Source organism: Thalassospira australica (assembly GCF_044790785.1).
GTDB lineage: Bacteria > Pseudomonadota > Alphaproteobacteria > Rhodospirillales > Thalassospiraceae > Thalassospira > Thalassospira australica_A.
Genome location: NZ_CP085258.1, coordinates 3,481,030 through 3,711,715 on the forward strand (window position 1 = coordinate 3,481,030; position 230,686 = coordinate 3,711,715).

General features: G+C 55.4%; 211 protein-coding genes, 3 tRNA genes and 1 pseudogene (2 of these 215 running past the window's edge). 93 read left to right on the forward strand and 122 right to left on the reverse strand.

Annotation, left to right across the window (positions count from 1 at the left end; genetic code table 11):
• Positions 1-301, forward strand: the final stretch of a protein-coding gene (locus LG297_RS16345; protein ID WP_404422109.1) for a LacI family DNA-binding transcriptional regulator. The gene continues 722 nt to the left of window position 1, outside the view; 301 of the gene's 1,023 nt are visible here — the last part of the coding sequence; its start codon lies off the left edge, out of view; the stop codon is at positions 299-301.
• 266 nt (positions 302-567) lie between these two features.
• Here the strand turns inward: LG297_RS16345 and LG297_RS16350 are convergent, their stop codons facing one another.
• The 4 genes from LG297_RS16350 to LG297_RS16365 form a co-directional block, all read right to left on the reverse strand.
• Complete coding sequence (locus LG297_RS16350) at positions 568-1,482, reverse strand: LysR family transcriptional regulator (protein ID WP_404422111.1); 915 nt, start codon at positions 1,480-1,482, stop codon at positions 568-570.
• Positions 1,483-1,717: 235 nt separating this feature from the next.
• Complete coding sequence (locus LG297_RS16355; RefSeq protein WP_404422113.1) at positions 1,718-2,968, reverse strand: DUF5996 family protein; 1,251 nt, start codon at positions 2,966-2,968, stop codon at positions 1,718-1,720.
• 93 nt (positions 2,969-3,061) lie between these two features.
• On the reverse strand, positions 3,062-3,997 hold the full coding sequence (locus tag LG297_RS16360; protein WP_404426960.1) for a pirin family protein: 936 nt from the start codon (positions 3,995-3,997) through the stop codon (positions 3,062-3,064).
• 196 nt (positions 3,998-4,193) lie between these two features.
• Entirely contained in the window at positions 4,194-5,087 is an 894-nt protein-coding gene (locus LG297_RS16365) for a LysR family transcriptional regulator (RefSeq protein WP_404422115.1), read from the reverse strand.
• A gap of 143 nt (positions 5,088-5,230) precedes the next feature.
• Between LG297_RS16365 and LG297_RS16370 the strand changes: the two genes are divergently transcribed.
• The 9 genes from LG297_RS16370 to LG297_RS16410 all read left to right on the forward strand — a co-directional run bounded on the left by LG297_RS16370 (position 5,231) and on the right by LG297_RS16410 (position 13,098).
• Positions 5,231-5,875 carry a hydrolase gene (locus LG297_RS16370; RefSeq protein WP_404422117.1) on the forward strand — a complete coding sequence of 215 codons (645 nt, stop codon included), beginning with the start codon at positions 5,231-5,233 and terminating at the stop codon, positions 5,873-5,875.
• 176 nt (positions 5,876-6,051) lie between these two features.
• Positions 6,052-6,687, forward strand: coding sequence for a LysE family translocator (locus tag LG297_RS16375; protein ID WP_404422119.1), 636 nt, complete (start codon positions 6,052-6,054; stop codon positions 6,685-6,687).
• A gap of 67 nt (positions 6,688-6,754) precedes the next feature.
• Positions 6,755-7,432 carry a hydrolase gene (locus LG297_RS16380; protein ID WP_404422121.1) on the forward strand — a complete coding sequence of 226 codons (678 nt, stop codon included), beginning with the start codon at positions 6,755-6,757 and terminating at the stop codon, positions 7,430-7,432.
• A gap of 144 nt (positions 7,433-7,576) precedes the next feature.
• Positions 7,577-9,523, forward strand: coding sequence for an amidohydrolase (locus LG297_RS16385; RefSeq protein WP_404422123.1), 1,947 nt, complete (start codon positions 7,577-7,579; stop codon positions 9,521-9,523).
• A gap of 14 nt (positions 9,524-9,537) precedes the next feature.
• Positions 9,538-9,816 (forward strand): DUF1427 family protein, encoded by a 279-nt coding sequence (locus LG297_RS16390; protein WP_404422125.1) that lies wholly within the window; start codon positions 9,538-9,540, stop codon positions 9,814-9,816.
• A 104-nt stretch (positions 9,817-9,920) separates the two neighbouring features.
• Complete coding sequence (locus tag LG297_RS16395) at positions 9,921-10,334, forward strand: DoxX family protein (RefSeq protein ID WP_404422127.1); 414 nt, start codon at positions 9,921-9,923, stop codon at positions 10,332-10,334.
• A gap of 62 nt (positions 10,335-10,396) precedes the next feature.
• Complete coding sequence (locus LG297_RS16400) at positions 10,397-11,986, forward strand: MFS transporter (RefSeq protein WP_404422129.1); 1,590 nt, start codon at positions 10,397-10,399, stop codon at positions 11,984-11,986.
• On the forward strand, positions 11,973-12,848 hold the full coding sequence (locus LG297_RS16405; protein ID WP_404422131.1) for a substrate-binding periplasmic protein: 876 nt from the start codon (positions 11,973-11,975) through the stop codon (positions 12,846-12,848). Before LG297_RS16400 ends, LG297_RS16405 begins: the two co-directional genes overlap by 14 nt.
• Positions 12,849-12,879: 31 nt before the next feature.
• Positions 12,880-13,098 (forward strand): GMC oxidoreductase, encoded by a 219-nt coding sequence (locus tag LG297_RS16410; RefSeq protein ID WP_404422133.1) that lies wholly within the window; start codon positions 12,880-12,882, stop codon positions 13,096-13,098.
• Positions 13,099-13,165: 67 nt separating this feature from the next.
• On the opposite strand, the gene LG297_RS16415 is transcribed toward LG297_RS16410, so the two are convergent.
• From LG297_RS16415 to LG297_RS16460, 10 genes are all read right to left on the reverse strand, one after another.
• A complete protein-coding gene (locus LG297_RS16415; protein WP_404422135.1) occupies positions 13,166-13,522 on the reverse strand; it encodes an antibiotic biosynthesis monooxygenase family protein in 357 nt (118 codons plus the stop codon).
• A gap of 28 nt (positions 13,523-13,550) precedes the next feature.
• Positions 13,551-14,555, reverse strand: a complete 1,005-nt coding sequence (locus LG297_RS16420; RefSeq protein WP_404422137.1) for a zinc-dependent alcohol dehydrogenase family protein — start codon at positions 14,553-14,555, stop codon at positions 13,551-13,553.
• A 61-nt stretch (positions 14,556-14,616) separates the two neighbouring features.
• Entirely contained in the window at positions 14,617-14,931 is a 315-nt protein-coding gene (locus LG297_RS16425; protein ID WP_404421991.1) for an ArsR/SmtB family transcription factor, read from the reverse strand.
• 320 nt (positions 14,932-15,251) lie between these two features.
• Entirely contained in the window at positions 15,252-18,563 is a 3,312-nt protein-coding gene (locus tag LG297_RS16430) for an error-prone DNA polymerase (protein ID WP_404422139.1), read from the reverse strand.
• 3 nt (positions 18,564-18,566) lie between these two features.
• Positions 18,567-20,054, reverse strand: coding sequence for a Y-family DNA polymerase (locus LG297_RS16435; RefSeq protein WP_404422141.1), 1,488 nt, complete (start codon positions 20,052-20,054; stop codon positions 18,567-18,569).
• Positions 20,055-20,079: 25 nt separating this feature from the next.
• Positions 20,080-20,490, reverse strand: a complete 411-nt coding sequence (locus tag LG297_RS16440) for a hypothetical protein (RefSeq protein WP_404422143.1) — start codon at positions 20,488-20,490, stop codon at positions 20,080-20,082.
• Between the two features lie 1,083 nt (positions 20,491-21,573).
• Positions 21,574-22,413: an alpha/beta hydrolase gene (locus tag LG297_RS16445; protein WP_404422145.1), complete on the reverse strand. Its 840-nt coding sequence runs from the start codon at positions 22,411-22,413 to the stop codon at positions 21,574-21,576.
• Between the two features lie 20 nt (positions 22,414-22,433).
• Complete coding sequence (locus LG297_RS16450) at positions 22,434-23,897, reverse strand: NAD-dependent succinate-semialdehyde dehydrogenase (RefSeq protein ID WP_404422147.1); 1,464 nt, start codon at positions 23,895-23,897, stop codon at positions 22,434-22,436.
• An 11-nt stretch (positions 23,898-23,908) separates the two neighbouring features.
• Positions 23,909-25,114 (reverse strand): iron-containing alcohol dehydrogenase, encoded by a 1,206-nt coding sequence (locus LG297_RS16455; RefSeq protein WP_404422149.1) that lies wholly within the window; start codon positions 25,112-25,114, stop codon positions 23,909-23,911.
• A 22-nt stretch (positions 25,115-25,136) separates the two neighbouring features.
• Entirely contained in the window at positions 25,137-26,144 is a 1,008-nt protein-coding gene (locus tag LG297_RS16460; protein WP_404422151.1) for an Ldh family oxidoreductase, read from the reverse strand.
• A 111-nt stretch (positions 26,145-26,255) separates the two neighbouring features.
• Here LG297_RS16460 and LG297_RS16465 point away from each other — a divergent pair, with 111 nt between their 5' ends.
• The 5 genes from LG297_RS16465 to LG297_RS16485 all read left to right on the forward strand — a co-directional run bounded on the left by LG297_RS16465 (position 26,256) and on the right by LG297_RS16485 (position 31,178).
• Entirely contained in the window at positions 26,256-26,942 is a 687-nt protein-coding gene (locus tag LG297_RS16465) for a GntR family transcriptional regulator (RefSeq protein WP_404422153.1), read from the forward strand.
• On the forward strand, positions 26,939-28,513 hold the full coding sequence (locus tag LG297_RS16470) for a sugar ABC transporter ATP-binding protein (protein ID WP_404422155.1): 1,575 nt from the start codon (positions 26,939-26,941) through the stop codon (positions 28,511-28,513). The genes LG297_RS16465 and LG297_RS16470 overlap by 4 nt, the downstream gene beginning before the upstream one ends.
• The gene (locus LG297_RS16475) at positions 28,510-29,505 is read left to right on the forward strand and encodes an ABC transporter permease (RefSeq protein WP_404422157.1); all 996 of its coding nucleotides are present in this window, start codon (positions 28,510-28,512) and stop codon (positions 29,503-29,505) included. Before LG297_RS16470 ends, LG297_RS16475 begins: the two co-directional genes overlap by 4 nt.
• Before the next feature lie 43 nt (positions 29,506-29,548).
• Positions 29,549-30,514, forward strand: coding sequence for a substrate-binding domain-containing protein (locus LG297_RS16480; RefSeq protein ID WP_404422159.1), 966 nt, complete (start codon positions 29,549-29,551; stop codon positions 30,512-30,514).
• Positions 30,515-30,584: 70 nt separating this feature from the next.
• Positions 30,585-31,178 (forward strand): DJ-1/PfpI family protein, encoded by a 594-nt coding sequence (locus LG297_RS16485; protein ID WP_404422161.1) that lies wholly within the window; start codon positions 30,585-30,587, stop codon positions 31,176-31,178.
• Positions 31,179-32,138: 960 nt separating this feature from the next.
• Here LG297_RS16485 and LG297_RS16490 read toward each other — a convergent pair.
• From LG297_RS16490 to LG297_RS16510, 5 genes are all read right to left on the reverse strand, one after another.
• A complete protein-coding gene (locus LG297_RS16490) occupies positions 32,139-34,301 on the reverse strand; it encodes an HlyD family efflux transporter periplasmic adaptor subunit (protein ID WP_404422163.1) in 2,163 nt (720 codons plus the stop codon).
• Between the two features lie 6 nt (positions 34,302-34,307).
• The gene (locus LG297_RS16495; RefSeq protein ID WP_404422165.1) at positions 34,308-35,636 is read right to left on the reverse strand and encodes an efflux RND transporter periplasmic adaptor subunit; all 1,329 of its coding nucleotides are present in this window, start codon (positions 35,634-35,636) and stop codon (positions 34,308-34,310) included.
• 50 nt (positions 35,637-35,686) lie between these two features.
• On the reverse strand, positions 35,687-36,400 hold the full coding sequence (locus LG297_RS16500) for an efflux RND transporter periplasmic adaptor subunit (protein ID WP_404422167.1): 714 nt from the start codon (positions 36,398-36,400) through the stop codon (positions 35,687-35,689).
• Positions 36,401-36,483: 83 nt separating this feature from the next.
• Positions 36,484-37,950, reverse strand: coding sequence for a TolC family protein (locus LG297_RS16505; RefSeq protein ID WP_404422169.1), 1,467 nt, complete (start codon positions 37,948-37,950; stop codon positions 36,484-36,486).
• Between the two features lie 334 nt (positions 37,951-38,284).
• Positions 38,285-44,698, reverse strand: a complete 6,414-nt coding sequence (locus tag LG297_RS16510) for a DUF4347 domain-containing protein (RefSeq protein WP_404422171.1) — start codon at positions 44,696-44,698, stop codon at positions 38,285-38,287.
• Between the two features lie 374 nt (positions 44,699-45,072).
• Between LG297_RS16510 and LG297_RS16515 the strand changes: the two genes are divergently transcribed.
• Both LG297_RS16515 and LG297_RS16520 read left to right on the forward strand, forming a co-directional pair.
• Entirely contained in the window at positions 45,073-45,777 is a 705-nt protein-coding gene (locus tag LG297_RS16515) for a phage tail protein (RefSeq protein ID WP_404422173.1), read from the forward strand.
• Between the two features lie 55 nt (positions 45,778-45,832).
• A complete protein-coding gene (locus LG297_RS16520) occupies positions 45,833-46,552 on the forward strand; it encodes a phage tail protein (RefSeq protein WP_404422175.1) in 720 nt (239 codons plus the stop codon).
• Positions 46,553-47,463: 911 nt separating this feature from the next.
• Here LG297_RS16520 and LG297_RS16525 read toward each other — a convergent pair.
• From LG297_RS16525 to LG297_RS16540, 4 genes are all read right to left on the reverse strand, one after another.
• Complete coding sequence (locus LG297_RS16525; protein ID WP_404422177.1) at positions 47,464-48,546, reverse strand: isocitrate/isopropylmalate dehydrogenase family protein; 1,083 nt, start codon at positions 48,544-48,546, stop codon at positions 47,464-47,466.
• Between the two features lie 4 nt (positions 48,547-48,550).
• A complete protein-coding gene (locus LG297_RS16530; protein WP_051682459.1) occupies positions 48,551-49,663 on the reverse strand; it encodes a 4-oxalomesaconate tautomerase in 1,113 nt (370 codons plus the stop codon).
• Positions 49,664-49,668: 5 nt separating this feature from the next.
• Positions 49,669-51,648, reverse strand: a complete 1,980-nt coding sequence (locus LG297_RS16535; protein ID WP_404422179.1) for a tripartite tricarboxylate transporter permease — start codon at positions 51,646-51,648, stop codon at positions 49,669-49,671.
• Between the two features lie 123 nt (positions 51,649-51,771).
• Entirely contained in the window at positions 51,772-52,872 is a 1,101-nt protein-coding gene (locus LG297_RS16540; RefSeq protein WP_404422181.1) for a Bug family tripartite tricarboxylate transporter substrate binding protein, read from the reverse strand.
• A gap of 243 nt (positions 52,873-53,115) precedes the next feature.
• Here LG297_RS16540 and LG297_RS16545 point away from each other — a divergent pair, with 243 nt between their 5' ends.
• Both LG297_RS16545 and LG297_RS16550 read left to right on the forward strand, forming a co-directional pair.
• On the forward strand, positions 53,116-53,778 hold the full coding sequence (locus LG297_RS16545) for a response regulator (RefSeq protein ID WP_404422183.1): 663 nt from the start codon (positions 53,116-53,118) through the stop codon (positions 53,776-53,778).
• Positions 53,775-55,184 carry a sensor histidine kinase gene (locus LG297_RS16550; protein ID WP_404422185.1) on the forward strand — a complete coding sequence of 470 codons (1,410 nt, stop codon included), beginning with the start codon at positions 53,775-53,777 and terminating at the stop codon, positions 55,182-55,184. Before LG297_RS16545 ends, LG297_RS16550 begins: the two co-directional genes overlap by 4 nt.
• 69 nt (positions 55,185-55,253) lie before the next feature.
• Here the strand turns inward: LG297_RS16550 and tcuB are convergent, their stop codons facing one another.
• Positions 55,254-56,384 (reverse strand): tricarballylate utilization 4Fe-4S protein TcuB, encoded by a 1,131-nt coding sequence (gene tcuB / locus LG297_RS16555; protein ID WP_404422187.1) that lies wholly within the window; start codon positions 56,382-56,384, stop codon positions 55,254-55,256.
• Positions 56,368-57,756 carry an FAD-dependent tricarballylate dehydrogenase TcuA gene (tcuA, locus tag LG297_RS16560; RefSeq protein ID WP_404422189.1) on the reverse strand — a complete coding sequence of 463 codons (1,389 nt, stop codon included), beginning with the start codon at positions 57,754-57,756 and terminating at the stop codon, positions 56,368-56,370. Before tcuA ends, tcuB begins: the two co-directional genes overlap by 17 nt.
• A 121-nt stretch (positions 57,757-57,877) precedes the next feature.
• On the opposite strand from tcuA, the gene LG297_RS16565 reads away from it, so the two are divergent.
• Positions 57,878-58,528 carry a GntR family transcriptional regulator gene (locus LG297_RS16565; protein WP_062959122.1) on the forward strand — a complete coding sequence of 217 codons (651 nt, stop codon included), beginning with the start codon at positions 57,878-57,880 and terminating at the stop codon, positions 58,526-58,528.
• Positions 58,529-58,666: 138 nt separating this feature from the next.
• On the opposite strand, the gene LG297_RS16570 is transcribed toward LG297_RS16565, so the two are convergent.
• From LG297_RS16570 to LG297_RS16585, 4 genes are all read right to left on the reverse strand, one after another.
• Positions 58,667-58,740, reverse strand: a tRNA-Ile gene (locus LG297_RS16570).
• A gap of 106 nt (positions 58,741-58,846) precedes the next feature.
• Positions 58,847-60,910, reverse strand: a complete 2,064-nt coding sequence (rpoD, locus tag LG297_RS16575; RefSeq protein WP_404422191.1) for an RNA polymerase sigma factor RpoD — start codon at positions 60,908-60,910, stop codon at positions 58,847-58,849.
• A 117-nt stretch (positions 60,911-61,027) separates the two neighbouring features.
• The gene (gene dnaG, locus LG297_RS16580; protein ID WP_404422193.1) at positions 61,028-62,932 is read right to left on the reverse strand and encodes a DNA primase; all 1,905 of its coding nucleotides are present in this window, start codon (positions 62,930-62,932) and stop codon (positions 61,028-61,030) included.
• Between the two features lie 143 nt (positions 62,933-63,075).
• On the reverse strand, positions 63,076-63,531 hold the full coding sequence (locus LG297_RS16585; RefSeq protein ID WP_404422195.1) for a GatB/YqeY domain-containing protein: 456 nt from the start codon (positions 63,529-63,531) through the stop codon (positions 63,076-63,078).
• A gap of 365 nt (positions 63,532-63,896) precedes the next feature.
• On the opposite strand from LG297_RS16585, the gene carA reads away from it, so the two are divergent.
• The 3 genes from carA (at position 63,897) to greA (ending at position 68,973) form a co-directional block, all read left to right on the forward strand.
• Positions 63,897-65,063 carry a glutamine-hydrolyzing carbamoyl-phosphate synthase small subunit gene (carA, locus tag LG297_RS16590; protein WP_404422197.1) on the forward strand — a complete coding sequence of 389 codons (1,167 nt, stop codon included), beginning with the start codon at positions 63,897-63,899 and terminating at the stop codon, positions 65,061-65,063.
• Between the two features lie 90 nt (positions 65,064-65,153).
• Positions 65,154-68,396, forward strand: coding sequence for a carbamoyl-phosphate synthase large subunit (gene carB, locus LG297_RS16595; RefSeq protein WP_404422199.1), 3,243 nt, complete (start codon positions 65,154-65,156; stop codon positions 68,394-68,396).
• A gap of 103 nt (positions 68,397-68,499) precedes the next feature.
• Complete coding sequence (gene greA, locus LG297_RS16600; RefSeq protein WP_007089850.1) at positions 68,500-68,973, forward strand: transcription elongation factor GreA; 474 nt, start codon at positions 68,500-68,502, stop codon at positions 68,971-68,973.
• A 117-nt stretch (positions 68,974-69,090) separates the two neighbouring features.
• Here the strand turns inward: greA and LG297_RS16605 are convergent, their stop codons facing one another.
• Both LG297_RS16605 and LG297_RS16610 read right to left on the reverse strand, forming a co-directional pair.
• Positions 69,091-71,049 carry an acyltransferase family protein gene (locus tag LG297_RS16605; protein WP_404422201.1) on the reverse strand — a complete coding sequence of 653 codons (1,959 nt, stop codon included), beginning with the start codon at positions 71,047-71,049 and terminating at the stop codon, positions 69,091-69,093.
• 72 nt (positions 71,050-71,121) lie between these two features.
• Entirely contained in the window at positions 71,122-71,607 is a 486-nt protein-coding gene (locus LG297_RS16610) for an Lrp/AsnC family transcriptional regulator (RefSeq protein WP_404422203.1), read from the reverse strand.
• A gap of 309 nt (positions 71,608-71,916) precedes the next feature.
• Here LG297_RS16610 and trxB point away from each other — a divergent pair, with 309 nt between their 5' ends.
• The 5 genes from trxB (at position 71,917) to LG297_RS16635 (ending at position 80,042) form a co-directional block, all read left to right on the forward strand.
• Positions 71,917-72,867, forward strand: coding sequence for a thioredoxin-disulfide reductase (gene trxB / locus LG297_RS16615; RefSeq protein WP_404422205.1), 951 nt, complete (start codon positions 71,917-71,919; stop codon positions 72,865-72,867).
• 339 nt (positions 72,868-73,206) lie between these two features.
• Positions 73,207-74,124, forward strand: a complete 918-nt coding sequence (locus LG297_RS16620; protein ID WP_404422207.1) for a LysR family transcriptional regulator — start codon at positions 73,207-73,209, stop codon at positions 74,122-74,124.
• 1,003 nt (positions 74,125-75,127) lie between these two features.
• Positions 75,128-76,441, forward strand: a complete 1,314-nt coding sequence (locus LG297_RS16625) for an adenylate/guanylate cyclase domain-containing protein (protein ID WP_404422209.1) — start codon at positions 75,128-75,130, stop codon at positions 76,439-76,441.
• 920 nt (positions 76,442-77,361) lie between these two features.
• On the forward strand, positions 77,362-79,449 hold the full coding sequence (locus LG297_RS16630) for an elongation factor G (protein ID WP_404422211.1): 2,088 nt from the start codon (positions 77,362-77,364) through the stop codon (positions 79,447-79,449).
• 122 nt (positions 79,450-79,571) lie between these two features.
• On the forward strand, positions 79,572-80,042 hold the full coding sequence (locus LG297_RS16635) for a Dps family protein (RefSeq protein WP_065701687.1): 471 nt from the start codon (positions 79,572-79,574) through the stop codon (positions 80,040-80,042).
• 75 nt (positions 80,043-80,117) lie between these two features.
• Here the strand turns inward: LG297_RS16635 and LG297_RS16640 are convergent, their stop codons facing one another.
• The 7 genes from LG297_RS16640 to LG297_RS16670 all read right to left on the reverse strand — a co-directional run bounded on the left by LG297_RS16640 (position 80,118) and on the right by LG297_RS16670 (position 87,050).
• Positions 80,118-81,398, reverse strand: coding sequence for an amidase (locus tag LG297_RS16640; RefSeq protein WP_404422213.1), 1,281 nt, complete (start codon positions 81,396-81,398; stop codon positions 80,118-80,120).
• A 52-nt stretch (positions 81,399-81,450) separates the two neighbouring features.
• Positions 81,451-82,134 carry a DUF2848 domain-containing protein gene (locus tag LG297_RS16645; protein ID WP_404422215.1) on the reverse strand — a complete coding sequence of 228 codons (684 nt, stop codon included), beginning with the start codon at positions 82,132-82,134 and terminating at the stop codon, positions 81,451-81,453.
• Between the two features lie 133 nt (positions 82,135-82,267).
• The gene (locus LG297_RS16650) at positions 82,268-83,548 is read right to left on the reverse strand and encodes a TRAP transporter large permease (protein ID WP_404422217.1); all 1,281 of its coding nucleotides are present in this window, start codon (positions 83,546-83,548) and stop codon (positions 82,268-82,270) included.
• Positions 83,545-84,093, reverse strand: a complete 549-nt coding sequence (locus tag LG297_RS16655; protein WP_114109680.1) for a TRAP transporter small permease subunit — start codon at positions 84,091-84,093, stop codon at positions 83,545-83,547. The genes LG297_RS16650 and LG297_RS16655 overlap by 4 nt, the downstream gene beginning before the upstream one ends.
• 30 nt (positions 84,094-84,123) lie before the next feature.
• Positions 84,124-85,176: a TRAP transporter substrate-binding protein gene (locus LG297_RS16660; RefSeq protein ID WP_404422219.1), complete on the reverse strand. Its 1,053-nt coding sequence runs from the start codon at positions 85,174-85,176 to the stop codon at positions 84,124-84,126.
• 39 nt (positions 85,177-85,215) lie between these two features.
• Positions 85,216-86,067 carry a putative hydro-lyase gene (locus LG297_RS16665; protein WP_404422221.1) on the reverse strand — a complete coding sequence of 284 codons (852 nt, stop codon included), beginning with the start codon at positions 86,065-86,067 and terminating at the stop codon, positions 85,216-85,218.
• Between the two features lie 89 nt (positions 86,068-86,156).
• Positions 86,157-87,050 (reverse strand): LysR family transcriptional regulator, encoded by an 894-nt coding sequence (locus LG297_RS16670; protein ID WP_404422223.1) that lies wholly within the window; start codon positions 87,048-87,050, stop codon positions 86,157-86,159.
• Positions 87,051-87,300: 250 nt separating this feature from the next.
• Between LG297_RS16670 and msrP the strand changes: the two genes are divergently transcribed.
• Positions 87,301-88,269: a protein-methionine-sulfoxide reductase catalytic subunit MsrP gene (msrP, locus tag LG297_RS16675; protein WP_404422225.1), complete on the forward strand. Its 969-nt coding sequence runs from the start codon at positions 87,301-87,303 to the stop codon at positions 88,267-88,269.
• Positions 88,270-88,296: 27 nt separating this feature from the next.
• Here msrP and LG297_RS16680 read toward each other — a convergent pair whose 3' ends face one another.
• Together LG297_RS16680 and uvrB are read right to left on the reverse strand one after the other, a co-directional pair.
• On the reverse strand, positions 88,297-89,061 hold the full coding sequence (locus tag LG297_RS16680; RefSeq protein ID WP_404422227.1) for a substrate-binding periplasmic protein: 765 nt from the start codon (positions 89,059-89,061) through the stop codon (positions 88,297-88,299).
• A 144-nt stretch (positions 89,062-89,205) separates the two neighbouring features.
• Complete coding sequence (gene uvrB / locus LG297_RS16685) at positions 89,206-91,341, reverse strand: excinuclease ABC subunit UvrB (protein WP_404426961.1); 2,136 nt, start codon at positions 91,339-91,341, stop codon at positions 89,206-89,208.
• Positions 91,342-91,659: 318 nt separating this feature from the next.
• Here uvrB and LG297_RS16690 point away from each other — a divergent pair, with 318 nt between their 5' ends.
• Positions 91,660-92,862 carry an aspartate transaminase gene (locus LG297_RS16690; RefSeq protein WP_085645840.1) on the forward strand — a complete coding sequence of 401 codons (1,203 nt, stop codon included), beginning with the start codon at positions 91,660-91,662 and terminating at the stop codon, positions 92,860-92,862.
• A gap of 116 nt (positions 92,863-92,978) precedes the next feature.
• Positions 92,979-93,785, forward strand: coding sequence for an alpha/beta fold hydrolase (locus LG297_RS16695; RefSeq protein WP_097052010.1), 807 nt, complete (start codon positions 92,979-92,981; stop codon positions 93,783-93,785).
• A gap of 74 nt (positions 93,786-93,859) precedes the next feature.
• Here LG297_RS16695 and LG297_RS16700 read toward each other — a convergent pair whose 3' ends face one another.
• Entirely contained in the window at positions 93,860-94,396 is a 537-nt protein-coding gene (locus LG297_RS16700) for a carboxymuconolactone decarboxylase family protein (RefSeq protein WP_404422230.1), read from the reverse strand.
• 158 nt (positions 94,397-94,554) lie between these two features.
• Positions 94,555-95,082 (reverse strand): peroxiredoxin, encoded by a 528-nt coding sequence (locus tag LG297_RS16705; RefSeq protein ID WP_404422232.1) that lies wholly within the window; start codon positions 95,080-95,082, stop codon positions 94,555-94,557.
• Positions 95,083-95,248: 166 nt separating this feature from the next.
• Between LG297_RS16705 and LG297_RS16710 the strand changes: the two genes are divergently transcribed.
• The 10 genes from LG297_RS16710 to LG297_RS16755 all read left to right on the forward strand — a co-directional run bounded on the left by LG297_RS16710 (position 95,249) and on the right by LG297_RS16755 (position 103,716).
• Positions 95,249-96,172: a LysR substrate-binding domain-containing protein gene (locus LG297_RS16710; protein ID WP_404422234.1), complete on the forward strand. Its 924-nt coding sequence runs from the start codon at positions 95,249-95,251 to the stop codon at positions 96,170-96,172.
• Positions 96,173-96,227: 55 nt separating this feature from the next.
• A complete protein-coding gene (locus LG297_RS16715; RefSeq protein ID WP_404422236.1) occupies positions 96,228-97,190 on the forward strand; it encodes a rhomboid family intramembrane serine protease in 963 nt (320 codons plus the stop codon).
• 32 nt (positions 97,191-97,222) lie between these two features.
• Entirely contained in the window at positions 97,223-98,263 is a 1,041-nt protein-coding gene (locus LG297_RS16720; RefSeq protein WP_404422238.1) for a zinc-dependent alcohol dehydrogenase family protein, read from the forward strand.
• A 222-nt stretch (positions 98,264-98,485) separates the two neighbouring features.
• Positions 98,486-98,659 (forward strand): periplasmic nitrate reductase, NapE protein, encoded by a 174-nt coding sequence (napE, locus tag LG297_RS16725; protein WP_007090074.1) that lies wholly within the window; start codon positions 98,486-98,488, stop codon positions 98,657-98,659.
• A gap of 17 nt (positions 98,660-98,676) precedes the next feature.
• Entirely contained in the window at positions 98,677-99,204 is a 528-nt protein-coding gene (gene napF / locus LG297_RS16730) for a ferredoxin-type protein NapF (protein WP_404422241.1), read from the forward strand.
• Complete coding sequence (locus tag LG297_RS16735; RefSeq protein WP_007090076.1) at positions 99,197-99,448, forward strand: chaperone NapD; 252 nt, start codon at positions 99,197-99,199, stop codon at positions 99,446-99,448. The genes napF and LG297_RS16735 overlap by 8 nt, the downstream gene beginning before the upstream one ends.
• A gap of 42 nt (positions 99,449-99,490) precedes the next feature.
• Positions 99,491-101,995 (forward strand): periplasmic nitrate reductase subunit alpha, encoded by a 2,505-nt coding sequence (napA, locus tag LG297_RS16740; RefSeq protein WP_404422243.1) that lies wholly within the window; start codon positions 99,491-99,493, stop codon positions 101,993-101,995.
• Positions 101,996-102,006: 11 nt separating this feature from the next.
• On the forward strand, positions 102,007-102,471 hold the full coding sequence (locus tag LG297_RS16745; RefSeq protein WP_404422245.1) for a nitrate reductase cytochrome c-type subunit: 465 nt from the start codon (positions 102,007-102,009) through the stop codon (positions 102,469-102,471).
• Between the two features lie 11 nt (positions 102,472-102,482).
• Positions 102,483-103,073: a cytochrome c3 family protein gene (locus LG297_RS16750; RefSeq protein WP_404422247.1), complete on the forward strand. Its 591-nt coding sequence runs from the start codon at positions 102,483-102,485 to the stop codon at positions 103,071-103,073.
• A gap of 124 nt (positions 103,074-103,197) precedes the next feature.
• Complete coding sequence (locus LG297_RS16755) at positions 103,198-103,716, forward strand: DUF2478 domain-containing protein (protein ID WP_404422249.1); 519 nt, start codon at positions 103,198-103,200, stop codon at positions 103,714-103,716.
• A 12-nt stretch (positions 103,717-103,728) separates the two neighbouring features.
• Here the strand turns inward: LG297_RS16755 and LG297_RS16760 are convergent, their stop codons facing one another.
• The 10 genes from LG297_RS16760 to rfaD all read right to left on the reverse strand — a co-directional run bounded on the left by LG297_RS16760 (position 103,729) and on the right by rfaD (position 113,589).
• Complete coding sequence (locus LG297_RS16760) at positions 103,729-104,475, reverse strand: GMP synthase (protein WP_404422251.1); 747 nt, start codon at positions 104,473-104,475, stop codon at positions 103,729-103,731.
• 155 nt (positions 104,476-104,630) lie between these two features.
• Positions 104,631-105,734: a redox-regulated ATPase YchF gene (gene ychF / locus LG297_RS16765; protein WP_404422253.1), complete on the reverse strand. Its 1,104-nt coding sequence runs from the start codon at positions 105,732-105,734 to the stop codon at positions 104,631-104,633.
• A 64-nt stretch (positions 105,735-105,798) separates the two neighbouring features.
• Entirely contained in the window at positions 105,799-106,569 is a 771-nt protein-coding gene (gene pth, locus LG297_RS16770) for an aminoacyl-tRNA hydrolase (protein ID WP_404422255.1), read from the reverse strand.
• 14 nt (positions 106,570-106,583) lie between these two features.
• A complete protein-coding gene (locus tag LG297_RS16775) occupies positions 106,584-107,204 on the reverse strand; it encodes a 50S ribosomal protein L25/general stress protein Ctc (RefSeq protein WP_062948031.1) in 621 nt (206 codons plus the stop codon).
• 122 nt (positions 107,205-107,326) lie between these two features.
• Entirely contained in the window at positions 107,327-108,259 is a 933-nt protein-coding gene (locus tag LG297_RS16780; protein WP_404422257.1) for a ribose-phosphate pyrophosphokinase, read from the reverse strand.
• Between the two features lie 318 nt (positions 108,260-108,577).
• A complete protein-coding gene (locus LG297_RS16785; RefSeq protein WP_404422259.1) occupies positions 108,578-109,591 on the reverse strand; it encodes a hypothetical protein in 1,014 nt (337 codons plus the stop codon).
• A 112-nt stretch (positions 109,592-109,703) separates the two neighbouring features.
• Positions 109,704-110,525, reverse strand: a complete 822-nt coding sequence (gene pgeF / locus LG297_RS16790) for a peptidoglycan editing factor PgeF (RefSeq protein WP_404422261.1) — start codon at positions 110,523-110,525, stop codon at positions 109,704-109,706.
• An 11-nt stretch (positions 110,526-110,536) separates the two neighbouring features.
• Positions 110,537-111,664 (reverse strand): class I SAM-dependent methyltransferase, encoded by a 1,128-nt coding sequence (locus tag LG297_RS16795; protein WP_404422263.1) that lies wholly within the window; start codon positions 111,662-111,664, stop codon positions 110,537-110,539.
• Positions 111,661-112,512 carry a prolipoprotein diacylglyceryl transferase gene (lgt, locus tag LG297_RS16800; RefSeq protein ID WP_404426962.1) on the reverse strand — a complete coding sequence of 284 codons (852 nt, stop codon included), beginning with the start codon at positions 112,510-112,512 and terminating at the stop codon, positions 111,661-111,663. The genes LG297_RS16795 and lgt overlap by 4 nt, the downstream gene beginning before the upstream one ends.
• Positions 112,513-112,605: 93 nt before the next feature.
• Positions 112,606-113,589 carry an ADP-glyceromanno-heptose 6-epimerase gene (gene rfaD / locus LG297_RS16805; RefSeq protein ID WP_404422265.1) on the reverse strand — a complete coding sequence of 328 codons (984 nt, stop codon included), beginning with the start codon at positions 113,587-113,589 and terminating at the stop codon, positions 112,606-112,608.
• 257 nt (positions 113,590-113,846) lie between these two features.
• Between rfaD and LG297_RS16810 the strand changes: the two genes are divergently transcribed.
• The 7 genes from LG297_RS16810 to LG297_RS16840 all read left to right on the forward strand — a co-directional run bounded on the left by LG297_RS16810 (position 113,847) and on the right by LG297_RS16840 (position 117,936).
• Positions 113,847-114,164, forward strand: coding sequence for an accessory factor UbiK family protein (locus tag LG297_RS16810; RefSeq protein ID WP_404422267.1), 318 nt, complete (start codon positions 113,847-113,849; stop codon positions 114,162-114,164).
• 190 nt (positions 114,165-114,354) lie between these two features.
• Positions 114,355-114,861 (forward strand): YbjN domain-containing protein, encoded by a 507-nt coding sequence (locus LG297_RS16815; protein WP_404422269.1) that lies wholly within the window; start codon positions 114,355-114,357, stop codon positions 114,859-114,861.
• A 137-nt stretch (positions 114,862-114,998) separates the two neighbouring features.
• Positions 114,999-115,223, forward strand: a complete 225-nt coding sequence (locus LG297_RS16820) for a hypothetical protein (protein WP_404422271.1) — start codon at positions 114,999-115,001, stop codon at positions 115,221-115,223.
• The gene (gene proC / locus LG297_RS16825; RefSeq protein ID WP_404422273.1) at positions 115,220-116,035 is read left to right on the forward strand and encodes a pyrroline-5-carboxylate reductase; all 816 of its coding nucleotides are present in this window, start codon (positions 115,220-115,222) and stop codon (positions 116,033-116,035) included. The genes LG297_RS16820 and proC overlap by 4 nt, the downstream gene beginning before the upstream one ends.
• Before the next feature lie 34 nt (positions 116,036-116,069).
• On the forward strand, positions 116,070-116,774 hold the full coding sequence (locus LG297_RS16830) for a TetR family transcriptional regulator (protein WP_404422275.1): 705 nt from the start codon (positions 116,070-116,072) through the stop codon (positions 116,772-116,774).
• Between the two features lie 199 nt (positions 116,775-116,973).
• Positions 116,974-117,426, forward strand: a complete 453-nt coding sequence (locus LG297_RS16835) for a phasin family protein (RefSeq protein WP_404422277.1) — start codon at positions 116,974-116,976, stop codon at positions 117,424-117,426.
• Between the two features lie 165 nt (positions 117,427-117,591).
• On the forward strand, positions 117,592-117,936 hold the full coding sequence (locus LG297_RS16840; protein WP_404422279.1) for a tRNA-binding protein: 345 nt from the start codon (positions 117,592-117,594) through the stop codon (positions 117,934-117,936).
• A gap of 71 nt (positions 117,937-118,007) precedes the next feature.
• Here LG297_RS16840 and LG297_RS16845 read toward each other — a convergent pair whose 3' ends face one another.
• Positions 118,008-118,784, reverse strand: coding sequence for a ferredoxin--NADP reductase (locus LG297_RS16845; RefSeq protein WP_404422281.1), 777 nt, complete (start codon positions 118,782-118,784; stop codon positions 118,008-118,010).
• Positions 118,785-119,094: 310 nt separating this feature from the next.
• On the opposite strand from LG297_RS16845, the gene LG297_RS16850 reads away from it, so the two are divergent.
• Positions 119,095-119,778 (forward strand): GntR family transcriptional regulator, encoded by a 684-nt coding sequence (locus LG297_RS16850; RefSeq protein ID WP_404422283.1) that lies wholly within the window; start codon positions 119,095-119,097, stop codon positions 119,776-119,778.
• A 181-nt stretch (positions 119,779-119,959) separates the two neighbouring features.
• Entirely contained in the window at positions 119,960-120,655 is a 696-nt protein-coding gene (locus tag LG297_RS16855) for a nitroreductase family protein (RefSeq protein WP_404422285.1), read from the forward strand.
• Positions 120,656-120,723: 68 nt separating this feature from the next.
• Here the strand turns inward: LG297_RS16855 and LG297_RS16860 are convergent, their stop codons facing one another.
• From LG297_RS16860 to LG297_RS16870, 3 genes are all read right to left on the reverse strand, one after another.
• On the reverse strand, positions 120,724-122,058 hold the full coding sequence (locus tag LG297_RS16860) for an ATP-binding protein (RefSeq protein WP_404422287.1): 1,335 nt from the start codon (positions 122,056-122,058) through the stop codon (positions 120,724-120,726).
• Positions 122,059-122,108: 50 nt separating this feature from the next.
• Entirely contained in the window at positions 122,109-122,834 is a 726-nt protein-coding gene (locus tag LG297_RS16865; protein ID WP_404422289.1) for a response regulator, read from the reverse strand.
• 157 nt (positions 122,835-122,991) lie between these two features.
• Positions 122,992-123,507, reverse strand: a complete 516-nt coding sequence (locus LG297_RS16870; protein WP_007090103.1) for a MarR family winged helix-turn-helix transcriptional regulator — start codon at positions 123,505-123,507, stop codon at positions 122,992-122,994.
• A gap of 113 nt (positions 123,508-123,620) precedes the next feature.
• Here LG297_RS16870 and LG297_RS16875 point away from each other — a divergent pair, with 113 nt between their 5' ends.
• On the forward strand, positions 123,621-124,517 hold the full coding sequence (locus LG297_RS16875) for a branched-chain amino acid aminotransferase (RefSeq protein ID WP_404422291.1): 897 nt from the start codon (positions 123,621-123,623) through the stop codon (positions 124,515-124,517).
• 96 nt (positions 124,518-124,613) lie between these two features.
• The gene (locus LG297_RS16880; RefSeq protein ID WP_404422293.1) at positions 124,614-125,279 is read left to right on the forward strand and encodes a glutathione S-transferase family protein; all 666 of its coding nucleotides are present in this window, start codon (positions 124,614-124,616) and stop codon (positions 125,277-125,279) included.
• An 80-nt stretch (positions 125,280-125,359) separates the two neighbouring features.
• Here LG297_RS16880 and hemF read toward each other — a convergent pair whose 3' ends face one another.
• On the reverse strand, positions 125,360-126,223 hold the full coding sequence (gene hemF, locus LG297_RS16885; RefSeq protein WP_404422295.1) for an oxygen-dependent coproporphyrinogen oxidase: 864 nt from the start codon (positions 126,221-126,223) through the stop codon (positions 125,360-125,362).
• Positions 126,223-126,693, reverse strand: coding sequence for a tRNA (cytidine(34)-2'-O)-methyltransferase (locus LG297_RS16890; RefSeq protein ID WP_404422297.1), 471 nt, complete (start codon positions 126,691-126,693; stop codon positions 126,223-126,225). The genes hemF and LG297_RS16890 overlap by 1 nt, the downstream gene beginning before the upstream one ends.
• Positions 126,694-127,087: 394 nt before the next feature.
• Between LG297_RS16890 and petA the strand changes: the two genes are divergently transcribed.
• The 3 genes from petA to LG297_RS16905 are packed head-to-tail and all read left to right on the forward strand — an operon-like array spanning position 127,088 to position 129,688.
• Complete coding sequence (gene petA / locus LG297_RS16895; protein ID WP_404422299.1) at positions 127,088-127,639, forward strand: ubiquinol-cytochrome c reductase iron-sulfur subunit; 552 nt, start codon at positions 127,088-127,090, stop codon at positions 127,637-127,639.
• Between the two features lie 8 nt (positions 127,640-127,647).
• A complete protein-coding gene (locus tag LG297_RS16900) occupies positions 127,648-128,919 on the forward strand; it encodes a cytochrome bc complex cytochrome b subunit (protein ID WP_404422301.1) in 1,272 nt (423 codons plus the stop codon).
• Positions 128,912-129,688, forward strand: coding sequence for a cytochrome c1 (locus LG297_RS16905; protein ID WP_404422303.1), 777 nt, complete (start codon positions 128,912-128,914; stop codon positions 129,686-129,688). The genes LG297_RS16900 and LG297_RS16905 overlap by 8 nt, the downstream gene beginning before the upstream one ends.
• Before the next feature lie 99 nt (positions 129,689-129,787).
• On the opposite strand, the gene LG297_RS16910 is transcribed toward LG297_RS16905, so the two are convergent.
• The gene (locus LG297_RS16910; RefSeq protein WP_404422305.1) at positions 129,788-130,597 is read right to left on the reverse strand and encodes a substrate-binding periplasmic protein; all 810 of its coding nucleotides are present in this window, start codon (positions 130,595-130,597) and stop codon (positions 129,788-129,790) included.
• 102 nt (positions 130,598-130,699) lie between these two features.
• Positions 130,700-131,533 (reverse strand): methyltransferase domain-containing protein, encoded by an 834-nt coding sequence (locus tag LG297_RS16915; RefSeq protein ID WP_404422307.1) that lies wholly within the window; start codon positions 131,531-131,533, stop codon positions 130,700-130,702.
• Positions 131,534-131,688: 155 nt separating this feature from the next.
• On the opposite strand from LG297_RS16915, the gene gloB reads away from it, so the two are divergent.
• On the forward strand, positions 131,689-132,459 hold the full coding sequence (gene gloB, locus LG297_RS16920) for a hydroxyacylglutathione hydrolase (RefSeq protein WP_404422309.1): 771 nt from the start codon (positions 131,689-131,691) through the stop codon (positions 132,457-132,459).
• 14 nt (positions 132,460-132,473) lie between these two features.
• Here the strand turns inward: gloB and LG297_RS16925 are convergent, their stop codons facing one another.
• Complete coding sequence (locus LG297_RS16925; RefSeq protein ID WP_404422311.1) at positions 132,474-133,721, reverse strand: ROK family transcriptional regulator; 1,248 nt, start codon at positions 133,719-133,721, stop codon at positions 132,474-132,476.
• A 223-nt stretch (positions 133,722-133,944) separates the two neighbouring features.
• Between LG297_RS16925 and LG297_RS16930 the strand changes: the two genes are divergently transcribed.
• From LG297_RS16930 to LG297_RS16945, 4 genes are all read left to right on the forward strand, one after another.
• Positions 133,945-134,973, forward strand: coding sequence for a sugar ABC transporter substrate-binding protein (locus LG297_RS16930; protein WP_404422313.1), 1,029 nt, complete (start codon positions 133,945-133,947; stop codon positions 134,971-134,973).
• A gap of 179 nt (positions 134,974-135,152) precedes the next feature.
• Complete coding sequence (locus tag LG297_RS16935; RefSeq protein ID WP_404422315.1) at positions 135,153-136,235, forward strand: ABC transporter permease; 1,083 nt, start codon at positions 135,153-135,155, stop codon at positions 136,233-136,235.
• The gene (locus LG297_RS16940) at positions 136,232-137,020 is read left to right on the forward strand and encodes an ATP-binding cassette domain-containing protein (protein ID WP_404422317.1); all 789 of its coding nucleotides are present in this window, start codon (positions 136,232-136,234) and stop codon (positions 137,018-137,020) included. Before LG297_RS16935 ends, LG297_RS16940 begins: the two co-directional genes overlap by 4 nt.
• Before the next feature lie 4 nt (positions 137,021-137,024).
• Positions 137,025-137,651 carry a nucleoside triphosphate hydrolase gene (locus tag LG297_RS16945; RefSeq protein ID WP_404422319.1) on the forward strand — a complete coding sequence of 209 codons (627 nt, stop codon included), beginning with the start codon at positions 137,025-137,027 and terminating at the stop codon, positions 137,649-137,651.
• An 87-nt stretch (positions 137,652-137,738) separates the two neighbouring features.
• Here LG297_RS16945 and phbB read toward each other — a convergent pair whose 3' ends face one another.
• The 3 genes from phbB to LG297_RS16960 form a co-directional block, all read right to left on the reverse strand.
• Positions 137,739-138,461 (reverse strand): acetoacetyl-CoA reductase, encoded by a 723-nt coding sequence (phbB, locus tag LG297_RS16950; protein WP_404422321.1) that lies wholly within the window; start codon positions 138,459-138,461, stop codon positions 137,739-137,741.
• A 250-nt stretch (positions 138,462-138,711) separates the two neighbouring features.
• Entirely contained in the window at positions 138,712-139,884 is a 1,173-nt protein-coding gene (locus LG297_RS16955; RefSeq protein WP_404422323.1) for an acetyl-CoA C-acetyltransferase, read from the reverse strand.
• Positions 139,885-140,122: 238 nt separating this feature from the next.
• Positions 140,123-140,584, reverse strand: a complete 462-nt coding sequence (locus LG297_RS16960; RefSeq protein ID WP_404422325.1) for an Lrp/AsnC family transcriptional regulator — start codon at positions 140,582-140,584, stop codon at positions 140,123-140,125.
• Between the two features lie 168 nt (positions 140,585-140,752).
• On the opposite strand from LG297_RS16960, the gene LG297_RS16965 reads away from it, so the two are divergent.
• A complete protein-coding gene (locus LG297_RS16965) occupies positions 140,753-141,721 on the forward strand; it encodes a nucleoside recognition domain-containing protein (protein WP_404422327.1) in 969 nt (322 codons plus the stop codon).
• On the opposite strand, the gene LG297_RS16970 is transcribed toward LG297_RS16965, so the two are convergent.
• Complete coding sequence (locus tag LG297_RS16970; RefSeq protein ID WP_404422329.1) at positions 141,722-142,798, reverse strand: alpha/beta fold hydrolase; 1,077 nt, start codon at positions 142,796-142,798, stop codon at positions 141,722-141,724.
• Positions 142,779-143,591 carry a hypothetical protein gene (locus LG297_RS16975; RefSeq protein ID WP_404422331.1) on the reverse strand — a complete coding sequence of 271 codons (813 nt, stop codon included), beginning with the start codon at positions 143,589-143,591 and terminating at the stop codon, positions 142,779-142,781. Before LG297_RS16975 ends, LG297_RS16970 begins: the two co-directional genes overlap by 20 nt.
• A gap of 323 nt (positions 143,592-143,914) precedes the next feature.
• Between LG297_RS16975 and phaR the strand changes: the two genes are divergently transcribed.
• Together phaR and LG297_RS16985 are read left to right on the forward strand one after the other, a co-directional pair.
• Complete coding sequence (gene phaR / locus LG297_RS16980) at positions 143,915-144,529, forward strand: polyhydroxyalkanoate synthesis repressor PhaR (protein ID WP_404422333.1); 615 nt, start codon at positions 143,915-143,917, stop codon at positions 144,527-144,529.
• A gap of 771 nt (positions 144,530-145,300) precedes the next feature.
• Positions 145,301-145,696 (forward strand): helix-turn-helix domain-containing protein, encoded by a 396-nt coding sequence (locus tag LG297_RS16985; protein ID WP_404422334.1) that lies wholly within the window; start codon positions 145,301-145,303, stop codon positions 145,694-145,696.
• A gap of 107 nt (positions 145,697-145,803) precedes the next feature.
• On the opposite strand, the gene proB is transcribed toward LG297_RS16985, so the two are convergent.
• The 4 genes from proB to rplU all read right to left on the reverse strand — a co-directional run bounded on the left by proB (position 145,804) and on the right by rplU (position 148,735).
• A complete protein-coding gene (proB, locus tag LG297_RS16990) occupies positions 145,804-146,919 on the reverse strand; it encodes a glutamate 5-kinase (protein WP_404422336.1) in 1,116 nt (371 codons plus the stop codon).
• Complete coding sequence (obgE, locus tag LG297_RS16995; RefSeq protein WP_404422338.1) at positions 146,916-147,953, reverse strand: GTPase ObgE; 1,038 nt, start codon at positions 147,951-147,953, stop codon at positions 146,916-146,918. The genes proB and obgE overlap by 4 nt, the downstream gene beginning before the upstream one ends.
• A gap of 179 nt (positions 147,954-148,132) precedes the next feature.
• Complete coding sequence (rpmA, locus tag LG297_RS17000) at positions 148,133-148,393, reverse strand: 50S ribosomal protein L27 (protein ID WP_007090141.1); 261 nt, start codon at positions 148,391-148,393, stop codon at positions 148,133-148,135.
• A gap of 30 nt (positions 148,394-148,423) precedes the next feature.
• A complete protein-coding gene (gene rplU / locus LG297_RS17005; protein WP_404422340.1) occupies positions 148,424-148,735 on the reverse strand; it encodes a 50S ribosomal protein L21 in 312 nt (103 codons plus the stop codon).
• A 293-nt stretch (positions 148,736-149,028) separates the two neighbouring features.
• Here rplU and LG297_RS17010 point away from each other — a divergent pair.
• Together LG297_RS17010 and LG297_RS17015 are read left to right on the forward strand one after the other, a co-directional pair.
• A tRNA-Ser gene (locus tag LG297_RS17010) sits at positions 149,029-149,118 on the forward strand.
• A gap of 199 nt (positions 149,119-149,317) precedes the next feature.
• The gene (locus tag LG297_RS17015; RefSeq protein WP_404422342.1) at positions 149,318-149,728 is read left to right on the forward strand and encodes an H-NS family nucleoid-associated regulatory protein; all 411 of its coding nucleotides are present in this window, start codon (positions 149,318-149,320) and stop codon (positions 149,726-149,728) included.
• A gap of 99 nt (positions 149,729-149,827) precedes the next feature.
• Here the strand turns inward: LG297_RS17015 and mntR are convergent, their stop codons facing one another.
• Positions 149,828-150,262, reverse strand: a complete 435-nt coding sequence (mntR, locus tag LG297_RS17020) for a manganese-binding transcriptional regulator MntR (protein ID WP_404422344.1) — start codon at positions 150,260-150,262, stop codon at positions 149,828-149,830.
• A 143-nt stretch (positions 150,263-150,405) separates the two neighbouring features.
• Between mntR and LG297_RS17025 the strand changes: the two genes are divergently transcribed.
• Genes LG297_RS17025 through LG297_RS17040 form a run of 4 tightly spaced genes read left to right on the forward strand, consistent with a single transcriptional unit; the run spans position 150,406 to position 154,411 of the window.
• Positions 150,406-151,380: a metal ABC transporter solute-binding protein, Zn/Mn family gene (locus LG297_RS17025; protein ID WP_404422346.1), complete on the forward strand. Its 975-nt coding sequence runs from the start codon at positions 150,406-150,408 to the stop codon at positions 151,378-151,380.
• 23 nt (positions 151,381-151,403) lie between these two features.
• Positions 151,404-152,204, forward strand: coding sequence for a metal ABC transporter ATP-binding protein (locus LG297_RS17030; RefSeq protein ID WP_404422348.1), 801 nt, complete (start codon positions 151,404-151,406; stop codon positions 152,202-152,204).
• Between the two features lie 39 nt (positions 152,205-152,243).
• Complete coding sequence (locus LG297_RS17035; RefSeq protein WP_404422350.1) at positions 152,244-153,464, forward strand: metal ABC transporter permease; 1,221 nt, start codon at positions 152,244-152,246, stop codon at positions 153,462-153,464.
• Complete coding sequence (locus LG297_RS17040) at positions 153,461-154,411, forward strand: metal ABC transporter permease (RefSeq protein ID WP_404422352.1); 951 nt, start codon at positions 153,461-153,463, stop codon at positions 154,409-154,411. Before LG297_RS17035 ends, LG297_RS17040 begins: the two co-directional genes overlap by 4 nt.
• A 174-nt stretch (positions 154,412-154,585) precedes the next feature.
• Here the strand turns inward: LG297_RS17040 and LG297_RS17045 are convergent, their stop codons facing one another.
• A complete protein-coding gene (locus LG297_RS17045; RefSeq protein WP_404422354.1) occupies positions 154,586-155,692 on the reverse strand; it encodes a siderophore-interacting protein in 1,107 nt (368 codons plus the stop codon).
• Positions 155,693-155,859: 167 nt separating this feature from the next.
• Between LG297_RS17045 and LG297_RS17050 the strand changes: the two are divergent.
• Positions 155,860-156,710, forward strand: a pseudogene (locus LG297_RS17050) (GNAT family N-acetyltransferase).
• Between the two features lie 2 nt (positions 156,711-156,712).
• On the opposite strand, the gene mutL reads toward LG297_RS17050, so the two are convergent.
• From mutL to LG297_RS17090, 8 genes are all read right to left on the reverse strand, one after another.
• Positions 156,713-158,644, reverse strand: a complete 1,932-nt coding sequence (gene mutL, locus LG297_RS17055; protein ID WP_404422356.1) for a DNA mismatch repair endonuclease MutL — start codon at positions 158,642-158,644, stop codon at positions 156,713-156,715.
• Between the two features lie 118 nt (positions 158,645-158,762).
• A complete protein-coding gene (locus LG297_RS17060) occupies positions 158,763-160,121 on the reverse strand; it encodes a M16 family metallopeptidase (protein ID WP_404422358.1) in 1,359 nt (452 codons plus the stop codon).
• A 2-nt stretch (positions 160,122-160,123) separates the two neighbouring features.
• Positions 160,124-161,545 (reverse strand): M16 family metallopeptidase, encoded by a 1,422-nt coding sequence (locus tag LG297_RS17065; RefSeq protein ID WP_404422360.1) that lies wholly within the window; start codon positions 161,543-161,545, stop codon positions 160,124-160,126.
• 188 nt (positions 161,546-161,733) lie between these two features.
• Positions 161,734-162,312 carry a DUF3035 domain-containing protein gene (locus LG297_RS17070; protein WP_404422362.1) on the reverse strand — a complete coding sequence of 193 codons (579 nt, stop codon included), beginning with the start codon at positions 162,310-162,312 and terminating at the stop codon, positions 161,734-161,736.
• 51 nt (positions 162,313-162,363) lie between these two features.
• A complete protein-coding gene (gene lspA / locus LG297_RS17075; protein WP_007090158.1) occupies positions 162,364-162,837 on the reverse strand; it encodes a signal peptidase II in 474 nt (157 codons plus the stop codon).
• Positions 162,838-162,906: 69 nt separating this feature from the next.
• Complete coding sequence (ileS, locus tag LG297_RS17080) at positions 162,907-165,747, reverse strand: isoleucine--tRNA ligase (RefSeq protein ID WP_404422365.1); 2,841 nt, start codon at positions 165,745-165,747, stop codon at positions 162,907-162,909.
• 103 nt (positions 165,748-165,850) lie between these two features.
• Positions 165,851-166,807 (reverse strand): bifunctional riboflavin kinase/FAD synthetase, encoded by a 957-nt coding sequence (locus LG297_RS17085; RefSeq protein WP_404422367.1) that lies wholly within the window; start codon positions 166,805-166,807, stop codon positions 165,851-165,853.
• Positions 166,808-166,927: 120 nt separating this feature from the next.
• On the reverse strand, positions 166,928-167,356 hold the full coding sequence (locus LG297_RS17090) for a MaoC family dehydratase (RefSeq protein ID WP_404426963.1): 429 nt from the start codon (positions 167,354-167,356) through the stop codon (positions 166,928-166,930).
• 241 nt (positions 167,357-167,597) lie between these two features.
• Here LG297_RS17090 and LG297_RS17095 point away from each other — a divergent pair, with 241 nt between their 5' ends.
• Positions 167,598-168,389, forward strand: coding sequence for a class I SAM-dependent methyltransferase (locus LG297_RS17095; RefSeq protein WP_404422369.1), 792 nt, complete (start codon positions 167,598-167,600; stop codon positions 168,387-168,389).
• 15 nt (positions 168,390-168,404) lie between these two features.
• Here the strand turns inward: LG297_RS17095 and LG297_RS17100 are convergent, their stop codons facing one another.
• Together LG297_RS17100 and LG297_RS17105 are read right to left on the reverse strand one after the other, a co-directional pair.
• Complete coding sequence (locus LG297_RS17100) at positions 168,405-168,722, reverse strand: hypothetical protein (protein WP_404422371.1); 318 nt, start codon at positions 168,720-168,722, stop codon at positions 168,405-168,407.
• Positions 168,698-169,504, reverse strand: a complete 807-nt coding sequence (locus LG297_RS17105) for a sterol desaturase family protein (protein WP_404422373.1) — start codon at positions 169,502-169,504, stop codon at positions 168,698-168,700. The genes LG297_RS17100 and LG297_RS17105 overlap by 25 nt, the downstream gene beginning before the upstream one ends.
• A gap of 203 nt (positions 169,505-169,707) precedes the next feature.
• Here LG297_RS17105 and LG297_RS17110 point away from each other — a divergent pair, with 203 nt between their 5' ends.
• The 5 genes from LG297_RS17110 to LG297_RS17130 all read left to right on the forward strand — a co-directional run bounded on the left by LG297_RS17110 (position 169,708) and on the right by LG297_RS17130 (position 175,172).
• Positions 169,708-170,736: a M23 family metallopeptidase gene (locus tag LG297_RS17110; protein WP_404422375.1), complete on the forward strand. Its 1,029-nt coding sequence runs from the start codon at positions 169,708-169,710 to the stop codon at positions 170,734-170,736.
• A gap of 198 nt (positions 170,737-170,934) precedes the next feature.
• Positions 170,935-173,358, forward strand: a complete 2,424-nt coding sequence (locus tag LG297_RS17115; protein WP_404422377.1) for an EAL domain-containing protein — start codon at positions 170,935-170,937, stop codon at positions 173,356-173,358.
• Between the two features lie 223 nt (positions 173,359-173,581).
• Positions 173,582-173,704, forward strand: coding sequence for a hypothetical protein (locus tag LG297_RS17120; protein WP_404422379.1), 123 nt, complete (start codon positions 173,582-173,584; stop codon positions 173,702-173,704).
• A gap of 197 nt (positions 173,705-173,901) precedes the next feature.
• The gene (locus LG297_RS17125) at positions 173,902-174,228 is read left to right on the forward strand and encodes a hypothetical protein (RefSeq protein WP_404422381.1); all 327 of its coding nucleotides are present in this window, start codon (positions 173,902-173,904) and stop codon (positions 174,226-174,228) included.
• Positions 174,229-174,308: 80 nt separating this feature from the next.
• Positions 174,309-175,172 carry a DUF4743 domain-containing protein gene (locus tag LG297_RS17130; protein ID WP_404422383.1) on the forward strand — a complete coding sequence of 288 codons (864 nt, stop codon included), beginning with the start codon at positions 174,309-174,311 and terminating at the stop codon, positions 175,170-175,172.
• A gap of 33 nt (positions 175,173-175,205) precedes the next feature.
• Here the strand turns inward: LG297_RS17130 and LG297_RS17135 are convergent, their stop codons facing one another.
• The 3 genes from LG297_RS17135 to LG297_RS17145 all read right to left on the reverse strand — a co-directional run bounded on the left by LG297_RS17135 (position 175,206) and on the right by LG297_RS17145 (position 177,049).
• The gene (locus LG297_RS17135) at positions 175,206-175,685 is read right to left on the reverse strand and encodes a hypothetical protein (RefSeq protein WP_404422385.1); all 480 of its coding nucleotides are present in this window, start codon (positions 175,683-175,685) and stop codon (positions 175,206-175,208) included.
• A gap of 106 nt (positions 175,686-175,791) precedes the next feature.
• Complete coding sequence (locus tag LG297_RS17140; protein ID WP_404422387.1) at positions 175,792-176,253, reverse strand: methylmalonyl-CoA mutase; 462 nt, start codon at positions 176,251-176,253, stop codon at positions 175,792-175,794.
• Between the two features lie 133 nt (positions 176,254-176,386).
• Positions 176,387-177,049: an NnrU family protein gene (locus LG297_RS17145; protein WP_404422389.1), complete on the reverse strand. Its 663-nt coding sequence runs from the start codon at positions 177,047-177,049 to the stop codon at positions 176,387-176,389.
• Positions 177,050-177,273: 224 nt separating this feature from the next.
• On the opposite strand from LG297_RS17145, the gene LG297_RS17150 reads away from it, so the two are divergent.
• The gene (locus LG297_RS17150) at positions 177,274-177,714 is read left to right on the forward strand and encodes a GcrA family cell cycle regulator (RefSeq protein ID WP_404422391.1); all 441 of its coding nucleotides are present in this window, start codon (positions 177,274-177,276) and stop codon (positions 177,712-177,714) included.
• A 134-nt stretch (positions 177,715-177,848) separates the two neighbouring features.
• On the opposite strand, the gene LG297_RS17155 is transcribed toward LG297_RS17150, so the two are convergent.
• Entirely contained in the window at positions 177,849-179,828 is a 1,980-nt protein-coding gene (locus tag LG297_RS17155) for a bifunctional 2',3'-cyclic-nucleotide 2'-phosphodiesterase/3'-nucleotidase (RefSeq protein ID WP_404422393.1), read from the reverse strand.
• A 202-nt stretch (positions 179,829-180,030) separates the two neighbouring features.
• Positions 180,031-181,332, reverse strand: coding sequence for an MFS transporter (locus LG297_RS17160; RefSeq protein ID WP_404422395.1), 1,302 nt, complete (start codon positions 181,330-181,332; stop codon positions 180,031-180,033).
• A 138-nt stretch (positions 181,333-181,470) separates the two neighbouring features.
• On the opposite strand from LG297_RS17160, the gene LG297_RS17165 reads away from it, so the two are divergent.
• From LG297_RS17165 to LG297_RS17175, 3 genes are all read left to right on the forward strand, one after another.
• Positions 181,471-182,262: an AraC family transcriptional regulator gene (locus tag LG297_RS17165; RefSeq protein ID WP_404422397.1), complete on the forward strand. Its 792-nt coding sequence runs from the start codon at positions 181,471-181,473 to the stop codon at positions 182,260-182,262.
• 14 nt (positions 182,263-182,276) lie between these two features.
• Positions 182,277-182,636, forward strand: coding sequence for a GFA family protein (locus LG297_RS17170; protein ID WP_404422399.1), 360 nt, complete (start codon positions 182,277-182,279; stop codon positions 182,634-182,636).
• 229 nt (positions 182,637-182,865) lie between these two features.
• Positions 182,866-183,795, forward strand: a complete 930-nt coding sequence (locus LG297_RS17175) for a DMT family transporter (protein WP_404422401.1) — start codon at positions 182,866-182,868, stop codon at positions 183,793-183,795.
• Between the two features lie 26 nt (positions 183,796-183,821).
• Here the strand turns inward: LG297_RS17175 and LG297_RS17180 are convergent, their stop codons facing one another.
• The 8 genes from LG297_RS17180 to LG297_RS17215 form a co-directional block, all read right to left on the reverse strand.
• Positions 183,822-184,712 (reverse strand): ketopantoate reductase family protein, encoded by an 891-nt coding sequence (locus LG297_RS17180; protein ID WP_404422403.1) that lies wholly within the window; start codon positions 184,710-184,712, stop codon positions 183,822-183,824.
• 93 nt (positions 184,713-184,805) lie between these two features.
• Positions 184,806-185,735 (reverse strand): nitrilase-related carbon-nitrogen hydrolase, encoded by a 930-nt coding sequence (locus tag LG297_RS17185; RefSeq protein ID WP_065702141.1) that lies wholly within the window; start codon positions 185,733-185,735, stop codon positions 184,806-184,808.
• Between the two features lie 88 nt (positions 185,736-185,823).
• Positions 185,824-186,864: an extracellular solute-binding protein gene (locus LG297_RS17190; protein WP_404422405.1), complete on the reverse strand. Its 1,041-nt coding sequence runs from the start codon at positions 186,862-186,864 to the stop codon at positions 185,824-185,826.
• 90 nt (positions 186,865-186,954) lie between these two features.
• On the reverse strand, positions 186,955-187,749 hold the full coding sequence (locus tag LG297_RS17195; RefSeq protein ID WP_404422407.1) for an ABC transporter permease: 795 nt from the start codon (positions 187,747-187,749) through the stop codon (positions 186,955-186,957).
• Positions 187,746-188,636 (reverse strand): ABC transporter permease, encoded by an 891-nt coding sequence (locus LG297_RS17200; protein WP_404422409.1) that lies wholly within the window; start codon positions 188,634-188,636, stop codon positions 187,746-187,748. The genes LG297_RS17195 and LG297_RS17200 overlap by 4 nt, the downstream gene beginning before the upstream one ends.
• Before the next feature lie 2 nt (positions 188,637-188,638).
• Positions 188,639-189,757, reverse strand: coding sequence for an ABC transporter ATP-binding protein (locus LG297_RS17205; protein WP_404422411.1), 1,119 nt, complete (start codon positions 189,755-189,757; stop codon positions 188,639-188,641).
• 233 nt (positions 189,758-189,990) lie between these two features.
• Positions 189,991-191,214, reverse strand: coding sequence for a CaiB/BaiF CoA transferase family protein (locus LG297_RS17210; protein ID WP_404422413.1), 1,224 nt, complete (start codon positions 191,212-191,214; stop codon positions 189,991-189,993).
• 76 nt (positions 191,215-191,290) lie between these two features.
• Positions 191,291-192,481 carry an acyl-CoA dehydrogenase gene (locus LG297_RS17215; protein ID WP_404422415.1) on the reverse strand — a complete coding sequence of 397 codons (1,191 nt, stop codon included), beginning with the start codon at positions 192,479-192,481 and terminating at the stop codon, positions 191,291-191,293.
• Positions 192,482-192,704: 223 nt separating this feature from the next.
• On the opposite strand from LG297_RS17215, the gene gcvA reads away from it, so the two are divergent.
• A complete protein-coding gene (gcvA, locus tag LG297_RS17220; RefSeq protein ID WP_404422417.1) occupies positions 192,705-193,610 on the forward strand; it encodes a transcriptional regulator GcvA in 906 nt (301 codons plus the stop codon).
• A gap of 9 nt (positions 193,611-193,619) precedes the next feature.
• On the opposite strand, the gene LG297_RS17225 is transcribed toward gcvA, so the two are convergent.
• The 3 genes from LG297_RS17225 to LG297_RS17235 all read right to left on the reverse strand — a co-directional run bounded on the left by LG297_RS17225 (position 193,620) and on the right by LG297_RS17235 (position 197,634).
• Complete coding sequence (locus tag LG297_RS17225) at positions 193,620-195,065, reverse strand: hypothetical protein (protein WP_404422419.1); 1,446 nt, start codon at positions 195,063-195,065, stop codon at positions 193,620-193,622.
• The gene (locus LG297_RS17230) at positions 195,062-196,228 is read right to left on the reverse strand and encodes a hypothetical protein (RefSeq protein WP_404422421.1); all 1,167 of its coding nucleotides are present in this window, start codon (positions 196,226-196,228) and stop codon (positions 195,062-195,064) included. Before LG297_RS17230 ends, LG297_RS17225 begins: the two co-directional genes overlap by 4 nt.
• 248 nt (positions 196,229-196,476) lie before the next feature.
• Positions 196,477-197,634, reverse strand: coding sequence for a homogentisate 1,2-dioxygenase (locus LG297_RS17235; protein WP_404422423.1), 1,158 nt, complete (start codon positions 197,632-197,634; stop codon positions 196,477-196,479).
• Positions 197,635-197,870: 236 nt separating this feature from the next.
• Between LG297_RS17235 and LG297_RS17240 the strand changes: the two genes are divergently transcribed.
• The gene (locus LG297_RS17240; RefSeq protein WP_404422425.1) at positions 197,871-198,263 is read left to right on the forward strand and encodes a GFA family protein; all 393 of its coding nucleotides are present in this window, start codon (positions 197,871-197,873) and stop codon (positions 198,261-198,263) included.
• A 12-nt stretch (positions 198,264-198,275) separates the two neighbouring features.
• On the opposite strand, the gene LG297_RS17245 is transcribed toward LG297_RS17240, so the two are convergent.
• From LG297_RS17245 to LG297_RS17260, 4 genes are all read right to left on the reverse strand, one after another.
• A tRNA-Arg gene (locus LG297_RS17245) sits at positions 198,276-198,352 on the reverse strand.
• A gap of 142 nt (positions 198,353-198,494) precedes the next feature.
• A complete protein-coding gene (locus LG297_RS17250) occupies positions 198,495-199,019 on the reverse strand; it encodes an acyloxyacyl hydrolase (protein ID WP_404422427.1) in 525 nt (174 codons plus the stop codon).
• An 83-nt stretch (positions 199,020-199,102) separates the two neighbouring features.
• A complete protein-coding gene (gene pip / locus LG297_RS17255) occupies positions 199,103-200,065 on the reverse strand; it encodes a prolyl aminopeptidase (protein ID WP_404422429.1) in 963 nt (320 codons plus the stop codon).
• A gap of 73 nt (positions 200,066-200,138) precedes the next feature.
• The gene (locus tag LG297_RS17260) at positions 200,139-200,954 is read right to left on the reverse strand and encodes a hypothetical protein (protein WP_404422431.1); all 816 of its coding nucleotides are present in this window, start codon (positions 200,952-200,954) and stop codon (positions 200,139-200,141) included.
• A 179-nt stretch (positions 200,955-201,133) separates the two neighbouring features.
• Between LG297_RS17260 and LG297_RS17265 the strand changes: the two genes are divergently transcribed.
• The gene (locus LG297_RS17265; protein WP_404422433.1) at positions 201,134-202,615 is read left to right on the forward strand and encodes a M48 family metalloprotease; all 1,482 of its coding nucleotides are present in this window, start codon (positions 201,134-201,136) and stop codon (positions 202,613-202,615) included.
• Positions 202,616-202,688: 73 nt separating this feature from the next.
• Here LG297_RS17265 and LG297_RS17270 read toward each other — a convergent pair whose 3' ends face one another.
• The 3 genes from LG297_RS17270 to fdxA form a co-directional block, all read right to left on the reverse strand.
• Complete coding sequence (locus tag LG297_RS17270; protein WP_404422435.1) at positions 202,689-203,495, reverse strand: hypothetical protein; 807 nt, start codon at positions 203,493-203,495, stop codon at positions 202,689-202,691.
• Positions 203,496-203,587: 92 nt separating this feature from the next.
• Positions 203,588-204,088 (reverse strand): CarD family transcriptional regulator, encoded by a 501-nt coding sequence (locus tag LG297_RS17275; protein WP_062948226.1) that lies wholly within the window; start codon positions 204,086-204,088, stop codon positions 203,588-203,590.
• Between the two features lie 297 nt (positions 204,089-204,385).
• The gene (gene fdxA, locus LG297_RS17280; protein ID WP_404422438.1) at positions 204,386-204,721 is read right to left on the reverse strand and encodes a ferredoxin FdxA; all 336 of its coding nucleotides are present in this window, start codon (positions 204,719-204,721) and stop codon (positions 204,386-204,388) included.
• A gap of 324 nt (positions 204,722-205,045) precedes the next feature.
• Between fdxA and LG297_RS17285 the strand changes: the two genes are divergently transcribed.
• The 5 genes from LG297_RS17285 (at position 205,046) to LG297_RS17305 (ending at position 210,619) form a co-directional block, all read left to right on the forward strand.
• The gene (locus tag LG297_RS17285) at positions 205,046-207,523 is read left to right on the forward strand and encodes an EAL domain-containing protein (protein WP_404422440.1); all 2,478 of its coding nucleotides are present in this window, start codon (positions 205,046-205,048) and stop codon (positions 207,521-207,523) included.
• A 64-nt stretch (positions 207,524-207,587) separates the two neighbouring features.
• Positions 207,588-207,962 (forward strand): response regulator transcription factor, encoded by a 375-nt coding sequence (locus tag LG297_RS17290; RefSeq protein ID WP_404422442.1) that lies wholly within the window; start codon positions 207,588-207,590, stop codon positions 207,960-207,962.
• A complete protein-coding gene (locus LG297_RS17295; protein ID WP_404422444.1) occupies positions 207,959-208,585 on the forward strand; it encodes a chemotaxis protein CheC in 627 nt (208 codons plus the stop codon). Before LG297_RS17290 ends, LG297_RS17295 begins: the two co-directional genes overlap by 4 nt.
• An 11-nt stretch (positions 208,586-208,596) precedes the next feature.
• Positions 208,597-210,198 carry an ATP-binding protein gene (locus tag LG297_RS17300; protein WP_404422446.1) on the forward strand — a complete coding sequence of 534 codons (1,602 nt, stop codon included), beginning with the start codon at positions 208,597-208,599 and terminating at the stop codon, positions 210,196-210,198.
• 37 nt (positions 210,199-210,235) lie between these two features.
• Positions 210,236-210,619, forward strand: a complete 384-nt coding sequence (locus tag LG297_RS17305) for a MerR family DNA-binding transcriptional regulator (protein WP_404422448.1) — start codon at positions 210,236-210,238, stop codon at positions 210,617-210,619.
• 2 nt (positions 210,620-210,621) lie between these two features.
• Here the strand turns inward: LG297_RS17305 and LG297_RS17310 are convergent, their stop codons facing one another.
• Positions 210,622-211,026 (reverse strand): YbaN family protein, encoded by a 405-nt coding sequence (locus LG297_RS17310; RefSeq protein WP_404422450.1) that lies wholly within the window; start codon positions 211,024-211,026, stop codon positions 210,622-210,624.
• Positions 211,027-211,190: 164 nt separating this feature from the next.
• Between LG297_RS17310 and arfB the strand changes: the two genes are divergently transcribed.
• The gene (gene arfB / locus LG297_RS17315; protein ID WP_404422452.1) at positions 211,191-211,607 is read left to right on the forward strand and encodes an alternative ribosome rescue aminoacyl-tRNA hydrolase ArfB; all 417 of its coding nucleotides are present in this window, start codon (positions 211,191-211,193) and stop codon (positions 211,605-211,607) included.
• 13 nt (positions 211,608-211,620) lie between these two features.
• Here the strand turns inward: arfB and LG297_RS17320 are convergent, their stop codons facing one another.
• Positions 211,621-212,214 carry a TetR/AcrR family transcriptional regulator gene (locus LG297_RS17320; protein WP_404422454.1) on the reverse strand — a complete coding sequence of 198 codons (594 nt, stop codon included), beginning with the start codon at positions 212,212-212,214 and terminating at the stop codon, positions 211,621-211,623.
• Between the two features lie 134 nt (positions 212,215-212,348).
• On the opposite strand from LG297_RS17320, the gene LG297_RS17325 reads away from it, so the two are divergent.
• The 3 genes from LG297_RS17325 (at position 212,349) to LG297_RS17335 (ending at position 214,459) form a co-directional block, all read left to right on the forward strand.
• The gene (locus tag LG297_RS17325; protein ID WP_404422456.1) at positions 212,349-213,149 is read left to right on the forward strand and encodes an MBL fold metallo-hydrolase; all 801 of its coding nucleotides are present in this window, start codon (positions 212,349-212,351) and stop codon (positions 213,147-213,149) included.
• A gap of 4 nt (positions 213,150-213,153) precedes the next feature.
• A complete protein-coding gene (locus tag LG297_RS17330; RefSeq protein ID WP_404422458.1) occupies positions 213,154-213,579 on the forward strand; it encodes an ester cyclase in 426 nt (141 codons plus the stop codon).
• A gap of 112 nt (positions 213,580-213,691) precedes the next feature.
• Positions 213,692-214,459 carry an acyl-[acyl-carrier-protein] thioesterase gene (locus LG297_RS17335; protein ID WP_404422460.1) on the forward strand — a complete coding sequence of 256 codons (768 nt, stop codon included), beginning with the start codon at positions 213,692-213,694 and terminating at the stop codon, positions 214,457-214,459.
• Positions 214,460-214,555: 96 nt separating this feature from the next.
• On the opposite strand, the gene LG297_RS17340 is transcribed toward LG297_RS17335, so the two are convergent.
• A complete protein-coding gene (locus tag LG297_RS17340; protein WP_404422462.1) occupies positions 214,556-215,971 on the reverse strand; it encodes an aldehyde dehydrogenase family protein in 1,416 nt (471 codons plus the stop codon).
• A 101-nt stretch (positions 215,972-216,072) separates the two neighbouring features.
• Here LG297_RS17340 and LG297_RS17345 point away from each other — a divergent pair, with 101 nt between their 5' ends.
• Positions 216,073-216,987: a LysR family transcriptional regulator gene (locus LG297_RS17345; RefSeq protein ID WP_404422464.1), complete on the forward strand. Its 915-nt coding sequence runs from the start codon at positions 216,073-216,075 to the stop codon at positions 216,985-216,987.
• On the opposite strand, the gene LG297_RS17350 is transcribed toward LG297_RS17345, so the two are convergent.
• The 14 genes from LG297_RS17350 to LG297_RS17415 form a co-directional block, all read right to left on the reverse strand.
• Complete coding sequence (locus tag LG297_RS17350) at positions 216,967-217,611, reverse strand: ribonuclease HII (protein WP_404422466.1); 645 nt, start codon at positions 217,609-217,611, stop codon at positions 216,967-216,969. The genes LG297_RS17345 and LG297_RS17350 overlap by 21 nt on opposite strands.
• A gap of 57 nt (positions 217,612-217,668) precedes the next feature.
• Positions 217,669-218,184, reverse strand: coding sequence for a GNAT family N-acetyltransferase (locus tag LG297_RS17355; RefSeq protein WP_404422468.1), 516 nt, complete (start codon positions 218,182-218,184; stop codon positions 217,669-217,671).
• A gap of 72 nt (positions 218,185-218,256) precedes the next feature.
• Positions 218,257-218,661 (reverse strand): Na+/H+ antiporter subunit G, encoded by a 405-nt coding sequence (locus LG297_RS17360; protein ID WP_404422470.1) that lies wholly within the window; start codon positions 218,659-218,661, stop codon positions 218,257-218,259.
• A gap of 11 nt (positions 218,662-218,672) precedes the next feature.
• Positions 218,673-218,942 (reverse strand): K+/H+ antiporter subunit F, encoded by a 270-nt coding sequence (locus tag LG297_RS17365; RefSeq protein WP_404422472.1) that lies wholly within the window; start codon positions 218,940-218,942, stop codon positions 218,673-218,675.
• Positions 218,939-219,433 (reverse strand): Na+/H+ antiporter subunit E, encoded by a 495-nt coding sequence (locus tag LG297_RS17370; protein ID WP_404422474.1) that lies wholly within the window; start codon positions 219,431-219,433, stop codon positions 218,939-218,941. The genes LG297_RS17365 and LG297_RS17370 overlap by 4 nt, the downstream gene beginning before the upstream one ends.
• A gap of 20 nt (positions 219,434-219,453) precedes the next feature.
• The gene (locus LG297_RS17375; protein WP_404422476.1) at positions 219,454-220,989 is read right to left on the reverse strand and encodes a monovalent cation/H+ antiporter subunit D; all 1,536 of its coding nucleotides are present in this window, start codon (positions 220,987-220,989) and stop codon (positions 219,454-219,456) included.
• A complete protein-coding gene (locus tag LG297_RS17380; RefSeq protein WP_007090207.1) occupies positions 220,989-221,345 on the reverse strand; it encodes a Na+/H+ antiporter subunit C in 357 nt (118 codons plus the stop codon). The genes LG297_RS17375 and LG297_RS17380 overlap by 1 nt, the downstream gene beginning before the upstream one ends.
• 4 nt (positions 221,346-221,349) lie before the next feature.
• A complete protein-coding gene (locus tag LG297_RS17385; protein WP_404422478.1) occupies positions 221,350-224,220 on the reverse strand; it encodes a monovalent cation/H+ antiporter subunit A in 2,871 nt (956 codons plus the stop codon).
• A 178-nt stretch (positions 224,221-224,398) separates the two neighbouring features.
• On the reverse strand, positions 224,399-225,607 hold the full coding sequence (locus LG297_RS17390; RefSeq protein WP_404422480.1) for an MFS transporter: 1,209 nt from the start codon (positions 225,605-225,607) through the stop codon (positions 224,399-224,401).
• Positions 225,608-225,678: 71 nt separating this feature from the next.
• Entirely contained in the window at positions 225,679-226,845 is a 1,167-nt protein-coding gene (locus tag LG297_RS17395; RefSeq protein WP_404422482.1) for a trans-sulfuration enzyme family protein, read from the reverse strand.
• Positions 226,846-227,077: 232 nt separating this feature from the next.
• On the reverse strand, positions 227,078-228,313 hold the full coding sequence (locus LG297_RS17400; RefSeq protein ID WP_404422484.1) for a phenylacetate--CoA ligase family protein: 1,236 nt from the start codon (positions 228,311-228,313) through the stop codon (positions 227,078-227,080).
• A gap of 46 nt (positions 228,314-228,359) precedes the next feature.
• Positions 228,360-229,181, reverse strand: coding sequence for an ABC transporter ATP-binding protein (locus tag LG297_RS17405; RefSeq protein ID WP_404422486.1), 822 nt, complete (start codon positions 229,179-229,181; stop codon positions 228,360-228,362).
• A 110-nt stretch (positions 229,182-229,291) separates the two neighbouring features.
• Positions 229,292-230,530 (reverse strand): ABC transporter substrate-binding protein, encoded by a 1,239-nt coding sequence (locus LG297_RS17410; protein ID WP_404422488.1) that lies wholly within the window; start codon positions 230,528-230,530, stop codon positions 229,292-229,294.
• A 110-nt stretch (positions 230,531-230,640) separates the two neighbouring features.
• Positions 230,641-230,686, reverse strand: the end of a protein-coding gene (locus LG297_RS17415; protein WP_404422490.1) for a branched-chain amino acid ABC transporter permease. 1,028 nt of this gene lie beyond the right edge of the window; 46 of the gene's 1,074 nt are visible here — the last part of the coding sequence; its start codon lies beyond the right edge, outside the window; the stop codon is at positions 230,641-230,643.

Here is a 230,686-nt window from a genome sequence, read left to right on the forward strand (position 1 = left end):
CGCCTTTGCGGCACACAAAGACATTGTCGGGCTTTACATCATGGGTTCCGAAGCACGCATCGCCATTGACTTCGCCCAAACGCTACGTTGCCAGGAAAAAATCGTCACGATTGCCCATGAACGCACGCCTTCGACAGAACAGGCCTTACGCGCAAACACACTTGATGCACTGATTAACCAGGATCCGGGGCATATTGTGCGAAGTGCGGTCCGAACGCTCAGGGCCCAGTGCGAGAACCGCGAGACACTGGCCTCACAAGAGCGCATCCGCATAGAAATCCTCATCGCGGAAAATCTGTGAGCGAACGAACAGTACAATCGTGAGCCGATATTAACGAGGAATATATATCGCAGGCTCCCCCGAATTATGACAAATCGGAAGTGCATGCGTAGTGCTGATTGCTCCGGATTGGGAGCGACGGAGCAGTGATCACGCGAGGTGAATGTCAGGTGCCACCAAAGCTGACATTTCCCGATAAACCGTTTGTCATACCCTCTCGATTAAAAAACAGACAAAAACGCCGATACAGCGCATAGAACTTAGAATGAGAAGGTAATTTCTCCGAGTTAGTCAGAGCTTTGCAATAAACCTCCAGCTTCTCCCCCAAGACACGGATTTTGTTCGAGATACTCTATCAGCATTTCGGTAAGTACCTGAACTTTACGTACAGGGTGCTGGCCAGGTGGTCGGACAACATATGCAGCCGCAGGCGGCGGAGGGTAACTTGTCATGATCGGAATCAATGCACCGGATCTTAAATATTCACAGATCAAGATGTCGGGAAGGTACGCAAGGCCCAGCCCGGCTGTTGCCGCAGCGATAAGAGCGATGCCATTGTCGGATTTGAAGCGCCCCTGTGGCTGGACCGTGATGACCCTGTCGCAATCCATAAATTTCCAGGACTCTGTTCCCTGCATAAGGGCCTGATGCGCTATGAGTTCCTCGGGCGTTTCCGGGGCGCCATGTGCCTCGATGTAAGACGGGCTTGCGACAAGTTTCAAATAGACGGGGCCGATGCGTTTGGCGAGCAGGTTGGAATTTTGAAGGTAGCCTACCCGGATCGCACAATCAAAACCTTCGGAAATAAGGTCAACAAAGCGGTCGCTATAGGAAGCATGAAGCTGAAGCCGGGGGTAACGCTGTGCCATATTCGCAAGCACGGGGGCAAAATGTATCGGCCCTAAGGAAAGCGGCATGGCAATTCGAAGCCGACCGCGAAGATCACCCGTTGGCATAATCGTATCCCTTGCCAGTTCGATTTCGGCACTGATCCTTGCGGCGTGTTCTCGAAATGCAACGCCGGCTTCGGTAAGGGCGGCACCGCGTGTCGTGCGCGCAAGAAGTTGGACACCAAGCGCTGCTTCAAGCCGAAAGAGCCGCCGACTGACGATTGATTTGGATATACCGAGCCGTCGTGCAGCGGGCGAAACGCCACCCGCATCAGCAACCCCAACGAATGTTTCTAAGTCTTCTATATTCACTTTAGCGTTCTCTATTTTGCCATGCAGCAGCAAACCAAGGGGCTATGGTTCGCTATGAGCAGAATCGTGAGGAAGCAAAACCGATTAAGCTCTGGCAGTACTGTCGAAACACCTGCGAGTTTCATACGCTGAGGGGGATAACCACGACTTCCCTGCCAAAACAGATATGGCATTCTCACCAATAGCGGATGATCCATGCATCGGGGTCCTGTTTGATCCACGGCTGTCAATTCTTTTACTTAGGCAATACGTCCTGCCATTCGGGATGGCGGTCGATCTGCGCCTTTGCAAAGGGGCAGAGCGGAATGATGGAAAACTTCTCGCGTCGAGCATCCTCGATCGCCTGTCGTAGCAGCATCTGCCCGATCTTGCGGCCACGCAACGCCGCTGGAACGTCAGTATGGTCGATGATAATCAGCCCGTCACTGGCACGGCTGTAGGTCATTTCGGCTTCGATGCCGTCGGTAACAATCCGGTAACGTCCCTTTGATGGGCCATCTTCCCTCTCGACCGTGTCGTCGGACGTCGACGGGGTATCCTTCATCAGGACCGCATCCGCTGGTCGCACCTGACGCGGTCGCCCCTGCGCGCACTCCAGAAGATCTCGGTCCCACTTTCCAAGGTTGGCGGCCGCCTCGTATGCAGAGACCAGGAAAGCCATCAAAGCATCATCGGGATCGACTGCGGCCTGCACGGCATCATAGGGGAGGATGAATTCAGACAGCCCGTCGCTCCAGAAAGCAGCTTCGGGCTGGACCGATGCGGATCTGAAGCCGTTTGGTTCCGGGTAGGCGTATGAGTAGAAGGCAGGATAATCGATGCCGCCACCGCCCGGCCAGAAACCGACGGAAAACACCTCGCGGTCGTAGGCCTCCTGTGCCACATCGTCCGGCAAGGCCGGAACGCCGCCGGGGTGAAGCGGGGCGCGACGTCCTGAAAAACGGGTAACGGCAAGATCAAAACTGCCCCAGAACAGGTGTACTGGACTGGACTTACCCATAAAGGATGTCCGAAAACGATTAAAGACCCGATCAACCCTTACAAGGGCTTGATGAAAACGTTGAACGGCTTCGCGGTCATAGTCCCGATCGCGATCATCTTCAGTGAACGGAATAGGATATGGCACCTCGTTTGGCAGACCGTTGAAGGTCGGCGTACCGCCAAGCTCCGTGATCAGGCTGACAAAACTGGCGTGAAATGTTGCAACTGTCGAAGGACCGAGCGCAAACGAAACCCTTCCGCCTTCGCCAGAGGTACCCACGACCTCGTGCTTGAGAAAATCAAACAGAATCTCGATGCCCGGACCATCCGGTATCGGTGAGGATGCCAGACCGGTCGGGGTGACATAGAAAGTTGCATTCCATGAATGGTTGAGCCACGGCGTGTGCGCCAGCCTGTATTTGCCAACGATCTGCAGATAAAGTTGCAGTGCGGAACAGGTTTCGCGCCAACCAAGATAGTCGAGGTGAGGCCAGTTGTTGCTCATTCCGTTTCTCCATCCAGAACCAGAGGCCAGAATTAGGGGCCAAAACTCCTTGCCCGCCCGGCTCCGCACCGGACGATCAGTGATCGACGTGGGTCAATCTGGAAGAGTGATGTGCTCATCACGGTCATTGACGGGAAGATCAAAACGTCCCTTGCCCCAGTTTTCTGCGCGCCATTCGGCTTTGGCTTCTTCGATACGCTCTTTTGATGAGGCAACGAAGTTCCACCAGATGTAACGTGGTCCTTCAAGGGTGGCCCCGCCAAGGATCATGAGCCGCGCGCCTCTTTGCCCGGCCAAAACCGTGATTTTGTCTCCTGGACGGAAAACCATCATTTGAGATGATTGATATTCCTGTCCGGCGATCAATATTGAGCCTTCAACGATGTAAATGCCTCTGTCCTCGTGATTGTCAGGCATCGGCAGTCGTTTTCCGGCCTCAAGCATCACATCGGCGTAAAAGGTTTCGGAGAACATTGTCGCAGGCGCAACCTTGCCATAGGCATTCCCGAGAATAAGTCGAACGGTGACACCAGAATCCTCGATGATCGGCAGCGCCTCTTTGTTATGGTGTTCGAATATCGGTGCCATGTCCTCATACTGATCGGGTAGTGCGACCCAGGTCTGTATGCCGGACAAACTGTTGGGGCCGGACCGGGCCGTCGCGGAAGTCCGCTCTGAGTGGGTGACGCCACGCCCGGCGACCATCCAGTTCAATTCGCCGGGACGGATGATCTGGTCTGCTCCGGTGCTGTCCCGATGATGGAAATCACCGCGAAAAAGATACGTAACTGTGCCAAGACCAGTATGCGGGTGTGGTCTTACATCGACACCTTGACCGGTCAGGAATTCGGCCGGTCCGGCTTGATCAAAAAAGATGAAAGGGCCCACCATCTGCCGTTTTGGTGCAGGCAGGGCACGACGAACCTCGAAGTCGCCAAGGTCTCTTGCACGCGGGACAATGAGTGTCTCAATCGCGTCCGTATCTACATCATCGGGGCAGCCCGGTTGCAATGCTGGATTCCAACTCATACGCATCTTCCTCTCTGACCATTTTGTCGTTCTGATCTGACAGGCAAGATGCTCTACCAGGCCGACGGACACCCCAGATTGGCGTATGTTGTTTCACTCCACTAGTCACGCTATGCGCTTAACTGTGTCGCGCGAAGTGGAATGTCTGCCGAGAATAGGCTTGTTCGGGAACTTCGGATTGGCTCTTGCTGGGATGTCAGGGGCTTTGTTCCCAGAGGTGAGGATTCGATTGGACATGTTCAATGAGCATTTCGGTCAGCACGCGCACTTTCCGGTCCAGGTAACTCCCGGGTGGACGAACCACATAGGCAGCCCCGGATTTGGGTGGATATTGAGGCATCACCGGAACAAGAGCACCGGAGGCCACATATTCATGGGTAAGGCAATTGGGAAGACATCCAATGCCAAGACCTGATGCGGCAGCAGCGGTCAGTGCAATGCCATTATCGGATCTGAAACGCCCCTGCGGCTGCACCGTAACGATTTTATCACCGTCCATCAGATACCAGGACTCGGTACCCTGTAGAACGGCTTGGTGGAATGCGATGTCTTCGGGCGTTTCAGGTGCGCCATGCATCTTGATATAAGAAGGGCTGGCAACAAGCTTGCCATGAATCGGCGCAATGTGCTTTGCAATCAGGTTGGAATCGGGAAGAAGGCCCAACCGGATCGCGCAATCAAATCCCTCGGCAATAAGGTCTACGAAGCGATCACTATAGCAGGCATTGATCTGAAGCTGGGGATGGCGTTGCGCCATTTTTGCAAGCACAGGGGCAAAGTGTGTCGGACCAAACGAAAGCGGCATAGCGATACGAAGCCGACCACAAAGTTCACCCGTTGGCAGCAGTGTGTCTTTCGCCAACTCTAATTCATCACGAATCCGCGCGGCATGTTCGCGAAATGTCGCTCCGGCTTCGGTAAGTGCCGCACCTCGGGTCGTGCGCGCCAGAAGCTGAACACCAAGCGCTGCTTCCAGTCGCAAAAGCCGTCGACTGACGATTGACTTGGATACACCCAGTCGACGCGCAGCAGGGGAAATTCCCCCAGAATCAGCAACCTCTACAAATGTTTCTAATTCTTCTATATCCAATTTCGTGTTCCCCGTGTTGCGACACAGCATATCATATACGGGCACTAGTCTCTTATCCAGAGACCTGCGACTGTCGGTTCATAGGGCACCTAAAAATCAATTCGAGCAAACGAGCCCTGATTACAAAACAGAAGGGACAGTCTATGAATATTCGCAATGGCCTTGATTCACTCCTTCGCCCCGAAGACTCAGTACTTGTGCTGATCGACCATCAACCCTACCAGCTTGCAAACCTCAACAGCCACGATCCTCATATGGTGGTGAACAACACAGTGGGGCTGGCAAAAGCTGCCAAGGCGTTTGGCGTGCCGACCATCTTAACTTCTGTGATCGCACGTCAGGGCGGGAACATTTTTCCCCAGATTACCGACGTTTTTCCCGGACAGGAAATCATTGACCGGACTTTGATCAACACCTGGCAAGACCCAAAAGTGGTAGATGTCGTCAAGGAAACAGGGCGCAAGCAACTTGTCATAGCAGGCCTGTGGACCGAAGTCTGCGTCGCTATGCCAACGATTCAGGCCCTTGGCGAAGGGTGGGATGTCACGGTCGTAACGGATGCATCCGGCGGTGTTTCAGTCGAGGCACATGAAGTTGCTATCCAGCGAATGATCGCAGCCGGTGCGAATATGATGACATGGCTGGCTCTGGCCTCCGAATGGCAACGCGACTGGGCGCGGGAAGAACATATTCCCGAACTTGCCGAAATACTTAAGCAACATGCCGGTGCAAGTGGTGTCGCATTCCAATGGGAACAGCAACTGCTTAACACACCTGTCCCCGGCTAGGGATAAACAATGGACTGATCAGATTCCAGATGAACGCCTGAGGATTTGTCACGGCTCTTCATCACTTCTTGAGAGTCAGACCAGAAACGGCACCCTGCTTTGTAAAATGCAGGAAAACTATTGGGCTACTTTATGCCTTTCTGTTTCGTTGAACAAATTATTGCCTTGGGTGCGCAATGGAATTATCGTCATATCTTGCTTTTATCCTGATCAGTGCTGCTCAAAGCGCGACGCCTGGTCCATCGACATTGTTTCTCGTAAACAATGCTCTTGCCTTTGGGTGGCGTCGCGCATTGGGTGCGCTGAGCGGTGATCTTGTCGCAATTGCACTGCTGGCGACACTTTCGGTGGTGGGCCTGGGTGCTTTGCTCGAAGCATATCCGCTGATTTTTCTTAGCCTGCGCTTGCTCGGCGCGTTCTATGTCCTGTGGCTGGGATGGACCTATCTCAGACCCATCAAGCAACCGCGAGAGACCAATGGAACTGCTGAGATAGCACGGGGACACGACGGATTGTCTCTCTGGTTTCACTCATTCGGTGTCGGGATCAGCAACCCAAAGGCCGTTCTGTTTTTTGCGGCACTGTTCCCGCAGTTTATTCCCGCTGAGAGCGGCCCAACTGTTCTGGCACTTCTGGTTTTAACGTTTGTCGTTGCAAAGCTTGTTGTTCTGGGTGGTTACGCGATTGGAGCGCGGCACGTCGTAAGGCTGTTTCAAAAACCGGAACATGCAAGGCGTGGGCGTGCGTTGACCGGCATTATCTTTGTCGTTTTTGGTGTGCTGATGATCGTGTCTGCGATCCCGATTTCCTAGGCTCAGGCCCTTCCCCGGCGTTTATTGCATTCAGGCAATGGCGTTTTCTCAAACAGGAGACCTAAAAATGGAAAAGCTCGAACTTCTTACCCCGAAAAATTCGCAGGTCATCTTCATTGATCACCAGCCACAAATGGCATTCGGCGTTCAGTCGATTGACCGTCAGGTTCTGAAAAACAACACCGTTGGTCTGGCGAAGGCTGCCAAGATTTTCAACATTCCGACCACGATCACGACCGTCGAAACCGAAAGCTTTTCAGGCCATACCTATCCTGAACTTCTGGCGGTCTTCCCGGAAAACCCGCTGCTTGAACGTACCTCGATGAATTCCTGGGATGATCAGAAGGTACGCGACGCACTTGCCGCAAATGGTCGCAAGAAAGTGATCGTTTCCGGCTTGTGGACCGAAGTCTGCAATAACTCCTTCGCGTTCTGTGCAATGCTTGAAGGCGGATATGAAATCTACATGGTTGCCGATGCATCCGGTGGCACATCGGTCGATGCCCATAACTACGCGATGGATCGCATGGTTCAGGCCGGTGTCGTACCGGTCACATGGCAGCAGGTTCTGCTGGAATGGCAGCGTGACTGGGCACACCGCGAAACCTATGACGATGTCATGGCATTGGTGAAAGAACATTCCGGCGCATATGGCATGGGCGTCGATTATGCCTACACCATGGTTCACAAGGCACCGGAACGTGTCGAACATGGTCCGCGTGTCGCGCCGAAGGCAGCCTCCTAAAACCCAAAAGAAGCACGACAGAGATAACATTCTGTCGTGCTTTTCTTCTTTGATACCGACCGCAGTGTACTCATTCCAAGGCATTGCAGATAACACGCTGTTGGTTTGATGCCGGTGAAAAGCTTCAATTCGAAGGTGGTTAAAATGAAACGGCGCACATTTGTTCAGGGTCTCGCAGCCAGCACCACGCTTGGTGCAATTCCATTCAAACTGGCAAGGAGCAACGAAATGAGCCAGACGGCACAAACCATTATCTATAATGCGAAAATCACGACACTCGACCCAAAGACCCCGGAAGCCGAAGCCATCGCGATTGCCGACGGCAAGATTCTTGCGGTCGGTGACGAGGCCGGGATACGCAAACTGGCAGACCGTAAAACCCGTATGATCAATGGCGCCGGGCGCCGGGTCATCCCGGGGCTGAATGACAGCCATACTCATCTTATTCGTGGCGGTCTTAACTTTAATATGGAATTGCGATGGGAAAACGTGCCGTCGGTTGCTGACGCTCTGCGTATGCTAAAAGCACAGGCTGCTGTCACGCCAGCCCCGCAATGGGTGCGCGTTGTCGGCGGCTGGTCGGAATTCCAGTTTGCCGAACGCCGGATGCCAACCCTTGATGAAATCAATGCTGCCGCACCAGATACGCCGGTTTTCATCCTGCACCTTTATGGGCGTGCTTTATTGAACCAGGCCGCAATCAAGGTTCTTGGTTTTGATAAAAACACACCAAACCCGCCTGGTGGTGTCATCGAAAAGGATGCCAAGGGCAATCCAACCGGCCTGTTAGTGGCGAAACCATCTGCCTTGATTCTGTATTCTACGCTGGCCAAGGGCCCCAAGCTTCCGATTGAGGATCAGATCAATTCCACCCGTCACTATATGCGCGAAATGAACCGGCTTGGCATCACCAGCGTCATTGATGCGGGCGGCGGCGGGCAGAATTATCCCGAAGATTACGATGTCATTCGCCGTCTGCATGATGACGGGCAGATGACTGTCCGCATCGCCTATAACCTGTTTGCGCAAAACGCCGGAAACGAGCTTAGCGATTATGAACGCTGGGTCGGGATGACCGAACCGGGAGCTGGCGATGATATGCTGCGGATGAACGGGGCCGGTGAAAACCTTGCCTGGTCGGCAGCAGATTTTGAAAACTTCCTTGAACCGCGCCCCGATCTGGCGCCAGTCATGGAAAGCGAACTCGAACCCATCGTCGAATTGCTGGCCGAACGGGAATGGCCGTTCCGCATTCATGCGACTTATAATGAAACCATTGACCGTTTTCTCGGTGTGTTCGAACGGGTGAATGGCAAACAGCCGTTCAAGACACGGTTCATCATCGATCATGCCGAAACCGTTTCCGAACGCAATATCGAACGGATCAAGGCACTGGGCGGCGGTATCGCGATCCAGCATCGTATGGCATTCCAGGGTGAATATTTTGTCGACCGTTACGGCAAGGATGCCGCCATGGCGACCCCGCCGGTCAGCAAAATGCTGGAATATGGACTTCCGGTCGGGGCGGGAACGGATGCGACCCGCGTTGCATCCTATGACCCTTGGGTCGGCCTTTACTGGCTGACCACCGGCAAGACGGTTGGCGGCATGTCGCTCTACGACAATGACAATGTTCTTGATCGTGAAACCGCACTCATGCTGTGGACAAAGGGTTCTGCATGGTTCTCGGGCGAGGCGGATGTCAAAGGTACGCTGGCACCCGGACAGTATGCCGATCTGGCCATCCTGTCCGCTGACTATCTGAGCGTTCCACCCGAAGAAATTCGCCGGATCAATTCGGTCCTGACCATGGTCGGCGGTGACGTGGTTTATGGCGAAGACGGTTATCAGTCCCTGTCGCCGGACATCCCGCCGGCATCTCCTTCCTGGAGCCCGGTTTTGCATCAGGAAAGCCCTGGTCAGCGCCCGGAATCCCAAGCTCGTCAAACGGAGCGCGCATGCCATGACGCTTGTAATCATGGCTGCGGTGTCCATGGACATGATCACGGGATTGCCTGGAATAATCCTGTACCGGTCGCCGATGCGAAATCGTTCTGGGGCGCGCTTGGCTGCTCCTGCTTTGCTGTCTAACCGGGGAGGAGAAAATGAACCTGTCCCCTTACATTATTTCTCTTGGCATCGGACTTGGCGTTGGCGTTGCCTATGCCTTGCTGGGAACACGGTCACCAGCCCCTCCTGTGATTGCCCTGCTGGGACTGCTTGGTATGCTCGCCGGTGAAACCGCTGTCACTTGGGTCAAAGACAAAATATCGCTTGAGGAAGCGGCGGCTCATTGCCTGCATGGCAAATCCTTTCACATGGCAAGTGATGATAATCGCACTCAAGCCGAGTGTGGCTCAGCATCGACTGAGAAAAAATCTTAACCCCCTGGTGCGCCGGTCAATTCCAATCGGAAACCGGCGCACCGAACCAGATCTTTTACTGCGCAACTGCCAAATTCAGTTTCCTTTACCATGAGAACAAAGTCATGACGCCAGCCCCCATTTCGAAATTGTTAAACAGCTTTGCACTGGAACTTATTGTCCGGGTTGCTCTGACCTGTCCGTTCTGGCTGTCTGGTTTGACAAAACTGTTCAACTGGTCGGCGGCGATAGGTGAGATGAACCATTTTGGACTTTCACCCGCAGCACCACTGGCAGCAGGCGTTATTCTTCTGCAACTGAGCGGTTCTATTGCAATCATCCTGGGGCGTCAGGTGTGGCTGGCTGCTGGCGCATTGGGAATATTTACCGCTGTGGCAACCCTCAAGGCACATGCGTACTGGACGTTCCCGGAGGCCGAACGCGCCGCACAAGGCAACATATTCTTTGAGCATGTTGCGATCATTGCCGGGCTCGCACTTGTCGCAATTCTGTCCGAAAAAACATCCCGACGCGTTTAAAGCGTTTTGCGACCTTGGTTGCTGACAGCGCGGTGCCATCTTCAGATCAGGAAACAGGAAAAATGAACGAGACCAAGCCAGTTGAAACAGGTCCATGGGCACCGTTCCGGCATCGGGCATTTGCTTTTTTATGGGTGGCAACCGTCATATCGAATGTCGGCACCTGGATGCACGATGTCGGCGCAGGCTGGCTCATGACAGAGCTGTCCCCCTCTCCGCTGGTTGTCTCGCTGGTTCAGGCTGCGACCACATTACCTGTATTCCTGTTTGCAATCTTTGCCGGGGCGCTTGCGGATTTGATGGATCGCAGAAAATTGCTGATTTCGGTCAATCTTGTCATGGCCGGGTTGGCTGCGGGACTGTCGGTGATGGTTTATCTGCAATTGGTTACGCCTTCGATCCTGATCCTGTTTACATTCTTGATGGGAAGCTGTGCCGCATTGATGGCACCTGCATGGCAGGCAATCGTTCCGGGGCTGGTTGACAAGCCACGTCTGGGAGCTGCGATTGCCCTGAATTCCATGGGCATTAACGTCAGTCGCGCAATCGGCCCGGCATTGGCCGGTTTTCTGATCGTCAGTGCCGGTCTGGTGTCTCCCTTTGCACTCAATACACTCAGTTTTCTTGGGATTCTTGTCGTTCTTTTCTTCTGGAAACCCCAGGAAAATATACAGACCATGCCGCGAGAACACATGATTGGTGCCATGCGTGCCGGTCTTCGCTATGTGTTTAACAGTCCGCCGGTGATTGCCACCCTGATCCGGGCTGTTGCGTTCTTTCTGTTTGCCAGCGCCTATTGGGCAATGCTGCCGTTGATTGCACGCAATATGCTTGACGGGGGGGCTCAGCTTTATGGAATTCTGCTGGCCAGTGTCGGCACAGGCGCTGTATGCGGAGCCATTGTTCTACCAAAAATCAAGGCACGGCTTGGTGCGGACAAAACCGTTATGGCCGGTACGACCGGGACGGCTCTTGTGATGGTCAGTTTCGCTTTGGTACAGCACCCCGTCGTGGCCGTCGCGGCCTCCTTCATTGCCGGGGCGTCATGGATTGCGGTTTTATCTTCGTTGAATGTGTCCACCCAAACCGCTTTGCCTGACTGGGTGCGTGCCCGGGGTTTGTCGGTGTTTCTGACGCTATTTTTCGGGTCGATGTCAGGTGGCAGCGTGGTATGGGGCTGGCTTGCCGAAAAGTTCTCGATTGAAGCGGCTTTGCTCACTGCCGGGGCAGGCGCGATCATTCTGATGATCGCAACAATGCGCATCCGCCTCAATCAGGGGGCCGATCTTGATCTCAGCCCGTCAATGCACTGGCCCGAACCGATCCTGACTGAAAGTATTGAACAGGACCGCGGCCCTGTCATGATCAGAATTTCCTATCGGATCACCCCGGAAAATCACGAGACTTTCCGGAGCCTCATGAATGAAATGCGCAAGGCCCGTCAGCGGCATGGTGCCTACCATTGGGGGCTTCATCAGGACAGCATTGATCACAACCTGTTTGTCGAAACATGGTCGGAAGGTTCATGGATAGAACATTTACGTCATCACAAACGGGTATCTGGCGCGGATCGCGATATTCAGGAAAAGGTCAACCGCCTGCATTTAGGTGACACAAAACCAAAGGTCGATCATTTAATTGCAGTTGATTGATATGATTCCATTTTTTCAAAAGAAAAAAGATCATTTCAGTCCGGCTTGGATCAGAAAAAGTGCTGCAATCTTTTCCGCATTAATGATTATGTTTATGAACACATTAATCGGTGCGGCAACGGCAGAAAACTCATTGGGCTCATCAGTCACTGAACATAAGACAGTTACACTTGCCTGCAATCCGTTCCCTGCCGCGATGATCGCAGACAACAACATCATGCCAGGATTTGACGTTGAAATCTTGCGTGCCGCATTTGCCACACGCAACATCACACTTCTAACGCCCTTCTATCCGTGGAAACGGGCCTATTTTCTTGCCAGTGCGGGTCATGTTGATGGGCTTTGTTCTTGCAGCTACCTGCCGGAACGCAACGTAGATTTCCTGTTTTCTGATGTACTTGGAAATGTCCAGGTCGCCTTTTACAGCACACATGAGCACCTTTTCGACCTGATCGACAAAGAAGATGCATCCAAAATGACCATCGGTGTTGTGAATGGGTATAGCCTGGAAACATTTGCACGAAATGATAAATTTGACGTTGTTATTGCCAATAGTGAAAAGATGCTGGTCAATCTTTTGATATCAAACCGCATTGATGCGGCCTTATCCTTCAGTGTCCCAATGGATTATTACCTGCTCAATGGTGATGAGGATGGGACCCCCGATGCGGATAAGATCAAGACCAAAGTGATCGATAGAAATCCCTATTATTCCTGCATTTCGCGCAAAACGAAAAAGCCGGATATCCTTCTCAACCAATTGAATATGGGCCTGAAAACGATCCGCCAAAGTGGGCTGTATGACAGCATTTTGGCGAAGTACCAGACGAGACTGGATACTTCTGAAGCTTTGCAGGAATAAACCTGAAAATTCGGACCTTTATTGCGATGATATGGCAGGGTCCCTGACTAGCTCCTCCAATGTCATCGCCGCGTTGCCAAAGGCACTTGATATCCCGAGTTCAACGGCCCCTATGGGTCGTCATAGCTCCCCGCATGCGGCGACAGACTATCAAGGACGCGTGAACGGTATTGGAAATCCGAGGGTTGCGGATACATCCAGCTTCCCGGATGTATTTAACGCCGACCTTTTGAAGTTCGTTGCCAACTGATGTGACAATGGAATTTGCGTTCAGGAAACGGGTGGCTGTCAGAAAATCCAACAGCCACCCAATTGTTTTACTTCCACAAATCCGTTGGAATACCAGCGTTGTTTTTGTTCAAGTCATCATGTTCGCTTTTGGCAAAAGCTGCACCTTCGATATGATAGACCAACGGTTCTTCCGAGAAATATTGCTCCAGGCCCGTCATGAACGTCTGATGGTCTTCACTCTCCTCAAAGCCCGGCGTGTGATCTTCGAGTGAGCGCCACCGCACGATCAGGTGGAAGCGTTCGGGTGTTTCAATCCCCTGCGACAGAAGGTGACCGCGGTAACCCTTCGCGCGGGCAAGCAACGGAACAACTTTGGCGAAGGCTTGCCGGAACGATTCAGTCTGCTCCTTGTAAACGGGCAGCTGGGCGATCTCATAAATCATGGTTGCACCTTTAAAATAAGTTCAACGGTTAAGAGTCCGCACTTGCAGGATAAGCTGACGGGTCAACTGCAATCACAACTTTGCCCTGGAGACCGTTATCGGGGCTTTCGAGGCGGGCATGGGCAAGCGGGAGATCGGCGAGCGAATAGACGGCACCGACATGGGGCCGGAGCTGACCGCGTTCGATCAGGGCACTTAGCTCGTCAAGCTTGCCACGGTTCTGGCGGGTGAACACGAAGTGGTAGCTGGCGTTTTTGCCCCAGGCTTCGATCAGGTTCTGGGGCTGTGCGATATCGACAATCGAGACAACCCGGCCAAGCTGGGCCAGCGCATCAGCACTTTTGGCCAGAGTGTTGCCGCCGATAGTGTCAAAGATGACATCAACCCCGTGGCCGTCGGTTTCGCGCAGGATGGCATCGACATAATCCTCTTTTTCGTAATCAATGAGGACGTCGGCCCCAAGGCTTTTCACGAATTCGAAGTTCTCCTCGCGCACGGTGGTAAAGACCTTTGCGCCAATCGCCTTTGCCAGCTGGATCGTGACATGGCCGACACCGCCGGCACCGCCGTGGATCAGGATGCTTTCACCGACCCGAAGGCCCGCACGCACCACCAGTGCCTCCCACGCCGTGCCCCCGACCAGCGTCAGGCTGGCGGCTTCAAGGTGGCTGAGCGATGCCGGTTTTTTGCCGACAATGTTTTCGGACGCAACATGGTATTCGGCGTAGCTTCCGTCCCCGTCAAAGATCTGCGGGGTGTACCAGACCTCATCACCGGGCACGAAGCTGGTGACACCGGGGCCAACACTTTCGACGACGCCGGAAACGTCATGACCGGTAATCGCCGGCAGGGGCACGTAGTCGGAATAGTCGCCGCGACGGACCTGGTAATCCAGCGGATTGATCGAGGTGGCATGGACCCGGACAAGGACCTGGCCGGCCTGCGGGACCGGTTTGGCAACGTCCTGGAGGGTGAATGATTCCGGACCGCCAAAGGCGTTCAGGATCTGGGCTTTCATTGTTTCGGCTTTCATCTTGGTACCTCATTTCGTTAAAAAGGAATATCGAGAAATCTCGATGTATATTGGCAAATAGTTACAGCTCTTTGCCGATCGTCTCGGCAAAGGCACGGATGCCGGCTTCGTTTCGCTTGTAGTAGGTCCACTGCCCGATGCGTCTGACTTCCACCAGACCCACACGTTGCAGCGTCGCAAGGTAATCGGACACTGTCGATTGCGACAGTCCAACACCTTCCTGAATACTGCTGACGCAAACTCCAACCGTATCCACGTCCCCCTCGTCTTGCGGGGGAAAGTTCTTCGCAGGCTCTTTCAGACCTTTGAGGATCTCAAGGCGTGTCCGGTTCGAGAGGGCTTTGAATATTTCGAGCATTTCCATAACGCAAAACATATCTGGATTTTCCGATATGTCAATATGCAATGCCCGCAGGGCTGGTATGCGTGCCTGAAAGGCCCTGATCGGGGCATCGGCAGATAGCTGGATGGACGCCCGTCTGCGCCGGAGTGACAGTAGGCTTTTGTGTGGGGGAAAGTGGTTCCCAAGTTCGTCATTCCCGCGCAGGCGGGAATCCAGTTTGGCGGCGGGCCTTATTCGCCCGGGCGTTTGCGCGTTAAGGCCAGAACCCCGAATTATGACAGAGCTGAACCCTAGCTTGGTTTCGGATCCCCTTCTGGAAGCCTCACTCCGGCCGCCAATCGTAAATTTCGCGATCAATGGAAATCGTGACTATCGATTTTCAAATCTGGCGTTTTTTGTGATTTGGACACGCCTGAGGGGCTTAAACTATCCAGTCCCGACGCCCAGCGCAGATTGCGCGGATGTGTGTTATTGCTACGCGCAATTTTGGTGTTGTCGCTCAACCCTTGCAGCATCCCGGTCAGTTCCACCAGCCTGTCCGCAATGATATGCGTGACGCCATCTTCGCACTGAAGCTTGCCGGTAACGCCAAGAACGGTAGCAGTCATGATTTCCCGCCGGAATTTTTCCATGATCTTGTTCCAGACCACCAGATTGACGATGCCGGTTTCATCCTCAAGGGTTATGAAAACCACGCCTGACGATGTTCCGGGGCGCTGGCGGACAATGGCAAGACCGGCATGGGTCACACGGTCCCCGTCGCGCAGATTGGGCAGATCCGATGCCCTGGATATGCCCGCCGCGGCCAAGGCATCGCGCAACATGCTTATCGGATGACCTTTCAGCGACAGGCGCAGGCTGGCGTAATCTTCGATAATTTCCTCGCCCGGTGCCATGATCGGCAAATCGACCGGAGCCTCGGCACCGAACTCGGCCGAAACGCCCATATTGTGATTGAAGTTCTGGGCCGCCTCAAACAGGGGTAAAACCGGCGGTGCCTTACGCCCCTTGCCAAAACGCCGCACCGCCCAAAGGGCCTCGCGCCGTGACAGACCAAGCGATCCGAACGCATCTGCCTCGGCCAGTTTTTCAAGGGCTGCGGGCGAAAGCTTCGTCTGACGCGCCATCAGATACACATCCTGATAACCGCCCGACGGCTTGTTATCCATCACGGCCAAGGCGTCAAGCGCACCAAATCCCCGGATTTGGCGAAATCCCAACCGCACGGAATGATAGCCGCCATGACGCCCCAATTCACGTTCCAGCCGGTTATCCCAGAAACTGTAATTGATATCGATTTCCAGCACGCGCACACCATGGTTTTTGGCATCCGCCACCAGTTGTGCCGGGGCATAAAACCCCATCGGCTGGGCGTTTAAAAGAGCGCATAAAAACACATCGGGATGATGGCATTTAAGCCAGGATGACGCATAGGCCAGAATGGCAAAACTCGCCGCATGGCTTTCAGGAAAACCGTAATCGGCAAAGCCTTCGATCTGTTTGAAGCAACGTTCGGCAAATTCCGGATCATAGCCGTTTTTAAGCATGCCATTGATAAATTTGTCGCGATGCTCGCCAATTGTGCCGGTACGTTTAAAGGTTGCCATGGCCCGTCTGAGATTGTCGGCCTCTCCCCCGGAATAACCCGCCGCAACAATAGCGATCTGCATCGCCTGTTCCTGAAACAGCGGCACGCCACAGGTACGCTCCAGAACGGTTTCAAGTTCCCTTGACGGGTATTCGACCTTTTCACGCTTCATGCGCCGTTGCAAAAACGGATGCACCATGCCGCCCTGGATCGGGCCGGGCCGAACGATCGCAACCTGGATCGTAAGATCATAAAGGCTGCGAGGCTTCAGGCGCGGCAGCATGCTCATCTGGGCCCGCGATTCCACCTGAAACGTCCCGATACTGTCGGCCTTTTCCAGCATGTCATACACTTTCCCGTCTTCCTTGGGCAGGGTGGCAAGCGTGTAATCAATATCCTTGTGGTCGCGCAACGCATCAAACGCCTTGCGTATACAGGTCAGCATGCCAAGGGCGAGCACATCGACCTTGAGAATCCCCAGCGCATCGATATCGTCCTTGTCCCATTCAATGGTGGTGCGATCCGCCATCGCGGCATTGGCAATCGGTGAAAGCTCACATAACGGTCCACGCGTGATCACAAATCCCCCGACATGCTGGGACAAATGGCGTGGGAACCCAGTCAGTTCACCGGCCAGATCCAGCACGGCTTTCAGGCGCGGCTCATCAGGATGAAGACCCGACTGGCGCATCATCTCGTCATGTGCACCCTTGCTGCCTGACCCCCAGATGGTTTTGGTCAGCTTGACAATCGTGTCTTCCGACAGGCCGAACACCTTGCCAACATCGCGAATGGCGCTGCGCGACCGGTATGAAATGACCGTGGCGGTCAGTCCGGCCCGGTCACGGCCATAGCGTTCATAGATATGCTGGATAACCTCTTCGCGCCGTTCATGTTCAAAATCGACATCGATGTCGGGCGGTTCGTTGCGCGCATTGCTGATAAAGCGCGAAAACAGCAATTCCACCTTGGCCGGGTCGACCGATGTGACATGCAGGCAAAAACAGACCGATGAATTGGCCGCCGATCCTCGCCCCTGACACAGAATGTTTTGCGATCTGGCAAAGGCGACAATGTCATGCACGGTCAGAAAATAGGGCGCAAAACCAAGCTCGTCGATCAGTTTCAGTTCGGCTTCGATCAATTTCCGAACCTTGTCAGGAATGCCGTCGGGATAACGTTTCTGCGCCCCTTCCCAAGTCAGGCGCACAAGGCGTTCCTGCGTGCCTTCGCCCGATCCGTCATTTTCATCCGGATATTCGTATTTCAGTTCTGCAAGGTTGAACGTGCATTGATTGGCGATCTCGACGGTACGCGACAGCCAGTGGGGGTGATCGGGAAACAAACGCGCCATTTCATCCGGCGATTTGATATGGCGCTCCCCATTGGGAAACAGGCGATATCCCGCATCCTCAATCCGGCAATGATGACGAATGCAGGTCAGGACATCCTGCAACGGCTTGCGTGATCGCAGATGCATATGCACGTCATTGGTGACGACGGCCGGGATGCCAAGCTCATTCTCAATCGCCTCGGTAAAAGCCAGCCTTTCGCTGTCAAACCCGTCCATAAACCGCCCAACCGCCAGCCAGAGCTTTCCGGAAAAATGGCTTTGAAGACCGATCAGTTTTCTCCGAAAATCATCGTCAGGCACCTGTGGCGGAACAGCAATGAATAGCAGACCTTCGGCGTGATCGAGAATGTCGGTCAGATAAATCTCACACGATCCCTTGGGCGCGCGGCGCTTACCAACGGTCAGCAACCGGCACAGCCGGGCATAGGCCGCCCGATCCGTCGGATAACACAGAAATGAAGGCGCATCGACGGGATCAATCCGGCAGCCGACCACATATTTCAGCCGGTCCCTGTAAGGGGCATGGGCACTGTGCCCGCGCACGATCCCGGCCAGACTATTGCGATCGGTAATTGCAATCGCATGCAGCCCCTTGGTGGCCGCACTTAAAACCAGTTCTTCGGCATGTGATGCCCCCCGCAGAAAGGAAAAATTGCTGCTGACCTGAAGCTCGGCATAGGTGGGCGTATTATCCATAGTGGCAAGAAGTGTTTCCTGCGTCATGACCTATCCTCCAAACAGGCCATGAACCGACCAGATATCCCGTCTGGCCGGACCACTTCGAAACAGCCACAACATCCGGCCCTTCTGATCGCACACCCGGAAATAGTCCCGGGTCTGTTGACCAAGCGCAAAGTCATGCCGGTCCAGATGTTCCCACCATTCCGGGCAGATACGTTCAGGCCCCTCCGCGCTCAGGATTTCGACAACCATCCTGCGCCAACGCAATCTGGTCGGGGCACCGGTTTCGCTGCATGCAAGGATATCGACCGGTTCGGGTGGATCAATCAGGCGCACGGGACGCCGGGGCAGTTGCACGCTATCAAGCCGGGCCGGTGTGGCCGGGCCGACAGGGGCTTGGCGAATGGCAGCCCGTTCGGGCAGATGGCTGGCGTGATGACCCGGGCGAAACAGGATATCGCCCGGACCCAGATGATGGGTAATCCGGTCAATCAATTGCGCAAGGGCAGCGGCCTCGCCACAATCATCCTGCTTGCGATCCAGCCGAGCCTGACGAAAGGTGACATGTTCAACCCAGGGAGCATAAAGGATCACTTCCTCAATGCCGAACCCGGTATCCACACCGGGCATCTTTTCAGTCAGCAGGCGCAGGACATGAAGCTCGATCTGACACGGACTACCGGTTGTCACGGCAATCGTATGGGTATGCCCATCGACCCGCACACAGCGCAGAACGATACGGCGCAGTCCCAGGTTTTCGTCCCGAAGCATTCCACACAGTTCTTCCATCATGACCTCAACGGCCAATGCAAGACTGTCGGCATCGCCCAAAGGCTCGCCAAAATTGCGCCTGATCAGCCAGCGATGTTCGGGCAGTTCGAAATTCAGATGTTCGGGCAGGCGACCATAAAACTGATCAAGACGTTGCAATACATCCGGCCCCAGTCGGGTGGTGATGTTCGCCCGCGGCAAGGGCACGATATCGCCCAGATGTTTAAGTCCGAGCCGGGAGAGCAAGGTCAAAAGATCATCCGCCAACCGCAGGCAGGATACCGGGAAACCGGCGGCAATCGCATGATCTCGCGGCAGATGCAGGATACGCTGCTCGGGCGCGCCCGGATGGCTGCGTGCCGCGGCCCAGGCCGCTCCAGCGGTATCGGCAATCGCGGCACGGGCGTGAAAGCCCCATGCCTGTACATCGCGCAGGACGCTCCCCAGCATGGCGGTTTCACCACCAAACAGATGACTTCCACCCGTGATGTCGAGCCAAAATCCCGCATCGCCCTGCAAGCTGCGGGCGTGCAAGGCCTGGTCCGGTGCGACCCAGGGACTGTAACGATCCATCAACCGGACCAAACGTGTCAGTTCCGACTGATAACGTTGCGGTTCTTCAGGAATATTTTCCAGACCGGGCAGGATACTGCGCGCATCGGACAGGCGCATAGCCCCTTGCAGCCCACTCTGATACGCCGCACCATTCAACCCGCAGACCAGAACGCCTTTGTGATCAGCACGCGTGATGACCAGCGGCACATCATTTCCAGGCGTTTGCCGCGTTTCATCCCCGGAGGCATGCCGGGCCTTCCGGTGGCAGTCGGTTTTCCATTGCGTCAACCACAGATATAGAAAACGTTGTTGCATTGACCTCAACTCTCCAGCCGCCCGGTCGAACCCCGCGTCCTCCGATCAGGCTGAGATGATGGATATTCCCTGTCATGTTGGCCTTTCGATCACCGGAAGGTTCGATTTTCCAGCGTGTCAGCGCACTGGATGGTGCAAGGCGTTCGATGCTTTGCGCCCTTCGGAGCACGATCAGGCGGGTCCCTGCCTTCTCGCATGCCAGTTGCAGCCGCCGGGCCGCCGTCAGGCCATAGTCGGTCGTTTCCAGAATTACGGATGCGACCTGCCCGGATTTGGCAACTTCCTCACATGCCCAAAGAGCCGTAACCTGTTGACCGGTCGTCATCATCAAGAGGGGTGGACCCGATGCCCGATCCGGCAGGGACAAATGGTAAAACCCTCCCTGATCAATCGCCCGCCGCTGCCTGATCCAAAAAACAGGTTTGCCACAAGGCGCTGACTTACATCGGCTCCTGCCAATCTGAGCAAGATGCCACGCCAGAACCGATGCAGCCCCCGCATCATGGCCACATACCACTTCATGCAAGCCAACGGATAGAATACCGGCAGTGCCTAAATGTCGGGGTAACGACACAGCCCCAAAGGCATGCGAAATCACATCATCCGCCGCACCGGGCGGACAAGTAATCTGCCCCTTCCACTGTTTCTCGACCTGCGCCAAAGCGGCGCGAGCCTCATCAAGCCGTTCAGCTAACATCACACACAGCAATTGTTCACTATTTGTTCTCTTTTAGGCGTTGACATATGCCAGAGTCAAACCGAAACTCTCGGATATTTTTCATTCAGAGCAGTTGTACGGACCGAAACCTGCCGTTTTCCCTATCCGACCAGAATCGTATGGCTGCAAGGATCAGGGAAAATCAAGCCGAACAAATGGCTCAGCTTCCTCAAACACATCCCGAATTATAACAAGTCGGGAATCAGGATATTTCATCAGAAAATCTGGAAGAATTAGAGCGATGGAGCAGTGATTACGCTTTGTAAACACTGCTCCTGTCATGTGCCACAAAAGGTGACATTTGGCTTCTTGCGAAATCAATGCCTTAGCATCTTCGATTGCCAGATAAGTTGACATGGATTGACACATAAGCTGACAAAAAGCTGCTGAGTTGACAGAAAAGATGACAAATTCAAACAAACAGTTTGTCATACCCTTGTGAATTGATCCTTAGAACTGCAAACGCGACACATAAAATTGGAACGGGCAGAGCAAGTTCAACTGAATGATATGAACACGCTCTGCTCGTACTTTGTTATCGAAATTTGCTGTTGGCATCATGATCGGTACGGGTATCTTCGATCACGAAGCCGCTGAAACATGCTGCCCGGTTGAGTCGGACAGGCTGTTAGAGCTGCTAGAGCTTTTTGAGGAATCAGTCTGTAATTCCTGAATATCATTCATCCAGTGGACTCAAGAGGCTGCCACCATCTTGGAAAGTCTCCGACCCAGCGACAAATTCGGATCGGACAGATTCAATATTACGCTAAGGTGGTTGAGGTCTGCTTCGCTCCGAAGTTCCGTATGCTGTCCTTCCTGCGAAAGAAGCGCATTCAGGGCGATCGCCTGGTCCTGGAATGGAGCCGTTTCTTTCGCCCCGCGCGTTATGACCCGCAAGGGGACAGGCATTTGTCGCGCCGTCAGCACGGACCATGACGTCGCTTCATCCACACGCATTTCCGCCTCGTCCTTAAGGAAGCAGCCGGGAATGTCCGTCAGGTCGTAAATACCACTCACCAGAAGCATCCCCTGGATCGGCGGTACGTCCGGCGGGCGAGTATCACCGGGTGCTTCTGCGGCAAGCAGTGCCGCAAGGTGCGCCCCGGCGGAGTGTCCACTGACCGTAAAACGCGATGCATCCGCACCGATTTTAGGGGCAAGGTCTATAAGCTTCCGTGCTGCGGACCGCACTTGTTCGACAATTTCGGCCAACCTTGTGCCGGGCATAAGATCATAACTCACCATTGCCGCGATCCCACCGGCCGCGATCACCGGTGCCGCCACGAGCGTGTGGGCCTCTTTGCTGCCCGCCCGCCAGTAGCCACCATGAATAAACATGTGTAACGGCGCGCCTGGTGCTGGGTTTGGCGGAAAGACAAGGTCGAAGCTTTGCCGGGGAGTCTGGCCATAGCGCACGTCCGGTTCCATGCGAACTTGCGCCGCAAGCGCACGGCTGCGCGCCTCCGTTTCGGCCATGATCGCGTCAAAATCTGGAATGAAATCCCGGTTGCGATAGAGGTCGGGCTCTGCCATCAACCTTGCCTTTCCTAATGTCAAAATTCGACGGCGAAGTACTTGGGCTCCATGAATTCGAGGATGCCCGTGACACCGCCTTCCCGTCCAAGGCCACTCTGCTTGGTGCCGCCGAACGGAGCCGCCGGATCAGACATAAGCCCCCGGTTAATGCCGATCATCCCGGTTTCAATCCCGCGCCCGACGCGCATCGCCCGCATAATGTCACGCGAATAGATATAGGCAGCAAGACCGTATTCGGTGTCATTGGCAAGTGTGATCGCGTCTTCCTCGGTCTCGAAACGGTAGACCGCAGCAACCGGGCCAAAGATTTCCTCATGCGCAAGTGCCGCGTCCGTCGGCACGTTCTCAAGCACGGTCGGGGGATAATAATAGCCGCTTCCCGGCAGCGGCGCACCGCCGACCGTGGCCCGCGCCCCACGCGATTTCGCCTCAGTAACCAGTCGGTCGATTTTATCAACCGCATTAACTGTGATCATCGGGCCGCACTGGGTGTCTGGTGCGTAACCCGCGCCCAATTTCAACTTCGCCATGCGTGCCGTCAGCCCTTCGACAAAGGCGTCGTGGATACCCGATTGCACATAGAACCGGTTGGCCGCCGTGCAGGCTTCACCGCCGTTGCGCATTTTGGCAACCATTGCACCGTCGAGTGCAGCGTCGAGGTCCGCGTCGTCAAAGACCACGAAGGGCGCATTACCGCCAAGCTCCATCGAGCAACTCACCACCGATTTCGAAGCCTCGGCCAGCAGGGTGCGCCCAACACCGGTCGAGCCGGTGAAAGACAGTTTCCGGACCCGTGGATCGGCCAGCATCGCGGATGTCACCGGTCCCGGGGTCGTTGTTGTAAGCACGTTCACCACGCCATCTGGCACCCCGGCCTCGGCACCGAGCCGTGCCATTGCATAGGCGGTCAGCGGCGTCTCGGAGGCTGGTTTGAGAATGACCGTGCACCCCGCTGCGAGCGCAGGGCCGATCTTGCGCGTGGCCATGGCCGCCGGGAAATTCCACGGCGTGATCAGTACCGCGATCCCGATCGGTTCGTGATCCACAAGGATGTTATGTGCGCCCGATGGCGTACGGCGGAATTCGCCACCGATCCGTGTCGCCTCTTCGGCATACCAGCGGAAGAATTCGGCGGCATAGGCAACCTCACCTCGCGCATCTGCCAAGGCCTTGCCGTTCTCAAGCGAGATCAGCAGGGCCAATTCCTCGGCATGATCGGTCATCAGGGTGAACCAGCGGCGCAGGATTTCCGACCGTTGCCGGGGCGGCGTGCGGCGCCACTCCGCAGCGGCAGCCTCGGCGGCGTCTACTGCGCGCAGGGCATCATCAATGCTGGCATCGGGCACCTCGGCAAGGGTGTTGCCGGTTGAGGGGTCAAGCACAGGGATGCCCTGTCCAGCCTCCCATTTTCCGCCGATATAAAGACCTTGAGCATGGAGAGAGGGATTCGCGTAGCCAGTGAAGGCTGTATCGAGGGTCATGGGAATTTCCTTTAGTTCATTTCAAGAGAGGCGAGGTCGCCGGAATAGGCCGCGTCGAGCAGTTTGCGCATGTCAGCCAGATCAAGCGGACGCGGATTGTTCTGGATAAGCCGCGCAATGCCGCAGGATTGCTCCGCCACCCAGTCAAGCCGGTCTTCCGCCAGCCCAAGGTCGCGAAGGGTCTTTGGAATACCAATGCGTCCGAAAAGTCCGGCGATGGCCGGGATCACGTCGGTAGGGCTGCTAAGACCTGTTGCCTTGGCGATCTGGTCCAACTCGGGTCCAATGGCGGGTGTGTTCCACGCCATGACGTAAGGCATCAGGCAGGCTACCCCGGCCCCGTGTGCGGTATGGGTCAGCGCGCCCACAGGATACTGGATCGCATGCGCAGCCGCCGTCCCGGCGACGCCAAAGGCAAGGCCCGCCGTCGTCGCCCCTAGCATGACCTTGGCGCGTGCCTCGATATTGTCGCCGTTCGTACAGGCCGCTTCCAACCCCTCCCAGAGCAATCCAATGGCGGTCAGGGCGAAATGGTCCGAGGTCGCATTTTTACCGACGAAGACGCGTTCCTGCGCCAGTCCCGGAACCGGATCGCGGCGGATCGCAGTGAAGGCTTCGATTGCATGGGTCAGCGCATCGGCACCGGCAATCGCGGTCAAAGAAGACGGACAGGTCAGGGTGAGTTCAGGGTCGCAGATCGAAACGGTCGGAATAATAAAGGGCGACGAAATCCCGACTTTGAGGTGCCGCTCGGAATCCGACAGAACCGCGACCGGCGTCGCTTCGGACCCGGTGCCCGCTGTGGTCGGCAACGCGATCAGCGGCATTACCGGGCCGGGCACCATGAACTCGCCGTAATAATCCTGTGGGTGCCCGCCATGGGTAAGCAACACGGCCACGCATTTTGCCATGTCAAGGCAGGACCCACCCCCGATACCAATCACAAGGTCCGGGGCGAAACTGCGTGCGGCGTCCGCACTGGTGACGGCTGTTTCAACCGGCACGTCGGGCAGGGTCGATGCATCGACCTTAACCGAAACTCCAGCAGTCTCGAGCTGTTCTACCACTCTGAGGAAATCCGGGTCGCGCGCCAACCGTTCATCGGTGACGACCAGCGCCCGCCGCCCGAGTTTCGATGCAACCTGTCCCAGGGCGTTGCGCTGGCCCGCACCGAAGATCAATTCTCTCGGAGCCCTGATCGTGCCGAATATAGTCATTTTTTCTCCTAACTTGCTGTCTTCAGCCCTTTGCGAGGGCCTGTATCTCGTTATGCAGAGGTTCGGGCAAGTCGATGCCCGTCGAAAGTGCGCGCGCCCTGCGGGCCCGCATTCCATCGCCCGGCACGGCAACTGGGCGGCTCGGATCGGTGGGCCGCGAAGCACGAAGGCGATGGAGATAAGTGGTAAGGCCCGCAGCTCTGTTCTCCTCTGCCGCTGGGTCGATCATGACGATGACGTCCCCCTTGTTCGCGATTTCGGTTGCATCCAGCGTGCCGCGCACATCTGGCGCGAAAGCTGACCCGGCCAGTGCTGCGACAAGAAGTTCGATCCCGAGCCCAAGCCCGTAGCCTTTGGCGTCATCTCCGAAGGGCGCAATGGCCCCGGACTTTGCCGCCTCCGGGTCGGTGGTGCGCTGGCCTTGTGCGTCTACGGCCCAGCCGTCGGGAATCGGATCGCCGGTCAAGGCGTAGTGGTGGATCTTGCCCATCGAGACACGGCTTGTCGCAAGATCGAGAACGAAGGGCTCCGCGCCTGTCGGGATTCCGATGGCGATCGGATTGGTCCCCAGCATCGCCTCGGTGCCGCCAAACGGATGAACCAGCGCCTCGCTGGTGGTCAAAACGATTGCGATCAATCCACGGTTTGCTGCCGCCTCGGCATAATAGGCAAGCATTCCGATATGGTTGGTGTTGCGAATCCCGGCCAAGGCAATTCCATGTTCGGTGACAACCTGTGACAGTTGCTCTATCGCCCGCATCATGACGACTGGCCCAAGACCGCGTTTTCCGTCAACCGAAAGAAACCCTGACCGTATCCAGGTACCCATGCCCGAGGTGGTGGGATGAGCAAGCCCCCCTTGCAACCGTGCGATGAGCCGCGGGAGCCGCTGGAGTCCATGAGATGGCAACCCACGCAACTCGGCCTCGATGAGGAGGTCGGCCTGAACGCGGGCGTTCGATAAGCTAACTCCCTGATCTAAAAGTAGTTTTTCAGCCGTTTCCCGAATGCTTTCGGTTGAAACCAGCAAGGCAAACCTCCACTCTAAAATTAAATCATATATGATATTATATTTGACATTCGATATCCTATCAATGTTAAGGTTGAATTTGTCAAGAATGATAATCGTAAGGAGATTTAGATGACTGCATCGACGGGTCGCGAGGAAAAGAGTGAGTTCGTGCGGCCTTCAAGCATCGCCGAAAGCGTCCACGAGCAGATCTATGAACGAATCATGTCCCTGAAAATTCCGCCGGGGGCCAGAATTACGATCGACGGTCTGGCCCGCGAGCTCAACGTCTCTCAAACCCCTGTGCGTGAAGCACTCACGCGGCTCGAACGCGAAAGCCTTGTTCGCAAGGAACATCTGATCGGCTATTCCGCATCCCCGCAGCTCACCCGCAAGGAATTCGACAACCTGTACAAGTTCCGACTGATGCTGGAGCCGGAAAGTGCGCGACAGGCCTGTTTGAAGCTGACACCCGAAACGCTCGCCCGCATTGAAAGTGCGGCTGCGGACATGGAAAAGGGCGAACCGCCCGTCGACCGCAACAGCCGCTATTCCCGATTTGCCCGGGCCGATGCACATTTCCATGACGAGATACTAAAAGTCGCGGACAACGAAATCGTTCGGCAGGCGATGAGTGACCAGCACGTCCATCTGCACATCTTCCGCCTGATGTTCCACAGTCGCGTTACCCAGGATGCCCTGGAAGAGCACGAGCGCCTGCTCACCGCTTTCCGCACAGGCAATGCTGATGCTGCCTATCAGGCAATGCACGATCACATCTGTCTATCGCGAGACCGGCTCGTGGAGGCCTTCGGATGAATCTGCCGCTATCTAATAAGACGCTATCTCATAAGTCGGGCGTTGACGGGGCAAACATGCCGCCGGTGCTGCATGCCGATGCCCTTTCCAAGGCTTACGGCCCGATCACCGTGCTGAGCGACGTGACCCTCGACATCCGCGCGGGCGAGGTCCATGCAATCATTGGTGAGAACGGTGCGGGCAAATCCACATTGATGAAGCTTCTCTCCGGCCATGCAATGCCGACCGGTGGCACCATGTCGATGTCGGGCGAACCGGTGACCTTCGTCGATGCCGTTCAGGCAGAAGACGCCGGGATCGTGCTGGTACATCAGGAAATCCTGCTCGCCCCGGACCTTACCGTGGCCCAGAACCTGTTTCTCGGACATGAACTTTCACGCGGTCTGAGTGTTGACGACCGGACAATGAACCGCCGGACGGCAGAAGTTCTGGCCCGCGTCGGCGCTACCGTGCGTCCAACCACCCGTGTCGGCGATATGCCGTTGCCGCAACGCCAACTGGTCCAGATCGCCCGTGCGTTACAAGACGACCGCAAGGTCGTGATTCTGGACGAACCGACGGCGATGCTCGCCAATGAGGAAGTCGACGCCCTGCAGGACATCGTGCGCAAACTGCGCGAGCAAGGAATCGCGGTGCTCTACATCTCGCACCGACTGGAAGAAGTCGAGGCGCTGGCCGACCGCATCACTGTGCTGCGTGACGGCAAGATGATCGGCACATGGCCCGCGTCTGAACTGGACCAGCGCCAAATGGCCGAATTGATGGTGGGCCGCGAATTGTCAATGCTCTACCCGCCGAAACGCGGCACAGCCACGGCGGAACCGGTTCTGAAAGTCGATGATCTGTCGGTCGACCACGGAAAGGTCTCTGGCTCCTTTTCTGTCCGCCCCGGCGAGGTGCTGGGCATTGCCGGTATGATCGGAGCAGGCCGAACCGAGTTGATCGAAGGCCTGATGGGCTTGCGTCCCGCACAGGCAAAGGCGATCACGGTCAACGGCAAACCGATCCTGAAATCCAATGTGCGGACCATGATGGAGGCGGGGCTTGTCTATCTGACCGAGGACAGGAAAGGTAAGGGCCTGCTACTGAATGAGGGGCTTGGCCCGAACCTGACGCTTCAGGCCCTCGATATCGTCAGCCGGGGACTGCGCCTCAACCGCAAAAAGGAGGCCAGGACGGTAAAATCTGCGGTGAAGGAATATGACATCCGGATCCGCACATTGTCGATCAAGGCCGGGCAGCTTTCCGGGGGGAATCAGCAAAAGCTGCTGCTGGCCAAGGTCATGCTGTCCGATCCTTCAATCGTCATCATCGACGAGCCAACCCGCGGCATCGACATTGGCAACAAGAGCCATATTTACCGCTTCATTGATGATCTTGTTCGGGCTGGGAAAGCCTGCGTCGTGATCTCATCGGAACTGCCTGAACTCGTCGGCCTGTCGGACCGCGTCCTTGTGATGCGCGGCGGGCGGTTTGTCGCCGAACTGACGGGCGAGGATATCACAGAACAAAACGTCGTCTACACAGCCGCGAGCAGCGGCGATGACACTGAGGGGAGGAAACGTTTATGAGCCAGGCCGAAGTCGCAACCATTACGGAAAGCGAGGGCTTCAAAATATCTTGGAGTGACCTCGCGCCGTTTATTGCGTTGGCAATTATTGTGCTGCTGGGCGCGATGATCAATTCCAACTTTATGTCAGCCAACAACATCCTGAACGTCATTACGCGAAGTGCCTTCATCGCAATCATAGCCGTCGGCGCCACCTTCGTGATCGCGACCGGGGGGCTCGACCTGTCTATCGGCTCAATGATGGCATTTGTCGTTGGCATCATGATTATGGCGATGAACGCGCTAGCACCATCGCTGGGGCCTTGGGCGATCCCGGTTGGGGCGCTGGTCGCGCTGGTGGTCGGATCACTTTGCGGATTGATGAACGGACTCATAATTACGGTCGGGCGCATAGAACCCTTTATCGTCACGCTCGGCACGATGGGCATTTTTCGCGCCTTGATCACATACATGACCGATGGCGGTTCGCTGCCCATTGACCGCAGCCTGCGCAGCGCCTACCGGCCGGTTTACTTCGGTGACTTTCTCGGTGTGCCTTATCCGGTGTTGATCACTCTGGTTGTCGTCCTGCTTGGTGCCTTCATCCTTTATCGGATGAAATACGGTCGCCGGATCATGGCCGTAGGCTCGAATTCAGAGGTAGCGCGCTTCTCGGGCGTACATGTCGGTCGCGTGCGGACCATGGCCTTTGTCATCCAAGGCTTCTGTGTGGCGGTTGCCGCCATTTGCTACGTACCGCGCCTTGGTGCCGCGACGCCTACAACCGGCCAGCTCTGGGAGCTTCAGGTCATTACTGCTGTCGTCATTGGCGGCACCCTGCTGCGCGGCGGAAAGGCGCATATCTGGGGGTCCGTCGCCGGCGCACTTATTCTCGAGGTCATCGCCAATGTCATGGTCCTGTCGGACATGGTGTCGGAATACCTCGTGGCTGCGGTCCAGGGGGCGATCATTATCATCGCCATGCTGGCTCACCGCTTTACAAGCTCTCGCTAAAAAAAAGCGTGGGCTTTCTAATTAAACATCAGAGGAGGAAACCATGAAGACCAAGAAAATAAGAACAGCACTCTTGTCGGCTGCGGTCGTTGCGGGGGCGCTGAGCGGTGCCACGGCACAGGCTCAGGACAAGGAGTTTACAATCGCCGTGTCCATACCTGCAGCCACCCACGGCTGGACGGGCGGTGTGGTCTATCACGCACAAGAGGCTGAGAAACAGCTCGAGGCTGCCTTTCCGAACATTGACGTGATCGTCTCGACAGCTTCATCGGCGACCGCTCAGGTTTCTTCGCTGGAGGATCTTTCGGCAACGAATGATCTTGACGCACTGGTTATCCTGCCATTCACCTCAGAAGAGCTGACAGGTCCGGTGGAACAGGTCGCCTCGAACGGTACGTTTATCACGGTGGTCGACCGTGGCTTGTCGGACCCGTCGATACAGGATCTTTACGTCGCCGGTGACAACATCGCTGTCGGCGCAAACACGGCCAAATGGCTGGTCGATAAACTCGACGGAGAAGGCGAGATTGTCGTCCTACGTGGGATTCCCACGGTGATTGACGACGAACGTATCCAAGGCTTCACCGAGGTAATTGATCAATCCGACATTAAGATCCTCGACATCCAGTATGCCAACTGGAACCAGGACGAGGCTTTCACCCTGATGCAAGACTACCTTGCACAGTATCCGAACATTGACGCGGTCTGGGCAAATGACGACGACATGCTGCTTGGCGTGCTTGAGGCCATCGACCAAGCGGGTCGCACGGACGTCAAATACGCACTCGGTGGCAACGGCATGAAGCAGGTGATCGAAATGGTAAAAGCGGGTGACGAGCGTACACCGATCTCCACCCCGTATCCGCCGTCGATGGTCGCTTCGGCAATGTACATGACCGTTGCACAGTTCGCCGGTCAGGCTCCGATGCGCGGTTCGTTCAAGCTGGACGCGCCGTTGATCACGCCAGAGAACGCAGACCAGTTCTATTTCCCGGACTCCCCGTTCTGATCGCATCAATCCCTGTTCGACCGTCACGGTGGTGGTCGGACAGTTCCCCAACATAATCAGGAGACCAGAGATGAGCGGCAAGAAAATCCTCATGCTCACCGGTGAATTCACCGAGGAATACGAAATCTATGTCTACCAGCAGGGCATGGAGGCTGTTGGGCACACAGTCCACGTCGTGTGCCCTGACAAAAAGGCAGGAGACCTGATCAAGACCTCATTGCATGATTTCGAGGGCGATCAGACCTATACCGAGAAGCTGGGCCATTTCGCCGAGATCAACAAGACCTTCTCGGAGGCCGAGGCCGAGCTGGACAGTTATGATGCGGTCTATGCTGCGGGTGGGCGTGGCCCGGAATATATCCGCACTGATCCGCGTATTCAGGCAATGGTTAAGCACTTTCACGACGCCAAGAAGCCGATCTTCACAATCTGCCACGGGGTTCAGATCCTGATGGCAGTGCCAGGCGTGCTGAAAGGCCGGAAGGTTGCCGGTCTCGGCGCTTGCGAACCCGAAGTCACCGCTGTCGGTGGAATCTATATTGACGTGGAGCCAAAGGAAGCCTTCGTTGACGGTACGATGGTCTCGGCCAAGGGCTGGACGGGGCTTGCCGCCTTCATGCGGGAATGCCTCAAGGTTCTGGGCACGGAGATCCATCACGCCTGACGAGCGTAACCCTTAAAAATATGCAAGGAGCGGCCTCATTTCGGCTCCTTCAAACTACTGACGAAGTCCTCGCCATTGGCGGGGACTTCTGAGCCAAATGGGGCTTGCAAGAACCGAACACCTTGTCAAACCGTGCTATCAACGCCGGTGAACAGGTATGATTTTCACAAACACTGATCTTTAATCCTAATAATTGGATTTAGGTCTTTCCAAATCAATTGCGTTCAGATGCTCCAAGGATATCTGCCAGAACTAGTATATTGTACGCCGCCAGTGTCGGCTCTGATCCGGTCGAATGCCCACAACTCTAGGGCTATTCACTTTGGACCGCAGCAGCCTCAATCAATCATTGCAAACTATTCAGACCAGCACATTGTTTCGACAAGCTCAGCGTTATTGCCATAACCCCGAATTATGACAATTCGGGTGATTGCTGCATCAGTCTGATTTTATGCAGGATGATGAGGGAGCGATGGAGCAGTGATTACGCTTTGTAAACACTGCTCCTGTCACGTGCCACAAAAGCTGACATTCGACATACAGCGAAATCAACAACTTGGCATTTCCGTTTGCCAGATAAGTTGACACGGATTGACACATAAGCTGACAAAAACCTGCGGAAATGTCAGAAAAGATGACATTTCTCCAATCGGCCCATCTAAGTACTAAATTGCGAGCAGCACTCTACGTCAAAGGAAGCTGAGTTCGCAGACTGATTTAACATTTCGACACAACGGGATATTCTAGATGAAGGCAATTGCGTCGCCTTTCGCACTGTCAACGCTAAAGGTAGCAGGCTCGCACGCTCAAACAGAAATACACCAAGTTCCGGATGATCCTGCAAAATTCACAGAATCGTTCACCCGTGACCGTTGAAGTCACCATGCATCAGGTGGCGTTGCGAGAAGCGCTTACATTTACCGTAATCATACCAATCAGTATACGCCACTAGTACAACTGCTAAAAACTTAATTCCCTGATAAATCCTGCAACGACCGCCTCGTAAAGGCGGCGCGCCCAGCTCATTGGTTCGGCATCAATCTGCAAGGTGCCGCGCCGTATCATGGAAAAGTCTCCCTGATCCGGGGTGTTTTCTTTGCCCATTGCAACGATCCCCTCCACCTTGAAGACAGGATCATGCGGGGAGTATCGGCCATCCCTGTCCGCTGTCGCGGCAATTGTCCCCCCATTTGCAGAGGCAAGGACAGGTGTCTCGATATACCGGCTGTTGAACCGTTCGACAGTCTCGATCCCGATTTCCAGAACCGGCTGCGTAATCTGTTCGGGATAGAATTTTGCGGAAGGCCGGTTTCCAACCCGGGCGATATCACGCTGGGAGACATAGGCGACAACTTCCCATGCCGAACGTTCACTGGCACCGACAATCCGGGCAATCGGCGTGCGCGGTGCAATCCAGTCGCCAACCCGGATATCTTCAGTCAATTCACGAACAGAGCCATCAATCGGCGCGCGCAGGGTCAGAAGATCCTGACGGGCCTCCAATGCAACGATCCGGGCCGCCAGACGCCGCATTTCCTGAAGACGGGTGCCATAATCGCCAAGATCGGTCCGGCTGGCCTCGGTCTGCACCAGCAATATTCGCGCCTCGGCAAGCTCCAGTTCCCGGATACGGTGTTCGGCATCAAGTTCCGGCGCGTTCAGGATGGCAATCGTATCACCGGCACGGACCCGGTCCCCCTTTTTCACCGTGACTTCGGCAACCTGGCCTGCGACCGTACTGATGATCTCCGCATCACTGCCAGCCTGAAGCACCGCATCTGCCGAAATACGCGATTGCCACGGAACGAAAGTCAGAACCGCCAGCACAAGTACCAGAAATCCGGTCACGACAAGCGACGGTGTGACTTTCGCGCTATGGCGATCTTTCCACCAGTGTTTCATTTCATTTAAAATCGGAATGACGATGAACCATGCGATTTCGACCACAAAAAGGATAATGCCAAGAACCTTGAAGAACAGGTGATAAACCACCAGCGCGATGCCAAGAAACAGAAAGAAACGGTAAATCCAGACCGCAATCGCAAACGCGGTCAGCATTCGCCGCTTTTTGCGCGGCATCGGTTCGGGGGCAGGATGTCCGAACCGGAAAAGCATTTCGCGGATCGTCCATTTCGCCATGGCAAAGGACCGGTTTTGCAGATTGGCAATACCGAGAAAATCCGACAGCAGATAATAGCCGTCAAACCGCATGAAAGGGCTTAGATTGATCAGAAGTGTTGTGATCCAGGTTGTCGTCGCCAACAGGAACACGGCACTTTGCAACGGTCCGGGCGGCACAATATGCCACAAAAAAGTCGCCAGCAGCGCAAGCGCCAGTTCAACCCGGATACCGGCTGCTGCAATACGCAGCCTTTTTTCCTTGCTGATGATCCGCCACGCATCGGACGTATCGGTATAAAGCACCGGATACATCACCAGAAACGCAACCCCCATCGACGGCACCCGGCAGCCATAGCGCGCGGCACTATAGGCATGCCCGAATTCATGAAGGATTTTGGCCAGGGTCAGGGTAACCGCCATCCACACCACGCCCTGCCAGTTGGCAAACCCCATGAATGTCGACACAAACAGGTCCCATTGACGCAAGGTCAGGAAAATGCCGATCACACCCAGAACCAGCACGCCAAGCTGAACCGTTCGCGATGCGATAACATCGGCAATCGCCTGGGTCTTGCGCAGGAAACCGTCCGGATGAACCAGCGGGACGCGAACAAAAAGGTAATTGTGGATCGCCCATTTCCAGAATGGCGGTTTGCCCGCATTGGCAATGCGCGAAAACTCGGCCACGGTCTCGTTGCTGTCACGCTGCAAAAGACCATTGCCATGCAGGAACTTTATCAACCCCGTCAACGCGGCCTCGTCAACGCTCAGAACCGTATCGCGGTGAATGCGCTCGATGATTGCCTGCCCCTGACGCAACGGCCACCGGCGCAGCATTTCAAACGCGGCATAACCGATCCGGAAATAGCGGTTGCGCACCGGATCATGGATCGTCCAGCACGGCGCGCCATATTCATCGGTCCCGGCTGGCAAAAGTCGCAGGTCTTCGCGCAGCGGCGGCACAACCAGTTCTTTTGCGTTACCCTGCTGTGCGGCTGTCATGACAGATCAGAACCCGATCATCTGACGCAACGCCGAAAGCGGCCGACGGAAAAGGAACAGCGCCAGGGGAACATGCTCCCCCATGATTTTCGCCGATCCCTTCAGCCCGATACGCGGAATGTCTTCCGGGCTGTCAAACCGCGCCACCGCCTGATAGGCCAATATGCCCTCGGGCGTTTCCTTTGGCTGATAGGCAGCATATTCAAGCGTTGCACCAATCGAACCAAGCGGATCAACATCCAGAAACAGCCGGACTTCCGCGCCCGATTGCAGGGCGATGGCATCGGAAACCGGAATGGCAATGCCAAGTTCGGCGGCATCGGGGGCGGCAATTGCCATGACCTGTTCACCCGTCGAAACGGGTCGCCCGCGCCAGTCATTGGAATCACTGAATATGGCAATGCCCGATTGCGGCGCCCTGACCTCAACCTGGGAAAGCTGATAGCGGCTGAATTCGGCCTGCTCCTGACGCAGGGCCAGACGCGTCTGCGACAGGGCAACCTCGGCCCGGCCCTTGGCATCGCCAAAGGCCTGCTGCGATGCACGGCGCAGCTCGGCCTGGGCGGTATCCACCGCACGCAGGGCTATTTCATAATTTGCCCGGAATTCTGCATCCTCAAAGGAAAACAGAAGATCCCCCTTTGCCACCGGCGCGTTCGGGCGAACACTGATTTCGCGAATAACGCCGGTGATCGGGGCGGCAATCATGACCGGATCGCGCGGCATGACTGTCGCAGGCGCGATAATGCTTTGCCGGACCGGGATCGACAGCACGATGACAAGACCGATTAAAACCCCGGCCAGAACGGCACGGCGTTTTTTCCCGGCCTCGAACAATCCCCCCCGCCTTTTGCGCGGGCGCAGCGCATTCCATGCATGGCCAAGCGCATCGGTCAGTTGTTCGACAAGAAGCAGCTCCCCGTCCTGCCATTCCGCCGCCCGGATCAGCAACAAAAGGCCAAGCCGTGTTCCATCCGGCGCAAGAACCGCCTGGGAAAGGATATTGTCCTGAATAAATTCCCGCCATTCCGCCTCGACATCCCCGCCATCCGATGCACGCGAAAATGTCCGTTTCGGATCGGGCAGGATATGCCGGTTGGCAAGCTTTTCGACAAACCGGATATAGGGAGCATTACGATCCACCGTGGGAACGTTTGAAACCGCCACGACACGCAATTTCCCGTCCAGCCCGTGCGAAAGCAACACCGCCTGCTGATAGGAAATCAGACGACGTGTTTCAGTAACAGCAACGAACTGAAGCGACGTCATGTCCCGGGCCTGGCGGATCGATTTTTCGATGCCCAGCAAAATTGCGGATGCTGTAATGGTACTCATTTTACCCGTCGGTTCTGGTCGCGTGCAGCTTCGCCCTGTGCCGGAAACGCTCAGGATCCCGGTTCAAAAACAGCGACACCGCTCATCCCCGGCAACAGCATCCCGGCATCGCCATTTATGGTCGCAAAGACTTTAACCGTCTGGCTGACCGGGTCAATATCTGCACCGATCCTTTCGGTCGTTGCCGCAATGACCGATCCCGTTTCCTCGATCCGCGCCTGAAACTCTTGCCCCGCCGAAAGCCATGACAGCCAGCTTGACGGCACGATCAGTTCAAGTTCGAGATTGCCCGAACCGATGATTTCCATCAGTTCATCACCCGGATTGGCAATCTGATAGGGCTGGCTCAACCATTGAACCACCGCCCCGTCATAGGGTGCATTGATCTTGCAGCGGTCAAGATACACATCCTGAAGCTGCAACTGCGCCAGCGTCCGATCCCGCGCGGCTTCTGCCATGACAACATCAAGCTCGCCGACACTGCGCAATTCAAACAGGCGCTGCTGGGATTTGAATTGCGCATCGGCCTGGCGATAGTCGGCCGCCGCCGTTGCGCGTTGTGCCTTGTAAGCCGCACAATCAAACGCAATCAGCAAATCGCCTTTCCTGAATGACTGCCCCGGACGAACCGCCATTTTGTCAATTCTGGCGGCAAGTTCACCCGCAAGAACCGCACGATCCTGGGTGGTCACCAGAACCCGCGTTTCCAGCGTTTCCTGTGCACTGGCCGAAATCGGGGATAAAAATGCCGAAACCGCAAGCATGCAGAACATGCTTGCGGCGGTCGTAAATGTTCGGCCCGGATACTCAACCCGATATCCGCGCAACCAAGTCAGCGTAAAAAGCATCACTGAACAGCAGCCTGCGTCGTTGCATTTTCCGGCACCACACCGTTGCCACCTTCGGCAACCGTGACCGGTGCATCATAATCCCCCTGGTTCCAGCGCGTCAGAACTTCGCCGACGGTCTGTGCCAGTGTATCGACCGAATCATCGGGAATATCGTTCGGGAACGGATCGGCACCGATCGAGGCAAACAGGCGGCCATAGGATGCCTGCATATCGGCATAGGCCATGTCGCGTTGCAAATTGCTCAGCAACGCACGGACATCGGCCCGGATCGCCTGCCCCTCGCCGACTGCATTGGCCGACTGGCTGGCATTGACGGTTTCCGATATCTGGTCCTGCACCGATGCGATCCGGTCGGTCAGTTCATAATCGCGTTTGGCATAGGCAAAGCGCAGTTGCGCGATATTGACCTGACTGATCACCGCCATGCTCAACGCAAGGCGGCGCACTTCCGAAAGTTCGATCTGGCTGTCGGCAAGGCGCATATTTGCCGGTGCCTTGAACAGCTGCATCAGGTTCCACGAAAGATCAAGCGATCCCTCATACCAGTCGGAATTAACCTTGTAGCTGTCGGTCGTGTGATTGATCCCGGCGCTGAAATTAAGCCCCGGCACCATCTGCACGATGGCGATCTTTGCTTCCTGCTGATTGATCCGCAACTGATAGGCTTCCGAACGCAGTTCCGAACGGTTTTTCAGCGCCTCCAGCTCAAGTTCCTCGGCACTCATCGCCAGAACCGGCATCGGGCCGCTATCGGGTTCAACCGCGGCCTCGACCGTAAAGTCGCTATCGGGATGAATATTCATCAGAACGGCAAGTTCGGTGCGGGCTTCAACCAGCTGACGCTGGCGGGTTTCAAGCTCGCGCAGGGTCAACAAAAGGTCTTCCTGATAGGTCAGCGCATCAAGCGGCGCACCAATCCGTTCACGCACCTGCGTTTCCGAACGCGAAAGTGCCGTGCGAACCTTTTCCAGAACCCGTTTGAACTGCACCAGCGCCCGTTCGGCCGCCGCCGCCCGCCAATAGGCACTGCGCGTATCATTGATAACGTTATGGATCACCTGGCGACGGCGTTCCTTGACGATAAGCGCCATGTCCGCCTGCTGATGGGCACGCATATAGCCGATGGCAAAATCCAGAACATTCCAGCTTACCGTCAGGTCGCTATCACGGATTTTCTTGTCCGAACTGATCGAGGTAGAAGTCTTGTCCTCGTTGAAAGTGGAATCCGGACGGCTGCGCTGCGTCCAGCCCGAACTGGCAACAACATCAGGCAGAAGATTGACATTGGCAACGTCAACCTGCCCCATCGCCACGGCCTCTTCCATCAGTTTAAGCCGATGATCAAGGTTGTATTTAAGTGCGCGCGCAATCGCTTCCTCAAGCGTCAGCGGACCGGTGATCTTTTCCTGTTTTTCAAACAGGCGCGCCAGATCCTTTTCCACGCGCGCATTGTTTTCTGTCACCGTCAACGGCTCCGGCGCAACGGCACAGGCTGATAATACTGCCGCCGCTGTCAGCGCGACAGCCACATTCCGCCATTTTCGGAACGTTCCGGGAAACTTCAAAGCACGATTAACCAAGACGATCTTCCCCCAAGTAAATTCAAATTCCCGAATATCTGCCCGATACATATCCGGTGATCCGTTACGTCATCCGGGCTTGTTCCGGTTCTGTCCAGAAACCGGAACATCCCTCTTCCCATATTGCCCCGCGCCTGGTTCTTCACGACCGACCGGAACATTTCGTCAATCCGGCGGTCAAACAGGATCGACCGCCGGAAAATCATCCCGCAAATCATCACGCCGGAATACGATACGTACCCAGAACCTCATCAAGCAGCATCGTTTCCATTTCGGCGGCATCGCCAAAGGCCGCCAGTTGCGCAGTGAAATCTTCAAGCGCCTTGGCCAGTTCCGCCTCACCGTTACCATCAATCATGGCCTGACCACCGTCGCCCTCGCCAGCGGGGAGGGCACCGTCGCCACCTTCGGCCCCCGGAGCCTCGCCCCCGGTTGAAGGCGCGCCCGGAATACCGTCATTGCCAAAAGACGTTCCGGTTCCCGCTTCGCCCCCGGCACCACTGCCGAACGCTCCGGTACCGCCCAATCCTCCGCCCAGGCCACCGCCGCCAAAGCCGCCGCCCAGACCACCACCAAGACCACCGCTAAAACCGCCGCCGCCAAGACCGCCACCAAGACCGCCGCCACCAAATCCGCCGCCCGTCAGAACAGCACCGCCGCCACCACCCAGTCCGGTGGTAACACCCAGTCCGCTACCGGCCTGGTTGACGCTGAGCCCCGCCGAAACCGGCGTGCCGGAATTGCCGATCGGGCTGATATTGCCCAACTGGCCCGTCACGGTTGTCTGGATTGGACCACCGGAAATGAATTGCCCACCCGAACCATTGCCATTTGATCCGGCGCTAAGCGCATTGCTGACCGGCGTTCCCGCATCCCCGCCCGATCCCGGCGTCTGCAGGATCGGCGGTATCGTTACGACCGGTGCAGGTGGCGGTGCAGGAGGAGGAGGAGGAGGAGGAGGCGGTGGCGTATCCGTTGGCGTCGTTGGCTGCGCAACAACCACGGTACTGTTGACCGAACTGCTATCGCTGCCATCAGACAGCGTAAAGCTTACTGTTCTGTTGGCAAAAGTCGGTGTCCCCGCGCTGTTCTGATAGGAAACAGCCCGCACCAGTTCCTGAACGCGCGCCGGGGTCGCATCCGATGCATCGAAATTGATGACAAGATCATTGCCTACGGCAATCGCATTTCCAAGAGTCCCCACAACAGCTCCGCCGACACTCACCGTCGATCCCGCTGTTGTTCCAGACAGTGTAATATTCGTGCCACTGGTCACCAGAGACAGGATATCTTCGCCTGCTGTTCCCCCCGCCGTTATGCTGACGGTCAATGAACCACCATTGAAATTCGAGGAGTCAACATCACTAACCAGCGCGTTCTGCCCGGCATCCAGCTGGATCGTTTGACCAGATGTGTAATTGACGCTGTCCCCCGACAGGTTTGCGATCACCGGCGCATCATTGACGGCTGTAATGTCAATATTGCCGCCGCCAATCTGGGGATTAGCCGTTCCATCATTCGCATGAATGGTATAGGTCGCTGCCGCAGTACCATTGGCGTTCGCGGCTCCCGTATATTTGATGTTCGACGCCGTATCGAGGTAGGTATTGATATTGGCCGTCGTCCCCTGGAGCGTGATCGTACCCGTCCCGGATCCGCCAATTGTAACCCCGCCAGAAGTACTCGCAGCAAACGTACCCGCCGATGCGGTAATCGTTACCGTCAGCGTCGTGTTATCGACATCCGAAATCGTGATTGCCGAAAGGTCAAAATTGCTTGCCGTATCTTCGCCCACCGTAATCGTTGTCGTCCCGCCATTCGCAAGAGGTGCATCATTAACCGCACTCACCACAACCGAACTGACAACCGATGTGCTTGCAAGCCCGTCATTATCGGTCAAAGTCATTGAAATGCTGCGCGTTGATACGGTCGGGTTCTGGCTTTCATTAAGATATGCAACCGCACGCGCCAAATCCTGTACCCTTGCGGCCGTCGCATTGCTGTTGAAATTGATCACCAGGTCATTGCCTGCGGCAATAGTGTTGGCCAATGTACCAATGACAGTCCCGTCAACAGACACATTCGCCCCCGCCAATGACACATTCCCGGTCGTCACAAGCGTCAGGATATCCTCGCCCGCCTGCGCATTGCCCGAAACCGTCACCGTCAGATTGCCACCATCATAACTGGCCGGGTTATCGACATCAGTGATTGTCAAATCACCGTTTGCGTCAAGAACAACAGCTGAGTCACCCTCGGCAAAGTTAACGCTATCGCCACCAAGTCCGGCAATCGATGGTGGATTACCAAGGGTCATGGTAAAGGTCGCAGATGCCTCTTCCACACCACCGTCTGCCGTGCCATCACCGTCATTGACAACAAGGTCAAATGACTGCGCACCGGACCCCGCCGATGCAGACCACTGGATATTGTGCACCAGTGTCTGGATGCGGGCATCCGTGGCATCGGCGTTAAATGTAATGGTCAGCGTGTTTCCGCCTTGACCATCATTGGTCGCATGCACCGTACCGATTGCAACACCACCGACCGAGATCGTTTCACCCGCCGCGATTGCACCATCGCCACCAGACGTCGCATTGGTGCCATCAAGGCTGAAATTGCCACTTGCCGAGTTTCCGCCAGCAGGCGTGATCACCAATGATCCGCCGTTATAGTCAGTAGAATCAGGATTGCTCAGCGTAAAGTTGCCGTCCTTGTCGATATTCGCCGTGTTGCCCGGCTGCAACGCGCTGTTGTCACCATTAAGGTTGCCGATCACCGGCGCGTCATTCACCGCCGTCAGGGTCACAGTTGAACTCAGGTTCGGTGCCGCACTGTTGCTGCCACCACCGTTATCCGTAATGCCCGTAATCGTGACAACACGGTTGCCCGCTGTCGTCGGATTGTCGCTGGAATTACGATAGGTCAGCCCGTCAACCAGTGTTTGCATTTGCGCACTCGTCAGGGTGACCCCGGCGAAACTGATTGTCGCGGTACTACCGGTGACAGATACACTGACAGACAAACCATTGGTTGCTGTCGTCACCGCATTGCCATTGGTCAGTGCAATGTCCGAACCGTCAAAACGGATGATTTCCGAGGCACCGTCCGAAACGTTCGTCACCGTCATCGTCATCGCACTGAAACGATCAGCCGCTTCGACCGTGGAAGCCGTCACCGTGTTGAACAGGTCGGATCCCCCCGCACCCTCGACATAGGTCGGGTTCCCGCCCGTCGCACTCAGGGTCGGTGCATCATTGACATTGGTGATGCTGACCGTGGTTGACCCTGTTGCGGTTGCCGGATTGTCGCCTGTACCCTGCGCATTACCGGAATTGCCATCACTGAATGTCCAGTCAATCTGCACGCTTGAGGCCGGATCATCCGAGGAATTGCTGTACCGGATCGCCTGCATCACTTCATTGACCAGAGCCGTGGTGCTCGGATTGGTGTGGAAACTGATGGTAAGCTGCCCCGCGACGGAGGTATCAAAACTCCCGATCACATTGCCGCCACTTTCGATGTTCGATCCATTGAGCGTCAGGTTGCCGCCGTCCACCATCGAAAACACGTCAGAGGCATTCGCCCCGCTATTGCGCACGAGAACAAGCGACGCTCCGGCAAAATTACCATTCCCGCCACCAAGCGATCCAAGCTCGACATCCGAAATCGTCACATCCCCATCAAGGACAACCGCACTGCCCCCCTCGGCAAAGGACGGGGTGTCGTTCAGACCGCTGAAAGCTGGCGCATCATTGACCGCTGTCACATTGATCTGGGTCGTGCCAGCAGCAACGTCGCCACTCCCGTTTCCATCATTCACCGTCGCTGTAATCGTCGCAACGTTGTTCCCGGTAGCGTTTGAGTCCGGCGTGTAACGAACGCGGCTGGAGTCATCAAGGTACGTATTGATGTCAGCCGAACTACCCACAAGCGTGACCGTTGTCGCATTCACCAGCGTTGCAGTTACCCCGCTACCGACCGACGATCCATCCGCAGGTGTTGCAAACGTTCCGGCTGACACTGTCAGTGTTACCGTCAACGTATCACCATCCACATCCGCAAAAGTTACGGTCGATAGATTGACGTTTGAAAGCGTGTCTTCCGTGACGGAAACACTCGCAGGCATAGACGCGCCCGTCGGGTTGTCATTCACGCCAGTGATGTTCACAGCGACCGTACCAAGGGTTATGTTGCCGCCACCGCCGGTTCCAGTATTACCACCATCATTCGCTGTAATCGTCAGTGTCGCGGCACTATTACCCGATGCATTTGATGCACCGGTATATTGAATGTTTGATGCAGTGTTCAAATAGGTATTAATGTTTGCAACCGTTCCGGTCAGCGTCAAAGTCCCTGACGATGAACCACCAACAGTCACACCACCGCCTGAAGAAGCCACCAACGTACCGGCACTTGCTGCGATCGTCACTGTGATGCTACTCGATCCAGCATCCACATCTGAAAGAGTGATCGCCGACAGATCAACGTTTCCGGCCGTGTCTTCAGTTACCGTGATCGAAGCAGGGACACCTGTTGCCGTCGGATCATCGTTAACAGCGGTAATGTTTACCGCAACTGTACCCAACGTAACATTGCCACCGCCACCAGTACCGGTGTTGCCACCATCATTAGCGGTAATCGTCAATGTCGCGGCACTATTGCCGGACGTATTTGACGTCCCGGTATACTGGATGTTGGACGCCGTATTCAGGAAGGTATCGATATTCGCAACTGTCCCGGTCAGGGTCAGCGTGCCCGTGGCCGAACCACCAATGGTTACTCCGCCGCCAGATGAAGCCGTCAGAGTACCACTATCTGCGGCAATCGTGACGGTGATGCTGCTTGACGCCGAATCCACATCGGAAATTGTAATTGCGGAAAGATCAACATTACTTGCGGTGTCTTCGGTCACGGTTATCGATGCGGGAACACCTGATGCAGTCGGATCGTCATTCACTGCCGTCACGGATACACCAATAGTGTCCGAATCAGCTGAGATCGCTGATGAACCGCCCGGCACACTTGTATTAACCGTTTGCCGCGTCTCCGTACCACCGGTGGTGGTCGAGTATACGCTGTGGGTGCTATCAAGCGCACGTATAGTCAGCGCTGTCGGTGTCCCGGCAAAGTTTTCTGCCGGAACAAAGCGCAAGCTTGTACTTGCCGATAATGCCAAAGCCCCCGCGGCATCGTTAACCGTCCCGATGTCTGCCCAGTTGGTGCCATCGCTTGAATACTGCCAGACCCCCTCGGTCAAGGCATTGGCGGTATTTGCAATCACGGCAATGCCGCTAAGCGTACTCCCGTCTTCGTTATCGGTCACCGAAATCAGGCTGCTGATCGAACTCCCGGAGGGATTTGTTGCGTCTTCAGAAACGACGGGGAGATTAGTGGTTGAATCGATGGTGGGGGCACTGTTTGTACTTGCCACCTCGAAAACAAGGTTGTCAAACCATGGTATAAATGCACCTCCACTGTATGTGACGGTAAAGGAGTTAATGTTGGAAAAGTTCGGCGTGGCGGTGATGCTATGAAGCCCTGAAACCGCTGTGGAAGTATTTGCAGCGACCTCGAAGGCGGCGCCACTATCAGGTGTGAAGATATAATTTCCTGTTGTCTTATCCCCAAACTCCACAAGCAGGATAGAGGACACATCAACCGCAACATCAAATTCAAAGGTTACAGAAGTAACTTCACCTCCTGGGTCCCCAATAACGTTACCTGACGAACCACCCTGCCCTTCAGGATCTGGAGTGAACTGCAGAAATTGTAATGCACCTGCGGCCCTGACTGTAATTGTCCGACCGTGTTCTGTGACAGTAACCGAAACATTGTCACCGCCATTCACCGCGGCATCAAACGTTACCGTTGACAATGCCCCCTGAAAATCCGCTGTTGCAAAAGCCTCGGTCTCGATGGCCCCTTGCGAGGATACGGTTTCAAGAACCCAGTTTCCGCCCTGCGCGACGGCGCCGGTGATGTCGGTCGATGCGGCAATATCCGCCCCGGTCAGCGCGGCCAGCGTATTGATAAATCCATCCCCACGATCACCATCACCCGTCGCGCACCCGTAAAGCAGGATATCACCGTCCGCTGACAGGGCATTGCCAATGATGTCGAGTTCCCCCTGACGCTCCAGCGCAGTGTCTGCATCAAGCGTCAAATTGCCCAGTGTGATTTGCGCCTCGCCGCCATGGCTTAGGATGTGAAGCGCATCAATGTCCTGTTGTCCGTCCAGATAGGACGCAAGCTGCGCCAAACCATCCCCTGACGGATCAAGCAGGACAACTTCCGCACCTTCGGGCACCGCAGACTGCAAGGCTTCCCAGCCAGACACGCCTTTATCAATCACAAAGATTTCGCGACGTTCCGGCGATGCAATTTCACCGCCACCAACATCATCTGTTGCACCTGATGCACTCGCCTGATTATCGCTATCAGCACTGCTGTCGGCATGGGCGCTTTCGGCTTCGGCCTCGGCGGCGGCATCCTGGGCGGCTTCGGCTCCTGTGGCGGCACCGGCGGCGTCGAACATGAACCGCTGCTCAAGGGCGATAGGTGCGATATCGGACCAGGTATTCTGTACCATTGTATAGCTCAGGCCACGTGCCGTCATATTCGCCGCCATAATTATCCCCCCCGTCTTGCGCTTCGGGCAACCCCCGTTGTCCGAAAAATCCGTATTGCCCTGCAATCATTGCAAGAAAACTTCGACTGTCACATCGACAGCAACCAAAAGTAGCCGATCAAAAGAGAAAAATCGAACAGACATATACCATTGTCAGAATATGTCAGTTTTCTACATTCCGGCATGCATTACCATTCTCGGGCAACTTTCTCGGGTAAATGGCATTATCGCCATTCGCCGTTGTACCTGCGAAGAGAAGATAATCTATCATTGATTGGCCCCAGATATATATCTTTGTATAGTATTTGTGACCAGTCAAAATCAAGACTTGTCAGTATGAAATCTCGATTTTCAGTGTTTTTGGGGAGAAGACCGTGAAGAAAGCAACCAAGTTCTGTTTTTTGCCAATCTTGGCCTTTGCCGGGATGCTAGGCACATCGCAACCGGCCAATGCCTGCGGGGACGAGGCCTATACTGGCCAGACCTGCATTACAGCCGCCAGCTATTGCCCGCGCAACACGATCGAGGCATCCGGCCAGACCCTTGATATTAACAATTATCAGGCCCTGTACTCTCTTGTCGGTTGCACGTTTGGCGGCGATTGCCGTACGAATTTCAAGGTTCCAGACCTGCGCGGTCGCGCCCCGGTTTCCTATGGACAGGGTCCGGGGCTGTATGCCCACCAGTTCGGGCAATATTACGGGGCCGACGCAATCACACAGACCATCGCGCAGATGCCAGCCCATAACCATGATGCAACCTTCACGCCGACCGGTGGCGGCAGTGCCGGAACCGATGCCAAGGTAATGGTTTCACAGGATGCGGCAACGACCGACTCACCTGCCGGGGGCAAATATCTGGCAAAGGCCACCACAGGGGCGCTACCGGTCAAAATCTATAATGACGGCACCAACCTGACCGAACTTGAAGGTGTTTCGGGTGGCGGCGGTGGCGGCTCAACCGGCGGCACCGTTACGGTAGACAGTACCGGCGGCAACCAGCCGATGGACGTTGCCGGGCCGCGTCTTGCGATGCGCTATTGCATCGTGACAAATGGCATCTATCCGCCAAGGCCCTGATGCCGGTCACGAAATGAAAATCACCTGTCACTATGTTTGATGACATGAGGTTCAAATGTCTGCAAAAATTTCACGAAAATCACTGACCGGAATTGCCGGAATTGCCATGGCCACGTCGATCCTTGCCTTTTCCGGTCCGGCGCGTGCCTGCGGCGCGGATGCCTATCTGGGACAGGTTTGTGCGATGGCGATCGTTAACTACTGCCCGGAAGGCACCGAATTGGCCGCGGGACAGCTGATATCAACATCGGATAATCCGGCCTTGTTCTCCCTGCTTGGCTGTGAATTTGGCGGAGATTGCCGCACATCATTCGCGCTTCCTGATTTACGGGGGCGGGCTGCTGTGGGATATGGTTCCGGTCCCGGACTTGATCCCCATCCTTTTTCCCTGCCTTACGGGACTGAATACACCTATCAGTCTGTTGATCAAATGCCTGCCCACTCGCACGCGGCAACCTTTACCCCGTCGGGTAGCGGGGGCGGTGGCGGAACCGATGCTGCGGTCGCGGTTTCTCAGGATGCGGCAACAACCGACTCCCCCGCCGGCGGCAAGTATCTGGCCAAGGCCACCACAGGGGCGCTACCGGTCAAAATCTATAATGACGGCACCAACCTGACCGAACTTGAAGGCGTTTCGGGCGGCGGCGGAACGTCCGGTGGCGGTGATGTCGGTATCGGGGAAACCGGTGGTGGAGAATCCATGCCGATTGCCGGACCGCGACTGGCGATGCGCTATTGCATCGTGACCGATGGCCTTTACCCGCCAAGACCCTGACCCCGCAATCCTGATAACTTCCGGGCAGCAACCAGCCTGGCGATGATGGTTGCAACGGCAGATCACCTCAGCCAGAACCGGACTTCCCGCAATCAGGGAAGTCCGGACGAACCTAGAGCTTCGGCATCTTCGCCAACGCAGCGCCGACAGGCCATCTCGGCCCACGGCCCGCTCCGATCACTTCGGCCATGACGACATTTCCGGCAACCGATGGGCTCCTGACACACCTCGGGCGTCTGCCATCCTCGCCAACAGACGGCCTTCGGGTTCGCTGCCCACTCCGGTCACCTCCGGCAATGGCGGACTTCCCGCAACCGATGAAGCCCGGACACACTTCGGGCGCACGGCCCCCACCGGTTCACCTTCGGCGCGCCACAGATCACTGCTGCCCGCTGCTGCCATTGCTGCCGCTCCCGGCAGATTTAACTTATCCCTCTCCAACAAGACGCACTTCTCCCGTCATGACAAATGACCGGGTTAGCCCTCTTAGTCCCCTTACAGAATGCCCCCGTAATGGCTCCGCCATCCACCGATCAATATCCTGCGGAGTACCCCGCCGTTCTGTCTGTATCTTTGCCGCCGCATCCTGATCACCTCTTTCATCCGGCCCCAAACGCAAAAACCCGCAAGGCACAAGGCCTTGCGGGTTTCGGTCCGGGCGCTTTTGTCCCGTTGATTTTTCTCTTATGCCATAAACAAAAGAACAAATCAAGAACTTTCTGAAAAAGATATGGGGAGCAGATTGCTGTCAGCTTTTGAGAAACCTCCGCAGTCTGCGCACGGGCTCCCGCCCGTGCTCAACCTTCAAGTTATGAGAAGGCTCAAGGTCTGTAGCCAGGTAGCCCGAAAAATCAAATTCTGACATTTTTCAGATTAACTTGAATGGTCTTCCATAGACTGAGATCAATCATTCAATCTATGGAATCGCGACAAACGTCTGACAGCTTCTCGACCAAAATCGAACCAAAATCACTACAAGACAGTGCTCCTGCAAGGTCTGAGGTGCGCGTGTCCGGATTTTTCAGCATTTCGGCAATTGCCTTATCCAGCCTGTTTGCAGCCTGCTGCAAATCACTGCGACCGGTTTCTGCGCCCTTCCAGTCCAGAAGCAAAACGGTCGACAGCAAAAGCGATACGGGGTTGGCGATATTCTTGCCTGCAATATCGGGGGCTGAACCATGCGATGCCTGCGCAATCGCATTTTTATCCCCGACATTGAGTGACCCGGAAAGTCCAAGGCCACCTGCCAGCTCCGCAGCTTCATTCGAAAGGATGTCGCCAAACATGTTGGTCGTTACAATCACGTCAAACGCATCTGGCGTTCTGACCAGAAGTGATGCCATCGCATCAACATGTTCTTCGCGAACCGTAAGTCCGCCCTGCTCGGCTGCGGCTTTCTCTGCTTCGGATAAAAACAGACCGTCGCTAAGCTTTAAAACATTGGCTTTGTGCACAATGGTCAGATGCCCGCGACGTTTGGCTGCAAGGCGCGCAGCAAATGCCGACACCCGGTAACTTCCCTGGCGCGTCACCTTGCGCATCGCCAGCGCAAGATCAGGGGTCGGCATCACCTCGCCGGTGCCTGCATACATGGTGCGATCGGCATAAAAACCTTCTGTATTTTCACGCACAATCACCAGATCCATGTTTCGGGCCAAAGCAGGAAGACCTTCAAACACCTTCGAAGGCCTTACATTGGCATACAGATCAAGATTGATGCGCAATGCCGCAGAAGGATTGATCCCGCCCTGTTCTGCCGGAGGATAATGCGCGGTATCAACCGGTCCCAGAATGGTCAGATCGGCCTTGCGGGCACGCTCGATCAATTCCGGGGTAATGGTGGCACCGTGCTTTTCCAACGATGCAAATCCGACATCTTCCCGGGAAAATTGCAGCCCCAGCGAAAATGAACGATCCAATGCCTCAAGCACATTGCGGGTGACAGCCGTAATTTCCGGTCCGATCCCGTCGCCCGGCAACAAAAGAACTTCCACGACCCTAAACCTCCGTCAGAATATTTTCAGGAACAAGAACCCGACCTTCAAACAACCGGCGTGCGGTTCGGATCACCCCGCCGGAAATCACCGAAAGATTTGGCCCCGATCCTTCGATAGTTAGTTCCACCGCAATCATGCCACTCGGGTGTTCAATCTGAATCCACTGTTGCGGCAAGGCCTTGAGACTGATCATACCATCAACGATACTGCCTGAAAGTGATGCGCAACTGGCAACACAAATCGCCCCGGTCACCGCATGGGTCGCGTGGCAATTATGCGGCACAAAATAGCGCGATGTAATATCGCCACCTTTTGTCGGCTCGGACAGAATGGCCATTTTCGGCACGACCTTGCCGGTGCAGTCGCCAAGCCCCATCAGTTCCGATGCTTTGCGGCGCACGGCTTCCATCCGCGCAATCAGTTCTGCATTGCCGTCAAGCTGCGCCTTGGTTTCGTTCCCCGTTATTCCAAGATCGCGGGCGCGAAACATCACCATCGGAACCGCGACATCAATACAGGTCACTTCAAGCCCGTCGATATAGTTGATCGGCTTCCCCGTTGGCAGGAGCCGACCGGTTTTGCTGCCCATGATATCCTTGAACCGCAATATCAGGGGGGACGCAGTCCCGGGCACGCCATCAATCGCCGCATCCCCGCTATAGGTCACCTTCCCGCCGGGTGTCGCGACCAGAACATCAACCAATGCACCGACATTTTTATTGTAAATGCGCACCAGCGTTTGATCCCCTGTAACCGGCACCAAACCGGCCTCAATCGCAAACGGGGCAACGGCTGCGGTCATGTTCCCGCAATTTGGATTAACGTCAACCTCTGCCCTGTCGATGGCGACTTGGGCAAACAGGAACTCGACATCTGCATCCGGTCGGCTGGACGGCGCAACAATGCATGATTTGCTGGTTAACGTATCGGCACCGCCAATTCCATCAATCTGACGTTTGTCTGGCGACCCCATCGCCGCAAGCAAAAGACGATCACGCGCGGCAACGTCTTCGGGCAAATCACTGGCCAAAAAGATCGGCCCTTTTGATGTCCCGCCACGCATCATCACGCAGGGAACAGCATGTTGGTCATTCACAATCACGGTATTTTTCATGTCGATCACCCCAGCGGCCAGGGAAGTTCAATCAGGTCTTGAAGCATCCCGGCCGGGAAATCGAGAACCAGTGACCACGCAAGAACACACAGCCCGCCAATCGCAAGCCCGGTTAAAAGCAACGTCCGAAGCCACGATGCCTTTGCCTTGACCCGAAGGAAGGCAATGAAGAACCCGGTAATCGCAATCAGGAACCCAAACACAGCGGTTGCGGCCACCATTCCGGCAACCCAAAGAACGTAGTGCCAAAGACCTGCGGTCGGCTTCACGTCCTGATGTTCCAGATCAAACTCATGATCAAAATTGGCCGCATGCGACGGTGGCGATACAATCAATTGCCAGATCAAAATCGCCGAAACGACAAACATTACGACCGAAACCGCACCGGTAAAGACGCTGCCAAGGAAGGAATGCTGGGTTGCATCCCAAATTCCGAACGTAAAGAACGCCAGAATCACCCCCGCAAACAGGATTTGCGGCCAGCGTTTCGGATTGTGGGAATGACTGCTTTCTTCTTCTTCAACCGGATTTACCGGGTGTTTGCGCATGCCCATAAGAACGGAAATGACTGTCAGAGCCGCGATAATTACCACACCTGGGCGGGTCAAGAATTCCCAGTTGTAGAATTGCAGGGCCTGATAAAGGTAGGTTTCCGTGTTGGATGCGAGCACAAAACCAATCAGAAACGCCGGGCGAGGCCAGCCAAAGCGTTTCATCAGCACACCAAGAACGCCAAGCACCAACAAGGCGATCATATCGGAAAGGGATCGCGTCGCCTGAAACGCGGCAAAGCAGATCACCGTAATCATGAACGGCGCAAGATAACCGTATTTGATTGTCGTCAGGCGCGAGACGAACGGCGAAATCAGCAATGCACCGCCAGCACCGACCACATTGGCAATCGCGAGCGACCAGATAATCGTGTAGGTGATGTCAAGGTCTCGCCCGACCATTGCCGGGCCGGCTTCAAGACCGATCAGGACCATACCGCCAAGGAAAACGGCCATGCTGCCCGATCCGGGGATACCAAACAGCAGCGTGGGGACAAGCCCGCCACCTTCTTTGGCGTTGTTCGCACTTTCCGGTGCCAGAACACCGCGAATATCGCCTTTGCCGAATTGGGATTTGTCTTTTGCGGTCTGAACCACATGGCCATAGGCGATCCAGTCGACAACACTTCCGCCAAGTCCGGGCAGGGCCCCGACAATGCTGCCAAGACCGGCACAACGCAGGCATAACCATTTGTGACGGATCATATCCCGGATGCCATCGCGCCACCCCATACCAAGGGTGCCCTTATCCGAAATGGATCGATTTTGCCGGCACAGGTCGATGATTTCAGGAAAAGCAAACATGCCCAACCCGACAATGACGAGTGGCAGACCATCCATCAGATAAACGGAGTCAAAGCTCATGCGGAGTTCGCCGGTGGCCGGAGCCGCACCAAGTGCACCCAGCAGCAGGCCAAGGCCTGCAGCGATCACGCCTTTAGGCAGGCTTTTACCGGCAAGAACGCCGACCATCGACAGACCAAGAACAGCCAGCATAAAGAGTTCAGCCGAACCAAATGCCAAAATCAGAGGCCGCGCGATCACGACAAAGCCGGTCAGGATAACGGCCCCTACCAGGCCCCCGACCAAAGATGCCGAAAATGCGGCCCCCAGCGCACGGGCACCATGGCCTTTTTTGGCCAGAGGAAAACCATCAAGAACTGTTGCTTGTGATGCACTTGATCCCGGTATCCCCATCAAGACAGATGTAAAGGTATCCGAGGTCGGGATAACAGCAACAAGACCGATCAACATGGCAAGTGCCGAAATCTGGTCCATGCCATAAATGAAAGGTAACAGAAGAGACAGCCCGACAATCCCGCCCAAACCGGGCAGAATGCCGACAATCATGCCCATTCCAACCCCCAGCAAAAGATAGATCAGATGGGTTGGCTGCGCGAAATGAGACAGTGCCGTCATCATTGCATCAAGCATCAGGAAACTCCGTCAAAAGACAAAGTTCGCCCGTTCCCTTGAAACGACCAGACAGTCGAAGGGTGAAAAAGCGGGGTGGGCAAGGCCACCCCGATCAGGAAACGGGAGACTTCAGATTTTCAGTTAGAACTGAACCGAATATTTATCGGTCAGCCATTTTTGCACCCACTCGCGGGCTTCTTCTGGAACGTTCACAGCCGTGCGGAAAATACGCTCTGCAGGCTCGCCAACGATCTGTTTGTATTCGCCCAGCGTTGCCTGTCGATCCGCGACAAAGCTTTCATCTTCGGTTGCTGCCTGTGCGGCATCACGATAGGCCTGCACGATTTCCTCAGGCGTATCTTTTGGCAGGAAGACCATTTTCTGAGCCGGGAAACCGGCAATGAAAAAGGCTTTATATGCTTCCCAAGCGGGACCTGAAGGTTTTTCACCCTTCATCATCTCGTATGCTTCCGGGAAACTTGGCAGGTCGGGGAAGGAAGGATCGCGCACGATATTGCCGTCATCGTCGATCGCCCCCCACGAGAACAGCGGAACAGCGCTGCCGATATCAACAAGTGGTGTAACGTTGTTAATAAAAGCCGACGAAGTCTGGTAATCAATGTTGACCTCGCCACGCTCAAAAGCAAGACGACCGGCCCCACGGCCTTTCATGCCAAACACGGCATCGACATCAAGTCCCAGCAGTTCAAACGCTAGCAACGGAACCAGATCAAGGGACGTCGCGCCCTGACTACCATAACGCAACTTGACGGTTTCAAGTGCTTTCATGTCAGCAGCCGACTTAAGACCAAGATCGGAATTCACATAAACAACACCACCCGTCGGCGAAGCCAAAACCACGCGCCAGTCACGCATTTCATATTGCACGCGTTTGTCGCGCAACAGATACGGAAACTGGGTTGACCCGGAAGTTCCGATAGCGGTCAATCCATCAGGTTTGGCGCGGGCTTCAAACTGGTTGGCACCCGAAGTAGAACCGCCGCCCGGAATGTTCTTGACGACAACGGTCGGGTTTCCCGGCAGAAAGACACTGAAATACGGCGCCCAGAACCGACCCCAGGTATCAGTCCCCCCACCTTCACCAAACGGAATAATCAGTTCGACACGATCCCCTGCAAAGTCGGCATCCTGTGCGGTTGCTGTACCGGCAAAGCCAAAAGCAATTGCCGCAGCCGCACATGCGACTTTGAATGATTGATTAACGGTTTTTCCCCATGACATTGGGCTTTCCCTCCATAACGGTTGTTTTCTGTCGAACGGAAGGAAGAAGCGCGTGACGCACAGACGGGCATCAAGTGTCGATTTCCTCCCATTCAGGCTTTCGGCTGTTATTGTTCTTCTGACCGGTCGTTGCCGGGAGTGCCGTTTGCCTATGACGCAAAACCTAAACCAAAAAGCTGTCAGTTTGCTGTCTAGGGTCAAATTTTTAATTTTCGAAGCCGTTTTCGATGTTATTTAGGCAGAATGCGTATCCTGATCGTAGAAGATAACCTTGTTCTGGCCGACAAAATCGCTGCTGCCCTACGGCAGACCGATCATGCTGTCGATCTGGTGCATGACGGCGAAGATGCTCTTCGACTTGTTCTGCAAGAAACCTTTGATCTTCTGATTCTCGATTTGTCGCTTCCGGGACTGGACGGGATTGAAATTCTGAAAACCGTGCGTGCACGCAAAATCAATTTGCCCGTCATGATCCTGACCGCGCGCGGCAATCTGGATGAACGTGTCGCCGGTCTGGATGCCGGGGCAGACGACTATATGGTCAAACCCTTCGAGCTGTCGGAACTCGAAGCCCGGGCGCGTGCCCTTTTACGGCGCAATATCGGGCAGCGTAATCCAGCCATCACGGTTGGAAAACTGACATTCAATTCGGTGGATCGGTCCGTCACGGTTGATGGACAACCTGTTTCGCTAACACCGCGCGAACGTGGCGTGCTGGAGATCCTGCTGCTGAACATAAGCCAGGTGATCAGCAAGGAAAAAATCGCCCTGCATCTGTTCGGTTTTGATGATGAGGCCAGCGTAAAATCCATCGAGCTTTACATCAGTCGCCTGCGCAAAAAAATTGCTTCCTGTGATGTCGAAGTCCGGACTATTCGCGGACTTGGCTATATGATTGACGAATGACCGAAAACGCTACCGCCATATCAACATCATTGCGTGCAAGGCTCCTGCGCTGGCTTTTGCTGCCCGGATTAATTCTGGCATTCGGGCTGTTGGCCAAAAACTATCTGACCGTCAGCGAAATGGCCAATCGTATTCAGGACCGGCTACTGGTCGCACTGGCGGTAACGATTTCCGAACACGCAATCAATTCGCGGGGCGATTTGCTATCGCGTGATATCGAGTTGCTGCTCGAGCAGTTCACCCGCGAAAACACTTATTACCGTGTACAGGGTCCGGACGGGGCGTTTGTGACGGGGGATTTTGGTCTGCCGCGACTGCCCGATGGCATTACTCTGGAACCGGGTGTCCCCCATTTCTATAACGCACACTATCGCAACGAGGACGTACGCGCGGTAACCATGAAATATCTGGTTTCCAATCCGTCGTCGAACATCTATGGCTGGGTCACCATTGATGTCAGCCAGACCCGTCGTGAACGCGACAATCTGATTTATGACGAACTTCTCGGATCGACCACTGATTTTCTGGTTCTAATGTTTCTCGGCGGCGTTTTCGCGTGGATCGGCGTTTCACGCGGACTTGCCCCCTTAAGACGCCTTCAACAGGCAATCCGCCGCAGATCAACTGATGATTTGCGGCCAATTCGCCATGCCATGCCCAAGGAAGTCACCGAGGTCGTCAGATCTCTCAATGCACTTTTGGCGCGTCTGGAAAGCTCAATCACGGCCAATCAGCGTTTCATCGCCGACGCATCACACCAGTTGCGTACCCCGCTCGCGACAGTACAGGCCGAAGCCGAATGGGCCTTGCGCAATGCCAGCGACCAACAAGACCGTCAAGCTCTTGAACGTATCGTCAGTCAAACCCGTCAGACGGCCAGACTTGCCAACCAGCTTCTGAATCTCGCGCGGGTGTCTCCGGAAGGCCGAAAGGCTGTCCGCTACGAGAAGACTGATCTCTTGGCCCTTGCCGCCTCGGTGACATCCGGGATGGTTCGTCATGCCATCCGCCACAATATTGATCTTGGCTTCGACGATCAAAGCGAGGGCATGAGCTGTGAAATTGAAACAGGAAACGAGGTTCTGCTTCAGGAAATGCTTTGCAACCTGATCGAAAATGCCATCGTCTATGGCAATCCCGGTACGATTGTTACGGTGCGCGTCATTGGCCGCGGTGTTGCTGTAGGACCGGTTTTGGAGGTTGAAGACAACGGCCTCGGTATCCCGAAAAAAGACCGGAACACGGTTCTGAAACGTTTCGTCCGCCTTGATGAGCAAAACGGCGAAGGATGCGGCCTTGGACTGGCTATTGTCAAAGAAGTTGCCAACGCACATCACGCCGTTATGTCCCTTGAAGATGGCAAAGACGGTGTTGGCCTGAAGGTGCGGATTGCATTCCCGCGCTAACCGGTTTTATCGGTCTCGTTGCAGACAAAAGACCAGCACGTCGTGTGCCGGTCTTTTGTCTTTCGAAGTTCAGGCCGCTTTCTTGTCTGGACAAACGCCCACCACCTGCTTGTGATCGTTCTTTTCGACCGCAAACACAATCAGCGCGATCAGGCGATAAAAACCATGCACAAACTTGCCATATGGCATGGACAGAAACAGTGTCATCACAACACCAAGATGGATGCTTAACATCACCCCGACATATTGCGTGTCACGCACAAACATCAGGCAAAGTCCGGTCAGACTTGTCAAAAACAGCAGAATCAGAAAACTGACATCCATACCCTTGTTCGTTTTGCCTTTCGGGGCGGCATCTGCCTTGGCCTTCAGGATCAGCAGTCCTGCTGGCCCCACAATAAGACCTAGTCCCCCCAGAATGCCAAACAGTTTGGGCAGGCTCAAATACCCATAAGGTGCAGGAAGATCGAAGCCATAATGCAAGACCGTGGCCGACGATGTGGCAGCAAAGCACAGCATGAAGCCCCAGAATGTCATCTGATGGAACCACCGCCTTGCCATGGAGGGCGTTTCGCTTGGATACGAGCATCCCTGCCCGTTACCCCCATCCAGATATTTCAGCGAAAGAGCATCTTTTATCCCCTGCATAACGCGGGGATAATCAAGCCTGAAAGGACTTGGCAAATTCATTGTCCGCCAGAATTTAACAATCGAAGCCAGCAGCGCAAGCAGCACAAATCCACCGACTGCACCAAACATTGCGGCCAGGACATCATGCGAAATCACGCCGTAAAATGCGTTGTCGTGCGCTGCAAGGAAATCTTCCCCGGTGAGAATGGCCGTTCCGCCCAGAAAAAGCGTGATCACAACGATTGACAGAAAACTGACCCAAAGACCGTTATTGGCAAACAGCTTGCCCATAAAGCCCGGCCACGCATAAACGCCGTAGTTTTCCTGCCTGAGCTCCGCCATCGCGGCCGGAACGTTAAGCTGAAATTCGTGCGGCGGTGCATATTGGCAATTGTGATAACAAGCCCCGCAGTTATGGCAAAGGTTTGCCAGATAATCGAGCGTATCGGAATTGAATTCCAACCGCAGTTCCATCGCTTGGAAAACGGCACAATGTCCCTCGCAATAACGGCAGGCATTGCAGATCGACATCACGCGGGCGGCTTCGGTTGTTTTATCGGTTGAGCGCATAATCGGCAGCCTCCCTTCCTGCAATTCGTCCAAACACATTTCCAATCGTCATGCCAATCCCGGCAAGATATCCCTGGCCCAGAACGTTTCCGGCCATAATTTCACCCGCAGCAAAGATGTTCGGGCTTTCGGTCCCGTCGGCCATCTGCATCTGCGCCTTTTCGCTGACTTCCACACCGAGATAGGTGAATGTGATGCCCGGCCGCAGGCAATAGGCGCTATAGGGGGGATGATCGAGGGTTCGGGCCCAGTTGGTCTTGTTCACCACAAGCCCGCTGGTATGAACCCCATCCAGTTCGGTATGATCAAATTTTCCCGGTTGAACCGCCTCGTTATAGTCGGCAACGGTTTTCTCAAGCGTCGCGGGATCCAGACCGATCTTTTGGGCCAATTCGCCAATCGTATCGGCGACCACGGCGGGGAAAACGGGGGGCATAAAGGCACCGCGCGCTTTCTGGTCAATAATCACATGGGCCACCTGATCAGGTTGGTCCGCAACAAGACGGCCCCAGATCGCGTATCGCTTTGGCCAGAAATCCTCGCCTTCATCATAAAATCGCTCGGCATTCCTGTTCACCACAATGCCAAGCGACACGCAGTCAACCCGCGTGCAGATTCCACCGTCAAACTTTGGCGCACGCCCGTCAATTGCCACCGCATGGCACTGATTGGGTTCCCCGATCTGCCGGGCCCCGGCATCGAGCAACATGCGCAGCAAATCACCGCGATTATAGGGCGTCCCCCGGATCAGGAAATTTTCGGCAATGTCGCCCCATGCCTCTTTCAGCCACTCGATATTCGCTTCAAATCCGCCGGCTGCCGCAACGAACGCATTTGCCGAAATGGTCTGATCGCCAACCTGAAGGCTTTTAAATCTTCCTTCCGAAATCTCTACGGATGTGACCATCGCATCGTAATGAATTTCAACACCAAGCTTATCGGCATGCCGATAAAGGGCGTTTAGCAGTTGCTTGCCCCCGCCCATAAAGAACGCATTCGTTCTGCCCAAATGCAGGGTTCCGCCAAGTGGTGGCTGGAATTGCACACCGCGCGCCTCAAGCCAGTCAACGGCTTCTGTCGATTGGCGCAGGGTCATGCGGGCGAGTGTTTCGTTGGTTTTCCCCTTGGTCACCCGCATCAGGTCATCCCAGTATTCCGCCTCGTCATAAGTGCCGCTCAAAACCGACAAGGGGCCAATATGCATGGGTCGCAAATTGCGGGTATGGCGGGTATTCCCGCCGCGATGGGTTCTGGGTGCCCCTTCCAGCAGACAGACGCGCGCGCCTTTTTCCGCAGCGACGATCGCGGCAATCAGCCCCGCCTGCCCGCCGCCCGCGACAAGGACATCATAATGATCAGATTCAGTTTTCACGGCGTCTCCACCTCTTTTCGCATTTCAATGGATACTATTGTATACAATTGTCTCCAACCTTGAGATTTCAGCATGCTTGTGTCAAGTTAAAAACCAGACAGAACAAAGCAGGTACCTTCTCATGAGCCCAGATTCCGCCGATCACCAGCCCCGTGGGGAAGTTGCCTATCAAAAGCTTCTGGCAGCTATCCAGCATGGCGAACTCAAGCCGGGAACCCGAATCCGCGAGGTGGAAGTTGCTGAAAGGTTTGGAATCAGCCGCACCCCGGTGCGCGATGCCATTCGGCGTCTGGAAAGTGATGGGCTGCTGATCCACATGCCGCGACACGGGGCCGTCATCAAGGAACTCGATCATCGTGAAGTGATCGAGCTGTATGAAATTCGCGAAGTTTTGGAAGGAACAGCCGCCCGCTATGCCGCGCGCCACGCATCAGAGCTTGAAATCGCCGAACTGGAAGATCTGAATGAACTGATGCTGAAAAACGGGCAGGACCCGGTGAAAGTTGCAGAAGCAAACCGGCTGTTTCATCAGGCGCTGTATAGAACGGCGAACAATCGCTATCTTATTGATGCACTTAATTCTTTATCGAATTCAATGGCGCTTCTGGGCGGTACGACGCTTCAATATGACGGCCGCCCCGAAAGTGCCTATCAGGAACATAAGAACATTATCGACAGCATCCGGTCCGGCAACGCCGATCAGGCCGATGCCGATGCAAGACATCACATCCGAAGCGCACAGAGGCTCAGAATCAAACTGCTGCGCGAATAAGGCGCCTAGTTAAGACTGTAATGGTCGCATACCCCCGAATTATGACAATTCGGGTGATTGCTGCATCAGTCTGATTTTATGCAGGATGATGAGGGAGCGATGGAGCAGTGATTACGCTTTGTAAACACTGCTCCACGGTAGACCCGGAGGGACTTGAACCCCCAACCAGACCGTTATGAGCGGTCGGCTCTAACCAATTGAGCTACGGGTCCCCAAGACAAAAGTCCGGGGTAAAAAAAGGACCGCACCAGATGACTGGCGCGGTCCCGAAAACTAGCGATTTTCGGGCCAAGGTCAAGCCCGAACGTCGCATGATTTTTAATAATCGAGGAACGAACGCAATTTGCGCGAGCGCGACGGATGCTTGAGCTTGCGCAGCGCCTTTGCCTCGATCTGACGGATACGTTCGCGGGTCACGGAGAATTGCTGGCCAACCTCTTCGAGGGTGTGGTCAGTGTTCATCCCGATCCCGAAACGCATACGCAGAACACGTTCCTCACGCGGGGTGAGCGATGCCAGAACGCGCGTGGTGGTTTCACGCAGGTTGGCCTGGATCGCGGCATCAAGCGGCTGAACGGCGTTCTTGTCCTCGATGAAATCGCCAAGATGGCTGTCTTCCTCGTCCCCGATCGGGGTTTCAAGAGAGATCGGCTCCTTGGCAATTTTCAGGACCTTGCGGACCTTTTCAAGCGGCATCTGTAGTTTTTCTGCCAGCTCTTCCGGGGTCGGCTCGCGACCGATTTCATGCAACATCTGGCGCGAAGTACGGACCAGCTTGTTGATGGTTTCGATCATGTGAACCGGAATACGGATCGTGCGGGCCTGATCGGCGATGGAACGCGTGATCGCCTGCCGGATCCACCAGGTCGCATAGGTCGAGAATTTGTAACCGCGACGGTATTCGAATTTATCCACCGCCTTCATCAGACCGATATTGCCTTCCTGAATAAGATCGAGGAACTGAAGACCGCGGTTGGTATATTTTTTGGCAATGGAAATCACGAGACGCAGGTTGGCCTCGATCATTTCCTTTTTCGCACGTGCCGCTTCGCGTTCGCCCTTGTTGACCACACCGTAAACACGGCGGAATTCACCAATCGGCAAACCGACTTCGGCAGAAACACCGCCAACCTGTTCACGCAGCTGGGCAATTTCATCGGGATAGCGTTCAACAAAAGCCTTCCAGCCCTTGCCCGGCAATTCGCTGACGCGTTCCATCCAGTTCGGGTCAAGCTCATGGCCCTGATACTGTTTGACGAAATCGGGACGTTTGATCTTGCAACGGTCGGCAAAGCGCAGAAGCTTGCCTTCAAGGCCCAGCAAACGGTTGTTCAAGCCGGTGAGGTGATCAAGCAGTTCCTCGATACGGAAGTTGTTCAGATGAACATCTTCCATAAGGTCGACCATCTCGCCTTTCAGCTTGGCATAGCGCTTTTCGGTCGCGGCCGGAACGGTCTCCCCCTTGTTCATCGCAACAAGGCGCTGTTCCTGTGCCTTGTGCAATTTCTCATAGGTTTTGGCGATCAGTTCGAACTTCTCAAGAACCTGCTCGGTCAGTTCTTCTTCCATTTTGGAAAGCGAAACGTTGACCTGCTCGTTCTCGTCATCATCCTCGTCGTCATCACCCTCGCGCGCCTCGCCCTCAGAAGATTCGTCAGACTCTTCGTCCTCGTCATCTTCTTCCTTGTCGTCAGCAGGCGCACCGGTCGGTGCCGGCGTTTCGGTTTCGGCTTCTTCTTCGTCCTCGTCAGCATCGCTTTCGACAGGAGTAGCTTCGAAGTCGTCGCCCTCGGCCTCTTCGCCTTCTTCAGCAGCGATTTCGGCATCCGGACCACCGCCATAGGTGGTTTCCAGATCGATGACATCACGAAGCAGAAGGTTGCCCGCCTGGAGCTGATCATGCCAGTTGACGATCGCGCGAATGGTCAGCGGGGATTCACAAATCCCGCCAATCATCATGTCACGACCAGCCTCGATACGCTTGGCAATGGCGATTTCGCCTTCACGCGACAGCAGCTCGACACTGCCCATTTCACGCAGATACATACGTACCGGGTCATCGGTACGTCCGACATCATCTTCGGAGATATTGCCGCTCGGATCCGAGTCTTTCTCGTCATCGTCGTCCGAGTCGTCGCCATCTTCGCCATCGATAACATTGATGCCCATCTCGTTGAGATTACTCATCACGTCTTCGATCTGCTCGGATGAAAAATGCTCCGACGGCAAGGCAGCATTCAGTTCGTCTACCGAGATGTGGCCCTTCTCCTTGCCTTTGGCAATGAGCTTCTTGATGGCCGCCTTATATGTATCGAGAAGAGGTCCGTCTGCGGTTTCAGAAGAGTTCTTTTTCTCTTCAGCGTTCGAAGTCTTAGACGACATCTATTCCCCGTTTCCCGCTGGGTACAGTTCGTACCGTTGTTGTCCCAAGCACTGTTTTCATCAGCGCAAATCACAAATAGCCCGAACGCCGATCCCGCATACGAACGCATGCATTGATCAGTCGTCGAGCTTAAACACTTTTTCCCGGCGTCGGGCCAGATCGTCGCGTCTGTGCGAAAATCTTTCCCATTCTTCATCGCTGATATCTGCTGCCAACTGTCGGACGGCGTATTTTGCCTCTTCGTCCTCCAGGGAGCTTACAGCCATAGAAAAAACCTGTTCCCAACCCGCACGAGCCCGTTCGAGCGGCGTTTCGGGCCTGGCGAAAGCGGCGTGCGCCAAAATGTCCGCACCAACCACCCGCAATACTGTCTCTGACAGCCCGTCGCGCTCCAAATGGGCCTTGATTGCATCGGAATCAAGTCCGGGATCACCGTCAAGCAGCTTTAAGACGGCCCGACGAAGATTGTCAAGTTCGGAGTCAGCACAAGTGTAAATTCCAAGCCGCTCGCCAACATCCTCGTGCAAATGGGGATGGTTGATCAACGTTACCAGCAAAATACAGTCCTGTACGCCCCGCCGCTTTTGCATTGGCGGGCGCGACATCCCCGGGACGGCTTTCCCGGCCGGTTCCCAGAAATAGTCTTTTTTTCCGCTTTTGCCACCCCGGCCAAATTTTTTATTCTGATAATTACCAGTTCCGCCCAATCCGCCAGATCCTGAACGCTGTCCGCCCCCTCTGGTGCGATCCCCCCTGAAAAGTTGCCAGACGCGATCACGGAACATCGATTGATATTGCGATCTGACGGCGTCATCCCCGATTGCGGAAATACGTTTCTGAATATCGGCCTCAAGTGCCGCCCGGCGTTCTGGCGTATCGATTGGCCGTCCGGAAACATCCATGCGCCACACCAGCTCTGCCATCGGCACAGCGGTATCGAGTATCTTGCGGAAACTGGCAAAACCGTTCGGAGTTGCCATCAGACTGTCGGGGTCTTCGCCTTCGGGCAGGATTGAAAACAGCAATGATTTTCCCGGACGCAGGATCGGAAGAGCACGTTCAGCCGCACGCACCGCTGCTCGTTTACCTGCAGCATCACCATCAAGACACAGGATCGGTTCGTTGGTCATTTTCCAAAGTTCGCCGATCTGTTCTTCGGTCACCGCCGTGCCAAGTGGCGCCACCGCGCCGCGGAAGCCCGCGCGATGAAGCGCGATTACATCCATGTATCCTTCGGTCACGATGATCGGAGCATCCTGCTGACTGGCTTCGCGCGCCTGCGGCAGGCCATAAAGAAGTTGGCCCTTGTGAAACAATGGCGTATCAGGGCTGTTAAGGTATTTCGGCTTGGTATCGCCCATGACGCGCCCGCCAAAAGCCACAACACGCCCGCGCCGATCAAGGATCGGGAACATCACGCGCCCGCGGAACCTGTCATAGGTCTGACGCCCCTGATCTTCGGGCTCGATCAGGAGCCCCGCTTCGATCATCAGGGCTTCGTCAAATTCCTCGCGCTTGAGGGCTGCCTTGAGCGCCCCGCGATTGTCGGGCGCAAAACCCAGCCGGAATTCCGAAATCGTTTTATCGTCAAGCCCACGGCGGCGGAAGTAATCAAGCCCTTCGCGCCCTTCAGGCATATGCAGGACGCGCTCATAAAACGCACAGGCGGCTTCCATCACTTCATATAGTGTCTTGGCCTTCTTTTCGCGTTCTTGCGCTTCACGGGATGGCTTGGGTACGTCCATGCCGACCTGGTTGGCGAGAACTTCGACCGCCTCGACAAAGGTCAGGCCACGGGTATTCATCACAAAGCTGATCACGTCACCATGCGCGCCACAACCAAAGCAGTGATAAAAGCCCTTTTGCTCATTGACCGTGAAAGACGGGGATTTTTCGGAATGGAACGGACACAGACCGGAATACTCCCGACCGCGCTTGATCAGCTTCACCGACGTACCGACAATATCCGCCAGCCCGACGCGCGCCCGCAGATCGTCAAGAAACGACTGGGGAAAGCTCATGATTGTCCCGATCCCGTGATCATGTTGATGCCAAGCCCCGTTCTACCCTTTTATTGACTTCATATCTAAATCCGGGCTTTGGGACGACGAAAGCCGGACGATTTTACACGCCCGGCTTCCATAAAAAATACCTATTCTCGAAATCAGCCGAGAAGTTTTTTCGCAACACCACCGGCTTTGCCGAAATCCATGCAGCTGGCATATTTTTCGCGAAGAACCGCCATCGTCCGTCCCATATCCTTAAGACAAGTCGCCCCAAGGTCTGTCACAACCTCTTTGACAGCGGCCTCGATTTCCTCATCGGACATCTGCTTGGGCAGGAACCGCTCAATCACACCGATCTCGGCGGCTTCCTGTGCCGCAAGTTCGGGCCGATTGCCCTTGGTATACATTTCGATACTTTCGCGACGCTGTTTAACCATCGCCTGCAGCAGGGTCAGGATTTCCTCGTCGGAAATGCCATCGGTGTTCCCCTCGCCGCGTGCCGCAATATCGCGTTCCTTGAGTGCCGCCAGTATCAGGCGCACGGTGGTTACGGATACGGCATCCTTTTCGAGGACGGCCTTTTTCAAAGCGTCTGTAAGCTGCGATCGCAGCATGGCTTATCTCTGATTCTGTGGAAGAAAGGAGCGAACATACCGCAAAAGCGCCATGTAAGCAAAGAAAACCTCATTTATTAAGCTGTTGATTTTAAACAATAAATAAAAGTTCGGATGCATCCTTGACAGGGCCCCGCGACTCCCGTAGACATCCGCCAATTTGCCTGCCGGGATGAGGTTTTACCCCGCCTTCAGCATATTACACCGACGCCGTTCGGCATTTCGGCGGATCATGCTGAAAACACCTCGCCATGTCCGCATGCCCGATATGCAGGGGAATTGGGCCGTTTTGCTCGGCCTGTTCGTAATTTTTATATATAAAGACTCCGTGTCTCACCGTGGAAAGATCGAAAGGACATTCGCCAATGTCAGCGCCCACGCACACCCCGCCTCCTGGTGCTTCTGCCGTTCTGGTACTTGCCGATGGTTCTGTTTTTTGGGGACGAGGCGTCGGTGCCCAAGGAGAGGTTGTTGGCGAAGTCTGCTTCAACACCTCGATCACGGGCTACCAGGAAATCATGACCGATCCGTCCTATGCCGGGCAGATGATCACTTTTACTTTCCCCCATATCGGCAATGTCGGCACCAATGACGAGGATATCGAAAACACCACTCCCGTGGCACTTGGCTGCATCCTACGCCAAGACATTACCGAACCATCCAACTACCGTTCACAAGGTCATTTCAACGACTGGCTGGCAAAACATGGCCGGATCGGAATTGCCGGTATCGACACCCGCCGCCTGACCAAACGCATCCGTAACGAAGGCGCACCCAACGGTGTGATCTGCCACAATCCGGACGGCAGATTCGACATTGATGCGCTGATCGCCAAGGCCAATGACTGGCCGGGCCTTGAAGGCATGGACCTTGCCAAGGACAATAGCTGCACCGAGGGTTATGACTGGGACCAGACGCTGTGGACACGCGAAGGCGGTTACGGCGAACTGGGCAATGCCAAACACCATGTCGTTGCCATTGATTATGGTGTGAAACGCAACATTCTGCGCAATCTTTCCGCCCTTGAATGCAAGGTATCGGTTGTTCCGGCAACGACGTCCGCCGAAGAAATCCTTGCGATGAACCCGGACGGGGTTTTCCTGTCAAACGGCCCCGGCGATCCGGCGGCAACCGGCGAATATGCGGTTCCGACCATCAAAAAACTGATCGACAGCGGCAAACCGGTTTTCGGCATCTGCCTTGGTCATCAGATGATGGCGCTTGCCCTTGGTGCGAAAACCAAAAAGATGGATGTCGGCCATCGCGGCGCGAACCATCCGGTGAAAGATACCACAACCGGTGTCGTGGAAATCACCAGCCAGAACCACGGTTTTGTCGTCGACAAGGACAGCCTGCCCGACAATGTCGAAGCAACGCATTTCTCGCTGTTTGACGGATCACTTGCCGGGCTTCGCCTGAAAGACAAGCCGGTCTTTGCGGTGCAGTATCACCCGGAAGCATCCCCGGGGCCGCACGATAGCCATTACCTGTTCAAACGTTTCGTTGGCCTGATCGAAGACGCGAAAGCCTGATAGCGCGACAACATCAGCGACAAGCGATTAACGGACTTAATTTCGGGCGGTGCAGCAATCGCGCCCGCCACGCCAAAAGCGGAAAAAGACATGCCGAAACGTACAGATATCAAATCCATCCTTATCATCGGTGCCGGCCCGATTGTGATCGGTCAGGCTTGCGAGTTCGACTATTCCGGTGCGCAAGCCTGCAAGGCCCTGAAGGAAGAAGGCTATCGCGTCATTCTGGTCAACTCGAACCCGGCGACGATCATGACCGATCCGAACCTGGCCGATGCGACCTATATCGAACCGATCACGCCCGAAATGGTCGCCAAGATCATCGAAAAGGAACGCCCGGATGCCCTGCTGCCAACCATGGGCGGTCAGACAGCACTGAATACCGCGCTGGCACTTTATGACGATGGCACCCTTGATAAATACGGCGTTGAGATGATCGGCGCGAAAAAGCACGTGATCGAAAAAGCCGAAGACCGTCAGCTTTTCCGCGAAGCCATGGACAAGATCGGCCTTGAAAGCGCGCGTTCCGCAATGGTCCGCACCTTTGAAGAAGCGGTTGTCGCCCTTGAAACCACCGGCCTTCCGGCGATTATCCGGCCAAGCTTCACCCTTGGCGGTGAAGGTGGCGGCATTGCCTATAACCGCGAAGAATTCGAACAGATCGTTCGTAATGGTCTGGCGATTTCGCCGACCCACACGGTTCTGGTCGAAGAATCCATTCTCGGCTGGAAAGAATACGAGATGGAAGTTGTCCGTGACAGCGCGGATAACTGCATCATCATCTGTTCAATCGAAAACGTCGACCCGATGGGCATTCATACTGGTGACTCGATCACCGTCGCCCCGGCCCTGACCCTGACGGACAAGGAATACCAGATCATGCGCGACGCCTCGCTGGCGGTCCTTCGCGAGATCGGTGTGGATACCGGCGGTTCGAACGTGCAGTTCGCGGTCAACCCCGATGATGGTCGTCTGATTGTCATTGAAATGAACCCGCGCGTGTCGCGTTCGTCTGCACTGGCGTCCAAGGCGACCGGCTTCCCGATTGCCAAAATCGCGGCCAAACTGGCTGTTGGTTATACGCTGGACGAGCTTGATAACGACATTACCGGTGTCACCCCGGCTTCGTTCGAGCCGACCATCGATTATGTCGTCACCAAAATCCCGCGCTTCACCTTTGAAAAGTTCCCCGGCGCACAGGCGCTTCTGGGGACGGCGATGAAGTCGGTTGGCGAAGCCATGTCGATTGGCGGTTCATTTGCCGAAAGCCTTCAGAAAGGCCTGCGGTCGATGGAAACCGGCCTGACCGGTTTGAACGAAGTCAAAATCGAAGGCGCACCGGACAAGGCCGCGATCCGCGCAAAACTGACCCAGCCAATGCCGTTCCGTGTGCTTTACGCGGCACAGGCATTCCGCCACGGTCTGACCCTGTCGGAAATCCAGTCGGCGACCAAATTTGACCCATGGTATCTGCGCCAGATCGAAATGCTGGTTGCCGAAGAAGAACAGGTTCGTGCCAAGGGCCTGCCTAAGGACAAGCAGGAACTGCTGCGCCTCAAGAAGCTTGGTTTCTCGGACGCACGTCTTGCCGAACTGGTGGGCATGGAAGAAGACGACGTTCGCGCGATCCGTCACGCGATGGAACTTCGCCCGGTTTATAAACGCATTGATACCTGTGCCGCCGAATTCCCGTCGCGTACCTCGTATATGTATTCGATTTACGAAGGCGACGGTTTCTTTGAACCGGAAAACGAAGCCGAAGTAACTGATCGCAGGAAAGTCATCATTCTTGGTGGCGGCCCGAACCGTATCGGTCAGGGGATCGAGTTCGATTATTGCTGTGTGCATGCGGCTTATGCACTTCGCGAAGTCGGCATCGAAGCCATCATGGTCAACTGTAACCCGGAAACGGTTTCGACCGACTATGACACTTCGGACCGCCTGTATTTCGAACCGCTGACGGCCGAAGACGTGATCGAGCTTTGCCAGCTTGAGCAAAGCAAAGGCGAACTTCTTGGTGTGATCGTTCAGTATGGCGGCCAGACCCCGCTTAAACTGTCTGCAGCCCTTGAAAAGGCAGGCATTCCGATCCTTGGCACCAGCCCGGACAGCATCGACCTTGCCGAAGACCGCGACCGGTTCCAGGAACTGATCCACAAGCTGGGCCTGAAGCAGCCGGCCAACGGCATTGCCCGCTCGGTCGACGAGGCCGTCAAGATCGCCGAAAGCATCGGTTATCCAATCGTTATCCGCCCAAGCTACGTACTGGGCGGCCGTGCGATGGAAATCGTTCACACCACCGAAGACCTGCTGCGCTACATGACCGAAGCCGTTCAGGTTTCGGGCAAAAGCCCGGTTCTGATCGACAGCTTCCTTCAGGATGCCATTGAAATTGATGCCGACGCGGTTTCGGACGGCCAAAACGTCTTTGTCGCAGGCATCATGCAGCATATCGAGGAAGCCGGTATCCATTCCGGTGACAGTGCCTGCTCGCTACCGCCCTACTCGCTCGGTCAGGACATGATTGACCGCCTGAAAGAACAGACCGTTCAACTGGCCAAGGCGCTTGATGTTGTCGGCCTGATGAACGTTCAGTTCGCGATCAAGGGCGATGTGATCTATCTGATCGAAGTCAACCCGCGCGCCTCGCGCACCGTCCCGTTTGTCGCCAAGGCAACTGGCAATCCGATTGCCAAAATCGGCGCACGGGTAATGGCAGGCGAAAAGCTCTTGGACTTCAAGATCAACGAAGGTCCGTTCAAACATATCGCGGTCAAGGAAGCGGTTCTTCCGTTCAACCGCTTCCCGGGTGTCGATACCCTGCTTGGCCCGGAAATGCGTTCAACCGGCGAAGTCATGGGCCTTGATACCGATTTCGGTCGCGCCTTTGCCAAGGCGCAGATGGCAGCAGGTCACGATCTGCCGCAGTCGGGCAAGATTTTCATGTCCGTCAAAAACTATGACAAACCGGCCGCTGTTCAACTCGCACGCGATGCGATCGGGCTTGGCTTTGTGATCGTTGCGACACATGGCACTGCCGAAGCGCTTGAAAAAGAAGGGCTGGACGTCACCCCGGTCAATAAGGTACAGGAAGGACGTCCCCATATCGTGGACATGATGAAGAACGGCGATATCAACCTGGTATTCAATACCACCGAGAGCAAACAGGCCGTGGTCGACAGTTTCTCGATCCGGCGGACGGCACTCAGCAACGATATTCCGTACTACACCACGATTGCCGGTGCCCGTGCGACTCTGCGCGCCATCGACAACCTGAAACGCGGAGCACTTGCAGTGCGGCCCGTTCAGGAATATCTTGGGGATGAATACTAAGGTTCCTTACCGAACCCGTTGAACGAGTTTAGACCGCCCGGCGGTATCTGCCGGGCGGTTGATTTTGTAGTATCGATCGCTAATAAAATAGGCTGTGAGCGCGATGGAAAAAGTACCAATGACCCCGCAAGGGCATCAGCGCCTCGAAGAAGAACTGAAGCACCGCAAATCCGTTGAACGCCTTGAAATCATAAAGGCAATCTCGGAAGCGCGCGAGCATGGCGATCTTTCGGAAAACGCCGAATACCATGCTGCACGTGAACGACAGAGCTTCTGCGAAGGTCGGATTGCCGAACTGGAAGATGTTCTTAGCCGTTCCGAAGTCATCGATATCAAGTCGCTGGCTGGATCGGTCGTCAAATTTGGCGCGACCGTGCATCTTGTCGACGAGGATACCGACGAAGAAACCACCTATCAGGTCGTCGGCCCGATCGAGGCGGACATCAATTCCGGCCGCATTTCGACAACATCTCCGATTGGCCGTGCGCTGATCGGCAAGGCTGTTGGTGAATCCGTAGAAGTCACCGTGCCCGGTGGCACAAAGAGCTACGAGATCCTGAAGGTCGAATTCGCCTGATCCGATTGCGATATCTTGCGAAAGTACGGCCCGATAAACATCGGGCCGTTTTTTTATAATTACAATTAGGGTATCTCTACAGATAAAATAGCTGATATTAAAGTTGCTATTTTTTCTTCAATCGTTCAGTTCTGGGGCAATTCTCATCAGAGTCTCTTTTAAACGCGAAACCGAATACGGCATTGATGCCTCACCAACATGCGATGAATCCGCGAAATAAGACCATGTGCCATCGTGTAGCTTACATGCCTCTCTACCGTCTCGGCACCAAATATCTACCGGGGACAGAACCGTAATGTCATCAAAGACCCGGTTCACAAAACCGTCGATACTTTCTGTCATTTCGAGAGCTTCATCGTAATTCACAACGGAAAGCTCTGAGAGAGCTTCCTGATATCGCTCCGAATTGGCATACATAACCGGTAGCAAATCCTGTGGCCAATTTACAGTTAAGTGTCCGCCGATGATAAATACTTTTGCGCCCTTTGACTGCCAATGACGTATTGTTTCGGCAATGAATACCTGCCAACGATCAAAACCACATCCAATTTTTTCGATCCTGCAGGAACTATTAAGAATATCTTTGCTGTAACCAAACCAGTTTTGTGAGAAAAAAACATAGTCGTAAGATTTGTCTATTTCGTAGAGCTTTCTGCGTAAATCGTTACAAGATATGCCATTAAAAGTATCTTCGAAATCGACTCCCTTAAGGAGAACGCAGCCACCACGGCTAACAATATCCACTTCACCTTTGACTACACCCGATGCTTTAACGATTGGTGCGACATATTGCTGAAGTAAAGAATCACCAAAGAAAAGAATTTTGGATTGATGATCATTCAGATCAACATCAAAACCACGCTGGAAACGTTCGTGAAATGTGGGCTTCTGCATTTCCGAAATTTCGAACGAAAACGGGTTCAGCAATTTGAAACGTTGGGGCACTCCCTGCGTTAGAGCGATCACCAAACCGGCAGAAGCAACAACGCCAGTCATCCCAACCAATCCAAAAGCTCCCAAGTAACCGGTAAGATTATTGCGGCGAACAACATTACGGCATGGGCGCTCTATATATCGATAGACAAGATATGAAGCAGGCAGACAAATCAGAGTCGTTACTACAAGAACCTGAAAAGACTGATTTTTTTTAAAAATTTCTAGAAATAGAAGAGCCGATATGACCGGCTGATGCAGCAAATAGAGTGGATAAGAGATTAACCCGACGCCAACCAGAAAAGGTCTGGACAGTATCCAACCCACAACCGTTCCTTTGGAGAAAAGTATAATTAAAGCCGTAGCCAAGCATGGCACAAGTGCCCACATTCCGGGAAACGGCGTCTCGCCAGTCATCAAAAAAGATGACAATAAAACGATCAACATTCCTGAAATGGAAAGAAAATTCTTCGTTCCGAAAGAACAAGACAGATTTACGTGCCTTGGAAGCAGAGCGAAAAAAGCACCTATTAATAGCTCAAATGCACGATAGTGAGGCAAAAAATAGGAAGAAAAAGCATTTTGTGATATCGCAATTTCCGAGAGCACCAAAGAAGAAGCCACCAAAAATAATATCAGCCACAACGCCCTTTTCTCGCCTGCCCACCAGATAAATCCGACAAGAACAGCGGGCCAAAAAATATAAAACTGTTCTTCAACCCCCAAAGACCAAGTATGAACTAGCGGGCTAGCCTCCACACCAGAATGAAAATAATCAACACCTTCCGAGAAAAGGATATTTGACATACCAAAAGCAGCAAAAAATGCCTGCTTTCCAATTTTATCAAATAGATTCAGGTCATAAAATATAAAACCAAACGAAATTACTAATAAAATCACAAATATCAGCGAAGGTAATATTCGCGCTATTCTCTTTTTGTAAAAAGTCAAAAAAGAAAAACTTCCCTGACTAACATCATTGATGATAATGCCTGTGATTAAATATCCACTAATCACAAAAAAAACATCAACACCAATGAAGCCACCAGGAAACGCACTGACCCCAGAGTGAAAAAGAATAACGAGGAACACAGCCAAAGACCGCAATCCATCTATCTCTGGCTGATATTGGTCTTTATGCATTTTTGAATAAAATTAGCGTTCTCAAAATCAACACAAGTAGAAACAAAATTAAAATTGATGTTTCTACAACACTCAGTCCTCGGCCTCGATATCAATCGGGACGCCTGGCTGGCTTTTGGCAGTACGAATAGATAGCGCTGATTTGACGTGATTGACGTTCTCGGCGACCGTCAGTTCGGTCGTCAGAAACCGCTGATATTCATCCCAGCTGTGCGACACGATTTTCAAAAGGAAATCCATCTCGCCCGCGACCATGTGGCATTCGCGTACTTCCGGCCATGCAGCGGCACGGCCTTCGAAGGCGCGCAGGTCATGTTCGGCCTGACTTGCCAAACCGACAAGCGCGAACACGGTGACATTGTATCCCAACGCCTGCGCATCAACATCGGCATGATAACCCTGAATGAAACCGGCTTCTTCAAGCGCACGGACGCGACGCAAACAGGGCGGCGCAGAGATACCTGCACGACGAGCAAGTTCCACATTGGTCATGCGGCCATCTTCCTGGAGATCGCGCAGAATTCTGCGGTCGATCTTGTCGAGTTTGACCCGTTGCATTTATTCCTCGATTCTGTGCGCTGAACTTACCCCGGACGAAACAATATTACAGGGGGCCAGTAAGCTGGCAATAATATATTCAGCGACAGAAAGCAATCTGCCCTTTTGCAGTGCGCAGAAAAGCCCTGCACAATTTTGTATCAAAACCTTTCAAACCGCCATTTTCTGCCAATCGGAACGAAGGGGTGAAATGCCCGATCAGGTAGCGTTACGAAAACCTCGCAAAACATCGTGCGAGGCGGTTGCGCAATGCCATATCACCCCATATGTTCGAAACCTGTTTTTCACCGACCACAATATGCAAAGCACATGGCCCAAGAACATAACACCAAAGTCCTCATCATCGGATCCGGCCCGGCCGGTTACACAGCAGCAATCTATGCTGCACGCGCCAATCTGGAACCCATGATGGTTATGGGCCTGCAACCGGGTGGTCAGTTGACGATCACGACGGATGTTGAAAACTATCCCGGCTTTGCCGATGTCATCCAGGGCCCCTGGCTGATGGATCAGATGAAGGCGCAGGCCGTGCATGTCGGAACCAGAATGGTTCACGACCTGATCACCGAAGTCGACTTCTCGAAACGTCCCTTCGTCTGCAAAGGCGATTCGGGTGATATCTATGTCGCTGAAAGCGTGATCATTTCAACCGGCGCACAGGCACGCTGGCTTGGCCTTCCGGGCGAGGCAAAATTCAATGGTCGTGGCGTCTCGGCCTGTGCAACCTGCGACGGTTTCTTCTATCGCAACAAACCGGTTGTGGTTGTTGGTGGCGGCAACACCGCGGTTGAAGAAGCCCTTTATCTTGCCGGGATTTGCTCGAAGGTGACGCTCGTGCATCGCCGCGACGAATTGCGCGCGGAAAAAATGCTGCAGGATCGCCTGCTGAAGCATGAAAAGATCGACGTGGTCTGGGACAGTGTCATTGACGATATTCTTGGCGGTGACGGCCCGATGGACGGCGTTGAGGCCGTTCGTGTGCGCAATGTCAAAACCGGCGATCTGACAGACATCACTGCTGATGGTTTCTTTGTTGCGATCGGCCATGACCCGGCAACCGCCGTGTTCAAAGGGCAGATCGACATGGACGACGAAAATTACATCCTCGTCAAACCGGGCAGCACCACAACCAATGTTCAGGGTGTCTTTGCCGCAGGCGACGTAACCGACAAGATTTACCGTCAGGCAGTAACCGCGGCGGGCATGGGGTGCATGGCAGCCCTCGAAGCCGAAAAGTTCATTGCCGAGCATAACGAATAAGCACAGCAATCATCACCAGATACGACAAAGGGGCGCCAATGGCGCCCCTTTTTGCGCCAGCCGACCGGAAATATGACCGCATTCGGGAACGGCGAACATGTCATTTTCGGGCAATCCCCTGAGTTCATTTATGAATTCGGCGTGAACGAAATCACCACTTTCGCAATTGGTTGCTTGCAGATCGCGCCAAAGGCCTCATATTGATTTAATGATATCAGTTTGGAAGCAATTCCACATGCGGCTTAACAGTGTGGAAACCAAATGCTTCTAAGAAGAAGATAAAGAAGTATCAGGGGACTGGCGCGGCAATGGCGCGACAGTGACATTAGGAGCAGGTCTATGGACTGGGACAAACTGCGTGTTTTTCACGCTGTTGCGGAAGCGGGAAGCTTCACACACGCGGGGGAAAATCTCAATCTGAGCCAGTCGGCGGTCAGCCGGCAGATCAGCGCACTTGAAGAAAGCGTCAAGGTGCCGCTATTCCACCGTCACGCCCGCGGCCTGATCCTGACCGAGCAGGGTGAACTTCTGTATCGCACGGCCCATGACGTGTTCGCCAAGCTTTCCATGGCCGAAGCCCGCATTCGCGAATCCAAGGAACGCCCCAGCGGTCCGCTGAAGGTCACCACCACGGTTGCCTTTGGCTCAACCTGGCTGACACCGCGGATCAACGAATTCCTTGAACGCTATCCGGAAATCGAATTGTCGCTAGTGCTCAATGACGAGGAACTCGATCTTGCCATGCGCGAGGCTGATGTTGCGATTCGCATGCAGCCGCCCCGTCAGGCCGATCTGGTCCAGCGTCAATTGATGACGCTGCGCTATCATGTCTTCGCGTCCCCCGAATATATCAAGCAGTTCGGCATTCCGAAAAAGCCCGAAGACCTGAAAGATCACCGCCTGATCATTTATGGTGCGGATGCACGCCCACCGGTTTCGAACGTTAACTGGATGATGGCCGTCGCACAGCAGTTCAAACCGGACATGCGACCGATTCTGAAACTGAACAATATTTACGGCATCTTCCGCGCCACCGAATCCGGACTTGGCATTTCGGCCCTGCCCGATTACCTGCTGCCGACCGACAGCAATCTGGTGCGAATCCTGCCGGAACTCGAAGGTCCAAGCTTTGATGCTTATTTCGTTTATCCGGAAGAACTGCGTCATTCTAAACGCATTGCGGTATTCCGCGATTTCCTGATCGAGGAAATCAACAAGGTCAAAGCCAAGGTGAATGCGGCTGCTGCGGCCGATTAACGCAATCAGCCTGCGACAGAATCCCAAAGCCCCGCACCGAAATCTGCTGCGGGGCTTTTTCGTAATACTGGCAAGCATAAAAAAAATCCCCCGGTTTACTCAGCAACCTGCAGCAACAGGTTTCCAACCCAAAACCCTGGCGCGAATTGCCACCAATAACGACCTGTTGAACCAGTTGCTCCGCACGCGAAATCAGCTTTTCCGGAAAAACGCAGTCATAATAGCTTCAAATTACTGACATTTTTTCGCCATGCACTGAACGCATGGTTGGATTGTGGTTATTCTATTTTTAAGCGTAAGATCATATGCGTATATTCACACCAGAAGTTGTTAGCGACCGCGAAAGCGACGAGCGCTTTCATCTTTCCCTGATCTCCGCATGATCCGTATGCCGAAACGTTATTCGGCTTGGAATCTTCCCAGGATTCCACGTCTTCCGGACGTTAAAGCCTCCCTGTTGATCTTGCCGGTAGCTCCCCCTAGCTACCGGCATTTTTTTTCGCGTTCGCACAATTAATCAGCACCTTGCAGATCAAAAGTTTGGGAAACCGCGCATTAGTATACATAAATATTTTATATATTTCAGTCACTTAACTTCGTGATTCTTGTAGCCCAAGATTTATGCAATTTACGCATGGCTGAATGAGCAATTTGACAGTGGTGTTTCCCGTCAAAAACGCTATCTTTCTCTTCGAACCGCAGCGGTGAGCAACTGCATCGCGGTACAGAGTTTTCTCCCTGACCGAATTTTCGGTCTTTGTCGGGCGCCCTGCCCGGCATACCCAGGGCCCTGAGAAGGGTCCTACGTCTCCCAGACGTGAAGCCTCCCTGATAAACTTGCCGGGCATTCATTTGCCCGGCTTTTTTTTGCCCTGACGATATCCTCACCATCACCACGCGCAACTGTTACCCGTTGGCACCCGTCTTCACCTTGGCAGTCACACTGAAACCACGCAGTATGAGGCTTGCGCGCACGTGCGTCTGGTAACCGGGGATCAAGATCATGCAAAAAAACATCGGCCAGTTCCTGTTTGGCAAACCAGCGGAAGATCGCCTGCCGGAACGTGTGCGTCATGCGATTGCCCTTCAGCAGCAAGAGAGCGAAAAACTGATCGGCTGGGTGCAGCTGTTGCTGGTGACGATCTTTGCGACCCTTTACACCGTCTCGCCCAAAACATTCATGAACACCGGAATTCATCCCGTACCGTGGGCTTTGGGGTTGTATTTCCTGTTTACCTTTATCCGGCTGGCACTGTCTTATCGCGGTAGCCTGTCGAACGGGTTCCTGACCCTGTCGGTTATTGCCGATATTGGTTTGCTGATGGTCCTGATCTGGAGCTTTCATATCCAGTATATGCAACCAGCGAGCTTCTATCTAAAAGCGCCGACCATGATCTATGTGTTCATCTTCATCTCATTGCGTACCCTGCGGTTTGATCCGCGGTATATTTTGCTGGCGGGGGCAACGGCGGCAATTGGCTGGCTGATACTGGTCTTTTATGTGATCTGGAGCGAACGCGGCGAAAGCATGGTCACCCGGGACTATGTTACCTATCTGACATCCAATTCGATCCTGATCGGAGCCGAAATCGACAAGATCATTGCCATTGTTCTGGTGTCAACGGTGCTGGCGATTGCAGTGTTGCGCGCACAGCGTTCGTTTACCCGTGCCGTCACCGATGAAATCGCCGCAAGCGAGCTGTCACGCTTTATCTCGCCCGAGGTCGCCGCACGTATTACCCATGCAAATCAACAGATCAAACCTGGTGACGGTGAAGCCGCAAGGGCCACAGTCATGTTCACCGATATCGAGGGGTTTTCCGGCATTTCCGAAAAACTGAGCCCGCAGGAACTTGCCGCAATGCTCAACGAATATTTCGCCGCCACCAGCAACGTGATCAACAAACATGGCGGCGTCATCACCCAGTTTCAGGGCGACGCAATGCTGATTACCTTTAACGCCGTCAAAGCCGATCCCGACCACGCGTTAAACGCGGTTCAAACGGCAGTCGATATCACACGGCTCTGTTCGGAAACCACATTTTGTCATGGTGGCAAACTTAAAACCCGTTGCGGGATCAACACCGGCGACATCGTAATCGGTGCGGTTGGATCGGAGAACCGGCTGACCTTTACCGTCCATGGCGACAATGTCAATATTGCCGCCCGGCTTGAACAGCTTAACAAACAATATGGCAGCTACATACTTGCCACCGAGGATACGGTGAAGGCCTGCGAGGAAGGTTTTGCCTGGCAGGCGCGCGGCGAGGTCACGGTGCGCGGGCGCGAAACGCCAACACCGATCTTCAGCCTCTGACCGGATCAGGATTTTTACGACCATCCATATCCCCACAAAGAAAAAGCGCGCGGCGGGCGATTTGCCCGCCCCACGCTTTTTGGGGACAGATGGTCTTGGGGAGACCGGTCAGATACGGTGCCTTGACCTTGGGGTGCAGATCACTGCGGGGGACAGTGATTTTAAAGGTCCCGGTGAGTAGCGAGGGAGGGGCGCTTCACCGGCGTTTCCGCATCTGACAATTGTGAATATGCCCTTGAATTGGGGCGCAAAAACCGGCCGGTAATGACCATTCAGGGGCAAATTGGGGCAAAATAAAGTTTGGAACTACTACCGCGAAAAACCTTTTCCCGATTTGGAAAAAAGAAGGGGCGGGATTTACCCGCCCCATTTTCGGGGTCTTCATGGTCTTGGGGAGACCGATCAGCGAGGTCTGGAATTGTTCTTTCTTCGGGGGAAGATGAAAGAACGGGCCAGAAGACGTTTGAGGGGGGACAGAAGGTTCTGGCCGTTGCCTCGACTGACAATACATAATCTGCATTGTGAATAGGGCAGGAAAACAGGCCGCATAGGGCCATTTGAGGGCGAATTATGTTCAAAAAGGGGCATACGGTACTTCAAACCCTTGATAGCGAAGCGGGCAATAATGATCTATCCTCAAGACCGTCCGGTTTCGCATTGGCCAGAATGTGCCAATCCGAAATTCAGCATGCACCTGCATTAACTCACGGCACCGGCTTCCTTTGCCTCGAATGCCAACGCAGACCGGACACCACGCATAAGACAGACCCGGCACGAAACCGGGCCCGCGAAACGTCCTGACCGGTTGCTCCTTTGGCAGCAAGCACATGGGACCGCCGGGCTTTGACTGGCGGCGACAGAATATATCCTCCATGCGCAGATCGGTCCCATGCGTCCCATGATGCGTCAAGGAGATGTCCATGCCCCCGTCCAAAGACACAAAAGACAAAGCAGACCCCGCAAATTCCCCCACAGGCTCCCGGCACGTCCCACGATGCGCCGCGTTAATCGGCCCCTATTCCAGCGGCAAGACCAGCCTGTTTGAAAGTCTGCTAACCGCGACTGGCCGCGTTCATCGCAAGGGTTCGGTACGCGATGGCACGACAGTGGGCGACGCGTCCCCCGAAGCCCGAGAACGTCAAATGAGCATCGAAATGACGGTTGCCCAAACCCGTTATCTTGACGAGGAATGGCACTTCATCGATTGCCCCGGCTCGGTCGATTTTGCGCAGGATGCCCGCGAAGCCGCAATGATATGCGATGTTGCAATCGTTGTGGTCGAACCCGATCCGACACGCGCCATGATCGCAGCCCCCATCCTGAAATTTCTTGATCGCAATCGCATCCCCCACCTGATTTTCATCAACAAGACGGAACACGGTGGCGTTCGCCTGCGTGACAGTCTGGATGCCCTGCAATCCATTTCCGAACGTCCGCTTGTCCTGCGCGAAATTCCGATCCGCGACGCCAAGGGGGTCGATGACACAATAACCGGCTTTGTCGATGTCGTTTCCGAAAAAGCCTATCAATATCTCGAAGGGCAACCGTCGAAACTGATCACACTGCCCGCCAATGCCAAGGATCGCGAAACCGAGGTTCGCGAAGGATTACTCGAAGCCTTGGCCGACTTTGACGATAGCCTGCTTGAACAGATCCTCGAAGATCAGACACCGGCAACAGAAACCATCTATGACAATCTTGAACGTGATCTGGCCAAGGATTTGATTGTCCCGGTGTTTTTCGGATCTGCCGAGCATGATCACGGGATCATTCGCCTGCTGAAGGCATTGCGTCATGAGGCCCCGAATGCCGATGTCTGCGCCCACCGTCTGGGCATTGAACCGGAAGGCAACATTGCCGCCGTCCAGATTTTCAAGACTGTTCATCTGCCCCATGCGGGGCGGTTTTGTTATGGGCGCGTGCTTTCGGGACAGCTAAAGAATGGCGACACACTGGGCCGCGACAAGATTGCGGGCATGTGTCAGGTCTTTGGCGACAAGCACGAAAAGCTCGATATCGGTACATTTGGCAGCATCATCGGCCTGCCGCGCATTGATCATCTGCGCACCGGTTCGCTCTGCATCACCGACGGTGAAAGGGACAATCTTTGGCCCGATCCCCTGCCCCCGCTTTATGAAACCGGGTTGGAAGTCACCAAGCCCGGCGATGACGTCAAACTGACCGAAGCATTGCGCCATCTGTGCGAACAGGACCGGTCGCTGTCGTTTATTCACAGCGACGATACCGGCCAACTTGTTTTACGGGGTCATGGTGATATCCACCTTCAGGTCGCTTTGGCCCAGCTTCGCAGCCGCTATCACCTTGAAATCGAAACCAGACCGGTTGAAACCGCCTATCAGGAAACCGTGCGCAAGCCGGCACAGGCGCGGGGACGCTATAAAAAGCAGACCGGCGGACACGGGCAGTTTGGCGATGTCCTGATCGAACTGAAACCCCGTGGGCGCGGCGAGGGCTTCTCGTTCAATGAACGGATCGTTGGCGGTGCCATTCCCCGGCAATATATCCCCGCAGTCGAAAAGGGAGTCCGCGATGCCATGCGTTCCGGGCCGCTCGGTTTTCCGGTTGTCGATATTGCGGTCGAACTGGTGGACGGGTCCTATCACGCGGTAGACAGTTCCGATCAGGCATTTCAGATGGCAGGCCGCATCGCTATCGCCGATGCGCTTAAGGAAGGACAACCCGTTCTGCTGGAGCCGATCGAACGATACGCGATTTCGATCCCGTCGGAATTCACATCCAAAGCCCAGCGACTGGTCAGCACCCGGCGCGGACAAATCCTTGGTTTTAGCGCCAAGGATGACTGGCAGGGATGGGACGAGATCGACGTGCAGATGCCGGCATCCGAAACCGGCGATATGGTGATGGAATTGCGATCACTGACGCAGGGGACGGGCTTTTTCACGCGAAGTTTCTCGCACATGCAGGAAATTGCAGGAAAGCAGGCCGACATGATCGTCAGCGCCCGACAAAAACCACATAAAAAGTAATAGAATTGATCTATCGCTAATCATTAAACTATTGATTGGCGTAAAGTTTTCCAATGGTCGATACTCTTTTTAAGATAAAGAGCAAACATTCGGGCATGAGCCCCTTTGACAGGAGTGAAAACATGCAGATTGACATCGGAATTAACGAAACCAACCGCACTGCAATCGCCGACGGCCTGGGCCGCGTTCTGGCAGATTCTTATGCACTATATCTTAAAACCCATAACTTCCACTGGAACGTGACCGGCCCGATGTTCCAGACACTGCACACCATGTTCGAAGAACAATATACCGAACTGGCCATGGCAATTGATGAACTTGCCGAACGTATTCGTTCGCTGGGTGCCTTTGCACCGGGCAGCTTTTCGGCATATTCGAAACTTTCGTCGATCCCCGAAGAAACTGGCGTTCCTGCCGCCAAGGACATGATCGCGCAATTGGTCGAAGGCCATGAAACCGTGATCAAGACCGCGCGTTCGCTTTATCCGATCTGCGACTCGTCAGACGATGACGCCACCGCAGACCTGCTTACCGCACGTATTCAGGTCCATGAAAAAACCGCCTGGATGTTGCGGTCCCTGCTTGAAAGCTAAGCCGCCCCCCTCATGACAGCAAAAGGCCCGGATCGATTTCCGGGCCTTTCCTGTTTCCGGTTCAGTCAAACCGATCTATCCGCGCAGTAACGGATCAATCCGGCGCGCCGCATGCAGAACCGCAAAATCATGCCCGTGCGGTGCCGCAATCATCAACGCCCCCGGTGCCACACCATCACCAGCCGGAACCGGGATTGAAATGGCGCAGGCATCCGACAGGTTCAGATAGGATGTGTTGCGCAACATCATTCCATTCAAACGATCAAAGTCGGCTTCGACTTCGGCGATCTTGGGGGCCATCATCGGCAATGTTGGTGAAATCATCACATCGACATCCGCCATGGCCGAACTGAACATCGCAATCACGTCGGTCCGTTTGGCATAGGCATCAATCAGGTCTGCCGCACCTAGCGTATCGGCGAAACGCATCCGGTTCAAAACACGAGGATCGCCACAAGTTTCAAGCGCCTTGAAATCCCGCGAATAGATTTTGTGCGCCTCGGCCGCGACAAGAATTTTGTTGATCACGGCATTTTCGGCCAAAAATCCCAGATCAATCTCGATCAACTGATGTCCGGCATCACGCAGCTTTTTGCAGACAGCATTAAAATCCGCCCGCACCCGGTCATCCAGATCATTCACAAAGGCATGGGCCGGCACACCGATTTTGATCGGGGCGGGTTTGCCATCCTGAGCGGGAACGGTTTTACCCGACATGATCTCAAACGCGGTTATGGCGGTTTGCAAATCACCGGCAAGCGGACCTGCCGTGTCAAAGCTTTTGGCCAACGGATGAATGCCTTCGCCCGACATCCACAAACGGCTGGGCTTATAGCCATAAAGCCCGTTAATCGCCGATGGAATGCGAACCGAACCGCCAGTATCGGTGCCAAGTGCGATATCGGCCAGACCAAGTGCAACCGTCAAAGCACCGCCCGATGTCGAGCCGCCCGGAATGCCTTCAGGGTCAAACACATTGCCCGGCGTTCCGTAATGCGGGTTAAGCCCGACACCGGAATAGGCAAATTCGCTAAGCGCGGTGCGACCAAACGGCACGGCACCGGCAGCCTTGATACGCGCAACGATTTCGCAATCCCGCGATGCCGCCGGGCGACCCTGCAACAATTTTGATGCTGCCGTGGTGGTAACACCGGCCTCGTCGTAAAGGTCCTTTACCGAAACCAGCATACCGGCCAACTGCAAGTCTGTTGCCGATTGCGCCACGCGTTCTTCGGCCGCCGCGGCATCACGCAAAATGCGGTCACGGTCGAACTCGGTGAAAATCCTCGCTGCCAAATCACCCAGTTGATCGACCCTGTCGATTGCGGCCTTTGCCTTGTCGATGATCGCGCCCATCGGGCTGCCTCCGTTACGTTCTGATTTTTCTGGAAGTTTTCCGAAACCGAGCCTAGGCGATTTCAGGCAGTTCAACAATGTCATAGCTGTGTGTAATGCTCAGCCCCCGCACCGGTTCATGCATCGCCATTTTAAACGAACGTGCCGGACGCACCCCGCCCTTCGCACCAAAAGTACCACACAGCATCACCGCCGCCTTGCCATTGACACCCGATGCCATCAGTCCCGAGCCTTTGATCAGATCGGAAAGCGGGCGGATCGATGCAATCGTGCCTTCCTGATAGGGAACCCATTCATCACTGTCGCCCTCACGTATCCAGGATTTCAGCTCGATCTGTTCCAGATGATTGGCAACATCGTCAAATTTCCAGATCGTGTTGGCGACCGGCTTGGCGCAAATCTGTTTTGACAGGGCAACCGAATGGGCTTCAAGTTCGCGGTCGGTATGATCCGATGCCAGCCCAAGATACAAAACACCATCCTTCGCAATCACCAGGGGCTCGACCTCGCCCGATGTGCCTTTGCCAACCACCTCGATCAGCGGTGCCTGGGTCAGCATACCAAACGACGTACGGTAATAAAGCGGCACGGTCGAGGGCGGTTTGACCCCGATAGCGGCCAGCTCATCAATATGATGCTGGATCGCCTTGGCATCGCGGCCGGTCCATCCGGCAACCGTGCAATGGCCGATTTCAAAGCTGATGGCATCGCCATCAAGGTTAAAATTCATCTGCATTTGCGTAATCCCAATTCTGATTTTTACGAATTTTGCGCGCATCGGACGGTTGCGGACCGGTTTCCCGGTCCACCCCGAAGGCACAAACGATCAAGACGTTGCGGCATTATCGCGCGTGTTTATCCCCGCCAGGTCAAAGAATATCGGGCAGGAACAGGGCGACGGACGGCACCGCGACAAGCAGGGCGATCATGGCAAGCATCACCAGAACGAACGGAACGGCACCCAGCATCACTTCGGACAATCGGCCCGATTTGCGTGCGCCCTGCACGACGTAAAGATTAAGTCCGACTGGCGGTGTGATCAGAGCCATCTCGATCAGGACAATCAAAAGAATGCCAAACCATACTTTATCGAAGCCCATGCCAGTCATGATCGGCACAATGATCGGAATGGTCGCCACCATCAGCGACAGGGTTTCAATGAAGAAACCAAGCACGATGTATAGCAGGATCACGACCATCAAAGTCCCCATCGGCGACAGGTTCAAACCGGTCAGAAGGTCCTTGAGCTCGCGCCCCATGCCTGCCGCTGTGAGGGTGAAGTTCAGGAAATAAGCCCCGATAATCACCAGCATGATCATCGCGGTGATCCGAACCGTGCCATACAGGCATCGTTCCATCATTTCGCGCGAAACACCGCGATTGAAAGCCGCAATCAGCATCGCAATAGCAACACCGACAGCCGCCGATTCCGTCGGCGTTGCCCAACCGGCATAAATCGACCCGATCACCACAAGGAACAGAACCAAGATCGGCAAAAGATGCTGCAAACTTCCGATGCGCTCCGACCAGGTGAACGAACGGCTTGTGCCACCAAGGGTCGGCTTGATCTTGCACAGGATCGCCGTGACCATCATGAAGGCCGCCGCCATCACAAGTCCCGGGATCAACCCCGCAAGGAAAAGGCGCGGGATCGATGTTTCGGTCAGGAAGCCATAGACGATCAGGTTGATCGATGGCGGGATCATAATGCCAAGCGTCCCGCCCGCGGCAATCGCACCTGAAAACAGTTTCGGATCATAACCAAGCTTTTCGGCCTGCGGCATGGCAACGGTTGCCACCGTCGCCGCCGTTGCCACCGATGACCCCGACGTTGCCGAAAACATTGTCGCCGTACCGATATTGGCGTGGATCAATCCGCCCGGAAGCCACGAAAACCATTTATCAAGGGCTTCATAAGTGCGTTCGGCAATCCCACCACGCACCAGAATTTCACCTAGCAGCACAAAGAACGGAATGGCGATCAGGGTTGACGAATTCGACGATGACCAGACCACCTGACCAAGCCCGCGCAAAAGCGGGAATGGTGAAAACAGTTGATCAACCCCGAACCCCAGAAGGAACAAAACAATCCCGACCGGAATGGACAGGGCCAAAAGCCCCAGAAGCGATGCGGTAATGGTAAAGATCATGCTTCCAGCTCCAGTTCGGAGCGGGCACCAACAAGCGCATCGGCCTGCTCAAGGTTACGTTTGACCAGAAGCGACAATGTCAGGATCACCAGAACACTTGAGCACACGGCAAACCATATCCAGCCCGATAACCAGATCGATTGCGGTATCCATAACGGTGTTTCAAGCGGGGTATTGGCGCGGGATCCGCGTTCAATCGTCTTTTGCAAAACCGGCCAGCTTTGAACGGCGATAACAATCGATGTTCCGGCGAGGGCAATGATCGCAAGAAGATCAAGCATCGCCTTGCCACGCTGGCGCAGGCGCAGGCGGATAAGGTCGATACGGACATGGGCCAGTTCCGTCAGGGCATAGGACATGCCCCAACTGGCAACACCGGCCATCACATATCCCGATATTTCATCCGCACCCCCAAAGGAGATGCCGACTTCGCGCAAAAGAATATCTGCGATGATCAGGATCACACAGCCTGTCAGAACAAGCCCGACAAGCAGCGCGATCATGCGGTTAATGCGGCGGATGGCCGCAATCAATGAGGTAGTCACGGTTGCGGCCTCCTCCGGCTGGTTTTCTGCTTAGCTCAGAGGGACGCTAACACCGACAGTTTTGCCAACCGTCTCGTTCCAGCGTTTCACCCAGTCCGCACCGGCGCGCTCTGCCCATTCCGGCAAAACGACACTTGTGAGGATTTCCTTGGCCTTGGCAATATCGGCATCGGATGCCTCAACCAGGGTCATGCTGGCCGGATCACCCGCCGGGCAGGTTCCGTTACCCGTAAGACACGCGATATCGCTTTCCAGTGCACCTGCGGCGGCGGCCCATGCCGGGGCCTCGAACTTGGAATTGACTTCATCGGTGATCAGTTTCTGCATTTCCGGCGACAGGCTGTTCCATTTATCGAAATTCATCGCGGTTACAACCGGATCCCAGCCACCAAGCGGAATGTTCAAAAGATGATCCGAAACTTCCCACCAGCCAGCACTGTATCCCGAACCGGCACCGGTAACGGCACAGTCGATCACACCACGTTCAAGCGCACCCGGCACTTCGGAAAATGCAACATTGACGCCGTTGGCACCCAGTGCCTCAAGGAACTTGGTGGTCATACGGCCCGAACCACGAACTTTTTTGCCTTTCAGGTCTTCAAGCGACGTCACATCCCCCTTGCAGAAAACCACCTGCGGCGGATAGGGCGCAACGGCCAGAACCCTGGCGTTGAAACGATCCTTGAAGATATCCTCGACCATCGGGCGGGCGGCCTCAACCATTGCCTTTGCTTCTTCGGCGGTATTGGCAACCAGCGGCACGTCAAGGCCTTCAAGTTCCGGGGCATCGCCAACTGCGTAATCGCCAACCGTCATGCCGACATCGAACACGCCGTCATTCAGAATGCGAAATACATCGCCGCCGCCAATCCCCATCTGATCATGGGTGGTCATCTGGACATTGATCTCACCGTTTGATGCGGCGGGCAGTTCTTCGGTCCAGAACGGGGTTTCAAACTGCTTGTTCAGCGGCAGGTTGCTCCAGCTGCCGACAACCGAAAGGTCTTCGGCAAAGGCAGGGGTTGCCATCATGCCCGCACCAAGGGCCGAAACGGCAAGTAACGATGATACTGTCTTTTTCATGAGATGGTCCTCTCTGATAGCTGGGTTTTGTTTGTGATTTCAGGCGGTTTTTGTCTGTAGTGAAAATTCTGCGGCTTCTGCCAGGACGTCCGTCACCAGCATCAGACCGGGTTCATGCGTGATGGCAAGGTCCGGCAAAACATTGCGGATCGCCATTTGCGGCGTAACGCCACAGGCCCAGAAAACCGGAATGTCCCCCTCGTTCACGACTGGTTCGTCGCCGAAGTCCGGCTTCATGAGATCGGAAATGCCAATCGCCGCCGGATCGCCAATATGAACTGGCGCACCATGCGCCAGACGATAACGATCAGAATACAGAATGGCACGAATGGCATCGGATGGTTTGAAGGACCGCATCGAAACCACCAGTGGGCCATGGAAACGCCCGGCCGGGGTGGTGGCGATATTGGTCACATACATCGGAACGTTCCGGTTGGCGTCCATATGACGCAGGGAAACGCCACTGCGTGTAATCGCGGCCTCGAACGAAAATGAGCAGCCCAGAACAAAGGTCACCAGATCATCACGCCAGACCGCGGTCAGATCGGAAACACTTTCAAAATCGGTCGTCCCGCGAAACACGCGATAGCCCGGCAGATCGGTACGAATGTCAAGATCGGTTCCAAGTTCCGGAATATACGGCGAACCCGGCTCGGACATGCCGATCAACGGGCATGATTTCGGGTTTTTGGCACAAAATTTAAGAAACTCGTCGGCGTGACTTGCCGGCAGGATCGCAAGATTACCCTGCAGATATCCGGATGCATAGCCGGTCGTAGTGCCCCGATGTTTTCCGGAACGGATTGCGTGGCGCAAAGCCAGCGGCGATATCGTCGATGCAGATTCCGAAACGGTCGTCGGGGAACAAGATGCGCTTTTTGTCGCGTTCATTTATTCGGTCCTGTTCTAAGCCTCGCGATAAGCTTGAGAAACTCGACCGATCTTGTCAAGAAATCATTTTTAACAATTTATGATCTATTTTAACGATCAGTTTGATCGAACAGTCTGGCCGCCTCGATCACTGCCTCGCCTATTTCACGGTTACGTTCCGGGTAATAACTGATCACGAAATGAAGGTCGGTCAGTCGGGCTTCATCCTGTACCGGGATCGCCTTAATATGTTCATCCCAAACGGAATTTGTGACCATCAGGGATGGCAGAACACCAATCCCGAAACCTCCGCCGACAAGGTGTTTTACGGTCGAAAGTGACGCCGATCCATGTAACGCAGGCGGTGAGATATCGGGCGCGGAAAAGATGCTTTCGACCTCGCGAAATGGCGGGGTTCCCTTCGGAAAGGTGACAATCGCATGCTCGGCAAGCTCCGCCAGCGACATCGGATGATCGGGCAATTCCATCGATCCGGTGCAATACCAGCCCAGTTGAACCGGCTTAAGGGCCGCAGCAACCGCGCCCTGCGGCACCGATTCCCGCAACATGATCGCAACGTCAAGCGCATCGTCGGCCATGGTCATTGCCAATTGGCCGGATGTATCAACCGACAGTTCGAAACGGACTTTCGGATAATCGTCTTTGAGCTTGTTCAGCATGTCGGTCAGGATCGTATGAACGATGGTTTCCGCCACACCGATACGAACCGTCCCGCTCAGTTCGCCCGGATGGGTCAATTCTTGCCAGATGCGATCCCGTGCGCGCGATAAACGTTGCGCTTCTTCAAGAAACCGAAGACCTGCCGCCGTCAACCTCACCTGCCGGTTGGACCGGTCAAACAGCATCATGCCCAGCTTTTTTTCCAGTGCGGAAACCCGCGATGAAATGGCTGACTGGGACAGATCATATTTCTGGGCAGCCGCGCGAAACCCTCCTGCCTTGACGATATCCTGCAAAATCTCGATATCTTTGAATTCAAACACGTTTTCGTTCCCTGGATAGCAACTGCATCTTCGATCCTGTCAGTCGGATCGTGTGATTTAAGATCACAATACCCTGCAACCGATCATCTGGCACGATCAATCCATTGCGATTTTATTATCGTATGCAGAACAAAGCGCACCAATGACCGTTTCGGACGCATTTCTACCTTCACCGCCCCCTCACCGAGGCGTTACTTGCCCGAAGCACCTTTTCCTTAGACATTGGGAATATGCCAGATTGGAGGGTTAGATGCTGATACGCCGCAAAAAGGGTTGGGAAATCGCCGAACGCGATGTAACCCCGGAATCCGTTTACAAAAATCGTCGCCAGTTTCTGAAAGGCATTGCCGCAGGATCAATCGGCGCGGCGGCAGCCAGCCTGCCCATCGGTCGTGCATTGGCGCAAGCTGCCGATCCCACCGCCGATCTTTACCCGGCGATGCGCAATCCGGCCTATGTTGTTGATCGCGCCATTACCGATAAATCCAAGGCGCTGACCTATAACAACTTCTATGAATTCGGATCGCACAAATTCATATCCGAAGCCGCACAGGCCATGAAAATTCGTCCATGGACCGTCAAGATTGACGGCATGGTTGAAAAGCCGATTGAGATCGATTTTGACGATCTGGTGCGCAAGATGCCGCTAGAAGAGCGCGTCTATCGTTTCCGCTGTGTCGAGGCATGGGCGATGACCGTACCCTGGACCGGTTTCCCGATGAAGTCGCTTGTCGATTATGCCAAGCCGCTATCGGGAGCCAAATACATCGAAATGGAAACCGCCAGCCAGAAAGACGCCATGCCCGGCTTGCGGCAGTTCTGGTATCCGTGGCCCTATATCGAGGGCCTGACGATCAGCGAGGCCACCAACGAACTTGCGATGATCGGAACCGGCATCTACGGCGAACCGATGCCCAAGCAGAACGGTGCGCCATTGCGCCTGATCACACCATGGAAATACGGCTTCAAGAACATCAAATCGATTGTCCGCTTCACCTTTACCGACAAGCGACCAGTCAGCTATTGGGAACAGCTTGCGGATACTGAATACGGCTTCTGGGCGAATGTGAATCCCAAAGTTCCCCACCCCCGATGGAGCCAGGCACAGGAACGACTGCTGACCACCGGCGAAGAAGTCCCGACACAGCTTTACAACGGCTACGAGGAATATGTCGCCGACCTTTACAAGGACATGGAAGGCGAAAAACTGTTCATGTAACGGCCAAACATCACCGGATCGGTGTCCTCATGACCCCGATCCGGCGTAGCGGCGATAAATGTCATCGAACGTACCGTCTTCGCGCATCTTGATCAGCTCTTCCTCAAGACCGCGATATTTTTGACCAAGAAAGAGCGGCGATTTACGCGACAGCCCTATGAATGAGGGCTCGCCTTCCAACACCAGACTTGCCTTGCGCACAGCCAGTTTCTTGTTGCTCAGTAAATCCGCCGCCAGCAATTCCGGCACAATGACCGCATCGATGCGCCCTTGATCAAGCATGCGAAACAGTGTGGTATAATCGGCGGCTTCCATCCATTTGATGCTGTCTTCCGACGGCAATGCATCAATGTATGACGCTCCGCGAAGCACACCAACATGCAGGCCAGCCAGTTCTTCAACCTGCCTGATATCGGGGGCTAATGCCGGTTGATAAATCGCTTTTGGCTCGTCGGGCAGTGCGGCATCGAAGAAATACATGAATTTCTCCCTCTCTGGTGAACGGTTGGGTCCCAGCATGATATCCGCCCCGCCTTCGTCCATCAGATAAAGTGCCCGACGGAACGGAACCACATCAAACCGCAAAGTATGCCCGGCACGTGATGCTGCTTCTTTCAAAACCTCGACATATATGCCGGAAAATTCCGGCTCCTGCCCTGCCTCGGCAACAATCCGGTAAGGCGGCGCATCATTGATTGCAACCACCAGCTCCCCGGCAAGCACACCCTTCCCGCCCCCGCACAAGACAATCAGGGTACACAATCCAATCAGGCGGCGCGCAAAGCCCGTCAAAAACGTCTCCGTCCGGCAAACCGGCTAGTTGATTGATTTCAACGAAAGGCTGCCTTCCTTAATCCGCAAATTCAAGGCTGTTCAAGGAAGTCCGATTTATATGATTACACTGAAATGTCATACAACTATCCAGACGAACAGGTCTCAAGGGCCACTGCGCCGACGCCCTTTGTATTTCGACTTGTTGGCCGATTTTGACCCCGGCCCGACGGTTCCGATGCTGCGCGCCATCGGCCCGGCATCGGCAAGGCCAAGTTCCTGATCTTCAAGGCGCTTGATCTCGTCACGCAGACGGGCGGCTTCCTCGAACTCAAGGTTCCCGGCGGCTTCACGCATACGTTTTTCAAGGTCTTCGATATGCGCACGCAGATTGTGCCCGATCAGGACATCGCCCGAAACGCCGGTATCGACCGTGACGTAATCATGCTCGGCAACGCTTTCCAGAACGTCGCGGATTTTGCTGCGTACCGATTCCGGTGTAATGCCGTTGGCTTCGTTATAGGCAATCTGCTTTTCGCGACGGCGGTTGGTTTCGCCAATCGCATATTCCAGACTGTCGGTCATCTTGTCGGCATACAGCAAAACCCGGCCATCAATGTTACGCGCCGCACGCCCGATGGTCTGCACCAGCGATGTTTTCGACCGAAGAAAGCCTTCCTTATCCGCATCCAGAATGGCAACAAGTGCACATTCCGGAATATCGAGACCTTCGCGCAAAAGGTTGATGCCGACCAGAACGTCAAACACACCAAGCCGCAGATCGCGAATGATCTCGATCCGTTCCAGCGTGTCGATATCCGAATGCAGGTAACGGACCCGCACCCCATGCTCATGCAGATATTCTGTCAGATCCTCGGCCATGCGTTTGGTCAGCGTCGTGACCAGAACACGCTGCCCCTTGGCCGCACATTCCTTTGCCTCAGCCAGCAGATCATCGACCTGTGTTTCCACCGGACGAATGATGCAAACCGGATCAATCAGGCCGGTCGGGCGAATGACCTGCTCGGTGAACACTCCGCCCGTGCGTTCCATTTCCCAATTGCCCGGCGTTGCTGACACAAACACGCTTTGGGGACGCATGGCTTCCCATTCCTCGAATTTAAGCGGACGGTTGTCCACGCAACTCGGCAGGCGGAAGCCATGTTCCGCCAAGGTGAATTTGCGATTATAGTCGCCTCTGAACATGCCGCCGATCTGCGGCACGGCAACGTGACTTTCATCGACAAACAGCAACGCGTTTTCCGGCAGATATTCAAACAATGTCGGCGGCGGCTCGCCCGGATTGCGCCCCGAAAGCCAACGGGAATAGTTTTCAATCCCCTTGCAGTGGCCCACCGTTTCCATCATTTCCAGATCGAACATCGTACGCTGCTCGATCCGCTCGGCCGCCAGAAGCTTGCCTTCCTGCTGGAATTGCGCCAACCGGTCTTTCAGTTCCTGTTTGATGCCAGCCATCGCCTGCACCAATGTCGGACGCGGGGTTACGTGGTGCGAATTGGCATACACGGTGACCGAGTCCATGGTCGCAAATTTGTGCCCGGTCAGCGGATCAAACTCCGCCAGTTCCTCGACCTCGTCGCCAAACATGGAAACACGCCACGCACGGTCCTCGGCGTGAGCCGGAAAGATTTCCAGAACATCCCCACGCACCCGGAATGTTCCGCGCGAAAATGCGGCATCATTGCGGGTATATTGCAACTCGACCAGCCGCTTCATGATCAGGTTGCGATCAACCTCATCGCCAACCGCAATCCGCTGGGTCATTTCAAGATAGGTTTCAACCGCACCGATACCGTAAATGCAGGAAACAGACGCCACGATGATACAGTCATTGCGCTCCAGAATCGCGCGCGTTGCCGCATGGCGCATCCGGTCAATCTGTTCGTTAATCGAACTGTCTTTTTCGATATAGGTGTCCGAGCGCGGGATATAGGCTTCTGGCTGGTAATAGTCGTAATAGGATACGAAATACTCGACCGCGTTTTCCGGGAAAAACGCCTTCATTTCGGAATAAAGCTGCGCCGCCAGCGTTTTGTTCGGTGCCAGAACAAGGGCAGGTCGCTGCGTCTTTGCGATGATGTTGGCCATCGTAAAGGTCTTGCCCGACCCGGTAACACCCAACAGAACCTGATCGCGTTCTTTGTTATTGATCCCGTCCATCAGCTCGGCAATTGCCTTTGGCTGATCGCCTGCGGGCTCGTAATCGGTCACCAGTTTGAATTCGCGCGATCCCGCAACCGGCGGGCGACGTTTCAGTAAGAATTCCGGCAGGCCATACATCGGCGCATTCATCGGACTGATTCCTTTTTCGACATGACCATAGTTATAGGCCAGCGCGGCAACATCGCAACCCCCGGCCCTGACAACTGCTGTCAGTAGTTGTCAGCAGACGTCAGGACAAAAACCGCCGGAACAGGCATCAAACTATCGCGTTAAAACGTCATGACTTTCGGATCGGATGCCAAGACGGGCCGTTTTCATCCCAAAGAACCCGCAAAAGGCGCGAAACTGCCTTGAATTGCGTTAAACACGGGCGTAGGGTCCGAACCGAAAGAAAGCGATTCTTTCTATTTCATTTCATTCCAGGGAAACAGACCAATGGCGTTTATTGCCGACCGTTTGAGCCGTATCAAACCCTCTCCTACCATTGCTGTCACCACCAAGGCTGCCGAACTCAAGGCTGCCGGCGTTGATGTGATCGGCCTTGGCGCAGGCGAGCCGGATTTCGATACCCCCGACAACATCAAAGACGCCGCCAAGGCAGCCCTTGATGCTGGCAAGACCAAGTACACTCCGGTCGCCGGTACTCCGGAGCTGCGCAAGGCGATTGTCGCGAAGTTCAAACGTGAAAATGACCTGGAATACACGATTGACGAAATCACCGTCGGTTGCGGCGGCAAACAGACGCTTTTCAACGCGCTGTTTGCTACGCTGAACCCGGGTGATGAAGTCATTATTCCCGCACCTTACTGGGTGTCCTATCCGGACATGACCCTGATGGCCGAAGGCGTTCCGGTTGTTGTCGAATGTCAGGAAGAAAACGACTTCAAAATCACGGCTGCCGAACTCGAAGCCGCGATCACGCCGAAAACCAAGTGGGTTGTTCTGAACTCGCCGTCGAACCCGACCGGTGCTGCCTATTCGCGCGCCGAACTGCGGGCGATTGCAGATGTTCTGCTCAAACATGAAAATGTCTGGGTCATGTCCGACGATATGTATGAACATCTCGTCTATGACGGTTTCGAATTCACCACCATCGCACAGGTCGAACCGAAACTGAAGTCGCGCACGCTCACCTGTAACGGTGTGTCGAAATCCTATGCCATGACCGGCTGGCGTCTTGGCTATGCCGCAGGCCCGGTTGAACTGATCAAGGCGATCAACAAGGTTCAGTCGCAATCCAGCACGCATACCTCCTCGATCAGCCAGGCCGCATCGGTCGAAGCCCTTAACGGCCCGCAGGACTTCCTGAAAGAACGCGCCGAAGTGTTCAAGGAACGTCGCGATCTGGTCGTCAAGGCCATGAACGAATGCGAAGGTCTGACCTGCAAAAAGCCGGAAGGCGCGTTTTACGTCTATCCGTCCTGCGCCGGCACGATCGGCAAGAAAACCCCGGATGGCAAAGTGATCGAAACCGATACCGATTTCGTGACCTACCTTCTTGAGTCCGAAGGCGTTGCGGCGGTTCAGGGGTCAGCATTCGGCTTGGCACCATATTTCCGCATTTCCTATGCTACCTCGACCGAGGCACTGACCGAAGCATGCGCACGTATCAAACGTGCCTGTGCGGCACTGAAATAAGCTGGTTTTCCGGTCACGGAACTTTCGACGGGGTCCGGCACTTGCCGGGCCCTGTTTTTTTGTCCATTATCCAATTCAACATTTACGCACTGAATTACCGATAAATCGGACGCACCATGCAAAACGAGAATTTCTACGTCACTGTGGACGGCATCAGCCTGTCCTGTCAGCGGATCATCCCGACCAATGTCAGGCCGGATGCCCCAACGATCATGTTCCTGCACGAGGCACTCGGGACCATCCGCATGTGGCGCGATTTCCCGGCAAAGCTCGCCACCGCAACCGGCCATCCGGTGGTTGTCTATGAACGGCGCGGTCACGGAAAATCCGATCCGCACGGTCCGGACGATATCCCCCGTCCCGTCAATTTCCACAACACCGAAACCGATATCTATCTGCATGGCCTGATCGGCGAACTTGGCCTTGATCGACCAATCCTGTTTGGCCACAGCGACGGGGCCACCATCGCGCTTAAATATGCCGCCCGGTTCCCGAACAATGTCCGCGCGGTCATCAGCGAAGCCGCACATGTTTTCGTCGAAGACATCACGATTGCCGGGATCAACGAAGCGGCATCAATCTATGCCAAAACCGACTGGAAATCGAAACTCGAACGGCATCATTTCTTCCAGACCGATGCGGTGTTTCGTGCCTGGGTCGATACTTGGCGCCAACCGGCATTTCGCGACTGGCAGATGATTGACGAACTGCCCAGCATCACCTGCCCAATTCTGGTCATTCAGGGAAATGACGACCAGTTCGGCAGCGACGAACAGGTTCATATCATCTGCGACAGGGTCAGCGGCACTGCGACCAAAATGATCCTTGCCGACTGCGGCCATATCCCGCATTTCGATCAGCCCGATCAGATCATCGAAGCCAGTCAAAAGCTGCTTCGTCAGATCAAACCGGTCGTTGCCTGATCAAACGGAAAAAGCCCCGCTGCGGTTCGCAAGCGGGGCTCTTCCAATAATGGTCTGACGACGGTGCGTCTGGCTTATTCCGCCAGCGCATCCTCGGCATCGAGAACAACCGCAACTGCATGAATGATGGATGCAATACGCACCGCATTCTGAACGGTTTCTTTTTTGATCCCGGCGGTTTTCAAAACTTTCTCGTGGCTGTCGATGCACATGCCGCAGCCGTTGATCGCGGAAACCGCAAGCGAGAACAGCTCGAAATCGGCCTTATCAATGCCCGGCTTGCCGATGATGTTCATGCGCAGGCGTGCGGGCATGGTGGCATATTCGGGTTCGGACACAAGGTGCGTAAAACGATAATAGATATTGTTCATACCCATGATCGCCGCCGCACCCTTGGCTGCCTGAAACGCTTCGTCGCTCAGCTTGGTTTTGGCTTCGGCGGCAACGGCTTTCAAAAGCTTTGCGTTGCGCGATGCATAGGCGCACGCAAGCGCGGTGCCGTAAACCTGCTGATCGGTCATGCCCGGATTGTTGGCAAGGCTGCTAAGGTTCAGCTTCAGATCCTTGGCATAGTCCGGCATGACGTCTTTGATTTCGGAAATGGAAGACATTGAAGCATCCCCTTTTGACTGAAGAATGAGATTCAAAACTGAAAAATGCCCGCAGCCATCACGCACACCGCAAGCGTTGCGGGTGCCTGGATTAATTTCACCGATGGACTGGGAGCGGACCCGGGCCAAAGCCCGGATCCAAATCGGTCTGGAAAACCTTAAAGGGTTGCTTCACCCTGGTTCCAGTTGCACGGGCAAAGCTCGTCGGTCTGCAGTGCGTCAAGAATACGCAGAGCTTCCTGCGGGTTACGACCAACCGAAAGGTCGTTGACCTGAACGTGACGGATGATGTTGTCCGGATCGATGATGAAGGTCGCGCGCAAAGCAACGCCTTCGCCTTTCGCCAGAACACCAAGCGCGTTCGACAGTTCTTTTTTCTCGTCAGCCAGCCACACGAATGGGCTGTCGCCCAGATCTTCGTGGTGGGTACGCCATGCAGCGTGGACGAAATCGGTATCGGTCGAGCAACCGAGCAGAACCGCGTCGCGGTCTTCGAAGTCACCATTCAGTTCGCCATAACCGACGATTTCGGTCGGGCAGACAAAGGTGAAGTCTTTCGGCCAGAAGAACAGAATCTTCCATTTGCCTTCATAGGACTTGTCGGTAACCGGTGCGAAGCTGTCCGGGGTTTTGCCCGAAACGCCGGTAAGATTGAATTCAGGAAGCGTATCGCCAACTGTAAGCATTATGGTTACTCCTAACCTTGGTTAAAAACTGTCCCTTTGACGGCCCCCGACAGGCCGTATAAATTTTGTTCGCAAGTGCAATAATGCACTCCCTGCTGGCGATTTGTAGTCAAATGAACTAACTAAGACCAATAGAATTAATCTCGATGTTCGATAGGAAAAATTTATGGCTGCCCAACCCAGCATCAAGCAGCTCAAATATCTGGTCGCATTGTCGGAAACCGGGCATTTTGGCCGTGCTGCCGAGGCATGCTTCATCACACAGCCAAGCCTTTCAGCAGCCATCAGCGAGCTTGAAAACCTGCTGGGTGCCCAGCTGGTGGAACGCAACAAGCGTCAGGTCCTGATCACACCGCTTGGCCGCGAGGTTGTTTCGCGGGCGCGAAATATCCTGCACGAAGTTGATGAGCTGACCATGATGGCGCAATCCGCGACCGAGCCCCTTTCGGGTCCAATCAATTTCGGTGTAATCCCGACAATCGGCCCCTATCTTCTGCCCGATGTCATGCACCGCCTTAAAACCGGTTTTCCAAAACTGCAGCCCTTCCTGCGCGAAGACCAGACGACAAAGCTTGTCGAATTGCTGGCTGCCGGGAAACTAGACATCGCCCTGATCGCCCTGCCGATCGAGGAAAACTGGCTCGAAGAAATGGACCTGTTCGAAGACAGGTTTGTTTTTGCGTGCAGCCCCGACAATCCGCTGACCCGCAAAAAGAAAATTGATATCGCCGATATCAAGGATGAAAAGCTGTTGCTGCTTGAAGACGGTCATTGCCTGCGCGATCAGGCTCTCGAAGTCTGTCAGAAAGCCGGCTGGAGCAAATCGGCCGATTTTCAGGCCAACAGCCTGTCAACACTGGTTCAGATGGTCGTTGCGGGTATCGGTGCCACCCTGCTTCCGGAAATGTCGCTTGAGGTCGAGGCACGCCGCCCCGACTCGCTCACCATCCTGCCGTTCCAGAACCCGGTCCCCGTTCGGCGTATCGGACTGGTCTGGCGGCGCAGTTCCGCACGTAAAAAGGAATTCCGCCAGTTGGGAACATATTTGCGCAATACACTTGAAACCTGCGAACGATCGCATGTCGCCTGATTGTGCTGTAACGCCCCGCCTTTCTGGATAAAGCCACGGGACCGGACGATAGCCGATGCTGCCAATCAAGGATAACAACCCGACAACCATCACCCCTTGGGTGACATATGGCCTGATTGCCATAAATGTTGTCGTGTTTCTCCTGACCGTGTCCCTTGCACCGCAAAGCCAGTTTCAGGTCAATCTGCAATATGGTGCCATCCCGGCGGTCCTGTTCGGGCATGCGCAATTGCCCCCGCAGCTTGCCGTTTTTCCACCCGGTTTTGAATTCCTGTCAATCTTTAGCGCCATGTTCATGCATGGCGGCTGGATGCATCTCGGCGGCAACATGCTGTATCTGTGGGTATTCGGCAACAATGTCGAAGACGCTATGGGGCATTTCCGGTTTCTGGTGTTTTATCTTGTGTGCGGTATAGCCGCCGCACTTGGCCATGGTCTGCTTGATACAACATCGCAAATCCCGATGATCGGCGCATCCGGCGCGCTGGCCGGGGTTTTGGGGGCCTATTTCCTGCTGTTTCCTAAGGCACGGGTTCTGGTCTGGTTCTTCTGGGTCTTTATCTTTTATATCCCGGCGGTTGCCGTGCTTGGCCTCTGGATCGGGATGCAGTTTGTCAATCTGTCGAGCGGTGCCGAGCAGGGTGTCGCGATTCTTGCCCATATTGCCGGTTTCTTTGCCGGTCTGGCCCTGATCCCGTTTTTCAAATATCGCCATATCCCCCTTTGGCAGGGCGGCCCGAAACAGGTCCCGGTTTTCGGCGTTTACCGGCCAGGACGCAAGGGCAGTGCGACCAACACTGCCCCGCCGCCTTGGGCTGCGGCCTACGAGGCCGAACGTGCAGCACGCCGTGAACAGATGAAACGGGCCGGTCGCGGACCATGGGGTCGCGCAGGCGAAACCAATGCCGACAAATCCCCATGGGGCCGGTATCAGCCGCCGAAGCCACAGCCCAAACCCGGGGTTGGCGTACCGAAAGTTACGCGCTTGCATCGCAGGAACGATACCGACGATACTTAGGCCCAGATCACAAACCGGACCGGGGAATAACCATGCGCGCTGCCTTTTTCACCGAATATCAGGGCCCTGTCGAAATTCAGAATGTTGAAGACCCGACACCTGAAAAGGGTGGTGTCGTGATCAAGGTTATGGCAACCGGCTTATGCCGCAGCGACTGGCACGGCTGGATGGGCCATGATTCCGATGTGAAACTTCCCCACGTTCCCGGCCATGAATTTGCTGGCACCATCGAAGCGGTTGGCAAGGATATCAAACGCTGGAAAGTCGGCGACCGGGTCACGGTCCCGTTCGTTTCGGGCTGCGGCCATTGCCCGGAATGCCACAGCGGCAATCATCAGGTTTGTGATCATCAGTTCCAGCCGGGCTTTACCCATTGGGGAAGCTTTGCCGAATATGTCGCGATTGACTATGCCGATACCAATCTGGTGCACCTGCCCGATGAAATGGATTTCGCCACCGCCGCCAGCCTTGGTTGCCGTTTCGCCACCAGTTTCCGCGGCGTGATTGATCAGGGCAAAGTCAGTGCCGGTCAAATCGTTGCCGTTCATGGCTGCGGTGGTGTCGGACTTTCGGCCATCATGATTGCCACAGCCGCCGGGGCGCGCGTAATCGCCGTTGATATCGACGATGCCAAGCTTGACCTTGCCCGTGAACTGGGCGCGATCGATATCTTTAACGCCAAAACCTGTGATGACATTCCGTCCGCGATCAAGGACCTGTCAGGCGGCGGGGCGCATGTATCCGTCGATGCCCTTGGCAGTGCGATCACCAGTTTCAATTCGGTGTCATGTTTGCGCAAACGTGGCAAGCACATCCAGATCGGCCTTATGACCGGCGACCATGCCCATGCTCGCGTTCCGATGGACCGCGTGGTTGCCCACGAACTTGAAATCCTTGGTAGCCACGGCATGCAGGCATTTCGCTATGACGCGATGATCGACATGATCATGACCGGCAAACTCGCGCCACAAAAACTGATCAGGGATCGAGTCACCCTGGCCGAGGGAGCAACGGCCTTGATGAATATGGATAATTTCGCCAGCACCGGCGTTACTGTGATCGACCGCTTCTAACACCAACAATTAATATGCCAAGCATCCCGCACCCTCCCCGCCTTCTTTAGAACGCTTATAATTTAAAAATTCCAAGCTTTAAATCATTCATGGTTGAATGTCCTGTGCATAGCCCCTACGTTGCTTGTGGGTACTCAAAATAATTCACAAGAGAACACCGGCTTTCGCAGGGGATACAAAGTGCGAAAGAAACGGTTTCCAGCCTGAAAAGAGAGGGAACCGATGACAGATATTCAAACGATGGATTCCGGCACACGGCGCAAAACTGAATTGCGCTGCTTCGTTTTGCTGGCTGTTGTCCTGGCCCCGGTACTGGCGGTTGCGCTGGTGGGCGGGCTTGGATTTTCAATCTGGATTTATCAGATGTTTGCCGGGCCTCCTGGACCACCGATGTAATATCGGGGAACGTCGTCATGTCATCTGCACCGAAACTTACCAGTAGGCGTGCTTTCTTTTCCGGTCTGCGCGGTTTACCCGCGGACACAGGGGAAAAGCACACGCCAAATATCATCCGGCCTCCTTGGTCATGGGGGTTCGAAGATCACTGCACCGCGTGTGGTGACTGCATTCTCGCATGCCCGGAAAACATCATCAAAGCCGGTCCGAACGGACACCCGGAAATCGACTTCGCAAAAGGCGAATGCACCTTCTGTGACGCCTGTGCGGATGCCTGTAACGAACCGGTTTTTGATCGTTCGGCTCCCGCCCCTTGGCATCTTGACGTTTCTGTCAGCAGCAAATGCTTTGCCGAAAACGGTGTCTATTGCCGTTCCTGCGGTGATGTCTGCCCGGAAAGCGCGATCCGCATCATTCCGCAATTGGGCGGTCGCGCCCGCGTATTGATCGACGACGATCTTTGTACCGGCTGTGGTGCCTGTTTTAGCGCATGCCCGGTTGATGCCATTTCAATCAAACCCTCCACGGAGATAGCCCATGGATGACAAAGTCGGCGTGATCTCCAGCATGATCATTCAGTCGCGCCCTGAAAATATGACAGCAATCAAGGCAGCCCTTCTGAACATGCCCGACACTGAAATCAGTGCCGATGACCCGTCCGGAAAAATCGTTGTCGTGATGGAAGCCGCAAGCGACCGACAGCTCGCAGACGGCATGAAAGAGATCGGCGACATCCCCGGTGTTCTGGGGGTTAACCTGGTCTTCCATCACAATGAAAACGCCCAATAACAACCAATAATCCGTCTGACCTTTGGCTCGAGGAAATTAACAATGTTCAAGGCAAAGATATCCCGTCGCGATGCCCTGAAAGCAAAAGCCGCCGCCGTTGCCGCCGCGGCTGCTGGCATCAGTTTGCCTGCTGCGGCACAAAATCTGGTGACTGATTCGGAACACACCCAACTCAAATGGTCAAAGGCCCCCTGCCGGTTCTGCGGCACCGGCTGTTCGGTCATGGTCGCGACCAAGGACAACCATGTGGTTGCCACCCATGGCGATGTCCTGTCCCCGGTTAACCGTGGCCTGAACTGCGTCAAAGGCTACTTCCTGTCAAAGATCATGTATGGCCAGGACCGCCTGACACAGCCGTTACTGCGTAAAAAGAACGGTGTCTATGACAAGAATGGCGATTTTACGCCCGTCTCGTGGGACGAGGCCTTTGACGTGATGGCCGAAAAATGGAAAGCCGCACTCAAGGCAAAAGGTCCGACTTCTGTTGGCATGTTCGGGTCCGGCCAATGGACGGTCTGGGAAGGATATGCCGCCTCCAAACTGATGAAGGCCGGTTTCCGATCCAACAACCTAGACCCCAATGCACGTCATTGCATGGCGTCCGCCGTTGTCGGTTTCATGCGCACATTTGGCATGGACGAACCGATGGGGTGCTATGACGACATGGAAGCCGCCGACGCCTTTGTGCTTTGGGGATCGAACATGGCGGAAATGCACCCGATCCTTTGGACGCGTGTCACTGATCGTCGCCTGTCGGCCCCGCATGTCAAGGTCGCGGTTCTTTCAACATATGAACATCGCTGCTTTGACCTTGCCGATATCCCGATGGTATTTAAGCCGCAGACCGACCTGGCGATCCTGAACTATATCGCCAATCATATCATCCGGACCGACCGGGTTAATACCGACTTTGTGAACAAACACACGATCTTCCGGCGCGGCAACACCGATATCGGGTATGGCCTGCGCCCCGAAGATCCGCGAGAACAATCGGCCCAGAATGCATCGGATGCCGGTGGCTCGACCGACATGAGTTTTGACGAGTTCGCCGAGTTTGTTTCGGAATATACCCTTGATAAGGTCCACGAAATGACCGGCGTTCCCAAGGAACGCCTCGAAGCGCTGGCCGAACTTTATGCCGATCCGAAGATCAAGGTCACGTCTTTCTGGACCATGGGCTTTAATCAGCATACTCGCGGGGTCTGGGCCAACAACCTTTGCTACAACATCCACCTTCTGACCGGAAAAATCGCCGAACCGGGCAATTCACCCTTCTCGCTGACCGGGCAACCGTCTGCCTGTGGCACCGCACGTGAAGTCGGTACATTCTCCCACCGGCTGCCCGCCGATCTGGTGGTAACCAATCCTGAACACCGCAAGCATGCCGAAGAAATCTGGAAACTGCCCGACGGCACCATTCCCGACAAGGTCGGCTACCATGCAGTGCTTCAGAACCGTATGCTCAAGGACGGCAAGCTCAATGCATATTGGGTTCAGTGCAACAATAACATGCAGGCCGCCGCCAACATGAACGACGAAGGCTGGCCCGGTTATCGCAACCCGGAAAACTTCATTACGGTTTCCGATGTCTATCCGACTGTCACCTGCGAGGCCGCCGATCTGATCCTTCCGACCGCCATGTGGGTCGAAAAGGAAGGCTGTTATGGCAATGCTGAACGCCGAACGCATATGTGGCACCAGTTGGTCGATGCACCGGGCGATGCCAAATCCGATCTTTGGCAATTGATGGAATTTTCCAAACGCTTCACCATCGAGGATGTCTGGCCCGAAGACCTTCTGGCCAAGGCGCCGGAACTGCGCGGCAAAACCATGTATGACGTGCTGTTCCAGAACGGGCAGGTCAACAAATTCCCGCTTGAGGACACCGCACCGGACTATAACAACGCCGAAGCCAAGCATTTCGGTTTTTACGTCCAAAAAGGCCTGTTCGAAGAATACGCAACCTTTGGCCGCGGCCATGGTCACGATCTTGCACCGTTCGACAGATATCACGAGGTTCGCGGACTGCGCTGGCCGGTAGTGGACGGCAAGGAAACCCTGTGGCGTTACCGTGAAGGGTACGATCCCTATGTCACGCCGGGGGCCGGGGTCGAATTTTACGGCCACAAGGATGGCAAGGCACGCATCTTTGCCCTGCCGTATGAGCCGCCTGCCGAAAGCCCGGATGAAGAATATCCCTATTGGCTGTGTACCGGTCGTGTTCTGGAACACTGGCATTCGGGTTCCATGACCGAACGCGTGCCTGAACTTTACCGGGCCTTCCCGGATGCCCTTTGCTTTATCCATCCCGACGATGCCACCGAAATGGGTATGCGCCGTGGTGACGAGGTCCGGGTGATTTCAAGACGGGGTGAAATGCGCACCCGCGTTGAAACACGCGGCCGTAACAAACCGCCGCGTGGCCTGATCTTTGTGCCGTGGTTCGATGCAAGTCAGTTGATCAACAAGGTCACGCTGGATGCCACCGACCCGATGTCCAAACAGACGGATTTCAAAAAATGCGCCGTCCGTCTGGAAAAGGTGTGAGGGAGGAAACCATGAAAATGACCCCGAAATGGTTCATGGCGCTGGCAATCGTTGCAATTGCTGGCGTGGCATATGCCGCCGAACCGATCACCACCCTGCGCAGTACCGCACCCGATCAGGAAAGCCCTGCCCCGCGGATTAGCAACTTTGAAGATACGGACCAGAAACGCCCACGCAATTATCCCGAACAGCCGCCGACCATTCCGCACGATATCGAAGGATATCAGATCGATAAAAATGCCAATAAATGCCTGTCATGTCATGCACGTTCCCGCACGGGCGAAAGTGGCGCACCGATGGTTTCGATCACGCATTTCATGGATCGGGACGGTCAGTTTCTGGCCGCAGTCAGCCCGCGGCGCTATTTCTGCACGCAGTGCCATGTGTCCCAACGTCAGGTCGAGCCACTGGTCGGCAACAGCTTTGTCGATATTGATGCATTGCTGCCCAACAACAGTACGCGGATCGCGGAATAGGGAGATTGCCGATGCTTGATCTTCTGAAACGCTATTGGAAAGTTCTGAATGCACCAAGCGTGCATTTCAGCCTCGCCTTCCTGACGCTGGGCGGCTTTGTCGCCGGAATTATCTTCTGGGGCGGCTTCAACACCGCCCTTGAAGCCACCAACACCGAAAAGTTCTGCATCTCGTGTCATGAAATGCGGGACAACGTTTTTGCCGAACTTAAATCAACGATCCATTATTCCAACCGGTCCGGTGTCCGCGCCACCTGCCCGGACTGTCACGTCCCGCATGAATGGACCGACAAGATCGCCCGTAAAATGCAGGCTTCCAAGGAAGTCTGGGGCAAGATTTTCGGCACCATCAGCACGCGCGACAAGTTTGTTGAAAAACGTCTTGAACTGGCCCAGCACGAATGGGCCCGGCTGAAAGCCAACAATTCGCTGGAATGCCGCAACTGCCATTCCGCTGAATCGATGGATATCACCCGCCAAAGTCCACGTGCCGTCGAAGCGCACGAGAAATTTTTGTTCACCGGTGAAAAGACATGTATCGACTGTCACAAAGGGATCGCGCATCATCTGCCTGACATGTCGGGTGTTCCCGAGTGGCAGTAACCGATTATCCGGCGTGATCGCATCCGTGTGGCGATCACGCCAAAGCCGCGCAAAGGACGGGCTATGACTTTGACGACACTTGGCGACACCGGCGTTTTGCCACATGGCAACCGGGGCTAGATTCATGCTGGCTGGTATCCCCTTTCTTCCCAAAGAAGGTATCGACGATCTGTTAAACTGTATCGCAACCCATGTGACCGGCAAGGGGCAACGTGTAGCGGGCTATGTGCAGAAACGCCTTGCTGACCGTGATTGCGGAACCCTCGTTTATGTCCGCAATCTTGGCACCGGTCATGAAATGCCGATTACCAAAAACCGCGGTTCGATGGCGCGCGGCTGCAAGCTGGATGGCGATGCACTGGCAACCCTGTCAGAACAGCTTGAAGGCGATCTGGATCATGCCCCCGATATTCTGATCATCGGCCGGTTCGGGCGCAGCGAAGCCGAAGGACGCGGATTGCGCGACGTGATCTCAAAGGCAATGGATTTGGGAATTCCGGTACTGGTCGGGGTGCGCGATGAATATGACTCCGCCTGGCAGGATTTCCACGGCGGTTATGCCCAAACCCTGCCCTTTGACGAGACCGCGATTGTCACCTGGTGGCAGGAACAGGTCCGGGAACGCAAAACACAGGACGCCTGATATCAATCCATCCTAAACGCTGCAAGCCCCAAGGTTGGCATCGACGATAACCCGGTCATCAATCAGCACACGGGTCGCAAAACTTTCAAACCACGCCCCGAATGCCGCGTCATATTTTGCGCGTCCGGCACGCTGCTGATCGGGGTTCTGGCCATTCGGACGTTCTGTCTTTTCCGCCGATTTCGCAAGCCAGCGTTCATGGGTTTCGTCATCGACCTCGGGATGGAACTGAATGCCCCAGATACGGTGATCGATGTGATAGGCCTGATTGGGGAAAACCGAACCACGCGCCATCAATTCTGCCCCGTCGGGAAGCTCGAACCCTTCGCTGTGCCAGTGATAGACCATCATTTCGGCGGGGAAAAGGTCACGTCCGGCTTCCGTCGCTTCGACCGGATAATAACCGATTTCAGTCATACCATCGGCACGCGAGGTGACTTTGGCCCCCAAATGGCGCGCCATCAATTGCGCACCAAGGCAAATGCCCAGATACATCGCGTTGCTGTTCACGACATGGGGTAGCCATTCCATGATTTTTGCGACATTGGCCTCATGGTCGTCATTGGCACTCATCGGACCGCCAAACACAATCGCCAGATTGTAGCCTGACATATCACTTGGCAAGGCGTCGCCTTCACCCGGACGGCGAATATCGAATTCGTACCCGTATCGGCGCAAAACGGTCCCTACCCGACCGGGTTGACCGGTGGCAGAGTTGAACACCATCAAAACGCGTTTCACGGGACTTAATTCATTCATGCCGACCTCGTTGCTGCAATCGCGAAATGTGGCGGTTTAGAACCATTTTGACAAGCCCCGAAGCCGCAAAAGTTCAACAGCATGACAAAAGGCCACCGCATTTCTGCGATGGCCCCAGGGCATTGCCCAATCTTCATATAATTCCGGAAAGCGGTTTATACGTTGAATTTAAAGTGGAAAATATCACCGTCCTTGACGATGTAGGTCTTGCCTTCCTGACGCAGCTTGCCGTTATCGCGCGCGCCAGTCTCACCGTTGAAAGCAATGAAATCGTCATAGGCGATGGTTTCGGCCTTGATGAAACCGCGTTCAAAATCGGTATGGATGACACCGGCGGCATTCGGTGCGGTTGCGCCGGAATAAACTGTCCATGCGCGCGCTTCTTTCGGACCAACAGTGAAGAAGGTCAAAAGGTTCAGTAGCTTGTAGCCTTCGCGAATAACACGTGCCAGACCGGTTTCTTCTAGCCCAAGACCTTCAAGGAATTCTTTCTTATCTTCGGCACTGTCCAGCAGGGCAACTTCGGACTCAATAGCTGCCGAAATCACAACCGACCGCGCACCCTGTGAAGCCGCCATTTCGGCAACCTTGGCCGAAAGCGCATTGCCATCGGCTGCACTGTCCTCATCCACGTTACACGCATAAAGAACCGGTTTGCTGGTCAGAAGCTGCAACATGCGAAAGGCCTTGGCTTCGTCTTCATTGTTGATTTCAACAACGCGTGCCGGTTTGCCTTCGCGGAGGGCTTCAAGCGTCCGCTCGATCAGTTCCAGCGACAGCTTGGCATCTTTATCGCCGCCCTTCGCACGTTTCTGAAGACCGCTAACACGCTTTTCAAGGCTGTCCATATCGGCCAGCATCAATTCGGTTTCGATGGTTTCCGCATCGCGAACCGGATCAACCGAACCTTCGACATGGGTGATGTCGCCATCTTCGAAACACCGCAGAACATGCACGATGGCATCGGTTTCACGGATATTGGCCAGAAACTGGTTGCCAAGCCCCTCGCCCTTGGATGCACCGCGTACCAGACCGGCGATATCAACGAATTCCAGCTGGGTCGGGATGATGGTCGCCGACTTGCCGATGGCGGCAATCTTGTCAAGGCGTTCATCAGGAACGCTGACCCGACCGGTGTTCGGCTCGATGGTACAGAACGGGAAGTTCGCTGCCTCGGCCGCGGCCGTCTGTGTCAGGGCGTTAAACAGGGTCGATTTACCAACATTGGGCAGACCGACAATACCGCATTTGAATCCCATCTTTTCCGGGCTCCGTCACTTCGAATGTGTCTGAAACAGGATGGGGAAGGCCCCGATCCCGATGCTATTTCTTTTTGTTAAAGGCGCGGGCCAGTGCCTGCGCCATGGCGGTTGCGGCGTTGCTGATCGGGGTGTCGGGCTTGCCTTCGACCTCCGACGCATCAGACGCACCTTTATCTTCTATCTTGCCGTCGCCTTTCACAGCGTCGGCCGATTTTTCACCCGCCGCAGCCGGTTTAGGCTTTTTCTCGGCCTTGGGTTTCGGCGGCGAGACAATGTGCGAAACCTTGCTCATAAAGCCGCCGTCGTCTCCTTTGACGAGACGCGGGAATTCAAGCGCGATGCCATCCAGCAGCGCCATAAGCCAGCCGTTCTGTTCGGCCTTGGAAAAATCGCCCAGAACATGCCCGTGAACACGTTCCTTTTCCCCCGGATGGCCAATGCCAAGCCGCACACGACGATATTCCTTGCCGCAATGGGCGTCGATGGACCGCAATCCGTTATGCCCGCCATGGCCGCCGCCGCGTTTGACGCGCAGCTTGCCCGGTGGAAGATCCAGCTCGTCATGCAGGACAATAACGTCTTCGATCGGAATTTTGTAAAAACGCAGGACTTCGCCGACACTTTGCCCCGAAAGGTTCATGAAAGTTTCCGGCTTCAACACCAGAACCTTTTGACCGTTCACTTCACCTTCGGACAATTGCCCCTGAAATTTCTTGCGCCAGGGGCCAAAAGAATGGCGGCGGACGAGTTCGTCCGCCGCCATAAAGCCGATATTGTGGCGATTGGCGGCATATCCCGAACCCGGGTTCCCCAATCCAATCACCAGTAACATCGTAGACCTCGATCTTATTCTTCGGTCGCTTCTTCTTCGTCGTCGCTTTCGGCATTTTCTTCCGATTTCAGCGCAGACGGAGCAGCAACAGTCGCAACCGTGAAGTCACGGTCGGTAATGGTGAGTTCGACACCTTTCGGCAGTTTGATTGCCGAAATGTGAATCGAGTCGCCAACTTCGACACCAGTCAGATCGAAGACGAGTTCTTCGGGAATGGCACTCGGTGCGCATTCGACTTCGACATCGTGACGAACGATGTTCAGAACGCCGCCTTTTTTCAGCCCCGGGGATTTCTCTTCGTTAACGAAGCGAACCGGGACTTCAACGGTCATGGTCTGACCTTTTGCGAAACGCAGGAAGTCGACATGGATCGGCGCATCCGTCACTTTGTCGAACTGTACGTCGCGTGGCAGGACTTCATAGGTTTCTTTGCCAATCTTCACATCGAGGATGTGCGAGAAGAAACCTTGCTTATGCAGAAGCTTGTTGAGCGGACGCGGGTCAATCTGGAACAGAACAGGTTCCTGTTTTGCTCCGTAAATGACACCAGGGACCATACCGGCACGACGCACGGCACGGGCGGCCCCCTTTCCGGCCCGTTCACGGATTTCCGCAGTGATAACAGTGTTTGCCATCGGAAACTTTCCTTGAACTAAAAGTAAATTGCCAACGCAGGCTGGTGCGAATCACCAGTTGAAACCCACGAATGCAAACGCGCTGGCCTCCAGGGGTGCCAGCGCAGCAGCGCCTTATACCCTCAATCGAAAAGAACGGAAACAGATTTTTCTTCCGAAATTCGACGAATGGCTTCGGCCATCAGCGGCGCAATCGGAAGCTGACGAATTTTCGAGCATCCCCGAACTGCCTCGGATGCCTTGATCGAGTCTGTGGTCACCACCTCGGTCATCGGCGAATTGGCGATACGGTCAACAGCAGGTCCCGAAAGAACGCCATGCGAAACATAAGCCGCAACCGATGCTGCACCGCGCTCCTTAAGAGCCGTCGCCGCATTGCAAAGGGTGCCTGCCGAATCAACGATATCGTCGACCAGAATGCAGGCCGCATCCTTGACGTCACCGATAACATGCATGACTTCGGACACACCGGCCTGCGGGCGGCGTTTGTCGATGATGGCAAGTTCGGCATCCAGACGCTTTGCAACGGAACGCGCACGTGCCACACCACCGACATCCGGGCTGACGATCACCAGTTTCTGGCCTTCGAACTTGTTGCGGATGTCGCTGGTCAGAACCGGGGACGCAAACAGGTTATCAAGCGGAATATCGAAGAAGCCCTGAATCTGACCGGCATGGAGATCCATGGTCAGAACGCGGTCTGCACCGGCAACCGTGATCAGGTTAGCGACCAGCTTGGCCGAAATCGGGGTACGGGGACCCGATTTACGATCCTGACGCGCATATCCGAAATACGGAAGAACGGCAGTAATGCGGCGGGCCGAACCACGGCGAAGCGCATCAAGAACCACCAGAAGTTCCATAAGATGGTCGTTTGCAGGGAAAGAGGTGCTCTGAATGACAAAAACGTCCTCACCGCGGACGTTTTCCTGTATTTCACACCAGATTTCCTGATCGGAGAATCGCTTGAGATCTGCACGGGTAAGCGGCAGGCTCAAGTGATCAGCAATGGCCTCAGACAGCGGGCGGTTGCTGTTACAAGCGAGGATCTTCATGGCGGGGCCTCGGTTAATGGGTGCCGGGAAAGTGAATAAATCTAATGTCCTGTGCGGTGCAGGCCGGATGCAAACTTGCCGGTAACAGATCCCGTCACGTCTTTCCTGTCGTTTACTTGACCGTATAATTCGGCGCTTTCGCCTTCCGGTCCAACGACATATCCACGACACTCAAAGACCAATAATGAGCAAGTCCACATATCAGTGAACCGCGGCGGTGTTATAACCAGCCGTTAACAGTCTGTAAATGGTCGCGGTACCGAATATCGACAAGGCAGTCATGCAGATTGACGCAATACAGAACGATAAACCCGCTTATCAGCGCGACGATACCGTCTTTTTATCGGATTTAAGTATCATGCCCTTTTTTCGGGCCACCTGATTAAGCGCACCTTCAAGCGCATCGACCGCGGCCTGGGCGGCAATGGATGCCACCGATCCCCAACGTTCATCAAGCCGTCCGTGCGGCACGACGTTGTTTTGCGCCATCTGTCCCAGTTCCGTGCCGTCCGGGTCCATGATCACCCAGTCGATCTGAACCTGATCAAGCGGCGAGGTCGTTTTGCGTTCTACCGGTTTAACCGAAATGGTCGCCGACAATATGATCGACCTGTCGTCAATCTCATCGTCAACCTCGATCCCCTTGGCCCGCAGCAAGGCCCCCGCCGATCTTGCCAATGCCTCGTTCCCGTCCCCCGGTGCACCGGCAAAATCAACAAGTGCGATCTTGACTAACGGCGCACCCGCCAACTGACTGCGATCACCTGAAATCAGAAATGCAATACGTTCGGCGGGTTCGGCAACCAGTTGATCATATGCCTGTTGCGCCGGATTGACCTTTTCACCCTTAAGATCACGGACCTTGTCGACAAGTTCCTTTGGCACGGCAAGGCTGGTTTCCTCGGGCCCGTTCGGGGTTTGCGCAAACCAGTAAGCTGATTGCAATTCACCGGCACCGCGTGCGGTATCAATCGCCAACCCTTCCGCGTTCATCAAAACCCATGTGACATCAATATAGGCCGCATCACCGTCCGCCAGACGGGATTCGACATTGGGTCGCAAAATGAAATCGCCCCCGATCTGGCTGTCGCTATAGGCCGGGATATCAAGATTGCGAAGCGCGCGCGCCATCGCACGCGCCAAATGTACCGATGCCCCTTCGGGCAGGTCTTCACCAATCTCGACGCGAACCGTATTGGTATCTCGCAGTTCCAGCAATGCCGGATCGCCTTCGCGACCAGCCCCTTCAAACGGGCGCGGTAAATCACCGCATGCCGCAAGCGGCAAAACACAGGATGCCAAAAGAACCAGAAACCGTAATCGAGAAATCATCTACTCAAATTCACCGCATCACATCAAAACACAACCAACCATGGCGGCGATGATCATAAAGAAGAACAGCATGATCAAATGGGGCATAGCATGTTTCCTCGCAATCCCGGAATCAGGAACCGGTCAGCATGATCGCCGATAACTGCCTTCCGTAATCAGGTTCACCGCGAAGCGTCGTCCGACGATAGCTGTAAAACAGGTCTTCTTCCGTCAAAGTATCACGCGCCACCAGCTCGACCGCGGCAATACCGGTCGCCACCGTCCGGCGGCGCACATATTCCGGCAGATCGAACATGAAATGTCCGTCGCGCACCGATGGATCAAAAAGGTCCTCGTCCCCGGATGGGCCCGAAAGGATGGTATCGCGGAAACCGGCATCGACTTCGTAGGACGGGCGTGCAATGCACGGCCCGACAGAGGCCGATATATTGTCGCGTGACGCGCCAAGCTTTTCCATCGCGGTCACGGTTGCTTCCGATATCCCGGCAAAGGACCCGCGCCATCCCGAATGGCACGCGCCAATCACACCGGCCTTCGCATCATGAAACAGTACCGGCGTGCAATCGGCGGTCAAAATGCCCAGCATCACATCGGGCCGGTCGGTTACCATCGCGTCGGCCTTGGGGGCTTCGTCCCGATCAAGCGGACGTTCCAGCACCGCGACATCAATCCCGTGCACCTGATAAACTGTGGTCAGACGGTCGGCCTTCGTACCGAATGCCTTTGCTGCACGTGCCCGGTTCTCAGCGACCCGCTCACGGCAGTCATCCGATCCAAAGCCGACATTAAGCCCGCTGTGGATGCCATCACTGACCCCACCCTTGCGGGTCAGAAAACCATGACGCAAACCATCGGCATCCTGCAGGTTTTCGGCCTCTATCCACATCAGGCCATCGGCTTTGCGTTCAATTCCACGGGTCGTCTGGCTGGTCATCGAAAGCTCCGTTATCCTTCAGCACCACTGACACAGGGTGGCGGCGCCGTTTCGCGACCATATCCGATCAGCACTTTAAAAAGGGTTCCCATCTGATCGGCATCAATCAGGCGAGCAAGGGCCGCATCAATCGCTTTTGCCTGCGCGTCATCGGCTGTTTCTTTTAAAAGTTCGGCACGCTGTTCAATACCCAGCATTCGAAGGAACGTGCCCTGCGTCAGGACGGCACCGATCCGCGCATCTGCTTCAAGCATCGCCCGCCCGATGGCGGAAAAATCAACATGCGCGGTCAGGTCTGCATCGCCGGGCTGTTCCAGAACCGGGTGATATTTATGATCCTTAAGCGCCTGCAAGGTATCACCAAACGCGCTGTGCGGGTGGCCGTAATCGATGAACAATGCCGCGCCGCCAACCTCGTTCAGGCGGCGCGCGACCTGATCTGCAATAGCAATGGCCACCGGGCAGCTTTCAAAAATATCGCCGGGCTTTGCGGTACCGCGCAAGGTTGCCGGAACCAGCGCATCGGTCACCGGCGTTTCCGCCCCGCGCACGAACCCAAGTTCACCCGTATTGGCATCCACCCCGACCAGCCGTTCGCACCAGCCATGGCTTGCGCGTTCAAACTGGCGGATCGGCAGGGCATCGAAAAACTCGTTGCCGATCACGATCACCGGCGCATTGCTACTGGTCGGAATATCGTCAAATGCCTCGTGCCAGGTTGCGGGGATGCCATAAGGCATGATCGCGGTTTGCTGATGAGTTCTAAGGACCGGGCTGGTTTCAACAAACCGCACCGTCAGGGCATCGGAAAGTCCCGGCACATTGCGCACCGCGCGCAGGGCATCGGCCATAAGCGTCCCGCGACCCGGCCCCAGTTCAACAAGGTTGACCTTGCGCGGGCTTCCCATCTGCTGCCACGTCACCGCCGCCCAAAGCCCGATCAATTCGCCAAACATCTGGCTGATTTCAGGTGCGGTAATGAAATCGCCCTTGCGCCCGAACGGGTCCTGTTTGCGGTAATAACCGTGCTCGGGATGGGCAAGCGCGTCACTCATGAAATCGGCAATCGTGATCGGCCCGTCAAGCGCGATCCGCCGTTTCAAATGGTCGAGCAATGGTTTATCGGAAGTCCCGGTCACGCCTTCTGTCCGTCTTTTGGCTGGTCTTCTTTCTGAAGTTTGCGCGTTTCAATCGGATCGGATTTCATTGCAAAGATAATGCAGCCGACACCGGCCAGCACCATCGGGATCGATAGCAACTGCCCCATGGTCGCCCCGAATGTCAGGAAACCAAGCTGCGCATCGGGTTCGCGGAAAAATTCGACGATGATGCGCGAAATGCCATAACCGGCAACGAATGTTCCACCAAGGATACCCGGACGATGGCGGACATAGGCACTGCGCGACAGGGCAAACAGCACGATAAACAGGATCAAACCTTCAAGCGCTGCTTCGTAAAGCTGGCTCGGGTGGCGCGGTTCCGGCCCACCATGCGGGAAGACCATGCCAATCGGCGCGTCCGTAACCCGCCCAAACAGCTCGCCATTGATGAAATTGGCGATCCGCCCGAAAAACAGCCCGATGGGCGTTGCCACCGCCGCCGCATCCAGCACGCCCAAAATGGAAATCCCGCGTTTGCGCGCAAACAGGATGATCGCCACGATCACGCCCATAAACCCGCCATGGAACGCCATACCGCCCTGCCATACCTTCAGGATATTGGCCGGGTTCGCCATGTAATATTCCAGATTGTAAAACAGGATATAGCCCGTTCGCCCGCCAAGGATGACGCCAAGCGTCGCCCAAAACAGCAAATCGTCAATGTCGCGTTTGCTCATGATGTTGGGAGTCTTGGTGCAGTAATAGACGACATAACGCCAGCCAAGCAGCAACCCGGCAATATAGGCAAGGGCATACCAGCGGATTGCAATCGGACCGATAGAGATCGCGATCGGGTCAATCGCCGGAAAGGCAAGGCTTAGCATCAGGGGAAACTCCGTGACGTATATCTGTTAATTTACCGACTGGTCGCAAACGATCAGGGCAGGAACATGGCAAGCCATCCCCTACCCCGCATCGGATCAACGGAACGGGTCCTCGGTCGCGAGGTAATCCTGAATATATTGCCGCACCCCTTCTTCAAGCGGGGTCATGTTCGCGCCATATCCGCACGCACGCAGCTTGGCCATATTGGCCTCGGTGAAATACTGGTATTTGTCGCGAATGCTTTCGGGTGTTGGCACATACTGAATATCGGGTTCCTTGCCGATTGCGCTAAATACCGAAAGGGCAAGGTCCCTGAAGCTGCGCGCCTTGCCGGTGCCGACGTTAAACAGGTCGCTGACCTGCGGGTTGTCGTAAAGCCACATGATGATATCGACAACATCCCCGACCCAGACAAAATCGCGAAGCTGCCCGCCATCCTCGTAATCGGGATGATGGGATTTGAACAGGGTTGCGGTTTCACCGGCGGAAAGTTTGTCAAACATCTGCGACACGACCGAGCGCATGCCACCCTTGTGATATTCGTTCGGGCCGTAGACGTTAAAAAATTTAAGCCCGGCCCACTGTTTCGGGCGGAAACCGTTCTGATCCAGGATGGTTCTGAACCGCCGATCCGTGGCATGCTTGGACCAGCCATAGGCATTCAGCGGCGCCAGTTTTGCCAGATCACCCTGTTCAAAACTGTCGTCAAAGCCCTGCTTGCCATCGCCATAGGTCGCCGCCGACGATGCATAGATCAACCGCGATGAATGGCGCGCGCACCATTCCCAAAGCCAGGTGGTCAGTTTGAAATTGTTCTGTACGATCTTGTCGGCATCGCGTTCGGTGGTGGCCGAAATCGCGCCCATATGGAAAATCGCCTTGATATCGTTATGTGCGTCCAGAAACGCAGGCAGATCATCGGGATGAACGATATCGCGCAGATTGCGTTTGGCAATGTTTTTCCATTTGATCCCGTCGCGAAGGCGGTCAACGACCACAATGTCGGTCTCGCCACGTTCTTCAAGGGCGGCCACGATATTGGACCCGATAAATCCGGCTCCACCGGTGACAATCAGCATTGTATTCTCCTGACGGCGCGATGGCTTTTTACTGTGGCCATTTGCGATGACCTTTTGAAGCCTTTTGGGCAATCGATTATGAAAACTGAACACTTTATAGGCCCCGCCCTGATCTGGAGCAAGAAAAGCCGTTTGTTTTTCCTTTATATCCGGCGGATCGACGATCAACTTGCCTTGACAACCCTAACACCCATATTATGCGCAAGTTTTGCGGATATGCCGTAGCAAACCATACTGCCCAAAAGCCGGAGACAAAGATGCAGATCAACAACCGTATCCTCGACGACCTGACCCGTGTCACCAATTCCGCATTGGGTACAATGACCGGCATGAAGGGCGAGATCGATGCACTTGTCCGCCAGCAGTTTGAAAAAATTCTGGCCGGGATGGACTTGGTCACCCGCGAAGAATTCGACGTGGTGCACGACGTTGCCGTGCGCGCCGCAGAGCGTATCGACGGCCTTGAAGCCAAAATTGCAGAACTGGAAAACCGGCTGGCAAAAGCCGAAAAGCCGGCTGCAAAACGCACAACCGGCAAAACCACGGCAAAACCGGCTGCAAAAAAAGACGCATAATCGGGAAATCATCCCCACATAAAGGCAAGGAACGCCGTTCATAGCAGGGTCGCGGAAAGGTCGGCCGGGGACTGCGGATTGCCGATCACATGAAATTCATTTCTGTCCTGCGTCGCAGGGCGGTTGAAACGCGGCGGGCACCGGCATATAGTGCGCGCCCTTTCGCATATGCAGAGACTGGCAAATTTATATGAACGACCAACTGGAAGATATCGGCGACTTTGGCGACGAAAATCCGTTGCTGCTTGTCGAGGATATCGCCCGCACCAATGACTGGCACGTGGAACGTCGCAGCGACGATGAAGTCGTTGTCGAAATCCCGGCGCACTGGTGCACGTATCTGGTCTATTTCACCTGGCGCGAAGATGCCGAAGCGCTTCACATTGCCTGCTGCTATGACCTGTTCGTGCCCGAGCCCCTTCGCCCGCGCATCTATGAATTGCTGGCAAAGTGCAATGAACAGCTTTGGCTCGGCCATTTCGGATTATGGCTGGATGAAAACATGCCGCTGTTCCGTCATACGCTTCTGTTCGGCGGCGATGTTCCCCCGATGGTCGAACAGTTCGAAGAACTGATCGATATCGCCATCTCCGAATGCGAGCGTTTTTTCCCGGCCTTCAATTTTGTTCTGGGTCAGGGCAAAACCCCGGACGAGGCATTGACCCATTCCATGCTGGAACCTGTCGGCCAGGCATAAGCGCCATTTCCATCCGGTGAAGAATTCCATCCAGACAGGGTCGGCCATCGTGCCGGCCCTGTTTCATTCGGAATCGCATAAAATTTTCGCAGGTCCCTGGGACATGGCGGTTGCAATACAAACCGCGGCGGTCCAGCATGATTGATGCCCTGCACGACATAAAATCCCGTACCGGTCAATCCTTTCAGAAAAACACCCCGCATCACGATATTTGCGCGCAAGTTGCTGTGAATTTTGCCGATACCCTTGCCCCCGTGATCGACTTGACCCACCTTCAGAACATCGCTACGGCATTGCACTGTGATTGTCGATCCACACATGTTTGGCAGTCAGGGATGGAAAAAGCGGAGCAGATTTTATGAATACGCGTCTATTGCTGGTCGGTTGCGGCAAGATGGGCAGTGCCATGCTTGAGGGCTGGCTGGCCAAGGGGCTTAGACCCGACAAAGTTTATATCGTCGAGCAGGCCGAAGCAGCCGACAAGCTGTCGATGCGCTATGGTATTCACGGCATCACCGATGTCACCGAAATACCGCAGGATTTCATCCCGCAGGTTGTTCTGTTTGCCGTCAAGCCACAGATTCTGCCCGACGTGATCGACGGGTACAAGCAGCTGGTCCGCGCTGAAACGGTCTTTCTTTCGGTGGCGGCTGGCAAAACGATCCGCTTCTTTGCCGATCATCTTGGCAAGACCGCGCGCATCGTTCGCGCCATGCCCAATACCCCGGCTGCGGTATCGCGCGGCATGACCGTAATGTGCCCGACGGACAATGTCAGCCAGGCGCAGCGCAACATGTGTGAAGCCCTGCTTGCAACCGTGGGCATGGTATCATGGGTTACGGATGAAAGCCTGATGGATGCGGTCACTGCCCTTTCGGGCAGCGGGCCTGCCTATATATTCCATCTGGTCGAAGCCATGGCGCAAGCAGGCGAAGCTGCCGGTCTTCCGGCCGATCAGGCGATGGTACTGGCACGCCAGACGGTTGTCGGAGCCGGTTTCCTGCTTGATGCCAGCGTGGAAACCGCAGCAACCCTGCGCGAAAATGTCACCAGCCCCGGCGGCACCACTGCCGCCGCCCTTTCGGTGCTGATGGATTCCCAGAATGGCCTGCCCGACCTGATGACCCGTGCGATCGAGGCCGCCCGAAAACGTTCTGTCGAACTGGCGGGTTAAACCGTCATTCACAATCGCGATAAAGGAGACGATCATGCCTGCCAAAAAGGACCCGCAAACCAGATTGATCGATGCTGCCATGGATCTGGCGGCATCGGGACGCTGGCATGACGTCACCATGATCGACATCGCTCAATCGGCAGGGGTCGAGATCGGGGTTGCCTTTGATCATTTCAAAAGCAAGGCCGATATCCTGCGCCAGTTCGTTCGCAAGATTGACCGGATTGTCCTTGCCGACCTTGATCCCGCCGATTTCAACGAACCCGGCCATGACCGGCTGATCGCCGTCATGATGGCACGGTTTGACGCGCTGGAACCCTATCGCCCTGCACTTCGGTCGATCATCGCCAGCGGTGGCGATCTGGGCCCGACCGACACACTTCGTGCGATCAAGACCCATTTCGGATCGATGCGCTGGATGCTGGACGCCAGCGGCTTTACCACCGGCGGCCTGCATGGCAGTTTGCGTGTCGCCGGAATGGGCACGATTTATGCCCGTTGCTTCAAACAATGGCTCGATGATGAAACCGCCGATTTCGGCCCGACCATGGCCGCCCTTGACCGAGCATTGGCCCGTGGCAGCGAATGGGACAAACGGATCAGCAGCGGCATTTCCCGACTGAACAATGTCTGCGGAAAAATTCAGAAAAAATGTGATCGGCTTGCACAAAAATATTGCAGCAATGATCGCACCGGGAAGACATTCCAAGCGGCAGAAAATAACGGTACAAACCCCTAAATATTTGATTCAAAACGGGGTTCACGCACCATAACCCAAGGTTATGGTGATGAGCAAAAACCAAACCATGAAGTTTTTGTGCAGTGCAAAATAAATCTTGACGAAAGCGGTTCATTCCTTCATATTGCAGTTGAATTTGTGCGGCGCACAATAGCGCCTCATTCCACACCTGTTGCAAATTGTTGATGGAGTGCAAACCATGACCGCCGCTAAAAAAGCAACCAACCCGTTCTTCGATCTCGACTTCACCAAATTCACCACGGATTTCAAAATGCCGGGTGTTGACGTGAACGAGATGATGGCCTTTCAGCGTAAAAACGTTGAAGCCCTGACCAAAGCCAACAAAATCGCCTTTGACGGTTTCCAGGCTGTTGCTCAGCGTCAGAGCGAAATTTTCAAAACGCTGCTGGATAAAGCTCAGACCCAGAGCAAAGATTTCGCTGCTACTCCTGCTGACAACCCGATGGCCGCTGCTGCAAAGCAGACCGAAGCCGCCAAAGCCGCTTATGAAGAAGCTCTGGCCAATGCCAAAGAACTTTCGGGTCTGGTGACCAAATCCCAGGAAGAAGCACTCGCCCTTCTGCAGGGTCGCTTCACCGAATCCCTGGACGAGCTCAAAGTTGCGATCGAAAAGAACGCCGCTGCGAAGTAATCCGGCTGATAACTTCCCGTTATCAACTTGATGGCAGGACCTTCTGGTCCTGCCATTTTTCTTTGTGTTTTGCCCAAACTCCTGATTTGGCCAATAGCGACTATAAGCCCTTACCTGCCGACTGCGATCCCGCTAATCTGGCTCAAATTCAACGGAGACAGATTTATGAGCGAGATCAGTTTTGACGATTTCCTGAAAGTGGATATCCGCATCGGCACGGTCATCGACGCACAGGAATTCCCCGAAGCCCGCCGCCCGGCCTTGAAGCTCTGGGTGGATTTCGGCCCTGAAATCGGCACCCGCAAAACATCAGCCCAGATCACCAAATATTATACGCCTCAAAGCCTGATCGGGCGTCAGGTTGCCGGCGTGGTCAACTTCCCCAAAAAACAGGTCGGCCCCTTCATGTCCGAATTTCTCTGCCTCGGCTTTCCCGATGGCGAAGATGACAAGGGCATTGTTCTGATCGCACCGGAACGCAAAGTGCCTAATGGCGGGCGCCTGTTCTAGCGATAATCCGAACATGAACAAAGGGCGCAGCCATTCGGCTGCGCCCTTTGTTCATGTTCGGCTCTGTCGACTTATTTCTCGACGAACGCCTTTTCGATCACGAAGTGGCCGGGCTCGTTCATATTGCCTTCCTTGCCGCCCCATTCGACCAGCATCTGGCGGGTTTCGGCGATCATTTCCGGGTTACCACACAGCATGAAGCGATCATTTTCAAGGGTCGGCTTTTCAAGCCCAAGGTCTTCGTAAAGTTTGCCGGACTTCATCAGTTCGGTGATGCGGCCCTGGTTTTTAAACTCTTCGCGGGTGACGGTCGGATAATACAGAAGCTTATTCTGGACATCTTCGCCAAAAAATTCGTTGTTGGGTAATTCGCTATGGATGAATTCCTGATAGGCCAGTTCACGCACTTCACGGCAGCCATGAACAAGAATGACCTTGTCGTAGCGCTCGTAGGTTTCGTAATCGCGAATGACGCTCATGAACGGAGCCAGGCCGGTACCGGTCGACAACAGCCAAAGGTTTTTACCGGGCAGCAGGTTGTCATGGATCAGGGTTCCGGTCGGCTTGCGCCCGACAAGAATCTTGTCACCAACCTTGATATGCTGCAAACGCGATGTCAGCGGACCGTTCGGCACCTTGATCGAGAAGAATTCAAGTTCTTCGTCGTAATTGGCACTGACCATCGAATAGGCGCGCAAAAGCGGCTTGCCTTCGACTTCGAGTCCGATCATGGCGAATTGGCCATTGATGAACCGGAAACCCGGATCACGGGTGGTTTTGAAGGTGAAGAGAGTGTCGGTCCAATGATGGACGTAAGTGACTGTTTCTTCGTTTAAATTGCTGGCCATAACGCTGCATCAATCCGTTTTGTCTAAAGCTTTCTGTTGGACCGTGGCGGGAACGACGGACACACTTTCCCGGCACAATGTCCATGCCAAGTTGATGCGATTTAACATCAATCAAACGTATATCGCAAGAAAACATTCACTCATTGTGTGTTTTTATGTGAATGCACATAAAAATGTATGAATTATGTGTAGAATATTGTCTGACAATAGTGCACGATAATCACATCAGGCATATATCGCAACCGCGAACTGCCTCCTAGATAGGCCACGATACGCCGCACGGCAATGATCCATCGCAATCCGGTGATAAATGACAGAAACCGACGCTTCCGCAACCGAGGCTCTGACAGTCCAGCACGTTTCCGATGCCATCACCAATGCAGTCCGGGACGGTCGCCTTGTGCCGGGTCAGCGCCTGACCGAAATCGATCTTGCCAAGCGTCTTGGCGTCAGCAGACCATCCGTACGCGAAGCTTTTCGTCAACTGACCGCAGACGGCCTTTTGCATAGCCAGCCCTATCGCGGGGTCAGTGTAAGGCACATGACACGGCGCGAAGTTGACGACCTGTTTGTCGTGCGGGGCGCACTTGAAGGTCTTGCGGTGCGGCTTGCGACCCCGATCCTGCACAAGGATACGTCGCGGCTGCTTGGCATTCAGGCTGAACTCGACGCTGCCGAAGCCCGCAATGACCTTACGGCCATGTCGCGCCACAACCTTGCCTTCCATATGCTATTTGCCGATGTCACCGGCAATGCGCTTTTATGCGAACAATTGCGGCGCATTTCCAATAGCGTATACTGGTTGCAATTCCGCGTTCTGGTCGCAGACGACAAGGTTCTTCAAACCAACATACAACACCGCGATATCGTTAATGCCATCCGTGCCGGGGATGCCGCCAGGGCCGAAGAGATCATGATTGATCATGTCGATCATTCCCGCCAACTGGTGCAGTCGCTGCCAGATACCCATTTCGCCGACGGCATAACAGACTAGGAGGCAGGCCTCGGATTCCCGACTTGCCCATCCCGGAACCTTCACTCGCACAAAGCCGAAAACGCGCGAAGCGCGCAATAAAGGCAGCCTATCATCCATCCGGGATGACAGGACTTGCATCCGCAATTTTGATAAATTAATATTGTCTGACAATTTAAACAAACAAATATCAGAGACCGCCATGCCAACCTGCCCCGGCCTGACCACAGATTTTCTGCCTATTCCCCTTCCCGATTATCAGGAACGCCCCGTCGAAGAAATGCGCCGCGGGGCCCAGGCATTCTATGAGGAAATCCGGACACGCCACACGGTGCGCGAATTTTCTGATCGTCCGGTGCCACGCGATATCATCGAAACATGCATCCGTGCGGCGGGCACCGCGCCCAATGGGGCCAATCATCAGCCATGGCATTTTTCCGTGATTGGCGATCCGGTGATGAAAAAGAAAATCCGTGCCGCTGCCGAGGAAGAAGAACGCGCCTTTTATGCCGGCCGGGCCGGTGAAGAATGGATTGAAGCCTTGCGCCCGCTGGGCACGGATGACAGCAAACCGTTTCTGGAAATCGCGCCCTGGCTGATTTGCATTTTCGGCGAACGCAAAAGTGCGTCGGCCGACGGGAAGTTTCGCAAAAACTATTACGTGCCGGAATCCGTTTCCATTGCCACCGGCTTTCTGATTGCCGCCCTGCATCGCGCCGGGCTTGCAACCCTGACACACACGCCAAATCCGATGAGCTTCCTGACCGAGATCTGTCAACGTCCGGACCACAACAAACCCTATATTCTTCTGGTCACTGGATATCCGGCAGCGAATGCGACGATCCCGAAACATGCGACCGAGAAAAAGGATCTTTCGGAAATCGCGACTTTCTTCTGAAACACCTCAAACCCAAAACAAGAAGCCCCGCAGCACGGCGGGGCTTCTGTTTAACATTCCAAAGACGCTTAATGCCCGATCGGCAGAACAAGACGGACGCGAAGCCCGCCGCCCGGCGCATCTTCAAGAAAAACATCACCGCCATGGCCACGCGCTGAATCGCGCGCAATTGTCATGCCAAGACCGACACCACCCGTCGCCTGATTTCGCGATTCCTCAAGACGATAGAATGGCTTGAAAACTTCTTCCCGCTTGTCGGCCGGAATGCCGGGTCCGTCATCGTCAAACACGATCTCGTAATCCTGCCCGCGACGTCCGGCACGGACCGACAGATTGTTGGCATACCGACCGGCATTGGACATGATATTGGCCAGACAGCGCCGCACGGATTGCGGACGCAAATCCATTTCCAGACTGTCGGCAATATGCAGGTCAATCTGCTGCCCATCGCGCAGTGCTTCACCAACCTGATCGGTAATCAGCTTGCCGATATCGGTTGGCACGGCCTTTTCACCTTCTTCGCCGCGCGCAAACGCAAGATAAGCATCGACCATGCGCTCCATGTCGACAACATCCTGCTTAAGCGCGTCAACACCTGGTAGTGAACCCTGCATTGCCAGTTCCAGCTTCATGCGGGTTAACGGCGTGCGCAAATCATGCGACACCCCGGCCAGCAATGCGGTGCGTTGCGACAAATGGCGTGCGATACGGTCGCGCATCGAAATAAACGATGTCGCCGCCAGTCGCACCTCGGCGGCCCCTTCGGGTTTGAAGGTATCGACTTCCACACCACGACCAAACTGATCGGCGGCCTTGGCAAGACGACGGATCGGACGGACCTGGTTGCGCATGAACATCACAGCAACGCCATACAGGATCAGGGCGGAGCCCGCGATCCACATAAAGAAGATATAGGTCGTCGAGGAATAAAGACGTTTGCGCGGCGCAACGATGGAAAGAACGCCGTCTTTTAACTGCACCCGGATTTCAAGCTTCCGGTCATCGACATCAAGATCAAAGAAGAAAGGACGTTCCAGACGTTCATCCAAAGCGTTGAACAATTCTGCCGAGACAAGTCCGAATGGTGGTTGGGTAATCTGCCGTTCCAGAATTTCGTCTGGTTCGAACACGATGTCGAGTTGCATGCGCGTACGTGCCGAATGCTGAAGCCATTCCATATGCTCCGCATCCGGATATTGGCCAAGATAATCGATCACGAAAACAACATCGCCAGCAAGACCACGGCTGAGCTGACGCGCAACCGTATCCCAGTGCCGTTCGAAAAAAATCAGCACGGTGACGATCTGCAACAACAGCATCGGCGTCATCAGGATCAGAAGCGACCGTCCCAAAAGGCCCGTCGGCATCAGCGTCTTGATCCATCCTGTTTTTCCGCTGCCCAATACCCTTATCCTTATCCGTATGTCAAAACCGGCAGTTTGATATTCCGCAATCAGTCGGCATATAGGACATAGCCCCGTCCGCGCATTGTCTGCAAGTATCTTGGTTGTTTCGGGTCTTCCTCGAACTTGCGGCGCAGCCGGGTCACCTGCACATCGATACTGCGCGATGCGCCGGGGTCCACGGCATTACCGCCCATCATTTGATGAAGTTCTTCCCGGGTTGTCGCCTGCCCGCGACGTTGCACAAGGGCCGCCAGTAATGCCTGCTCGGCACTGGTCAGATAGATGTGCTCATCACCGCGCTGCAAGATCATCTTGCCGGTATCGAAGGTAAAATCGCCAAACTGCGCAACCGTTGCCGATGTGCCGGTTTCACCCGCATCCAGCTCTGGGGCCTCCGAATATCGCCGCAGGATAGCCTCGATCCGAAGAACCAGTTCTCGCGGCTCGAATGGTTTGGCAAGATAGTCATCCACCCCTGCCTCAAGCCCGGCTATCCGGTCTTCGGTCTCTGCCAGGGCCGTCAAAAGCAGTATTGGCACTTTGGAGCCCTCATCACGCAAACTGCGCGCAAGATCGACACCCTTTTCTCCGGGCATCAGCACATCAAGCACCAGAAGATCAAATTGCAAACCGGCAAGGCTGGATCGTGCTTCGGCAGCGTTTCCTGCGGCAGAGACAACAAAGCCGTTTTCGCCAAGATAACGGGTCAGCAAGTCGCGCAGACGATCATCGTCATCGACCACAAGAATATGCGGCTGATCCTGACTTGTCATACGCGGCTCTCCTGAAAGCTGAACATTTGAAACGCTTTATCCTATGCGAGTTAGGCAAAAAAAAGTTTCAAAATTGTATCTGTCCAAAAGACAGCGGATCAGGCCGTCATCCTGATCCGCTTGATGTCGCACTATAGAAATCAAGACCGGCTTTACACTAACTGGCCCGGCGGCGCATACCGGGCGGGCTGTCGTCGGTAAAGCGGGCCCGGTCGGGCTCTTCGAGCATGCCCAGCATCACCTTGCGAAAACCTTCAACGGCTTCTGCTCCGGCTTCGCGATAGGCTGCCGCGATCAGGCTGCGCTGATTTTCGGTCAGTTCACGTTCCAGCGCTTCGCCCTTTTCCGTCAGCGTCAAAAGACGCTGGCGGCGGTCCTGAACACCGGTTTTCTGATCGATGAAACCTTCGCGCACCAGTTGGCCCAGAACACGCGACAGCGACTGCTTGGTAATTTTAAGAATCGACAGAAGCTCGCTTACCGTAATGCCGGGATTGCGGCTGACGAAATAAATGACCCGGTGATGGGCGCGCCCGAAATTATATTGCTCAAGAATTTGATCTGCCACTGCCGTGAAATCGCGATAGGCATAGAACAGCAGTTCAATACCTTGCCTAAGCTCTTCTTCCCGCAGAAAAAGCGGGTTTACCTTGCGTGTTGAGATATCAGCCATGCTTTTCCGTTATGTCAGTTATATTGACATATTAATCGATGAATGTTACTCCGGCCAGACAATTAAGGACATAAAGTTACGTCCAAGTGCCCTTTTAAATTGGAATCTGGCAAATGATCACTCCGACCTTCGACAACCGTGATGGTTTTATCTGGTATAACGGCGAACTTAAACCCTGGCGTGAAAGCACCCTCCATGTGCTGAGCCATGCGGTCCATTATGGCAGTGCCGTCTTCGAAGGGGAACGGGCTTATAACGGTAAAGTTTTCAAACTTGCCGAACATGGCCAGCGTCTGATCAAATCGGGCGAACTTCTTGATATGAAAGTGCCTTATAGCGCGGCTGAACTTGACGATGCGGTCATTGAAACGCTTGCGGCCAACAATATCACCGATGGTTATATCCGTCGCATTGCATGGCGCGGCAGTGAAATGATGGGCGTTTCGGCCCAAAGCACGCGCATCAATGTCGCGATTGCCACCTGGGAATGGCCAAGCTATTTCAAGCCGGAAGAGCGCCTGAAAGGCATCCGTCTCGCCCTTTCGAAATGGGCGCGCCCGGCACCGAATACCGCCCCGACATCGGCCAAGGCAGCCGGTCTTTACATGATCTGCACCCTGTCGAAACACGAAGCGGAACGTAACGGTTTTGCCGATGCGCTGATGCTTGATTACCGTGGTCAGATTGCCGAAGCGACCGGGGCGAATGTGTTCTTTGTCAAGGATGGCAAAATCCATACGCCGACCCCGGATTGCTTCCTGGACGGCATTACGCGCCGTACCGTCATCGGGCTTGCCAAAGCACGCGGTTTCGAGGTGATCGAACGCGCGATCATGCCCGAAGAAATGGCGGAATTCGAGGAATGCTTCCTGACCGGAACAGCCGCCGAAGTCACCCCGGTAGCCTCCATCGCCGATTACACCTTCACCCCGGCGCATGTCTGCAAGACGCTGATGGAAGACTACATGGCGCTGGTGCGCGGTGAAAAAGAAGCGGTTGCCGCAGAGTAGTAAAATTCAATAATCGACCAGATTATTCACTTTTAATGAAAAATAGCCCGGCATCCGTTTGCCGGGCTATTTTTTGATTTCAGGACAAAACGCATCATGACGACACGATTCCCACAAAAGTCTGATGATATACAAAACAGCGATCATACCCTGCTCTATCAGACTCATTCCCCGTTTGCGCGCAAGGCATTGGTCTTTGCGCTCGAATGCGGATTGGGCGACCGGATCGAGGTGATCCATCAGGAAACCAGCCCGACCAATCGCAATGACCGGGTTTTTGCGACCAACCCGCTGGGCAAGGTCCCGGTTCTGATCCTGCCAGATGGCATGGCATTGTTTGATTCCGATGTGATCTGCGAGTATCTCGACAGCCTGCATACCGACCGGAAACTGATCCCCACCACGGGAACGGAACGCTGGCAAGCCCTGCGTTTGCAGGCATTGGCGCAGGGCATGTGCGATGCCGGTGTGCTGTATCGCTGGGAAACCAACCGCCGCCCGGAGAACCTGCGTTACCCGCCACTGGCCGAGGGGCAGAAAACCAAGCTGATCGAAGCCTTCGATTATCTGGAAAGCGAACTTGATCCCGAAGCACCGATCAATGGCGGCCATATCGCGCTGGCGACCGGGCTTGACTGGATCGCGTTTCGCGAACTGGCCGATTTCAGAACCGGTCGCCCGAGACTGAGCCAATGGTATGAGGATTTCTGCACCCGGCCATCGATGGCGCAAACCGGCTTTAGCGGCCAGACTCACGACTAGCCCGAAACCTGAAATCCGACACAGATATGCAAAGGCGGCCCGGATAACAGGCGGTCTTTGCTATTCCTCATACAATTTATTTACGGCCAGTTTGCCTCTGGCGGCAGCGACATCAGGATGGCCTCGGTATTGCCGCCGGTCATCAGGCCAAAGCGCGTACCGCGATCATGGAGCAGGTTGAATTCGACATAGCGCCCGCGCTTGATCAGCTGGGCGCGGCGTTCGTCGTCGGTCCAGGATTTGTTGTAGTGGCGTTTGACCAGTTCGGGATAGATATCGCGAAAGGCGCGGCCGACATCCTGTGTGAAGGCGAAATCCGCGTCCCAGTCGGCATCCAGATAATCATAAAAAATCCCGCCAACGCCGCGCGGCTCGTTCCGGTGCGGCAGCCAGAAATATTCATCGCACCATTTTTTGAACCGGTCGTAATAATCATCGCCATGCGCGTCACAGGCGGCTTTGAGCGCGCCGTGAAAATCGGCGGTGTCGGCATCCTGCGGGAACACCGGAGTCAGGTCAGCCCCACCGCCGAACCATGCCTTGGTGGTGACGATATGGCGGGTATTCATATGAACCGCCGGGACATGCGGCGAACAGGGATGCGCCACCAGTGAAATGCCCGCCGCCCAGAAATTCGGATTTTCGGCAGCACCGGGAATTTCAGCACGGAATTTTTCGGAAAATTCGCCATATACGGTCGAAATATTGACCCCGACCTTTTCAAACACACGGCCCTTCATCACCGACATTTCGCCGCCGCCCTGCCCTTCGCCGCGTTCCCAGCTTTTGCGATCAAACCGCCCGGCGGGTTGATCGGCAAGCGGGCCGGCATAGCTGTCTTCGAGTGCCTCGAAGCTGGCACAGATATCATCGCGCAACTGGCGGAACCAGTTCCGCGCCGTTTCCTTGTGTTGCGTGATCAGAACGTTATCGGTGCTGTTCATCAGGCCTTCTCCGGAAAGCTGTTGGTCTGTCTGAGGGCCTCGCCCAATGTCATGGCGGTTGCCATCGCGACGTTAAGCGACCGCATCCCCGGTTTAAGGGGAATGACAACGCGGGCGTCAACATATTCGTGGACCTGATCAGGCACGCCACTGCTCTCGGAACCCAGCATCAGAATATCATTTTCCCGGTATTCGAAGTCGTAATAGGGCACCGCCCCCTTGGTCGTCAGCAATACCAGACGCCCCGGAACAGTTCCATCATTACGCGCCTGCACAAAACCGCGCCAATCGGCATGACGTGTATAGTCGGCAGCACCCAGATAATCCATCCCGGCGCGCTTGAGTGCCGCCGAGGTCAGAAGAAAACCGCAGGGCTCGATAATATCAACAGGAACGCCAAGACATGCCGCCATGCGCAGGATTGTACCGGTGTTCTGGGGAATGTCGGGTTCGAACAGACAGATTCTCATAAGGCTTTATAGACTCGCAACATTTTCGACCTGAAATCCGGGCGCAAAACCTTACAAAATTACGCCGATATATCGCCATTAGACTTATTTGGAATAAGACGAGACAAGGATATAACCACTTGGTTGTGAATACGCCAGTCTGTTAGAAAACGCTACGTTCGCTTCGATTGTGCAGCGCAAAACCAAATAGGCAAATCGAATGCGAACAATTTGCAACTCCAAGTTCCCCTTAACAAACCCCTTTTTTGTTAGTATACGAACCCGGTTTCAGGCCTGAAGGCTTTGGGGCAAAAGCATTGTTTGATTTCCGTCAATGGAAATTAAACGTCTTTCCCCTAAGTGTGAATTCGGGCATTCCGCATGCCTGTTTTGGGGGCAGAAAGAGGGATACATTATGTCGCAAACGGTGCAATCATCCGGGGATCATACCCCGGACGAGAACCGCAGGGATTTCCTGACCCTGGCGACCACAGCCGTCGGTGTTGTTGGCACCGGCATGGCGCTGTGGCCGTTCGTGGACAGCATGAACCCGTCCAAGGACGTTCTTGCGCTGGCCTCGGTCGAAGTGAACCTGTCAAATATTCCGGTCGGTCAGGCCATCAAGGTCATGTGGCGCGGTAAACCCGTATTCATCCGCCACCGTACCGAACGTGAAATCAACGAAGCCGCAGACGTCGCGCTGAATGAACTGGTCGATCCGCAGGCCGATGACGCACGCGTCGAGAAAAAGGAATGGCTGATCGTTGTCGGTGTCTGCACCCATCTGGGCTGCATTCCGATGGGCACCGCCACCGGCGAGGCCCGCGGTGACTATGACGGCTGGTACTGTCCTTGCCACGGCTCGCACTATGATACGTCTGGCCGTATTCGCCGGGGTCCTGCGCCGAAGAACCTAGAGGTGCCGACCTACACCTTCCTCACCGACACATCCGTCCGGATCGGCTAAGGAGCTGTATGATGAGTGCACCCGTCTGGAATAACAAAGTGGTGAAATGGGTCGATGATCGTCTTCCGATCATTTCCATGCTGCACCATTCCGCATATGAATATCCGACCCCGAAAAACCTGTCCTATATGTGGAACTTCGGTTCGCTGGCCGGTTTTGTTCTGGTGACGATGATCCTCTCCGGGATTTTCCTGGTGATGAACTATACGCCGCATACGAGCATGGCGTTTGACTCGGTCGAACGCATCATGCGCGATGTGAATTATGGCTGGCTTATTCGCTATATCCATATGAACGGCGCGTCGATGTTCTTCATTGCCGTGTTTATCCATATTTTCCGTGGCCTGTATTACGGGTCGTATAAAGCCCCGCGTGAAATGCTGTGGTGGATCGGTATCCTGATCCTGCTGGCGATGATGGCGACCGCCTTCATGGGCTATGTCCTGCCGTGGGGGCAGATGTCCTTCTGGGGGGCGACGGTTATTACCAACCTGTTCTCGGCCTTCCCGATCATCGGCGATCCGCTGGTAACCTGGCTGTGGGGCGGTTTCTCGGTCGATAACCCGACGCTGAACCGGTTCTTCTCGCTGCATTATCTGATGCCGTTCGTCATTCTGGGCCTTGTCGTCCTGCATGTCTGGGCATTGCATTCGGTGCGGTCGAACAACCCGACCGGGGTTGAAATCAAGACCCCGCAGGACAGCATTCCGTTCCATCCGTACTATACGATCAAGGACCTGTTCGGTCTGGGCGTGTTCCTGATCTTCTTTAGTGCGTTTGTGTTCTTTGCCCCGGATTTCCTTGGTCACCCGGATAACTATATCCCGGCCAATCCGCTGGTAACCCCGCCGCATATCGTGCCGGAATGGTACTTCCTGCCGTTCTACGCGATCCTGCGGTCGATCGATTTCACGATCTTCGGCATTCCGGCAAAGCTGCTGGGCGTGCTGGCGATGTTTGCGTCAATCGTGATCCTGTTCGTTATTCCGTGGCTTGATACCTCGAAGGTTCGCAGCTCGAAATTCCGTCCGGTTTACAAATGGTTCTTCTGGCTGTTTGTCATCGACACTTTCGTGCTCGGCTATTGCGGGGCGAAGGCACCCGATGATTACTTCATGGGGATCGAGGGCCTTAAGGTCATCGTCATGGGCCAGCTTTCAACGCTGTACTACTTCGTGCATTTCCTTGTGGTTATGCCGCTTGTGGGCAAACTGGAACGGCCCAAACCGCTTCCGGCGAGTATCAGCGAATCCGTTCTCAAGGAGAGGGCAAATGCGTAAATTTGCACTTACCGCCATGGCAGCCGCGTTTGCCCTGACTGCCCTTGCCGGCACGGGCGCAAAAGCCGCCGGTGACGCACCGGTCCCGCCGTCGCAGGACTGGAGCTGGAATGGGTTGTTCGGGACTTATGACCGTGCGCAGTTGCAGCGTGGCTTCCAGGTTTACAAGGACGTCTGCGCAAGCTGTCACAGTCTTCGCTTCATTGCGTTCCGTAACCTTCAGGGTATCGGTTTCAACGAAGACCAGATCAAGGCAATTGCCGCGGACTATGAAATAGAAGACGGCCCGAACGACGATGGCGACATGTTCAGCCGTCCGGGCAAGCCGTCCGATTATTTCCCGTCGCCCTTTGCCAATGAACAGGCTGCGGCGGCGTCAAACGGCGGGGCAATTCCGCCAGATCTGTCGCTGATGACCAAAGCCCGCGTGGCAGGCCCGGATTATGTTTTCGGTTTGCTGACCGGCTATGAGGACGAGGCCCCCGAAGGGTTCGATCTGTCTGAAGGAAAATCGTACAATCACTATTTCCCGGGTCATCAGATTTCAATGGCACCGCCGCTTTATGACGAGGCCGTTGAATATACCGATGGCACACCAATGACGGTGGAACAGCATGCGCGCGATGTTGTCGCGTTCCTGAACTGGACGGCACAGCCGGAACTTGAGGCCCGCAAATCCATGGGCCTGAAAGTTATCCTGTTCCTGATCGTTCTGACCGCGATGCTGTATGCGGTGAAACGCAAAATCTGGCGCGATATCGAACATTAAACGTTCGGGATATCGTCAAAAATCAAAGGCCGCCGGGAAACCGGCGGTCTTTTTTTTCATAGCGGGAATTAAGACAATGGATAAACCGGAATAGGAAGCCTAGTAGGCGAAATAGTCCGTTACCAGCCGGTCGATTTCGCCGTTTTCTTTCATCTCGCCCAGAATACGGTCAAGATCGTCGGCAAATCTGTCGCGATAGGGCCATTGGCCATCGGGGTCGGGGCCGAATGCGACATAGCCGAATTCGCGCGCGATAATCGCAACTTCGTTAAACTTCCGGGCGATTTCGGGGGTTATGTCAAGTTCCCGTAAGCCCGCAAGGATGGCCATGCGTTCATTGACATAGCAATCGACCCGCCCGGCCATCAGAAGTCGCAGATTACTTGCTGTCGTGTTGGCTTCTTCAAGCTGGATATCGCCCTGCTCCACCATGGTGAAAAAGGCAGGCCCCGCCAGCCGATATCCGGCATTATTGGCAAATTTCGCGCCTTTGAGATCCTGCGGGAAATGATCGGGCGTGTGGCTACGGACATATTCATCGTTGCAAATCGCAACCACGGTTTCCTGCAGGATCGGCACGGAATACCGTTCGATCCAGTCGCGATCACCACGACGATAGGGCGGGAAATAGCCGATGATCTGCCCGGATTGAAGCATATCCATGCCCCGTTTGAACGGCATGGCGGCAAAAGTCACGTTGTAATCGGGTAGTTTGGAAAATGCCTCGCGCAGAATGCGCACATAAATCCCGGCGGGCTGTATGCCATCTTCGAGATAGGCATAGGGGACGTTGTTTTCCTCGCCGAAAAGTTCGACCTGTATCGGCTCCTGCGCCGAGGCCCCGCACGATAACAGTGATATGAACGCGGCCCAAAGCCACGTTCCCCTTTTCCCAATCCCGTTATGCATTGTCTATTTTCTTGTTTTTCCCTGCACCACGATGGTGCCAGGCCCTGTTGCGTCTTTCCTGCGAGTGCCAAGTTTGACATTTCGCGATTGCAACAGCAAAGGTCAATCCCCGGCAGGACAGCAATCTGATTTCCGCGAGGGATTATCGGCGGGGATATCGGGGATTTCATCGCAGGTCAGAAGCTTGCCCTGATGGCTTTGGTTGCCATCGGCCGGACGCAAGGGCGGGACCGATACCGGAATATGCACCAGCCGGCGTTTGCGCGCCGGGGTGCCGGTACTGGCATATAGCTGTTTGCCGGCTTCGACGATGGAAACCCCTGCAAAGGCCTTGAACAAACGCGACCCGACATTTTCGAAGGCCTGCGACCAGCGCAGCAAGAACCGGCTTTGGGTCGGGGGAAGGAAAAGTGCTCTGCTGTGCTGCACGGGCAGAAACATGTTTTCACGCATCAGGTTTTGAAGCTGTGACACGCTATAAGGATGGCCAAAGCCAAAAGGCGTATTTTCCGACCAGCTCCAAAGCGAGCTTCGGTTGGGTGTGACCACCACGATCCGGCCATTGGGGGTTAATACCCGCCAGCATTCGCGCATCAGGCGGCGCATGGAATCGGAATGTTCGACCAGATGCACCAGCAGGATACGATCCATCGAACTGTCGGGCAGCGGCAGCATGGTTTCTTCGGTCAGGGCAACGTGATTATCCTCGCCAACCGGCCAGTGCACACAGCCCTGCGGGGCGGGCATGAAAGCCAGAACGCGTTCCGCCTCGCCCATGAAGGGGCGCAGATAGGGCGTGGCATAGCCGAAACCAAGCACACGCATCCCGCGCACGTCCGACCACATGACGCGCAAGCGGCGGCGGATCAGACGACGGGCAGCCTGTCCGAGGCTTCCGGCATAAAAACGGTGAAGATCAACAACATCCTGACGCATGAAAAGCAGCCTAGCATCGAGTGATACGGGCGGGAACTTATTTACACCTGCATGTTCCCATAGAAGCGCAAAAACTTTCCGCGATGCGTGATTGTTTCAAGAAGCTGCAACCTGATAGGCTACCGCAAACTTCATTTACATATGTGAGGTCGGCCATGTCCGCAGGCGATGTCTTTGTCATTCCGTGTCTTTCCGATAATTATACCTATCTTGTGCGGTGCCATGAAACTGGTACGACCGCGATTGTCGATCCGGGCGAGGCAGGCCCGGTTATCAGCGCCCTTGAAGATCGCGGCTGGACGCTTGATCTTGTGATCAATACCCATCACCACAACGACCATATCGGCGGCAATGCGGAACTGATCACCGGATATGGCGCGAAACTGATTGGCCCCAAGGCCGAAACCATGCGCATTCCCGGTATGGATCAGAAGGTCGCCGAGGGGGATGAGGTGATGATCGGTGCCCTTGCCGGGCAGGTGTTTGACGTCCCGGGCCATACCGGCGGGCATATCGCGTTTTATTTCCCGGCGGTATCTGCCCTGTTTTCGGGTGACAGTTTATTTGCGTTGGGTTGCGGGCGGTTGTTTGAAGGAACGCCCGATCAGATGTGGCAATCCCTACAAAAATTTCGCAACCTTCCGGGCGAGACGCTGGTGTATTGCGGGCATGAATATACCCAGTCCAATGCCCGGTTTGCCGCAACGATTGAAACCGGCAATGTGGCGCTTAAGGCGCGCTGTGCGGAAATTGATGATCTGCGGGCACGCGGCATCCCGACCATTCCATCACGCATGGACAAGGAACTGGCAACCAACCCGTTCCTGCGCGCCGATCATGCATCGGTTGCACGCGATCTTGGTATGGAAGGCGCAAGTCCGACCGAGGTTTTTGCCGAAATTCGGGGGCGAAAGGATCGGTTCTGACGATCCATCCCCGATCAGGCCATCTGTTTGAACAGGACGTTTTGATCGAGAAGGTAGCGCGAAAACAGCGGCAGGCTGGCGGCTCCGATGGCACGTGCGGCACTGCCGACTGCCCCCTGTTCGATATGGGGGGGAGCGATGCCCTGCAGGTCGAGCCTGAGGGTGGCCTTGCGCGTGGCATCGACGATTTTGGCACAGACATCGGCGGGGAAGCCGCCATCGACAATCACGGCTTCGAAATCAATTACCGAGCAGACCGAGGTAATGGCAATCGCCAGGCCGCGCGCAGTGTGATCGATCCAGAGATCAAGGGTCGGGCCAAGCTGATGCCAGTAATCGGGGTTCTTCCATAATTGGGCGGGATCGCGCCCTTCGCGGGTCAGCATTTCTTCGAGCACGAAGATGGATGCCTGATCGATCAGCTGGCTGGGATGGCCGGATCGCGAGGGGACAGGCATGGAGCCAAAGGCCCCGGCATTGCCGGTTTTACCGGCATAAAGCGCCTGATTGAGCACCACGCCACCGCCAATGAACGAACCGATAAAGAAATAGGCAAAGTCGGAATAATTCGGCCCGGCACCAAAGACCAGCTCAGCCCCGCAGGCCGCCGTGGCATCGTTCTGCTGAAACACGGGGAACGGCACGATTTCGCCGATGGTGTCGATCAGATCAACTTCGCGCCAGGCGCTCATATCTTCGGGCGGGGCGCCGACTTCCTCGACCCAGTTCCATAATTCGAACGGGGCGGCAATGCCGATCCCGGCGATACGCTGACGTTGGGCAGGCGACAGGCGGCGCGACAATTGTTCGACAGATGTACGGACGAATTTGCGCATGCCGTCCGGGGTCGGATATTTATAGGCTTCGTTCAGGCTGGCGCGCACCGTGCCGACAAAATCCATCAGGATCAGTTCGGCACTGCGTCGCCCGATTTTAAGTCCGAAGGAAAAAACACCATCGGGATCAAGCGCCATCGGGATCGATGGTTTGCCGACCTTGCCGCGCACCGGATCACCGCGTTTAAGCAGGCCATCCTTTTCCAGGGCGCGCATGATCACGGAAACGGTTTGAGCGGACAGCCCGGAAAGACGGGCGATATCGGCCTTGGACAATCCGATATTGCGACGCACCAGCGACAGGACCAGCCGTTCATTATAGGCGCGCACGCGCAACTGGTTCGCCCCGCCGCCCGGATGAAGCGGACGTGCACCCTGCCCTTCATCCCCGGCAATATCCGGGTTGGTATACAGTGAAGCTGTCATTTTAATCCTCCCACTCGGGTTCTTTCTTGCCCGAATGGGTTTAAGAGTGACAGGATTAATTAATAAATCAATCGGATTTATTAATTGACAGCTTCAAGCATTTGGTGTGTCGTAGGCAACAGACAGGCACAAAAGACGTGCGTAACGATACGTTCTACCTGTCGCAAAATGAACAAATCCGGCCAAAACGGCCGAACATCAGGTTATTCCTGGGAGGAAACAGATGAAAAAGACTCTTCTTGGCGCCACCCTTGGCGCGCTTGCACTTGGCCTTGCGGCTGCACCCCACGGGGCCAAAGCCGATGAAATCGGTGCCTGCCTTATCACCAAAACCGACATCAACCCGTTCTTCGTGAAGATGAAGGAAGGGGCGACTGCCGCCTCGCTGCATCATGGGGTCGAGCTGTCGACCTTTGCCGGCAAGATCGATGGTGATCATGAAACCCAGGTGCAGGCGATTGAATCCTGCATTGCATCGGGGGCGGAGGGCATCCTTCTGACCGCGTCAGACACCAAGGCGATTGTGCCGGTGGTCAAAAAGGCGCGCGATGCCGGGCTGCTGGTGATTGCACTTGATACTCCGCTTGAGCCGATTGACGCCGCCGATGCGACCTTTGCCACCGATAACTTCAAGGCAGGCGAATTGATCGGCCAGTGGGCCGCCGCCAAGCTCGGCGATAAGGCCGCGGATGCGAAAATCGCGTTTCTTGACCTGACGCCAAGCGCACCATCGGTTGATGTTCTGCGCGATCAGGGCTTCATGAAAGGGTTCGGGATCGACATCAAGGATCCGAACAAGATCGGCGACGAAGACGATCCCCGCATCGTTGGCCATGACATCACCAATGGCAACGAGGAAGGCGGCCGCAAGGCGATGGAAAACCTGTTGCAGCGGGATTCCGAAATCAATGTCGTTTATACCATCAACGAACCGGCTGCTGCCGGTGCCTATGAGGCGCTGAAATCGTTTGGTATGGAAGACGGCGTTCTGATTGTGTCGGTCGATGGCGGTTGCCCGGGTGTTGCCAACGTCATGGATGGCGTGATTGGTGCAACCTCGCAGCAATATCCGCTGGATATGGCATCCAAGGGGATCGAGGCGATCAAGGCCTGGGCCGAAAGCGGTGAAAAACCGGCCAATACCGAAGGGCTTAACTTCTATGATACCGGGGTTAACCTTGTGACCGGCGATCCGGCAGAAGGCGTTCCGTCGATTGGTATCGATGAAGGCATGAAACGCTGCTGGGGCTAAGCCCGGGCAACGCGATTGATATTCGAGGAGGGCGGTCATAAACGCCGCCCTCTTGTCCCACAAAAAGGTTACACTTGGTCTGTGTCCCAAGCCCGTCATCAGAGCGGGCGGGACCGATTGCTGAACTGCTGTGCATGACTTTACGCACCCATTGTTCACGACCAAGCCGGGAGGAAGCGATGAGCGAAACTGCTCGCACATCTCGCAAAAAGCAGGAATACGAACAGACGCTTGACGCCAGTGACAAGGCGGTTGCGCAGTTCGAACACAAAAACCGGAACTTTCTGGATGCCACGCAACATTTCCTGCATGGCAATCCGACGATGGTACCGGTGATCGTCCTTGTCATTTCGATCATCATCTTTGGTGCACTGGCGGGATCGAAATTCTTTTCGCCGTTCAACCTGTCGCTGATTGTGCAGCAGGTTTCGATCATCGGCATTCTGGCTGCCGCCCAGAGCCTTGTGATCCTGACTGCCGGAATTGATCTTTCGGTCGGTGCGATCATGGTTTTGATGTCGGTCATTATGGGGCAGCTTGCGATTACGCTTGGCGTTCCCGCCCCGCTTGCCATCCTGATCGGGTTTGTCGGCGGTATTCTGGCCGGGATGCTGAACGGGTTTCTGGTGACCCGGATCAAATTGCCGCCATTCATCGTGACACTGGGCACGTGGAATATTTTCTTTGCGCTGAACCTGTGGCTTTCGGGCGCGCAATCGATCCGCAGCCAGACATTGGATGAAATAGCACCACTTCTGAAATTCTTTGGCGAAAGCATCGCCATTGGCGGGGCGCGGATCACCTATGGCTCGGTCCTGATGCTGCTGATTTTTGCCGTGCTTTGGTACATCCTGAACCATACCAGCTGGGGTCGGCATGTTTATGCGATTGGCGATGACAAGGAAGCCGCCGAGCTTTCAGGCATTCGCACCAACCGCACCCTGATCACGGTTTATGGCCTTGCCGGACTTGTCTGCGCGATTGGCGCATGGGCATCCATCGGACGGGTGGGTTCGGTTTCGCCGCAAAGTTTTCAGGAAGCCAATTTGCAATCGATTACCGCGGTTGTGATCGGCGGCATTTCGCTGTTTGGCGGGCGCGGGTCGATCATTGGTCCGTTGATCGGGGCGCTGATCGTTGGCGTGTTCAATTCGGGGCTTCGGCTTGTCGGGGTTGATGTTCTTTGGCAGGTGTTTGCAATCGGCTGGCTGACGATTATTGCCGTTGCAATCGACCAGTGGATCAGAAAGGTATCGTCATGAGCACGGATAAAAAACCTGTCCTGACTGCACGCGGTATCGTTAAACGCTATGGCCGTGTGACCGCCCTTGATCACGCGGATTTCGACCTTTATCCCGGTGAGGTTCTTGCTGTGATCGGTGATAACGGTGCGGGGAAATCATCGCTGATCAAAGCCCTTTCAGGGGCGATCACGGTGGATGAAGGCACCATCGAGCTTGATGGCAGGCCGGTGCATTTTTCTTCCCCGATGGAAGCCCGCGAGGCCGGAATAGAAACGGTTTATCAAAACCTTGCGCTTTCGCCGGCCCTTTCGATTGCGGATAACATGTTCATGGGGCGCGAGCTGCGCAAGTCCGGTTTTATGGGCAAATATTTCGGCGCACTGGACCATAAGGGCATGCAACGGATTGCGCGTGAAAAGCTTACCGAGCTTGGCCTGATGACCATCCAGAATATCAATCAGGCGGTCGAGACACTTTCGGGCGGGCAGCGTCAGGGGGTTGCAGTTGCCCGCGCGGCGGCCTTCGGATCGCGTGTGGTGATCATGGATGAACCGACCGCGGCACTGGGCGTCAAAGAGTCCCGCCGGGTGCTGGAGCTGATTGAAGATGTCAAATCGCGCGGCATGCCGATTGTGCTGATTTCGCACAATATGCCCCATGTGTTCGAGGTGGCGGATCGCATCCATGTCCATCGTTTGGGTAAACGACTATGTACCATCAATCCCGATGATTACAGCATGTCCGATGCGGTCGCCTTCATGACCGGTGCCAAGGAACCACCCGAAATATCTGCGGCAGCCTGAATTCATGACGCCGGATATCGACACCCTGACCGCGATGATCAGGGACAGACAGATTGGTGATCGACGCCTCCTTGTCGCGATCGCCGGGGCACCAGCCTCGGGCAAGTCAACCTTGTCCGAACGGCTTCATCGCCATCTGGGGGGTGATGAAGCCGGGGCTGTTGTCGTGCCGATGGATGGCTATCATTTCGATGATGCCATTCTTTCCGCGCGCGGCTTGCTGCCGCGCAAAGGGGCACCGGAAACCTTCGATACCGGCGGATTCAAACGCACCCTTGAGGCTATCCGCGCCGATGATGACGATGTTTATGTCCCGGTATTTGACCGCCATCTGGAACTGTCACGCGGCTCGGCCCGATGCGTTTCACAAAGCCATCGTATTGTGCTGGTCGAGGGTAATTATCTGTTGCTCAACCAGTCGCCGTGGAACCAGTTGGCAAGCCTGTTCGACCTGACGGTGTTTCTTGAGGTGCCGAAAGATATTCTCGAACAGCGACTAATCGAACGCTGGTTAAACCACGGACATGATCCGCAATCGGCGCGCGTTAAAGCTTCTGGCAACGATATACCCAATGCCCGAACGGTTGCGCAAAACAGCATCCCGGCCGATATCACCATTTCTGTTTGTTGATCATTCGAAAAGCATCTTTCAGAAGCCAAAACACCCCGCAGCAATCCTGCGGGGTGTTTTGATGAGTTTGAACGCAAACAACTGCGATCAGAACATATGCTGCCCGCCATTGAGCGACAGGCACGAACCGGTGATGAAGCCGGAATTCGGGCCGCACAGGAACAGCACCGCCTGTGCGATTTCCTCGGCCTCGCCCAGACGGCCAACCGGGATTTTGGCGATGATGCCTTCCAGAACCTTTTCAGGAACGGCGGCAACCATGTCGGTATTGATGTAACCCGGCGCGATGGTGTTGACCGTCACACCCTTGCGCGCGACTTCCTGTGCCAATGCCTTGGTAAAGCCATGCACCCCGGCCTTGGCGGCGGAATAGTTGGTCTGGCCGAGCTGACCGGCCTGACCATTGATCGACGAGATATTGACGACCCGCCCGAACCCGCGTTCGCGCATGCCCTCAAGCACCGGCTTGGTCATATAGAACAGCGAGCTTAAATTCGTTTCGATCACCGAATGCCAGCTTTCAACAGACATCTTGTGCATGAAGCCGTCCCGCGTAATGCCTGCGTTATTGACCAGAATATCAACCGGCCCGACTTCGGATTCCACCTGTCGTATGCCATCTGCGCAGGCATCGGCATCGGCAACACTCCATTTGAAGGTCGCAATGCCGGTTTCCTCGGTGAAGGCGCGTGCGGCGTCATCATTGCCTGCATAGTTTGCAACAACCGCATGGCCCGCTTCCTTAAGCGCCAGGCTGATCGCCTTGCCAATTCCGCGCGTGCCACCGGTTACCAGTGCCGTTTTTGTCATGGTCGCCTCCCTAAACTTCAGTCATCGAATTCATGTATCGGTATCCCGTAGTTTGCCCTTCTACGACATGCGAAATTTTAATCCACAAAACTAATTATAAACGTAACTTTATTTCCCATCTATGATCCATGTCACGTAAAATGCGTGAACTTTGGTCGAATTTCATCTGCGCCCAAGGGATAAGCAAACAGGGCAGCCCCCCAAAGGAGGCCGCCCTGCACGTTTCATCCAATCAGATGGTTCGAAGCGATCAGCGTTCGACGCACAGTGCGACCCCCATGCCGCCGCCAATGCACAATGTCGCGAGACCTTTTTTGGCATCGCGTTTCTGCATTTCGTAAAGCAGGGTGGTAAAGACGCGTGCGCCCGATGCGCCAATCGGATGGCCAAGGGCAATCGCCCCGCCATTAACGTTAACCTTGTCGGTATCCCAGCCCATATCACGGTTAACCGCAATCGCCTGTGCGGCGAAGGCTTCGTTGGCTTCGATCAGGTCAAGATCACCAACCGACCAACCGGCTTTTTCAAGTGCCTTGCGCGATGCCGGGATCGGGCCGGAACCCATAACAGCCGGATCGACCCCGGCAGTGGCCCAGCTTTTGATCGTGGCAAGCGGGGTCAGGCCGCGTTTGGCGGCTTCGTCGTCGGACATCACGATCAGGGCAGCAGCACCGTCATTGATGCCCGACGCGTTCCCGGCGGTTACCGTGCCTTCCTTATCAAAGGCCGGGCGGAGTTTCGCCATACCTTCGAGGCTGGCACCATGACGCGGATATTCATCGGCATCGAAGACTACATCGCCCTTGCGCGAGGAAAGGGTGACCGGGGCGATTTCATCATTGAAGCGGCCGGATTTCTGGGCGGCTTCGGCCTTGTTTTGCGACGCCGTGGCAAAGGCATCCTGTTCTTCGCGGGTGATCTGCCATTTATTGGCGATGTTTTCCGCGGTGTTGCCCATGTGATAACCGTTGAAAGCGCACCACAGACCATCCTTGATCATGCTGTCGATGAATTTGACATCACCCATCTTGTGGCCAGCACGCAGATTGGCAACATGCGGCGACATGGACATGTTTTCCTGTCCACCGGCGACAACAATTTTGGCGTCCCCCGCCATGATCTGCTGGGCGGCAAGCGCAACAGTACGCAGGCCCGAACCACAAACCTGATTGATAACAAAAGCGGTGGCACTATCGGGAACACCTGCGGCAATGGCCGCCTGCCGTGCCGGATTCTGTCCGGCTCCGCCGGTCAGGACCTGACCGAAAATAACCTCGTTTACGGCATCCGCCTCGACACCGGAACGTTCCAGAGCCGCCTTGATGGCAACAGCGCCAAGCTCGTGTGCCGGGGTATTGGCCAGCGAACCGCTAAACGCGCCGATTGGTGTGCGTGCGGCACCCACTATTACGACGTCTGTCATGAAACCCTCCGATTATATCCTGAATACGTTTTTCCCTGGATTCGGGGCGATCCCGTTTGGTCCACCCAGCAATCCTTTTACGATCTTATCGCGACGCAACAAAAAGCCAAGCATTGATACGCACCACTTTCGGACAGTTTTGTTTCCGCGAAACAGAAGCATCCGGCTCATCTTTTGCGTGCGTCCCGGTTGCGAAAGTCTGTAACGAACCCGTTTCTTCATAGTTTGCCCGAAAAAGCTATAACGCAACCCCGATTTCATCCTTTAATACTTCTGTCGCGATATAGGTGCGATACCAGACGATATTGTCATCGGCATCAAACAGGGTTTCACAAAGTGCGGTATATTCCGCCATGTCGCGCATATAAAGAACCAGCACACCGGTCACCTCTCCGGTGACAAGATAACATTGGCGAACCGCATCAAGGTCGCGGACTTTTTTGATGAAGTCCTGCCGATAACGGTTTCCGTGACGGTGAAATTCCAGATTGATCACTGCGGTTAACGGCCGCCCGACCATTGCCGGGGCAATCACAGCCACGGTTTTGCGAATGACGCCCGCCTCGCGCAGTTTGGCGACACGGCGCAAACAGGCCGAGGGCGACAGGCCAACATGACCGGCAAGGGTTGCATTCGCGATATCCGCGTTTTCCTGCAATATCGCAAGTATTTTGGTATCGATACGGTCAAGGTCGGCCAATATCTGCAACTCCGAAGCGCAACGTGATAAAATTACGCTGTATTATTGCATAAAAGCACGTGATTTCGCTGCGTAATAATACGATGGTTATGCGAGGATGCGCATCGTTAAAAGACTGCCCCACATATGCCCCTCGTACCACCCAAGAAGTCCGGAACCTCGCGCCCCATGTATCGCTATTTCCTGAATTTGTTAAACCGCAGCCAGCGTTTGTTCATCACCCTGATCAAGGTCATGTTGCCGGTGATGATTGTTGTGCGCATCGCCGATGAATTCGGCGCGGTTGCCTTTGCCTCCGACCTGCTGTCACCTGTCATGAGCCTGATCGGGTTGCCGCCCGAAGCCGGTCTGATCTGGGCGACATGTGCGCTGGTCAGCATGTATGGTGCGGTGGGTGCCTTTATCGGGTTATCCGCCCATCTTGATATGACAGCCGCCCAGCTAAGCGCGCTTTGTGCGATGATGCTTTTTGCGCATGGGCTTCCGGTCGAACAGGCGATTGTCAAACGGGCCGGGGCAAGCCTGATGGCGACCACGGCCCTTCGGCTTGGCGCGGCGGTGTTTTACGCCGCACTGGTCACATGGATCAGCAACACCACCGGCTGGCTTTCCGAACCGGTTGATTTTTCATGGATGGCAGGTGGTGAAACGGTTGTGGCCGCCACCGGCCTTGATGGCTGGATCGACTGGACCATCCAGACAATCAAATCGCTTGTTGTGACCTTTGGCGTGATCGTCGGATTGCTGGTGCTGCTTGATATCCTTGAAAAAACAGGCATTACCGAGCGCATCACGCGCGGCATGATGCCGATCCTGCGGGTTTCGGGCCTGTCACGCGAGGTCGCACCGGTCACGACCATTGGTGTGTTGCTGGGCCTGACCTACGGCGGGGCGCTGATCATTGACGAGGCGCGTAAAAAGAACTTCCCGCCGCGTACCCTTTTCCTATCGCTTTCGTGGCTGTCGCTGTCGCATTCCCTGATCGAGGATACGGCGATCATGCTGGCCCTTGGTGCGGATATCTGGGTGGTTCTGGTCGGGCGGGTGATTTTGACATTGCTGATTATCGCTGCCCTCGCCCGTCTGACCCTGCGTTGGCAAACCAAACCGTTGGCGGCACCCGAAACCGGCTCCTGATTATTTCGTTTCCGCCAGCCAGTCGAGCACCGGTCCCCATGTTGATTTTTCGGCGCGCGATCCGACCATCATGCCGATATGACCGGCCGATGGGTGCAGTTCCGTACGCACATCGTCGGGTAAGGATGCAAACAGGGCCTGCGCGCTTTCGGGCGGGACGATCCGGTCATTTTCCGGGATGACGGCAAGTGTCGGGCAACTGATATCGGCCGGGTTGATATCAATGCCGTCGATCTGCCATTCACCCTTGGCCGGCTTGTTTTCAACATACCAGCCGATCAGACAATCAATCGCCACCCGGCGGGTTAGCGGCACACCGTCATTGAGCCAGTCTTCAAGTGCGACAAAATCATCGGCCTTGGCCGAATTGGCGGGGATGGATGCAAAGCGGCGGAACTTTTCACCGATCATGAAAGGATCGAGGCTGGCAAACAGGCTTTGCAGCACATCGACCGGCAGACTGTCATGGATCGACAGCATATGGGGCAAGGACGGCGCAAAGGCCGCCGCAATACGCCCCTGCGTCGGGCCGGCCGCCATGAAATCCCACGGGGTGGCCAAAAGAACAAGGCGCGAAACCTGTGCCGGGTCCAGCAAGGTTGCGGCCAGTGCCAGCACCCCGCCCATGCAATAGCCGATCATCGGCACCGGTTCGCCATTCATGTCGGCGAGGTCCTGAAGGGCGGTGACCAGACGCCCGGCGATATAATCATCAAGGCCGTAATTGACCTCTTCTTCACCGGGATAGCCCCAATCGACCAGAAGCGGGCGATAGCCGGCCTTGGCCAGAAACCGCGCGAAGCTTCGTTTTTTGTTCAGATCAAGGATATAGCCGCGATTAACAAGCGACGGCACCAGCACGACAATGCCAAGCGGGCTTCTGGCTTTGGCGCCTTCGACCGTGCTGTAATCCAGAATGCGGGTTGCGCCATCCTGCCAGATCACCGGCGCATCATCGGCCCCGCGTTTATAGCCGTGTTTCTGATAAGCGCGCACACCGTCATGAAAGGCCGACTGGCTGGCAAAAGCGACGCGATCAAGAGCCTGGGCGATATCGTCAGGATGATGTTTTTCCATCTCCGTCAGCAGGGTCTTCGCCCGATCCTGCAGTTCCGGCCTCCAGGGCAGATATTGTTTCCTGAAGATCGGCAATGCGGCGCGCGAGCTCAACCAGCTCGTCATCTCGACTGCCAGATGCATCGCCAGCGGCCTTGGCCAGGCCCGACGATTGCTTGCCCGTTTGGGCGGGTTTGTCCGGTTCCGGTTTTGCGCGCTCATCGTTACCCTGCCCCGTTCTGGTTTTGCTTTTTCCGGTCGTGTTCCTAGCGGTTTTGGTCTTCTTGCCGGCTTCTGCGTTCTGGTCTGCCTCGGCCGGTTTATCCGCACCGGTCATGCCTGCAATGCCAGCCATATTCGGCGGGAAAGGCGAACCGGGAGGAAACCCGGGCATCGCCATGCTTGACATCTGACTGAACATGGCGGCCATGGGATTGGCTGCCGGGTCCATCGGCGTGCCCTTCATCATTTCCGGGATCGTTTCGGGTGTCATTCCGGGCATCATTCCAGGGAAGCCGCCCGGAACAGCGCCGGGAAAAGCACTGGGAAAAGCACCGGGTTTCTGCCCGGTTGCCAGTTGCCCGATCAGCTTGCCCCAGGCTTCGAACCCCTCGCCGATCCGTGATGTATCCGCCCCCAATGACGCATAAAGCCGCCCGATGGCGCTCGCCGCGTCGGCACCGTCGGCCGTGCCAGCGACCTGTTCGCGCCAAAGCGCCATGAATTGGCGGGCCAGATTATCCAAATGATCATCAAGATCGGCATCGGGCAGATCGTCGGGATCCTGATCCTTTTTCGCCCCTGTTCCGGACACGGTTGCTTCCCCTGATTCTGGTTCAGATCACGCAGATGAAACGCATCTTGCGACTGATTAACACTATAGGAGGTTCGTGGGTTCGCGAAAACGAATTCCATTGCTGCGCGGCAACAATCGGGATCAGAGGTTGTTTTTCGCAGCGCACATCGCGTTGAACACTGGACACATTGGAATTTACACGGCACTCTTGGGGGAGCTTGAGCAGACGCAAAATTCAAAATGCTGCGCAACATTGTAATTTGTGCAAACGCAAACAAGGTATTTCATACCGCACTGCCCAAGCCAAACGTCCGGGAAACAGGGAAGCAGGGAATAACGTCATGACCACGAAAAAATCAGATGATCAGGATCGCGTTGTTATCAAGAAATACGCGAACCGCCGCCTTTATAACACTGCGACCAGTTCATATGTGACGCTTGACCACCTGTCGCAGATGGTCAAGGACAATACCGATTTCGTCGTTTATGACGCCAAAACCGGCGAGGATATTACCCGTCCGGTCCTGACACAGATTATTGTCGAGGAAGAAAACAAGGGGCAGAACCTGCTGCCGATCAGCTTCCTGCGTCAATTGATCGGATTCTATGGCGACAGCCTGCAGGGTCTGTTGCCAGGCTATCTCGAACAGGCGATGCGGTCCTTTGCGCATAATCAGGAACAGATGCGCGAATATATGCAGGGCACGATGCAGGGCATTTTCCCGTTCGGCCAGTTCGAGGAAATGAACAAACAGAACATGGCGCTGTTCGAACAGACCATGAAAATGTTTTCGCCCTTCCTTCAGGAAGAAAATGACAAGGCGAACGGCAAAACCGGCTCATCGCCAACCGGCACCCCGGCAAAAAATGAACCGTCGCTTGATGACCTGAAAAGCCAGCTTGAAGCCATGCAGGCGCAGCTTAACAGTCTGGTGAACACCAAGTCGGGCAAGTAAACGGCCCCAAACCCGTTCATTTCAAAGCATCACACAGAAAGCTCCGGATTTTCCGGGGCTTTTTTTTGTTTTTGACCGCATATGTAACGGCATCATTCCTGCATAAATTTTTCATTAACCATTTTTCACTGCCCGGCACCTGTCGCAAGGCGGCAACTTTTGCCGGGTCCATGCCCCTTTGAACGGAGTCCCTTGCATAAGGCCAGTTAAATCCCCCGGTTGAACGCACAAAACCGCAAATGACATGACAGCGATAACGCCGATCCCCTTGCACCCGGCCCGCAGGCCCGACGCTGCAAGTAGTGGAACAGACGGCCCTGCCGGGATCGGGATGGATATCACTGCGCTGGTTTCACCTGTACGGGAAATTACGCAGAACGGTGGCGCATGGCTTGAACCCCATGATCCCGGGGGCAGTGCAGCATTTTGGGCGCAGCTTCTGGGCCAATTTTTACCTCAGGAAAACCTTTTGCAACCTGCGGTCATTCAGGAATTGCATGCCAGCTATGCAAGGCATTCCACACCCTATGGCTCAGAAAGCCATGTCTTTTTTTCGCCTAACGCACTAGACAACGGCAGGCGAGTTGACCTATATAGCTAGCTTCTTGCGGATTTCTGAGACCAATATCTGACCAATGTTCAGATATCTGCCCCAATTCTGAGGCTCTGAAACGGGTGCCAAATGATCGCGGCAGATAGGCAAATTTAACAAGCCTGACAGCGTCCCGAGTGGGAATCCATAACTGGCGGTTGATAACGGAAAAATATGCAATGACTGAGATTGCCTCAAACGAAGAACCGAAACGCGCTAACCGCGCAACCGATACGGACCGATATGTCGGTCAGCGTATTCGCGAGCGCCGCATCATGCTGGGCCTGTCCCAGCAGCAGATGGCCGATCTGATCGGTGTTACCTACCAGCAGGCTCACAAATACGAGCGTGGGATCAACCGCATTTCTGCCGGTCGCCTTTACGAAATCTCCCAGGTCCTGGGCGTTCCTGTCAGCTACTTCTATGAAGGCCTCGACGGCAACCAGGCAACCGAGCTTAATGCACGTCAGCGCATGTGCCTTGAACTTGCACGCAACTTTGCGAGCATCAAGCACGAAAAACACCAGGAAGCGCTGAGCCAGATGGCACGCGCCCTGGCTGACCAGGCTGCCTAAGCCTGATCACTACGATCTTCAGCATTGCTGCAAAAATCAAGGCTGTCTTTCATGGCAGCCTTTTTTTGTGGTTGCGTCCCCAGCAAGACAAACCCCACAACCGAACTCTATTGGTCGGCGATCACCAGATCATCGGAATGGATGACCGCGTTGCCACGGCTATATCCCAATGCGGTTTCGATTTCCTGTGAAGAATGCCCCTTGATCATGCGGGTTTCCTCGGCCGAGTAGGACGAGATGCCACGCCCTATTTCGGCACCATCCGCATCAAGGATGCGCACCGCATCACCATGCTTGAAGCTGCCTTCAACATTGGCGATCCCGGCCGCCAGCAGGTTTTTACCTGCCCGCAGCGCCCTGGCCGCACCACCATCAACGATGATAGCCCCACGGGCCGAAAGCGACGTCGCGATCCAGTGGCGACGTGCCGCAAGCGGGCTTTCACTTGGCAGAAACAGGGTATGCGGCCCACCTTCAAGCTGTGCCTTTAGCGGATGATAAATGGTGCCGCGCGCGATCATCATGCGGCAACCGGCCTTCATCGCAATTTCGGCGGCCTGCAATTTGGTCACCATGCCGCCGGAGCTGTACATCGTCGGGGCAGCACCCGCCATGTCCATGATTTCAGGTGTCAGTTCGCGTACGACCGGGATCAGGGTCGCGTCCGGGTTCTTGCGCGGATCGGCGGTATAAAGACCGTCGATATCGGACAGCAACACCAGCGTATCGGCCGAAATCATATGCGCGACCTTGGCACCAAGGCGATCATTATCGCCAAAACGGATTTCTTCGGTCGCGACCGTATCGTTTTCATTGATCAGCGGCACCGCACCCCGTGCCAACAATGCATTGAGCGTCCCGCGCGCATTGAGGTAACGGCGGCGGCTTTCCATATCCTCCAGCGTCACCAGAACCTGTGCCATGATCAAGCCATTGCGGCCCAATGCTTCCTGCCAGACCTGCGACAGGCTGATCTGGCCGGTGGCGGCAGCGGCCTGTTTGTCGGCCAGGCTGATGGTGCGGTGATCAAGCCCCAGCAGACGTCGCCCCATGGCGATCGCACCACTTGAAACAACAATGACCTCGACCCCGCGTTCGCGCAGAAGTGCGACGTCATCGGCAAGTGCTTCGAGCCAGGCACGGCGAAGCTTGCCGGTATTTTCATCGACCAGAAGGGCCGAGCCGACCTTGATGATCAGGCGTTTTGCGTCCGCAAGGCTCACGGTTGATACCCCTCGTCTTCGCGGCCTTCCATCGCGCGGCGCTCGCGCTCACCGATGATGTGGCGGCGCAATTCGCGATGGACTTCCTTTACCCCCTGCTGGGTCGCCCCCGATACGATGAACACCTTTTTGCCGATCCCCTTTTCAAGGATTTCACGCTGTTCCTCGACCATTTCCGGCAGAAGCTGATCGGCCTTGGACAGTGCGACCACCTCGGGTTTGTCGATCAGGATATCGGCGTAACCTTCGAGCTCTTCACGCACCGTACGATAGGTCCCGACCGGGTCTTCGTCCGCGCAATCAATCAGATGCAGCAGAACTTCGCAGCGTTCGATATGCCCCAGGAACCGGGTGCCGATGCCCTTGCCCTCGGATGCGCCTTCGATCAGACCGGGAATGTCGGCCAGAACAAACTCATGCTCATCGATCTCGACCACACCCAGCTGCGGATGCAGGGTGGTGAAGGGATAATCGGCGATTTTCGGACGTGCGCTTGACGATGCGGCAAGGAAGGTGGATTTGCCTGCATTGGGCAAGCCGACCAGACCGGCATCTGCAATCAGCTTCAGACGCAGCCAGACCGACATTTCCTCGTTCGGCCAGCCTTCTTCGGCGCGGCGCGGTGCCTGGTTGGTCGAGGATTTGAAATGGGTGTTCCCCCGGCCACCATCCCCGCCCCGGCACAGAACAAAGGTCTGACCCGGTTCAAGCATATCGACAATCAGGGTTTCGCGGTCTTCCTGCAGGATCTGCGTTCCGACCGGGACCTTGATCGTGATCGAGTTGCCTGACCGGCCGGTACGATTGCGCCCCATGCCATGCATGCCGATTTCGGCCTTGAAATGCTGCTGATAACGGAAATCGATCAGGGTGTTGAGGTTTTCGACCGCTTCAACAATCACGTCACCGCCACGACCGCCATCGCCACCGTCCGGGCCGCCATATTCGATGAATTTTTCGCGCCGGAAGCTGACCGCACCGGCACCGCCGCGGCCACTGCGTACGTGGATTTTTGCTTCGTCGAGAAACTTCATAACCGGTCCTTTGGGCGATGCCCGTCAATCATTCCGCCCGGCCGGATCGCGATTTCGAAACAGATCGCCTCGCATCGACGGCACGGGAAATTTTCATATAACACATAAAACAAGGGAGGAATGATTGCTCATTCCTCCCTCGAAATCTTTGCTACGTACGATCGCAGCCGACGGGAGGCTTACGCCTCGGCCGGAACGACACATACATAGGTACGACCCTTGAAGCCCGACTTGAACTGGACATTGCCGCCAGCCGTCGCAAACAGGGTGTGGTCTTTGGCCAGGCCAACATTATCGCCGGCATGGAACTTGGTGCCACGCTGACGAACGAGAATGTTACCTGCAACAACCGTCTGGCCGCCGAATTTCTTGACGCCGAGGCGCCGACCTTCGGAGTCGCGACCGTTACGGGAGCTACCACCAGCTTTCTTATGAGCCATGAAACTCTCCTAAAACTGCATCTCGGCCGATCAGGCCTTGATGTCCTTGATGCGCAGAACAGTCAGGTTCTGGCGATGACCATTTTTACGACGGTAATTATGCCGGCGCTTTTTCTTGAAAACGATCACCTTGTCGCCCTTGGTCTGCTCGAGAACTTCTGCGGTAACAGAAGCACCTTTGACCAACGGAGCACCAACCTTCGGCGCACCGTCGCCAGCAACCATGAGAACTTCTTCAAGTTTCACGGTCTCACCGGCCTGGGCAGCGATCTTTTCGACTTTGATGACGTCGTTGGCAGCAACTTTATACTGTTTGCCGCCAGTTTTGATGATTGCATACATCGATATAGTTCCTGAAAAATCATTCTGGAAACGCACACGCGCGCTTCGGTGTCGCTGCTAACTGAAACCGAACCGCTGCGAGAGACGGGTGAAATACCTTTTTCCCCCGTCAGAGTCAACCGCAAAGCATGCCTTTTCCGGGCTTTGGCCACCGCAAAAGCGCATGGCAGAATTTTGATCCCGAACACCGGCCCGACCCGGCCGACAAAAGAGTTCCCGGAAAATACGTTTTCCCTCTTGCATTCTGGCTTAAGGATCGTTAAACAGCGCCTCGAACGCCAGACCACACATGCGGAGAGGTGCCGGAGTGGTCGAACGGGGCGGTCTCGAAAACCGTTGTACTAGCAATAGTACCGTGGGTTCGAATCCCACCCTCTCCGCCATTTTCCAGATACCCCCAGCGATGCGATATACTTGAACCTAAAGCTCACACGCTTGGCATCGGATATCCAGACCCATCACTGCAGACAAATCTCCCAACTCCGGTCCGGGATGTTTATTTTTAAATCAAATTGCCTGTTTAAACACATAAAAATATAATACAGTTACGTGTTTTAATTAAGCATGCAGGCACAAATAAACATGACCAATTCAAATATCGACGTTTCAAAACTCAGTATAAAAGAACTGCGGATTCTACTTGAAAAAGCCGAATTGGAAGTTGAAAACCGCCGCGATGATGCCATTCGCGATATGCGTTCGGAATTCGATCAAAAATTGCATGATAACGGATTTTCCATTCGCGAATTGTATCCCGAATTGTTCCGGACAACTGCAGTACCGAAAACCGAGAATAAACAATCCGTTACACCAAAATATCGCAATCCGGACAATCCCGATGAAACCTGGACGGGGCGCGGTCGTGTAATTCAGTGGGTTACACGCACAGCCGAGGAAAAAGGCATCTCGGTAGACGATATCCGCAACGATCCAAAATATTTAAATCCAGATCACCCAAACTACGAAGCCCACAAGGCCGAGATAGCTAACTGATTTATTCTTACCAGACCGCAATAAAGCGCCATAAATTGGCGCTTTATTTGTTTATAAACTTAACAGTTCCTACTGCCTGAATATCGCACCCGATAATAATTAAACCGGGCGACGGGTAAAGTTCCGGAAAACGGCTAAAGTTTCCTCACTGACATGATGCTCAATCCCCTCGGCATCGAATTCGGCAATCGCCGGATCGACGCCAAGAGCAATCAGGAAATTATAGACGATCTCGTGGCGCTTGCGGCATTTTTCGGCAAGCTCCTTACCCTGATCGGTCAGAAAAATCGAGCGGTAAGGACGGCTGGTGACAAAGCCGTCGCGTTCCAGGCGCTTGATCGTGTTATTGACCGTGGCCGCCGTCACGCCAAAGCGTTCGGCAAGGGCCACGGATCGCGCCTCGCCTTCTTCCTCAATCAGGTCAGCGATCATTTCGACGTAATCCTCGGTCACTTCGCGCGCATGGGCGTCGCGCAATTGCGCAAAAACTTCGGCCTTGTTGTGTCGCGGATGACGCGCAGTCGGATCGCCCATTCACAGCTCCTTTGAAATCCCCAAGCTCTTCATATCAACATAGTGTGCAAAAATCAATTTAGCCTTGACTAACTTTAAAAGTCCGTACATAAATAGTGGATATTCACAGACTGATTTTAACTTGCACCACAGGATCGCCCCATATGTCGCTTCTTCGCATCGCCCGGAATTTCGGTTTTGCCCTTGCTGCCGTCTGCGGCTTTGTTGCCGTTTCGGCGACAGGCGCGTCTGCCAAGCCGATTGATGTCGTTGCCACCACTTCCATGATCGCCGATGCCGCCCGCCAGGTTGCAGGCGACCGTGCAAAGGTCATCGCCCTGATGGGGCCCGGGGTTGATCCGCATTCCTATCGCCAGACACGCAGCGACATTGCCGCCATGGCGCGCGCCGATCTGGTTTTGTGGCATGGTCTTTATCTTGAAGCGCAGCTTGAGGAATTCTTCCTTGATCTGGAAAAACGCCGCAATGTCATTGCCGTTGGCGAGGCAATCGACAAATCAAAGCTTCTGAGCCACGCCGAATATAAAGGCCGTTATGACCCCCACGTCTGGATGGATCCGCAATTGTGGGAAACCGTGATTCTGGCCGTGCGCGATGCGCTGATCAAGACCGACCCCGAGGGCGAGGCCACCTATCGCGCCAATGCCGACAAGCATATTGCCGATATTGAGAAGCTGATTACCTACATGCAATCGGTGACAAAAACCGTGCCGGAAAAAAGCCGTGTGCTGTTGACCGCACATGACGCGTTCAGCTATTTCGGGCGCGGCTATGATTTCGAGGTTCTGGGCATTCAGGGCATTTCAACAGAATCCGAAGCCGGCCTTCGCCGGGTCGAGGAACTGGTCGATACCATTGTTGATCGCAAGATCGCCGCGGTCTTTGTCGAAAGCTCGGTCCCGGAACGTAATGTTCGCGCCCTGATCGAGGGGGCGGCTGCGCGCGGGCAGAACGTTGAAATCGGCGGCACCCTGTTTTCCGATGCCATGGGAGAACCGGGAACTTACGAAGGCACCTATATCGGCATGATCGACCATAATGCAACCCTGATTACCCGTGCACTTGGCGGCGATGCCCCGGCCACCGGGATGCAGGGTAAACTGGCCGCCAGCTCCTGAGCCGCGCCATCGAAGGAACTGTCATGAGCAACGCAGAACTGATTGCAGAAGCCGGAAAGATCGTTGATGTCGCGGGCAAGGACGCGCCGCTGACGGTGCGTGGCCTTACGGTATCCTATGGCAACAAACCGGCGGTTTTTTCCGTCGATGCCTCCATCCCTGCCGGATCGATGACAGCCATCATCGGTCCGAACGGGGCGGGCAAATCGACCTTTCTTAAAGGAACGCTTGGCGTCATTCCCCGGCTGTCTGGCGAAATACGCATTTTTGGCAAACCGTTTCACGAGGCACGCGACCGGGTGGCCTATGTGCCGCAACGCGCCAGTGTGGACTGGGATTTCCCTGCGCGCGTGATCGATGTTGTCCTGATGGGGCTTTATGGCTCGGTCGGGCTGTTTCGTTTCTGGCGCGCACGCCACCGCGATCAAGCCATGGAATGCCTTGATCGCGTCGGCATGGCCGATTTCGCCACCCGTCAGATCGGGCAGCTTTCCGGCGGGCAGCAGCAACGTGTCTTCCTTGCGCGCGCACTGGCACAGAATGCCGAATTTTACCTGCTGGACGAACCGTTTGCCGGGGTCGATGCAGCAACCGAACGCGCCATTGTCGCCGTGCTGAAGGACCTGAAATCCGAAGGCCGGACAGTTGTTTGCGTGCATCACGACCTTTCCACGGTTGCCGAGTATTTTGATCGCGTGCTTTTGATCAATGTGCGCCGCATTGCCGAAGGCCCGGTCGACACCACCTTTACCGCAGCGAACTTGCAGGAAACCTATGGCGGGCGTCTGGCGACCACGCATATCGATGAATTGCGTCTTGCCTGATCACCCGCCCGTCCCGGCAAAGCCATCGGAACCCTTCAGATGAGTTTTCTTGATTACTTCATAAGCGCCCTGTTCCTGCAGGCCGGATATAACAGCGCCCTTGTCGCGGTTGGGGCCGGTTTGCTGGGCCTTGCCGGGGGTGGTGCCGGTGCGTTTATTTTCCTGCGCAAACGCGCCCTTGTTTCCGATGCGATCAGTCACGCCACCCTGCCTGGTGTTGGCATTGCGTTCATGCTGATGGTCGCCCTTGGCGGGGATGGTCGCTGGTTGCCCGGCCTGATCATCGGATCGGCCATTTCATCGGGCATCGGCCTTCTGATGGTCGAATGGATCACGCGCCAGACCCGCCTGACCGAGGATGCCGCAATCGGGGCGGTTCTGTCGGTTTTCTTTGGGCTTGGCATTGTCCTTCTGACCATTATTCAAACCATGTCTTCGGGGCGTCAGGCCGGGCTTGAAAACTTCCTGCTGGGATCGACCGCTGGCATGCTGATCAGCGAGGCGACCACAATCGCCATTGCCGGTGCCCTTGCTACCGCCTTTGTCTTCATGCTGCGCCGTCCAATGACGCTGGTGGCGTTTGATCCGGAATATGCTGCAACAACCGGGATCAATGTGCGCCATATCGATCTTGCCATGATGGGCCTGGCACTAATTGTTACCGTGATCGGGCTTAAGATTGTTGGTCTGATCCTGATTGTTGCCCTTCTGATCATTCCGCCGGTGACCGCCCGGTTCTGGACCAATCAGGTCGGGCCGATGATCGGCATTGCCGCTGTCATTGGCGGGCTTTCGGGTTATATCGGTGCGGTGCTTTCGGCGGCTGTGGCATCCCTTCCCACCGGGCCGATCATTGTTCTGGTGGCGTTCGGCTTCTTTGTCATCTCTGCCCTGTTTTCACCGCTTCGCGGCGGTCTGGCATCGGCCCTGCGTCATTGGCGGTTCCAGCGCCGTGTGCATCGCCGTCAGGGGCTTCTGGCACTGGCGCGGCGCGAACCGATCTATGATGGATTTACCCTTCGCATTCTGCGTCAGTCCGGCATGATACGGCGTGACGGGGTGGCAACCCTGCGCGGTAAAACCGCATCGCAAAAGGCCGCCCGCGATGAAGCCCGCTGGGCGATGGCGCGTCGTATCCTGTCCGATGATTCGGCCATTGAACGCTATGACGGTCTGACCCCGATCGAGGATATGATGACGCCCGACCAGATTGATGAAATCGACCGCGTGATTGCCGAACAGACCGGAGCCCCCGCATGATCGACAATCTGATCACCGCCCTTGGCGCGGAATTCGTTCAACTCAGCCTGACGCCGATCCTGATCGGCATTCTTGGCGCGGTCGCCTGTGCCCTGCCCGGCAATTTTCTTTTGCTGCGTCGTCAGGCCCTGATCGGTGATGCGATCAGCCATGTGGTCCTGCCCGGCATTGTCATGGCCTTTCTGGTCACCGGCACCATCACGGCCGTGCCGATGATGATCGGGGCCGGCGGGGCGGCAATCGTCGCGGTGATCCTGATTGAAATCGTCAAACGGCTGGGCCGGGTTGAACCGGGTGCGGCCATGGGGCTTGTTTTCACCACGCTGTTTGCCGCGGGTGTGCTCCTTCTTGAAATCACCGATACAAGTTCGGTGCATATCGATGTACAGCATGCGTTGCTGGGCAATCTTGAAAGCCTGATCTGGTTTGATGCCGAAGGATGGCAATCGCTGCTTGATCCGGCGACCTTGGCAACCCTTCCTCCCCAGTTGCCGCGACTGGCGGTCGTTCTTTTGGGGATCGTGCTGTTCATCACGCTATTCTGGAAAGAATTGAAAATTTCGACCTTTGATGCCGCCTTTGCCGAGGCAATTGGCATTCACACCCGCGTTCTTGGATTTGCGCTTGTCGTGGTAACGGCGATTGCCGCGGTTGCCGCCTTTGATGCGGTCGGATCGATCATTGTGATTGCGATGTTTGTCTGCCCGCCCGCAGCAGCCCGCCTGATGACCAACCAGCTTGGCCGGCAGATCGGCTGGAGCGTTGCATTTGCCGTGATCTCGGCAGTTCTGGGTTATGTCTTTGCCGGATATGGGCCCGGCTGGTTCGGGTCACCCTATGCGGTAAGTGCGGCCGGCATGATCGCCACGATTTCCGGTATTATCCTGTTGCTGGCCTGCATGTTCGGTCCACAACGCAAACGCACCGGCCAGCGCGCCGAAGCGTAAAGGAGGTTTACATGTTAAAACCCGCATCGTGCCATTCCGTGATTGATCTGCGCCGGGCGTCACGGCGTCTGGCAAAAATTCGCCGCGCCATCGCCGCAGCCGGAAAACCGGGTACGGCTTGAAACATAATCGCGGTTACATCGTCTCTTTGATGTGGAGAGATGGCTCAGAATCTCAGGCCGTCTTGCGCCAGAAAGTCATCGCCAGACACTGATCGCGGTCAAGCCCGGCATCCTTCCGCCACATCTGATGGATGGATTTATAACTCGCCTGCTCGACCCCGGCCCAGCAATAGACACGGGCTGCATCCTTGGGCACTTCGATGCGGCTGACCGCATCGCGGATCGGACTGATATCGGATGATGCATGCAGATCGCGGCACACCCATTCAATTGCAACCCGGCTTTTGGTGGCCAGATCAATGATATCGTCCGGGCTTTCCACCTCGATCACCGCATGGCCGCTGGCATGTTCGGGCAGTTCTTCAAGATAACGGCCAATTGCCGGAAGTGCCGTTTCGTCGCCTGCAAACAGGAACCAGTCGGCATCGGGCAGTTCCCCGCCCAGCGGCCCGGTCATGCCGATCCGATCCCCCGGCTGCGCATTGAGCGCAAAGGCCGAACCGGGGCCATTATCGCCATGCATGACAAAGTCCACCTCGATCCAGCCTGCCGTGGCATCAATACGGCGGATCGTATAGACGCGTGGCGCAACCGCATTTTCACCTTCGGGCCAGATCACCATGCCATTTGGCGCCAAGGTCGGCCATTGCGGTTCGACCACACCGCGCGGCGGGATCAGAAGGCGCATGTGAATGCCATCGCCGTCATAAAATTCCAGATCATCGCCCGCCAGCCGCAACCGGCGCATATGCGATGACAGATCCGTCACCCCGATGACACTAAGCTCGCGAAAGTTTGGTAGCTTGCCGTTGCTTTCCCCGGCTCCCTTCCAGCGGCAGTCGAGATCGGCTTCGGGCACAATGCTTTGCAGGATGGCAATAAGTGCCGCCTTCATCTGTGCAACACCAGCCTCGCTTTTTGATCCGACTTCGATATCAAGGTGCTTTTCATCCGGCCGCAAAACCAGATGTCCGACAGACAGGGAAATCGTCGCCCCGTTGCCATCGGTTGTCACATCGCAATCATGTTCGGCGTAATAAGCCGCAACCGCGTTTGCGGCATCGGTACTGGCGGCCAGAACGACACGGGTTTTGGCAATCAGGGGACTATCGGATTTTACAAACATGAGGTGGCTTTCGGTGGCGGTTGAAAGTGGCATGACACCACACACTCTTGATAATAAAACTGATAGGCATTCTCAATAAAATTATTGTCATTGCAATCGCCGGGTCATGTTACATCATGGCCCGAACCGCACCGGCCAGATGCATGCCAGACACATGAATGGCCGGAAGTCCCTGATCCATAATGACGAAACAGCACGCCATGACCGATAAAATCCGCCGCCTGAAATCCTTTGAATTTGCCACTGCCGTTGACTGGGCCGCACAGGAAGGCTGGAATCCCGGTTTCTCGGATGCGGATGCGTTTTTCAATACCGATCCGCTGGGATTCTGGGGGGCGTTTGACAAACAGGGGCTGGCCGCCGTGATTTCAGCCGTGCATTACAATTCGGATTACGGATTTGTCGGTTTTTACATCTGCCGCCCTGATCGACGGGGTGAAGGCGTTGGTTTGCGTCTTTGGGAAGCCGTGCTTGGCGAAGCGGTCGCCAAAACCATCGGCCTTGATGGTGTTGTCGACCAGCAGGAAAATTATCGCAAATCCGGTTTTGAATTTGCCCATCGCAATCTGCGTTTCGGTGGTGTGGTTACGGCATCAAGCCCGCAAACCGATGATCTTTTCGAACTTCTGATCCATGATATCGCGATCATTGATGCGTTCGAACAAACCTGCAACCTGTTCCCTGAAAGCCGGATCGAATTTCTGCGCGGATGGATTTCAGCAGAAAAACATACCGCACTGGCCCTTCGTGGTCCGATGGGGCTGCGTGGCTATGGCGTGATCCGGCCGTGCCGCACCGGGCATAAGGTCGGACCGCTTTTTGCCCCAGCATCGACGATGCCCGCACCCTTTTCCATGCCCTGCTTTCCACCCGCAAAGAACAGGATCAGCCGGTCTATCTTGATATCCCTGATGGGAATGAAGCTGCACGTGCCCTGGTTGAAGAACACGGCATGCAGGCGGAATTTGAAACCGCGCGCATGTATCGCGGCAAGGCTCCCGAACTGAACCTTGAAATGACATACGGCATTACATCGTTTGAATTAGGCTGAACCTAACGCCGCCCGAACATCTTTTCGATGTCATGAAGTTTCAGTTCGACATAGGTCGGGCGGCCATGGTTGCACTGGCCTGAATGCGGGGTGGCTTCCATCTGGCGCAACAACGCATTCATTTCATCGGCATTGAGCTTCCGCCCGGATCGCACCGAACCATGGCACGCCATGGTCGCGCAGACATACATCAACCGGTCCTTAAGCGCCATTCCCTGTCCCAGTTCGGCAATCTCGTCAGCCAGATCACGCACCAGCCCGGCAACATCCACCTTGCCCAGCATGGCGGGGACTTCGCGCACCACCAGCGCACCGGGGCCAAACGGTTCGACCACCAAGCCCAGTTCGGCAAATTCTTCTGCCCTGTCCGCCACCCGTTCGGCGGATGCCTCGTCCAGTTCAATGACTTCGGGCAACAGCAATCCCTGCCGTTTGACGCCGTTTTCCGCCAGATCGGCCTTCATCCGTTCATAGACAATGCGTTCATGGGCGGCATGCTGATCAACAATCACCAAGCCGTCGCGGGTCTGGGCAATGATATAGTTTGCATGCACCTGCCCGCGCGCAGCGCCCAGCGGATGATCAACAAATTTCGCCGCGTCGGTGTCATCAATCCGTGCCGACGGGGCGGCACCGGCATACCCGCCAGCAAGCGCACTGGCGGCTGAAGCAGCAAACCCGCCATTGTCACCGCCGGTCTCGCCACCGGCAAAATCACGACCGCGATCAAACAAACCGCCATAGGACGCAGACGGTGCCTGTGCGGCAAAGTCACGCTGCACGGCGGCCAGTCCCGGATGGCTGGGTTGATAGGACCCGAAATTATATCCGCCCGATGCCGGTCGCCCGCCACCATAAGGCAAAGACGGTCCTTCGCCTTCACGCCGAACCGCACCCAGCGCCATATCGGCCACCGTGGTCGATGCCCGATGCCCCGCCCCGGCCAGCGCATGTTTCAACGCGCCAACGATCAATCCGCGCACCATGCCCGGATCACGAAACCGGACTTCGGTCTTGCCCGGATGAACGTTGACGTCAACATCACGCGGTGAAAGTTCGAAAAACAGGGCAAGCAACGGGTGACGATCCCGCGCCAGAAAATCCTGATAGGCCCCGCGCACCGCCCACTGCAACAGCCGGTCCTTGACCGGGCGGCCATTGACGAACAGGAACTGCATCTGCGCATTGCCGCGGTTCAATGTCGGCACCCCGGCATAACCGGTCAGGCGAATGCCTTCGCGCTCCGCCTCGATCTGAAGCGCGTTATCCTGAAATTCGCGGCCCATCACCGCCCCCAGCCGTTTCAGCCGCGCATCGAACAAATCGCCTTCACACGCCGGGTAATTCAAAATCTGCTTGTTGCCATCCCCCGACAGGGTAAAGCCGACATCGGGCCGGGCCATCGCCAGCCGATCCATGATTTCGCGCGCATACATCTGTTCGGTCCGCGCGGTTTTAAGAAACTTCAGCCGGGCCGGTGTGGCATAGAAAAGATCGCGTACCTCGACCCGCGTGCCGAACGGATGGGCGGCGGGTTCCGGGGCGCTTTTGGCCCCGCCTTCGACCGTCAGCGTCCAGGCATTTTCCGCCCCGCGTGTCCGGCTGGTCAGGCGCATCCGCGATACCGATCCGATCGATGGCAATGCTTCGCCGCGAAATCCCATAAACCCGATATTGAACAGATCATCATCGGGCAGTTTCGATGTCGCGTGGCGTTCAACCGCAAGGCCAAGCTCATCGGGCGTCATGCCCTTGCCATCGTCCGTCACCGACAACAGGGTCCGCCCGCCATCGCGCAAGGTTACATCAACCCGCGTCGCCCCGGCATCCAGCGCATTTTCCACCAGTTCCTTCAACGCCGCAGCCGGGCGTTCGACCACCTCACCGGCGGCAATCTGGTTGATCAGGTTCTGGGGCAGGACGCGCAGGGTCATACAGGCGATGCTCGTTTAAACAGGGTGATATTATTATGGTTGATCTGAACCTATCAAAGCACAAAGCGCGGCGAAATGCCTTTCACCGCGCTTTGCACATTTTAACGTCAGGATCGGCTTAAAACGCCAGATCTCCCTCGGGCTGCCCCACCACCGTCACGGTGACATTGGCCGGATCAAGCAGTTCCCTGGCAACCCGGTTGACGTCATCAAGGGTGACGGCCTCGACAAAGCTGTTGCGTTTATCAAGGAAGTCCATGCCCAGATCCTGCATCTGCATGCCGACCAGCATGCCCGATAGATTGCCAAGGCTGGTAAAACGCAGCGGGAAGGCCCCGGTCAGATAGGATTTGGCGTTATCGAGTTCTTCCTGCGACACGCCCTTGTCCTTCATTTTCTGCCATTCATCACCGATGATCGACAGGCTTTGGCCAATGGCATTGTTGCGCGTAGCGACCCCGCCGGTGATCAGTTCTGCCTTGTCCATATCCGCCAGATAGCTGTAAACGCCGTAGGCAAGGCCGCGTTTTTCACGCACTTCCTCGGTCAGGCGCGATGAAAAACCGCCGCCGCCAAGGATATAGTTCATGACATAGGCGGCATAGAAATCCGGGTCCTTGCGCGTAATGCCCTTCTGGCCCCAGACCGCCTGACTTTGCGGAATGTCCTGCTCGATCACCTCGACCCCGCCAAATTTCGGCGCGACCTCGGGAATGGTCGGCAAATCGCTTTTTTCCGGCAGGCTACCGAATGCCTCGTCTAACAACGGCCCCAGTTCCTCGGCCGTGATGTCGCCCGCAACCCCGATCACCAGATTGTCACGTGCCATGGCATGGCGGACAAATTCACGAAAATCATTGGCGTTCAGGCTGCTGACCGATGCAATCGTGCCCGATACCGGATTGGCATAGGGATGATCGCCAAAGATCGATTTGAAAAACGCCTTGCCGGCAATATCGCCAGGATCGGTTTCGGCCCGGCGCAGGCCCGAAATCACTTGCGAGCGGATGCGTTCTACCGCCTCGTCGTCAAAGCGCGGCTCGGACAGGGCCAGACGCAAAAGATCAACCGCCGTGTCACGTTCGCGCGTCAGCGTCACCATCGATCCGGAAAAATCATCCCGACCGGCATCAAAGGAAATGCTGATCGACCGGTCTTCCATTTCGGTGCGGAAGGTCTGGCTGTCCATTTCGCCGGCCCCCTCGTCGATCAGGCCCGACACCATATTGGCAAGGCCCCCCTTGCCTTCCGGGTCGGTCGCGGAACCGGCCCCCTTGAAGGCAAAATCAACCGTCAGAAGCGGGTTAAGGTGATCTTCGATCAGCCATGCGGTAATGCCGCCATCCGATGTGACTTCCTGTACTTCAACAGCCCTTGCATGGCTGGCAAATGACGTCATCAGCAGGGCGGCTGATGCCATCCCGAGCAAGGTTTTGCGCATTTTCATCACCGGAATTGTCTTTGCAATATAGCTCATGATCAATGCACCTCCTGCTCGCCGGTGACCGGCGCGGTTGGCATGCCGTTCACCGGGCCGCCTTCGGGCGGCTGCAACCAGCCGGTAACGGAACGTTTATCGTCAAATACGGATTTGGCAGCTTCATTGACCTGCTCGACCGTTACGGACTTGACCCGATCCGGCCAGCTTTCGACCTGATCGACGGTCAAGCCAACCGCCAGTGCCTCGCCCAGGGTACGCGCAGCCGCCGAGAGGGAGTCACGAGCGAAAACCGCACTATCGAGAAGCTTCTGCTTGGCGCGTGCCAGTTCTTCCTCGGTCACGCCATTTTCCGCAACCTTGGTAATTTCGGCATCGACCGCCTTTTCCAGATCGGCCAATTCGACACCGTCGCGCGGTACGGCATACAGGCCAAAGCTTGCCAGATCGACCGCAACCGGGTCATAAAAAGTCCCTGCGCTGGTCGCAATCGACTGATCGACAACAAGCGAGCGGAAGAAACGGCTGGTCGTGCCCGATCCAAGGATTTCGCTCAGGACCTCAAGCGGGGCGGCCTGATCGGCATTTTCGCTGTTATAGGACGGGGCCAGATAATAACGCGACATGGATGCCTGACCGACGCGCGGATCAGTCAGCGTTACCTTGCGCGGGGCATGCTGGGTCGGTTCCTTGACCCTGTGGCGGGTAGCAACATCACCTGCTGGAATGGCACCGTAATATTTTTCGGCCAGCGGTTTAAGCTGATCCATGGTGATGTCCCCTGCCACGACCAGAATGGCGTTATTGGGTGCATACCATTTACGATAAAACGCCAGCGCGTCATCGGTCGACAGGGTTTCCATTTCATTGAGCCAGCCGATGATCGACCGGCCGTAAGGGTGCGCCATATAAAGCGATGCCCGCATCTGTTCGCCAAGCAAAGCGCCGGGATTGTTATCAATCCGTGATCTGCGTTCTTCGATGATTACATCGCGTTCGGGCAAAACCACATCATCGGAAAGCTGAAGATTGGTCATGCGGTCGGCTTCCATCTGCATGACCATTTCAAGCCGGTCGCGCGCGATATTCTGGAAATATCCGGTATAGTCCCATGCGGTGAATGCATTGTCATTGCCGCCATTGCGCGCGACGATCTTGGAAAAGTCACCCGGGACGATGTCCTTCGTCCCCTTGAACATCAGATGTTCAAGGAAATGGGCGATCCCCGATACGCCTTCTGTCTCGTCGGCGGAACCGACCTTGTACCAGACCATATGGGTTACGACCGGGGCGCGGTGATTTTCCACCAGCACGACCTGCATGCCGTTATCAAGGGTCAGGGTTTGCGGGCTGAAAACCGCCGCCCCGGCCAGATGGGGGCTCAGGATCATAAGAACCGCGGCAAGCAGGCCAACAGGCCCGCGCGCAAAAATCGAAATCGGGGATCGGGTCGGAAATGTCATTCTGTCATCCCAATGCTTGAAGCAGGATCGCCAGGAAGCAGGCAGGGTGCCTGATCTATACGGCAACGGACAAGTTTTTGATTAAGAACTGAATATGACAGAACAAGGGCGCGGAAAGACCGCGCCCTGCCATAATTCGGATTTTGTTCTATTTCCGGGACAACTCACCGGAAAGTGACCGTAACACCCTAGAAGATATCTTCCAGCCAGCCTTTCTGACGGCGTTCGATGACCGGTGTTTCACCTTCGGAAACCGACTCACCCAATGCCTGCTGATCGCGGATGCGCTTGGCTTCTGCTTGCGCGTCGACCTGGGTACCGAATTCCGGCTTGTCCTGCCAGAAGATCAGCTTGTCGACGACGCTGTCGCTTTCTTCGATAAAGATCGATGTTTCACGATCAACCGTGGTGCGGATTGCCGGATCGGCATATTGCGCACCCGACTGCGACAGAAGGGCAACCTGCCCCTCGCTGCGATTGCCATCGGTGATATCGCGCTTGACCGCATCGGGGTCTTCGCCGGTCAGGATACGACGCGCCTGATCGGTGGTCGTACCGGTCTGCGGACGGGCCGCACCGGGCTCGGGCACACGCAACGTGAAATCAGGCGGCAGGCTCAGCGGTGCACGGGAAACAACCTGAAACTCGTCCGGGGCCGTTTTATTCAGACCGAACGTTTCACGCGTTGATTCACAACCGGACACGGCAAATGCCAACCCGCCCAGCAGCGCAACTTTGAAAATCGATGTCGATAGTTTCCGGGCCATTGATGCCTCTTTACCACTCAGTATCCGGCGACAAGGTCGCCAGATCAAAAATTACCTGGATGATTTTTTACCGCCAAACAGGGAATCGATCAACAAAAGGACTGCACCAATCGTAATTGCGCTGTCCGCAATGTTGAAAACCGGCCAATGATAGCCTGCCACATGCATGTCGATAAAGTCGGTTACCGCCCCGTGACGCAACCGGTCAACAAGGTTGCCAACCGCCCCGCCAACCACAAGCGCCAGCGCAATGCCCAACAACCGGTCGCGCGTCCGCCACATCCAGATCAGGAAACCGACGGTGATTGCCGCCGTCGCCAAAATCATGACCCACGGCGCCTGTCCCTGGAACAGGCCGAACGAAACCCCGCTGTTCCATGCCAGCAGGAAATTCATGAACGGCGTGACTTCGATCACACGATGCGGGTTTGACAATCCGTCAATCGCCAGCTGCTTGGTCCACTGATCGACGGCAAACACCACCGCAATAATGACCAGCCCAAAGACAAAGGCACGATGTTTCATCAACACTCTTTCTGTCTTGCCTGAACACGGTCTTCCGAATGGACAGACCCGGACCGGAAACGGGCCGCCTTATTCGGCGGCCTCGATTCCCATTTCATCAACTGCATCGGCACAGCGCAGGCACACGGTTTTGTGCACCGGGTGGCTGCCGACTTCGGGCAATGTCTGCCAGCAACGTTCGCATTTCTCGCCCTCGGCCAATGCCGGAACCACACCAACGCCTGCCACTTCCTCAAGGGTATAGGCCCCTTCGGGGGCGTCGCCGGTGATCAGTTCGACATCAGATGTGATGGCGATTTCGGCAAGATTAAGGCCATTAAGTGCTTCGACATACTCCGCCGTCGCATAGACCTTCGGCGCGGCATCAAGGCTGGCCCCGATGCGTTTTTCGGCACGTTCCAGTTCCAGCGCACCGGTTACAACGCGACGCAGCTTGCGGATTTTTTCCCACTTGGCGGCCAGCGCGTCGTTTTTCCAGCCATCCGAGATCGTGTTGAACGTCTCGGAATGCACCGAACTGTCGGCACCATAGCGCGCACGCCATGCCTCGTCGGCGGTAAAGCACAGAACCGGTGCCAGCCAGCGCACCAGACTGTCAAACACGCGGTCCATAACGGTGCGCGCCGCACGGCGTCTGGCACTGCTTGGCGCGTCGCAATAAAGCGCGTCCTTGCGGATATCGAGGTAAAACGCCGACATATCAAGCGCACAGAAGTTATGCAGTTCGATAAACAGCGTATGGAAATCGAAATCCGCCGTCGTCTTGCGCACCAGATCGTCAAGCTTGCTCAGACGATGTAGGACCCAGCGTTCCAGTTCCGGCAATTCGTTATCCGCAACCTTTTCCGCCTCGGTAAAGCCGTCAAGGTTCCCCAGCAGGAAACGCAGCGTGTTGCGCAGGCGACGATAGATATCCGAATGACGTTCGATGATCTCGTGACTGATGCGCAGGTCATCGTGATAGTCGGAACTGACCACCCAAAGACGCAGGATATCCGCACCAAGCTTGTTGATGATGTCCTGCGGCGCAATGACGTTGCCAAGCGACTTGGACATCTTGCGGCCTTCGCCGTCCAGAACGAAACCGTGCGTCAGAACCGCGTCATACGGTGCACGACCGCGCGTGCCGCACGATTCAAGCAATGAACTGTGGAACCAGCCGCGATGCTGATCCGATCCTTCAAGGTAAAGATCAGCCGGCCATTTCAGGTCCTGACGTTCTTCCAGCACAAACGCATGGGTCGAACCGGAATCAAACCAGACGTCAAGAACATCGGTGACCTGTTCGAAATCCTTGGCGTCGTATTTGTCGCCGAGGAAATATTGCGCATCGCGCGTGTACCACGCATCGGCCCCTTCGGCACAGAAGGCTTCGTAAACGCGATCAAGCACCGCCTGATCGCGGAGCGGTTCACGGGTGTTTTTATTGATGAACACCGTGATCGGAACCCCCCAGGCACGCTGGCGCGAAACGCACCAGTCCGGGCGGTTGGCAATCATCGAATGCAGGCGGTTGCGGCCGCCTTCCGGCACAAAGCGGGTTTCATCAATCGCCTTCAACGCCTTTTCGCGCAGGTCATTATCCTTCATGGAAATGAACCATTGCGGTGTGGTGCGATAAATGATCGGGGCCTTGGACCGCCACGAACACGGATAGGAGTGCTTCAGACGCCCCCGCGACAGCAACGCGCCAACCTCGACCAGCTTGGCGATGACCGCTTCGTTGGCATCGGCTTCCTTGCCATTTTCATCATAGATGCGTTTACCAGCAAACAGCGGCACGGTCGGGTAATAAGCCCCATCGCCATCAACCATCTCCGGCACTTCCAGACCATATTTCAGACCGGTCTGGTAATCGTCCGGGCCGTGCGTCGGCGCGGTATGGACAAAGCCGGTACCGGTGTCGGTCGTGACATAATCCGCTGCCAGAAGCGGCACGTCAAATTCATAACCCTGCCCACGGAACGGATGGGCAGCAATCGTACCTTCAAGGTCGGCCCCCTTGAAGGTGCCAACGACCTTGTGCCCGGTGATGCGCCCCTGCTTGCAAACGTCTTCGAGCAGATCGGCACAGATCGCCATTTTCTCACCGACCCTGGCCCAGGCTTCTTCGGCGGTTTCGGTGACTTCGATCACGACATAATCGATTTCGGCCCCGTACGAAATCGCACGGTTGCCCGGGATCGTCCAAGGGGTCGTGGTCCAGATCAGGATCGTCGCATCGGAAAGGGCGTCGACCGTGGATGAAACAACCGGGAACCGGACATGGATCGTTTTGCTGGTGTGGTCGTGATATTCGACCTCGGCCTCGGCCAGGGCGGTTTTTTCAACCACCGACCACATGACCGGCTTCGAACCCATATAGAGCGAGCCGTTCATCAGGAACTTGCCAAGTTCACGCGCGATGGAGGCCTCGGCCTTGTAATCCATGGTGACATAGGGATTGTCCCAGTCGCCCATTACGCCAAGACGTTTGAATTCCTCGCGCTGGATATCGAGCCATTTCTGGGCGAACTCGCGGCATTCCTTGCGGAATTCGGCGATGGGCACATCGTCCTTGTTCTTGCCCTTGGCACGGTACTGTTCTTCGATCTTCCATTCGATCGGAAGCCCGTGGCAATCCCAGCCCGGAACATAAACCGCGTTCTTGCCCATCATCTGCTGGGAACGGGTGATCACGTCTTTCAGGATTTTGTTGAGCGCATGACCAATATGCAAATGGCCATTGGCATAGGGCGGGCCATCATGCAGGACAAACATTTCACGATCCGCCGAAATACCGCGAATTTTGCCATAGAGATCCTCTTTCGCCCACTGTTCCAGCAGGGTCGGCTCCATCTTTGGCAAACCCGCCCGCATCGGAAAATCGGTCTTGGGCAGGATAACGGTCTTTTTGTATTCGACACTCATCGTGACGGTCCTGTCGTCTTTAAACAAATTACAAGGGCGAACCCCCGGTGATACTGGCTGCCCCCTTAAAGGCGCGCGGATCATAACGGGTTCGTCGACAAATTCAAATCTTGCCGAGAATCTCTTTGGCGGCAATCACATCCGCAGCGATCCGGGCTTTCAGTGCATCAAGCCCGTCAAACTTCTGTTCACCCCGGATAAAGCCGTGCAAACGCACGCGAACGCGACGGCCATAGATGTCCTGATCGAAATCGAACAGGTGGGCTTCAAGCCCGGCATCCACATCCCCGCCAAAGCTGGGGCGAACACCAATATTTGCGACTCCGTCGATCCAGCGTTCGACGGTTTCGTTGTTTTCTTCCGACACCAGTCCAAGCTGGACGGCATAAACACCGAATTTCGGGCGCAGGTGATTGCCAAGCGCCACATTGGCCGTCGGGAAGCCAATCTTCCGGCCGCGCTGATCACCCTTGATCACCACACCGGCCACTTCCCAAGGGCGCCCCAGCAAATGGGTCGCATCCTGCGGGCGGCCATCACGCAATGCCTGCCGGATCGCGGTCGACGAATAAATAATGCCATTGTCATGCGTCACCGGTTCAATCGCGGTCACGCCAAAACCGGATTTTTCGCCAATCTGACGCAGCAGATCGACATTGCCCGCCCGGCCCTTGCCAAAGCAGAAATCCCAACCGACCACGACATGGCGCACGCCAAGCCCCTTGACCAGAATGCGTTCGATAAACTCTTCGGCGCTCATCGCGGCAAAATCGCGATTGAACTCGGCTTCGAAAAACAGATCAATATCCAGATCGGACGCCGCCGTAATCCGATCATCGGCCGATGTCAGGCGGAAGGGCGGTTCGCCCGCCCGAAACAGCATCCGGGGATGGGGTTCGAACGTAAGTATCCCCAAGGGCGCATCAAGGTCACGAGCGATCTTGCGCGCATGATCCAGCAACGTCTGATGGCCCAGATGAAGGCCGTCAAAATTACCAATCGCGACGACCGCACCGCGTGCGTCATCTGTCAGATCATCAAAAGATCGAAAAACGCGCATCCGCGCCGGTCTCTCTTTTTTGCTCGTCATCATGCCAGCAGATCGCATATCCGCACGGTCCAGCGGGCAGCTATAAAGCGCGCAAGCCCGAAGCGTAAAGACTTTTCCGACAAAAGATGCTTATTGGCGCGACGGCACCATCACCATCGCCTCGCCCGCGATCACGCATTTATCACCGACATAGCAATTGGTTTCCAGAACCACGCGGCGTTTGGGCGCGATGATTTCGCGTATCGTCACCTTGGCCGTCACCGTATCGCCAATCCGCACCGGTGCCTTGAACTGCAGATTCTGCGACAGGTAAATCGTGCCGGGGCCCGGCATCCGCGTACCAAGCACGGTGGATATGAAACCGGCTGACAGCATACCATGCGCAATGCGGCCCTCGAACATCGTGGTTTCGGCAAATTCCTGATTAAGATGAACCGGATTGGTATCGCCGGATAATCCGGCAAACATCACGATATCGGTTTCCGTCACGGTTTTGGCGTAACTGCCGACCATGCCGATCTCGATATCCTCAAGATACAGTCCTTCCAGTCCGTTCATCTCTCTCATTTCCTGACTTTCCTTGCCTGTTTCTGATCGCCACGCCTGACTTCTGATTTATTTTTGCGGCGCAGCATTCGCAATATTATTTCGTGTTTTCTTTTTTCGGCAATGGGTAATTGGTTTAACAGGGTAATTTCACCGGCTTGCCATATCTGGCATACTTGCCCAAATGGGAACTTCCGTCCTGCACCGTCACGGTGCAAACTGCCCCCGGAACAACAAATTGCGGAAAACGTCCATGAATGCGACCACTGCCGACATCTATGAAATCGCCATGGGCCGATGGAGCCGCCGCCTGTCGCGCAGCTTTCTTGATTTCGTTGCCGCACCGTCCTGCGGTTCGCTGATTGATGTCGGTTGCGGCACCGGCAGCCTGACACTCGCGGCTGCCACGCGCTATCCCAATGCCCGGATTGTCGGGGTGGATTTAATCCCTGATTACCTGTCCGAGGCCTTGCTCAGTGCGGCCGCCAATGTCAGCTTCGAAACCGGGGATGCAAGCAACCTGCCCTTTGCCGATGACAGCTTCGACACCGCCTTTTCGCAATTGCTGTTAAACGATCTGGATGGTCCGGCAGGGGCTGTTTCGGAAATGGTTCGCATCACCAAACCAGGCGGGCGGATTGCCGCCAGTGTCTGGGACCGCGCCGGGGGGTTATCCTTTATCCGCCTGTTTCTGGATGCTGCCGCGGTTGTCGCCTATCCATCAGGCGACGAATTACGCAGCAGGATTTTCGACATCCCCTATCAAAGCGAAGACGCGCTTTTTGATCTTTGGTCCGATGCGGGTTTGCGCGATGTCGATACTGCAACCCTGTCGATCCGCATGGATTTTCTGGATTTCGAAGATTACTGGCAGTCGCTTCTGGGCGCGCACAGCCTGATCCGCGATTTCTTCACCAATCTTGATCCCGAACTGGCCCTGCAACTGCGCACCGCAACCGCACGGTCCTATCTCGGGGGCAAGGATGACGGCCGCCGGTCGCTGGTGGCGTCCGCCATGGTTGTGCGCGGGATCGTCGGGGAATAAACCCATAAAGGACGTTCAATCCGGGTCGTCTGCATCCGCGATTTCCCGACGTATCAGAACCATGCCCGTTGCGTCCACTTCAAACAGGGTCGCATCCAGCAACCGAACCGCCCCGCCATCGGCAAGCGTCCAGTATCGTGCGCCGGGATAACGCCGCAAACCGCGTTCCGTCATGGTTTCAAGCATGTAACGCCATGCAATGACCTCAACCGAGTTGCCGTTTTCATCAACGCAGTCAAAATGATCAAGCTTTTGGCAAAGGGCGGTTCTGCCCCGGGCGTTACTTCTGCCATCAATCCCTGTTCCGTCTATGACCGGCGAAATGGCATCCAAAGCACTCCCCAAAGACTTTGGCTGCGTTTGTCGCGAAATTCGTTCAGTCCGATCTGCATGTCGTGATCGCTGGTCTTTGTTTGATCGACATAGCTGACAAACAGCCGGTCCCAGACCGACAGGATGTTTCCATAATTGCTGTTGGTTTCGTCCGGCACGCTGGAATGATGTACCCGGTGCATGTCGGGCGTCACAATCAATCGGCGCAACAGCCGGTCAAACGCGCCTGGCAAATGGACATTTCCATGATTGAACAATGCAAAACCGCTTAACGCGCTTTCATAAATCACCACCGCCCACGGGTCGGCACCCAGCAAGACAACAAACAACGATTTATAGATAGCGGATGCCAAAATCTCGAACGGGTGAAACCGCACCGCAGTCGACACATCAAATTCGGTATCGCAATGATGTACCCGATGAAACCGCCAGAAAAGCGGCACGATATGGGTCAGTCGGTGCTGCCAGTAAACCGCACAATCCAGAACAACAATCGCAATCAACCCGCCAATCCATCCGGGCAGGCCCATTAAATCCTCGGCCTGATTGATCACGCCCCAGCCCTGTTGTTCGGCCAGGATGGCGGTGGCAATCATCGCCGCCCCGACGGTAAACCGGCTTAACGCAGCCCCCAGCAACAGCAAACCGAAATTGGTCAGCCAGCGCAAAGGATTGCGAAGACCACCCGCCGGACGATAGGGAACAAGCGCCTCCCACAAGGCCATAACGGCAAGGATGGCGGCAAAAATACCCAGTCTCAGAAGTCCGGCCTGTTGATCCATCTTGTTCCTGCCACGACGGGTCACGGTGACCAATATGCGATGCGCACTGTGTCTTTATGGTCATAACCGATCATATTGAAACAATACAGTACCTTGCCCATCGCAAGTCGATCACCATTATGTTAGATGAAGGATGTGTGACGAAGCTGCCCCGCGGGTCGTCGATTAATAATCGATAATCGGGGCCCCCGCAGGAGGATTTGATGGGTCAGGCGACAGGACGTTTTGCGGCAATGCTGTTCGGGACTTTGGTCCTCGTGCCGTTCGCCACAGTTGCCCGTGCTGATGGCCCGCCCTTTGACCTCCCGGTCGATTGCCCCTATGGGCAGTGCGATGTGGTCCATTATGTCGACCATGATCCCGGCCCCGAAATTCGCGATTTCGCGTGCGGCACAACCACCTATGAAGGCCATCGCGGCACCGACTTTTCCATTCCTGACGAAGCCACCATGATTGGCGGGGTCGCGGTTAATGCGGTTGCGGCGGGCACCGTGATTGCCACCCGTGACGGGGTCGAGGATATCGACGCCGGGCGGTTGGTCGGTGATGCGCTTAAGGGGATTGAATGCGGCAACGGCATTCTGATCAATCATGATGACGGTTGGCAAAGCCAGTATTGCCATCTGCGTCGCGGGTCGCTTGCCATCAAAAAAGGCGACCGTGTCGAACGCGGCCAGACCATCGGACTGATCGGCATGTCCGGTCAGGCAACCTTCCCGCATCTGCATTTCAACCTGCGCAAGGATAACCAGCTTGTCGATCCGTTCAGCGGCACGGTAATGGGCGCTGCAACCCCCAAGGATTGTAATGCGGATAATGCCGTTCTCTGGACCGAAACCGCACAAAAGCAGATGTCCTATCGGGCGATCACGCTTTATGCGACCGGCTTTTCATCGGCCAAACCCAATCCGACCGACATCAAGCGCGGTTACGGCAAAAGCAGCGAACTGCCTGCCACCAGTCCCGGCCTTTATTTCTGGGCTTACCTGATCGGGGCCAGCAACGGTGATGTCGTTCGCCTGCGAATGGATGGCCCGAACGGCATTGGTGGCCATCGTGATTTCACCATCAATGTCGAAGACGACAACGGCCCGCGCGCCAAATGGTTTTACGTCAATATCAACCGGCCCGGCGACCGTTGGCCTGCCGGTGCCTATCGCGGCGAAGTCACCTTTACCCGCCCCGGTCAACCCGCCCGGGAAATCGGTATTGCCGACATCACAATCGACTAGAAACCGTCAATCTGCCCAAATGGCCTCCGCCGGAAACGGGACGGAACAGGTCTGTTTTGGATAATATAACGTAACCATATGATTATGGGATGCGCGGAATATGCATGCATATTCCGCATACCCGTTCTAGGATCGATTTAACTTATAATGATATTAAACAACAAAGCCTGTAACCAGACTGCTTCGAATGGCGAGTGAATGTATCGAGTTCTCGATTGCCTGACCACACAGCATAATCCGTGGCTTGTCCTGATCGCGGTTTTGCTGTGCCTTGGCGGCGTCCAAACAGCATTTAACCTGTACAGCCGCGCCTGTGTCGGTCGCCTTCGGCAAAAGCTGAGCTGGTTGTTCCTGACCGGCGTTGTGACCGGATGCGCAATATGGGCCACCCATTTCGTTGCGATGCTGGCCTATGACCCGGTATTGCCCGTCGGCTATAATCCCGGTCTGACCATCCTGTCGCTTTTGATTGCGATTGTTGCAACCTTCATCGGCTTTACCATTCCCGGCATCGCGACACAGAACCTTGTTCTGGCGCGCATGATCGGCGGTCTTGTGGTCGGCCTTGGTATCTCGGCCATGCACTTTACCGGAATGGCTGCCATGCGGGTTCCGGGCGTCATAAGCTGGCACATGGATATTGTCATCGCAGCCATTCTGATGGGGGCTGTATTTGGCATGATCACGCTGGTGATCGCGGGCATGGCACAGACGATGCGCGAAAAAACCTATGGCAAAATTGGCCTGACCATCGCCATTGTCACCATGCATTTCAGTGCTATGGGGGCATTGATCATCACCCCCGACCCGACCATCCCTGTCCCGGCACAAATCATTTCCAAAGACAATCTGGCACTGGCCGTTGCCATGATTGCCGCCCTGGTCATCGGCATCGGTTTTGTCATGGCGATGATCGACCGGCAATTGCGTGAAAATGCATCGGCCCGCATGCGCATCTTTGGCGATTCCGCGATCGAGGCACTGGTAATGACCCAGAACGGCATCATCGTCGATGCCAATCACAGTTTTCTGAAGCTCATCAAAGGTAAAACCGAAACGATATCAGGTCTCGATTTCATCGAAAGGTGGCTGCCCGATGTTTCGCCTGCATTCCGCGACGGGGCAGAACATTATACCGAAACCGGTCTTGTGCTGAGTCCCGGCCATACGATCCCGGTCGAAGTCATCCGTCGCGATCTGCCGGCCGACGAGTTTTCCCAGGATGCAGTGATCTATGCGCTCCGCGATTTGCGTGCACGCTACGAGGCCGAACGTCATATCCGCTATCTTGCCGAACATGATGCCCTGACCAAACTTCTGAACCGGGCAACCTTCCATGACCGTCTGGCGCGCGCAATCGAACAGGCGGCCGTCACCGGCAATCCCGTTTCGGTTCTGTGTATCGATCTGGATCATTTCAAGGAACTGAACGACACTTATGGTCATATCGCGGGTGATCATGCGTTGCGTGAAGTCGGTGAACGCATCCACAAGCTGCTTGACGACAACATCGTCTATGCACGTGTCGGCGGAGACGAGTTCGTCGCCATGATCATCCATGACAGCCCGGATCATGATGCCAAGATTGCCGCAGCACGCGACAAGGCACAGGCACTGCTTGATTGCCTCAGCGTTCCGATTTTCCTCAATCCCGGCAACTCGGCCCGGATCGCGGCCAGTGTCGGCATCGCCCATTACCCGCAGGATGGCGACGATATCGAAAGCATCATGTTCCATGCCGACCTTGCGATGTATCGCGTCAAGCAGGGCGGAGGCAATCATCTGGTATTCTTCTCGCCGGAAATGGATGACGAATACCGATACAAGCGCCAACTTTCCGGTGCGCTTCGCCATGCGATGGATGAAAATGCGCTGGAACTGCATTATCAGCCTCAATGCAACGCCCAAAGCGGCAGGATCATGGGGTTCGAAGCATTGCTGCGCTGGCATCATCCCGAACTCGGTCAGATATCGCCCGCGCATTTCATCCCGATTGCCGAGGAAACCGGCCTGATCAATCCACTTGGCGAATGGGTTCTGCGCAAGGCCTGTGAAGAAGCCGTCATCTGGAAAAATCCGCTGGGCATTGCTGTCAACCTTTCCGCGGTTCAGTTACAAAATCTCGACCTTGCCCAAACGGTTGCCGATATCCTTTCCGATACCGGGCTCGCGTCGGATCGGCTTGAACTGGAAATCACCGAAACCGCACTTATTCACAATGCATCAAGGTCGCGGAAAATTCTGAACGAGATCAAGGCACTTGGCGTGCGCATCGCCATGGACGATTTCGGCACCGGCTATTCATCGCTTGCGACCCTGCAAAACTTCCCGGTCGACCGGATAAAGATCGACCAGTCCTTTATCGCGCGTTTGATGGCAAGCGAACAGGCGGTGGCGATCGTCCGTGCCGTGATCAATCTTGGCCGCGACCTTAAACTCGAAGTCATCGCCGAAGGGGTCGAGACCGAGGATCAGGTCGCCTTCCTGACCGCCAACGATTGCGATGCGGTTCAGGGATATAAATACGGCCATCCCCGTCCGATCCGCGACTATCACACCACCGTCAACGCGCAGGACGTCGCGGCGCAACATGCCGATATCGCGGGAATCGGCAGCAACTGAGCCACTCACGGCTGCCGATTCTTGCATTTTTATGCAACGCACCATCAACCCCCGGTTATTTGTGACCGAAATTGGTACAGAAAAGCTGGTCTTTTCCATCAGGTTGAAAGTTTTTTGACGTTTTTCAAAGGACAGCCCTTGTATCCGGGGCTCATGCCTGCCTATATTTCCTGAGTGCGCCGTGTGGCGCATTAAAAGATACCTGTCATAAGACGGAGTAAAAATGATGAATAAGCGCAAAGCCGTTGCTATCGCCGTTGCCCGTGAACAGCAGATTGCCCGTTCGATGGAAATCCTGTTTGCCGGTACCATTCTGGCTGTGATTGCATCGCTTCTGATTCTCTGATCAACTTTCTTACGCGCTTCATCATCTGAACGGTCGTTAGCCATCCCGGATAACGACCCGAATGTTCAAGAACATTTTCATGAACAAAAATCGCCTTTTCATCGTTGCCATTACGCGAATTATCAGCCCGGCGGTCTGAGGACCCCGGGACGTGTCTTTTCGCCTGTTGGATACAATGAAAATGTGTGTGCATTGTCATGACCGATCATGCCTTTCTCGCGCCGCTTGAAAGCGCGCAGCCGACCAAATCCGTTTATTGTTTCGCCGTTCACGCCGCCGCAGAACCCGATGTGATGCCGCGTGTGCTTGAACTGTTTTCCAAACGCAATCTTGTCCCGGCAAGCTGGCATTCCACCATCGCCAATGGTCATGCCGGTTTCAGCGAACTGCAAATCGATATCCAGATTCAGCAGCTTGAAACCAAAGTTGCCGAACATATCGCGCGGTGCCTGCGTCAGATCGTCCATGTCAATACAGTGCTGACCTCGGAAAAAGGTTATTCAAATTCGGCACTTGGCGCATAGGCTTTGACATCTTAGTCTGTGGGAGTCGCGGCACTGCGGTATGATCACACCGCAGTGCGCGCCTACCGACGGAGCCCACCTTGACCTATCTTGACCATATCAAAACATGCAACAACGCCAACCCGGCGCGCTATGTCCCGTTCCGCATCAATGGAACGTCAATGGGGGCCTTGCGTCCGGATTTTGCCAACGCCCTTGTATCTGTCGGCCCCGACTTTGTCCGGGACGACAATGGTGAATTTTGCTTTGCCCCGCATGTCGCAAGTCTTGATGACCGCAACCGGGCACTGGATGCCGCCGCCAAAGCCCTGCGGAACAAAGGCGTGATCCGCCGCCTGCACGGCGAACGGTTCGATATCCGCCCGTCGCTTGGCGATAACCCGCTGTGCCAGCTTGACCGCTCCGCCATGCCCTATTTCGGGTTCCGGTCCTGGGGTGTCCATATGAACGGCTATGTCCGTAAATCCGATGGTATCCATATGTGGGTGGCCCATCGTGCCAAAGACAAACCGACCTATCCCGGCATGCTCGATAACATGGTCGCCGGCGGTCAACCCGCCGGTCTGGGGTTTCTTGAAAACATGATCAAGGAATGCGCCGAAGAAGCCGGCATTCCCGAAAATCTCGCGAAAAATTTGCAGCCGGTCGGCACTGTTTCCTATCTGTATGAAACGGACGAGGGGCTCAAGCCCGATGTGATGGTCAATTACGATCTGGAATTGCCTGCCGATTTCGTACCACGCTGCACGGATGGCGAGGTCGAACGCTTTGAATTGTTGCCTTTGGCCGCCGTCGCCAAAACGGTCCGCACCAGTTTCGACTTCAAATTCAATTGCGCACTGGTGATTATCGACTTTCTGATCCGGCACGGCTTTCTGACCGCCGATAACGAACCGGACTATTGCCAGCTCACCACCGGATTGCATCGCAATCTTTTCCGCTAGAAGATCATGTTGGCGAAGAAACCGTAAAGGGACTCACTGTTTGGTCGGCCGACCACCCATCAGGGCCTCGACCGCCATCAGGGTCAGCTTGGCGCGCAATTCCGGATCAAGCTTGTCCAGGTCTTCCTGCTTGTTGCGCATCGCACTCAGCGCTTCGGAAATCAGTTTGGCGCGCGCGTCATCTGTTGCTGTCGGCATTCGACTTTTCTTTTTGCCAATCTTGGCATCAGCTTCTTCAAGTGCCTTGAGGATTGCGGCCTGCGGATCGTTTGACGATTCCGTCAGCGTTTCGGCCAGCGCCTGCGCACGTGCCTCGTCAAAGGACATGCCGCTTTCCTGATAGGCCATTGCACGGTCTTCGATCCGGCGCGCCTGTTTGGCCTCGGCGGCAGTGCGCGCCGCCATTTCGGGATCGTTCAATTGCAGGGATTGCGCATCGCTATAGGCCTTCAGGGCCTCCCGTCCGCGTTTTCCAACGAAAACGCGCAGCAGCGTCTCCTTTAGCATTCCCATCAATCGTTCCCGTTATGGTTTGGTTGCCCGTGTTACAAGGCAACCATTATATACTCAAAGGGTTTCAGAATCATTGCTGCCCGTTTTCCGGAAAACTTGCGATGATTCATATATGTTGTTCGATGCGCTTTTCTTCAATCTCAAGGATATAGCCCACCAGCGCCTCGCAATCGGCCGTGCCGAGATGTTCAAGATCGAAAACGAAATCAACATTGTCGCGCACCGGATCGTCGGTTTTTCCGACAATGCCAAACTTGATATATTCCGCATCAAGGGCGGCCAGCGACGATATCAGATCGGCAACACCAACCCGGTCATCCGCGTCAAGCGACAGGCGGATCAAAACCAGAATATCGGCATCGCAATCCACTGCCTGCAAGGCAATCGATTGGGCATCGGAATTTTTCGGCGCGATATCGACGTCAAATCCACCATCGGCGAACAGGGTCGCCACACGTTTGTGATGGGGTTCTTCGACCGATGAGGCCGTTGCCAGAAGCAATCTGGGATGACGGCCTTCGATTTCGGCAAAACGGGCAAGATTGGACGCGAGTTCAGGAGACGTCATAACACCTCACAGAAGTAACCTGTCCGGGGTGGACATGCAGCACACCAGTATCCCAATGAAACCCCGGAACTTCAAGCATTGCGGCGTGGTTTCCTGCGGGATTATTCCCTCTGCCACAGATCAGGAAGGATTGTCAGCCCCCCATCACCGCCAAGGGATCGACCCCGATCACATAAGGATGCCCCCAAAGGATCGCAACATAAACCCCGATGCCAAGCACAATATCGCGCCAGCCGAATGCGCCTTTGACAATCCCCGCCAGGTCAAACCGCCGAGTCCCGCCAAGGATTGCCTTATATTCCGCTTCATCCATATGCCGCGCCCGGATTTTTTCCATCCGCCAGAACCCGGCAATGGCAAAAATCGTACTGCCGCCAAAAAACAGGAACGCCACCAGATCGCCATTGGGCACGATATGGCCAAGCCCCCATAAAATCATGCCCAAAAGCAATGGGTGGCGGGTAAACCGGTTGATGCCCGGATGGGTTGGGTCAAATCCTTTTTTTCGTCCAATCGAGAGCGGACAGGGTTGCAGAATGGCCGCCGCCCACAAAATACAGGCAGGCAGCATAAGGATCAGCGTCACATGGTTTTGCCAGATTTCATAGGGCCACAGCGCGATAAACTCCGCATGGCGCACTTCGTAAATCACCCACGCCAGAAGGAACAGCGATGTGACCGAAAACGTTACGATATAGCCAACATGACCGATCCGTGCCGTGATCGCCCCGCGCAAAAGACCCGGTACGATATGCCCCGCCATGAACACCGCGACCGAAACGAAAAACCATGTCAAATGACGATCTCCCCTTTACATTGACGCGCTGTCATGCAAATTGCGCATCTTTCCGCGTGCGGCAAGCCAGTCGGCAAAATGGTCCAAAATGGTCCAAAATGGCTAATACCCTTGCGTCGCGTGATATTAGCGGATACGTCTGTATCCCTGTTTGACTTCGGACAATAAGCACCTGCCTGTGGATTTTCCACCGGGCAGACAAAGAAACACGGAATATACTCGAAATGAGCTGGACGCCGGAAAAGATTGAATTGCTGACCTCGCTCTGGAATCAGGGCTGGACCACAGCACGCATCGGTGAAGAACTGGGCGTTGGCAAAAATGCCGTCGTCGGCAAGGCCCACCGCCTTGGCCTGCCCAAACGCCCCTCCCCGATCCAGCGTCGCGCTGAAGAGAGCGAGCCGAAAAAGGCCCCCGCACCGAAGGTACAAAGCAAAGGCATCAGCATCTTTGATCTGGGTGCAGGCATGTGCCGCTGGCCGTTTGGCGATCCGGGTGATGAAGATTTCCATTTCTGCGGCAAGAAGATCGTGCCGGGCAAGCCCTATTGCGACGAGCATTGCGCAGCTGCCTATCTGAACGGCAAAAGCCCGCGCGAAGACGGCCCGCGCAATGTGCCTGGCCGCCCGAATGCCCCGCATATGACACACGGTGCCAAGAAATAAATACCGATCCCGGTGGCAATAACTGTCACCGCATAGCTGATCAAAAAAGGCACGAACATCATAATAAATGTTCGTGCCTTTTAATGTAAGCCGCCCTCTTGCGATGGGCGGCTTTTTATTCGGGTCAGTCGGTCCTATCTCGATTGAAGAACATATTTCGCAAAGCCGTTCTCATCCTCGCCGATAAAACTGATGTTATCGGGCGCGTCCAGAGCCGACGATGCCCTGGGGCTGGTCACAAACGTCACCTTCGACGCCTCTCCTATCGGGGCGAGGCTCCAGTTGCCATCGGCCTTGGGATCGATTTCCTTTTCCTCAAGGATGTAGTTCGCAAGCACCGTGCGGTTTTCATCGGGAGCTTCGATGATGATGGTTGATCCGTCCAGCCCCGGGAAATTCCCGCCGCCACCGGCACGATAATTGTTGGTCGCAACCACAAATTTCTGGTCCTCGGCAACCGGCTTGCCATCATAGGTCAGATTGATGATGCGGTGCGCATCCTTGTTCACCACCTCGCCCGATGCGTTGTAGCGCGCCGGTTGCGTCACATCGATCTGGTAATTGACCCCGTCAATGACATCGAAATTATAGGTCGGGAATGTCTCGTTGATCAGCGGCTGCTCTTCCCGGCTGTCCGGATCGATCTGGTTGAACTGAACCGCCGACATTTCAAGCCATTCACGCACCTGGGCACCATCCAGCAACACCGCACGCAATGTATTGGGATAGATATAAAGATCGGCCACGTTTTTAAGCGCGATCTTGCCTTCGGGGATGTCGGTGAAATAATCCGGGCCGCCACGGCCACCCGCCTTGAAGGGGGCACCTGCCGACAGGATCGGTATCCCGTCATATTCCGAACCGTTCAGAATCTTTTCCAGATACCATTTCTGCGCATTGGTCACGATCTGGATCGACGGATCATCGGCCACCAGCGCAAAGAAGCTGTTGATCGGGGAGGCCGCCGTCCCGACACCTTCGCGCATATAGGCAATCGTTGCCTGATGCTCTTCCTTGACCGCCTCGATCACGTCCGGGTCTGCTTCGACCAACGGCGTGATATCGCGCCCTTGACGGTGATAAATCGGGCGCGCTTCCGAAAGGCTGTCTGTCACCTTCCACTCCCCGGCATCATTGACCGAAAGTGTCAGGTCAATCACGCCAAGATGGCTGCCCCAGAAGCCCGGCATGACCGCCGCAACGCCATTGATCGTGCCTTTGGCCAGATCGACACCATCGATATCGGAATAGGTATCGGACGGAAACACCGTGTGCGCATGGCCAAACAGGATGGCATCAATGCCGTCAACCTCGCTCAGATAATAGGTCGCGTTTTCTTCCATACCTTCGCGCGCCAGTGTGGACAGGCCCGAATGCGGCACCGCAATCACGATATCCGCACCTTTCTCGCGCATTTCCGGCACGTATTTTCTGGCCATCTCGACAATGTCCTTGGTCACGACATTGCCTTCCAGATTGGCTTTGTCCCATTGCATGATCTGCGGCGGGACAAAACCGATCACCCCGACGGTGGCTTCGTGCGTTTGGCCGTCCATATCGGTAAATTCGCGATCCAGCAGGACATAGGGCTGGAAATACGGCTTGTCGTTATCGGGATTGTCGTCGCCGTCATCGACAAAGACATTGGCACTGACATAGGGGAAATTGGCCCCCGCAAGGCTCTTGTCCAGAAAATCGAGGCCATAGTTGAATTCGTGATTGCCGATATTGGCCGCGTCATAACCCAGCAAATTCATCGCCTTGTAAACCGGATGGACCTCGCCCTCTTTCAGGCCGTGACGCTTTGCCATGTAGTCGCCCAGCGGGTTACCCTGTATCAGGTCGCCATTATCGATGAAAACGACGTTTTTGGCCTCGCCACGTGCCGTTTTCAACAATGTCGCCACCTTCGCCAGCCCCACCGTATCGGACTCGCCGTCACGATAATAATCGTAATTGACCAGATGCGTGTGAATGTCGGTGGTTTCCATAATGCGCAGCGAAACCGTGCTGTCGGCCAGCGCCGTGCCACTGGCCAGCACCAATGTCAGTGTAACTGTTGCCGACATAAACGATCCCGCGACGGTACGACTGATCGGGCGAAGATTTGACATATGTGTGGTCCCTGTTGGTGCGATACTCGAAACCGGGGTGCAATTATATAATCCGGTTGCCCCCCGACATTATTATTGTTCATTCGGCCAGGTTTTGAAGATTTTGCGGCAATCTATTGATAATGACAAACAAAACCGCCCGCCGGTTCCATGAAATCCCCGGCGGGCGTCATTATTTTTGTCATTCTTTGATCGCGAAATCCTATTCCGCGGGGCGCAGTGCCCTGGCTGCCCTGGCGGGAACACCTGACCTGTATCCCATAACCACCTCGTTCCCCGGTTCCGGGTCATCTGGCACATTCAGTGCCAGGATCAGCGAAACCGCCGCCATCGCCGCCCCGGCCAGGAACACCGCCGACGGCGAAATCAGCCACAACATCCCGAACACCACCGGGATAAACACCGCCGCAATATGATTGATCGTAAAGCTGACACCCGCCGTCGATGAAATATCTCCCGGATCGGCGATTTTCTGGAAATAGGTTTTGATCGCAATCGCCATCGCAAAGAACAGATGATCGATGACATAAAGCGCCCCGGCCATCTTGTCGCTTTCGACAAAGGCATAGGACACAAATACAATGAACAACCCTATATATTCAAATGTCAGGGCCTTGCGTTCGCCCCACTTGCCGATCAGCTTCCCGATCTTGGGGGCCATCACCATATTGATCGCGTGGTTCAGCAGAAACAGAAGCGTAATGGTTGCGGCGTCATAGCCGAATTTCTCGACCATCAGGAACCCGGCAAACACGGTGAAAATCTGGCGGCGTGCCCCGCTCATGAAGGTCAGGGCGTAATAAAGCCAGTACCGTTTACGCAGGATAAGCTTTTTGGTCTGCGGGTGGGCATCGGCAAATTTCGGAAACGCCATCCATGCAAACAGCGCGGCAATAACCGTCAAGGCCCCGCCAAACAGATAGACATAGCGATATTCGACATCGAGAAGTTCCAGCATCGCCCAGACAATGCCGAACATCACCAGCGACGATAACGATTTCGCCGAAAGCTGTCGGCCCATCACCATCGCGGTGCGTTCCTTTTTCACCCATTGCAACGATAATGCCTGCTGCATGGTTTCAAAATAATGGAACCCGATCGACATCAGGACCGTGGTGCAATAAAGCCCGACGACCGTGGGGAAATAGCCTGAAATCGCCACCCCGATCCCCAGCACCAGAAGCGAAATCAGCGCAAATGTCTGCTCGCGCAGGATGATCAGCACAAAAATCGCGGTAAAGGCCATAAAGCCCGGAATTTCACGTAAAGACTGTAAAATACCGATCTCGCGGCCGGTAAAATCCGCCATCTCGACCGAAAAGTTGTTCAACAACGCCATCCAGGTCGAAAACGACAATGGCATGGCGGCCGCCATGAAAATCAGCAGCACCTCAGGGTTGCGCCATCCCTTGTGCGCAGCAGCCGTAGCCGACAAATCAGGATTACCCGGCACCTCGATGGGGGCGGCGTGGGTGCTTGTTTCCGGTGGCAAATCCTTGGACATGATGTCTCCCCGCACGAAACCGGTGGCAATCGGGGCACGTGCTTTTATGTGTTTGGTTGGAAGGACTTCAAACTAGCGTTGCCGCGCACGTCTGTCTTGCGATAATCTGCCATCATATAGCGTAAACAGGACATTCTTATGGATGGATCACGGGATACCCCGAAATATCCGCAACATTCCCGTCCCCGGCCCGATCACCTGCCGCGCCCGGTTTATGTCCGTATGAGCGACCTTCCCGCCGGGTACAGCATCGGCGCGCACAGCCACGACTGGCATCAATTGATTTTCGCCATCGAAGGCACCATGACCGTCACCACCAAAGCCGGCATCTGGGTCGTCCCGCCCCAGCGCGCGGTCTGGGTGCCGCCGGGCGTTGAACATGCCGTCAGTCACGCCACCTTCACCCGTGCGCGCCATATCTATATCGATAAAAATGCTCCGGTAGATTTACCCGATCACTGCACGGTGCTTGAAGTCAGCCCCCTTCTGCGCGAGTTGATCCGGGCCGCGACCGAAATCCCGATTGAATATGACGAAGCCAGTTCGGATGGTCGCCTGATCCGCGTGCTGCTTGATCAGCTTAAACCGCCCAGAAACGATAACCTGCATCTGCCCGCGCCCAAGGACCTGCGTCTGGCCCGCATTTGTGAACAGTTGCAGGCCAATCCTTCCGATAACCGCACACTGGACGAATGGTCACGTGATTGCGGTGCATCGTCACGCACCCTGGCCCGCCTGTTTCAACGAGAAACCGGTATGCCGTTTCGCGACTGGCGGCAAAAGCTGCGCCTGCTTTACGCGCTCGAAAAACTGGCCCATCATCGACCGGTAACCGAAGTTGCCCTTGATCTCGGCTATGAAAACACCTCGGCCTTTATCGCGATGTTTCGCAAGGCAACCGGCAAAACACCGGGCGGATATTACCGATAACGCAGGAGGATAAAATGAGCGAGAAATCATATGCTGGCGGTTGCCAGTGCGGTGCCGTGCGCTACACGGTCGACAAACTTGATCTTGACCAGACCATCACCTGCAATTGCTCCCGCTGCCAGAAGCTCGGGTCGGTTCTGGCCTTCACGCCGCGGGATAATTTCGTGCTGAAATCGGGCGAAAACAATCTGACGGAATATCTGTTCAATGCGAAAAAGATCAGCCACCAGTTCTGCAAAACCTGCGGTATTCAAAGCTTCGCCTATGGTGAAATGCCCGACGGTGCCAAAATCGCCGCGATCAATGTCAATTGCCTTGACGATGTCGACCCGCGCAGCCTCACCCCGCATCATGTCGATGGCAAAACTCACTGATAACTCCCAAGGAACCATGCAGAATCGTCATTCCCACGAAAGTGGGAATCCAGGCAGCTCCGAAGGAACAGATGACAATTGGTGTATAGACTGCGCGCGATCCCCAAAACCGATCACTGAGTTTCCCTCTACCCTGATATGAAAAAATCTCAGTATTTCACACAGCTTATTCAGGTTACTGCTTGTTTGGCGGGACATCCTTCCCGCCAAATGCAGGATGATCCCGAAAATGGGCAGTGTATGGTCCGGGATCGGCTTGCGGCTTGCCGCCACCGGTCTGTTTGCAGTGATGAGTTTGTTTGTCCGTCTGGCCTCGTTCGAGGCACCGGTCGGGCAAATCATGTTCTGGCGAAGCTCTGTCGCCCTGATCCCTATCGTCCTGTATCTGATGTGGCGACGCCAGTTTCCGCGTGGCCTCCGTACCGCCCGGCCGTTCGGGCACCTCAAACGCAGTACGTTCGGCCTTGTGTCGATGTTCTTTTCGTTCCTGTCGCTGGCCTATCTGCCGCTTGCCCTTGCGACGGCTCTTGGCTTCCTCGCCCCGCTTCTCGTCCTGCCGGTCGCGATGATCCTGCTGCGCGAAAAGCCCGGCATCGCGGTCTTTACCGCGACCTTTGCCGGTTTTGGAGGGGTGTTCCTGATGCTGTGGCCGACATTCTCGACACCGGGCATTGATACCGGCGTTCTGATTGGCATCGGGGCGGGTCTTGCCATGGCAGTCACCACCGCCTTTGCCAAGGTTCAGATCAAGGCCCTGACCAGCACGGAATCCGCTGGCACGATTGCGTTTTATTTTGCCGTGATCTGCTCGCTTGGCGGATTGCTGACCCTGCCGTTCGGCTGGGCCGACCCGTCGCCTGAAATCCTGATGTGGCTGATCGGGGCGGGGTTGACCGGCGGTCTTGCCCATATCTTCATGACCGAGGCACTGGCACGTGCCCCGGCATCGACATTGGCGGCCTTCGAATATACCGCAATGATCTGGGCCCTGCTGCTGGATGTCACGGTGTTTGGCCTGCTTCCCGAACCGGTTTCCCTGCTTGGTGCTTTCCTGATCGTGCTGGCCGCGGCCATCGTGATGTTTGGGGACAGGATCGGCGTGCCTGTTCCCAAACCCGATATCGCAGCCGCCCAGACACAGGGCAAGCCGGGGGAATAGCCCTCCGGCCCCTCACAAAGCCCGGATCAATCCCGGCTTTCGCGCAATTTGGTCATCGCATGCAGGGCAAGATTGGTCGGTGTTGGAATACCAAGTTCCGCCCCCTTGCGCACGATATAGCCGTTCAGGAAATCGATCTCGCTGATTTTGCCTCGCGCCAAATCCTGTGCGGTGGATGAATATTGCCCTGGCATGGTTTCGGCGATCTTTTCGATCGCGCCCCAGACATCACCGGGTACGGTCACTCCGCATCCCTTGGCAACCGCAAGGCATTCATCAACCGCATTGCGCATAACATCCCAAATGCCCTCGCCCTGCACCAGCGCGCCATAGGGCATCTGCGATATTGCCGATAACGCGTTATAGGCACAGTTCAAAATCATCTTGGTCCAAAGTGCGCCTTCGGCATTGTCCGAAATCTCGACCGGGATATGCGCCGGGCGCAGCGTTTCGGCAACTTTGTCGCTTTGCGCAGACTGCCCGATCACCAGTTCACCGCGCCCATGATGTTTGACATGCCCCAGCCCCTCCATACTGGTCGCGACATACACCACCGTCGGGATCACCGGCAATCCGATCACGGCGGATAACCGTTCGGCGTTATCAACCCCGTTCTGAAGGCTCATGACAATGGTATCAGAGGCCAGAAACGGCTTGATCTGCGCTCCGGCATCATTGGTATCGGTGGATTTGACACAAAACAGAACCAGACCGGCACCGGCAATTGCCGCCGCATCGGTGCTGGCGTTCATTTCAACATACTCTTGTGTTCCACCAAAATCCAAAAGCAGCCCGTCACGATTGACGGCATCGACATGGGCTGGCCGCCCGATCAGGGTCACATCATGCCCGGCACGCGCCAGCATCGCCCCGTAATAACAGCCAACGGCACCTGCCCCCATCACCGCGATTTTCATATCTTTTATCCTGCCTGGGGTTTTACCAATCAAAGCTCTTGCGCCGATCAGATGTCAAACGCGGCATCAATCGACGACACTTTCCGCCACAGATCAAGCCCCCAACGTCACAACCGACACATGATCGGCCTTCCAGCCCCCCGGCCAAACTTCCGCATCCCCGCCGCGAAGCTCGCGGATCAAACCGATAGGAACATCACGCGCCAGCAAAAGCGGCCCGTCACCCCCATCGTCAAAATCCGGCGCGACATGGGCAAAAACCCCGGTATGGCCAAGCTGCGGCTCGCAAGGAGTAAATACCGAACAGCCGGAATAATTCGTCGGGTTCTGGGTGGTCTGGTTGGCGGTTCCCGTCGTGCCGCATACCGCAATGCTGCACATCAATTCAACCGCACGCGCCTTGGCACAGCCAAACACGCGATGATATCCCGATGGCGTTGCCGTCATGGAAGGCACCAGCAATACATCGATATCAAGCGGTGCCAGCAGACATGAAAGCGCTGGCATTTCGATATCAAGGCAAATCAGCACCGCAATCCGCAATCCCCGCCAGTCAAATGTCGCAAACCTGCTGCCCGGTGTCAGGTTCCAGTTATCGGGTTCCTGTTCACCCGGCGTCAAAGACATTTTGTCCTGAACAATGCGCGTGCCTTCGGGTGTGAAAATCATCGCGCTGTTGGTCTGGCCCCGTTCCGGTTTTGCCGGATCGACATGATGGGGCATGCTGCCTGCCACCAGAACCATGTCATGCTTTATTGCCAGTTTTGCCGCGTGATCGCAGGCCGCACTGGCATGATCGGCCATCCATGCCATTTCCTGATCGGTGCGCAAGCCGTCGGGCTTGAACGCCAACCACTGTTCTGATGCATATTCCGGCATGACAAAGATATTTGCCCCGTCCGCCTCGGCCATTTTGTGATCAATGTGATCGACCCAGTCCTGCAAACCGTTCAACGGCACCCCCAAATTGGTCGCCCAAAGGGCAATCGAAACGCTATCGCGGTTTGGCATATCGGTCGTCATGTCATCTTGTCCCATTTGTCGCGAATGTCACCGGACCGGCACAAAGCCGCCCAGTGACACATCTTTTCTTAAGGCAGCAGCCTCGACCCTAGTTCTTGAGCTTGGTCCAGACACGGTTGCGCAAATCGCGCGCCTTGGCCGAGCAATTCTGTCCCGGTATCAGAAGGCCGGCATATTCTTCGGGCATATTGACCGCCGGATCATTTTTCAGCGACTCATCCATGAAGGCGTCTGCGCTCCTGATCCCGTTCATGTAACCGGCATAGTTCGACGCGGCGGCGGCGTTTTCCGGCTGCATCATCCAATTGATAAAGGTTTTCGCATTCTCAAGGTTCGGCGCACCGGTCGGCACGACGAAATGATCCGACCAGTAAGTCAGGCCTTCTTTGGGATACACAAACACTGCCTCGGGAATAGTTTCCTTGGTGCGATGTGCCGCCCCGTTCCACTGCATATGCATCTGCACTTCGCGGGCAGACATGCGGTCAATCGTGCCTTCGGAGCTGTAAACCGCAATATAAGGCTTTTGTTTCAGCAACACGTCGAGAACCTTTTGCGCCTCGACCGGGTCTTCCGTGCATTTTTTGACCCCGATATAATACGACGCCGCATTATACATTTCGACTTCATCATTCAACGCGCCGATCTTGCCCTGAAACTCTTCGCGCGGCTCGAAAAACTCTTTCCAGCTTTGCTCTATCTCGGCATCAGTCGCAGCCGCGTCATAGGTAAAGCCGGTGGTGCCCCACAAATAAGTCACCGAATATTTCCGGTCCGGGTCGTATTGCATCGTGTCATGCGGTTTGGCGACATTCTTGAAGTTTTCAAGGCTCTTAGCGTCAAATTCGGTCGCAAGCCCGTCTTTGATCATGGTGTCGACCATATAGTCCGATGCCACCGCGATATCATATCCCGATGCCCCGGCCTGCAATTTCGCCAGCATGGTTTCATTGGAATCATAGACATCAAGCGTCACCTTGATCCCGGTATCGGCTTCGAACTTTTCAATCAGTTCCGGCGGGAAATAGTTCGACCAGTTATACAGGAACAACTCGCCGTCGGCCTTCGCCGCCCCGGCAGACAACAACGCAAGTGCTGATGCTCCCAGAAGTACAGAACGTATGTTCATCCTAAGACTCCCTGTTTTGGACGGTCCCATGTTGATTATTTGCGACCGGCCCGTCCGTAAAACGGTCGCGTTCTGGGGAATGGTCCCTAATCAGTAACGAATGCGGTCAATCAGGAACGAAACGCTGACAAACAGAATCGACACCACCAGCATCAGGGCCGAAACCGCGTTTACCTCTGGCGTGATACCAATACGGATCATGCCAAAAATATAGATCGGCAATGTTGTCGCCCCGGCTCCGCCGACGAAATAGGAAATGACAAAATCATCCAGCGAAATGATGAAGGACAACATCGCACCCGAAATGATCCCCGGCCACAATAACGGCAATGTCACACGCCGGAACGCTTTCCATTCATTGGCATAAAGATCAGTTGCCGCCTCGACCAGTGATGGGTCCATTCCTTCAAGCCGGGCCCGGATCGGCAGATAGGCAAACGGAATGCAAAACACCGTATGTGCGGCAATCACACTGATCAGACCAAGCTTTACGCCCAGCGCCACAAAGAACAGCAAGGTCGCAATCGCGGTCACAATTTCCGGCACCAGCAAGGGCAGCGCCAGCATCGCCGCCACCCCGGTTTCACCACGAAACCGCCTGCCTGACATGCCCAATGCCGCCAGTGTCGCGGCAAGGGTCGCAACCACGGTTGCCGAAACAGCAATGATCAATGAATTTCGTGCCGCGCGCAGCATATCGTCATTGCCAAGTGCCACCACATACCAGTCGGTGGTAAAGCCGGTCCAGATCGTCGCCAGCCGATTTTCGTTAAACGACAACACAATCAGCACGACAATCGGCAGATACAGATAGGCAAAGAAAAAGATCGCCATCGGCGTCACGCCGCGAAACCGCCATAACGGGTTGGAGGAATCAACTTTCATGATTTTTCCTCCGGCAGGGATTTGAACTTCATCGAATAGGCCATCATCGCCAGCAACACCACCGCCAACAGAACAAAGCCAAGCCCCGCCCCGAATGGCCAGTTACGCGCCGATCCAAACTGGCTGCCGATCAGATTGGCGATCATCATGAATTTGCCACCGCCCAGAAGCTCGGGTGTGACATAGGCCCCAAGACAGGGCACGAATACCAGAATACATCCGGCAACAATCCCCGGTGCCGCCAATGGCAAGATGACCCGTGTCATCGCGCGCAGCTTGTCCGCGCCCAGATCGAATGCTGCCTCGATCAACCGATGATCAAGCTTTTCCAGGCTGGCATAGATCGGCAAAACCATGAATGGCAGATAGGTATATGTAAGCCCGATCGACACGGCATAGGGCGTGTAAAGGATGTCAAGCCCGCCGGTTTCCCATCCCAATGCGCCCAGCAGATTGTCAAACAGCCCGCCATTGCGCAGCAAAAGGATCCACGCATAGTTGCGCACAAGGATGTTGGTCCAGAACGGAATGGTTACCAGAAAAATCAAAAAGTTCCGGCGGCTTTGTGGCTGGATCGAAATGTAAAAGGCGGTGGGAAATCCCAGAACAAGGGCAAAGACCATGGTCATGGCCGACAGGCCGAACGACCGCGCGAAGACCTGAAGATAATCGGTATTGACCATCAGGTTATCCATCAGGTCGCGTTCAAAGATGAAACTGATATAGGCATCAAACGAAAAGACGCCCCAGTTCACCCCGCCATATTCCCCGCGTTCAAGGATCGACACATAGGCCATCTGCATCAGCGGCACGGCCATAAAGAACCCGATATAAACAACCGCCGGGGCAATCAGCCAAAATCGTTTGCTGCGAAACAGATTGCCCATGATCAATCCACCAGCACGCGGGCGGCGTCGGCAGGGATAGTCACCGAAACGGGGGCACCCTTGGCAAAATTGCGGGTTTCGTTCCGCGCATCCGCATTGCCAGCGGAATTCTGCATCCTGACCCGCAGGGATTGCTGCCCGCCGCCCAGTTCAATGTGATAGGCCGTATCGGTCCCGATATAGACCACGCCAGCAACCCGGCCTTCCAATCGGACTTCTTTGGGCTCGCCTGCCGGACCAAGGCTTAACCGTTCCGGGCGGATGGATACCGTTACCTGGCCGGATTTCTGCGGCGCGGTTGTCGCATCGCCAAGCGACACGTCCCCGACACCGTCAACCCGCAACATCAGATCGCCCTGCGCCGATGTCAAAAGTTCCCCGGTCAGGAAATTGCTTTCGCCAATGAAATCGGCAACGAAGCGATGGGTCGGTTGTTCGTAAATCTCGCGCGGGGCACCAATCTGCAAAATATGACCGGCCTGCATCACCGCAATCCGATCAGACATCGCCAACGCTTCTTCCTGATCATGGGTGACAAAGACAAAGGTGATGCCGGTTTCGGTCTGCAATCGTTTCAGTTCGATTTGCATTTCCTTGCGCAATTTCAGATCAAGGGCGGACAATGGCTCGTCCAGCAACAGAACCTTGGGGGCCGGGGCAAGGGCACGTGCCAGTGCAATCCTTTGCTGCTGGCCGCCCGAAAGCTGGCTTGGGCTTCTGTCGCCATATTGTGCAAGCTGCACCAGTTCCAGCATCTCGTCGGCGCGCGCATTGGCCTGCTTGCGATCAATGCCCTTCATCTCAAGTCCGAATGTGATGTTCTGGCGCACGGTCAAATGCGGAAACAGCGCATAGGACTGGAAAACCGTATTGATCGGCCGTTTATAGGGGGGCAAGTCCTGCAAGGCCGCACCTTCGAGCAGGATTTCACCCGATGTCGCCTGCTCGAACCCGCCGATCAACCGCAACAAGGTGGTCTTGCCACAACCCGACGGGCCAAGCATCGTAAAAAATTCGTTCTGGAATATATCAACAGAGACATCATCAAGCGCCTTAACAGCGCCCGCGCCACTGCCGAAAGACTTGCTGACAGATCGTGCCGCAACAACAATTTCTGGCATATGCACCCCTGATTTGATTTTCTAAAAATCATACAGGAAGGGGGATGTCATGCAACGCTGTGGCGTATGTTACCCACCAAACACAAGCTATTCCGCAAGTTCTGACAAAAATGCGAAGTCAAACCGCCGAATCTTCAATCTGAAATCATAAATCCACGCAATTGTTCCAACCAATTCAGGAGGCTATCGACCAAAAGCCGACCAAATCCCCCAATTGCCAGATCATTTCTTGATCAGATAATTCCACTGGCGCGTAATTTGGCAATCTGTTCATCACTCAGATCCGCCACCTTGCGCAGGATGTCATCGCTATGCTGGCCCAGCATCGGCGGCGCGGCTTCACCGGCAATCGGTGTTTTGGAAAATTTGATCGGGTTGGCAACCGTTGGCACCTTGCCCGCGGTTGGATGATCAAGATATCGCACCGTATCGCGATGTTTGACCTGCGGGTTGTCAAACACCCGATCCAGCGTATTGATCGGGCCGCATGGCACATTAGCTGTCTCAAGCGCGGCGATCCAGTCGTCGGTCGATTTCATCACCATCGCCTGACGGATCTGTGGCACCAACGTTTCGCGGTTTGCCACCCGTGACCGGTTGGTGGTATATCGTGCGTCATCGGGCAAATGCCCGAGCCCGGCGACAGTGCAGAAGCTTCTGAACTGGCTGTCATTGCCGACCGCAAGGATGATATAGCCATCCGCCGTCGGGAAGGCTTCATAGGGCACGATATTGGGATGCGCATTGCCAAGCCGCCCCGGTGCCTTGCCCGTCGTCAGGTAATTCATCGCCTGATTGGCAAGGATCGCCGTCTGCACATCCAGCAGTGCCAGATCGATATGCTGCCCCTCGCCCGTCGCATCGCGGTGGCGAAGGGCCGCCAGGATACCAATCGTCGCATAAAGCCCGGTAAAGATATCGGCAACCGCAACACCAACCTTCATCGGTTGCCCGCCCGGTTCCTGATCGGGTGCGCCGGTGATGCTCATCAAGCCGCCCATGGCCTGGATCATGAAATCATAACCCGGCCGGTCCTTATAGGGGCCGTCCTGCCCGAAGCCGGTGATCGAACAATAGACGATCCTGGGATTGATTGCCGATAGCGATGCGTAATCCAGCCGGTATTTGGCAAGTCCGCCGACCTTGAAATTCTCGATCACCACGTCGCATTCGGCGGCAAGTTTATGCAGGATCTCCTGCCCCTCAGGCTTGGTCATATCAATCGTCAGCGACTTTTTGCCACGATTGGCCGACAGGTAATAGGCCGCCTCGCTGGTGTCGTTACCCGCCGTATCCTTGGCATAGGGCGGGCCCCAGCCACGGGTATCGTCGCCCGCCCCCGGACGTTCGATCTTGATCACCTCGGCCCCCATATCGGCCAGTGTCTGACTGGCCCAAGGCCCCGCCAAGACACGCGAAAGATCAAGCACACGAAGTCCAGAAAGCGCGCTGGTCATCATTCCATCCCGGGATCGTCGTCAAAAAGGAAAAAAGGGCGACACCAAAGATCGGTACCGCCCGTAATCGAAGTCCTCAGCCCTCGGCGGTGAACGCCTGAATGCCGGTCTGGGCACGTCCAAGGATCAGGGCATGCACATCATGCGTGCCTTCATAGGTATTGACCGCTTCAAGATTCATCGCATGACGGATGACATGGAATTCATCGGCAATGCCGTTGCCGCCATGCATGTCACGGGCAACACGCGCGATATCAAGCGCCTTGCCGCAGTTGTTGCGTTTCATCAGCGAAATCGCCTCGGGTGCAGCGGTTCCGGCATCCAGCATCCGGCCAAGCTGAAGCGCGCCCTGTAGACCAAGGGTGATTTCGGTCTGCATGTTCGCCAGTTTAAGCTGGATCAGCTGATTGGCGGCCAGCGGACGACCAAACTGTTTGCGATCAAGGGTATATTGACGGGCCGCGTGCCAGCAGAATTCAGCCGCCCCCATCGCCCCCCAGGAAATGCCATAACGTGCCTTGTTCAGGCAACCGAACGGCCCGCCAAGGCCCTTGGCATTGGGCAGCATGTTTTCCGCCGGGACAAAGACGTTATCCATAACGATCTCGCCGGTGATCGATGCACGCAGCGAAAATTTGCCTTCGATCTTCGGTGCGCTCAGGCCCTTCATGCCTTTTTCAAGGATGAAGCCGCGAATGACACCTTCGTCATCCTTGCCCCAGACGACAAACACATCGGCGATCGGGCTGTTAGTGATCCACATTTTCGATCCCGACAGGGTGAAACCGCCATCGGCCTTGCGGGCACGCGTTTTCATGCCGCCCGGATCGGACCCGTGGTCCGGCTCGGTCAGACCAAAACAGCCAACCCATGCGCCGGTTGCCAGTTTCGGAAGATACTTCTTGCGCTGTTCCTCGCTGCCATAGGCATAGATCGGATGCATCACAAGCGAGCTTTGCACCGACATCGCCGAACGATAGCCGCTATCAACCCGTTCGACCTCGCGCGCGACAAGGCCATAGGCAACATGGTTGACACCCGGCCCGCCGTATTCTTCGGGGATGGTCGGGCCAAGCAGGCCAAGTTCGCCCATCTCGGTCATGATTTCGCGATGGAAAATCTCGTGCCGGTTGGCTTCGAGAACGCGGGTCTGAAGGTTTTCCTGACAATAGGCGCGCGCCGCGTCACGGATCATGCGTTCTTCTTCGCTCAGCTGATCTTCAATCAGCAGCGGGTCTTCCCAGTGAAAAGGTGCGCGGCTTGCCATCGTCCTGATCCCTTATGAAATTTCTGAAACCAAAGCAGGGATGACACCATAGAAGGGCGAGACGGCATCATCCCTGAAAGCTTATCGCTTCTGGGCTAAAGCTAGGCATTGGCAGACGCGCTTGCAAATGATAAATCGGGCATAGTTTATGCGTAAAAATCATAAACTATGCCCTCGCAGCAAGATAAAGCCCAAATATTCCTGTATTTCGACGGATTTAATCATGAGTCGCCGCATCCCCAGCCTTAAAGCGCTGAGTTGTTTTGAACAGACCGCCCGCTTTGGCAGCGCTTCACGCGCCGCCGAGGAACTTTACCTGACACAAAGTGCCGTCAGCCGCCAGATACAGGGGCTTGAAGACTGGCTGGGCTGCAAACTGTTTGCCCGCGAAAAACAGCGGCTGGTCCTGACATCTGAGGGCGAAAGTTATTTGCAGGCGATCCGCCCCGCACTGGATCAGCTTGAAACCGCCACCCTGACCTTCCTGTCGGGCGGGGCCGAGGGCGGGGTTCTGACCATTGCCGCTCCGCCGACTTTCGGGTCGCGCTGCCTGATTCCGTTGCTACCCGATTTTCGCGGCCGCCATCCCGATATCGTCATCAACTTCATTTCACGGATCGGCATCCCCGATTTTGACCGCGAACAGATTGATATTGCGGTGCTGTTTGGCGATGGCAACTGGCCGGGGCTGGATGCGCATTTGCTGCATGGCGAGGAAATGGTGCCGATCTGCAGCCCGAAACTGATCGAGAATCTGGATTATTCACCAAAACCAAATAATCTTCGTGATTATTCACTTTTACACATAGCAACCCGCCCCCGCGGATGGACCGACTGGCTGGCCGCAAGTGGCCTTACCGATATTGACGGGGAAAACGGTCCGAAGTTCGAACATTTCACCATGGCGATGCAGGCCGCCATTGCGGGGCTTGGCGTGGCGTTGCTGCCGACTTTTGCCATCGGAGATGAACTGGCCAATGGCCGGATTGTCGCGCCCTTTGGCCCGCCGCGCGCAAGCCCGTTTCACTATTACGCAACCTGCCCGACCAGCCGGTCCCGCAACCCGAAAATCCGGGCTTTCATGACGTGGCTTGATCAGCGCAAAAAACAGGAAGAACTGACGGAATAAAAGGCAGGCTCAGCTTGCCTTTTTACTCTGAAGCGCACGCAACGCATTCATACCGCGACGGCGCAGCAAATCGGCTTCTTCGGGGCCATCGATGATTTCAAGCAGACGCACGATTGCCATGAGATTGCGCTGGGCATTGTCAAGCTCATCTGCATCCAGCCGCCCCATGCCATCCACCCCGGCACGCCCGATCAGGTTAAGCTTTTTCTTCAATTCCACCACCGCCTTGGTCGCCGAACTCTGGGCAGCCAGGACATGCGAAATCCGCGCGGTTTCAGCAATCGCCTCGGCCGATTGTTCAGCCGCCAGAACCTTTTCATCGTCAAACGGCTGGGAAAAGATTGGCCGCATACCCTGTCGGCCGGATCCCGGCCCCTGCTTGGTTTCAAGCGATGGCAGGGCATCGATAATGCGATCCGGGCTGGCGCCAAACATGGTATTGGCCATCGCCTTGGACACGCGACGACGCGTTTCCAGCAGTTTCTCGCCCCAGCGCCCATCCTTGCGGATGTTGAATTCGCGCGTGATCCGGGTGAATTCCGATGCGTACCAGCGGGCAAGCGACAGGATATGGTGTTCCCCCTTGCCGGTACCGACACCCTGTTCGATCTCGGTCACGGTTTCAGCCAGAAGATCAATGATCAGATCGCCGGTTGTCGCCAGATTTGTGCTGGAAATCGTGCGATCATCGGCCTTGCTCGATAATACGCGGATCAGTTTGAAAAGCTCGCTTGGCCGAAGCAGCCTTGCCAGAACCGCCGTAAGGTAAACCGGCTCGTATCCCGGCTTTTCCGCGGAAACCTCGACAAACCGGTCACGCAACCAGCCAATATCTGCGGTGCCGAGGCTCCTGATCGGGGCGGACGGGAAGCGTTTACGCATCAGGGTGATTTCTTCGGCAACATTCAGGATTTTACCGATTTCCTCTAGCGCCCGCAGATGAATACGCGACCCGAGACGGGTCGCCAGCGCGCGTTCGGTCTTGACCCCGCTCAGCGAATTTTCGATTTCCTGCGCAATGCAAACCGACGCCAGCTTCCACAGGCGGCGTTCCGCCTGTTCGAGCATATCCTGATCGCGTTTGGCAGCGGCCTTTTCGATATCGGCAATCGCCTTGGCAACTTCCGGCCCACCGGAACTTTCAACCAGATTCCAGATCGGCATCAGGGATGAACGACTGATGCGGATACTGTGTTCACTGGGCGGGGCCGACGTCAGCAAATCCTCGAACGGGTCGCAGAACTGGCGCATTGGCGTGGGATAGCGTTCGGGCTTCAGCGATGCCAGACGCGGACGCAAAATCTGCAAAATCTGTTCATGAGGCAGCGGCAGTTTGGGATCGACACGGTCGCTTTCGATTGCGCGGGTAAAGCGTGCGATTTCCGAACTGCTCAGCGATTCGAACAGATCGCCAAGCTGGGAAACACCCATATTTGCGGCATTTTCAACTTTCACGCCGACTGCCTCCGGAAACGCTCCAGCCGGTCAACCATGTCGGCGTCAATTTCGCCACTGCCAAGTTTGCGCAATTCGGACGCCCACAGCATCTGGTTAACCCGGACATCGACCCAGAATTCATATTCAAGTTTCTCAAGCTCTTCGATTGGCAATACAGGCGCGAAACTTGCAATTTCCTCGACAATCTCGCGCTGGCGCACCCGATCATGTTGGGGGCGCGACCGCCACAGATCAATCAGCTCCTGCCACCCGTCAAGCACCCACCACAAACGTTCGATCTGCTTGTGCAGGTCGTTTTTGGCGGTGGACCAGTCTTTCAGGACCTTGCCAAGTTCATTGTTCCACAAATCAATCTTCCGCAGCAACCGCATCGCATGATCGTTGGTGGCACTGGCGGCATTGATGACACGGGTTGCCATGAAACGGAAATCGGACTGTTCGGAAATCGACCATTCCTCGACATCGCCGGCAAGTTTTTGCAACCCGAATGTAAGAAGGCGAAGCGGCCCTTCGCAGCCCTCAATCGCAAGACCGACCGGTGCGCTCAGCACGCTCCATTCGCCAAGACTGTCGATGATCGAGTCATTTGCAACCCCGGCCACGGTGGCAAAGCGGTTCAGCGCCTTGCGCGCACGCACCTGCCCTTCCATGGTCAGGAGATCTTCGCGTTTCATGTCCTGGACATCATCGCCACCAAGCTGGCGGAGCGCCTGATACAGCAGGGTCAGCTGACCAAGTTCGCGCGCGGCTTTTTCTTCCTTGTCACCGATGATCCCGGCATGCGCCAGGGCAACGCCGCCAACCCCGGTCACGGCAACGGCACGCGCATGTTCGCGCACCAGTTCCGGGGTGAATTTTTCAAGTGTAATCAGCCGGTCAAACAGCATCCGGTCATGAACCGACAGATCGAACACTTCGCGCAGGGTTTCAAGCGGCATTTCATATGTGCCAAGCCCGCCCGAAAGCCCCGGAAGGCTGACAAGGGTCCGACCGCTTTGGCCGATCAGCACGCGCGCATAGCGCAGGCTTTTGGTCGTGAAAGGCGTGCGCACACCACGGCTTACAAATGACGAAGGCAAACAGGACAGCGCATCCGGTTGACCTGCACGACCAGATGACGAAATGCTTCCGCTTTTATTGGCTACTTGCTGTCTGGTCATTCTCGGCTTTGATCAACCCATCCCGACAAATTCAATTCTTTGGCCATCTGCACTGCCAAGCTTATACTATCGTGCAAGCCAGTCCATGACAAAGGAACCGGCATTTTGCACATAGTCAGCTTACCGCGACATGCTGATGAAACCCTTAATGTTCCGGATAGGTCAAACAAAACCGAAGATCAATGCTCAATCGCCCGAAACGGGCAGAAAACAGGCCCCAAGCCGCTTTTGCAACCCTTCGTACAGCATCAAAGCGTTTCTTTCGCCTTTTCCCACGTATTGACATAGGCCTTCCATTCCGCACCATCCGGAATGGTTTCATCGATATTGACCATTTCGGCACAGTCAATCATCACCGCCACCTCGTCGGTTTCGACCGGCACCCGAATCATGGTTTTCTGATACGAGCACGGGTGCGGACCATGCGGGAAACCGCTGGGATGGAATGTCGCCATGCCCGGCTTGATATCGCCGCGGCTGTAAAATTCACCCCGGTGATAGAAGATGAATTCGTCGAAATCCTCGTTCGAATGATAGAACGGCACGCGCAAAGTCCCGGACTCGCCCTCGCCAATTTTGGGGACAAAAGTGGAAATAGCGAACCGGTTGGCAACAAATGTGCTGTGGGCCGCCGGGGGTACGGGTTGCCCCGGCTGGCGGCTTTGTCGCAAATCGCGCCAATTCAGGCGCACGACACTGAGATCCCCCTGCCATCCCACCGCATCAAGCGGGTTATAGGGATAGGTCAGGGTCGAAATCGCATTGCGACGCTTGATGTGAATTTCCCAATATGCCTCGTCCTGCTGGGCGCGGAATTTGTCATCAAGCCGCGGCACTTCGAAACTGGTCGGGTCGATCGACGGATGACCTGCCGACTGGGTGTCGCTTGGCAGGCCAAAGGCATCGTTGGTAGCCTCGATAAACAGGAATTCGGACGGATCGGTTGCCTCGAACCGCCAGGCCGTGCCGCGCGGCAGCAGGATATAATCCCCGTCGCGATAGGACATGTGGCCGTAATCGCAATAAAGCGCGCCGCTGCCATTGTGAACAAAGGCCAGCGTATCGCCATCGGCATTACGCGCCAGCGCATGCATTTTGCCATCCAGCCGCCAATATCGGACTTCCATTACCGTATTATGCAGGATGCGCCGCGCCTGTAACGGGCAGTCCGGCCCGGCGGCCAGCTTGTTCAGGTTAAAGGCGCGCGGGCGCAGCGGCCCCTCGAACGAGGCCCAGCCTGCCGGTGGATGTTTGTGATAAACATGGGCCGATGGCCCGAGAAACCCGTTTCGTCCGATTTCGCGTTCATGAACGGTAACGGATGGGGAACTTGTCGAACCTGCGGCATTCTTGGACGTCGCAACGCAATTGCCTTCGCTGTTCGGAAGACGAATCCAGTTTTTCATCTGACACCTCCCGGCCGGATCGGCCATATAAAAGGGCTTGTGCAATTTGCCCGTTATATAAGGATATGTGCAGACGCAAAGATCATTTCAAGGCGAGCAAAAAATTGGAAAAATACAACTTTTCGCTGTGCCCGAGACAAGGAAGCCGTCAGGACGAAAATCGGCCGAAATCGGCAATGAACGGCCGCGTGACCAAGGCACTAAACTTCCCGCTCCATGATTGACTGGAGAAACCAATGGATAAAATCACCGGTGGCTGCCTGTGCGGCAAAGTCAAGATCGTGGCATCGGGAAAGCCATATCGGGTTGGCCTGTGTCATTGCCTTGATTGCCGGAAACATCATGGCGCGCTTTTTCATGCGTCTGCGGTTTATCCCGAGGATGCGGTAACGGTCGAAGGCGACGTGCGTGATTATCAGGGCAGGTTTTTCTGCCCCGATTGCGGCTCGACCGTTTTCGGGCGCAGCGGGGACGAGATCGAAGTCAATCTTGGCGCGCTGGACGAACCCAACCGGTTAAAACCCACCTACGAACTGTGGACCATCCGCCGCGAAAACTGGCTGCCGGAATTTCCGCTTGCGAAACGCTATGAGCGGGACCGGGAGGGTACGGGTCGTCTGGAAGAATAAGGCAAAAGGAGATGGTGCGCCCGACAGGATTCGAACCTGTGGCCCCCAGATTAGGAATCTGGTGCTCTATCCTGCTGAGCTACGGGCGCACTTTATTAGCAGGAGGCATTCAATTAGCAGCTTCGATAGCCGCGATCAATCCGGCAGCGAACCAAATTTTCCCTGCCTTGACCGAAAAAGCAAAAAGCCCCGCGGCTGGCGGGGCTTGAAGCGTGGTTCCGAACGCACAGATCACTCGAAGATCGCGTCGATCGGAACAGCATAGGTCAGAGACAGGATTTCCGTGCCCGGGTTTTCGTCGCCGATGCTGGCGTTCGAAATATGGGCAATGCCAAGGCTCAGACGTTCGCGGCTGTCAAAGCGGAAGCCAAGTTCAAGGCCCGAACGGAATTCGATCCAGTGACCGAGGTCTTCACCGTCACCCTGATGGTAGGCACCGACCGAGGTATAAATGCTGGAAACGAAGTGATCGCCCCACAGCACATCCATCGCCAGACCGCCATAACCGTGTGCCGCCTTGTCGCTGGTGACCATCACGCCGGTGATCGGACGCAAAACGCCAAACATCGCATGCTGGAAACGGTAATCGAGACGGAATTCAGCGGCTTCTTCATCCTGCGTGATATCGACCATACCGGTCGAGAATTCCAGCAGGCCGCTGTCATTGTCATTGCCAAGAAACTGCTGCGCGTTTGCAGCACCTGCAAATCCTGCGACCAAAAGCAGGGCCAGGATTTTCCCCAAAACCAACCGCATTAACCTAAGTCCCCTCTAGGATCATGTCGGGCATATACTACCCAACCGTATGATATAAACAACAAAACAATGACACGGCTGTTTTAATTTTTATCAAATCCGGTGCCATTAAAGGAATTCGTGGCGCGCACAAGTTCGCGCACGATCCCCGGTTCACTTGCCGCGTGACCGGCATCCTCAACGATATTCATTTCCGAACCCGGCCATTGCGCGTGCAGTTCAAACGCAGAAACCGGCGGACAGACAACGTCATAGCGGCCCTGAACAATGCGGGCCGGCAAATGACGGATAAGGTCCATATTCCGAAGAAGCTGATCGGGAGCAAAGAAACCCTTATGGACGAAGTAATAATGTTCGAGCCGCGCCAGAGCCAACGCGATCCCGTCACCTTCGAAATCCGCGACCAAGCCCTCATCGGGCAGCAACGTGCAGCAGGTCGCCTCGAACCCCGACCATGCGCGTGCCGCCGCAATCGCGGCAGATTCGCCTTCCCTGCCAGCAAAGACATCGCCATAGCGATCCAGCAGGGCAGCACTTCCGGGATTGTGATCAAACCCGACAGCGGCGAGGAATTTCTTCTCCGCCTCGGCAAAGAATTTGCCCATGCCATCCATGAACCAGTCGATTTCCTGATCCCGGCACAGGAATATCCCGCGCAGAACGAAACCAAGCACCTGTTCCGGGTGGGCCTGCCCATAGGCCAGCGCCAGGGTCGATCCCCATGACCCGCCAAACACCAGCCATTGATCAATGCCGCGATCCTGACGGAGCACTTCGATATCGCCAATCAGATGGTCGGTTGTATTGTTTTCAAGGCTGCCGAACGGCCGGGATTTACCGGCACCGCGTTGGTCATGCAGGATCACCCGGTATTTTTCGGGATCAAAGAAGCGCCGCGCATTGGGTGACATCCCGGCACCGGGCCCGCCATGCAGGAAAATCACCGGAATACCCTCGGGATTGCCAAGCTCTTCCCAATAGATTTCGTGCCCGTCGGGCCGTTCCAGCCAGCCGGAATAAGCGGGTTCGATCTCGGGATAAAGCATTGGGGAGCCTCTTGGAATCTGTCGCCCCATTCTTCTACACGTCCAAAGTGTTATTGGACAAGTCCAAAGCCGTTTACGGTTGAACGACAGACTGTTCCACACATAGCGACGCCGGATTGGCGAGTTCCAGATAAGGCCCGCCACGATCCTCGATCATGCCGCGCACACGAATTTTCTGGCCAATCCAGTCTTCCATATGCTGCCCTGCCCCTTTGATCGAATCGCGCATATCGCGGTCGATCATCACGGTGAAATCACTGCGCCAGTCGGCACCGAAATTAAGATAACTGCGCCATTCGCGATCTTCGATGCGCTTAAGGATGCCATCGATCACGGCAAAGCGACCGACAGCATGCCTGGCATCGGGCAGCTCGCCAGCCAGTTCGGGCGAGCCGCCATAGTGATAAGCCGGGTTTTGATCTGTCGCCCAAGGTCCTAATTGCCGGGAGATGGCCGTTTGTTCAGCCACGATCAACGCATCAATCGGACGGTCTCCTTCAGGCAGAAGGATCGCAAGCCCCTGTTCAAGCAGTTTTTCCTGCCACAACATGCCCGATCCGTCCTGCATATCGGCCAACTGACGTCCGGCGAAATCGGGATTTTGATCATGGGCGACAAGGACGGTGATGGCATCCGCCCCGCCTTGCATTACCTCAAGCGCGGCAGTTTCAAATTCCGGGACAAAGGCAATATCGGCCAGACGCCAAAGGATACCCGGTTGCGCGGATATTGTCAGGGCATCAACGGCGTCAGGTTTTGCCAGCCGGACCGGCATCGCCGCAAGATCACCGACGCGCGCGCTGATGGCATCAACTTTGGCGGAACCAAAGGCAGGGCCGCATATCCATTTTTGCGCATGCGAGGGCGTGGCGACGATCAGACATGCCACAAACAGGCATCCAGAAACGAGGACAGGAAAGATCGCCGCAAAATTTCCCGATTTTTGCGCACAGGTTTGATTGTTGCGAGATATTGATTGGCAAGCCAACACGCGCTACCACATCGTAAGGGATAAAATTGCGGTTCCGGCAAAGGATACGCATCGCGGGCACAAGAGGAAAGACTTCAATGAGCTGGCTTTTTCATCGCAAGACAAGACGATTGGCAACCGCCCTTGGCGCAGTTGGTCTGATTGCGGCCCTTGCAGGCTGTTCGACCAACCGCGCGACGGGTGAAGACAGCTTTACCGCCTTTATGTCCCCCGATCAGGAAAAGCAGGTCGGTGCCGAAGAACATCCGAAAATCGTGCGCGAATTTGGCGGCGATTACGATGAAAAAGACCTGCAGGGTTATGTCACGGAAATCGGCAACAAGCTGGTGGCAGTATCCGAAGCACCGGACGAAAAATTCACCTTTACCGTGCTTGATTCGCAAGTGATCAACGCCTTTGCCCTGCCGGGCGGGTATGTTTATATCACGCGCGGCCTGGCCTCTCTTGCCTCGAACGAAGCGGAACTTGCCGGGGTTCTGGCCCATGAAATCGGCCATGTGGTCGCACGCCATTCCGCACAACGTTACAGCCGTGGCGTCCTGACGCAAATTTTGGCCGGCGGGCTTTCGGCTGCTCTTGGCAGCGGCGCCGGGGATATCGTCGGCGTCGGGGCCAACGCCTATCTGAAGTCGTTTTCGCGCGAACATGAATTTGAGGCCGACATGCTGGGCGTGCGCTATATCACGCGCGCCGGATACGACCCGGAAGGCATGGCATCCTTCCTGAAGAAATTGCGCGCCCACTCACGCCTTCAGGCAAAACTGGCGGGCCGGTCGCCCGACGAAATCGATCAGTTCGATTTCATGGCCACCCACCCGCGGACCCTTGACCGGATCGAGCAGGCCCATCAGGCCGCCAATGTTACCCCGGTAGCCAACCCGGAAATCGGTGCCGTACGTTACATGACGGCAATTGACGGGATTATTTACGGCGACGGCCCGGATAACGGTTATGTGCGCGGGACGGCCTTTATCCATGTGCCGCTTGATTTCCGGTTCGAGGTGCCCGACGGATTTTCGATGATCAACCAGCCCGATGCGGTGATTGCGCAGGACAAGGGTGGTGCGCAGATCGTGTTTGAGGGCGCACCGAAGGCCAAGGGTGTTGCCCTTGATCAATATCTGGCGCGCGGTTTTTCCAGCAAAATCGCAATCACCAATATCGAGAATATCGATATCAACGGCCAGGAAGCCGCTACCGGCCATGCCGACGTCAATCTGAATTCCGGTGAACGGGTACGATTGCGGGTGGTGGCGATCCGGCACGGCGACAATGCCTATCAGTTCCTGTTTATCGTGCCGCTGGATCAGGTCGATGCCTATAATGTCGCGCTACGCCGCACGACATACAGCTTCCGCCCGCTTACCCGCGAAGAGCAGCAGAAATACCATCCGCTGCGGATCAAGGTCCGGGCGATGAACCCGGAATATGACCTGTCGACCTTTGTCGATCAGATGGCGGTCTCGCGCGAACCTGCCGAAACCTTTGCGGTGCTGAACGGGCTTGAACCTGGCCAGCCCCCGGCAGAGGGTTCGATGGTCAAGGTCGTGATCGACTGAACCAAATCAACGAAAACAAAAGGGCAGCAAAACGGATTTGCTGCCCTTTTTCATTTGTGCAATATCGCAAAAATCAGCTTTCGATACGATCAACGATCTTGCCGTCACGACCGATGGCAACCGCGATCAATTGGCCACCGCGCCCGGCCCCGCCATCAATCGACAGGGTAAACTCGCGTTCCTGCAAACCGATATTGGTTTGCGACGACCCGCGAATAATGCGGCGGCAATCGTAATAGCGGTCCGTAATGCTTTCGAACATCGATCCGCCCCACCAGAAGGTATCTGTCTGTCCGGTCAGCGGGCGGGAGCCATCAAGCCCGGCATGAACCAATATCAGCGATCCATCGGTGGCATAGGCGGCATGTTTGAGATCGGACAAAAGCGCGCTATGGCCATTCTGGCGGCGGAAAGACGCGCCGAACTGCCCGGTCCATTGCGAAATGGCATGCGCCCCCTGACGCATCAGGGCCTGCACGTTTGACGGATCAAAACCATAGGCCCGAAGCGTCCCGGCAATGCCACGCGACAGCATCCAGTCAAAAACCTCGCCCGGATTGGGGGCAAAATGGATTTGCTGCAGTTTGCTCAGCATTTCTTCGGCCGTGCCGCGCAGAAAGGCAATATCGGCAATATCGACATCTGGTCTGGCGATGAAGAAGCGGCGAAACAGCAACAATTCATTAATGGTCCCCAGCACGGTTTCCGCTGTGCCATCGCCCCAGTAATTGCCAAGATAGACCAGACGATCACCGACAGCAATTTTGCGCCCAAGCTTGCCATGAACGGCCTGCAATGCGCCAAGATCACCATTGATCGCCCCGACGGCCCAAATCTTGTCCGCCGGTTTTATCGGTGCCAGAACTGCGTTCATCGCCATAACGTGCCCAACATAAACAAAACCGGCCCAAGATTACCTTGTAGGCCGGTTTTTAAAAAGAGGTCTCTGTATAAGAAAGCTGTACAGACGTATCAGGCTGCTTTCTGCAACAGTTTTTCGAGCTTGCCCGATGCCTTGTCCTTGTCGATCTTTTCGATCGCAGCCAGTTCATCGACGAGGCGCTCAAACGCTGCTTCGTAAATCTGGCGTTCGGAGAACGACTGTTCGGGCTGGGTGGCGGTGCGGTGCAGATCGCGAACAACTTCGGCAATCGAAACCGGATCACCGGAATTGATCTTTGCCTCGTATTCCTGCGCACGGCGCGACCACATGGTGCGTTTGACGCGCGCACGACCCTTAAGGGTGATAAGCGCCGAGTCCATCTGTTTTTTCGAGGACAGCTTGCGCAGTCCGGAGTTGCCCACCTTGTTCACCGGCACGCGCAAGGTCATGCGGCTTGATTCAAAAGTGATGATGTAAAGGCGTAATTCCTGGCCCGCAATTTCCTGGGTTTCCAGGCCATCGACACGGCCAACGCCATGTGCGGGGTAGACAACGTAATCGCCAACAGCAAACGGCAACTTATCCGACATCAAGCTTCCTTCCGGCCCAAACAGGCCTGGTCATTCAACTGTAACACTATAGACCCAGCGACGCGAAGAGCTGCGCGCGACAATGCTTTTGGCGAAGTCGCGGTTTCTGACAGGATATAATAACGGAGATCCGACTGCGCGGAGCGAGCCTGCCGAGCCCTTGAACGCGAGTTGCCCACAATAACACAACGAGCCGGTCTATCACAGAATTTTTCCGTGCGACCGGCTCAATGCAGCCATGCGCCAGATAAGAAAAGGCGCAAATATCGTTTAATTACAGGTTTCTATCACGCGTGATCAGTCACCGGTTCCCGGTGCTTCGCTAAGCATTTCGGTCTTGCCCGTCTTGCCGTTCCATTCATCGGCATCGGCCGGTGCATCACCCTTGCGCGTAATATTCGGCCAGATTTCCGCGAATTTGCGGTTGATCTCGAGCCAGTTATCCAGATTCGGTTCCGTATCGGGAATAATCGCCTCGGCCGGACATTCAGGTTCGCAGACACCGCAATCAATGCATTCGTCCGGATGAATAACCAGAAAGTTCTCACCTTCATAGAAGCAATCGACGGGGCAAACCTCGACGCAGTCCTGATACTTACACTTGATGCAGTTTTCCGTCACCACATAGGTCATGGTGTAACTCCGTTCAGGTTGCGAGGCCGTGATGCGGCTGCGCCCGCGCTCGGCCTTGTTCTCTCTCGGGGCATTGGGTTATCACGCAGTGCGGTTGTGTGCAACTCCAATAAAATCCCATTTTTTTTAGTAGTATTGCCGTTTCGGTGCATTGCGATATCGCAGTTAAACAAACCGCATCGGACATTCAAACCGGCTTGGGCGGGAAAATACATAAATCCCCGCAATTTTCCAGTATTAGAACCCGCGCAACAATTGCTTTTGCGGTGCCAAGCACATAGTCTTGGGTGTGCAAATGGTCACAGAGCCATGCAGGGGTGTGGATTGGCGGAGGGTAGCCTGAAAACGCAACGGCTCAGATGGCGTGATCGTTTGTCTGTCAAACAGGCACGTGCAGCCGTCATTATCACCCTTCTGATCGGACTGGTTTTCAGTATCGCGCAGATCGCCTGGGATTTGCACGAAGAACGCAACCTGATCGACCGAACCGTCAATCAGGTTCTGTCTACCTTGCGCGAATCCGCGACACAGGCGGCCTATGGCCTTGATGAGACGCTTGCCGCACGCGTCGTATCGGGCCTTTTCGAATATGAACCGGTCTATAGCGCGACGCTGCGCGACAATTTCGGCAATGTTCTGGCTGACAAATCGCGCGCGCCCTCGGCATCGGGGCGCTCGGCCCTGACCGAAATGATGTTTGGCAACAACCAGCAATATGACGTGCCGCTTCAGATCGGGGAAAACCGGGACCTTGTCGGGCATCTGATCGTCCGGATCGATACCGACCTGATTGCCGATGGCTTCATCAACCGCGCAACCCGCATCCTGACATCTGGCATTTTACGCAACCTCCTGCTGGGTCTGGCCCTGATGGTGTTCTTTTACCTGACGCTAACCAAACCGCTTTTGCGGATTTCGCAGGCCGTCACCGGCATTGATACCGATCATCCCGATGCCACCGGGCTGACAGTGGCCCGCAATCATGAACGCGACGAACTGGGTCTTTTGTCACGTTCGATCAGCACGCTGGTTGAAGGTATCGCCACCTCGCTTGGCAAACTGCGCCAGACCGAACAGCAAATGCGCGATAGCGAGTCCCGCCTTCGCGCCATTGTCCAGAATGTGGCGGACGGCATCCTGACCATTACCCCCGATGGTACGATTGTCGAATTCAACAATGCATCCTTTCCCTTGCTGGGGCTGGCGCAGGATGAAACGCCAAAGGGCCGGTCGCTTCTGGAATTTATCGCACCGCGCGCCATTCCGCATTTCGAGGAAAGCCTTGCCGACCTTACGACCCTTAACCTGCAACATCACACCGCCGAGCAGCGCCTGACCCTGCCGCTGGTGCGCATGGACAAGACCGAGATCGAGGTCAGTGCAGCATTCCGCCCGATCCCTGAGGCGGAAACACCGCTGATCACGGTTGTCCTGCATGATATTACCGCGCGCAAACGCTATGAAGAACAACTGGTCTATATGGCCAACCATGATGCGCTGACCAATCTGCCCAATCGCAGCATGCTGGAATACAGCCTTAAAATGGCGCTTGAGGGCAACAGGCGCGACGCGCAGGGACCACATGCCAGCGCGACCGCCATCCTGTTTATCGATCTTGACCGGTTCAAACTGATCAATGACAGCCTTGGGCATAATGTCGGCGATATGCTGCTTAAGGCCGTGGCGGACCGTTTGCGCCGGGTCATCAGCCGACAGGAAGTGATCGGGCGACTTGGCGGGGACGAGTTTCTGATCATTATTCCACGCCTGCGTGAAACGCAGGATGCCGCGACCCTGTCGCAGGCGGTTCTCGATGCACTCGCCCCTGCCTTTGATATTCTGGGGCGGCTTTTATTCATCACCCCATCCATCGGGATCGCGCTTTGCCCCGCAGATGGCGAGGATTTTCCGACACTGATGCGCAATGCCGACACGGCAATGTACAGCGCCAAGGCCCGCGGCGGCGGGACCTATCATTTCTTTACCAAGACGATGAATGAAAGTGCGGTTGCCAGACTTGCCATTGAAAACGACCTGCGCGAAGCCCTGGCAAAGGGACAGTTTGAACTTTACTATCAGCCGAAAATCGAACTGGCGTCCAGCAGGCTTTCGGGGCTTGAGGCGCTGATCCGCTGGAACCAGCCGGGGCGCGGCTTTATATCGCCGATGCAGTTCATCCCGGTCGCCGAGGAAACCGGCCTGATCGGCAAAATCGGCGAATGGGTTTTAAGACGGGTCTGCGACCAGATCCGCGAATGGGATCTGCTGGGTCTGCCGCCGGTCAGCATTGCCGTCAATCTGTCGCCGCGACAATTGATCGAAGGCCGGATTACCGAAACCATATCGCGCATTCTGGATGAAACGGCGACACCGGCATCGCGCATCGTCCTTGAAATCACCGAAACCGTGATGATGCATGAAATCAAACGATCGGCATCGATCCTTGATGAATTGCGCAAGCTGGGCCTGCAGATTGCAATCGATGATTTCGGTACAGGATATTCGTCGCTTGCCTATCTGAAACGGCTGCCGATCAATTCGATCAAGATCGACCGGTCGTTTGTCCGCGATGTGACGACCGATCCCGATGATGCGGCGATCACCAATACCATCATTATCATGGGGCACAATCTGGGCCTGAAGGTGGTGGCCGAAGGTGTGGAAACCAAGGAACAGCTTGAATTCCTGCGCGAACATGGCTGCGATGAAATCCAGGGTTTCCTGATATCGGAACCCCGCCCGGCAAACGCCATTGCCAAACAGATCGAACAGCTTTCGCAGAAGGTTGCGTCTACTCTATAATCGGCCCTATCCTCGCGGGTGGTGTCAATATAACAAGAACACAAACCGAAGATCAGAGAAAACAATGTCCCAGAAGCGATCCGTCCTGCTTGTCGATGACAGCAAATTTGCCCGTTTGCTGGTTAAGGCGTTTATCACCAGCAACTTTTCCGACTGGCATGTCGACGAAGCAGAAGAGGCCGAACAGGCGCAGGCGATGGCTGCGGAAAAAGACTACGATTATTTTCTGATCGATTTCAATATGCCCGGTATGAACGGGCTGGAACTGGGCGAAAAGTTGCGCGCGGCTTATCCCGATGCTGCAATTGCGCTTCTGACAGCCAATATCCAGAAGGAAATCCAGAACAAGGCCGCCGGGCTCGGGATGGACTTTCTGGCAAAACCACCGACCGAAGAAAAGATTTGCGATTATCTTGCGGGCAAGGAAGCCGGGCGATGATTGACCTGAGCGAGCTTGAACATGACACGATCAGCGAACTGATCAATATCGGGGTCGGCCGGGCGGCTGCGTCGCTTTCGGAAATGGTCGATCAGCCGGTCGAGCTGACGGTGCCGACCATCACCTTTGTCGAACGGTTTTCCGATTCAAATCTGACATCGTCCCCCGAAGAAGTGGTTTCGGCCGTCAGCCAGACATTCGATGGCCCGTTCAAGGGCGAGGCGATGCTGGTTTTCCCCGAAAAACGCAGCCTTGAACTGGTGCGCCGCCTGCTTAAGGTCGATGTGCCCCTCGACACCCTGACCGATCTCGAACAGGAAGCCCTGATGGAGGTCGGCAATATCATTCTGAATGCCTGCCTTGGCAGTATTGCCAATGTGCTGGGCGAACCGATCAATTGTTCGATGCCGACCTTCCGCAAGCGCGAAAGCCGTGCGCTTTTGAATGACGAGGCGGTGTTTGACGCAACATCGGGCAAGATGCCGGTTCTGATGATCCTCCATGTGCAATTCATGCTGCGCCAGAACGATATTGACGGTTATGTGCTGTTCGTCATGGATCTTGATTCCATCCAGACCCTGAAGGAACTGGTACGCCGGTTCCTTCAGAACACGCTCGGCTGACGGGCAATACGATGGCAAAACCCACCCCGCCGATTGTCGATATATCCGACGCAGCAGAAGCAGCCGAACTGTATGGCAACCTGCTTGATACAGCCGATGTCGGGTTGGTGGTGATCGGTACGGACCGGACGATATGTCACTGGAACCAGTGGATGCAAAACCGTTCGGGGCTTTCGGCAGAACAGGCATTGGGCAAACGGCTGAGTGCCGTTTTTCCGGAAACCCGGCTGGGGCGTTTATGCCAGGCGATCAAGGATTGCCTTGAATTCGGGATGCCGGCAGTGATTTCGCCTTCCCTGAACCAGGGCGCCTTGCCGCTGCGACCATTACCGCAATTTGCCGCCACGTTCGAGCGCATGGAACAGTCGATCCGTATCCATCCGATCCGGACATCACACGGGGAAAAACTGTGTTCATTGACCGTGCGCGATGTGACGCTTGCCGTGCAGCGCGACCGGCTTTTGCGCCGGCAGGCCGCCGAACTAGCCGAACTGGTCAATCAGACCAAACGCAGCGAAGACCGCACACGCGCGATTTTGCAAAACACCATCGATGCCATTCTGGTGGCATCCGATGACGGCGATATCGAACCGCTGAATGCACGTGCGCAGGAACTTTGTGGCCCGGAAGGCGATCCGGAACTTAGCAACATCATCCGGTTTCTGTTGCCTGACAACAAACAGAGCCCGCCAAAAGCACCGCCCGTCGACCGGCTCCTGACCGACCTTGGTACCGGTGTAATCGAAGTCCTGGCCTGTACAAAAAACGGGCGCAATGTGCCACTTGAAGTCGCGATCAGCCACTTTTCAGCCGACGGGCGATATCATTACATCATCACGCTTCGCGACATTTCCCAGCGCAAACGCCACGAAATGGAAATCCAGCGGACCATGGCAGAACTGGAACGATCCAACAGCGAACTTGAACAATTCGCCTATGCCGCATCGCACGATTTGCAGGAACCGCTTCGCATGGTGTCAAGCTATACACAGTTGATCGCACGGCGCTACAAGGACCAGCTTGACGAAACCGCCGATGAATTCATCCACTATGCGGTGGATGGCACACAACGCATGCAGCGCATGATCGATGACCTTCTGACCCTGTCGCGGGTCGGACGTCATGGTAAACCGTTTCAGCCGGTGGCACTTGACAGCCTGTTTGACGCGATTGCCGCAAACTTCCGCCGGGCCGGGCCGGGGCCTGCGGGGAATATCGTGCGCGATGGCTTTCTGCCGACCGTTACCGGTGACGCCAGCCAGCTTTTGCTGCTGTTTCAGAATCTTGTTTCGAACGGTCTTAAATACAGCGATCCCGACACGGGTGAAGTCCGGATTTATGCCGAGGAAACCGATGAAAGCTGGAAGGTTTTCGTTGCCGATAACGGCATCGGGATCGAGCCGCAATATCACGCAACGATCTTTGAAATATTCAAACGTCTGCACGGTTACGGTGAATATGCCGGGACCGGTATCGGACTTTCGATCTGCAAGAAAATCGTCGACCGGCATGGCGGAATGATCACGGTAGAAAGCGAACCGGACAAAGGCAGCAGGTTTTGCGTTGAATTGCCAAAAGAATTGCCGATTGTGATCCCGTCAGAAAGCATGTAGCTTTCGTTTACGTAAGCGTAAACCTGAACGGGATGTCATGAACGACAGCTATTCCATCACCGACCTTGCCCGCGAGTTTGACGTCACGACGCGTACCATCCGTTTTTACGAGGATCAGGAACTGATCGCGCCAGAACGTCAGGGGCAGACCCGCATTTACAGCCAACGCGACCGGGTGCGCCTTCGCCTGATCATGCGCGGCAAACGGCTTGGCTTTTCGCTCAAGGAAATCCGTGATCTGCTTGATTTGTATGATACTGATCGCAGCGAGATCATGCAGTTGACCATCCTTGTCGACAAAATCAACGAGCGCCGCGATACCCTGCGCAAACAGCGTCAGGATATCGATGCAACACTTGATGAACTCGACACGCTCGAAGAAACCTGTCAGGAAGAACTGACCCGGAAATCAGGCACCTGATTTCAGGCGCGCGGCTCTCCGGTTTGTGGCACCGGGATCTGTGCAGGAATGCGCGACGGGCGCGACAGGATAAAGCAACTGACCGGGATCGCGACCAGCACCTGTATCATCACCACCCAGCGATTTTCGACAAAGAGCAGGGATGCGGCAATCACCACGACAAAGGCCGACATCGCCATGATCTTGGCCCGGCGATTGATCACGCCATGTTCGTTCCAGTGCCGGATCGACGGACCAAAGTGCGGATGCTTGTAAATCCACGCATGCAGGCGCGGCGATCCTTTGCCAAACAGCCAGGCCGCCAGCAGCATAAAGGGCGTCGTCGGCAGGAGCGGCAGAAAAGCACCAACAATTCCAAGTCCAACTGACAGCCAGCCCAAGGCCAGATAAAGATACGATGCCTGCACGTCCTATTTCCTGTTTACAGCCCTGCCCGCCCCTGACAGGGTAAGTGCCTTCAATGTAGGTGGAATGCCATTGTTTTTCAATCAACAGCACCCGCCGGTTTCCGGGCTTCTGCCGTGCGTGTTCGCCGCACGACTTATCGCCCCTATTACTCAGACGATCCGCCATGCTCGAAATCTCAAATGATCTTTATCTTGATGAACGCCACCTGCAATTCCAGTTCGTGCGCGCATCCGGACCGGGCGGCCAGAACGTCAATAAAGTATCGACAGCCGTTCAGATGCGGGTACGCATTGATGACCTGACAGAATTGCCGCAACGCGTGCGTGATCGCCTGCGCGAACTGGCGGGCAGCAGGCTGACCAATGACGGGGAAATCATCTTTGACGCGCAGCGTTATCGCACCCAGGAACGCAACAAACAGGATGCCATCGAACGGCTTCTGGCCCTGTTGCGCAAGGCCGCCGAACGCAAGAAATTCCGCGTCAAAACCCGCCCGTCGCTATCGGCCAAACGCAAACGGGTCGACACGAAAAAGAAACGCGGCGACGTAAAGAAAATGCGCCAGCGACCGGTGGATTAGGCAGCAAACGCGGTCACGAAACCGGACATTTATGCAGCCAGTCATCCATAAGTGCTGCCATTTCCGAATTTTCTACTCCCGCCTTTGACAGCGACTGCCATGTCGAAAACTGCACCGCATGTCGTGCAACCGCATGGCACATCTTTCCCGTGCGCCGGTCGGCAGGCTGGCTTGCCAGCACATCGGCAGACAACATGTCGAGATAGGCATCAAAGCCTGCCATCTGTCCATGAAGGGCCGCGACACTTTCCCGGTCGCGATAACAATGATCCCACATATAGGCCGTTTCACCATAATAGTGATAAAGCATGCTGAGGATCGCGAGGCCCCAGTCAACTGGTGCCACCGACTCGCGCCATGATGCAGGATCGGGTGGCGGGTTAAGGCTCAGCCAATGCGACGAGCACGCACCAAGCAATTCATTTTCTTCGGGAAAATGCCGATAGACCGTCAAACGCTGCACCCCGGCACGATCCGCAATCGCGCTGATGGTTGTGCGTGCCGGGCCGATTTCACCATGCAAATTCATCGCGGCTTCGACAATTTTCTGGCGCGTTCCGTCTTCTTTTTCCGCACGTACTGTTTTGTTATATTTACGCTTTTTCATTTAGATAAACATCATTGTTCACATAATTATTGACAAGGGGATTTCGGCCTTCGTATTTTGATAATCACAGATGTTCATTCATTTTTCAACCTGATGATCCTGCCCCACAGGATCGCGAAATGTACGGAGCCAGAATGCAAGTCCCTTCAATCGCCACCACGATCCCGGTTACCGAAAGCGTAACCGTTATCCCGTCCTTTTTGCCGGTTACCGGATTTGGCATCCTGCCGGTCAATGCAATGCTGATCCAGGGTATCGAACCGGTTCTGATTGATGCCGGTCTTGGTCCCCTTCGTGACGACTTCCTTGGTGCGTTACGCAGTTGTATCGACCTTGCCAGCCTGCGCTGGATCTGGATCACCCATGCCGACCCGGATCATACCGGCAATCTGGCAGCCCTTCTGGAAGAAGCACCGAATGCCACCATCATCACGACCTTTGTCGGGATGGGCAAGCTGAACCTTGCAGGTATTTCGGTTGATCGTGTGCGACTGGTCAATCCGGGCGAGGTATTCATTGCCGGGGAACGCATCCTGCAAAGCATCACCCCGCCGACCTTTGATGCACCGGAAACCACCGCGATCTATGATCCGCTTGATCAGGTGTTGTTCAGCTCGGACTGCTGCGGTGCGCTTTTGCCGCGCCTCTATGAACGCGCCAACCATATCCCGGCGGACATCCTGCGCGAGGGGATTATCAGCTGGACAAGGGTGGATGCGCCATGGCTCGACTTTGTTGATGGCGCACAGTTTGGCGCATCCCTTGACCGGTTCCGAAAGCTTTCGCCGCGATATGTGTTAAGCAGCCATTTGCCGCCGGCCGAAAACATGACGGACCGGTTGCTTGACCATGTTGCCGCCGCCCGGCTGGCCCCGACCTTTACCGGGCCGGATCATGCAACATTTGAAAAGATCATGGCAAATGCCGGAGTGTAAATTGATGAAACAATCATCATCACCCAAATCAAATTCCAATCGCGATGCGGTTCTCGAATTTCTTGAGCAAAGCCATAATCACAACCCCCGGATTGTTTACGAACTCGTCGCCCCGGAAATCGTTACTCATGGCTTCCCGTGCGAAAATCCGCATGATCTCGACAGCTATCACGATTTCTTTGTCGGGTTGAATGCGGCTTTTCCGGATATGAATTTCGACATTCAAACAATGATTGCCGAGGACAACCATGTTGCGGCCCGATTTCGCATTCGCGCAACCCATCGCGATAGCTTTGCCGGAATTCCGGCAAGTGACAATGCGATCGATTTCACCGGTATGGTTTTATACCGCCTTGAAAACGGGAAAATCGCCGAAACGTGGCTGCATCCTGATGTCACCACGCTGATGGCACAATTATCGTCAGGATAGTGCGAAGGAAACAGGAATAGTCCCGGTTCGCGTTGCGATTTGCAGTCCGGATTTGCACGCAGCGAACCGGGTTTCTATAACTGTCAAAGAAAAGGATACAGGACCTGCCGGTATGATCATAAATTGGGACGAAATTGCCAAGCTCACCCTGCCCGCCAATTGCGGATGGCGCGGGACCTATCGCGTGCGGTATTCGGAAATTGGCGATAACGGCCTTGCGATGTTGCCCGCCTTGGCCGATTACATGCAGGACGCAGCCGGTTGGGGCGCACGCATTCTGAAACTGGCCTATGACGACACGGTTGATAAAGGCATGGCATGGGTGCTGGCGCGGATGGTCATTCATGTCCGGCGCTATCCCGGCAATGGCGAGGATATCACTGTCGAAACATGGCCGTCGGGCGTTGCAAGACGTGTGGCAACCCGTGATTTCCGTTTGATCGATGGCAAGGGTGATGTGATCGCGGTCGCGCAAAGTTTCTGGGTGATGTTTGACCTGTTGGAACGGCGCGCAGCAAACTGGCCCGACTGGATCGAAGAACGGCTGCCAAACCCGCCCGGCCCGAAACTGATCGAACCGCCATTCCGGCCGCCCTTCACCACCGATCCGTTACCCGAAATCGACAGCATAAAGGCCCGCCCATCCGATCTTGACCTGTATGGGCATGTCAACAATGTACGTTTGATGCAATGGGTGCTTGGCTCGGCCGGGGAAGATGCCAAACCCGACTTCCAACCCGAAAGCCTCGATATCCAGTTTCGCACCGAATGCCGGGTTCAGGAACGGGTCACGGTGCGCCAGAAGGACGGATTTGCCGCGATTACACGTGACAGTGATGGTACCGACCTTGTCCGGGCAAGCGTGAAGCAGGCCTCATAGGGCCTTCAGGCCGGATTTTCCCATCCCATTGCAGCGCATGATGAACCGCCCGAAATCGCATGCGGTTTCGGGACGGTTCGTCTGCCCTGATTGAAATTACCGCCCCATAATGACCTTCGGTTCAAGATGACTTTCCAGTCCATGAACTCCGTATTGACGACCGATCCCTGATTGCTTGAAGCCACCAAACGGTGCCTGTGGTTCGTGCTGGAAGCCATTTATGCAGATGCGCCCGGCATCAATGCGTTCTGCGACACGTCCCGCCCGCGCAGGGTCGGACGACATCACATAGGCCGCAAGACCATAATCCGTATCATTGGCAATCGTTATCGCCTGCTCTTCATCTTCATAGGGGATCAGACAAAGAACCGGGCCAAAGATTTCGTCACGCGCAATCGTCATCGCATTATCGACATTGCCAAACAGTGTCGGTCTGACGAAATAACCGCCAAGCCCTTCGGGATGGCCCGGCCCGCCCGCCAGAAGGTCCGCACCTTCTTCGATGCCTTTGATGATATAGCCCTGTACCCGTTCATATTGTTTACGGCTGACCATCGGACCAATACGTGATGCCGGGTCCGTGGGCTCGGCGACCACAATGTCATTCATCGCGGCGACCAGTTTTTGCGCAAGTTCATCATGCTTTTCACGCGCAACCAGCACCCTGGTACCGGCAATACAGGCCTGACCACTATTCAGGAAGCCCGCAGCAAGAATAAGCGGAACCGCAGCATCAAGGTCGGCATCGTCAAGGATGATCGTTGGGGATTTACCCCCCAGTTCAAGCGTCACCCGTTTCATGGTATCAGCACTGGCACGAAGGATGTCCTTCCCCACCGCAGTCGAACCGGTGAAGGATATTTTTGCCACATCCGGGCTCCGAGCGATTTCCGCCCCGACTTCAATTCCGGTACCTGTCACAACATTAAAAACCCCGTTGGGCAGGCCTGCCGCATGCAGGCATTCGCAAAGGACTTGAGTTTGCAACGCGCTCATTTCACTGGGTTTGATAACGGTGCAACAACCCGCCGCGATCGCGGTCGCAAGCCTGCTGGTGATAAAGCCGACATTGCTGTTCCAGGGGATGACAATCCCCACAACCCCTATCGGGGTCATCACAACGTCGCTTGCCCGGATTTTCTGCGTGAAATCGTAACTTTCCAGTGTATCGGCCATATCCAGAAAGTTTTGCGCCGCCATGGTCGTCCATTGCGACATCATCGAAACCGGGCCGCCATATTCTTCGACCACGGCAGCGGTAATGTCATCCGCACGCGCGACAACCGCGTCATAAAGGCGCTGAAGCAATGCCAGACGGGTTTCTTTCGAGCTTTGAGAAAAGGCCTGAAAAGCTGCTTTTGCAGCCGCAATCGCTTTCTGGGCGTCGTCGCGATTGGCAAGCCGCACCTGCCCGTTCACCGCCCCCGTAGCAGGATTATAGAGATCAAAAAGCGCCGATCCCTTCGGCGTGACGAATTCGCCATTGATATAAACTTTATCGATCTGATGCATACCGTTTTCTCCTTTGCAAGGCCGTTGGAGAAAATCTAGGCAGTCACGATAATCCTGTTAATATAGATTAATCTGTATGTTAAATTTCGAAAATCAGGACAATGCACAAATCCGGCCTGACCGAACTGGAAGCCATCATCGCGGTTGCCCGACGCGGCAGCTTCCGCGCAGCAGCACATGAGCTTGGCATGTCGCCCACTGCCTTATCCAATGCGGTTGCTGCTCTTGAAAAACGGCTTGATGTCCGACTGTTCAATCGCACGACACGTAGCGTTTCCCTGACAGAAGCCGGGGACCGGTTCATTGCCCGCATTGTTCCCGCAGTTTCAGAAATCCATCAGGCCGTGGAAAACATCAACGCACATCGCAACACACCGGCTGGTCGGCTTCGGATAAACAGTTTCGCTCTGGCCGCACGCGTTGTCCTGGAACCGGTTATTCTGGAATATATGCGTCGCTATCCGGACATGAAGGTCGAAATTGTCACCGAAGGGCGGTTTGTCGATATTGTCGCCGAAGGTTTTGACGGAGGATTTCGCCTTGCCGAAGAAGTCCCGCGCGACATGATTGCCGTCCCTGCCGGGCCGGAGATGTGTTTTGCCATTGTCGGCGCACCATCTTATTTCACCGCACGCGAACGGCCCAAAATCCCCGACGACCTGCTTAAACATGAATGCATACGATCCCGCCTTGGCAGCGGGGCGATCTATCACTGGGATTTCCGGTATAAGGATACAATCCGCAGCATTGATGTCCCCGGGCAGCTTTGTCTGGATGAAGGGGAACTGCTTTTGCGGGCGGCAAGAGCCGGAGCAGGACTTGCCAATCTTCCGCTGTGGCTGGTTGAGGATGACATCAGAACCGGTCGCCTGATCCGCGTTCTGGAAGAATGGTCGCCAAGTTATTCAAGGCTGGCATTCTATTATCCAAGTCGCAAAAACATATCGGCCGGTTTGCGGGCTTTTGTCAGCCTGCTACGCGAGATCGAAACAAAATCACGATACGACAAACCCTGATCCATCATCCGCTGGCGAATCCACAAGCAATTCGGCAATCGGTCTGAAACTGCGACGATGATGCAGGGTCGGCCCGACAATGCCAAGCCCTTCCATATGCTTTTTCACGCCATATCCGGCATTGCCATCCCAGCCGAAATGCGGATAGCGCGCGGCAAGGCGGGTCATGGCACGGTCGCGCACGACCTTGGCGACGATGGATGCCGCCGCGATGGATAATGATCTGCCATCGCCCTTGATGACCGTTTCCACCGCGCACGGCAGCCCCGGGTCACGATTGCCATCCACCAGCGCCTGATCGGGGCATTGCGGCAGGCGCGCTACTGCACGGCGCATGGCAACATAGGTCGCCTGAAGGATATTGATCCGGTCGATTTCACGGACCGAGGCCGCGCCAATACCAACCTCGGCACAGCCCATGATCAGCTCAAACAGAAAGTCGCGCTTCTTGGCTGACAGCTTTTTGGAATCGTTAAGTTCACCCAGAAGGACTTCAGGCAGGCGTTCATCGCGTGGCAGAATGACGGCTGCCGCAACCACCGGCCCGGCAAGCGGCCCGCGGCCGACCTCGTCGATCCCGGCGATGCGTCCGCGATATTGATCCTCGATGCTGAAATCCGGCATGTAAAACCTGTCCCTCTTGCCTTTCCTCATAACAAGGATGTGGGGCGGTCGACAATGTCATCTGTGATGGCGTTTCGCAAAATCATCCGCCGTGATGACATATTGCACGATATCATCATCAGCCTTGTGATGGCGCATGCCAATCTTTCGCGCCACCGCAAGCGATCCGATATTCCTGGCATCGATGCAGGCAATGAAACTGTCCAGTTTCAGTTTTTCAAACCCGTGCGACAGCAAGGCATTGGCGGCTTCAGATGCGTAACCCCGTCCCCAGAATGCCGGTTTCAGACGCCAGCCGATTTCAATTTCCGGGCCAACGGCATCCTCGGGAATCAGAAGAACCCAGCCAATGAAACTGTCCGGTTCGGTTTTTAAAAACAGCGACCAGTATCCAAGCCCCGGGCCATAATCCATGGTGATGCGATCATGGATAAAGGCGCGATGTTCGACTTCGTCTGCCCAAGGTCCCTGAACAAAATCGGTCACGCCGGGTTCGTGATCCATTGCAAAACAATCGTCAAGATCATCCAGCGTTCGCGGACGCAGCCAAAGCCGTTCGGTTTCAAGGATCATCCGGTTTTCCTGTTAACAGCATACCAAAACGGCACCGCAGGAACGGTGCCGTTTCCAAATCAGCAAACCCGTTCACTGCTGATCGGGTTTATATTCCTCGCTGGGGTCATAACCATCGGGACCGACCGGATCAAAGGTTGCCCAACCTTCATTCCGCCCGCTGGATGGCAGGTCGTTCCGCGGATCGACATTGCGCAGCAAATAGGCCTTGGCGATCAGGTTCGCGGTGATCGGTGCTGTCAGGAACAGGAACAGCGTGATCAGCAATTCATGAATGGTGAAATGCCCGCGTTCGATCCAGAAGAACAGCATGGATGCAATCAGGATAGCCCCGACGCCAACCGTGGTTGCCTTGGTCGGCGCATGCAGGCGCGGCAGCAATTCGCGCAGTTTGACCATCCCGAACGACCCGACCAGCAGGAATAATCCCCCGATCACGATCAGAATGGAAATGACGAGTTCGGCAATAAACGGCATCTTTTTGCTCCCTACTCGATGATGTCGCCACGCAAGACGAACTTGCAATAGGCCACGGTGGAAACAAAACCGAACATGGCAAACAGCAAAGCACCTTCGAAATACATCGAGGTCGCCCGGCCGATCCCGTACAGCACGAGAAGCGCAATCGCGTTGATCGCCATGGTATCAACCGCCAGGACCCGGTCTGCGATGGTCGGGCCCGTGGCCAGACGCCAAAGGTTCATCAACAGGGCCACCGCCACACAGATAAAGCCGAAATTCAGTGCATATTCGATCATTCGAAAATCTCCTTCAGGCGGCTTTCGTAGCGGGACTTGATATCATCAACCACGCCCTGCGGGTCCGGCGCATGCAGGCAATGCACCAGAAGGCTTTTGGCATCCGCACTCAGATCGATGGTGACCGTGCCCGGCGTCATGGTGATCGTCCCGGCAAGGGTCGTGATCGCTTCGGGCGAGGTCAGGTCAAGCGGGACAACGACGTATCGCGTTTCAAGACTTTCGGCCTTGCGAAACAGGATCAGCCCGGCAACAATAACGTTGGCGACCAGAATATCCCACAGCACGACCAGACCGTATCCACAAATGGCATAGGCATTGCCGACCTTTGGCGCAGAGGGCCAGAAGCTTGACGTGATCAGCGGGATCAAAATCGCCAGGATCGCACCGAACACGATGGCACCAGCCGATACTTCATTGACCAGCAACACCCAGACAACCAGCAGGGCTAGCGACAGAAGCGGGTGGGGAAGACAACGTTTCAACATCATCACTATCCTTTCATCACCGCTTACTGGCCAGGCTGTGTGACGGGAATTTCACCCAGCACAGCCCGGATGTAATCCGTGGTGTCAAACAATTGCCCCGCCGTTCCATCGAGGTAATCCATAATCGGTGCGGCAAAGACGGTCAAAGCCACAAGCGCGACGAGCATTCCGCAGGCCGCAACAATTGGCAGAACCGGCCAATGGGCTCCTTCGATCACAATCTCGCCTTCGGCAGATGCACTTTTCCAGAACAGGATGCTGCCGGCGCGACCGAACCCGACAATACACATCAGCGACGTCACGAGGATAACCGACCAGACCCAGATCATCGCATCGCTGTCACGCGCGGCATCAAGGATCAGAAGCTTGCCGATAAAGCCGCTAAGCGGCGGCATCCCCGCCATGGCGATGGCAGCGATAAAGAACAGCACGGCAAGCAACCCGGACTGATGGAAGACCGGGGCAGTTGCCAGACTGTCACCATATACCGAGCCCCGGCGCGAGACGACAAGATCGCCAATCAGGAACAGGGCCGCCCCGGCAAAGGTCGAATGCAGCAGGTAATAAAGACCGGCCGAAATGCTTTCGGGCGTAAACAGCGCGATGGAAATCAACAGCGTGCCCATCGATCCGATCACGGAAAAGGCAATCAGGCCATTAAGCCGTTTGGCCGCCAGAACCCCGATCATGCCAATCGCCAGCGTCACAAGTGCGGCAGGCAGGATATAAGGCTGTGCCAGCCATGCCATCTCCCCCGCATTTTCACCAAAGCCCAGCGAATAGACACGCAGGATCGAATAAGCCCCGACCTTGGTCATGATGGCAAACAGGGCCGCCACCGGTGCCGGTGCGTTGGCATAAGTCCCCGGCAACCAGAAATGAACCGGCACCAAAGCCGCCTTGACACAGAATACCAGAAGCAGGATGAGCGCCCCGGCACGCAGCAATGCGGCATCACCCGCGGCAACCTGGGGCACCTGAATGGCAAGATCAGCCATATTCAGCGTTCCGGTCACCGAATATATCATGCCGACCCCGACCAGGAACAGGGTCGAACCCGTCAGGTTGATGACGATATACTGCATGCCCGCCTTAAGCCGTTCTGCCCCGGCCCCGTGCAGCATCAGACCGTAAGATGCGATCAGCAGCACTTCGAAGAAGACGAACAGGTTGAAAACGTCACCGGTCAGAAACGCACCATTGACGCCCATCAGCTGGAACTGGAACAGGGCGTGGAAATGCTGGCCCCGCTTGTCCCATTCGCTGGATGCAAACAGGATAACGCCAAGACCGAGGATCGAGGTCAGAAAGATCATCATCGCCGACAGGCGATCCAATACGATCACGATCCCGAACGGTGCCGGCCAGTCGCCAAGCGCGTACATTTCCGGGTTGTTGTTATTGGCAAAAATCACCAGCGACAGGGTGACCGCCACAAGGGCGACGGTCGCGGTGATCGAGAATATGCGCTGCAGAACAATGTCATGACGTACCGCCAGAACAATCAGGGCGGCCATCACGGCAGGCAGCAGAATGGGAAGGACAATCCAGTGACCCATCAGTTTTTATCTCCTGCTTCGGATGGCGCGCCTTCCGGGCGACCGTCAACATGGTCATTACCGATTTCAAGATAAGCCCGGATCGACAGCACCACGATCAGTGCGGTCATCCCGAACGAAATCACGATCGCTGTCAGGACAAGCGCCTGGGGCAGCGGATCTGTATATTCGGTAACACCATCACGCAGGATGGGCGGCATATCGATGGTCAGGCGTCCCATGGCGAACAGGAACACGTTCACCGCATAGGACAACATCGCCAAACCGATCACCACCGGGAAAGTACGACCACGCAGCAACATATATGTGCCGCACATGGTCAGAAGCCCGATACTGCTTGCTACAAGAAACTCCATGATATCAGGCCTCTTTCTCAGCTGTCGCGACCTTCGCGGTCGCGGCGGACGGATCATGGTCCATCGGCTCGGGATTGATGTCGACATGCTCGGCCATGCGTTCCACCTGCGACAGTTTGGCAAGCGCAAGGGTCACCGCCCCCACCACCGTCAGGAACACGCCAAGGTCAAAGCCCATGGCAGACGCCAGTTCAAACTCGCCGACAATCGGCAGATGAACATGGACAAAGCCACTGGTCAGGAACGGCAGCCCCGCCACCCAGGCCGACAGGCCCGTAATGGCCGCGGCAATCACGCCAAGCCCGATCATGCCGTGGTAATTGGCCTTCATGCGGTTCTGGGTCCAGCCAAAGCCCGACGCCATATATTGCATGACCAAGGCGACCGAAACGACCAGACCGGCGATAAAGCCACCGCCCGGTTCATTATGACCGCGCAGGAAGATGTAAACCCCCACCAGCAGCGCCAGCGGCAACATCACACGCGTTGCGACAACCATCATCATCGGATGGCGATCTGCCGACCGGCGATTATCCACGACCCAGTTTGCCAGACGTTTGGCGGCCTCGCCCTGGGTGACTGTTTCAATCAGGGCAAAGATCGACAGGGCCGCGATGCCAAGAACGATGATCTCGCCAAAGGTATCAAAGCCACGGAAGTCGACGAGGATCACGTTCACCACGTTGGTCCCGCCACCTTCGGTTTTCGAATTGGCCAGATGATAGGCCGAAATCGAATTGGGCAGATCGCGCGTCATGATCGCCCAGACAGCCCCGGCCATGCCAAGACCCGCCCCGATGGAAATCACCCAGTCGCGTAACTTGCGACCCGGCAGGCTTTCTTTCGGGGTTTCCTTGGGCAGAATATTAAGCGCCAGCAACATCAGGATGACCGTCACCACCTCGACCGAGATTTGCGTCAGGGCAAGATCCGGTGCCGACAGATAAATAAAGCCAAGCGAAACGATCAGACCGATCACACCGACCAGAAGCAGGGTCAGCAGGCGGTTGTGATGCGTGGCGACCACCGCGATACAGCTTCCGATCAGGAGTATCCAGCCAATGGCGGCAGGCGGGGAAACCGCCAGAAGTTCACGCGTACCCGCCGTGTGATTGGGTTCGGCATAAAAGCCCGAAAGACCGATGGCAAGGGCGGCAAAAACCATCACCGCCAGATAGCGTTGCAGCGATCCGTTGTGAAGATTGTCGGAAATCAAACGGCTGAGCGCGACGACCTTGACAATCATGCAATCAAACATTGCCTTGGCATCCGGCCGCGACAGTTTTGCCGTAGCGGCCATCAGTCCATCGTGACGCAGCAGGATCAAAGCCCCGCCGATAAATGCGATCACGCTCATCCCGAGTGCCGGTGTCACACCGTGCCAAAGTGCAAGATAATAGTCCGGCAGATTCCCGCCGGTGACCGCATTGGACGTGGCCGCAACCAGCGGCCCGGCAATTGCCGCCGGGAACAGACCGATCAGGACCACAAGAACCGTCAGAAATGCGGGCGGTGCCCACATGCCAAACGGCGGATCATGGGGGTGATGGGGCAGTTCATCGCGGGTTTTGCCAAACCACACATGGAAGATGAAGCGCAGCGAATAGGCGACCGAGAACAATGCGCCAATGGTCGCAAGCAGCGGCATGATCCAATTCTGATCAAGCCAGACGGTATGCCATGCTTCGTCCAGCATCATTTCCTTGGACAGGAAACCGTTCAGCGGCGCGATCCCGGCCATGGATGCCGCCGAAATAATTCCGATGGTCCCGGCAATCGGCATCAGGTTCAGCAAACCGCCCAGACGACGAATATCGCGCGTCCCGGTTTCATGATCGATGATCCCGGCGGTCATGAACAGGGCGGCCTTGAAGGTCGCATGGTTGATGATATGGAACACGCCGGCCACAGCGGCAATCGGCGTTCCGAACCCAAACAGCATGGTCACAAGACCAAGGTGACTGACCGTGGAATAGGCCAGAAGCCCCTTGAGGTCGTGTTTGAAGATCGCAATCCATGCGCCCAGCACCATGGTCACAAGACCCGCGGTCGCAACGATATAGAACCATTCCGGCGTGCCCGACAGAACCGGCCACATGCGCGCCATCAAAAAGATGCCCGCCTTGACCATGGTTGCCGAATGCAGATAGGCCGAAACCGGGGTCGGTGCGGCCATGGCATGCGGCAGCCAGAAATGGAACGGGAACTGTGCCGATTTGGTAAAGCAGCCCAGAAGGATCAGGACAAGGGCTGGCACATAAAGTGGCGACGCCTGGATCAGATCGGCATTTTGCAGAATGACGGTCAGATCATAGGACCCGGCGATATTTCCAAGGATCAGCATCCCGGCAATCATCGCAAGCCCGCCTGCCCCGGTCACGGTCAGCGCCATACGCGCGCCCTGACGACCTTCGGGCAGATGTTTCCAGTAACCGATCAGAAGGAAGGATGACAGCGATGTCAGTTCCCAGAAAATCAGCAGCAGCAGGATATTGTCCGACAGAACAATACCGACCATCGCGCCCTGGAACAGCAACAGGAACACATAAAACCGCCCCATCGGATCGTCTTTCGACAGATAGAAACGGGCGTAAATGATGATCAGCAAACCAATCCCCAGGATCAGGGTCGCAAACAGCAATCCCAACCCGTCAAGGAAGAAAGTTACATTCAATCCAAGATCGGTCAGCCAGTCATAGCGAACCTGAAACACCTCGCCGCCAATAACGGCGGGTGCCTTCGCGATAAGCAGGATCAAGGCAAGCAGCGTGACCGAGCCGGTTGCAGTAGCGCACGCGTTGCGCCCGGCCCTGATCATGACGGCGGGTAGCACCGCCCCAAGGAAGGGAAGCAAAACAATGAGGGTGAGACTCATGAAAGACCCTTATTTTTGGAAAACGCCGCAACGCCCCCAGCGCGCAACAGCAAGAAAATTCTGGCAGAAAGTAATATTTGTGCCGAAAATGGTCAAGAAAACCAAAACAGCGCAGCTTTTTGCCTTGCGATTGTCAAGTGAAGCCGATCACCGCCCGTTTTCCCTCGACCGGTCAAAACTATCGCCGCCCGCCCGCCAGCCGGCTTGCTTCGGGCATGGCGCGCAGGCGTCCCATGGCGACAAACCCCAGCAAAGGTCCGACTGACAGCATCGCAAACGCCCCCCACCAGCCAAAGATATCGGCGATGACAGGCACCATATGAATGGACCCCAGTGCAATCAGAAAACCGATGGCATTTTGCATGGTCAGGGCGGTTCCGACCTGATGGGGATCGGCCAGTTCGATCACGCAAGATGAAAATTGCGCGGAATCGGCAACAACCGAAATGCCCCAGACAATACAGATTACAATCAGTACAATCAGCGGTGCATCGCCAAGTCCGCCTGCACCAAGTGCGCACAAACCGCTGATGGCCATCGCCGTCATGGTAACCGTCGTCCGGCCGATCCGGTCCGCCAGCAATCCCGCAGCCAAAGAACCAAACGCCCCGATACCGATAATCGCAAATGTCAGAAGTGCCGCCCACATGCCCGGATTGGTGGCATCCCGGTCGGAAAATGCCCCATACAGAAACAGTCCGATCCAGCCCCACATGGCATAGAGTTCCCACATATGCCCGAAATAGCCATAACATGCATGGCGCAGCGGTTTGTTTGACCAGATCTGCCCGACCATGCGCGGATCAAAACGCGGGGAACGCCCCGGCGTCCCGCCCAGCTTGACGAACAGGACCATCAATCCGGAAAGATAAGCCGAAACACTTGCCGCAATGATCACCAGCCGCCAATCGAGTGGCACCGCCACCGCAAACAGATGCGGCAGGGCCGATCCCATGGTCAGGGCACCAACCAGCAGCCCGACCAGAAAACCCGTATCGCCCCGCGACCATGTCGCAACCATCTTCATGCCGATGGGATAAATTCCTGCCATGCAGATGCCGGTAATCAGGCGAAGCAGGATCACCACAACGCCATCAACCGGAACAACAAGAATCAGGAGATTGGCCGTTGCGGCAATCAATGCCGATATCGCCCAGAAACGTCTTGGCTCGATCCGGTCCGCCAACCCCAAAAAGGCGCTGGCCAGTGTGCCGATGACAAAGCCCAGCAGAACCGAACTGGTAAAGAACGAGGATTGAACGGCACCAAGGTCAAACTCGGCGCGCAATTGCGGCAGGACCGCCGTTGCAGAAAACCACAGTGCAAGCGCCATCAACTGGCAAATCGTGATCATGCCAACGGCCAGTGGCTTGCTCGCCTGCGCCATGATTCCCCCTGTAATCATTCAAAATTGTGCGCCATCATACATCGCCCAAAGGCAATGAACAGTGACGAAAACTATCCTTCGATCACAGCGACGATGCGTTCAAGATCGGCCCAAAGATCGGCCGGGTCCTCAAGCCCGATACTGATCCGAAGAATGGTGCCGCGATGTTCGGGTTTAACAAAGCTTCGTTCGTCTGCAACCGACATTGGTGCGAGCAGGCTGTGCGTGCCGCCCCATGATGCGCCGATGGAAAAACTTTGCGCCGCATCGACCTGTTTGATCACTGCATCCCTGACGTGATCGGGGATGATGATGCTGAACACGCCGCTTGCCCCGGCGAAATCACGTTTCCAAAGCGCATGCGACGGCGAATGCGGCAAGGCTGGATGCAGAACAAGTTCACCGGGAATGCGTTCGGCAATCTGTCTGGCAAAATCAAATGCGGTTTTTGCCGCGTGGCGAAGCCGCAATGACATGGTTTCAAGACCGCGCAGCACCAGCGAACAGTCATCTGGCGAAACGCCAAGCCCCATCAGGCTCATGGTCGTGCGCAGTTCAGGATACCAGTCAGCCTGACGCACACTGACCGATCCCATCAGAAGGTCGGAATGGCCCCCGGCATATTTCGTAAGCGCCTCGATCACGAAATCCACACCATGCAGGACCGGCTTGAAGTTAAGCGGCGTCGCCCAGGTATTGTCGCAACCGACCAGAACGCCCTTGGCATGGGCGCGTTTGACCAGTCCGCCAACATCAACCATTTCCATGGTGGCCGATCCCGGTGTTTCGATCCAAAGCAATTTGACGCTGTCATCAATCAGATCGCCAACCTGATCGGGCGACCAGTCGGGGTCATAGACCCGAAAACCGATGCCCCGTTCGGCCAGAAACGACTGGCAGAATGAGCGCACCGGCGGATAGGCACAATCAGGGATCAAAATCGTATTGCCGGGTTTCAGAACCGTCACAAAGACCAGCATGATCGCCGCCTGCCCCGATGGCAAAAGCAAGGTGCCCTCCGCCCCGGCAAGGCTATTTAACGTTGCCTGAAGCCGACGCGTCGTCGGTGTACCGCCAAGGCCATAACTGTATCCGTCAGGCCCGCGTTCCGCCCGGTTAGCATAGGCCGCTGCGTTCGGGAATACGATGGTCGATGCCCGATGCACCGGGGTTGTCAGACTGACATAACCGTCTTCGGAAATTGCGGGGGGTGACACGCAAACTGTTTGATCCTTCATCGGGTGGCTCCATCATTTTCAATTGCCGTCATTAGAACAGCCCACACGCGCAAGGGCAACCAACTGGCGCAGCTACATAATCAGACGGTTGACGTCATCCCCACCGCATCGGCGAAACAAAAAAATACCGCCCGGTCAAAGCCGGACGGCATCAAGTTTTCCCGAGCGGGAAGAACATCGGCATGAAACACCGACGGGATAAAACGGGATAAAAGCCGATAACAGATGAAGTTCAGGAATAATCCCGCTGATCGTCGATCACCTTGCCATCATTGGGCAGACTGCCCGGTGTGGCGATTTCGACCCTGCCACGCAGCTTGCAAACCCCGTGCAGGGTTTCGCCAACCGCATCGGGATCAAATCCTGCGGCATCGGTTTCGCAGGCCAGCGTCATGACATCGACGTCATCCTCGCGGGTGACGACCAGACGCGCCTTGCCAATATCGGCATGGCGTCGGATGACTTCGGCAATCTGATGGGGATGAACAAACATGCCTTTGACCTTCGTGGTCTGATCGGCCCGCCCCATCCAGCCCTTGATGCGCATATTGGTCCGCCCGCACGGGCTTGGCCCCGATGCAATCGCCGAAAGATCACCGGTGGCAAACCGGATCAGCGGATAATCCATATTAAGGCTGGTAACGACAACCTCGCCCACCTCGCCTTCGGCCACCGGGTTGCCGGTGCCAGGACGCACGATTTCAAGAATGATGTCCTCGGCAACGATCATGCCGCTTTTGGCATCGCTTTCATAGGCAATCAGGCCAAGATCGGCACTGGCATAACATTGCAGCATGGCAACACCGCGTTCCGAAAACCAGTCGCGCAATGACGGTGGCAATGCCTCGCCCGAAACAAGCGCACGGGTGATCGATGATACATCCCCGCCCAGTTCATCGGCCTTTTCCATCAGGATTTTGAGGAACGACGGCGTTCCGGCATAGCCGGTCGGCTTCAGGTCGGTGATCGCCTTGATCTGGGCTTCGGTCTGCCCGACACCGGCCGGGATGACCGCACAGCCACACGCACGTGCGCCGCTGTCAAAAATAAAGCCCCCCGGCGTCAGATGATAGGACAGGCAGTTATGAATAATGTCGCCCGGCCGGAACCCGGCGGCAAAAAACGCGCGCCCCATCCGCCACCAGTCATCACCCTTGCCTTCCGGATCATAAATCGGACCAGGGCTCTGGAAAATGCGGCCCAAGGCCGGAACCGGCGTTGCATTCAACCCGGCAAAGGGCGGATTTTCCGGCTGCATCGTGACCAGATCGGATTTGCGGGTCACCGGCAATTTCGCAAGTGCCGCGCGGCTGGTTATATCCTGCGGATCGACACCATCAAGGATACGGCCAAAACCGGCAGCCTTGCTTTTGGCGTGATGGATCACGCGCGGCAATGCTGTCATCAAACCGGTTTCGCGGTCCTTTGGTGACCGGGTTTCCTTGCTATCGTAAAAGGTATTCAGCATGATGGCCGGGTCCGTTTTCTGATCAGACAAAGTATCAAACGCCAGTTTATATCCAGCGTTTGCGACGTTTGTAGGATTTGATGTTCTTGAAGCTTTTGCGTTCTTCCGAACCGCCACCAAGGTAGAATTCCTTGACGTCTTCATTGTTCAGAAGCTCGTCACGGGTACCATCCAGAACCACTTTGCCGCTTTCCATGATGTAACCGTAATCGGCAACCTTCAGCGCGAAGTTGGCGTTCTGTTCAACGATCAGCATGGTAATACCCTGCTCGCGGTTGATCTTTTCGATGATCCCGAACACTTCTTTCACCAGCAAGGGTGACAGACCCATCGACGGTTCATCAAGCAAAATCATTTTCGGGCGCGCCATCAGCGACCGACCGATTGCCAGCATCTGCTGTTCCCCGCCCGACAAATAACCGGCAAGCCCGGTCCGTTCGCGCAGGCGCGGAAAATATTCAAACACCATGTCGATGTCGTCCTTAACGCCCTTGTCCTTGCGGGTATAGGCGCCAAGCCGAAGGTTTTCGACACAGGTCATGTCTTCGATGATGCGGCGGCCTTCCATGACCTGAAACAGGCCGGAACGCACGATATCCTCGGGATTGCCATTGGCAATCTGCTGCCCCATGAAATTGATATCACCGCGGGTCACCTTGCCATCCTCGGTCTTGAGCAAACCGGAAATAGCCTTGAGCGTGGTCGATTTACCGGCCCCGTTCGGGCCCAGAAGGGTCACGATCTTGCCCTGCGGGACTTCAAGCGACACCCCGCGTAGAACAAGGATCACCTCGTCATACACAACTTCGATATTATTGACCGACAGCAACGGTTCTGCGGTTTCGGTTTTGCGGGCGGGCTCTGCCATGGTGTCCCCTTCGATCACGTTCTGTTTGCGTCCCCCGGTGCCGGGGCACGCGCGCTTTTCGCCACCCCGCCCCGAACACCATCGGGAGACATCCGTCTTCTGACTACGGCCTAGTAGCCGAGCCAGTCGTCACGACGCGGCAGGGTCACGGTTGCCGCCTTGGTTACGGTCGGTTCACCGCCGATTGCACTGCCGTTATAGATATTCACGGTGTTGATGCCGCGATGGTCTTCGGCAGTCCAGGTTGCCGGCATGCAAACGCCTTCAAGACCGACCGGCACCCAATCCGTGCGGGCATACATGCCGGCCTTGATGTTTTCGCCGGTGATGCCGCCATTGGCCTTGGCCCATTCCATGGCTTCTTTCATGTAATAGACCGAGCAAATGCCGCGGATATAGTGATGGGTCCGGAACTGCTCGCCGGAGCTGTCCGACATTTTCGAAATTTCACGCACCAGGTCCATGCCCGGTACGCCTTCGTCGGTCCAGAAGCTGGTCATCGCCGGGAAGACATAGTTCTTCACATCACCGATGGTCTTGAGCGTCTCGTAGTCGCCCGCCCAGATATTGGCGAGCCATTTCGGGGTCGCACCGACCGTGTCGCAGGATTTGACCAGCGAAACAACCGACGGGCCAAGATTGCCAAGATAACCATAATTGGTCCCGGCTTCCTTGATCGTCAGGCACTGCGCCTTGAAATCACCCGGCTTCATCGAAACGACGACCGGCTCGGTCACGTCAAAGCCAAGCTCGGTTGCGTATTCCGCACAGGCTTCTTTGGGCGCATTCGGATAGGGATGGTTATCCCCGATATGCGAAAAGACCGGCTTGCCCGAACCACCCGATGCTTTCCAGTCTTCGGCCGCCCACTGGACCATCGCACGGCAGGCATCGGAATAGGATGCGCCATAGAAGAAGTTATAGGGGGCCGGTTTCGCGGTTTTCGGGTTTTTTGCCGTCGGGTCGGTCAGATGACCGGAATAGGATGCCGAATAGACCGGCACCTTGTCCTGGGCCACGAAGCTGATCAGGGCTTCGGTATCCCCCGTGCCCCAGCCCTGCATCGCGATCATGTCATTGCGCGAACGCCATTTTTTATAGTTCGCAATGGCCTGCGGAACCTTATAGGCATAATCGACCGATTCAGAATCCAGAACCGTGCCGTCAATCCCGCCATGCGTGTTCACATAAGACAGCGCATCACGAACGCCATCGGCATAGAACTTGCCGATGAAGCCGGTGGCACCGGTGATATCCATCAGATGGCCGACGAATACTTCGTCTGCCTTGGCTGCCGTTACCGACAGGCCGGTTGCAACCATCGCGGTTGCAGCAATCAGTCTTTTCATCACGACGTCTCCCTTGGACGTTTTCCTCAACGATATAGCCTCCCGGTCTCCCCCGGTTTTGATCCCGCCCCTTTTGTGTTTTTTAGCGGGGCGGGTTTCGGCGGTAATTATCAGTACGAGAAGGGATAAAGCTTCCAGTACGCCCTGATCTGCTGC

Bases quoted from the DNA above. Each gene is read 5' to 3' on its own strand.
- LG297_RS16355 (WP_404422113.1), bottom strand. From the start codon at position 2,968: ATGAGCAACAACTGGCCTCACCTCGACTATCTTGGTTGGCGCGAAACC.
- LG297_RS16360 (WP_404426960.1), bottom strand. From the start codon at position 3,997: ATGAGTTGGAATCCAGCATTGCAACCGGGCTGCCCCGATGATGTAGAT.
- LG297_RS16370 (WP_404422117.1), top strand. From the start codon at position 5,231: ATGAATATTCGCAATGGCCTTGATTCACTCCTTCGCCCCGAAGACTCA.
- LG297_RS16375 (WP_404422119.1), top strand. From the start codon at position 6,052: ATGGAATTATCGTCATATCTTGCTTTTATCCTGATCAGTGCTGCTCAA.
- LG297_RS16380 (WP_404422121.1), top strand. From the start codon at position 6,755: ATGGAAAAGCTCGAACTTCTTACCCCGAAAAATTCGCAGGTCATCTTC.
- LG297_RS16385 (WP_404422123.1), top strand. From the start codon at position 7,577: ATGAAACGGCGCACATTTGTTCAGGGTCTCGCAGCCAGCACCACGCTT.
- LG297_RS16390 (WP_404422125.1), top strand. From the start codon at position 9,538: ATGAACCTGTCCCCTTACATTATTTCTCTTGGCATCGGACTTGGCGTT.
- LG297_RS16395 (WP_404422127.1), top strand. From the start codon at position 9,921: ATGACGCCAGCCCCCATTTCGAAATTGTTAAACAGCTTTGCACTGGAA.
- LG297_RS16400 (WP_404422129.1), top strand. From the start codon at position 10,397: ATGAACGAGACCAAGCCAGTTGAAACAGGTCCATGGGCACCGTTCCGG.
- LG297_RS16410 (WP_404422133.1), top strand. From the start codon at position 12,880: ATGGCAGGGTCCCTGACTAGCTCCTCCAATGTCATCGCCGCGTTGCCA.
- LG297_RS16415 (WP_404422135.1), bottom strand. From the start codon at position 13,522: ATGATTTATGAGATCGCCCAGCTGCCCGTTTACAAGGAGCAGACTGAA.
- LG297_RS16420 (WP_404422137.1), bottom strand. From the start codon at position 14,555: ATGAAAGCCGAAACAATGAAAGCCCAGATCCTGAACGCCTTTGGCGGT.
- LG297_RS16425 (WP_404421991.1), bottom strand. From the start codon at position 14,931: ATGTTTTGCGTTATGGAAATGCTCGAAATATTCAAAGCCCTCTCGAAC.
- LG297_RS16430 (WP_404422139.1), bottom strand. From the start codon at position 18,563: ATGACGCAGGAAACACTTCTTGCCACTATGGATAATACGCCCACCTAT.
- LG297_RS16440 (WP_404422143.1), bottom strand. From the start codon at position 20,490: ATGATGACGACCGGTCAACAGGTTACGGCTCTTTGGGCATGTGAGGAA.
- LG297_RS16445 (WP_404422145.1), bottom strand. From the start codon at position 22,413: ATGGCAGAGCCCGACCTCTATCGCAACCGGGATTTCATTCCAGATTTT.
- LG297_RS16450 (WP_404422147.1), bottom strand. From the start codon at position 23,897: ATGACCCTCGATACAGCCTTCACTGGCTACGCGAATCCCTCTCTCCAT.
- LG297_RS16455 (WP_404422149.1), bottom strand. From the start codon at position 25,114: ATGACTATATTCGGCACGATCAGGGCTCCGAGAGAATTGATCTTCGGT.
- LG297_RS16465 (WP_404422153.1), top strand. From the start codon at position 26,256: ATGACTGCATCGACGGGTCGCGAGGAAAAGAGTGAGTTCGTGCGGCCT.
- LG297_RS16470 (WP_404422155.1), top strand. From the start codon at position 26,939: ATGAATCTGCCGCTATCTAATAAGACGCTATCTCATAAGTCGGGCGTT.
- LG297_RS16475 (WP_404422157.1), top strand. From the start codon at position 28,510: ATGAGCCAGGCCGAAGTCGCAACCATTACGGAAAGCGAGGGCTTCAAA.
- LG297_RS16480 (WP_404422159.1), top strand. From the start codon at position 29,549: ATGAAGACCAAGAAAATAAGAACAGCACTCTTGTCGGCTGCGGTCGTT.
- LG297_RS16485 (WP_404422161.1), top strand. From the start codon at position 30,585: ATGAGCGGCAAGAAAATCCTCATGCTCACCGGTGAATTCACCGAGGAA.
- LG297_RS16490 (WP_404422163.1), bottom strand. From the start codon at position 34,301: ATGACAGCCGCACAGCAGGGTAACGCAAAAGAACTGGTTGTGCCGCCG.
- LG297_RS16495 (WP_404422165.1), bottom strand. From the start codon at position 35,636: ATGAGTACCATTACAGCATCCGCAATTTTGCTGGGCATCGAAAAATCG.
- LG297_RS16500 (WP_404422167.1), bottom strand. From the start codon at position 36,400: ATGCTTGCGGTTTCGGCATTTTTATCCCCGATTTCGGCCAGTGCACAG.
- LG297_RS16510 (WP_404422171.1), bottom strand. From the start codon at position 44,698: ATGGCGGCGAATATGACGGCACGTGGCCTGAGCTATACAATGGTACAG.
- LG297_RS16520 (WP_404422175.1), top strand. From the start codon at position 45,833: ATGTCTGCAAAAATTTCACGAAAATCACTGACCGGAATTGCCGGAATT.
- LG297_RS16530 (WP_051682459.1), bottom strand. From the start codon at position 49,663: ATGAAAAATACCGTGATTGTGAATGACCAACATGCTGTTCCCTGCGTG.
- LG297_RS16535 (WP_404422179.1), bottom strand. From the start codon at position 51,648: ATGCTTGATGCAATGATGACGGCACTGTCTCATTTCGCGCAGCCAACC.
- LG297_RS16540 (WP_404422181.1), bottom strand. From the start codon at position 52,872: ATGTCATGGGGAAAAACCGTTAATCAATCATTCAAAGTCGCATGTGCG.
- LG297_RS16545 (WP_404422183.1), top strand. From the start codon at position 53,116: ATGCGTATCCTGATCGTAGAAGATAACCTTGTTCTGGCCGACAAAATC.
- LG297_RS16550 (WP_404422185.1), top strand. From the start codon at position 53,775: ATGACCGAAAACGCTACCGCCATATCAACATCATTGCGTGCAAGGCTC.
- tcuB (WP_404422187.1), bottom strand. From the start codon at position 56,384: ATGCGCTCAACCGATAAAACAACCGAAGCCGCCCGCGTGATGTCGATC.
- LG297_RS16565 (WP_062959122.1), top strand. From the start codon at position 57,878: ATGAGCCCAGATTCCGCCGATCACCAGCCCCGTGGGGAAGTTGCCTAT.
- rpoD (WP_404422191.1), bottom strand. From the start codon at position 60,910: ATGTCGTCTAAGACTTCGAACGCTGAAGAGAAAAAGAACTCTTCTGAA.
- dnaG (WP_404422193.1), bottom strand. From the start codon at position 62,932: ATGAGCTTTCCCCAGTCGTTTCTTGACGATCTGCGGGCGCGCGTCGGG.
- LG297_RS16585 (WP_404422195.1), bottom strand. From the start codon at position 63,531: ATGCTGCGATCGCAGCTTACAGACGCTTTGAAAAAGGCCGTCCTCGAA.
- carA (WP_404422197.1), top strand. From the start codon at position 63,897: ATGTCAGCGCCCACGCACACCCCGCCTCCTGGTGCTTCTGCCGTTCTG.
- carB (WP_404422199.1), top strand. From the start codon at position 65,154: ATGCCGAAACGTACAGATATCAAATCCATCCTTATCATCGGTGCCGGC.
- greA (WP_007089850.1), top strand. From the start codon at position 68,500: ATGGAAAAAGTACCAATGACCCCGCAAGGGCATCAGCGCCTCGAAGAA.
- LG297_RS16605 (WP_404422201.1), bottom strand. From the start codon at position 71,049: ATGCATAAAGACCAATATCAGCCAGAGATAGATGGATTGCGGTCTTTG.
- LG297_RS16610 (WP_404422203.1), bottom strand. From the start codon at position 71,607: ATGCAACGGGTCAAACTCGACAAGATCGACCGCAGAATTCTGCGCGAT.
- trxB (WP_404422205.1), top strand. From the start codon at position 71,917: ATGGCCCAAGAACATAACACCAAAGTCCTCATCATCGGATCCGGCCCG.
- LG297_RS16620 (WP_404422207.1), top strand. From the start codon at position 73,207: ATGGACTGGGACAAACTGCGTGTTTTTCACGCTGTTGCGGAAGCGGGA.
- LG297_RS16625 (WP_404422209.1), top strand. From the start codon at position 75,128: ATGCAAAAAAACATCGGCCAGTTCCTGTTTGGCAAACCAGCGGAAGAT.
- LG297_RS16630 (WP_404422211.1), top strand. From the start codon at position 77,362: ATGCCCCCGTCCAAAGACACAAAAGACAAAGCAGACCCCGCAAATTCC.
- LG297_RS16635 (WP_065701687.1), top strand. From the start codon at position 79,572: ATGCAGATTGACATCGGAATTAACGAAACCAACCGCACTGCAATCGCC.
- LG297_RS16640 (WP_404422213.1), bottom strand. From the start codon at position 81,398: ATGGGCGCGATCATCGACAAGGCAAAGGCCGCAATCGACAGGGTCGAT.
- LG297_RS16645 (WP_404422215.1), bottom strand. From the start codon at position 82,134: ATGCAGATGAATTTTAACCTTGATGGCGATGCCATCAGCTTTGAAATC.
- LG297_RS16650 (WP_404422217.1), bottom strand. From the start codon at position 83,548: ATGATCTTTACCATTACCGCATCGCTTCTGGGGCTTTTGGCCCTGTCC.
- LG297_RS16660 (WP_404422219.1), bottom strand. From the start codon at position 85,176: ATGAAAAAGACAGTATCATCGTTACTTGCCGTTTCGGCCCTTGGTGCG.
- LG297_RS16665 (WP_404422221.1), bottom strand. From the start codon at position 86,067: ATGAACGCGACAAAAAGCGCATCTTGTTCCCCGACGACCGTTTCGGAA.
- msrP (WP_404422225.1), top strand. From the start codon at position 87,301: ATGCTGATACGCCGCAAAAAGGGTTGGGAAATCGCCGAACGCGATGTA.
- uvrB (WP_404426961.1), bottom strand. From the start codon at position 91,341: ATGTATGGCCTGCCGGAATTCTTACTGAAACGTCGCCCGCCGGTTGCG.
- LG297_RS16690 (WP_085645840.1), top strand. From the start codon at position 91,660: ATGGCGTTTATTGCCGACCGTTTGAGCCGTATCAAACCCTCTCCTACC.
- LG297_RS16695 (WP_097052010.1), top strand. From the start codon at position 92,979: ATGCAAAACGAGAATTTCTACGTCACTGTGGACGGCATCAGCCTGTCC.
- LG297_RS16700 (WP_404422230.1), bottom strand. From the start codon at position 94,396: ATGTCTTCCATTTCCGAAATCAAAGACGTCATGCCGGACTATGCCAAG.
- LG297_RS16705 (WP_404422232.1), bottom strand. From the start codon at position 95,082: ATGCTTACAGTTGGCGATACGCTTCCTGAATTCAATCTTACCGGCGTT.
- LG297_RS16710 (WP_404422234.1), top strand. From the start codon at position 95,249: ATGGCTGCCCAACCCAGCATCAAGCAGCTCAAATATCTGGTCGCATTG.
- LG297_RS16715 (WP_404422236.1), top strand. From the start codon at position 96,228: ATGCTGCCAATCAAGGATAACAACCCGACAACCATCACCCCTTGGGTG.
- LG297_RS16720 (WP_404422238.1), top strand. From the start codon at position 97,223: ATGCGCGCTGCCTTTTTCACCGAATATCAGGGCCCTGTCGAAATTCAG.
- napE (WP_007090074.1), top strand. From the start codon at position 98,486: ATGACAGATATTCAAACGATGGATTCCGGCACACGGCGCAAAACTGAA.
- napF (WP_404422241.1), top strand. From the start codon at position 98,677: ATGTCATCTGCACCGAAACTTACCAGTAGGCGTGCTTTCTTTTCCGGT.
- LG297_RS16735 (WP_007090076.1), top strand. From the start codon at position 99,197: ATGGATGACAAAGTCGGCGTGATCTCCAGCATGATCATTCAGTCGCGC.
- napA (WP_404422243.1), top strand. From the start codon at position 99,491: ATGTTCAAGGCAAAGATATCCCGTCGCGATGCCCTGAAAGCAAAAGCC.
- LG297_RS16745 (WP_404422245.1), top strand. From the start codon at position 102,007: ATGAAAATGACCCCGAAATGGTTCATGGCGCTGGCAATCGTTGCAATT.
- LG297_RS16750 (WP_404422247.1), top strand. From the start codon at position 102,483: ATGCTTGATCTTCTGAAACGCTATTGGAAAGTTCTGAATGCACCAAGC.
- LG297_RS16755 (WP_404422249.1), top strand. From the start codon at position 103,198: ATGCTGGCTGGTATCCCCTTTCTTCCCAAAGAAGGTATCGACGATCTG.
- LG297_RS16760 (WP_404422251.1), bottom strand. From the start codon at position 104,475: ATGAATGAATTAAGTCCCGTGAAACGCGTTTTGATGGTGTTCAACTCT.
- ychF (WP_404422253.1), bottom strand. From the start codon at position 105,734: ATGGGATTCAAATGCGGTATTGTCGGTCTGCCCAATGTTGGTAAATCG.
- pth (WP_404422255.1), bottom strand. From the start codon at position 106,569: ATGTTACTGGTGATTGGATTGGGGAACCCGGGTTCGGGATATGCCGCC.
- LG297_RS16775 (WP_062948031.1), bottom strand. From the start codon at position 107,204: ATGGCAAACACTGTTATCACTGCGGAAATCCGTGAACGGGCCGGAAAG.
- LG297_RS16780 (WP_404422257.1), bottom strand. From the start codon at position 108,259: ATGAAGATCCTCGCTTGTAACAGCAACCGCCCGCTGTCTGAGGCCATT.
- LG297_RS16785 (WP_404422259.1), bottom strand. From the start codon at position 109,591: ATGATTTCTCGATTACGGTTTCTGGTTCTTTTGGCATCCTGTGTTTTG.
- pgeF (WP_404422261.1), bottom strand. From the start codon at position 110,525: ATGACCAGCCAGACGACCCGTGGAATTGAACGCAAAGCCGATGGCCTG.
- rfaD (WP_404422265.1), bottom strand. From the start codon at position 113,589: ATGCTGATTGTCACCGGTGGAGCCGGATTTATCGGGTCCAATATCGTG.
- LG297_RS16810 (WP_404422267.1), top strand. From the start codon at position 113,847: ATGCAGATCAACAACCGTATCCTCGACGACCTGACCCGTGTCACCAAT.
- LG297_RS16815 (WP_404422269.1), top strand. From the start codon at position 114,355: ATGAACGACCAACTGGAAGATATCGGCGACTTTGGCGACGAAAATCCG.
- LG297_RS16820 (WP_404422271.1), top strand. From the start codon at position 114,999: ATGATTGATGCCCTGCACGACATAAAATCCCGTACCGGTCAATCCTTT.
- proC (WP_404422273.1), top strand. From the start codon at position 115,220: ATGAATACGCGTCTATTGCTGGTCGGTTGCGGCAAGATGGGCAGTGCC.
- LG297_RS16830 (WP_404422275.1), top strand. From the start codon at position 116,070: ATGCCTGCCAAAAAGGACCCGCAAACCAGATTGATCGATGCTGCCATG.
- LG297_RS16835 (WP_404422277.1), top strand. From the start codon at position 116,974: ATGACCGCCGCTAAAAAAGCAACCAACCCGTTCTTCGATCTCGACTTC.
- LG297_RS16840 (WP_404422279.1), top strand. From the start codon at position 117,592: ATGAGCGAGATCAGTTTTGACGATTTCCTGAAAGTGGATATCCGCATC.
- LG297_RS16845 (WP_404422281.1), bottom strand. From the start codon at position 118,784: ATGGCCAGCAATTTAAACGAAGAAACAGTCACTTACGTCCATCATTGG.
- LG297_RS16850 (WP_404422283.1), top strand. From the start codon at position 119,095: ATGACAGAAACCGACGCTTCCGCAACCGAGGCTCTGACAGTCCAGCAC.
- LG297_RS16855 (WP_404422285.1), top strand. From the start codon at position 119,960: ATGCCAACCTGCCCCGGCCTGACCACAGATTTTCTGCCTATTCCCCTT.
- LG297_RS16865 (WP_404422289.1), bottom strand. From the start codon at position 122,834: ATGACAAGTCAGGATCAGCCGCATATTCTTGTGGTCGATGACGATGAT.
- LG297_RS16870 (WP_007090103.1), bottom strand. From the start codon at position 123,507: ATGGCTGATATCTCAACACGCAAGGTAAACCCGCTTTTTCTGCGGGAA.
- LG297_RS16875 (WP_404422291.1), top strand. From the start codon at position 123,621: ATGATCACTCCGACCTTCGACAACCGTGATGGTTTTATCTGGTATAAC.
- LG297_RS16880 (WP_404422293.1), top strand. From the start codon at position 124,614: ATGACGACACGATTCCCACAAAAGTCTGATGATATACAAAACAGCGAT.
- hemF (WP_404422295.1), bottom strand. From the start codon at position 126,223: ATGAACAGCACCGATAACGTTCTGATCACGCAACACAAGGAAACGGCG.
- LG297_RS16890 (WP_404422297.1), bottom strand. From the start codon at position 126,693: ATGAGAATCTGTCTGTTCGAACCCGACATTCCCCAGAACACCGGTACA.
- petA (WP_404422299.1), top strand. From the start codon at position 127,088: ATGTCGCAAACGGTGCAATCATCCGGGGATCATACCCCGGACGAGAAC.
- LG297_RS16900 (WP_404422301.1), top strand. From the start codon at position 127,648: ATGATGAGTGCACCCGTCTGGAATAACAAAGTGGTGAAATGGGTCGAT.
- LG297_RS16905 (WP_404422303.1), top strand. From the start codon at position 128,912: ATGCGTAAATTTGCACTTACCGCCATGGCAGCCGCGTTTGCCCTGACT.
- LG297_RS16910 (WP_404422305.1), bottom strand. From the start codon at position 130,597: ATGCATAACGGGATTGGGAAAAGGGGAACGTGGCTTTGGGCCGCGTTC.
- LG297_RS16915 (WP_404422307.1), bottom strand. From the start codon at position 131,533: ATGCGTCAGGATGTTGTTGATCTTCACCGTTTTTATGCCGGAAGCCTC.
- gloB (WP_404422309.1), top strand. From the start codon at position 131,689: ATGTCCGCAGGCGATGTCTTTGTCATTCCGTGTCTTTCCGATAATTAT.
- LG297_RS16925 (WP_404422311.1), bottom strand. From the start codon at position 133,721: ATGACAGCTTCACTGTATACCAACCCGGATATTGCCGGGGATGAAGGG.
- LG297_RS16930 (WP_404422313.1), top strand. From the start codon at position 133,945: ATGAAAAAGACTCTTCTTGGCGCCACCCTTGGCGCGCTTGCACTTGGC.
- LG297_RS16935 (WP_404422315.1), top strand. From the start codon at position 135,153: ATGAGCGAAACTGCTCGCACATCTCGCAAAAAGCAGGAATACGAACAG.
- LG297_RS16940 (WP_404422317.1), top strand. From the start codon at position 136,232: ATGAGCACGGATAAAAAACCTGTCCTGACTGCACGCGGTATCGTTAAA.
- LG297_RS16945 (WP_404422319.1), top strand. From the start codon at position 137,025: ATGACGCCGGATATCGACACCCTGACCGCGATGATCAGGGACAGACAG.
- phbB (WP_404422321.1), bottom strand. From the start codon at position 138,461: ATGACAAAAACGGCACTGGTAACCGGTGGCACGCGCGGAATTGGCAAG.
- LG297_RS16955 (WP_404422323.1), bottom strand. From the start codon at position 139,884: ATGACAGACGTCGTAATAGTGGGTGCCGCACGCACACCAATCGGCGCG.
- LG297_RS16965 (WP_404422327.1), top strand. From the start codon at position 140,753: ATGTATCGCTATTTCCTGAATTTGTTAAACCGCAGCCAGCGTTTGTTC.
- LG297_RS16970 (WP_404422329.1), bottom strand. From the start codon at position 142,798: ATGGAAAAACATCATCCTGACGATATCGCCCAGGCTCTTGATCGCGTC.
- phaR (WP_404422333.1), top strand. From the start codon at position 143,915: ATGACCACGAAAAAATCAGATGATCAGGATCGCGTTGTTATCAAGAAA.
- LG297_RS16985 (WP_404422334.1), top strand. From the start codon at position 145,301: ATGACTGAGATTGCCTCAAACGAAGAACCGAAACGCGCTAACCGCGCA.
- obgE (WP_404422338.1), bottom strand. From the start codon at position 147,953: ATGAAGTTTCTCGACGAAGCAAAAATCCACGTACGCAGTGGCCGCGGC.
- rpmA (WP_007090141.1), bottom strand. From the start codon at position 148,393: ATGGCTCATAAGAAAGCTGGTGGTAGCTCCCGTAACGGTCGCGACTCC.
- rplU (WP_404422340.1), bottom strand. From the start codon at position 148,735: ATGTATGCAATCATCAAAACTGGCGGCAAACAGTATAAAGTTGCTGCC.
- LG297_RS17015 (WP_404422342.1), top strand. From the start codon at position 149,318: ATGACCAATTCAAATATCGACGTTTCAAAACTCAGTATAAAAGAACTG.
- mntR (WP_404422344.1), bottom strand. From the start codon at position 150,262: ATGGGCGATCCGACTGCGCGTCATCCGCGACACAACAAGGCCGAAGTT.
- LG297_RS17025 (WP_404422346.1), top strand. From the start codon at position 150,406: ATGTCGCTTCTTCGCATCGCCCGGAATTTCGGTTTTGCCCTTGCTGCC.
- LG297_RS17030 (WP_404422348.1), top strand. From the start codon at position 151,404: ATGAGCAACGCAGAACTGATTGCAGAAGCCGGAAAGATCGTTGATGTC.
- LG297_RS17035 (WP_404422350.1), top strand. From the start codon at position 152,244: ATGAGTTTTCTTGATTACTTCATAAGCGCCCTGTTCCTGCAGGCCGGA.
- LG297_RS17040 (WP_404422352.1), top strand. From the start codon at position 153,461: ATGATCGACAATCTGATCACCGCCCTTGGCGCGGAATTCGTTCAACTC.
- LG297_RS17045 (WP_404422354.1), bottom strand. From the start codon at position 155,692: ATGCCACTTTCAACCGCCACCGAAAGCCACCTCATGTTTGTAAAATCC.
- mutL (WP_404422356.1), bottom strand. From the start codon at position 158,644: ATGACCCTGCGCGTCCTGCCCCAGAACCTGATCAACCAGATTGCCGCC.
- LG297_RS17060 (WP_404422358.1), bottom strand. From the start codon at position 160,121: ATGAGCTATATTGCAAAGACAATTCCGGTGATGAAAATGCGCAAAACC.
- LG297_RS17065 (WP_404422360.1), bottom strand. From the start codon at position 161,545: ATGACATTTCCGACCCGATCCCCGATTTCGATTTTTGCGCGCGGGCCT.
- LG297_RS17070 (WP_404422362.1), bottom strand. From the start codon at position 162,312: ATGGCCCGGAAACTATCGACATCGATTTTCAAAGTTGCGCTGCTGGGC.
- lspA (WP_007090158.1), bottom strand. From the start codon at position 162,837: ATGAAACATCGTGCCTTTGTCTTTGGGCTGGTCATTATTGCGGTGGTG.
- ileS (WP_404422365.1), bottom strand. From the start codon at position 165,747: ATGAGTGTCGAATACAAAAAGACCGTTATCCTGCCCAAGACCGATTTT.
- LG297_RS17085 (WP_404422367.1), bottom strand. From the start codon at position 166,807: ATGCGCGTTTTTCGATCTTTTGATGATCTGACAGATGACGCACGCGGT.
- LG297_RS17090 (WP_404426963.1), bottom strand. From the start codon at position 167,356: ATGAACGGACTGGAAGGACTGTATCTTGAGGATATCGAGATCGGCATG.
- LG297_RS17095 (WP_404422369.1), top strand. From the start codon at position 167,598: ATGAATGCGACCACTGCCGACATCTATGAAATCGCCATGGGCCGATGG.
- LG297_RS17105 (WP_404422373.1), bottom strand. From the start codon at position 169,504: ATGGATCAACAGGCCGGACTTCTGAGACTGGGTATTTTTGCCGCCATC.
- LG297_RS17110 (WP_404422375.1), top strand. From the start codon at position 169,708: ATGGGTCAGGCGACAGGACGTTTTGCGGCAATGCTGTTCGGGACTTTG.
- LG297_RS17115 (WP_404422377.1), top strand. From the start codon at position 170,935: ATGTATCGAGTTCTCGATTGCCTGACCACACAGCATAATCCGTGGCTT.
- LG297_RS17120 (WP_404422379.1), top strand. From the start codon at position 173,582: ATGATGAATAAGCGCAAAGCCGTTGCTATCGCCGTTGCCCGTGAACAG.
- LG297_RS17125 (WP_404422381.1), top strand. From the start codon at position 173,902: ATGACCGATCATGCCTTTCTCGCGCCGCTTGAAAGCGCGCAGCCGACC.
- LG297_RS17135 (WP_404422385.1), bottom strand. From the start codon at position 175,685: ATGGGAATGCTAAAGGAGACGCTGCTGCGCGTTTTCGTTGGAAAACGC.
- LG297_RS17140 (WP_404422387.1), bottom strand. From the start codon at position 176,253: ATGACGTCTCCTGAACTCGCGTCCAATCTTGCCCGTTTTGCCGAAATC.
- LG297_RS17150 (WP_404422391.1), top strand. From the start codon at position 177,274: ATGAGCTGGACGCCGGAAAAGATTGAATTGCTGACCTCGCTCTGGAAT.
- LG297_RS17155 (WP_404422393.1), bottom strand. From the start codon at position 179,828: ATGTCAAATCTTCGCCCGATCAGTCGTACCGTCGCGGGATCGTTTATG.
- LG297_RS17160 (WP_404422395.1), bottom strand. From the start codon at position 181,332: ATGTCCAAGGATTTGCCACCGGAAACAAGCACCCACGCCGCCCCCATC.
- LG297_RS17165 (WP_404422397.1), top strand. From the start codon at position 181,471: ATGGATGGATCACGGGATACCCCGAAATATCCGCAACATTCCCGTCCC.
- LG297_RS17170 (WP_404422399.1), top strand. From the start codon at position 182,277: ATGAGCGAGAAATCATATGCTGGCGGTTGCCAGTGCGGTGCCGTGCGC.
- LG297_RS17175 (WP_404422401.1), top strand. From the start codon at position 182,866: ATGGGCAGTGTATGGTCCGGGATCGGCTTGCGGCTTGCCGCCACCGGT.
- LG297_RS17180 (WP_404422403.1), bottom strand. From the start codon at position 184,712: ATGAAAATCGCGGTGATGGGGGCAGGTGCCGTTGGCTGTTATTACGGG.
- LG297_RS17185 (WP_065702141.1), bottom strand. From the start codon at position 185,735: ATGACGACCGATATGCCAAACCGCGATAGCGTTTCGATTGCCCTTTGG.
- LG297_RS17190 (WP_404422405.1), bottom strand. From the start codon at position 186,864: ATGAACATACGTTCTGTACTTCTGGGAGCATCAGCACTTGCGTTGTTG.
- LG297_RS17195 (WP_404422407.1), bottom strand. From the start codon at position 187,749: ATGAAAGTTGATTCCTCCAACCCGTTATGGCGGTTTCGCGGCGTGACG.
- LG297_RS17200 (WP_404422409.1), bottom strand. From the start codon at position 188,636: ATGGGCAATCTGTTTCGCAGCAAACGATTTTGGCTGATTGCCCCGGCG.
- LG297_RS17205 (WP_404422411.1), bottom strand. From the start codon at position 189,757: ATGCCAGAAATTGTTGTTGCGGCACGATCTGTCAGCAAGTCTTTCGGC.
- LG297_RS17210 (WP_404422413.1), bottom strand. From the start codon at position 191,214: ATGACCAGCGCGCTTTCTGGACTTCGTGTGCTTGATCTTTCGCGTGTC.
- LG297_RS17215 (WP_404422415.1), bottom strand. From the start codon at position 192,481: ATGGCAAGCCGCGCACCTTTTCACTGGGAAGACCCGCTGCTGATTGAA.
- gcvA (WP_404422417.1), top strand. From the start codon at position 192,705: ATGAGTCGCCGCATCCCCAGCCTTAAAGCGCTGAGTTGTTTTGAACAG.
- LG297_RS17230 (WP_404422421.1), bottom strand. From the start codon at position 196,228: ATGACCAGACAGCAAGTAGCCAATAAAAGCGGAAGCATTTCGTCATCT.
- LG297_RS17235 (WP_404422423.1), bottom strand. From the start codon at position 197,634: ATGAAAAACTGGATTCGTCTTCCGAACAGCGAAGGCAATTGCGTTGCG.
- LG297_RS17240 (WP_404422425.1), top strand. From the start codon at position 197,871: ATGGATAAAATCACCGGTGGCTGCCTGTGCGGCAAAGTCAAGATCGTG.
- LG297_RS17250 (WP_404422427.1), bottom strand. From the start codon at position 199,019: ATGCGGTTGGTTTTGGGGAAAATCCTGGCCCTGCTTTTGGTCGCAGGA.
- pip (WP_404422429.1), bottom strand. From the start codon at position 200,065: ATGCTTTATCCCGAGATCGAACCCGCTTATTCCGGCTGGCTGGAACGG.
- LG297_RS17265 (WP_404422433.1), top strand. From the start codon at position 201,134: ATGAGCTGGCTTTTTCATCGCAAGACAAGACGATTGGCAACCGCCCTT.
- LG297_RS17270 (WP_404422435.1), bottom strand. From the start codon at position 203,495: ATGGCGATGAACGCAGTTCTGGCACCGATAAAACCGGCGGACAAGATT.
- LG297_RS17275 (WP_062948226.1), bottom strand. From the start codon at position 204,088: ATGTCGGATAAGTTGCCGTTTGCTGTTGGCGATTACGTTGTCTACCCC.
- fdxA (WP_404422438.1), bottom strand. From the start codon at position 204,721: ATGACCTATGTGGTGACGGAAAACTGCATCAAGTGTAAGTATCAGGAC.
- LG297_RS17290 (WP_404422442.1), top strand. From the start codon at position 207,588: ATGTCCCAGAAGCGATCCGTCCTGCTTGTCGATGACAGCAAATTTGCC.
- LG297_RS17295 (WP_404422444.1), top strand. From the start codon at position 207,959: ATGATTGACCTGAGCGAGCTTGAACATGACACGATCAGCGAACTGATC.
- LG297_RS17300 (WP_404422446.1), top strand. From the start codon at position 208,597: ATGGCAAAACCCACCCCGCCGATTGTCGATATATCCGACGCAGCAGAA.
- LG297_RS17305 (WP_404422448.1), top strand. From the start codon at position 210,236: ATGAACGACAGCTATTCCATCACCGACCTTGCCCGCGAGTTTGACGTC.
- arfB (WP_404422452.1), top strand. From the start codon at position 211,191: ATGCTCGAAATCTCAAATGATCTTTATCTTGATGAACGCCACCTGCAA.
- LG297_RS17320 (WP_404422454.1), bottom strand. From the start codon at position 212,214: ATGAAAAAGCGTAAATATAACAAAACAGTACGTGCGGAAAAAGAAGAC.
- LG297_RS17325 (WP_404422456.1), top strand. From the start codon at position 212,349: ATGCAAGTCCCTTCAATCGCCACCACGATCCCGGTTACCGAAAGCGTA.
- LG297_RS17330 (WP_404422458.1), top strand. From the start codon at position 213,154: ATGAAACAATCATCATCACCCAAATCAAATTCCAATCGCGATGCGGTT.
- LG297_RS17335 (WP_404422460.1), top strand. From the start codon at position 213,692: ATGATCATAAATTGGGACGAAATTGCCAAGCTCACCCTGCCCGCCAAT.
- LG297_RS17340 (WP_404422462.1), bottom strand. From the start codon at position 215,971: ATGCATCAGATCGATAAAGTTTATATCAATGGCGAATTCGTCACGCCG.
- LG297_RS17345 (WP_404422464.1), top strand. From the start codon at position 216,073: ATGCACAAATCCGGCCTGACCGAACTGGAAGCCATCATCGCGGTTGCC.
- LG297_RS17350 (WP_404422466.1), bottom strand. From the start codon at position 217,611: ATGCCGGATTTCAGCATCGAGGATCAATATCGCGGACGCATCGCCGGG.
- LG297_RS17355 (WP_404422468.1), bottom strand. From the start codon at position 218,184: ATGATCCTTGAAACCGAACGGCTTTGGCTGCGTCCGCGAACGCTGGAT.
- LG297_RS17360 (WP_404422470.1), bottom strand. From the start codon at position 218,661: ATGCCGTTTATTGCCGAACTCGTCATTTCCATTCTGATCGTGATCGGG.
- LG297_RS17365 (WP_404422472.1), bottom strand. From the start codon at position 218,942: ATGATCGAATATGCACTGAATTTCGGCTTTATCTGTGTGGCGGTGGCC.
- LG297_RS17370 (WP_404422474.1), bottom strand. From the start codon at position 219,433: ATGATGTTGAAACGTTGTCTTCCCCACCCGCTTCTGTCGCTAGCCCTG.
- LG297_RS17375 (WP_404422476.1), bottom strand. From the start codon at position 220,989: ATGGGTCACTGGATTGTCCTTCCCATTCTGCTGCCTGCCGTGATGGCC.
- LG297_RS17380 (WP_007090207.1), bottom strand. From the start codon at position 221,345: ATGGAGTTTCTTGTAGCAAGCAGTATCGGGCTTCTGACCATGTGCGGC.
- LG297_RS17385 (WP_404422478.1), bottom strand. From the start codon at position 224,220: ATGAGTCTCACCCTCATTGTTTTGCTTCCCTTCCTTGGGGCGGTGCTA.
- LG297_RS17390 (WP_404422480.1), bottom strand. From the start codon at position 225,607: ATGGCGCAGGCGAGCAAGCCACTGGCCGTTGGCATGATCACGATTTGC.
- LG297_RS17395 (WP_404422482.1), bottom strand. From the start codon at position 226,845: ATGAAGGATCAAACAGTTTGCGTGTCACCCCCCGCAATTTCCGAAGAC.
- LG297_RS17400 (WP_404422484.1), bottom strand. From the start codon at position 228,313: ATGCTGAATACCTTTTACGATAGCAAGGAAACCCGGTCACCAAAGGAC.
- LG297_RS17405 (WP_404422486.1), bottom strand. From the start codon at position 229,181: ATGGCAGAGCCCGCCCGCAAAACCGAAACCGCAGAACCGTTGCTGTCG.
- LG297_RS17410 (WP_404422488.1), bottom strand. From the start codon at position 230,530: ATGAAAAGACTGATTGCTGCAACCGCGATGGTTGCAACCGGCCTGTCG.